The 229,093-nt window shown below is 59.8% G+C and carries 211 protein-coding genes, 7 tRNA genes, 3 rRNA genes and 4 pseudogenes (2 of these 225 only partly in view); 138 read left to right on the plus strand and 87 right to left on the minus strand.

Going from position 1 to position 229,093, the window contains the following annotated elements; all coding sequences use genetic code 11:
- The 5 genes from AB4O23_RS06510 to AB4O23_RS06530 all read right to left on the minus strand — a co-directional run.
- Positions 1–1,464 carry the 5' portion of a TonB-dependent siderophore receptor gene (locus tag AB4O23_RS06510; protein ID WP_135196583.1) on the minus strand. It extends 966 nt beyond the left edge of the window, so 1,464 of the gene's 2,430 nt are visible here — the first part of the coding sequence; its start codon is at positions 1,462–1,464; the stop codon falls past the left edge of the window.
- Between the two features lie 188 nt (positions 1,465–1,652).
- Positions 1,653–2,621 (minus strand): FecR family protein, encoded by a 969-nt coding sequence (locus tag AB4O23_RS06515; RefSeq protein WP_065879364.1) that lies wholly within the window; start codon positions 2,619–2,621, stop codon positions 1,653–1,655.
- A complete protein-coding gene (locus AB4O23_RS06520; protein WP_017530762.1) occupies positions 2,618–3,136 on the minus strand; it encodes an RNA polymerase sigma factor in 519 nt (172 codons plus the stop codon). Before AB4O23_RS06520 ends, AB4O23_RS06515 begins: the two co-directional genes overlap by 4 nt.
- Positions 3,137–3,236: 100 nt before the next feature.
- The gene (locus AB4O23_RS06525; protein ID WP_116078222.1) at positions 3,237–3,944 is read right to left on the minus strand and encodes a 3'-5' exonuclease; all 708 of its coding nucleotides are present in this window, start codon (positions 3,942–3,944) and stop codon (positions 3,237–3,239) included.
- Positions 3,941–5,863, minus strand: a complete 1,923-nt coding sequence (locus AB4O23_RS06530) for a putative nucleotidyltransferase substrate binding domain-containing protein (protein ID WP_460105785.1) — start codon at positions 5,861–5,863, stop codon at positions 3,941–3,943. The genes AB4O23_RS06525 and AB4O23_RS06530 overlap by 4 nt, the downstream gene beginning before the upstream one ends.
- Before the next feature lie 246 nt (positions 5,864–6,109).
- On the opposite strand from AB4O23_RS06530, the gene AB4O23_RS06535 reads away from it, so the two are divergent.
- Complete coding sequence (locus AB4O23_RS06535) at positions 6,110–6,556, plus strand: response regulator (RefSeq protein WP_017530765.1); 447 nt, start codon at positions 6,110–6,112, stop codon at positions 6,554–6,556.
- Between the two features lie 111 nt (positions 6,557–6,667).
- Here the strand turns inward: AB4O23_RS06535 and AB4O23_RS06540 are convergent, their stop codons facing one another.
- Positions 6,668–8,845 (minus strand): malate synthase G, encoded by a 2,178-nt coding sequence (locus tag AB4O23_RS06540; RefSeq protein ID WP_017530766.1) that lies wholly within the window; start codon positions 8,843–8,845, stop codon positions 6,668–6,670.
- Positions 8,846–9,112: 267 nt separating this feature from the next.
- On the opposite strand from AB4O23_RS06540, the gene AB4O23_RS06545 reads away from it, so the two are divergent.
- A complete protein-coding gene (locus tag AB4O23_RS06545) occupies positions 9,113–9,625 on the plus strand; it encodes a glycine cleavage system transcriptional repressor (protein WP_068935657.1) in 513 nt (170 codons plus the stop codon).
- 111 nt (positions 9,626–9,736) lie between these two features.
- Here AB4O23_RS06545 and rarD read toward each other — a convergent pair whose 3' ends face one another.
- The 5 genes from rarD to AB4O23_RS06570 form a co-directional block, all read right to left on the minus strand.
- On the minus strand, positions 9,737–10,621 hold the full coding sequence (rarD, locus tag AB4O23_RS06550) for an EamA family transporter RarD (RefSeq protein WP_017530768.1): 885 nt from the start codon (positions 10,619–10,621) through the stop codon (positions 9,737–9,739).
- Positions 10,622–10,738: 117 nt separating this feature from the next.
- A complete protein-coding gene (locus AB4O23_RS06555) occupies positions 10,739–11,713 on the minus strand; it encodes a serine/threonine protein kinase (RefSeq protein WP_017530769.1) in 975 nt (324 codons plus the stop codon).
- A 169-nt stretch (positions 11,714–11,882) separates the two neighbouring features.
- Positions 11,883–13,781 carry a PhoX family protein gene (locus tag AB4O23_RS06560; RefSeq protein WP_065879366.1) on the minus strand — a complete coding sequence of 633 codons (1,899 nt, stop codon included), beginning with the start codon at positions 13,779–13,781 and terminating at the stop codon, positions 11,883–11,885.
- Positions 13,782–13,863: 82 nt separating this feature from the next.
- The gene (locus AB4O23_RS06565; protein ID WP_065879367.1) at positions 13,864–14,628 is read right to left on the minus strand and encodes a TOBE domain-containing protein; all 765 of its coding nucleotides are present in this window, start codon (positions 14,626–14,628) and stop codon (positions 13,864–13,866) included.
- 52 nt (positions 14,629–14,680) lie between these two features.
- Positions 14,681–15,418, minus strand: a complete 738-nt coding sequence (locus tag AB4O23_RS06570) for a double zinc ribbon domain-containing protein (RefSeq protein WP_460150420.1) — start codon at positions 15,416–15,418, stop codon at positions 14,681–14,683.
- A gap of 92 nt (positions 15,419–15,510) precedes the next feature.
- On the opposite strand from AB4O23_RS06570, the gene bioB reads away from it, so the two are divergent.
- The 10 genes from bioB (at position 15,511) to AB4O23_RS06620 (ending at position 29,560) form a co-directional block, all read left to right on the plus strand.
- Entirely contained in the window at positions 15,511–16,566 is a 1,056-nt protein-coding gene (gene bioB / locus AB4O23_RS06575) for a biotin synthase BioB (RefSeq protein WP_065879369.1), read from the plus strand.
- A gap of 82 nt (positions 16,567–16,648) precedes the next feature.
- Entirely contained in the window at positions 16,649–17,818 is a 1,170-nt protein-coding gene (bioF, locus tag AB4O23_RS06580; protein WP_017530774.1) for an 8-amino-7-oxononanoate synthase, read from the plus strand.
- Positions 17,811–18,542 carry an alpha/beta fold hydrolase gene (locus AB4O23_RS06585; RefSeq protein ID WP_460062658.1) on the plus strand — a complete coding sequence of 244 codons (732 nt, stop codon included), beginning with the start codon at positions 17,811–17,813 and terminating at the stop codon, positions 18,540–18,542. Before bioF ends, AB4O23_RS06585 begins: the two co-directional genes overlap by 8 nt.
- Complete coding sequence (bioC, locus tag AB4O23_RS06590; protein ID WP_460062660.1) at positions 18,535–19,347, plus strand: malonyl-ACP O-methyltransferase BioC; 813 nt, start codon at positions 18,535–18,537, stop codon at positions 19,345–19,347. The genes AB4O23_RS06585 and bioC overlap by 8 nt, the downstream gene beginning before the upstream one ends.
- Entirely contained in the window at positions 19,344–20,024 is a 681-nt protein-coding gene (gene bioD, locus AB4O23_RS06595) for a dethiobiotin synthase (protein ID WP_460062662.1), read from the plus strand. Before bioC ends, bioD begins: the two co-directional genes overlap by 4 nt.
- Positions 20,025–20,129: 105 nt before the next feature.
- On the plus strand, positions 20,130–20,411 hold the full coding sequence (locus AB4O23_RS06600) for a hypothetical protein (protein ID WP_017530778.1): 282 nt from the start codon (positions 20,130–20,132) through the stop codon (positions 20,409–20,411).
- Positions 20,412–20,738: 327 nt separating this feature from the next.
- Positions 20,739–22,544, plus strand: coding sequence for a phenylacyl-CoA dehydrogenase (locus tag AB4O23_RS06605; protein ID WP_017530780.1), 1,806 nt, complete (start codon positions 20,739–20,741; stop codon positions 22,542–22,544).
- Between the two features lie 1,965 nt (positions 22,545–24,509).
- Positions 24,510–25,799: a GGDEF domain-containing protein gene (locus AB4O23_RS06610; protein WP_017530782.1), complete on the plus strand. Its 1,290-nt coding sequence runs from the start codon at positions 24,510–24,512 to the stop codon at positions 25,797–25,799.
- Between the two features lie 90 nt (positions 25,800–25,889).
- Positions 25,890–27,662, plus strand: coding sequence for an acyl-CoA dehydrogenase C-terminal domain-containing protein (locus AB4O23_RS06615; protein ID WP_065879372.1), 1,773 nt, complete (start codon positions 25,890–25,892; stop codon positions 27,660–27,662).
- 119 nt (positions 27,663–27,781) lie between these two features.
- Entirely contained in the window at positions 27,782–29,560 is a 1,779-nt protein-coding gene (locus AB4O23_RS06620) for an acyl-CoA dehydrogenase C-terminal domain-containing protein (protein WP_068935649.1), read from the plus strand.
- Positions 29,561–29,786: 226 nt separating this feature from the next.
- On the opposite strand, the gene AB4O23_RS06625 is transcribed toward AB4O23_RS06620, so the two are convergent.
- Complete coding sequence (locus AB4O23_RS06625) at positions 29,787–30,686, minus strand: LysR family transcriptional regulator (protein ID WP_017530785.1); 900 nt, start codon at positions 30,684–30,686, stop codon at positions 29,787–29,789.
- A gap of 197 nt (positions 30,687–30,883) precedes the next feature.
- Between AB4O23_RS06625 and AB4O23_RS06630 the strand changes: the two genes are divergently transcribed.
- Both AB4O23_RS06630 and AB4O23_RS06635 read left to right on the plus strand, forming a co-directional pair.
- Positions 30,884–32,146 carry an aspartate aminotransferase family protein gene (locus AB4O23_RS06630; RefSeq protein WP_065879374.1) on the plus strand — a complete coding sequence of 421 codons (1,263 nt, stop codon included), beginning with the start codon at positions 30,884–30,886 and terminating at the stop codon, positions 32,144–32,146.
- A gap of 180 nt (positions 32,147–32,326) precedes the next feature.
- The gene (locus AB4O23_RS06635) at positions 32,327–32,485 is read left to right on the plus strand and encodes a YqaE/Pmp3 family membrane protein (protein WP_003176503.1); all 159 of its coding nucleotides are present in this window, start codon (positions 32,327–32,329) and stop codon (positions 32,483–32,485) included.
- 5 nt (positions 32,486–32,490) lie between these two features.
- Here AB4O23_RS06635 and pqqE read toward each other — a convergent pair whose 3' ends face one another.
- The 14 genes from pqqE to rpsU form a co-directional block, all read right to left on the minus strand.
- Positions 32,491–33,621, minus strand: coding sequence for a pyrroloquinoline quinone biosynthesis protein PqqE (gene pqqE, locus AB4O23_RS06640; protein WP_065879375.1), 1,131 nt, complete (start codon positions 33,619–33,621; stop codon positions 32,491–32,493).
- Entirely contained in the window at positions 33,614–33,889 is a 276-nt protein-coding gene (gene pqqD, locus AB4O23_RS06645; RefSeq protein ID WP_017530788.1) for a pyrroloquinoline quinone biosynthesis peptide chaperone PqqD, read from the minus strand. The genes pqqE and pqqD overlap by 8 nt, the downstream gene beginning before the upstream one ends.
- The gene (gene pqqC, locus AB4O23_RS06650) at positions 33,886–34,638 is read right to left on the minus strand and encodes a pyrroloquinoline-quinone synthase PqqC (RefSeq protein ID WP_017530789.1); all 753 of its coding nucleotides are present in this window, start codon (positions 34,636–34,638) and stop codon (positions 33,886–33,888) included. Before pqqC ends, pqqD begins: the two co-directional genes overlap by 4 nt.
- A gap of 11 nt (positions 34,639–34,649) precedes the next feature.
- The gene (gene pqqB, locus AB4O23_RS06655; protein ID WP_068935645.1) at positions 34,650–35,561 is read right to left on the minus strand and encodes a pyrroloquinoline quinone biosynthesis protein PqqB; all 912 of its coding nucleotides are present in this window, start codon (positions 35,559–35,561) and stop codon (positions 34,650–34,652) included.
- Positions 35,562–35,632: 71 nt separating this feature from the next.
- Positions 35,633–35,707: a pyrroloquinoline quinone precursor peptide PqqA gene (gene pqqA / locus AB4O23_RS06660; RefSeq protein WP_003194766.1), complete on the minus strand. Its 75-nt coding sequence runs from the start codon at positions 35,705–35,707 to the stop codon at positions 35,633–35,635.
- A 159-nt stretch (positions 35,708–35,866) separates the two neighbouring features.
- The gene (pqqF, locus tag AB4O23_RS06665; protein ID WP_460062672.1) at positions 35,867–38,233 is read right to left on the minus strand and encodes a pyrroloquinoline quinone biosynthesis protein PqqF; all 2,367 of its coding nucleotides are present in this window, start codon (positions 38,231–38,233) and stop codon (positions 35,867–35,869) included.
- Between the two features lie 59 nt (positions 38,234–38,292).
- Positions 38,293–39,087, minus strand: coding sequence for a carbon-nitrogen hydrolase family protein (locus AB4O23_RS06670; RefSeq protein WP_017530792.1), 795 nt, complete (start codon positions 39,085–39,087; stop codon positions 38,293–38,295).
- A gap of 11 nt (positions 39,088–39,098) precedes the next feature.
- A complete protein-coding gene (locus AB4O23_RS06675) occupies positions 39,099–40,802 on the minus strand; it encodes a flavin monoamine oxidase family protein (RefSeq protein WP_017530793.1) in 1,704 nt (567 codons plus the stop codon).
- A 146-nt stretch (positions 40,803–40,948) separates the two neighbouring features.
- Positions 40,949–41,395, minus strand: coding sequence for an Lrp/AsnC family transcriptional regulator (locus tag AB4O23_RS06680; protein ID WP_017530794.1), 447 nt, complete (start codon positions 41,393–41,395; stop codon positions 40,949–40,951).
- Positions 41,396–41,646: 251 nt separating this feature from the next.
- Positions 41,647–41,723: transfer RNA gene (locus AB4O23_RS06685), tRNA-Ile, on the minus strand.
- A 15-nt stretch (positions 41,724–41,738) separates the two neighbouring features.
- A complete protein-coding gene (locus tag AB4O23_RS06690; RefSeq protein WP_460062675.1) occupies positions 41,739–45,482 on the minus strand; it encodes an EAL domain-containing protein in 3,744 nt (1,247 codons plus the stop codon).
- Between the two features lie 137 nt (positions 45,483–45,619).
- A complete protein-coding gene (rpoD, locus tag AB4O23_RS06695; protein ID WP_017530796.1) occupies positions 45,620–47,470 on the minus strand; it encodes an RNA polymerase sigma factor RpoD in 1,851 nt (616 codons plus the stop codon).
- A 67-nt stretch (positions 47,471–47,537) separates the two neighbouring features.
- Positions 47,538–49,505 (minus strand): DNA primase, encoded by a 1,968-nt coding sequence (gene dnaG, locus AB4O23_RS06700; protein ID WP_460085120.1) that lies wholly within the window; start codon positions 49,503–49,505, stop codon positions 47,538–47,540.
- 444 nt (positions 49,506–49,949) lie between these two features.
- Entirely contained in the window at positions 49,950–50,165 is a 216-nt protein-coding gene (gene rpsU / locus AB4O23_RS06705) for a 30S ribosomal protein S21 (protein WP_002551877.1), read from the minus strand.
- A 202-nt stretch (positions 50,166–50,367) separates the two neighbouring features.
- On the opposite strand from rpsU, the gene tsaD reads away from it, so the two are divergent.
- Positions 50,368–51,393, plus strand: coding sequence for a tRNA (adenosine(37)-N6)-threonylcarbamoyltransferase complex transferase subunit TsaD (gene tsaD / locus AB4O23_RS06710; protein ID WP_017530798.1), 1,026 nt, complete (start codon positions 50,368–50,370; stop codon positions 51,391–51,393).
- A gap of 31 nt (positions 51,394–51,424) precedes the next feature.
- On the opposite strand, the gene plsY is transcribed toward tsaD, so the two are convergent.
- A complete protein-coding gene (gene plsY, locus AB4O23_RS06715; RefSeq protein ID WP_017530799.1) occupies positions 51,425–51,994 on the minus strand; it encodes a glycerol-3-phosphate 1-O-acyltransferase PlsY in 570 nt (189 codons plus the stop codon).
- Positions 51,995–52,066: 72 nt separating this feature from the next.
- On the opposite strand from plsY, the gene folB reads away from it, so the two are divergent.
- Together folB and folK are read left to right on the plus strand one after the other, a co-directional pair.
- Complete coding sequence (gene folB / locus AB4O23_RS06720; protein WP_017530800.1) at positions 52,067–52,420, plus strand: dihydroneopterin aldolase; 354 nt, start codon at positions 52,067–52,069, stop codon at positions 52,418–52,420.
- A complete protein-coding gene (gene folK / locus AB4O23_RS06725; protein WP_017530801.1) occupies positions 52,411–52,929 on the plus strand; it encodes a 2-amino-4-hydroxy-6-hydroxymethyldihydropteridine diphosphokinase in 519 nt (172 codons plus the stop codon). The genes folB and folK overlap by 10 nt, the downstream gene beginning before the upstream one ends.
- 6 nt (positions 52,930–52,935) lie before the next feature.
- On the opposite strand, the gene AB4O23_RS06730 is transcribed toward folK, so the two are convergent.
- From AB4O23_RS06730 to AB4O23_RS06780, 11 genes are all read right to left on the minus strand, one after another.
- A complete protein-coding gene (locus tag AB4O23_RS06730) occupies positions 52,936–54,162 on the minus strand; it encodes a multifunctional CCA addition/repair protein (RefSeq protein ID WP_017530802.1) in 1,227 nt (408 codons plus the stop codon).
- Positions 54,163–54,225: 63 nt separating this feature from the next.
- On the minus strand, positions 54,226–55,791 hold the full coding sequence (locus AB4O23_RS06735) for a SpoVR family protein (protein ID WP_065879381.1): 1,566 nt from the start codon (positions 55,789–55,791) through the stop codon (positions 54,226–54,228).
- Complete coding sequence (locus AB4O23_RS06740) at positions 55,788–57,059, minus strand: YeaH/YhbH family protein (RefSeq protein ID WP_003194735.1); 1,272 nt, start codon at positions 57,057–57,059, stop codon at positions 55,788–55,790. Before AB4O23_RS06740 ends, AB4O23_RS06735 begins: the two co-directional genes overlap by 4 nt.
- Before the next feature lie 113 nt (positions 57,060–57,172).
- Entirely contained in the window at positions 57,173–59,095 is a 1,923-nt protein-coding gene (locus tag AB4O23_RS06745) for a PrkA family serine protein kinase (protein WP_003176479.1), read from the minus strand.
- Positions 59,096–59,379: 284 nt separating this feature from the next.
- The gene (gene glpE / locus AB4O23_RS06750; protein WP_017530804.1) at positions 59,380–59,709 is read right to left on the minus strand and encodes a thiosulfate sulfurtransferase GlpE; all 330 of its coding nucleotides are present in this window, start codon (positions 59,707–59,709) and stop codon (positions 59,380–59,382) included.
- Between the two features lie 9 nt (positions 59,710–59,718).
- Positions 59,719–60,567, minus strand: a complete 849-nt coding sequence (locus AB4O23_RS06755) for a symmetrical bis(5'-nucleosyl)-tetraphosphatase (RefSeq protein ID WP_017530805.1) — start codon at positions 60,565–60,567, stop codon at positions 59,719–59,721.
- On the minus strand, positions 60,567–60,947 hold the full coding sequence (gene apaG, locus AB4O23_RS06760) for a Co2+/Mg2+ efflux protein ApaG (RefSeq protein ID WP_017530806.1): 381 nt from the start codon (positions 60,945–60,947) through the stop codon (positions 60,567–60,569). Before apaG ends, AB4O23_RS06755 begins: the two co-directional genes overlap by 1 nt.
- A 158-nt stretch (positions 60,948–61,105) precedes the next feature.
- Complete coding sequence (gene rsmA / locus AB4O23_RS06765; RefSeq protein ID WP_017530807.1) at positions 61,106–61,918, minus strand: 16S rRNA (adenine(1518)-N(6)/adenine(1519)-N(6))-dimethyltransferase RsmA; 813 nt, start codon at positions 61,916–61,918, stop codon at positions 61,106–61,108.
- Positions 61,915–62,904, minus strand: a complete 990-nt coding sequence (gene pdxA, locus AB4O23_RS06770; RefSeq protein ID WP_065879382.1) for a 4-hydroxythreonine-4-phosphate dehydrogenase PdxA — start codon at positions 62,902–62,904, stop codon at positions 61,915–61,917. Before pdxA ends, rsmA begins: the two co-directional genes overlap by 4 nt.
- On the minus strand, positions 62,901–64,241 hold the full coding sequence (locus AB4O23_RS06775; protein ID WP_017530809.1) for a peptidylprolyl isomerase: 1,341 nt from the start codon (positions 64,239–64,241) through the stop codon (positions 62,901–62,903). The genes pdxA and AB4O23_RS06775 overlap by 4 nt, the downstream gene beginning before the upstream one ends.
- On the minus strand, positions 64,216–67,026 hold the full coding sequence (locus AB4O23_RS06780; protein WP_065879383.1) for an LPS-assembly protein LptD: 2,811 nt from the start codon (positions 67,024–67,026) through the stop codon (positions 64,216–64,218). The genes AB4O23_RS06775 and AB4O23_RS06780 overlap by 26 nt, the downstream gene beginning before the upstream one ends.
- Before the next feature lie 130 nt (positions 67,027–67,156).
- Here AB4O23_RS06780 and AB4O23_RS06785 point away from each other — a divergent pair, with 130 nt between their 5' ends.
- From AB4O23_RS06785 to AB4O23_RS06795, 3 genes are read left to right on the plus strand one after another with little or no spacing between them, the layout of a single operon-like run.
- The gene (locus AB4O23_RS06785; protein WP_068936427.1) at positions 67,157–68,182 is read left to right on the plus strand and encodes an aminoglycoside phosphotransferase family protein; all 1,026 of its coding nucleotides are present in this window, start codon (positions 67,157–67,159) and stop codon (positions 68,180–68,182) included.
- A complete protein-coding gene (gene murU, locus AB4O23_RS06790; RefSeq protein ID WP_017530812.1) occupies positions 68,179–68,853 on the plus strand; it encodes an N-acetylmuramate alpha-1-phosphate uridylyltransferase MurU in 675 nt (224 codons plus the stop codon). Before AB4O23_RS06785 ends, murU begins: the two co-directional genes overlap by 4 nt.
- Before the next feature lies 1 nt (position 68,854).
- Positions 68,855–69,622, plus strand: coding sequence for a TerB family tellurite resistance protein (locus AB4O23_RS06795; protein ID WP_017530813.1), 768 nt, complete (start codon positions 68,855–68,857; stop codon positions 69,620–69,622).
- A 63-nt stretch (positions 69,623–69,685) separates the two neighbouring features.
- On the opposite strand, the gene AB4O23_RS06800 is transcribed toward AB4O23_RS06795, so the two are convergent.
- Complete coding sequence (locus tag AB4O23_RS06800; protein ID WP_116078247.1) at positions 69,686–70,657, minus strand: alpha/beta hydrolase family protein; 972 nt, start codon at positions 70,655–70,657, stop codon at positions 69,686–69,688.
- A 77-nt stretch (positions 70,658–70,734) separates the two neighbouring features.
- Between AB4O23_RS06800 and AB4O23_RS06805 the strand changes: the two genes are divergently transcribed.
- The 14 genes from AB4O23_RS06805 (at position 70,735) to AB4O23_RS06870 (ending at position 85,755) form a co-directional block, all read left to right on the plus strand.
- Positions 70,735–72,735 carry a PAS domain-containing sensor histidine kinase gene (locus AB4O23_RS06805; protein WP_017530815.1) on the plus strand — a complete coding sequence of 667 codons (2,001 nt, stop codon included), beginning with the start codon at positions 70,735–70,737 and terminating at the stop codon, positions 72,733–72,735.
- Positions 72,736–72,747: 12 nt separating this feature from the next.
- A complete protein-coding gene (locus AB4O23_RS06810; RefSeq protein WP_017530816.1) occupies positions 72,748–73,377 on the plus strand; it encodes a response regulator in 630 nt (209 codons plus the stop codon).
- A gap of 214 nt (positions 73,378–73,591) precedes the next feature.
- The gene (locus AB4O23_RS06815; RefSeq protein WP_068936423.1) at positions 73,592–74,704 is read left to right on the plus strand and encodes an ABC transporter ATP-binding protein; all 1,113 of its coding nucleotides are present in this window, start codon (positions 73,592–73,594) and stop codon (positions 74,702–74,704) included.
- A 44-nt stretch (positions 74,705–74,748) separates the two neighbouring features.
- Positions 74,749–75,792 carry an ABC transporter substrate-binding protein gene (locus tag AB4O23_RS06820; protein WP_017530818.1) on the plus strand — a complete coding sequence of 348 codons (1,044 nt, stop codon included), beginning with the start codon at positions 74,749–74,751 and terminating at the stop codon, positions 75,790–75,792.
- Positions 75,793–75,953: 161 nt separating this feature from the next.
- Positions 75,954–77,201 carry an ABC transporter permease gene (locus AB4O23_RS06825; RefSeq protein ID WP_017530819.1) on the plus strand — a complete coding sequence of 416 codons (1,248 nt, stop codon included), beginning with the start codon at positions 75,954–75,956 and terminating at the stop codon, positions 77,199–77,201.
- Between the two features lie 12 nt (positions 77,202–77,213).
- Positions 77,214–78,038: an ABC transporter permease gene (locus AB4O23_RS06830; RefSeq protein ID WP_003176462.1), complete on the plus strand. Its 825-nt coding sequence runs from the start codon at positions 77,214–77,216 to the stop codon at positions 78,036–78,038.
- A 169-nt stretch (positions 78,039–78,207) separates the two neighbouring features.
- The gene (locus AB4O23_RS06835) at positions 78,208–79,356 is read left to right on the plus strand and encodes an iron-containing alcohol dehydrogenase (protein ID WP_460150422.1); all 1,149 of its coding nucleotides are present in this window, start codon (positions 78,208–78,210) and stop codon (positions 79,354–79,356) included.
- Between the two features lie 85 nt (positions 79,357–79,441).
- Positions 79,442–80,116, plus strand: a complete 675-nt coding sequence (gene rpe, locus AB4O23_RS06840; protein ID WP_017530821.1) for a ribulose-phosphate 3-epimerase — start codon at positions 79,442–79,444, stop codon at positions 80,114–80,116.
- The gene (locus AB4O23_RS06845) at positions 80,113–80,931 is read left to right on the plus strand and encodes a phosphoglycolate phosphatase (protein WP_017530822.1); all 819 of its coding nucleotides are present in this window, start codon (positions 80,113–80,115) and stop codon (positions 80,929–80,931) included. Before rpe ends, AB4O23_RS06845 begins: the two co-directional genes overlap by 4 nt.
- A gap of 70 nt (positions 80,932–81,001) precedes the next feature.
- The gene (trpE, locus tag AB4O23_RS06850; protein WP_017530823.1) at positions 81,002–82,483 is read left to right on the plus strand and encodes an anthranilate synthase component I; all 1,482 of its coding nucleotides are present in this window, start codon (positions 81,002–81,004) and stop codon (positions 82,481–82,483) included.
- 10 nt (positions 82,484–82,493) lie between these two features.
- The gene (locus tag AB4O23_RS06855; RefSeq protein ID WP_065879387.1) at positions 82,494–83,087 is read left to right on the plus strand and encodes an aminodeoxychorismate/anthranilate synthase component II; all 594 of its coding nucleotides are present in this window, start codon (positions 82,494–82,496) and stop codon (positions 83,085–83,087) included.
- 9 nt (positions 83,088–83,096) lie between these two features.
- Complete coding sequence (trpD, locus tag AB4O23_RS06860) at positions 83,097–84,146, plus strand: anthranilate phosphoribosyltransferase (protein WP_015886156.1); 1,050 nt, start codon at positions 83,097–83,099, stop codon at positions 84,144–84,146.
- Entirely contained in the window at positions 84,143–84,979 is an 837-nt protein-coding gene (trpC, locus tag AB4O23_RS06865) for an indole-3-glycerol phosphate synthase TrpC (protein ID WP_017530825.1), read from the plus strand. Before trpD ends, trpC begins: the two co-directional genes overlap by 4 nt.
- An 80-nt stretch (positions 84,980–85,059) precedes the next feature.
- Positions 85,060–85,755, plus strand: coding sequence for a lipoate--protein ligase family protein (locus tag AB4O23_RS06870; protein ID WP_460062694.1), 696 nt, complete (start codon positions 85,060–85,062; stop codon positions 85,753–85,755).
- On the opposite strand, the gene crp is transcribed toward AB4O23_RS06870, so the two are convergent.
- The gene (gene crp / locus AB4O23_RS06875) at positions 85,752–86,396 is read right to left on the minus strand and encodes a cAMP-activated global transcriptional regulator CRP (RefSeq protein WP_017530827.1); all 645 of its coding nucleotides are present in this window, start codon (positions 86,394–86,396) and stop codon (positions 85,752–85,754) included. The two genes, AB4O23_RS06870 and crp, sit on opposite strands and share 4 nt — an antisense overlap.
- Before the next feature lie 246 nt (positions 86,397–86,642).
- Between crp and AB4O23_RS06880 the strand changes: the two genes are divergently transcribed.
- Entirely contained in the window at positions 86,643–87,065 is a 423-nt protein-coding gene (locus AB4O23_RS06880) for an OsmC family protein (RefSeq protein ID WP_003176451.1), read from the plus strand.
- Between the two features lie 61 nt (positions 87,066–87,126).
- Here AB4O23_RS06880 and coq7 read toward each other — a convergent pair whose 3' ends face one another.
- The 6 genes from coq7 to hemJ all read right to left on the minus strand — a co-directional run bounded on the left by coq7 (position 87,127) and on the right by hemJ (position 91,579).
- Positions 87,127–87,774, minus strand: a complete 648-nt coding sequence (gene coq7 / locus AB4O23_RS06885) for a 2-polyprenyl-3-methyl-6-methoxy-1,4-benzoquinone monooxygenase (protein WP_017530828.1) — start codon at positions 87,772–87,774, stop codon at positions 87,127–87,129.
- Positions 87,775–87,890: 116 nt separating this feature from the next.
- Positions 87,891–88,229: a histidine triad nucleotide-binding protein gene (locus AB4O23_RS06890; RefSeq protein ID WP_005792015.1), complete on the minus strand. Its 339-nt coding sequence runs from the start codon at positions 88,227–88,229 to the stop codon at positions 87,891–87,893.
- Positions 88,230–88,275: 46 nt separating this feature from the next.
- Complete coding sequence (locus AB4O23_RS06895; protein WP_017530829.1) at positions 88,276–89,064, minus strand: SDR family NAD(P)-dependent oxidoreductase; 789 nt, start codon at positions 89,062–89,064, stop codon at positions 88,276–88,278.
- Positions 89,065–89,126: 62 nt separating this feature from the next.
- Positions 89,127–90,092 (minus strand): DUF805 domain-containing protein, encoded by a 966-nt coding sequence (locus AB4O23_RS06900; protein ID WP_017530830.1) that lies wholly within the window; start codon positions 90,090–90,092, stop codon positions 89,127–89,129.
- 70 nt (positions 90,093–90,162) lie between these two features.
- Positions 90,163–91,125 (minus strand): NAD(P)H-dependent flavin oxidoreductase, encoded by a 963-nt coding sequence (locus AB4O23_RS06905; protein WP_017530831.1) that lies wholly within the window; start codon positions 91,123–91,125, stop codon positions 90,163–90,165.
- Between the two features lie 25 nt (positions 91,126–91,150).
- Positions 91,151–91,579, minus strand: coding sequence for a protoporphyrinogen oxidase HemJ (gene hemJ, locus AB4O23_RS06910; RefSeq protein ID WP_017530832.1), 429 nt, complete (start codon positions 91,577–91,579; stop codon positions 91,151–91,153).
- Positions 91,580–91,714: 135 nt separating this feature from the next.
- Here hemJ and argC point away from each other — a divergent pair, with 135 nt between their 5' ends.
- Positions 91,715–92,749, plus strand: coding sequence for an N-acetyl-gamma-glutamyl-phosphate reductase (gene argC, locus AB4O23_RS06915; protein WP_065879389.1), 1,035 nt, complete (start codon positions 91,715–91,717; stop codon positions 92,747–92,749).
- A 165-nt stretch (positions 92,750–92,914) separates the two neighbouring features.
- Positions 92,915–93,265, plus strand: a complete 351-nt coding sequence (gene erpA / locus AB4O23_RS06920; RefSeq protein WP_003176443.1) for an iron-sulfur cluster insertion protein ErpA — start codon at positions 92,915–92,917, stop codon at positions 93,263–93,265.
- A gap of 65 nt (positions 93,266–93,330) precedes the next feature.
- Here erpA and AB4O23_RS06925 read toward each other — a convergent pair whose 3' ends face one another.
- Complete coding sequence (locus AB4O23_RS06925) at positions 93,331–94,422, minus strand: anhydro-N-acetylmuramic acid kinase (RefSeq protein WP_017530834.1); 1,092 nt, start codon at positions 94,420–94,422, stop codon at positions 93,331–93,333.
- A gap of 3 nt (positions 94,423–94,425) precedes the next feature.
- The gene (locus AB4O23_RS06930; protein ID WP_065879390.1) at positions 94,426–95,844 is read right to left on the minus strand and encodes a peptidoglycan DD-metalloendopeptidase family protein; all 1,419 of its coding nucleotides are present in this window, start codon (positions 95,842–95,844) and stop codon (positions 94,426–94,428) included.
- Positions 95,845–96,052: 208 nt separating this feature from the next.
- Here AB4O23_RS06930 and tyrS point away from each other — a divergent pair, with 208 nt between their 5' ends.
- The 55 genes and pseudogenes from tyrS (at position 96,053) to bfr (ending at position 138,521) form a co-directional block, all read left to right on the plus strand.
- Positions 96,053–97,252 carry a tyrosine--tRNA ligase gene (gene tyrS, locus AB4O23_RS06935; protein WP_065879391.1) on the plus strand — a complete coding sequence of 400 codons (1,200 nt, stop codon included), beginning with the start codon at positions 96,053–96,055 and terminating at the stop codon, positions 97,250–97,252.
- Between the two features lie 496 nt (positions 97,253–97,748).
- Positions 97,749–99,285 (plus strand): 16S ribosomal RNA (locus AB4O23_RS06940).
- A gap of 82 nt (positions 99,286–99,367) precedes the next feature.
- A tRNA-Ile gene (locus AB4O23_RS06945) sits at positions 99,368–99,444 on the plus strand.
- A 30-nt stretch (positions 99,445–99,474) separates the two neighbouring features.
- Positions 99,475–99,550: transfer RNA gene (locus AB4O23_RS06950), tRNA-Ala, on the plus strand.
- Positions 99,551–99,784: 234 nt separating this feature from the next.
- Positions 99,785–102,676, plus strand: a 23S ribosomal RNA gene (locus AB4O23_RS06955).
- A gap of 157 nt (positions 102,677–102,833) precedes the next feature.
- Positions 102,834–102,949: ribosomal RNA gene (gene rrf, locus AB4O23_RS06960) — 5S ribosomal RNA — on the plus strand.
- Together the 16S, 23S and 5S rRNA genes with 2 tRNA genes alongside form the textbook arrangement of a ribosomal RNA operon.
- Before the next feature lie 158 nt (positions 102,950–103,107).
- Positions 103,108–104,068, plus strand: a pseudogene (gene birA / locus AB4O23_RS06965) (bifunctional biotin--[acetyl-CoA-carboxylase] ligase/biotin operon repressor BirA).
- Complete coding sequence (locus AB4O23_RS06970; RefSeq protein ID WP_017525953.1) at positions 104,058–104,807, plus strand: pantothenate kinase; 750 nt, start codon at positions 104,058–104,060, stop codon at positions 104,805–104,807. The pseudogene birA and the gene AB4O23_RS06970 overlap by 11 nt, the downstream one beginning before the upstream one ends.
- Positions 104,808–104,814: 7 nt before the next feature.
- The gene (locus AB4O23_RS06975) at positions 104,815–105,252 is read left to right on the plus strand and encodes a hypothetical protein (RefSeq protein ID WP_017525954.1); all 438 of its coding nucleotides are present in this window, start codon (positions 104,815–104,817) and stop codon (positions 105,250–105,252) included.
- A gap of 142 nt (positions 105,253–105,394) precedes the next feature.
- Positions 105,395–105,479 (plus strand) — tRNA-Tyr (locus AB4O23_RS06980).
- A 23-nt stretch (positions 105,480–105,502) separates the two neighbouring features.
- Positions 105,503–105,576, plus strand: a tRNA-Gly gene (locus AB4O23_RS06985).
- 25 nt (positions 105,577–105,601) lie between these two features.
- Positions 105,602–105,677: transfer RNA gene (locus AB4O23_RS06990), tRNA-Thr, on the plus strand.
- Positions 105,678–105,835: 158 nt separating this feature from the next.
- Positions 105,836–105,911: transfer RNA gene (locus AB4O23_RS06995), tRNA-Trp, on the plus strand.
- A gap of 45 nt (positions 105,912–105,956) precedes the next feature.
- On the plus strand, positions 105,957–106,325 hold the full coding sequence (gene secE, locus AB4O23_RS07000; RefSeq protein ID WP_016969478.1) for a preprotein translocase subunit SecE: 369 nt from the start codon (positions 105,957–105,959) through the stop codon (positions 106,323–106,325).
- A 9-nt stretch (positions 106,326–106,334) separates the two neighbouring features.
- On the plus strand, positions 106,335–106,868 hold the full coding sequence (nusG, locus tag AB4O23_RS07005) for a transcription termination/antitermination protein NusG (RefSeq protein ID WP_003176436.1): 534 nt from the start codon (positions 106,335–106,337) through the stop codon (positions 106,866–106,868).
- Positions 106,869–106,984: 116 nt separating this feature from the next.
- Positions 106,985–107,416: a 50S ribosomal protein L11 gene (gene rplK, locus AB4O23_RS07010; protein ID WP_003176435.1), complete on the plus strand. Its 432-nt coding sequence runs from the start codon at positions 106,985–106,987 to the stop codon at positions 107,414–107,416.
- The gene (gene rplA / locus AB4O23_RS07015) at positions 107,416–108,111 is read left to right on the plus strand and encodes a 50S ribosomal protein L1 (protein WP_003176434.1); all 696 of its coding nucleotides are present in this window, start codon (positions 107,416–107,418) and stop codon (positions 108,109–108,111) included. The genes rplK and rplA overlap by 1 nt, the downstream gene beginning before the upstream one ends.
- Positions 108,112–108,310: 199 nt before the next feature.
- Positions 108,311–108,811, plus strand: a complete 501-nt coding sequence (rplJ, locus tag AB4O23_RS07020) for a 50S ribosomal protein L10 (protein ID WP_010174464.1) — start codon at positions 108,311–108,313, stop codon at positions 108,809–108,811.
- Positions 108,812–108,889: 78 nt separating this feature from the next.
- The gene (rplL, locus tag AB4O23_RS07025; RefSeq protein WP_003176432.1) at positions 108,890–109,255 is read left to right on the plus strand and encodes a 50S ribosomal protein L7/L12; all 366 of its coding nucleotides are present in this window, start codon (positions 108,890–108,892) and stop codon (positions 109,253–109,255) included.
- A 219-nt stretch (positions 109,256–109,474) separates the two neighbouring features.
- A complete protein-coding gene (rpoB, locus tag AB4O23_RS07030) occupies positions 109,475–113,548 on the plus strand; it encodes a DNA-directed RNA polymerase subunit beta (protein ID WP_460062706.1) in 4,074 nt (1,357 codons plus the stop codon).
- A gap of 64 nt (positions 113,549–113,612) precedes the next feature.
- A complete protein-coding gene (rpoC, locus tag AB4O23_RS07035) occupies positions 113,613–117,812 on the plus strand; it encodes a DNA-directed RNA polymerase subunit beta' (RefSeq protein WP_460105797.1) in 4,200 nt (1,399 codons plus the stop codon).
- A 216-nt stretch (positions 117,813–118,028) separates the two neighbouring features.
- Entirely contained in the window at positions 118,029–118,400 is a 372-nt protein-coding gene (rpsL, locus tag AB4O23_RS07040) for a 30S ribosomal protein S12 (protein WP_002555494.1), read from the plus strand.
- A gap of 118 nt (positions 118,401–118,518) precedes the next feature.
- Positions 118,519–118,989, plus strand: coding sequence for a 30S ribosomal protein S7 (gene rpsG, locus AB4O23_RS07045; RefSeq protein WP_002555493.1), 471 nt, complete (start codon positions 118,519–118,521; stop codon positions 118,987–118,989).
- A 30-nt stretch (positions 118,990–119,019) separates the two neighbouring features.
- Positions 119,020–121,125, plus strand: coding sequence for an elongation factor G (gene fusA / locus AB4O23_RS07050; protein ID WP_017525957.1), 2,106 nt, complete (start codon positions 119,020–119,022; stop codon positions 121,123–121,125).
- Between the two features lie 30 nt (positions 121,126–121,155).
- Positions 121,156–122,349 (plus strand): elongation factor Tu, encoded by a 1,194-nt coding sequence (gene tuf / locus AB4O23_RS07055; protein WP_003176426.1) that lies wholly within the window; start codon positions 121,156–121,158, stop codon positions 122,347–122,349.
- 158 nt (positions 122,350–122,507) lie between these two features.
- Entirely contained in the window at positions 122,508–122,819 is a 312-nt protein-coding gene (gene rpsJ, locus AB4O23_RS07060; protein WP_003186070.1) for a 30S ribosomal protein S10, read from the plus strand.
- Positions 122,820–122,900: 81 nt separating this feature from the next.
- Positions 122,901–123,536 carry a 50S ribosomal protein L3 gene (rplC, locus tag AB4O23_RS07065; RefSeq protein ID WP_003194649.1) on the plus strand — a complete coding sequence of 212 codons (636 nt, stop codon included), beginning with the start codon at positions 122,901–122,903 and terminating at the stop codon, positions 123,534–123,536.
- A gap of 12 nt (positions 123,537–123,548) precedes the next feature.
- On the plus strand, positions 123,549–124,151 hold the full coding sequence (gene rplD, locus AB4O23_RS07070) for a 50S ribosomal protein L4 (RefSeq protein ID WP_003176424.1): 603 nt from the start codon (positions 123,549–123,551) through the stop codon (positions 124,149–124,151).
- Positions 124,148–124,447 (plus strand): 50S ribosomal protein L23, encoded by a 300-nt coding sequence (rplW, locus tag AB4O23_RS07075; RefSeq protein WP_002555488.1) that lies wholly within the window; start codon positions 124,148–124,150, stop codon positions 124,445–124,447. The genes rplD and rplW overlap by 4 nt, the downstream gene beginning before the upstream one ends.
- A gap of 14 nt (positions 124,448–124,461) precedes the next feature.
- Complete coding sequence (gene rplB / locus AB4O23_RS07080) at positions 124,462–125,286, plus strand: 50S ribosomal protein L2 (RefSeq protein WP_003176423.1); 825 nt, start codon at positions 124,462–124,464, stop codon at positions 125,284–125,286.
- A 16-nt stretch (positions 125,287–125,302) separates the two neighbouring features.
- Positions 125,303–125,578, plus strand: coding sequence for a 30S ribosomal protein S19 (gene rpsS / locus AB4O23_RS07085; protein WP_003232420.1), 276 nt, complete (start codon positions 125,303–125,305; stop codon positions 125,576–125,578).
- A gap of 11 nt (positions 125,579–125,589) precedes the next feature.
- Positions 125,590–125,922, plus strand: coding sequence for a 50S ribosomal protein L22 (rplV, locus tag AB4O23_RS07090; RefSeq protein WP_003103908.1), 333 nt, complete (start codon positions 125,590–125,592; stop codon positions 125,920–125,922).
- A 13-nt stretch (positions 125,923–125,935) separates the two neighbouring features.
- Positions 125,936–126,622 (plus strand): 30S ribosomal protein S3, encoded by a 687-nt coding sequence (gene rpsC, locus AB4O23_RS07095; protein ID WP_003176422.1) that lies wholly within the window; start codon positions 125,936–125,938, stop codon positions 126,620–126,622.
- Between the two features lie 12 nt (positions 126,623–126,634).
- Complete coding sequence (rplP, locus tag AB4O23_RS07100; RefSeq protein WP_003232424.1) at positions 126,635–127,048, plus strand: 50S ribosomal protein L16; 414 nt, start codon at positions 126,635–126,637, stop codon at positions 127,046–127,048.
- Positions 127,048–127,239: a 50S ribosomal protein L29 gene (rpmC, locus tag AB4O23_RS07105; RefSeq protein WP_002555481.1), complete on the plus strand. Its 192-nt coding sequence runs from the start codon at positions 127,048–127,050 to the stop codon at positions 127,237–127,239. The genes rplP and rpmC overlap by 1 nt, the downstream gene beginning before the upstream one ends.
- 2 nt (positions 127,240–127,241) lie before the next feature.
- Positions 127,242–127,508: a 30S ribosomal protein S17 gene (gene rpsQ / locus AB4O23_RS07110; protein ID WP_003194644.1), complete on the plus strand. Its 267-nt coding sequence runs from the start codon at positions 127,242–127,244 to the stop codon at positions 127,506–127,508.
- Between the two features lie 23 nt (positions 127,509–127,531).
- The gene (gene rplN / locus AB4O23_RS07115; RefSeq protein ID WP_002555479.1) at positions 127,532–127,900 is read left to right on the plus strand and encodes a 50S ribosomal protein L14; all 369 of its coding nucleotides are present in this window, start codon (positions 127,532–127,534) and stop codon (positions 127,898–127,900) included.
- An 11-nt stretch (positions 127,901–127,911) separates the two neighbouring features.
- Entirely contained in the window at positions 127,912–128,226 is a 315-nt protein-coding gene (gene rplX / locus AB4O23_RS07120) for a 50S ribosomal protein L24 (protein WP_007896770.1), read from the plus strand.
- A 22-nt stretch (positions 128,227–128,248) separates the two neighbouring features.
- On the plus strand, positions 128,249–128,788 hold the full coding sequence (gene rplE, locus AB4O23_RS07125; RefSeq protein WP_003194642.1) for a 50S ribosomal protein L5: 540 nt from the start codon (positions 128,249–128,251) through the stop codon (positions 128,786–128,788).
- A gap of 13 nt (positions 128,789–128,801) precedes the next feature.
- The gene (gene rpsN / locus AB4O23_RS07130; RefSeq protein ID WP_003176414.1) at positions 128,802–129,107 is read left to right on the plus strand and encodes a 30S ribosomal protein S14; all 306 of its coding nucleotides are present in this window, start codon (positions 128,802–128,804) and stop codon (positions 129,105–129,107) included.
- Positions 129,108–129,315: 208 nt separating this feature from the next.
- Positions 129,316–129,709, plus strand: a pseudogene (rpsH, locus tag AB4O23_RS07135) (30S ribosomal protein S8).
- A 12-nt stretch (positions 129,710–129,721) separates the two neighbouring features.
- Positions 129,722–130,255: a 50S ribosomal protein L6 gene (rplF, locus tag AB4O23_RS07140; RefSeq protein WP_003176412.1), complete on the plus strand. Its 534-nt coding sequence runs from the start codon at positions 129,722–129,724 to the stop codon at positions 130,253–130,255.
- Positions 130,256–130,265: 10 nt separating this feature from the next.
- A complete protein-coding gene (gene rplR / locus AB4O23_RS07145; protein ID WP_003186037.1) occupies positions 130,266–130,616 on the plus strand; it encodes a 50S ribosomal protein L18 in 351 nt (116 codons plus the stop codon).
- Between the two features lie 3 nt (positions 130,617–130,619).
- Positions 130,620–131,120 carry a 30S ribosomal protein S5 gene (gene rpsE / locus AB4O23_RS07150; protein WP_003186035.1) on the plus strand — a complete coding sequence of 167 codons (501 nt, stop codon included), beginning with the start codon at positions 130,620–130,622 and terminating at the stop codon, positions 131,118–131,120.
- Positions 131,121–131,122: 2 nt separating this feature from the next.
- Positions 131,123–131,299 carry a 50S ribosomal protein L30 gene (gene rpmD / locus AB4O23_RS07155; protein WP_003176408.1) on the plus strand — a complete coding sequence of 59 codons (177 nt, stop codon included), beginning with the start codon at positions 131,123–131,125 and terminating at the stop codon, positions 131,297–131,299.
- Positions 131,300–131,302: 3 nt separating this feature from the next.
- Complete coding sequence (gene rplO / locus AB4O23_RS07160) at positions 131,303–131,740, plus strand: 50S ribosomal protein L15 (protein WP_003176407.1); 438 nt, start codon at positions 131,303–131,305, stop codon at positions 131,738–131,740.
- Positions 131,741–133,069 (plus strand): preprotein translocase subunit SecY, encoded by a 1,329-nt coding sequence (gene secY / locus AB4O23_RS07165; protein ID WP_003194637.1) that lies wholly within the window; start codon positions 131,741–131,743, stop codon positions 133,067–133,069.
- A gap of 28 nt (positions 133,070–133,097) precedes the next feature.
- Positions 133,098–133,214: a 50S ribosomal protein L36 gene (gene rpmJ / locus AB4O23_RS07170; protein ID WP_002555468.1), complete on the plus strand. Its 117-nt coding sequence runs from the start codon at positions 133,098–133,100 to the stop codon at positions 133,212–133,214.
- A 129-nt stretch (positions 133,215–133,343) separates the two neighbouring features.
- Complete coding sequence (gene rpsM / locus AB4O23_RS07175; RefSeq protein WP_003194635.1) at positions 133,344–133,700, plus strand: 30S ribosomal protein S13; 357 nt, start codon at positions 133,344–133,346, stop codon at positions 133,698–133,700.
- A gap of 30 nt (positions 133,701–133,730) precedes the next feature.
- Positions 133,731–134,120 carry a 30S ribosomal protein S11 gene (gene rpsK, locus AB4O23_RS07180; RefSeq protein ID WP_002555466.1) on the plus strand — a complete coding sequence of 130 codons (390 nt, stop codon included), beginning with the start codon at positions 133,731–133,733 and terminating at the stop codon, positions 134,118–134,120.
- An 18-nt stretch (positions 134,121–134,138) separates the two neighbouring features.
- Positions 134,139–134,759: a 30S ribosomal protein S4 gene (gene rpsD, locus AB4O23_RS07185; RefSeq protein ID WP_003176404.1), complete on the plus strand. Its 621-nt coding sequence runs from the start codon at positions 134,139–134,141 to the stop codon at positions 134,757–134,759.
- 22 nt (positions 134,760–134,781) lie between these two features.
- A complete protein-coding gene (locus AB4O23_RS07190; protein WP_003176403.1) occupies positions 134,782–135,783 on the plus strand; it encodes a DNA-directed RNA polymerase subunit alpha in 1,002 nt (333 codons plus the stop codon).
- Between the two features lie 41 nt (positions 135,784–135,824).
- A complete protein-coding gene (gene rplQ / locus AB4O23_RS07195; RefSeq protein WP_003176402.1) occupies positions 135,825–136,211 on the plus strand; it encodes a 50S ribosomal protein L17 in 387 nt (128 codons plus the stop codon).
- 244 nt (positions 136,212–136,455) lie between these two features.
- On the plus strand, positions 136,456–137,901 hold the full coding sequence (locus AB4O23_RS07200; protein ID WP_068931681.1) for a catalase: 1,446 nt from the start codon (positions 136,456–136,458) through the stop codon (positions 137,899–137,901).
- 155 nt (positions 137,902–138,056) lie between these two features.
- Entirely contained in the window at positions 138,057–138,521 is a 465-nt protein-coding gene (gene bfr, locus AB4O23_RS07205; protein ID WP_017525959.1) for a bacterioferritin, read from the plus strand.
- Positions 138,522–138,586: 65 nt separating this feature from the next.
- Here the strand turns inward: bfr and uvrA are convergent, their stop codons facing one another.
- Positions 138,587–141,421: an excinuclease ABC subunit UvrA gene (gene uvrA, locus AB4O23_RS07210; RefSeq protein WP_065879151.1), complete on the minus strand. Its 2,835-nt coding sequence runs from the start codon at positions 141,419–141,421 to the stop codon at positions 138,587–138,589.
- Positions 141,422–141,599: 178 nt separating this feature from the next.
- On the opposite strand from uvrA, the gene AB4O23_RS07215 reads away from it, so the two are divergent.
- From AB4O23_RS07215 to tam, 4 genes are all read left to right on the plus strand, one after another.
- Positions 141,600–142,994 carry an MFS transporter gene (locus tag AB4O23_RS07215; RefSeq protein WP_017525961.1) on the plus strand — a complete coding sequence of 465 codons (1,395 nt, stop codon included), beginning with the start codon at positions 141,600–141,602 and terminating at the stop codon, positions 142,992–142,994.
- Positions 142,995–143,003: 9 nt separating this feature from the next.
- On the plus strand, positions 143,004–143,519 hold the full coding sequence (locus AB4O23_RS07220) for a single-stranded DNA-binding protein (protein ID WP_003176397.1): 516 nt from the start codon (positions 143,004–143,006) through the stop codon (positions 143,517–143,519).
- A gap of 148 nt (positions 143,520–143,667) precedes the next feature.
- A complete protein-coding gene (locus AB4O23_RS07225) occupies positions 143,668–145,239 on the plus strand; it encodes a hypothetical protein (RefSeq protein ID WP_116079176.1) in 1,572 nt (523 codons plus the stop codon).
- Positions 145,240–145,296: 57 nt separating this feature from the next.
- Entirely contained in the window at positions 145,297–146,058 is a 762-nt protein-coding gene (tam, locus tag AB4O23_RS07230; RefSeq protein ID WP_460138487.1) for a trans-aconitate 2-methyltransferase, read from the plus strand.
- 12 nt (positions 146,059–146,070) lie between these two features.
- On the opposite strand, the gene AB4O23_RS07235 is transcribed toward tam, so the two are convergent.
- Positions 146,071–146,631 (minus strand): cysteine hydrolase family protein, encoded by a 561-nt coding sequence (locus tag AB4O23_RS07235; RefSeq protein ID WP_217855465.1) that lies wholly within the window; start codon positions 146,629–146,631, stop codon positions 146,071–146,073.
- 97 nt (positions 146,632–146,728) lie between these two features.
- On the opposite strand from AB4O23_RS07235, the gene AB4O23_RS07240 reads away from it, so the two are divergent.
- The 3 genes from AB4O23_RS07240 to AB4O23_RS07250 all read left to right on the plus strand — a co-directional run bounded on the left by AB4O23_RS07240 (position 146,729) and on the right by AB4O23_RS07250 (position 149,713).
- Positions 146,729–147,688, plus strand: coding sequence for a GlxA family transcriptional regulator (locus AB4O23_RS07240; protein WP_026067109.1), 960 nt, complete (start codon positions 146,729–146,731; stop codon positions 147,686–147,688).
- Between the two features lie 170 nt (positions 147,689–147,858).
- A complete protein-coding gene (locus AB4O23_RS07245; RefSeq protein WP_217855463.1) occupies positions 147,859–148,968 on the plus strand; it encodes a DUF3182 family protein in 1,110 nt (369 codons plus the stop codon).
- Positions 148,958–149,713 (plus strand): alpha/beta hydrolase family protein, encoded by a 756-nt coding sequence (locus AB4O23_RS07250; protein ID WP_460089373.1) that lies wholly within the window; start codon positions 148,958–148,960, stop codon positions 149,711–149,713. Before AB4O23_RS07245 ends, AB4O23_RS07250 begins: the two co-directional genes overlap by 11 nt.
- Before the next feature lie 51 nt (positions 149,714–149,764).
- Here the strand turns inward: AB4O23_RS07250 and AB4O23_RS07255 are convergent, their stop codons facing one another.
- Genes AB4O23_RS07255 through AB4O23_RS07270 form a run of 4 tightly spaced genes read right to left on the minus strand, consistent with a single transcriptional unit; the run spans position 149,765 to position 153,663 of the window.
- The gene (locus tag AB4O23_RS07255; RefSeq protein WP_068934167.1) at positions 149,765–150,709 is read right to left on the minus strand and encodes a lysylphosphatidylglycerol synthase domain-containing protein; all 945 of its coding nucleotides are present in this window, start codon (positions 150,707–150,709) and stop codon (positions 149,765–149,767) included.
- Positions 150,699–151,967, minus strand: coding sequence for a cardiolipin synthase ClsB (clsB, locus tag AB4O23_RS07260; protein WP_135196959.1), 1,269 nt, complete (start codon positions 151,965–151,967; stop codon positions 150,699–150,701). Before clsB ends, AB4O23_RS07255 begins: the two co-directional genes overlap by 11 nt.
- Positions 151,964–152,740, minus strand: coding sequence for an endonuclease/exonuclease/phosphatase family protein (locus AB4O23_RS07265; RefSeq protein WP_017525971.1), 777 nt, complete (start codon positions 152,738–152,740; stop codon positions 151,964–151,966). Before AB4O23_RS07265 ends, clsB begins: the two co-directional genes overlap by 4 nt.
- On the minus strand, positions 152,737–153,663 hold the full coding sequence (locus AB4O23_RS07270) for a DUF72 domain-containing protein (RefSeq protein ID WP_017525972.1): 927 nt from the start codon (positions 153,661–153,663) through the stop codon (positions 152,737–152,739). Before AB4O23_RS07270 ends, AB4O23_RS07265 begins: the two co-directional genes overlap by 4 nt.
- A gap of 148 nt (positions 153,664–153,811) precedes the next feature.
- Between AB4O23_RS07270 and AB4O23_RS07275 the strand changes: the two genes are divergently transcribed.
- Together AB4O23_RS07275 and AB4O23_RS07280 are read left to right on the plus strand one after the other, a co-directional pair.
- Entirely contained in the window at positions 153,812–155,911 is a 2,100-nt protein-coding gene (locus AB4O23_RS07275) for a mechanosensitive ion channel family protein (protein WP_065879160.1), read from the plus strand.
- Positions 155,912–156,088: 177 nt separating this feature from the next.
- Entirely contained in the window at positions 156,089–156,973 is an 885-nt protein-coding gene (locus AB4O23_RS07280; protein WP_017525974.1) for a sugar nucleotide-binding protein, read from the plus strand.
- Between the two features lie 63 nt (positions 156,974–157,036).
- On the opposite strand, the gene AB4O23_RS07285 is transcribed toward AB4O23_RS07280, so the two are convergent.
- From AB4O23_RS07285 to AB4O23_RS07305, 5 genes are all read right to left on the minus strand, one after another.
- Positions 157,037–157,735 (minus strand): OmpW/AlkL family protein, encoded by a 699-nt coding sequence (locus AB4O23_RS07285; RefSeq protein WP_017525975.1) that lies wholly within the window; start codon positions 157,733–157,735, stop codon positions 157,037–157,039.
- A gap of 94 nt (positions 157,736–157,829) precedes the next feature.
- On the minus strand, positions 157,830–158,351 hold the full coding sequence (locus tag AB4O23_RS07290; RefSeq protein WP_065879161.1) for a DUF3299 domain-containing protein: 522 nt from the start codon (positions 158,349–158,351) through the stop codon (positions 157,830–157,832).
- An 11-nt stretch (positions 158,352–158,362) separates the two neighbouring features.
- Positions 158,363–159,628, minus strand: coding sequence for an ABC transporter permease (locus tag AB4O23_RS07295; RefSeq protein WP_068934171.1), 1,266 nt, complete (start codon positions 159,626–159,628; stop codon positions 158,363–158,365).
- Position 159,629: 1 nt separating this feature from the next.
- Positions 159,630–160,340, minus strand: coding sequence for an ABC transporter ATP-binding protein (locus AB4O23_RS07300; RefSeq protein WP_068934173.1), 711 nt, complete (start codon positions 160,338–160,340; stop codon positions 159,630–159,632).
- A gap of 8 nt (positions 160,341–160,348) precedes the next feature.
- Positions 160,349–160,951, minus strand: coding sequence for a DUF2796 domain-containing protein (locus tag AB4O23_RS07305; RefSeq protein WP_137220455.1), 603 nt, complete (start codon positions 160,949–160,951; stop codon positions 160,349–160,351).
- 131 nt (positions 160,952–161,082) lie between these two features.
- Between AB4O23_RS07305 and AB4O23_RS07310 the strand changes: the two genes are divergently transcribed.
- Positions 161,083–161,430: a hypothetical protein gene (locus AB4O23_RS07310; protein ID WP_137220456.1), complete on the plus strand. Its 348-nt coding sequence runs from the start codon at positions 161,083–161,085 to the stop codon at positions 161,428–161,430.
- Here AB4O23_RS07310 and trxA read toward each other — a convergent pair.
- The 3 genes from trxA to AB4O23_RS07325 are packed head-to-tail and all read right to left on the minus strand — an operon-like array spanning position 161,427 to position 163,446.
- Positions 161,427–162,299: a thioredoxin gene (gene trxA / locus AB4O23_RS07315; protein WP_017525981.1), complete on the minus strand. Its 873-nt coding sequence runs from the start codon at positions 162,297–162,299 to the stop codon at positions 161,427–161,429. The two genes, AB4O23_RS07310 and trxA, sit on opposite strands and share 4 nt — an antisense overlap.
- A gap of 32 nt (positions 162,300–162,331) precedes the next feature.
- Positions 162,332–162,994 carry a class I SAM-dependent methyltransferase gene (locus tag AB4O23_RS07320; RefSeq protein WP_065879165.1) on the minus strand — a complete coding sequence of 221 codons (663 nt, stop codon included), beginning with the start codon at positions 162,992–162,994 and terminating at the stop codon, positions 162,332–162,334.
- A complete protein-coding gene (locus AB4O23_RS07325) occupies positions 162,991–163,446 on the minus strand; it encodes a YbaY family lipoprotein (RefSeq protein WP_460062738.1) in 456 nt (151 codons plus the stop codon). Before AB4O23_RS07325 ends, AB4O23_RS07320 begins: the two co-directional genes overlap by 4 nt.
- Positions 163,447–163,585: 139 nt before the next feature.
- Here AB4O23_RS07325 and nrdR point away from each other — a divergent pair, with 139 nt between their 5' ends.
- The 11 genes from nrdR to AB4O23_RS07380 all read left to right on the plus strand — a co-directional run bounded on the left by nrdR (position 163,586) and on the right by AB4O23_RS07380 (position 171,787).
- Positions 163,586–164,056: a transcriptional regulator NrdR gene (gene nrdR, locus AB4O23_RS07330; protein WP_026067112.1), complete on the plus strand. Its 471-nt coding sequence runs from the start codon at positions 163,586–163,588 to the stop codon at positions 164,054–164,056.
- Positions 164,053–165,180 carry a bifunctional diaminohydroxyphosphoribosylaminopyrimidine deaminase/5-amino-6-(5-phosphoribosylamino)uracil reductase RibD gene (gene ribD / locus AB4O23_RS07335; RefSeq protein WP_065879166.1) on the plus strand — a complete coding sequence of 376 codons (1,128 nt, stop codon included), beginning with the start codon at positions 164,053–164,055 and terminating at the stop codon, positions 165,178–165,180. The genes nrdR and ribD overlap by 4 nt, the downstream gene beginning before the upstream one ends.
- 48 nt (positions 165,181–165,228) lie before the next feature.
- The gene (locus tag AB4O23_RS07340) at positions 165,229–165,891 is read left to right on the plus strand and encodes a riboflavin synthase (protein ID WP_017525986.1); all 663 of its coding nucleotides are present in this window, start codon (positions 165,229–165,231) and stop codon (positions 165,889–165,891) included.
- A gap of 15 nt (positions 165,892–165,906) precedes the next feature.
- Positions 165,907–166,998 carry a bifunctional 3,4-dihydroxy-2-butanone-4-phosphate synthase/GTP cyclohydrolase II gene (gene ribBA, locus AB4O23_RS07345; RefSeq protein WP_017525987.1) on the plus strand — a complete coding sequence of 364 codons (1,092 nt, stop codon included), beginning with the start codon at positions 165,907–165,909 and terminating at the stop codon, positions 166,996–166,998.
- Between the two features lie 88 nt (positions 166,999–167,086).
- Positions 167,087–167,563 carry a 6,7-dimethyl-8-ribityllumazine synthase gene (ribH, locus tag AB4O23_RS07350; protein WP_003194576.1) on the plus strand — a complete coding sequence of 159 codons (477 nt, stop codon included), beginning with the start codon at positions 167,087–167,089 and terminating at the stop codon, positions 167,561–167,563.
- Positions 167,560–168,060, plus strand: a complete 501-nt coding sequence (gene nusB / locus AB4O23_RS07355) for a transcription antitermination factor NusB (RefSeq protein WP_017525988.1) — start codon at positions 167,560–167,562, stop codon at positions 168,058–168,060. Before ribH ends, nusB begins: the two co-directional genes overlap by 4 nt.
- A gap of 18 nt (positions 168,061–168,078) precedes the next feature.
- Positions 168,079–169,044, plus strand: coding sequence for a thiamine-phosphate kinase (gene thiL / locus AB4O23_RS07360; protein ID WP_065879167.1), 966 nt, complete (start codon positions 168,079–168,081; stop codon positions 169,042–169,044).
- Positions 169,045–169,110: 66 nt separating this feature from the next.
- Positions 169,111–169,839, plus strand: coding sequence for a substrate-binding periplasmic protein (locus AB4O23_RS07365; protein WP_065879168.1), 729 nt, complete (start codon positions 169,111–169,113; stop codon positions 169,837–169,839).
- A gap of 129 nt (positions 169,840–169,968) precedes the next feature.
- Entirely contained in the window at positions 169,969–170,586 is a 618-nt protein-coding gene (gene ribA, locus AB4O23_RS07370) for a GTP cyclohydrolase II (protein WP_017525991.1), read from the plus strand.
- Positions 170,583–171,002 carry a nuclear FMR1 interacting 1 family protein gene (locus AB4O23_RS07375; protein ID WP_065879169.1) on the plus strand — a complete coding sequence of 140 codons (420 nt, stop codon included), beginning with the start codon at positions 170,583–170,585 and terminating at the stop codon, positions 171,000–171,002. Before ribA ends, AB4O23_RS07375 begins: the two co-directional genes overlap by 4 nt.
- Complete coding sequence (locus tag AB4O23_RS07380; protein WP_068936641.1) at positions 170,999–171,787, plus strand: cobalamin-binding protein; 789 nt, start codon at positions 170,999–171,001, stop codon at positions 171,785–171,787. Before AB4O23_RS07375 ends, AB4O23_RS07380 begins: the two co-directional genes overlap by 4 nt.
- Positions 171,788–171,940: 153 nt before the next feature.
- Here the strand turns inward: AB4O23_RS07380 and AB4O23_RS07385 are convergent, their stop codons facing one another.
- The 7 genes and pseudogenes from AB4O23_RS07385 to ycaC all read right to left on the minus strand — a co-directional run bounded on the left by AB4O23_RS07385 (position 171,941) and on the right by ycaC (position 183,264).
- Complete coding sequence (locus AB4O23_RS07385) at positions 171,941–173,836, minus strand: TonB-dependent receptor domain-containing protein (protein ID WP_460062744.1); 1,896 nt, start codon at positions 173,834–173,836, stop codon at positions 171,941–171,943.
- Between the two features lie 97 nt (positions 173,837–173,933).
- Positions 173,934–175,814, minus strand: a pseudogene (gene dxs / locus AB4O23_RS07390) (1-deoxy-D-xylulose-5-phosphate synthase); the annotation flags it as partial.
- A 99-nt stretch (positions 175,815–175,913) separates the two neighbouring features.
- Positions 175,914–176,801 (minus strand): (2E,6E)-farnesyl diphosphate synthase, encoded by an 888-nt coding sequence (ispA, locus tag AB4O23_RS07395; RefSeq protein ID WP_017525996.1) that lies wholly within the window; start codon positions 176,799–176,801, stop codon positions 175,914–175,916.
- On the minus strand, positions 176,798–177,040 hold the full coding sequence (locus AB4O23_RS07400; RefSeq protein ID WP_003176346.1) for an exodeoxyribonuclease VII small subunit: 243 nt from the start codon (positions 177,038–177,040) through the stop codon (positions 176,798–176,800). Before AB4O23_RS07400 ends, ispA begins: the two co-directional genes overlap by 4 nt.
- Positions 177,041–177,362: 322 nt before the next feature.
- Complete coding sequence (locus AB4O23_RS07405; RefSeq protein WP_065879173.1) at positions 177,363–177,785, minus strand: HAD family hydrolase; 423 nt, start codon at positions 177,783–177,785, stop codon at positions 177,363–177,365.
- Positions 177,782–182,347, minus strand: a complete 4,566-nt coding sequence (locus AB4O23_RS07410) for an RHS repeat-associated core domain-containing protein (RefSeq protein ID WP_460062747.1) — start codon at positions 182,345–182,347, stop codon at positions 177,782–177,784. Before AB4O23_RS07410 ends, AB4O23_RS07405 begins: the two co-directional genes overlap by 4 nt.
- 284 nt (positions 182,348–182,631) lie before the next feature.
- Positions 182,632–183,264, minus strand: coding sequence for an isochorismate family cysteine hydrolase YcaC (ycaC, locus tag AB4O23_RS07415; RefSeq protein WP_017528971.1), 633 nt, complete (start codon positions 183,262–183,264; stop codon positions 182,632–182,634).
- A gap of 345 nt (positions 183,265–183,609) precedes the next feature.
- Between ycaC and AB4O23_RS07420 the strand changes: the two genes are divergently transcribed.
- The 3 genes from AB4O23_RS07420 to AB4O23_RS07430 all read left to right on the plus strand — a co-directional run bounded on the left by AB4O23_RS07420 (position 183,610) and on the right by AB4O23_RS07430 (position 187,469).
- The gene (locus tag AB4O23_RS07420; RefSeq protein ID WP_241665023.1) at positions 183,610–184,074 is read left to right on the plus strand and encodes a sigma factor-like helix-turn-helix DNA-binding protein; all 465 of its coding nucleotides are present in this window, start codon (positions 183,610–183,612) and stop codon (positions 184,072–184,074) included.
- Positions 184,071–185,012: a FecR domain-containing protein gene (locus tag AB4O23_RS07425; protein WP_223496187.1), complete on the plus strand. Its 942-nt coding sequence runs from the start codon at positions 184,071–184,073 to the stop codon at positions 185,010–185,012. Before AB4O23_RS07420 ends, AB4O23_RS07425 begins: the two co-directional genes overlap by 4 nt.
- 102 nt (positions 185,013–185,114) lie before the next feature.
- Complete coding sequence (locus tag AB4O23_RS07430) at positions 185,115–187,469, plus strand: TonB-dependent siderophore receptor (RefSeq protein WP_065876723.1); 2,355 nt, start codon at positions 185,115–185,117, stop codon at positions 187,467–187,469.
- Positions 187,470–187,780: 311 nt separating this feature from the next.
- Here AB4O23_RS07430 and AB4O23_RS07435 read toward each other — a convergent pair whose 3' ends face one another.
- From AB4O23_RS07435 to exaC, 9 genes are all read right to left on the minus strand, one after another.
- Positions 187,781–188,557: a LexA family transcriptional regulator gene (locus AB4O23_RS07435; RefSeq protein ID WP_065876724.1), complete on the minus strand. Its 777-nt coding sequence runs from the start codon at positions 188,555–188,557 to the stop codon at positions 187,781–187,783.
- A 212-nt stretch (positions 188,558–188,769) separates the two neighbouring features.
- The gene (gene ppa / locus AB4O23_RS07440; RefSeq protein WP_003176323.1) at positions 188,770–189,297 is read right to left on the minus strand and encodes an inorganic diphosphatase; all 528 of its coding nucleotides are present in this window, start codon (positions 189,295–189,297) and stop codon (positions 188,770–188,772) included.
- Positions 189,298–189,405: 108 nt separating this feature from the next.
- Entirely contained in the window at positions 189,406–190,221 is an 816-nt protein-coding gene (locus AB4O23_RS07445; RefSeq protein WP_065876725.1) for a M90 family metallopeptidase, read from the minus strand.
- A gap of 6 nt (positions 190,222–190,227) precedes the next feature.
- Positions 190,228–190,884: a DedA family protein gene (locus AB4O23_RS07450; RefSeq protein ID WP_017528965.1), complete on the minus strand. Its 657-nt coding sequence runs from the start codon at positions 190,882–190,884 to the stop codon at positions 190,228–190,230.
- Between the two features lie 308 nt (positions 190,885–191,192).
- On the minus strand, positions 191,193–191,651 hold the full coding sequence (locus tag AB4O23_RS07455) for a GNAT family N-acetyltransferase (protein WP_017528964.1): 459 nt from the start codon (positions 191,649–191,651) through the stop codon (positions 191,193–191,195).
- Positions 191,652–191,742: 91 nt separating this feature from the next.
- Positions 191,743–192,576 (minus strand): ethanolamine ammonia-lyase subunit EutC, encoded by an 834-nt coding sequence (gene eutC, locus AB4O23_RS07460; RefSeq protein ID WP_065876726.1) that lies wholly within the window; start codon positions 192,574–192,576, stop codon positions 191,743–191,745.
- Positions 192,573–193,967 (minus strand): ethanolamine ammonia-lyase subunit EutB, encoded by a 1,395-nt coding sequence (locus tag AB4O23_RS07465; RefSeq protein WP_017528962.1) that lies wholly within the window; start codon positions 193,965–193,967, stop codon positions 192,573–192,575. The genes eutC and AB4O23_RS07465 overlap by 4 nt, the downstream gene beginning before the upstream one ends.
- A gap of 53 nt (positions 193,968–194,020) precedes the next feature.
- Complete coding sequence (gene eat, locus AB4O23_RS07470) at positions 194,021–195,454, minus strand: ethanolamine permease (protein ID WP_017528961.1); 1,434 nt, start codon at positions 195,452–195,454, stop codon at positions 194,021–194,023.
- A 210-nt stretch (positions 195,455–195,664) separates the two neighbouring features.
- Positions 195,665–197,185: an acetaldehyde dehydrogenase ExaC gene (exaC, locus tag AB4O23_RS07475; protein ID WP_017528960.1), complete on the minus strand. Its 1,521-nt coding sequence runs from the start codon at positions 197,183–197,185 to the stop codon at positions 195,665–195,667.
- 271 nt (positions 197,186–197,456) lie between these two features.
- Between exaC and AB4O23_RS07480 the strand changes: the two are divergent.
- The 6 genes and pseudogenes from AB4O23_RS07480 to AB4O23_RS07505 all read left to right on the plus strand — a co-directional run bounded on the left by AB4O23_RS07480 (position 197,457) and on the right by AB4O23_RS07505 (position 206,358).
- Positions 197,457–199,364: pseudogene (locus AB4O23_RS07480) on the plus strand (sigma-54-dependent Fis family transcriptional regulator).
- 438 nt (positions 199,365–199,802) lie between these two features.
- Positions 199,803–202,688 (plus strand): hypothetical protein, encoded by a 2,886-nt coding sequence (locus AB4O23_RS07485; RefSeq protein WP_460105806.1) that lies wholly within the window; start codon positions 199,803–199,805, stop codon positions 202,686–202,688.
- A gap of 231 nt (positions 202,689–202,919) precedes the next feature.
- A complete protein-coding gene (locus AB4O23_RS07490; RefSeq protein WP_460062758.1) occupies positions 202,920–203,873 on the plus strand; it encodes a hypothetical protein in 954 nt (317 codons plus the stop codon).
- A gap of 232 nt (positions 203,874–204,105) precedes the next feature.
- On the plus strand, positions 204,106–205,455 hold the full coding sequence (gene mpl, locus AB4O23_RS07495) for a UDP-N-acetylmuramate:L-alanyl-gamma-D-glutamyl-meso-diaminopimelate ligase (protein WP_065876730.1): 1,350 nt from the start codon (positions 204,106–204,108) through the stop codon (positions 205,453–205,455).
- Positions 205,452–206,081: a flavin prenyltransferase UbiX gene (gene ubiX, locus AB4O23_RS07500; protein ID WP_017528953.1), complete on the plus strand. Its 630-nt coding sequence runs from the start codon at positions 205,452–205,454 to the stop codon at positions 206,079–206,081. Before mpl ends, ubiX begins: the two co-directional genes overlap by 4 nt.
- Entirely contained in the window at positions 206,074–206,358 is a 285-nt protein-coding gene (locus AB4O23_RS07505; protein WP_017528952.1) for a YceK/YidQ family lipoprotein, read from the plus strand. Before ubiX ends, AB4O23_RS07505 begins: the two co-directional genes overlap by 8 nt.
- Positions 206,359–206,440: 82 nt before the next feature.
- Here the strand turns inward: AB4O23_RS07505 and AB4O23_RS07510 are convergent, their stop codons facing one another.
- The 3 genes from AB4O23_RS07510 to AB4O23_RS07520 all read right to left on the minus strand — a co-directional run bounded on the left by AB4O23_RS07510 (position 206,441) and on the right by AB4O23_RS07520 (position 209,391).
- Positions 206,441–207,082 (minus strand): oxidoreductase, encoded by a 642-nt coding sequence (locus AB4O23_RS07510; RefSeq protein WP_065876731.1) that lies wholly within the window; start codon positions 207,080–207,082, stop codon positions 206,441–206,443.
- 29 nt (positions 207,083–207,111) lie between these two features.
- The gene (locus tag AB4O23_RS07515; RefSeq protein WP_017528950.1) at positions 207,112–208,830 is read right to left on the minus strand and encodes a C13 family peptidase; all 1,719 of its coding nucleotides are present in this window, start codon (positions 208,828–208,830) and stop codon (positions 207,112–207,114) included.
- Positions 208,831–208,935: 105 nt separating this feature from the next.
- Complete coding sequence (locus AB4O23_RS07520) at positions 208,936–209,391, minus strand: MaoC family dehydratase (protein WP_017528949.1); 456 nt, start codon at positions 209,389–209,391, stop codon at positions 208,936–208,938.
- 163 nt (positions 209,392–209,554) lie between these two features.
- Here AB4O23_RS07520 and AB4O23_RS07525 point away from each other — a divergent pair, with 163 nt between their 5' ends.
- The 3 genes from AB4O23_RS07525 to AB4O23_RS07535 are packed head-to-tail and all read left to right on the plus strand — an operon-like array spanning position 209,555 to position 211,233.
- Entirely contained in the window at positions 209,555–209,908 is a 354-nt protein-coding gene (locus AB4O23_RS07525) for a CidA/LrgA family protein (protein ID WP_017528948.1), read from the plus strand.
- Positions 209,905–210,621, plus strand: coding sequence for an LrgB family protein (locus AB4O23_RS07530; RefSeq protein ID WP_017528947.1), 717 nt, complete (start codon positions 209,905–209,907; stop codon positions 210,619–210,621). The genes AB4O23_RS07525 and AB4O23_RS07530 overlap by 4 nt, the downstream gene beginning before the upstream one ends.
- 21 nt (positions 210,622–210,642) lie before the next feature.
- Positions 210,643–211,233 carry an LON peptidase substrate-binding domain-containing protein gene (locus AB4O23_RS07535; RefSeq protein ID WP_068936650.1) on the plus strand — a complete coding sequence of 197 codons (591 nt, stop codon included), beginning with the start codon at positions 210,643–210,645 and terminating at the stop codon, positions 211,231–211,233.
- On the opposite strand, the gene AB4O23_RS07540 is transcribed toward AB4O23_RS07535, so the two are convergent.
- Together AB4O23_RS07540 and AB4O23_RS07545 are read right to left on the minus strand one after the other, a co-directional pair.
- The gene (locus AB4O23_RS07540; RefSeq protein ID WP_065876732.1) at positions 211,230–212,546 is read right to left on the minus strand and encodes a bifunctional DedA family/phosphatase PAP2 family protein; all 1,317 of its coding nucleotides are present in this window, start codon (positions 212,544–212,546) and stop codon (positions 211,230–211,232) included. The two genes, AB4O23_RS07535 and AB4O23_RS07540, sit on opposite strands and share 4 nt — an antisense overlap.
- 78 nt (positions 212,547–212,624) lie before the next feature.
- Positions 212,625–213,311 carry a DNA-3-methyladenine glycosylase gene (locus tag AB4O23_RS07545; RefSeq protein WP_065876802.1) on the minus strand — a complete coding sequence of 229 codons (687 nt, stop codon included), beginning with the start codon at positions 213,309–213,311 and terminating at the stop codon, positions 212,625–212,627.
- 174 nt (positions 213,312–213,485) lie between these two features.
- Here AB4O23_RS07545 and AB4O23_RS07550 point away from each other — a divergent pair, with 174 nt between their 5' ends.
- The 13 genes from AB4O23_RS07550 to AB4O23_RS07610 all read left to right on the plus strand — a co-directional run bounded on the left by AB4O23_RS07550 (position 213,486) and on the right by AB4O23_RS07610 (position 225,949).
- Positions 213,486–214,751 (plus strand): glutamate-5-semialdehyde dehydrogenase, encoded by a 1,266-nt coding sequence (locus tag AB4O23_RS07550; RefSeq protein ID WP_017528943.1) that lies wholly within the window; start codon positions 213,486–213,488, stop codon positions 214,749–214,751.
- Positions 214,751–215,395 (plus strand): nicotinate-nucleotide adenylyltransferase, encoded by a 645-nt coding sequence (gene nadD / locus AB4O23_RS07555; protein ID WP_017528942.1) that lies wholly within the window; start codon positions 214,751–214,753, stop codon positions 215,393–215,395. Before AB4O23_RS07550 ends, nadD begins: the two co-directional genes overlap by 1 nt.
- A 69-nt stretch (positions 215,396–215,464) precedes the next feature.
- A complete protein-coding gene (gene rsfS / locus AB4O23_RS07560; RefSeq protein ID WP_003176298.1) occupies positions 215,465–215,959 on the plus strand; it encodes a ribosome silencing factor in 495 nt (164 codons plus the stop codon).
- A gap of 9 nt (positions 215,960–215,968) precedes the next feature.
- A complete protein-coding gene (gene rlmH, locus AB4O23_RS07565) occupies positions 215,969–216,436 on the plus strand; it encodes a 23S rRNA (pseudouridine(1915)-N(3))-methyltransferase RlmH (RefSeq protein ID WP_003176297.1) in 468 nt (155 codons plus the stop codon).
- Positions 216,437–216,451: 15 nt separating this feature from the next.
- Positions 216,452–218,350: a penicillin-binding protein 2 gene (gene mrdA / locus AB4O23_RS07570; protein WP_017528941.1), complete on the plus strand. Its 1,899-nt coding sequence runs from the start codon at positions 216,452–216,454 to the stop codon at positions 218,348–218,350.
- A 31-nt stretch (positions 218,351–218,381) separates the two neighbouring features.
- Complete coding sequence (gene rodA, locus AB4O23_RS07575; RefSeq protein ID WP_050554003.1) at positions 218,382–219,485, plus strand: rod shape-determining protein RodA; 1,104 nt, start codon at positions 218,382–218,384, stop codon at positions 219,483–219,485.
- 17 nt (positions 219,486–219,502) lie between these two features.
- Positions 219,503–220,513 carry a lytic murein transglycosylase B gene (gene mltB, locus AB4O23_RS07580; protein ID WP_017528939.1) on the plus strand — a complete coding sequence of 337 codons (1,011 nt, stop codon included), beginning with the start codon at positions 219,503–219,505 and terminating at the stop codon, positions 220,511–220,513.
- Complete coding sequence (locus AB4O23_RS07585; RefSeq protein WP_017528938.1) at positions 220,513–221,511, plus strand: septal ring lytic transglycosylase RlpA family protein; 999 nt, start codon at positions 220,513–220,515, stop codon at positions 221,509–221,511. The genes mltB and AB4O23_RS07585 overlap by 1 nt, the downstream gene beginning before the upstream one ends.
- A 178-nt stretch (positions 221,512–221,689) precedes the next feature.
- Positions 221,690–222,847: a D-alanyl-D-alanine carboxypeptidase family protein gene (locus tag AB4O23_RS07590; protein ID WP_017528937.1), complete on the plus strand. Its 1,158-nt coding sequence runs from the start codon at positions 221,690–221,692 to the stop codon at positions 222,845–222,847.
- An 84-nt stretch (positions 222,848–222,931) separates the two neighbouring features.
- Entirely contained in the window at positions 222,932–223,207 is a 276-nt protein-coding gene (locus AB4O23_RS07595; protein WP_017528936.1) for a DUF493 domain-containing protein, read from the plus strand.
- The gene (gene lipB / locus AB4O23_RS07600) at positions 223,207–223,854 is read left to right on the plus strand and encodes a lipoyl(octanoyl) transferase LipB (RefSeq protein WP_017528935.1); all 648 of its coding nucleotides are present in this window, start codon (positions 223,207–223,209) and stop codon (positions 223,852–223,854) included. Before AB4O23_RS07595 ends, lipB begins: the two co-directional genes overlap by 1 nt.
- A gap of 26 nt (positions 223,855–223,880) precedes the next feature.
- Positions 223,881–224,882 carry a lipoyl synthase gene (gene lipA, locus AB4O23_RS07605; protein WP_161979900.1) on the plus strand — a complete coding sequence of 334 codons (1,002 nt, stop codon included), beginning with the start codon at positions 223,881–223,883 and terminating at the stop codon, positions 224,880–224,882.
- A 146-nt stretch (positions 224,883–225,028) separates the two neighbouring features.
- Positions 225,029–225,949 carry a S66 peptidase family protein gene (locus tag AB4O23_RS07610; protein ID WP_017528933.1) on the plus strand — a complete coding sequence of 307 codons (921 nt, stop codon included), beginning with the start codon at positions 225,029–225,031 and terminating at the stop codon, positions 225,947–225,949.
- Between the two features lie 123 nt (positions 225,950–226,072).
- Here the strand turns inward: AB4O23_RS07610 and AB4O23_RS07615 are convergent, their stop codons facing one another.
- The 4 genes from AB4O23_RS07615 to AB4O23_RS07630 all read right to left on the minus strand — a co-directional run.
- The gene (locus AB4O23_RS07615) at positions 226,073–227,398 is read right to left on the minus strand and encodes a lytic murein transglycosylase (protein WP_017528932.1); all 1,326 of its coding nucleotides are present in this window, start codon (positions 227,396–227,398) and stop codon (positions 226,073–226,075) included.
- A 61-nt stretch (positions 227,399–227,459) separates the two neighbouring features.
- A complete protein-coding gene (arfA, locus tag AB4O23_RS07620; protein WP_003176285.1) occupies positions 227,460–227,624 on the minus strand; it encodes an alternative ribosome rescue factor ArfA in 165 nt (54 codons plus the stop codon).
- Between the two features lie 118 nt (positions 227,625–227,742).
- Positions 227,743–228,780 carry a DNA polymerase III subunit delta gene (gene holA / locus AB4O23_RS07625; RefSeq protein WP_017528931.1) on the minus strand — a complete coding sequence of 346 codons (1,038 nt, stop codon included), beginning with the start codon at positions 228,778–228,780 and terminating at the stop codon, positions 227,743–227,745.
- Positions 228,781–228,819: 39 nt separating this feature from the next.
- Positions 228,820–229,093, minus strand: the final stretch of a protein-coding gene (locus AB4O23_RS07630) for an LPS-assembly lipoprotein LptE (RefSeq protein ID WP_017528930.1). The gene runs 332 nt beyond the window's last position; 274 of the gene's 606 nt are visible here — the last part of the coding sequence; its start codon lies off the right edge, out of view — the gene reads right to left on this strand; its stop codon occupies positions 228,820–228,822.

Raw genomic sequence — 229,093 nt, forward strand, 5'->3', positions numbered from 1 at the left:
CGCAGTGCCGAATATCGCCCGATAGGACGTGTCGGTGCGCTGGTGATCCAGGCCCAGCAGCAGGGTGTGCAGGATGTCACCGGTCGCGAAGTCAGCCTGGAAATGGTTGTCCACCGCGAACTGGCTGATGTCCTCGTCAACGTTGGTGGTGGAGCGGGTGATATTGCCCGCCGCGTCCGCCGGTGAGAACGCGTAGGAACCCACGGTCAACTGCTGGAACGACAGGTCCGATTTGGTGTAGCGCAGGTTCTGCTTGAACTGCCACGTATCGTTGAAGCGATGCTCAAAGGCATAGCCCAGCGCGTAGTAGGTGCGGTCGTAGTATTCGTAGTCCGGGTCGCCCAGGTTCTTGTGGTGTGACACCTCGCCCAGCGGCGACTTGATCTTGGTGCCCTGGATCGGCAGGAACTGGCTGGTGGTACCGGTATCGTCGCGCGTGAACTGCGACAGGAAAGTCAGCTGGGTATCCGGGTCGATATTCCAGGTCAGGCTCGGCGCAATGTTGTAGCGCTTGTTGTCGATGTGATCGACCTGGGTGCCCGCATCACGCACCACGCCGCTGAGGCCATAGAGAAACTGGCCTTCGTCATCGATCTTGCCGGTGCTGGCAAAGTTGATCTGGCGATAGTTGTCGCTGCCGTATTGCACCTGGATGGCACTGCTCTGCTCGGCGCTGGGACGGCGGCTGACCATGTCCAGCAGGCCTCCCGGCGGGGTCTGGCCGTACACCGATGACGCCGGGCCACGCAGCAGGGCGAGGCGGTCGAGGTTCCAGGTTTCGGCTTTCGGGTTGGCGTACACGCCACGAGGCAGTGGCAGGCCGTCGAGGAATTGGGTGGGTTCGAAGCCGCGTACGCGCATCCAGTCATAACGGGTATCGCTGCCGTAGCTGGCGGAGACGATGCCGGGCATGTACTTCACCGCGTCATCCAGGTTTTGCACGTTGCGGTCCTGCATTTGTTCGCGGGTGGCGATGGAGATCGAGCGGGGTGCTTCGACCAGCGCGGTGTCGGTCTTGGTGCCGGCGGCGGTGCGCTTGGCCAGGTAACCGTCGACCGGGCCCCAGGCGCTTTCATAGCTGTCCTGGCCAGTGATGCTGGTGGTGGGTAGCGCCAGCGCACCCTCCGGAACCGCCACCAGGCTGAACGTCCCGGCGCTGCTCTGCTCCAGTTGCAAGCCTGTGCCGTGCAGGGCCTCACGCAGCGCGCCCGGTGCATCAAACTGGCCCTGGACCGGTGCCGAGGTCTTGCCCGACGCCAGCGCCGGGTTGAGGGTCAGTGCCAGGCCGGCCTGGCTGGCGATCTGGTTCAGCGTGGTCGCCAGGGGCGCCGCCGGCAGGTTGTAGGCGCGCACGCTTGAGGCTTGTTCGGCGGCGAACAGCACGGTGCTGGCCAGCGGGGCGCTGAGGGCAATGGCCACGGCTAACAGGCTGGGGCGCAACAAGGTGTCTAGCGTGCGGGACATGGACGGCTCCTGAGTGAAAATATTTCTCAATTGCCTAGGTGCCGAACGAGAAGCGAAAAGTGATAGGGCAGGGTGAAATTTTTTTTGTGGTGTGTTTGAGGGGCTCATCGGGGGCAAGCCCCTCCCACACACATCAAAATGTGGGAGGGGGCTTGCCCCCGATAGCGATAGCCCAGGCGCCGGAAAACCTAAGGCTTACCTTTGACCACCACCCACCACGGTGTGTGTTGCTCGATGCGCACCGGCAGGGTGGGCAGCAGGGCGTTGAGCGCCAGGGTGGTGTCGTGCAGCGGGAAGCTGCCGGTGATGCGCAGGTCGGCCACGTTTTTATCCACAGCCAAATAACCGCTGCGGTAGCGGCTGAGCTCCTCGACCACATCCTCCAGACGGGCGTTGTCGACCACCAGCATGCCGCGGGTCCAGGCGTCTGTGGCGGGGGTGACGGCAAGCGCAGGGCCAAGGCCATCGCTGCGCATCAGCACTTGCTGGCCTTCCTTGAACACCTGTTCCTGGTGCAAGGCCTGTGGTTGCGCCGCCACCGCCGATTGCAGGACGCTCAAGCGCGTGGCGTCGTCTTCGCGCTTGACGATAAACCGTGTGCCCAGCGCCCGCAGGCTACCGTCGCGGGTCTGCACGTAGAACGGGCGCGCATCGTTGTGGCCGGTCTCGACGAAGATTTCGCCTTCCTGCAACACAATCAGCCGGCGTTGCTCATCAAAACGCACGTCGATGGCGCTATGGGTATTGAGGTTGATCCGGGTGCCATCGGCCAGTTTCAGCGTGCGCTGCTCGCCGGTGGCGGTGCGCTGGTCGGCCAGCCAATAGTGGATCGGTACGTAGCGTTCGCCGGCGAACAACGCCAAGCCGCACACCAGCGCGATACTGGCAAGGCCGGTGCCCAACTTGCGCACACGCTGGCGGATGCCCTCACGCGACTGCAACAACGCCGCCCGCGCCGGGCCCGAGGCCACGCGAAAGCGCTGGTCGAGCATGCCCAACTGGCGCCAGGCACGGGCGTGCTCTTCATTGCTGGCCAGCCATTTGCCGAACTCTTCGCGCTCCACGGCGCTGCCGTCGCCTGAATCCAGAGACAGCTGCCAGGCAATCGCCGCGTCCAGCACCCGGGCCGAGACCGGCTTGGAACCGCTGATGCTCACGACGGCTCGCCATACAGCGCGATGTAGCACTGGCGAATGCCCTGGGCCAGGTACTGGCGCACACGCGGCACCGATACCCCCAGGCGCTGGGCGATTTGCGCGTGGCCCAGGCCGTCGAGGCGGTTATAGAGGAAGGCGGCGCGGGCCTTGCTGGACAGTTTGCCGAGCAGGCGGTCGATGGCCTTGAGGTCTTCGAGGATCAGTTGTTGTTCTTCGGGCGAGGGGTGTTCGCTGGGCGGGATCAACATCAATTCGCTGAGGTAGGCCTGCTCCAGGGCTGCGCGACGGAAGTAGTCGAACAACAAGCCTTTGGCGATCGCCACCAGAAATGCGCGGGGCTCGCGCGGGGCGCGCAACTCGTCACGGCCGAGCAGGCGCATGAACGTGTCCTGGCTCAGGTCTTCGGCGCGGCTGGGGCAGGCCACATTGCGTCGCAGCCAGGCCAGCAGCCAGCCACGATGGTCGCGGTACAACGCGCCAACAAGCTCACTGTGTGGGTTCTGGACCGACGACAAGGCATCACCGAATAAACAAGAGGTTTAAACTAACGAGAATTATTCGCGATTGTGTCAGAGGCGTGGGAAGGGCGCAATTGGCGTCTGTCGGGAGATGAGATTAAAACGATGGCGCTTGTTTACGCCGTTTCCATTGGCTCAAACGCGTGTGCAGCGCGTGGGGGGTGTCGATGTGGTGCCGGCGCGCGCGACTGAACAGGATGAGCATCAGCTCGGCTGTGGCCAGGGCATCGGCGCTGGCGTGATGGCGTTCGCCCACCTGCAGGTTGAAATGCTTGATCCAGTCGTCCAACCCGGCTTCGCGGATGTGCGCCTCGGGGCACACCAGCGGGGCGATGTCGGCCACATCGAGGAACGGATGAGCCAGGCGATAACCCAGGCTGTCCTTGAGTGCGCGGCCGAGCATGTGCTGATCGAACGGCGCATGGAACGCCAGCAGCGGGCTGTCGCCGACAAATTCCATGAAGTCCAGCAAGGCTTCGACCGGATCGCTGCCGGCGGCGATGGCGCTGGGGCCCAGGCCGTGGATCAGCACACTGGGGCTGAGTTTGGTGTCGGTGCGCTGCAAGGTGCGTTCGAACAACTGGGAAAAATCCACCGCGCCGTCTTCGATCACCACCGCGCCGATGGACAGCACCTGGTCGCGGTTGAGGTTCAGGCCGCTGGTTTCCAGGTCCACCACCACCCAGCGTTGGGTGCGCAACGCACTGTCGCCCAAGGCGATGGGCTTGGGCAGTTGCTCCAGGCGCCGCTGTTGCGCCGCATCCAGCCTGGGTTTGGCCGTGCGCAACCAACTGAACAGGCTCACAGTTGGTACCGCAAGGTCAGGCTGCTTTGCAGGCGTTGGGCCTGGCGCAGGGATTCACGCAGGATGCGCCGGTCCAGATGGTTAAGGCTGTCGGGGTCGACGCGGTTGGAATACGGCTGGTTCTCGCGGGTTTGCAGTTGGTGCTGTTGCATGCGGGTTTGCTGGATAAAGTGGTACGCCTCTTCATAGGCGGCGCCGTCCAGCGGTTCGATGACTTCCTTGATCACCAACTGGCGCAGGCGCTCCAGGGTGTTGTTGGCACGGATGCCATTGGCCAGGGCCAGCAGGCGCGCGCCGTCGACAAACGGTGTGAGGCCTTGCACCTTGAGGTCCAGCGTGGCCTTTTCGCTGCCTTTGCGCGTCAGCACAAATTCACGGAAGCGGCCCACCGGCGGGCGCTGGCGCAAGGCGTTCTCGGCGAGCATGCGCTGGAACAGCCGGTTGTCCGCCACCTGGTCCAGGATGCCTTGGCGCAACTGCTCGCAGCCGTGTTCGTCGCCCCACACCACGCGCAGGTCGAAATAGATGCTTGAACCCAGCAGGTTCTCCGGCGTCGCTTCGCGAATAAACGCCGCAAAGCGTCGCGCCCATTCGGCCCGCGACAAGCACAACTCGGGGTTGCCGGCCATGATATTGCCCTTGCACAGGCTGAACCCGCACAGTGCCAGGCTCTGGTTGATCTGCTGCGCCAGGGGCAGCAGGCGCCCGCGGATCTCGGCGGCTTCCACCGCATCCTTGGCTTCGAACAGAATGCCGTTGTCCTGGTCGGTGTACAGCGTCTGCTCACGACGGCCTTCGCTGCCGAAACACAACCAACTGAACGGCACGCCAGGGTCGCCTTTTTCGGCAAGGCTCAGCTCGATCACCCGGCACACGGTGTGATCGTTGAGCAGCGTAATGATGTGGGTGATCTGGGTGGACGACGCGCCATGGGTCAGCATGCGTTCCACCAATTGGCCGATCTCGCCGCGCAGCGCCACCAGGTGCTCTACCCGTGGCGCATTGCGGATGGTGCGGGCCAGGTGCACCAGGTCGACGCGCTGCAGGGAAAACAGGTCGCGTTCGGACACCACGCCACACAAGCGCTGGTCCTTGACCAGACACACATGGGCGATATGCCGCTCGGTCATGGCGATGGCGGCGTCGAACGCGCTGTGATCCGGCGTCAGGAAGAACGGCGCCTGGGTCATGTGCGCGGCGATCGGCTGGCTGAAATCGCCGGTGCCATCGGCCACCACTTGGCGAAGGTCGCGCAAGGTGAAAATGCCCAGTGGCGCCTTGTGTTCGTCGACGATCACGATGCTGCCCACTTGCTGCTCGTGCATCAGCGTCACCGCTTCGCGCAGCGGTGTGTCCGGGTTGCACGTGACCGGGTGGCGCATGGCCAATTCGCCCAGGCGGGTGTTCAAGGAGTATTGCGTGCCGAGGGTTTCCACGGCCTTTTGCTGCACCTGCTGGTTGACCTGGTCCAGCAGGCTGCTGACGCCGCGCAGGGCAAAGTCGCGAAACGGGCTGGAGAGGGCAAACAGCTTGATAAAGGCCGGTTTGTTCAGTTGCAGGCAGAAGGTGTCTTCGGCGGCCTTGTGCTCGGTGCGCGTGGCGCGTTCACCCAGGAGCGCGGCGAGGGGGAAACATTCGCCGGTGGTGATTTCGAAGGTGGTGTGCTCCGAGTCCGGTCGCTCGCCCACCACACGACCTTGCTTGACGATATAAAAGTGCTCCACCGGTCCCCCGGACGGCTTGAGAATGCTCTCGCCGGGGCCGAAAAAGCGTAACTGGCACTGCTCGACCAGAAACGCCAGGTGCGCGTTTTCCATCTGGTTGAACGGGGGGAAGCGTTGCAGGAATTGCAGGGTGCCGTGGATGTTCTGCAACACGGCGGTTTTACCCGCCTGCGTGAAAGCATCAGCTTTACTCATAACAGTGACCGCAGTTTTTTTGTCGTTATCGTCCTGCATGGTCGACTCCTGCGCGGCGGGTGCCCATTGGACGTAAGTCTAGGTCGCTGCAAACGGCGTGAAGCTAGGGAAAAACCTTACATGAATATCGTCCAAACCCCGTGGAACACCTACTAGGCAAAGTTTCCGACGAAAGGCACATTGATCGTCCTTCAGCAGATGTCTGACGAGTGTGCTGTGAGAGTGATGAGAGCTGCTGAGAACCGTATGTCCGACCACGATATTTTGAGTGATGCCGAGCGCGAGGCGCTGAGCGCCGTGATGCTGGAGCCTGATTTGCCGCCACAACGTGTGCTGATCGTTGACGACGATAAAGACGCGCGCGAACTGCTGGCTGAAATCCTGGGCCTCGATGGCATTCGCTGCATGACCGCCGACAGTGGCGAGAGGGCGTGGGACTTGCTGAAGTCCAGCAGCTCGATCGGTTTGCTGATCACCGACCTGCGCATGGCGCCGAGCAATGGCCTGGAGTTGATTCGCCAGGTGCGCGAATCCACCCGCGCGGCGTTGCCGATCATCATCATATCGGGGGATGCGGAAGCGCCAGACGTGATTGATGCGATGCATTTGAGTGTGGTGGACTTTTTGCTCAAGCCGATTGATAGCGTGAAGTTGGCGAAGCTGGTCAAGCGGGAGTTGGGGATGGTGTCCTGATTCTGTGGTGACTGTAAGGGCCTCATCGGGGGCTTGCTCCCGATAGGGCCAGACCAGCCACCACAGCCCCCCAAAGAAAAAGCCCTGATCTCACGATCAGGGCTTTTTCATTTACAGGCCGTTTTTAGCCTTGAACTCCCGACGCCGGCGGTGCAATACCGGCTCGGTATAGCCATTGGGCTGTTTGGTCCCTTCAATCACCAACTCCACCGCTGCCTGGAACGCGATGTTGCTGTCGAAATCCGGCGCCAGTGGGCGGTACAACGCATCCCCGGCGTTTTGACGGTCTACCACCGGTGCCATGCGCTTGAGGCTTTCCATCACCTGGGCCTCGGTGACGATGCCGTGACGCAGCCAGTTGGCGATGTGCTGGCTGGAAATTCGCAGGGTGGCGCGGTCTTCCATCAGCCCTACGTCGTTGATGTCCGGCACTTTCGAGCAGCCGACGCCCTGGTCGATCCAGCGCACCACATAGCCGAGGATGCCCTGGGCGTTGTTGTCCAGCTCGTTGCGGATTTCTTCTTCGGACCAATCGGTGTTGCTGGCCAGGGGGATGGTCAGGATGTCATCCACCGAGGCGCGCTCGCGTTTGGCCAGCTCGGCCTGGCGCGCGAACACGTCGACCTTGTGATAGTGCAACGCATGCAGCGCGGCGGCCGTCGGAGACGGTACCCACGCCGTGTTGGCGCCGGCCAATGGGTGGGCGATTTTCTGTTCGAGCATCGCCGCCATCAGGTCGGGCATCGCCCACATGCCTTTACCGATCTGTGCGCGACCTTGCAGGCCGGTGCTCAAGCCGATATCGACGTTCCAGTTTTCGTAGGCGCCGATCCATTTTTCCGCCTTCATCGCGGCCTTGCGCACCATCGCGCCGGCTTCCATGGAGGTGTGGATTTCATCGCCGGTGCGGTCGAGGAAGCCGGTGTTGATAAACACCACGCGCTCACTGGCGGCCTTGATGCAGGCCTTGAGGTTGACCGTGGTGCGGCGTTCCTCGTCCATGATGCCGACTTTGAGCGTGTTACGCGGCAGGTTCAGCACCTCTTCGATGCGGCCGAACAGCTCGTTGGTGAACGCGGCTTCTTCGGGGCCGTGCATCTTCGGCTTGACGATGTACACCGACCCGGTGCGGCTGTTCTTGCGGCTGCTGTTGCCGTTGAGGCTGTGGATCGCCGCCAGGCTGGTGAGCAGGCCGTCGAGGATACCTTCGGGCACTTCGTGGCCGTCTTTGTCGAGGATCGCGTCGATGGTCATCAGGTGGCCCACGTTGCGCACGAACAACAGCGAGCGGCCGTGCAGGGTCACGTCCTGGCCGTCCACGCCGGTGTAGACGCGGTCGGGGTTCATGGTACGGGTGAACGTCTTGCCGCCCTTGGCCACCTCTTCAGCCAGGTCGCCTTTCATCAGGCCGAGCCAGTTGCGGTAGATCACCACTTTGTCGTCGGCGTCCACGGCGGCCACGGAATCTTCGCAGTCCATGATGGTGGTCAGCGCGGCTTCCATCAGCACGTCTTTGACGCCGGCGGCGTCGGTCTGGCCGACCGGGGTGCTGGCGTCGATCTGCAGTTCGAAGTGCAGGCCATTGTGTTTGAACAGGATCGCGATCGGCTCGGCCGCGGGGCCCTGGAAGCCGATCAACTGGGCGTCATCACGCAGGCCGCTGTTGCTGCCGCCCTTGAGGCTGACGATCAACTTGCCGTCGACGATCTTGTAGCCGGTGGAGTCGACGTGGCTGCCGGCGCTGAGCGGGGCGGCTTCGTCGAGGAAGGCGCGGGCGAAGGCGATGACTTTGTCGCCGCGCACTTTGTTATAGCCCTTGCCCTTCTCGGCGCCGTCGGCTTCGCTGATGGCGTCGGTGCCATACAGCGCGTCATACAGCGAGCCCCAACGCGCGTTGGAGGCGTTGAGGGCGAAGCGGGCATTCATCACCGGCACCACCAGTTGGGGGCCGGCCATGCGTGCGATTTCATCATCGACGTTTTGGGTCGAGGCGTGGAAATCCGCGGCTTCTGGCAGCAGGTATCCAATGTCTTGCAGGAAGGCTTTGTAGGCCACTGGGTCATGAGCCTGGCCGGCATGGGTCTGGTGCCAGGTATCGATCCGCGCCTGGAAATCGTCGCGTTTGGCGAGTAGGGCTTTGTTCTTCGGGGCCAGGTCGTGGATGACCTTGTCGGCACCGGCCCAGAACTGCTCGGCAGTGACGCCGGTACCGGGAATGGCTTCGTTGTTCACGAAGTCGAACAGGACTTTGGCGACCTGCAGGCCACCGACTTGAACGTGTTCAGTCATCTCTTGCCTCACTCTGCGGAGCTTATGCGCTGTTTCAGATTTTCATTATGTAGTGCTCGGTTGGGCATACTACATGATGACTTGCGGTTGTGAAAATTAGACTAAATACGTCGTTTAGCGACCCACTTTGGTCGTACGGTCACAGCGGAGAACCGGATGTTCTCAAAAAACTATTGGATTGTTCCAGATAAATATAAAAATGGTACACGATTTGTTTTCGAGGGCCGCCGGGTCCACCTTGTAGATTGAATTCCAGAGGGCTTCGCCATGGACCATCTTGTACTCACAATTATCGCCGCCGACAAACCCGGCCTGGTTGAACGCATCGCGCAGAACATCGCCGCCCACGGTGGCAATTGGCTGGAAAGCCGCATGGCCCATATGGCCGGGCAGTTTGCCGGGATCCTGCGGGTCAGCGTGCCTGCGCAGAACCGTCAGGCACTGGTGGGTGCGTTGGAAGACTTATCCACACACGGCATCCGTGTGCTGGTGGGTGAGGGCAGCACCGGGCAGGCCCTGGCGTCCAAACCGATTGTGATGACGCTGGTGGGCAATGACCGCGCGGGCATTGTGCGTGAGATCACCGCGCTATTGAGCAAGCAGGGCGTGAATCTGGAGCGCTTGAACACCGATGTGCGGCCGGCGCCGATGAGTGGTGACCCGCTGTTCAACGCCGAGGCGCTGCTGCAGGTGCCGTCGACGTTATCCCTGGATAAGTTGCAGGACTGCCTGGAAACCTTGGCCGATGACTTGATGGTAGAGCTGCGCAACGAGGAATAGTCCGCCCGCAAGGTTATGCATGGAAATCTTGCATGGGCCTGTGGATAACCTTGGGGTGGATGCCTGCAAGCCACGTTGGCTGTGGCTCGCAGAGGGTTGTGCATTATTTGATCAGCGCTTGCGTACCGTCAGCCAGGCATCCACGCTGTAGACCACCAGGCCGGCCCAGATAAAGGCAAAGGCGAGCAGCGTGCTTGGCGCCAGGTGCTCGCCGAACAGCAACACCGCTTCCAGCAACACCAGGGTGGGCGCCACGTACTGCAAAAAGCCCAGGGCCGTGTAGGGCAAATGCCGCGCGGCGGCGTTGAAGCACACCAGCGGGATCAGCGTCACGGGGCCGGCGGCCACCAGCCACCAGGCTTCGGAGGTGCTCCAAAATGCAAGCTGTGCGCTGTGGGCGCTTGGGTTGAACAGCAACCACGCAACGGCAATCGGCACCAGCATCCAGGTTTCCACGACCAGCCCCGGCAGCGCCTTGACCGGCGCCTGCTTGCGGATCAAACCGTAGAAACCAAAGGTCAGCGCCAATGCCAGCGACACCCACGGCAGGCTGCCGACCTGCCACACCTGTTGCGCCACGCCCACCGCGGCCAGCCCGACGGCTACCCATTGCAGGCGGCGCAGGCGTTCGCCGAGCAGCAACATGCCGAGCAGCACATTCACCAGCGGGTTGATGTAGTAACCCAGGCTCGCCTCCAGCATGCGCCCGGTATTGACCGACCACACATAGGTCAGCCAGTTGGCCGCAATCAGCGATCCGCTCAAGGCCAGGATTGCCAGGCGCCTGGGGTTGTCGCGCAGCTCGCGGAACCAGCCGGGGTGTTTCCATACCATCAGCAGCAAACCGCCGAACAACGCCGACCACAGCACGCGATGCACGATGATCTCGGCGGCGGGTACGCTGGCGATGGCTTTGAAGTAGAGCGGGAACAAGCCCCAGATAACGTAGGCGCTAAGGCCCAGGATGTAACCCTTGCGGGGGTTGGCGGCGTGCATTGCAGAGTCCTTGCTTAGGCAGCTAACAAGGCGCGATTGTAAGGATATTTGTCTATTGGTGGGATCTGCTTTGCTTTATGTGGGAGGGAGCAAGCCCCCTTCCACCTTAAAAAGCAGTCAGAAGAGCTTCAGCGGTTCTTCGTTAAGTGCCGAAAGCTGTTCGCGCAACGCCAGCACCTGATCCCCCCAATACCGCTCACTGCCGAACCACGGAAAGCTGTGCGGAAACGCCGGGTCGTCCCAACGCCGCGCCAGCCAGGCGCTGTAGTGCATCAGGCGCAACGCGCGCAGGGGTTCGATCAGCGCCAATTCACGCGGGTCGAAGTCATGGAATTCCTGGTAGCCGTCCATCAATTCCGACAACTGCCCCAGGCATTCCTGACGGTCGCCGGCGAGCATCATCCACAGGTCCTGGACCGCCGGGCCCATGCGGCAGTCATCCAGGTCGACGATATGGAACATCTCGTCACGGCACATCATGTTGCCGGGGTGGCAATCGCCGTGCATGCGGATGTTCTTGTGCGGCGTGGCCTTGTACACCTCTTCCACGCGCTTGAGCAGGTCACGGGCCACGGACTCGTAGGCTGGCAGCAGGCTTTTGGGAATGAAATTGCCTTCGAGCAGGGTGGTGAGGGAGTCGTGACCGAAGTTCTTCACCCCCAGCGCTTCGCGGTGTTCGAACGGGCGGGTGGAGCCCACGGCGTGCAGGCGACCGAGCAATTGCCCGAGGCGATACAACTGGTCGAGGTTGCCCGGTTCCGGCGCGCGGCCGCCACGGCGCGGGAACAGGGTAAAACGGAAACCCGCGTGTTCGAACAGGCTTGCGCCGTTGTGGATAAGGGGCGCCACCACCGGCACGTCGCATTCGGCCAGTTCAAAGGTAAAGCGGTGTTCTTCGAGGATCGCCTCGTTGGTCCAGCGCTGGGGGCGATAGAACTTGGCGATCAGCGGTTCTGAGCCTTCGATGCCCACCTGATACACGCGATTTTCGTAGCTATTAAGCGCCAGGATGCGGGCATCGCTGAGGAAACCGATGCTGTCGACAGCGTCGAGGACCAGGTCGGGAGTGAGTGTTTCAAACGGGTGGGCCATGCGAACTCCTGCGCGCAGCAGGGCGCCGCGTCCGGCCCGGTATGGTAACGCACCGGGCCAGAGATAGGTGGTGGCTGTGCGATTGCCATCGGGAGCAAGCCCCCTCCCACACTTTGATTTGTGAATACAGTTCAAATGTGGGAGGGGGCTTGCCCCCGATGAGGCCGTGTCAGGCGCCGACGACCCCGCCGTCATCCCGCCGAATCACCATCACCGACGAGCGCGGCTTGCCGTTCGGCAAATGTTCCGGCCAGGTCGAACCGCCGGTTTCACCGGGATGCTGGATCCCCACAAACAGGGTTTTCTGATCCGGCGAGAAGCTGATCCCCGTGACCTCACATGCCACCGGGCCCACCATGAAGCGGCGGATTTCGCCAGTGCCTGGGTCGGCGCAGAGCATCTGGTTATTGCCCATCCCCGCGAAGTCGCCGGCGTTGCTGTAGTCGCCATCGGTGAGGATCCACAAGCGCCCGGCCTTGTCGAAGCCCAGGCCATCGGGGCTGTTGAACATGTTTTGTGGGTTGATGTTGGACGAGCCGCCCTTGGGCTTGCCGGCATGTACCCCAGGGTTGCCAGCCACCACGAACAGGTCCCAACTGAAGTCAGCCGCGCCGTGGTCATCGGCATTGGCCTTCCAGCGCAGGATCTGGCCGTAGACGTTCTTTTCGCGTGGGTTGGGGCCGCCCACCGGCTGGCCGTCTTCGCCGCGCTTGGCGTTATTGGTCAGGGTGCAATAGACCTGGCCGTCGGTGGGGCTGACCACGATCCATTCCGGGCGGTCCATGCGCGTGGCTTTGACCACGCTGGCGGCCAGGCGCGCGTGGATCAACACTTCGGCCTGGCTGGCAAAGCCGCTGCTGGCGTCGATGCCGTTTTTGCCGTGGGTGAGTTCCACCCATTGGCCCTTGCCCTTGGGGTGGTCGACGTCGCCGTCGCCCGCGTCGAAGATCGCCACATACAAGGTGCCGTGGTCGAGCAGGTCCTTGTTGGCCTTGGGGTTCTTGTGGTTGATCTTGTCGCGGCTGACGAATTTGTAGATGAACTCACCGCGCTCATCGTCGCCCATGTACACCACGGCACGGCCGTCGCGGGTTTCGGCCAGCGCTGCGTTCTCATGTTTGAAGCGGCCCAGGGCGGTGCGTTTGGTCGGGGTGGATTGCGGGTCGAACGGGTCGATTTCCACCACCCAGCCGTGGCGGTTGAGTTCGTTGGGGTGCTTGGCCATGTCGAAGCGCGGGTCGTGCAGGTGCCAGTTGATCTCTTTGCTGGCGGCGACCACGCCGTAGCGTTTCTGCCCGGCATCGAATGCTTGCTGTGGGTTGCTGCTGCCGAAGCAGTCGGTGAAGTTCTCTTCACAGGTCAGGTACGTGCCCCATGGCGTTTTGCCGTTGGCGCAATTCTGGAAGGTGCCGAGGACTTTTTTGCCGGACTTGTCGGCGCTGGTTTTCAGCCATTCGTGGCCGGCGGCGGGACCGCTCAGGCGGATCGGCGAGTTGCCGTGGATGCGCCGGTTGTAGCGCGAGTCCTGGACGAACTGCCAGGTGTCGCCCTTGCGCCGTATTTCGATCACCGACACGCCTTCGCTGGCCTGGGCCTTGCGCACGTCTTCGGCCGACTGCGGCGCGCCACCGTGGGCATAGAGGTAGCGATAGTTGGTGTATTCGTTGTTGATCGCCATCAGCGCGCGGTTGTCGTCACCGGGGAAGGCGAACAGGCTCATGCCGTCGTTGTTGTCGCCGAACTGCTGTTCCTGGGCCTTGGCCGTGCCGTTGCCGGACGGGTCAAAGGCCGGGGCGCTCTTGTGCAGCGGCTGGCCCCAACTGATCAGCACCGAAGCGCTGTAGCCCGGCGGCAGGGTGATGGTGTCGCTGGTGGCGGCGGCGATGCTGGTGAAACCCAGCAGCGGGCTGGCGGAGGCCGCGTTTACGGCCAGGGCGCTGCGGCTGAGCAGGTTGCCGCCCAGGAACATCGCGGCACCGCAGAGTGCGCCGGCGCCGATAAAACGACGGCGGGTGAGGCCGACCATCTGTTCGAGGTCGGTGGCTTGGTTCTCTTCTAACAGGCTCATCACGGGCTCCTTGAGTGCTTTTTGCTAACACCTTAAGCAGCCGTCGTGACGAAATTGTTGCAATTTGAAGGCAGCGTGCAACTTACACGGGGGTGCCGAGCAAGACCTGGCTGGGGGCGAATTGCACCTGGACCGTCTGACCTTCGGTGGTGCCCAGTGCGTTCAGCGCGTCCGGCGGCGCCAGGGCGCATAAAACCAGGCCGTTGGGCAGGGTGATGCGCACTTCGCTGGGGCCGTCCTCGGCGGTGAGAATGGCGGCGACGATGCCGCTCATACAATTGTGTCCAAGTGTTGCGGCTGCCTGCGGTGCCAGCAGTTCCAGCCAACCGGCCTTGATCAAGGCGACGACTTCCACGCCCAACTCCAGCTCCAGCCGCTGCGTGCTGTCGTGGGTGATCTGCGCCTCGAGGGTCAGCCCGCCCGTCAGTTGCAGGCGCACCAAATCGTTGCGGCCTTGGCGTTGAATCGCAACGACCTGGCCATGCAGCTGGTTACGCGCGCTGGTGCGCAGCATCAGGCGGCCGAGCAGGTTGAAGTCACTGGCCGCTTCGTCCGAACCCAGCACTTGGGCCTGCACCGCTTGCAGGCGCTGATAGAGGCGCAGTACCCGTTCACCTTCGACCGTGAGCCTGGCGCCGCCGCCGCCCTTGCCGCCGACGCTGCGTTCGACCAGCGGTTTTTGCGCCAGGTTGTTCAACTCGTCGATGGCGTCCCAGGCGGCCTTGTAACTCAAGCCAGCGCTTTTGGCGGCGCGGGTAATGGAGCCCTGCTCGGCGATATGCGCAAGCAAGGCAATGCGCTGCGGGCGGCGGACGATATGTTGGCTGAGCAGGGTGGGTAGAGACATGGGCATACGCTGTGTGGGGATGAGCGGACGTTGCGGGCGCGGGGCGGCAGAGTCAAGTGTCTGGCTTTGGCGTGCGCGCCAGGCAGTACACGTCGACCTGTCGCGCGCCGGCATGGATCAACAACCGCGCCAGGCTGTGGGCAGTGGCGCCGGTGGTGAGTACGTCGTCCACCACGGCAAAATGGCGGCCTTGCACCTGGGCGCCGGCGGCCAGGGCAAAGGCGCCGAGCAGGTTGCGTTTGCGGGTCTTGGCGTCGAGGGCTTGTTGCGCGAGGGTTTCATGGGGGCGCAGCAGCAGGTGTTCATCGCAGGGGATATTCAGGTCGGCGCTGAGCCAGCGCGCCAACATCAGCGCCTGGTTATAGCCACGTTCGCGCAGGCGTTTGCGCGCCATGGGTACCGGCAGCAGGGCGTCCGGGCGTGTGAGGGCAGTGTTGTCGAAGCGGTGTTGCACGTGTTGCCCCAATAAACGGCCGAGCATATGCCCGAGCGGCCAGCGCGCCTGGTGTTTGAAGCGGCTTATCAGACGGTCGACGGGAAAGCTGTAGAGCCAGGGGGCGATCACCTGTTTAAACGCCGGCGGTTGCTGTTGGCACTGGCCGCAGACCAGGCCGTCCATCGATAAGGGCAGGGCGCAGACTTCGCAGTGTTCCATCAGCCAGGGCAGTTCGGTCTCGCAGGCGTTGCAGACCGAGTCGGCGGTTTCAGTGGGCTCATCGCAGATCAAACAGTTCTGTTTGTTTTTTGACCAGATGTAAACCTGGTATTTGCGCTTCAGTTGACAGTGCATGGATCTTCCTTAAATATGCCGAGCATCCGTGTCGCGCCTGTGGGTATTGCCCTTCCCGCAGCGCCTGTCAAAGCATAATCAAGGAATCGCCCATGAGCGCCAGCACCACTGCCACCCTGCGTCACGATTGGTCCCTGGCCGAAGTCAAAGCACTGTTTGTGCAACCGTTCAATGACCTGTTGTTCCAGGCGCAGACCGTGCACCGCGCGCATTTCGACGCCAACCGGGTGCAGGTGTCGACGCTGCTGTCGATCAAGACCGGCGCCTGCCCGGAAGATTGCAAATATTGTCCGCAGTCGGGCCACTACAACACCGGCCTGGAAAAAGAAAAACTGATGGAAGTGCAGAAGGTCCTCGAAGAGGCTGCCCGCGCCAAAGCCATCGGTTCTACGCGCTTCTGCATGGGCGCCGCCTGGAAGCACCCGTCGGCCAAAGACATGCCCTACGTGTTGCAGATGGTCAAAGGCGTGAAGGCCATGGGCCTGGAAACCTGCATGACCCTCGGCCGTCTCGACCAGGACCAGACCGAAGCCCTGGCCCAGGCCGGCCTCGACTACTACAACCACAACCTCGATACCTCGCCGGAATTTTACGGCAGCATCATCACCACCCGTACCTACAGCGAGCGCCTGCAAACCCTGGCCTATGTGCGTAATTCGGGGATGAAGATCTGCTCGGGCGGCATCCTCGGCATGGGCGAGTCCCTCGACGACCGCGCCAACCTGCTGATCCAGTTGGCCAATCTGCCGGAGCATCCGGAGTCGGTGCCGATCAACATGCTGGTGAAGGTGGCCGGTACGCCGTTGGAAAACGCCGAGGACATCGACCCGTTCGACTTTATCCGCATGCTGGCGGTGGCGCGCATCCTGATGCCGCAATCCCATGTGCGCCTGTCGGCCGGCCGTGAAGCGATGAATGAACAGATGCAGGCGCTGGCGTTTTTCGCCGGGGCGAACTCGATCTTCTATGGCGACAAACTGCTGACCACCGCCAACCCGCAAGCCGACAAAGACATGCAACTGTTCGCGCGCCTGGGCATCCTGCCGGAAGCCCGTGAAGAGCATGCCGACGAAGTGCACCAGGCGGCGATCGAACAGGCGTTGGTGGAGCACAAGAGCAGCGAGCAGTTTTACAACGCCGCTGTTTGACCCAAATGCAATTCAAATGTGGGAGGGAGCAAGCCCCCTCCCACATGTTCTACCGCGAACATCCTGCTGAATCGAGGCCTGCATGTCTTTCGATCTCGCCGCGCGCCTCGCTGCCCGCCGTGCCGAACATCTTTACCGTCAACGTCCTCTGCTCCAGAGCCCCCAAGGCCCGCAAGTGGTGGTAGACGGGCAGCCGCTGTTGGCGTTCTGCAACAACGACTACCTGGGGCTGGCCAATCACCCGCAAGTGATCGAAGCCTGGCGCGCCGGTGCATCTCGTTGGGGCGTGGGCGGTGGCGCTTCGCACCTGGTGGTCGGGCACGCCATGCCGCACCACGAACTCGAAGAAGCCCTGGCCGACCTGACCGGTCGCCCGCGTGCCTTGCTGTTTACCACCGGTTACATGGCCAACCTGGGCGCGGTCACCGCATTGGTGGGGCAGGGCGATACGGTACTCGAAGACCGCCTTAACCATGCCTCGCTGCTGGATGCCGGCTTGCTGTCGGGTGCGCGGTTCAATCGCTACCTGCATAACGACGCGGCCAGCCTGGCCAAGCGCCTGGAAAAAGCCACCGGCAATACCCTGGTGGTCACCGACGGTGTGTTCAGCATGGATGGCGACCTGGCCGACCTGCCCGCGCTGGCGCGCGAAACCAAGGCCAAGGGCGCCTGGTTGATGGTGGATGACGCCCATGGCTTCGGCCCGCTGGGGGCCAACGGTGGTGGGATCGTCGAGCACTTTGGCTTGAGCCAGGACGATGTACCGGTATTGGTCGGCACGCTTGGCAAGGCATTCGGCACCGCCGGTGCGTTTGTGGCGGGCAGTGAAGAGCTGATCGAAAGCCTGATCCAGTTCGCCCGGCCGTACATCTACACCACCAGCCAACCGCCGGCGCTGGCCTGCGCCACACTCAAAAGCCTGGAGCTGCTGCGCACCGAGCATTGGCGGCGTGAACACCTCAACGGCCTGATTCGCCAGTTCCGCCAAGGGGCCGAGCAGCTTGGCCTGAACTTGATGGACAGCTTCACCCCGATCCAACCGATCCTGGTCGGCGACAGCGCCAGAGCCGTGCGTTTATCGCAGAGGCTGCGCGAGCGCGGCCTGATGGTCACCGCGATCCGCCCACCCACCGTGCCCGCCGGCGGTGCGCGGTTGCGCGTGACGTTGACGGCGGCCCACAGTGAAGCGCAGGTGCAGCTATTGTTGAGCGCATTGCAAGCGTGTTTGCGCCTGGAGCCTGCCCATGCGTAATCGACTGGTATTGCTGCCCGGCTGGGGCCTTGGCGTATCGCCGCTGGAACCATTGGCCGCCGCCTTGCAGGGCCTGGATGAACACCTGCACGTGCAGATTGAGCCGTTGCCTGCGCTGGGCTCCTGCGACCTGGAAGAATGGCTCGATGAACTTGACGCGACCTTGCCGGACAACACCTGGCTGGGCGGCTGGTCCCTCGGCGGCATGCTGGCCGCCGAGTTGGCGGCACGGCGCGGCGAGCGTTGCTGTGGCCTGCTGACCCTGGCGAGCAACCCGTGTTTTGTTGCCCACGAGGGCTGGCCGGATGCGATGCCCGCCGAGACGTTCGATGCGTTCCTCAGCGGTTGCCACGCTGACTCGCAAGTCACTCTCAAACGCTTTGGACTGCTGTGTGCCAAAGGCGCCGCCGACCCTCGCGCGCTCTCGCGTTTGCTGGTCAGCGGCGCCCCGCATACGGCCCCCCATGTATTGATGCCGGGTTTAGAGTTACTCGCTCAATTGGACACGCGTGAGGCCTTGCTCGCCTATCGCGGCCCGCAGTTGCACCTGTTTGCCGCTATGGACGCGTTGGTGCCCGCGCAGGCGGCCAGTGCGCTCTTGGCATTGTTGCCCGATGTAGAAATCGGCCTGATTGAACAAGCCGGTCACGCTTTTCTTCTGGAGGACCCTCACGGTGTGGCGGAGGCCATCCAGGCTTTTTTGCATGAGTGTGTTGATGACTGATCTCTCCCAACCTTCACTGCCGGGCGCCTTGCCGGACAAGCTCCGGGTGGCGGCCTCGTTCTCCCGTGCGGCAGCCAGTTACGACAGCGTCGCTCAATTGCAGCGAGCGGTGGGGCACGGCCTGCTGTCGCGTTTGCCGTCGGCGGGGGCGCCACAACGTTGGCTGGATATGGGCTGCGGCACAGGTTACTTCAGCCGTGTGTTAGCTGAACGCATGCCCGCGAGCCAAGGCGTGGCGCTGGATATTGCCGAGGGCATGCTTGCTCATGCGCGGCCTTCAGGTGGCGCGCAGCACTTCATTGCCGGTGATGCGGAACGCTTGCCGCTGAAAGCTGACAGCTTCGGGCTGCTGTTCTCCAGCCTGGCGGTGCAATGGTGTGCGAACTTCGACGCAGTGCTGAGCGAGGCCTATCGGGTGCTGCAGCCGGGCGGCGTATTGGCGTTTGCCAGTTTATGCGTGGGCACGCTGGATGAACTGCGCGAAAGCTGGCGCGCCGCCGATGGCCTGGTGCACGTCAACCGTTTCCGTACCTTCGAGGCTTACCAGCAATTGTGCGCGGCCAGCGGTTTGCGCGTGGTCAGCCTGGAGCGCCAGCCCCATGTGCTGCATTACCCCGATGTGCGCAGCCTGACCCACGAATTGAAGGCCCTGGGCGCACACAATCTGAACCCAGGCCGCCCCGGTGGGTTGACGGGCCGCGCGCGAATTACCGCATTGGTTCAAGCGTATGAGCAGTTCCGCCAGGCCCAGGGCCTGCCGGCAACGTATCAAGTGGTGTATGCCGTACTGGAGAAACCTCTATGAGCCCCGCTTATTTCATCACCGGCACCGACACCGATGTGGGCAAGACCACCGTCGCCGCCGGCCTGTTGCACGCGGCGCGCCAAGCCGGCAGAAGCACGGCTGCGGGCAAACCGGTGGCGTCCGGCTGCGCGCTGACGCCCCACGGCCTGCGCAACGACGATGCCCTGGCGCTGCTGGCGCAGTGTTCATTGCCGCTCAGTTATGCCGAGGTCAACCCCGTGGCGTTCGAGCCTGCCATCGCACCGCATTTGGCGGCGCGCGAGGCAGGGGTTGCGCTGACGGTGCAGTCGTTGCTCAAACCCATGCAGCAGATTCTGGCGCGCCAGGCCGATTTCACCTTGATCGAAGGCGCCGGCGGCTGGCGCGTGCCGTTGGCTGATCAGGCCAACCTGTCAGACCTGGCCATGGTGCTCAAACTGCCGGTGATCCTGGTGGTGGGCGTGCGCCTGGGTTGTATCAGCCATGCCTTGCTCACCGCCGAGGCCATCGCGCGGGATGGTTTGCAGTTGGCGGGGTGGGTGGCCAATATCATTGATCCCAAGACCTCTCGTCTGGAAGAAAACCTCGCCACCCTGGCTGAGCGGTTGCCGGCGCCGTGCCTGGGGCGTGTGCCCAAGCTCAAGCACGCCGGGGCTGAAGCGGTGGCGCACCACCTGCACCTGGATCTGCTTGACTGATTTTGGCTATCGCTAAGGCACTGTGCCATTATTGTTTTTGACGGGCATTTGGCCACGATCTCTGCTTCAATCACCGCTCACGATTCTGTAAAGGCAGGCTTAGCCATGGAAATCTCTGGAAGCAGCGCGTTTTATTCGGGCCTGAATACCATTCAGTCCGGGCAGAACCGTGTGGACCAGGCCGCCGGCAAGATCGCCAGTGCCGCCACCAGTCAGCCTTCGGATGCCCAGAATGATCGCCTGCAGGCGGTCAATCGCGGCCAACCGACCAACTCCGCCAGCAATATGGTGGAACTGGCCGAAGGCAAGTTCCAGGTCGAGCTGGGCGTCAAGGTGGCCAAGGCTTCGGACGAAATGCTCGGTACATTGATCGACACTTACGCCTGATCTGCCGGCGTTTGAACCTGTGGGAGGGGGCTTGCTCCCGGTAGCGGTACATCAGTCAAAGAGATATCGACTGACACGACGCTATCGGGAGCAAGCCCCCTCCCACATTTGCCCTGTTTTATTCTGATCCCTTTCTATACATCTCTCTGATGTGGCATCCAGCCTCAGGCTTTGTTGCGCCTGGGTTGATGTGTGTCATGACAAACGGCATCTGAGCGACGCTTGACATCCCCAGGTCGTAAACGTATGTTTCAAACACCTGTTTGACCGCCACAATAAATTCCACGCGGTTGTTCATTCCAGCTACATCAGCAGAGGTTTATCGCTATGCCTGACTACAAGGCCCCCTTGCGTGATATTCGCTTCGTTCGTGACGAACTGCTCGGTTATGAAGCGCACTATCAGAGCCTGCCGGCTTGCCAGGACGCTACCCCGGACATGGTCGATGCCATCCTTGAGGAAGGCGCCAAGTTCTGTGAGCAAGTGCTGGCACCGTTGAACCGCGTGGGTGACATCGAAGGGTGCACCTGGAGTGAATCAGGCGTTAAGACCCCTACGGGCTTCAAAGAAGCCTACAAACAGTTCGTCGAAGGCGGCTGGCCGAGCCTGGCCCACGACGTGGAGCACGGTGGCCAAGGCCTGCCGGAATCCCTGGGCCTGGCCGTGAGCGAAATGGTCGGCGAAGCCAACTGGTCGTGGGGCATGTACCCAGGGCTGTCCCACGGTGCGATGAACACCATCTCCGAGCACGGCACTCCCGAGCAGCAAGAGGCTTACCTGACCAAACTGGTGTCGGGCGAATGGACCGGCACCATGTGCCTGACCGAGCCGCACTGCGGCACCGACCTGGGCATGTTGCGCACCAAGGCCGAACCTCAGGCCGATGGTTCCTACAAAGTCTCCGGTACCAAAATCTTCATTTCGGCCGGTGAACACGACATGGCCGACAACATCGTCCACATCGTACTGGCCCGCCTGCCGGATGCACCGGCCGGCACCAAAGGCATCTCGCTGTTTATCGTGCCCAAGTTCCTGCCTAACGCAGACGGTTCGATCGGCGCGCGTAACGCGGTGAGCTGCGGTTCCCTGGAGCACAAAATGGGGATCCACGGTAACGCCACCTGCGTGATGAACTTCGATGCGGCCACCGGTTACCTGATCGGCCCGGCGAACAAAGGCCTGAACTGCATGTTCACCTTTATGAACACCGCGCGCCTGGGCACTGCTTTGCAAGGCCTGGCTCACGCCGAGATCGGCTTCCAGGGCGGCCTGAAGTACGCTCGCGACCGCCTGCAAATGCGCTCCCTCACCGGCCCGAAAGCGCCGGAAAAAGCCGCTGACCCGATCATCGTTCACCCAGACGTGCGCCGCATGCTGCTGACCATGAAAGCCTTCGCCGAAGGCAACCGTGCGATGGTGTACTTCACCGCCAAGCAAGTGGACATCGTCAAGTACGGCACCGACGACGAAGCCAAGAAACAGGCCGATGGCTTGCTGGCATTCATGACCCCGATCGCCAAGGCGTTCATGACCGAAGTCGGTTTTGAATCGGCCAACCACGGCGTGCAGATCTACGGCGGCCACGGCTTTATCGCCGAGTGGGGCATGGAGCAGAACGTTCGCGACAGCCGCATCTCGATGCTGTACGAAGGCACCACCGGTATCCAGGCGCTGGACCTGCTCGGCCGTAAAGTGCTGATGACCCAGGGCGAAGCGCTCAAGGGCTTCACCAAAATCGTGCACAAGTTCTGCCAGGCCAACGAAGGCAACGAGGCTGTCAAAGAGTTCGTCGCACCGCTGGCGGCACTGAACAAAGAGTGGGGCGAGTTGACCATGAAGGTCGGCATGGCCGCGATGAAGGACCGTGAAGAAGTCGGTGCCGCTTCGGTGGATTACCTGATGTATTCCGGTTATGCCTGCCTGGCGTACTTCTGGGCCGACATGGCACGCCTGGCGGCCGAAAAACTGGCCGCCGGTACCAGCGAAGAGGCGTTCTACACCGCCAAGCTGCAGACCGCGCGGTTCTACTTCCAGCGTATCCTGCCGCGTACCCGTACCCACGTGGCCACCATGTTGTCGGGCGCCAACAACCTGATGGACATGAAAGAAGAAGACTTCGGCCTGGCTTACTAAGCGTCGGCAGGGTTTCTTCCACAGCGTAAAAGCCGCCGCTCTTTCGGGAGCGGCGGCTTTTTTATGGGCGTGCGCCCAACCCTCAAGGCGTCGGAATGAAAGGCGTCCCGTCGCAATAGACGTTTCCGGGTAAAACCCCCTGACTCGAACGGGCACCGGCGTAGATCGAATCTGTTGATTGGCGCTATTTAGCGTTGAGTAGCTGACATACATCACACCTCTGCCGATTACCCCCATAGTCGTCGAGTAGGGCACGTCGACGATAAGGCCTCGTGTGGGCGCATCGGCGGAAAGCACCACAGAAACTGTGACTGCTGGAACGATGACGTTTGAACCATCATCCTGCCGGCTCAGCGCGCAGGTCACGGTCAACGATCTGCCGGCAATCAAGAGTGTCGAAGCGGGGATAGACACCTGAATGAAACGATTCGAATAGGTTGCGCCCAAGGGCAGCGCTGAGTTGCAGTTGAGGTTGCCGTCAGCGTTCAGGTTTTGCACCACCGGCGGCGCCAACGTCATCAGGGCTGACAGGTTGAAGGTCAGGGTTCGGACGGGGCCGTTGAAGGCAACCCCGCGGCTGGTAACTCGAAACCCAACCTGAGCCGAGGTATCCGTGTTGGCGGCGCCCGGCAGCGTGGCCAGTATTTGCCCCGTCGAGACAGTGAACGGTAGCGGCAAGGGTTGCCCTGCGTAAGTCAAGGACGCGGTTACGACGGTGCCCGCCAGGGTCACGGCCACCGTGTCGCCGATTTGCAGGCTGGCGTTGTCCAGCCATACGTCCACCCCTGGCTGGCCACTTTGGTTGATGTCCCATTGGGTCACGGTGTTGTCCGGCGCAATCGCCAGAGGTATCCGTGGCATGGCGATGTTGGAAGGCGTCACGCGTATGGCAACTGTTACCTCGAGACTCAGCGAGTCCCGGGCGCGGTTGCCGCCCTGGTCAATGAGGCGGTAGGTCAGTTGTTGTGTGCCGTTGCCTCGGGCACGAATGATCGCCGCCGGCACCGGGATCATCCGCTCAGCCGGCACGTCAGACAGGGTGACGGGTGGGGTGTAAGGCACCGCCAGATGGATGTTGGTGTTGCCGTAGTAGAACACTGCACGCACATTTTTCTTATCGTTGATCTGTTCATGCTCGGGAATCCGAAACCAGACCGGGTCATTGTTGGCCAGGTACTCATCGGTAATCAGTGGCGTCGCCAGGTTCGCCGGCAACAGTGGGCGCGGTGGTGTGATGGAGAGATAACCAAAAGGTGGCGTTTTATGGACCCGCAAGAGCGTGCTGGTGGTGGCACGCAACACATTGTCACCGTCGTCCACGGTATAGGTGAGCCAATACTCGCCCTCGTTGCCTACAAAACGACGTGGCACGACGACCTCAATATCCCCGACGGGATAGGCCGGCAATACCGTGTACGAGAACACCTGGTATTCCCCCGGTGGCGGTAACTGCGCGTACACCCTGATGCTGATTGGACGAGACACGGGAGGGCCGGGTTGCGGCAGCGCCGGAATGCGAATTCGCAAGTCTTTTGCGGCCACCGACAGGGGGACCAGGCCGTCGGCATTGGCAATTGCATCCACCACGATCAGCGGTGGCAGCCTGGAAATGGCGTGACGAATCAAGAACGCTGAGCTTGTGCGCACAAAATCGGCAATGGCGGTTTCCATGGGAACGCTCCCTTGATGTTTGAAGGACACTCCCTTGTCCCGACTGCTCGATGGGCGCTTAGTGGGTGTAGCCAGTAAACACTGCAAACCCCTCGGCGGATACTGTCAGAACTAACAGGGCGGATGGTCCGCTTATTGCCTATTTGGCGCGTGATAAAAAACCATAGCGTTGCGCTCAGGGATTGGGCAAACCGGCCGTTAAAGTAGTGGCAATTTGATACAGGGCAGACAGCTTGTGCTTAACTGTCGGCGTAACGGCATAGTGCCACTATTTTGTAGGTCGGAGTTTTACCCTTGTCACGCGTGTCGGCTGTGCGGTTCAGTCATTTTCTTCCCTCGTTGCTGCTCTTGCTGGCGGGGCTTTCGGCTGCATACGTCAAGGATCTCAACGTCTTCTTCACCTCGCTGTTCAACGTGTTGCCGACCCTGGTGTTGCTGCTCGGCGGTTCGTACTGCGCGGTATACCGGCGCCAGCGTGAGCTGTTCTTGATGATTACCGTGTACGTGGCCTACTTCCTGCTCGATACCCAGACCGATTTCTACCGTGACAACGGCCGCGTGCGCGAAGATGCGGCGGTGGTGTTTCACCTGTGTTGCCTGTTGTTGCCACTGCTGTTCAGCATTTATGCGTTGTGGCAGGAAAAAACCCACCTGTTCCGCGACTTCGTAGCGCGCGGCGCGGTGTTGCTGGCAATAGGCAGCGTAGCGTTGGCCCTTGAGCAAAGTTATCCCCAGGCGCTGTTGAACTGGCTGGCGCAGATCCGCTGGCCGGCGTTGCATGGCAACTGGATGAGCTTGATCCAGCTGTCGTACCCCATGTTCCTGATCGGCTTCCTGACGCTCGCGGCGCAATACTGGTACCAGCCGCGCCCGCTGCATGCGGCGCAATTGGTGGGGGTGCTGGGGCTGTTCTGGATGTTGCCCCAGACGTTCATCCTGCCGTTTACCCTCAATATCATGTGCAGCCAGGTGATGTTGATGATCGCTGCCGGCGTGGCCCATGAGGCCTATCAAATGGCGTTTCGCGATGAGCTGACCGGTTTGCCGGGGCGTCGTGCGCTCAACGAGCGCATGCAACGGCTGGGGCGTAACTATGTGCTGGCGATGACCGACGTCGACCACTTCAAGCGCTTCAACGACACCCATGGCCACGATGTCGGCGACCAAGTGCTGCGCCTGGTGGCGAGCAAATTGTCCCGGGTCAGCGGTGGCGGGCGTGCGTACCGCTATGGCGGTGAAGAGTTTGCCGTGGTGTTTGCCGGCAAGAGCCTGGATGAGTGCATGCCGCACTTGGAGGAAATTCGCGAGATCGTCGCCAATTACGACATCAAGCTGCGCAACTCGGATCGCCCTCAGGATGATAGCCAGGGCCGGCAACGCCGCGCGGGCAGCGGCGCGTCGAGCGTGTCGGTGACGGTCAGCATCGGCGTGGCCGAGCGCCAAGCCGAACAGCGCACCCCTGAAGAAGTGCTCAAGTCCGCCGACCAGGCGCTGTATGCCGCCAAAGGCGCGGGGCGCAACTGTGTGATCGCCGCCGGGCAAACACGGCGTGGCGCGGTGCGCATGGAGAGCGCTGCCGGTTGACTGATGGCGACGTATTCAGCGGTTCTACAGTGATTGTTCGGGGCGCTGGCCGGCAGTAGGTTGATGGCATCTGCTGCCGGAGACATGACCATGCCTGAGTACAAAGCTCCCCTGCGCGACATGCGCTTTTTGATCGACAACGTGTTTGATTTCCACGGCCACTACGCCGCGTTGGGCGCAACCGACGCCAGCCCGGACATGGTCAACGCGATTCTCGAAGAAGGCGCCAAATTTTGCGAGAACGTGCTCTCGCCGCTCAACCGCAGCGGCGATGAAGAAGGCTGCCATTTCGACAATGGCGTGGTCACTACGCCCAGGGGTTTCAAGGAAGCCTTCGCCCAGTATGTCGAGGGCGGCTGGCATGGCGTAGCGGCAGACCCGGCCTACGGCGGCCAGGGTTTGCCGCAGTCGCTGGGCCTGGTGCTCAGTGAGATGATCGGCTCCAGCAACACCTCCTGGGGCATGTACCCGGGGCTGACTCATGGCGCCATGTCGGCGATCCATGCCCACGGCACTGCCGAGCAGAAAGACATCTTCCTGGGCAAGCTCACCGCCGGCGAATGGACCGGCACCATGTGCCTGACCGAAGCCCATTGCGGCACCGACCTGGGCCTGATCAAGACCCGCGCCGTGCCCCAGGCCGATGGCAGCTATGCCGTTACCGGCAGCAAAATCTTCATCTCGGCCGGCGAGCACGACATGAGCGCCAATATCATCCATTTGGTGCTGGCCAAGCTGCCGGATGCGCCGGCCGGCACCAAGGGCATTTCGCTGTTTATCGTGCCCAAGTTCCACGCCGACTCCGGCGAGCGCAACGCGGTGAACTGTGGCGCCATCGAGCACAAGATGGGCATCAAGGCCTCAGCCACTTGCGTGCTGAACTTCGACGGGGCCAAGGGCTTTTTGATTGGCGAGGCCAACAAAGGCCTCAACTGCATGTTCACCATGATGAACCACGCGCGCCTGGGCACCGGCATGCAAGGCCTGTGCAATGGCGAAGCGAGCTTCCAGGGCGCGATAAAATACGCCAATGATCGCCTGCAAATGCGCTCGCTGACCGGCGCCAAGGCCCCGGACAAGGCTGCCGATCCGATCATCGTGCACCCCGACGTGCGACGCATGCTGCTGACCATGAAGGCCTTCAACGAGGGCAACCGCGCACTCACCTATTTCACCGCGCAGCTGCTTGATACCGCGCACCTGAGCAGCGACGCCGGCCAGCGCCAGGAAGCCGAAGACCTGTTGGCGTTCCTCACGCCGATCTGCAAAGCCTTTATGACCGACACCGGGCTGGAAGTGACCAACCATGGCATGCAGGTATTCGGCGGCCACGGCTACATCCGCGAGTGGGGCATGGAGCAACTGGCGCGCGATGCGCGTATCGCGCCGATTTATGAAGGTACCAATGGCATCCAGGCCCTCGACCTGCTGGGGCGCAAGGTGCTGGGCAGCCAGGGCAAGTTGCTGCGCGGGTTTACCAAAATCGTGCATAAGTTTTGCGCCGCGAATGCCGAGCATGCGCAGCTCAAGTCCTATGTGGCGCAGCTTAACCAACTGAACCAGCAATGGGGCGAGTTGACCAGCCAGGTCGGTATGGCCGCGATGAAGAATCCGGATGAAGTAGGCGCCGCCGCGGTGGATTACTTGATGTACAGCGGTTACATCATCCTCGCCTACCTGTGGCTGCGCATGGCGATTGCGGCGCAGGGCCACGGCGATGCCGAGTTCGCCAAGGCCAAGCTGGCCACCTGTGAGTTTTACTTCAAGCGCCTGTTGCCGCGTACCGCGACCCATCGCGCCGCGGTGGAAGCGGGCAGTGAATGCCTGATGAGTCTGTCTGCGGCGGCGTTTATGCTGGAGTGACTTAAAAATACCAGCTAGTCACAAGTGGACCCTATGTGTCTGAAAAGTTGTTCGGGTACACTCGGAGCCTGTAAAACAGATCCTATCGAATCACTTTTCACGTTCTCACGAGGTTTGCCATGGCTGATTACAAAGCGCCGCTGCGTGATATGCGCTTCGTCCTCAACGAAGTGTTTGAGGTTGCCGCTACCTGGGCCCAATTGCCGGCGTTGGCAGACACCGTTGACGCCGATACTGTCGAGGCGATTCTCGAAGAGGCCGGCAAAGTGACCGCCAAATCCATCGCGCCGCTCAGCCGCGGTGGCGATGAGCAGGGTTGCCGTTGGGACAACACCGCCGTGTTTACCCCGGACGGTTTCCCACAGGCCTACAAAACCTACGCCGAAGGCGGCTGGGTGGGCGTAGGCGGTGATCCTTCGTTTGGCGGCATGGGCATGCCCAAGGCGGTGTCGGCGCAAGTTGAAGAGATGATCAACTCGTCGAGCCTGGCGTTCGGGCTTTACCCGATGCTGACCTCCGGCGCCTGTGTGTCGATCGCTACCCACGCCAGCGAGGAACTCAAGGCGGCCTACCTGCCGAAGATGTATTCCGGCGAGTGGGCCGGCTCCATGTGCCTGACCGAGGCCCATGCCGGTACCGACCTGGGGATGATCCGCACAAAAGCCGAACCTCAGGCGGACGGTTCCTACACCGTCAGCGGGACCAAGATTTTTATCACCGGCGGCGAACACGATCTCACCGACAACATCATCCACCTGGTGCTGGCCAAGTTGCCGGACGCGCCGGCAGGTCCAAAGGGTATCTCGTTGTTCCTGGTACCGAAGTTCATGGTCAATGCCGACGGCAGCCTGGGCGCACGTAACCCGGTGAGCTGTGGCTCCATCGAGCACAAGATGGGTATCCAGGCCTCTGCGACCTGCGTGATGAACTTCGACGCAGCCGTGGGTTACCTGGTGGGCGAGCCGAACCGTGGGTTGGCGGCGATGTTCACCATGATGAACTACGAGCGTCTGGGTGTGGGTATCCAGGGCCTGGCTTCCGGCGAACGCTCTTACCAGAACGCCATTGACTATGCGCGTGACCGTCTGCAGAGCCGCTCCCCGCTGGGGGCTCAGGCGAAAGACAAAGCGGCCGACCCGATCATCGTGCACCCCGACGTGCGGCGCATGTTGCTGACCATGAAAGCTTCGAACGAAGGGGGCCGGGCGTTCTCCACCTACGTGGCGACGCAGTTGGACATCGCCAAGTTCAGCGACGACGCCGCTGCCCGCGAACGTGCGGATAACCTGGTGGCGTTGCTGACGCCGGTGGCCAAGGCGTTCCTGACCGACCTGGGCCTGGAAACCACTGTGCTCGGCCAACAAGTGTTCGGCGGTCACGGCTACATCCGTGAGTGGGGCCAGGAGCAATTGGTGCGTGATGTGCGCATCACCCAAATCTACGAAGGCACCAACGGCATCCAGGCCCTGGACTTGATGGGGCGCAAGATCGTCGGCAGCGGCGGCGCGTTCTACCGCGTGTTCGCCGATGAGATCCGTCAGTTCATCGCAGGCGCGGGCGCCGAATTGGCCGAGTTCACCCAGCCGCTGAGCGCGGCGGTCGACAACCTGGACGAACTGACGGCCTGGGTGCTGGATCGCGCCAAGGCCAATCCGAACGAAATCGGCGCGGCTTCGGTGGAGTATTTGCATGCGTTTGGCTACGTGGCATACGCCTACATGTGGGCGCGCATGGCCAAGGCTGCCGTGGGCAAAGAAGAGGAAGATGACTTCTACGCCAGCAAGCTGGGCACGGCACGGTTCTACTTTGCCCGCCTGTTGCCACGTATTCACTCGCTGATCGCGTCGGTAAAAGCCGGTAGTGAATCGCTGTTTTTGCTGGATGAAGCCCTGTTTTAAGGGCTCGGAGGGCGTGTAAGCATTCTCTTACATGACGTGCTGCTAATCGTCCTCTATCGCCACATTGGATCCACGGATAATCTACTTCACATGGACGTCGCGCAGGAAGCGCAAAGCAACAACACGGACACGTAGGATTCTGCCAGGAAGGCGGAGTGAAATGGATGTCAGGGAAACAGTCTGCAAAGCCCCGCTTCGGCGGGGTTTTCTTTTGCCCGCGAAAAAGTCAGGCGGGTGCCTGCGGCGCGTTCATCACGTCTTCCAGCAAGGTGCGCAGCAATGCCAGCGTCGCCTGTTGACGCTGCACATCGCGGCATACCAGGCCGACTTTCAACGGCACCCTCGGCTCACTCAACGGTTTCCACAGCAGCGACTGGCTGTTGTGTTCATCCTGTGAGCGCCCCGGCAGCACCGTGGCCAATCGGGTGTTGGGCAGGCTGTCGAGAATACCCACCATGGTATTGAGTTCTGCCTGCACCTGCGGCCGCCGCCCCAGGTTGGCGAGTTGCCCCTGCCAGATCTGCCTGATCTGAAACTCTTCCCCCAGCAGCAACATCGGCAACTCGGCGGCTTGTTTCAGCGAGACTTTCTTGAATTCGCGCAGGGGATGGTCGTCGGGGATGACCACCTTCAGCTCGTCTTCGTACAGCAGCACGCCGTGTAACCCCGGTTGACGTGGCGGCAGATAGCTGATGCCGATGTCCAGTGAACCGTTGAGCAACCGCCGCTCAATCTCAATACCGGTCAATTCGTAGATCTGCACCACCAGGTGCGGCTGGGCCTTGCGCACACGCTCAAGCATTTGCGGCACCAGGCTGGTGTGCACGGTTTGCAGCACGCCGATGGCCAAGGTGCGCAACGCCTGGCCCTTGAAGTTGCGCAACGCCTCGACGGCCTGCTGCATGCCGTCAATCAACGGCAACGCGTGGTTGTACAAGGTGTGGGCCGCAAGTGTCGGCAATAGCCGCTTGCTGCTGCGTTCGAACAGGCTCACATCCAGGTTCTGCTCCAACTGGCGGATCTGTTGCGACAAGGCCGGTTGGGAGATCGACAGACGTTCCGCGGCACGGCCCACATGGCCTTCTTCGTACACCGCGACGAAATAACGCAGTTGCTTGAAATCCATAAGTCTTTCTTATCGAAAAAGCAGGAAAATCGAAATGGCCGATGGCCCCCGAGATGGCTAGTCTAGCGCCTATTCGCAGGGCTTACAGGGCCGGATCGGGCAATGAACAGTGTTTGTGTTGATAGCGTTTACATAGGCAAGACAGAAAACCCGCAGCGGGTGTTCGTACCAGGCTCGATTGCTATCGGGGTGGATCTGTGAATCTGTTCACTAGGCGTCGCCCCACGCCCAGCCTGGATGACTTGGTTATGGACGCAGCGGGTGACGTGACCAGTGAATCCTTGATGCCTACCGTGGCACGGCCGCCACACGTGTTTTTGCGTGGCCAGGGTTCCTGGTTGTGGGACAGCGACGACCGCGCTTACCTGGACTTCAGCCAGGGCAATGGCGCGAACAGCCTCGGCCATAGCCCGCAGGTATTGATCCGCGCCCTCGGTGAACAGACCCAAGCACTGATCAACCCCGGCATGGGCCTGCATAACCGCACCCAGCTCAATCTCGTCGAGCGTTTGTGCCACCGCACCGGCAGCGACCAGGCCTACCTGCTCAACAGCGGCGCCGAAGCCTGTGAAGCGGCGATCAAGTTGGCGCGCAAATGGGGCCAACTGCATCGCGGCGGCGCATACCGCATTATCAGCGCCAGCAACGGTTGCCATGGCCGCAGCTTCGCGACGCTGGCGGCCTCGGCGGGCGCCTTGGAAAACCGCTTCGAACCCCAATTACCCGGCTTTACCCACGTGCCATTCAACGATCTGCCGGCGCTGCATGCCGCCGTCGATGCGCAAACCGTGGCGATCATGCTTGAGCCGCTCCAGGGCGTCGGCGTCATTCCCGCCACCGAGCATTACTTGAAGGGCGTCGAGCGGCTGTGCCGTGAACTGGGGATCCTGCTGATTCTTGACGAAGTGCAAACCGGCCTTGGCCGTTGCGGGACGTTACTTGCCGAGCAGCAGTACGGCGTGCGCGCCGACATCATCACCCTCGGTAAAGGCCTGGGCGGCGGCGTGCCCTTGGCGGCACTGTTGGCACGCGGCAAGGCGTGCTGCTTTGAAGTGGGTGAGTTGGACGGCACCCATCATGGCAACGCGCTGATGGCATCGGCCGGCGCGGCGGTGCTCGACACGGTGCTGGAGCACGGCTTTCTCGAGCATGTGCGCGAGTCCGGCGTTTATCTGGGCGAAGGGCTGGCGCGCCTGGCTTACCGCTACGATCACGGCCAACTGCGCGGCCAAGGCCTGATATGGGGCTTGACGTTGTCGGAGGATTCAGCACATGCCGTGGTAAAAGCCGCGCTGCACGAAGGCCTGATCCTCACCGCGCCGCAACCCGACTGCCTGCGCTTGACCCCCGCGCTGACGGTGAGCAAAAGCAACATCGACGAAATGCTCCTGCGCCTGGCCCGCGCCTTCTCCCGCGTACGCACCGCGCAGCTGCAATGCCGCAAGGGCATCGCCGTTTAACCTGTTATTCCTGAACCGTCTCGCGGTATACGCGGCGCCTCCAGCCTGACTCTTTTGGCTGGGGGCGTTTTTTTATGCTTATTGCGGGATGGCGCAATGCCAGAACTCACTGAACCCTCACGAGCCCCCAAGGTCGATTAGCTACACGGCTCACACGAGCCGATTTTATGGAGCTGACCCATGGATTTCATTCGTATCATCATCGCTATTCTGCTGCCGCCACTGGGTGTGTTCCTGCAAGTAGGCTTCGGCGGCGCGTTCTGGCTGAATATTCTGCTGACCTTGTGCGGTTACTTCCCTGGCATCATCCATGCGGTGTACATCATCGCCAAGCGCTGAGGCCCTTAGCCTTTTGCGATGAGCCGTGAGTTGCGCTCATTGCGAAAGGCCAGTTGCTCGATGCTCAGGCTGGCGTGCTCGGCGTCTTCCCGCGCTTGCAGGATGATGCCGTGGTGTTCGGACTTGCTGCACACGGGGTCGGCATTGCTGGCGTCGCCCGTGAGCATGAAGGCCTGGCAACGGCAGCCGCCGAAGTCCTTTTCCTTTTCGTCGCATGAACGGCATGGCTCGGGCATCCAGTCGTAGCCGCGAAAGCGATTGAAGCCAAAGGAGTCGTACCAGATGTGCTGCATGCTGTGGTCGCGCACATTGGGAAACTGCACCGGCATTTGTCGGGCTCCGTGGCAGGGCAGGGCGGTGCCGTCCGGTGTGACCGTCAGAAAAATACTGCCCCAGCCGTTCATGCAGGCTTTGGGGCGCTCCTCGTAGTAATCCGGGGTCACAAAGATCAGTTTGCACGGGTGGCCTTGCGCTTCGAGCTTTGCGCGGTATTCGTTGGTGATGCGTTCGGCACGCACCAACTGTTCTTTGGTGGGCAATAAACCCACGCGATTGAGCTGCGCCCAGCCGTAGAACTGGCAGGTGGCAAGCTCGACGAAGTCCGCTTCCAGCGCGATGCACAGCTCGATGATGCGGTCGATCTTGTCGATATTGTGCCGATGGGTGACGAAGTTCAGCACCATCGGGTAGCCGTGGGCTTTCACCGCCCGGGCCATTTCCAGCTTTTGCGCGAAGGCTTTTTTCGAGCCGGCCAGCAGGTTGTTCACCTGCTCGTCGCTGGCCTGGAAGCTGATCTGGATATGGTCCAGGCCGGCCTTCTTGAAGTCGCTGATTTTCTGCTCGGTCAGGCCGATGCCGGAGGTGATCAGGTTGGTGTAGAAGCCCAGCTTGCGCGCCTCGGCGATCAACTCCGCGAGGTCCTGGCGCACCAGCGGTTCACCGCCGGAAAAACCCAACTGCGCGGCGCCCATTTCGCGGGCTTCACGAAACACCTTGATCCACTGCTCGGTGCTCAGCTCTTTGCCCTGCTCGGCGAAATCCAGCGGGTTGGAGCAGTAAGGGCACTGCAACGGGCAGCGGTAGGTCAGCTCGGCCAACAGCCACAAGGGCAGGCCGATGGCTGGCTTTTCAGGCAAGGGTAATCCAGTGCTCAGCACGGGCGACCTCCATGAATTGCTCGATGTCGTCACCGAGCTCAGGCACACCAGGAAATTGTTGGTCCAGTTTGGCGATGATCGCCGCTACGTCGCGCTCGCCATCGATCAAGCCGCCGATCAACGCGGCACTGTCGTTGAGCTTGATCATGCCTTCGGGGTAGAGCAATACATGGCCTTTTTGCGCCGGCTCGTACTGGTAACGATAGCCCTGGCGCCAGGTCGGTATTTTGCTGCGATCAAAGCTCATAGGGCGATCCCTTTATGCCAGACCCGCTGCTCGGTCACGCTGTGATAGGGCGGGCGTTTGAGTTCATAGGCCATGCTCATGGCGTCGAGCATGCTCCACAGGATGTCCAGTTTGAACTGGAGAATTTCCAGCATGCGGTCCTGGCCTTCACGGGTGGTGTAGTGCTGCAGGGTGATCGCCAAGCCGTGTTCAACATCGCGACGGGCCTGGCCCAGGCGGGTGCGAAAGTACTCGTAGCCGGTCGGGTCGATCCACGGGTAATGCTGTGGCCAGCTGTCGAGGCGCGATTGGTGGATCTGCGGCGCGAACAGCTCGGTCAGCGAACTGCTGGCAGCTTCCTGCCAACTGGCGCGACGGGCAAAGTTGACGTAGGCATCCACCGCAAAACGCACGCCGGGCAGCACCAGTTCCTGGGAGCGCAGTTGGTCCGGGTCGAGACCGACGGCCTGGCCCAGGCGCAACCAGGCTTCGATGCCGCCGTCTTCTCCGGGCGCGCCGTCATGGTCGAGCAGGCGCTGGATCCATTCGCGACGGATCTCGCGGTCCGGGCAGTTGGCCAGGATCGCGGCGTCTTTCAGGGGAATGTTTACCTGATAGTAGAAGCGGTTGGCGACCCAGCCCTGGATCTGTTCGCGGCTGGCGCGGCCTTCATACATCGCCACGTGGTACGGGTGGTGAATATGGTAGAAGGCGCCCTTGGCCCGCAAGGCCGCTTCGAACTCGGCGGGCGTCAGCGGTGTGTCAGTCATTTGCGTTGCTCCTACAGTTCAATGCTCATGCCGTCGTAAGCCACTTCGACATTGCGCCGCGCCAGCTCTGCCCGCTCGGGGGAGTCTTCATCGAGGATCGGGTTGGTGTTGTTGATGTGGATAAGCACCTTGCGTTGCGCCGGTAGCTGCTCAAGCACTTCGAGCATGCCGCCGGGGCCGTTCTGCGCCAGGTGGCCCATCTCGCGCCCGGTGCGGGTGCCGACGCCCCGGCGCTGCATTTCATCGTCGTCCCACATCGTGCCGTCCACCAGCAGGCAGTCGCTGCCGGCCATGATCTTCAGCAATGGCGCGTCGACCTTGCCCAGCCCCGGGGCATAGAACAGTTTGCCGCCGGTGCGCAGGTCTTCGACGATCAGGCCGATATTGTCGCCCGGGTGCGGGTCGAAGCGGTGCGGCGAGTAGGGCGGTGCGGCGCTGCGCAGCGGTAGCGGGGTGAAACGCAGGTTCGGGCAGGCGGGGATGCTGAAGCTGGCGTCCAGCTCGATGCGGTTCCAGGCCAGGCCGCCGTTCCAGTGAGTGAGCATGGTGAACAGCGGGAAACCGGTGCTCAGGTCTTCATGGACCATGTCGGTGCACCACACCTGGTGCGGGCAGCCTTCGCGCAGGCTCAACAGGCCGGTGGTGTGGTCGATCTGGCTGTCCATCAGGATGATCGCGCCGATGCCGGTATCGCGCAGCGCACGGCCGGGTTGCATCGGCGCAAACGCTTGCAGTTGCGCGCGAATATCCGGGGAGGCGTTGCACAGCACCCAATTCACGCCGTCGTCGGAGATCGCGATGGACGACTGGGTACGCGCCTGCGCCCGCAGGCTGCCGTCACGAAAACCTGCGCAGTTCACGCAGTTGCAATTCCACTGTGGGAAACCACCGCCGGCGGCAGAACCTAGAATCTGGACAAACATGATTGCTCCATCACGCAAAGCTCAAAACAAAAACGCCCCGGGCGAACCGAGGCGTTGTATTACCCAGCGGATTAACGGCTGGCGAAGTACATGGTGACTTCGAAGCCGATGCGCAGATCAGTGTAAGCAGGTTTGGACCAAGTCATATTCTTACTCCTACGAAGGGATGGGACGTTTACTACCAAGTAATACATATAGTCCACCTCCAGCTGGAGATGTTCAGATGTTCGCCCGGGAATGTTACGCAATTCTAATCAAGTTAGCGCTGTCTTGGTGGAAAAAGCCTATTGCAGCGTAGGCAATGATCAGCCCGCTGGTTTCCACCCGTCGCCGGTGTGCGAACCGTTGGCCACACAGCGCCAGCCGCCTTGGGCATCGTTCAGTTGCTGGGCGGCGAGTAAAAGCTCATCAACGCCGCAGCTTTGGATCAACGCCTGAAGGCGCGCCAGATAATCCGACGGGTGGCCCGCCAGATGCGCGTGCCATAGCCATTCAGCGGCTTGGGTCATCGACAGCGCCTGAGGCGAGAACTGCTGCGCCAGTGCCAGGTTGCCCGCGTCTTCGCGGCTGCGGATCAGCGCCGGCAATTGCGTCAGAAATGTCTGAAGGTGCGCAACGATCCCCTCAAGGGGCACGCTCGGGGATTGCACGCCAAACAGCAGGCCGGTTTGCCCGTTGATCTGTCGGATACCGCTGAATACGGCGTAGCCCACTTGCAGTTCGACCCGCAGGCGTTGGTAGAACGGCCCCTGGAGAATATGACCGAGCAGGCGCCACGCGGCTTCGTCCGCCAGGGCTTGGCTGGGTGTTGGGCAAAACAGCAGTAAGGCGGCTTCGGTGGAGTCGGTTTTTACCTCATGCCACACGCGTTGGCCGATGAGGTCTTGGCGTGTGTGCTCCAGGCTGCTGGGTTGGCCCGGCAGGCGAGCGGCGGCGGACTTGAGCGCCGCTTCGCACGCGGCGGGAAAACCCAGGCCGAGGCCATGCCAGCGGGCGGTGCTCCATGCGGCGGGCTGTTCGCGGGGGGCGAAATGGCTTGCGGCGCAGCACGCCGGTAACGCCTTGAGCAGTTCGCGAATGGCCATCATGGGCGTCGGAACGAGAGGCGCCTCCTGGGGCTGATTCAGGCGCTGGGCCAAGGCTTCGAGGATGGCCGGCATCGGCTCGTGCAGCCCGATCATTTTCAGCAGCCATTCATTGCCGGCGGTTTCGAAAGACAGCTCGACGCCTGCTTGGTGAGCGCTCTCCCGCACGGCTTGCATAGTGCTTTCTAGTGCGGGCGCCGCGCATTCGAACTGCCAGCGCAGGTACAGCGCACCTTCACCGCTGCTATCCGCCAGGGCCTGGCTGAACGTCAGCGCCGCTACCTCTCGACGCCCTCGGGAACGATCCTGGGCAAAAGTACGTAAGCCTCGATGCGCGCTGGTTTGGCCGCGAATCAGGCCCGCGCGTTCTTCCTTGATCGGCGGCCGTAGGAACGGGTTGTTCGGGGGGAGTTGCCAAGGGTGCCTGGAGGGCGGCAGGTGCAGCGAATCGAGCATGGCCTTGAGCGCTGCGGCGCCCTGCTCCGAAAGCTCTTCGCTGTCGTTTCGGGCCAATGCCAGGGCGTCCTGGACCTGTTGTTGGCGAGCATTCAGCAGGGCGAACTCTTCGCGCAGTGGCGTCCAGTCGCTGTGTGCGAAAAAGCTCAGCCAATCATGTAGCAGCGCCTGAATCTGTGTCGCCGGTTCGCCTTGAGTGCTGCGCGTGATAACGATATCCAGCAGCGCTTGCCCGGCGAAGTGGTACGGCGCCGACGCCTGCACTGCGGTGGCCAGCCCGCGTGTTTTCAGCTCGGCGAGCAGGCCGCCGGGCGCCGGGGCATTGAGCCAGGTACACAAAAAATCCAGTGCTTCACGCGATGCCTCGCAGGCGATGACGTGGTGCCAATGCGGGCTGGCGCCAGGTTGGCAGCTATATGCCTGGCCCTGCATCAAGGCAGGCGGAACGGCTTGGGGATGCCAAGGCCCTGACGTCAGTTGCTCGCTGAACCGCTGTGCCAAGGCTTCGAGCTCTACCAGTGACTGCGGGCCGGCAAGGCTCAAGGTCATCTGCCCGCTCTGATAGAAATGTGCATGGAATTCGCGCAGCGCTTGCTGAAAGGTCTCCCGCTCCACCGGTAGCGTGTCGCGGTTGCCCGCGTGAAAGCCACGCAGCGGATGGTCCGCCGCCAAACCTTCAAACGCCGCCACCTGCTGTTGAGCCTTGGCATCCTGGGACCAGGCCACGAATTCCGCGTGCAGCACTTCGCGCTCGCGCAGTTGATCGTCCAACGCCAGGCGCGGATGAGTCAGCATGTCTGCCAACCGATCCAGCCCATCGGCGAAGGTCGGCACAGGCAGTTCGAAGAAAAAGTCCGTGGTGCGTTCGCGGGTGCTGGCGTTCACTTGCCCACCGTGACGTTGCACGAAGGCCATCAACCCTTCGCCCGTGGGAAAGCGCTGAGTACCGAGAAACAACAAGTGCTCAAGAAAATGCGCCAGGCCCGGCCAGGCTAACGGCACGTCATGGCTGCCGGCAGCGACCTTTAACGCTGCGGCGCAACGCTTCAAGCGCGGCGCATGTCGCAGGGAAACCCGCAGGCCATTGGCCAGGGTCAGGTGCTGGGGGTGAGGGTGGGCCGGCGCAGACATGGGCACTTCCGAAACGTAGGAGGTGGCTATGCTAACAAACCGTCGGCAAACCCGCAGGCTCAGGGCTTGGTCAGCGCGCCGTACAGGTCGGGGCGACGGTCTTGCAGGTAGTCGTTGGCGGCGCGGGCGTCGAGGATCGCTTGGTGCTCCAGCGTGCCGACAATCAAGGCTTCATCCAGGCTGGCCAGGGCGATTTGCTGGCCATTCGGCGCGGCAATGCTGCTTTGCCCGCAGTAGTGAATCTCATCTTCGTGCCCGCAATAATTGGCGTAGGCCACGTAGCATTGGTTTTCAAAGGCCCGCGCCCTCACGGTGACGTCAGCGACAAAGTCGAACGGCACCATGTTGGCGGTAGGCACCAGGATCAGCTCGGCTCCGGCCAGTGCCAGGCGCCGGGTGTTTTCCGGGAACTCCAGGTCATAGCAGATCAGCAATCCCAAGGTCCATCCGTTGAAGTTAACCAGTGGGAAGTCACCGTCGCCGGCGCTGAACATCGAGTGATCCAGGTCGCCAAACAGGTGGGTCTTGCGGTAGTTACACAGGCGCTGCCCGTGGGTGTCGATCAACTGCGCGGCGTTGTAGATCTGCCCATCCTCAGCCCGCTCCGGGTAGCCGTACAGAATGGCCAGCCCGGCGCTTTGCGCGATCTCGGCAATGGTTTGCGCAGCGTTCCCATCCTGCGCCTCGGCCAAGGCGCCGACTGCTTCAGCGCCGATGTTGTAACCGGTTAGAAACATCTCCGGCAGCACCAGCACATCGGCGCCGGTGGCCTCATGCGCCACCTTGTGCAGGCGCTCGAGGTTAGCGGCCACGTCCAGCGGTAGCGGCGGGCATTGGTACAGGGCGACACGCATGGCGTAACTCCTTAATCGGCCAGGGCGATCGGCCCGATCTCATCAAACACGTCGCCAGGCCCTGGGTTCTCGGCGTGGGTGCTGCCGCCGAAGTGAGTCATGATGCCCCACACGGCGTTCAGTGAGGTTTGTACGGCGCCCTCGACCCAGGCGGGTGTCCATGAGACGTCGTCACCGGCGATAAAAATCCCACGTTGTTCGGCGGGCATGTCTTTTTGCATAAAGTGCGCGTACATCCGCTGGTTGTAGCGATAGTGGCCGGGCAACGCGCCCTTGAAGGCCCCGAGGAAATGGGGGTCGGCCTCCCAGGATACGGTGATCGGGTCGCCGATGATGCGCGCCTTGATATCGACTTTCGGGTAGATCTTCTTCAATGCATCGAGGGCCAGCTTCACCCGTTTATCGATAGGTTGCGGCAGCATTTTCAGCGCGTCGCTCATCCACGAGTACGACAGGCAGATCACGCCCGGCTTGTCGTCCCCGTTGTCGAACAAATACGTGCCGCGGGTCAGGCGGTCGGTGAGCGTCATGCTCATCAGGTCGCGGCCGGTTTGCGGGTCTTTGTCTTTCCAGAACGGGCGATCGACCATCACGAAGGTTTTCGACGATTGCATGTAGCGCGTGCGGTCCAGGGCCATCCACATCTTTTGCGAAAACAGGGTTTCGTCGCACTCGATCTGGGTGGTCAGCAGCCAGCTCTGGCAGGTGGTGAGCACGGCGGCGTATTCGCGGGTGTCGCCATAGTTATCGGTCACCGCGAAGCGGCCACCCTCAGCGTGGGCAATCCGCTTGACCCCCGCGCGAGGCGCGCCGCTGTGCAGCGAACTGAGGCTGGTGCCGGCCGGCCAATGGGCGCAGCGCTCCGGCACATGACGCCAGATGCCCATGGGCACTTGCGCCACGCCGCCGACCACCAGGTGCTGGTGGTCGTCGCAGTTGGTCATCACTACGCGAAAGATTTCCAGCATTGAGTTGGGGAAGTCCGAGTCCCAGCCGCCGGTGCCGAAACCCACCTGGCCGAACACTTCACGGTGATGGAACGACAGCTTGGCGAAGGCCTTGGAGGTGGCGACGAAATCATAGAAAGTGCGGTCGTCCCACAGCGGCACCAGTTTATTCCACAGTGCTTTGAGACGCGGTACGTCACGGTCGCGGATGGCTTGCTGGATATCGCCGAACTGCGAGCCGGCTTCCAGGGCATCGGCCCAGGCGTCGGCTACTTCCTGGAATAAGGTAGGCAAGTCGGCCAGTTTTTGTGCGTAGTGGGTCTGGCCTTCGAGGTCGATCACCGTGCTGCCGGAGGCCGGGGTCAACGGGTTGGGAAACGGTTTGGTGTGAAGGCCGAGCTTGTCGACATAGTGATAAAACGCTGTGGACGACACCGGGAACCGCATGCCGCCGAGCTCTGCGATGATGCCTTCGGCGCCTTCGAAGGCCTGGGAGCGCAGGCGGCCGCCCATTTTCGAGGCTTCGTATACCACGGGCTTGAGCCCCAGCTTCATCAGCTCATAGGCCGCCACCAGCCCGGCAATACCGGCGCCGACAATCGCCACCTCGGCACCATGGTGTTCGGTGGGAATGCTGCCCAGGCCGGCGGGGTGCTCGATCCAGTCATCGAACGCAAACGGGAAGTCCGGGCCGAAGATGGTGATGGGTTTTTTACCGTCTGCTGGGTGACGATTGGTCTTGCTGAGGGTACTGGACGGAATGCTCATGGCTGACCTTACTGACGACTCGGCGGGATTTGGCCCGTTGAGTATAGGAAAAGATGGCAGCCAGTTTAGGGAGCATAGCGCTCGTTAATAAGACGCAAAGTGTCGTCGGAATGGATTGTTTTCAGTCGTAGTGACGAATGAGTTGGTCAGAGTGGTTGGCCGCGATCCAATTTGTTACTGAGGATGATCGAGGTAGTGGTTTTCTCCACGCCATCGACGCCGCCGATCTGGTCGAGCAGTTGGTCCAGCTGGCCCGGCGAGTCGGTGCGCAGCCAGGCCACGTAATCAAACTCGCCGCTCACCGCGCATAACTGCTGCACCTGAGCCATGGCGCTCAGCCTGCGCAGCACTTCCTTGCCCGAACGCGGCTGCACGGTGATGCCCACATAGGCCTGCAAACCGCCGTCCACCACACGTTGGCCAAGACGGACGCCGTAACCGGTGATCACCTGGGTTTTCTCCAGCCGCGCCAAGCGCGACGTCACCGTAGTGCGCGCGATGCCTAACTGCCGGGCAAGCATGGCCACGCTTTCGCGGGCGTTGATCTGCAAGGCGGCGATCAACTGGCGATCGATTTCATCCAAGACAGGCAAGGGAGGCTCCGTAACGGGGGGCAATGGGCATGCATGTTACAGGCTTGCATCGGACTTGAGGCGGGCGTTCCCGCCGCAAAGCTACGCGCATGGAGGTTTGACCTGATGGACCTCGCACCTTTGCACCTGGCCATTGCGCCACTTTTACGCTGATGTCTTCGGCATTGCGTGGTGCAAGGGCGCTCCAGTAGCGCCAGGTCGTTGCCAGCCACCCAGACACACAAAAGCCGCGCAATGCGCGGCTTTGGAGTTGGTGGGCCCACACGGACTTGAACCGTGGACCAAAGGATTATGAGTCCTCTGCTCTGACCAACTGAGCTATAGGCCCTTAACAGGTCGCGGATTATAACGATGGTTTCTCCAGTGTGCTATCCGAAAAATCCTCAAGGCTTATACGAAGGAAGGAAGCGGCGAAAAGCTCCGGTGGCAGGGGCAGGCTGACGATGTAGCCTTGCATCTGCTCACAGCCTTCGGCGGCCAGGAAGGCTTGTTGCGCGCAGTTCTCCACACCTTCGGCGATGATGGTGAATTGCATGCTGTGGCCCAGGGCGATGATGGCGCGCACGATGGCGGCGTCGTGGGGGTCGTCGGGCAGGCCGCGGACGAAGGACTGGTCGATTTTCAGGAAGTCCAGAGGCAGGCGCTTGAGGTAGCTGAGGGACGAGTAGCCGGTGCCGAAGTCATCGATCGCCAGTTGCACGCCCAGGTGTTTGAGTTGATGCAGGACCTCCAGCGCCTCCTCGGCCTGGCTCATGATGAAGTTTTCGGTGATTTCCAGTTGCAGGCAGCCGGGTTCCAGGTGGTAGTCGCGCAGTAGCTGTTCGATGCGGCCCAGCAGGTCGGGGTGGCGCAGTTGCGCGCCGGCGAGGTTGACCGACAGCGGGCCGAAATCATCGAAGCGGCCCTGCCAGGCGTGCAGTTGTCGGCAGGCATGTTCGAGTACCCAATCGCCAATTTGCAGGATCATGCCGTTCTCTTCGGCCAGGGCGATGAAGTGTTCGGGAGGAACCTCGCCAAAGGTCGGGTGATGCCAGCGGATCAAGGCTTCGGCGCCGATCAGTTCGTGGGTTTTCAGGCTCAGTTTTGGTTGGTAGTAGAGGCTCAGTTCCTCGCGCTCTATGGCTCGACGCAGTTCGTGCTCGAGTGCCACGCGCTCTTTTGCCTGGGCCGTGAGGTCGCGGGTATAGCATTCAACGCGGTTACGGCCCTTGGCCTTGGAGCGATACATGGCGGCGTCGGCGTTTTTGACCAGGGTGGCGACGTCGGTGCCGTCCTGTGGATACAGGCTGGTGCCGATGCTGGCACTGATGAAGAACTCGTGCTCGCCGGCCTGGAACGGTGGGATAAAACAGGCCAGCAGTTTATTCGCCAATTGCTCGGCATCGCTGGGGTGTTGCAGGCCGGGCAGCAGAATGATGAATTCATCGCCGCCCAGGCGAGCGACGGTGTCGATGTCGCGCAGTTGCTCCTTGAGGCGTACGGCGATGTCTTTGAGCAGCAAGTCGCCGATCGGATGGCCGAGGCTGTCGTTGATGTGTTTGAAGCGATCCAGGTCGAGAAACAGCACCGCGCCCTGTTTGCCGGTTTCTTGATGGCCGTTGAGGGCGGCCTGCAAGCGGCTTTCAAACAGTGTGCGGTTCGGCAGGCCGGTCAGCGGATCGTGATGTGCCTGGTAGTCCAGGCGCGCCTGAGCCAGCTTGAGGCTGGAGATATCGGCAAACACCGCAACGAAGTGGGTGGTCGATTGATCGTGGTTGCGCACGGCGCTGATGGTCAGCCAACTGGGGTATAGCTCGCCGTTCTTGCGACGGTTGGAAATTTCCCCCTGCCAATGGCCCTGGGCCGTCAATTGGTGCCACATCGCCGCGTAGAACGCGCTGTCATGCAGGCCCGAGGCAAGCAGCCGCGGCGTTTGGCCGAGGGCTTCGGCTTCGCTGTAACCGGTGATCTCGCTGAAGGCGCGGTTGACGGCGCTGATGTTCTGCTCGGTGTCGGTGATCAACACGCCCTCGGCGGTGCTTTCGAAAACGGTGGCGGCCTGCTGCAGTTTCTCCTGCATCAGTTGGCGTTCGGTGATGTCGCGGGCAATGGTCAGCATGCAGTCGTCATCGCCGATGGGCAGCGGCCGGCTGGACACTTCACACAGGCGGATCTGCCCATCGGCGCGACGGATATGACAGATGAAGTCGCGCACAAAACCGTCGCGATGCATCAGCTCCAGCATGTGTTTGCGCTCGTTGAGATCGACCCAGATACCCAGTTCCAAAGTGGACTGGTCCAGAGAGTTGGCTGCGGTGAAGCCGGTAATGCGGCTGAAGCCCTCGTTGACCTCGATCAGCAGCCCGTCGTGCTGGCGGCTCAGCAGCAGGCCATCGGGCGAGGCGTGGAAGGCTTTGGCAAACTTCTCTTCGGAGGTTTGCAACTGTTGCTGGGTTTCCTTGAGTTGGGTGATATCGCGAACCACTACCACGATGGCTTCGACCGTATCGAGTTGGAACGGCTCTGCGGAGATCAGCCCGGTAAAGGCCTGACCGTTGCTGCGCAGGAAAGGCATTTCCAGGTTGCGAATACTGACGGTCTGGACCCGCTTCAGCAATTCAGGGCCGATGCCCGGAATGCCCCATATTTCCAGTTCCGTGCCGTTGCGACCGATTACCTGCGCTGCGCTGAGGCCAATTTGGTCTTCGAAGGCTTTATTGACCTCCAGCAAGCAGCCATCGGACAGCCGGGCAATGACCAGGATATCCGGGCATTGCTGGAATACTGAGGCGAACTTCTGTTCAGAAAGCCGCAGCGCTTCCTCGGTGCGCTTGGCCTCGCTGATATCGATCATCAGACCGCGCAGTACAGGTTCATGGCCGTGTTCGATCAGGCTGACGATGTCGCGCACCCACAAGCAGCGGCCATCGGCGGTGATTACCCGGTAATCGATGCTGTGGTCACGGTTGGCGCGGGTTTCACGGTAGCAATAGGCTTCGGCGCGGGTCAGGTCGGCGGGGTGAATGATGTTGCGCCAGAAGCCTGGAATCAGCCAATGGGCGCGTGGGTAGCCGAGCAGGTCCTCGGCATGGGGCGACACATAGCTGTAGGTGAAATCGGTGATGCTGGCTTCCCAGGCAATGGCCGACAAGCTCTCTACCAGGCCGCGATAGTGGTACTCGCTGCTGCGCAATTCCTGCTCGAGGGCGACGCGCCGGGAAATTTCCGAGCTGAGCCGGCGATTGATCCGAATCACGATGGCCAATACGGTGCTCAACAGCAGCACGGCGGGCAAGCCGTACATGAGCAAGTCGTTCCAGAAGGTGCGGTTATCGGTGACGCTGCCTACCCAGTGTTGCTGGATAGCGTCGGTTTCGGTCGGGCTGAGGTCGGCCAGGACTTTGTCCAGAATGCCCACCAGCATTTTGTCGTCCCTTGGCACGCCCATCGCCAATTGGTAGCGGTAGGGCGTTTCGCCACTGACGTACAAGCCGTCAAGCTTGAGTTCTCGCAGGCTCCAGACACTGGACGCCAGGTCGCTGACCACCGCGTCCACTTCGCCGGTCGCCAGGGCCTGCAGTGTGGAGCTGACATTCGGCAGCGCCACCAGGTTGAGGTCGGGGTGATGGGTGCGCAGCAACTCGTGGGGGGCGTAGTTTTCCACCACGGCAATTTTCAGCCCATACAGGTCCTTGAGATTGCGCGGCCGTGCGCCGCCTTCATGGGCAAGAATCACCATCGGGAAGTCGATATAAGGGCGAGTGAAGGCCAGGTAGTTCTGGCGTTCCGGCGTCGACATGATGCTGGGGATAAGGTAGAGACGATTGCTTCGAGCCATTTCCAGGACCGCCCCCCAATTTGGCGGCTCGACCAGCTTGATGCGCACGCCCAGGCGGTCCTGGATCAGGCGTACATAGTCCGCCGATAAGCCGTGGTAGCGGCCATCTTCATCGCGGTATTCGAACGGTGGCCATGAGGCATCTACCCCAAGGCTCAACTCCTGATGGTCCGCCAGCCAGCTACGCTCATCATCGGTAAGCGTCAACGCGCCAGCCGTTGCGGTCCAGGTCAGCAGCGACAGCAGTATCACGGTCGGCAATCTGGGCATAACGGTCTCGTTATGGCACGGGGGAATGTCACGAGTGTAGACGGGCATTTCAGGGGAGGGGTGTTGCGAGGGCGGTTAATCTATAGAAAGCAATTTATACATAGCAAAACCCCCGGCCTCGGGCCGGGGGTCTGGGGTCACTCGTCGAGGAAGGAGCGCAGATGCTCGCTTCGCGTCGGGTGGCGCAACTTGCGCAACGCCTTGGCTTCGATCTGACGGATCCGCTCACGGGTCACGTCAAACTGCTTACCGACTTCCTCAAGGGTGTGGTCGGTATTCATGTCGATGCCGAAACGCATGCGCAGTACCTTGGCTTCACGGGCAGTGAGGCCGGACAGTACGTCGCGAGTCGCTTCCTTAAGGCTCTCAACAGTGGCGACATCGATTGGCGACTGCATCGTCGAGTCTTCGATGAAGTCACCCAGATGGGAGTCTTCGTCATCACCGATCGGGGTTTCCATGGAGATCGGCTCTTTAGCGATCTTCAATACCTTGCGGATTTTATCCTCAGGCATTTCCATGCGTTCGCCCAACTCTTCCGGGGTCGGTTCGCGACCCATTTCCTGCAACATCTGCCGGGAAATACGGTTGAGCTTGTTGATGGTCTCGATCATGTGCACCGGAATACGGATGGTGCGGGCCTGGTCGGCGATCGAGCGAGTGATCGCCTGACGGATCCACCAGGTGGCATAAGTCGAGAACTTGTAGCCGCGACGGTATTCGAATTTATCCACAGCCTTCATCAAGCCGATATTGCCTTCCTGGATCAGATCGAGGAATTGCAGGCCACGGTTGGTGTACTTCTTGGCAATGGAGATCACCAGACGCAAGTTCGCTTCAACCATCTCTTTCTTCGCGCGGCGGGCCTTGGCCTCACCGATCGACATGCGACGGTTGATGTCCTTGATCTCGGCAATCGTCAGACCGGTCTCGGTCTCAAGTGCAGTCAGCTTCTGCTGGCAACGGATGATGTCCGGCTGCAGGCGACCAATGGCTTCGGCGTACTTCGCCTTGCCTTTGGCCAGCGCGTCGCTCCAGCTTTCGTCAACTTCGTTGCCCGGGAACTGGCGCAGGAAGTCGGTACGCGGCATGCGCGCATCACGAACACAGAGCTGCATGATCGCGCGCTCTTGTGCACGCAGACGCTCAAGGGCGCTACGAACACGTTCAACCAGGCCTTCGAATTGCTTCGGTACCAGCTTGATCGGCATGAACAGCTCAGCCAGGGCCAACAGTTCGGCGATTGCCTGCTTGTTGGAGCGGCCGTGCTTTTTCAGCGCCTTGCGGGTGATTTCCATTTGGTCGGAAACCGCACCGAAACGCTGGGCAGCGACGATCGGGTCTGGACCGCTTTCGACTTCTTCTTCGTCGTCGCTGCTGGCTTCAGCATCGTCGTCATCGGAATCGTCGTCGGCTTTCGCGGCTTTCGCATCGACAGGCGGCGGCACTTCGGCAGCCGGTGGCGCAATGCCGTCGTCCGGGTCGATATAACCGCTCAGGACGTCGGACAGGCGGCCACCTTCGGTGGTGACGCGAGTGTACTCGGAGAGAATGTGGTCAACCGTGCCAGGGAAGTGCGCGATTGCGCCCATCACTTCACGGATGCCCTCTTCGATACGCTTGGCGATTTCGATCTCGCCTTCGCGTGTCAGCAACTCGACGGTACCCATTTCACGCATATACATGCGCACAGGGTCAGTCGTGCGACCGATGTCGGTCTCCACCGCGGCCAACGCGGCAGCGGCTTCTTCAGCGGCTGCCTCGTCGGTATCGGCGTCGGCCAACATAAGGGCGTCCGCATCCGGAGCACTCTCGTGTACGGGGATCCCCATGTCATTAATCATGCGGATGATGTCTTCCACCTGCTCAGGATCTGAAATATCCTCAGGCAGGTGATCGTTGACCTCTGCGTAAGTCAGATACTTCTGCTCACGACCAAGGGTGATCAACTCTTTGATACGAGACTGCTGTTGCGCTTTTCCGGACATAACACCCTATCCACTGAAGGTCTTGGCGGGCAAAAAACAAGCCGAGGATTATACCCGAGCTATGACCTCACACGCCAGCTGAGGTCGGGTTTGATGCGGAAACATTCTGTTTTAAGAGGTCGCGCATCTGTTTTGCTATCTGAATTTGCTCTTCAGCCGATAATCCCGGCTGCCTTGCTCTCTTGATGAGGTCGTCGAGGGTCTGCGTGTGCTGACCCGCGGATAACCTAGTAATGGTGTCTAAAAACTGTTGTTCAAGGTTGTCGCCGTCAATTAGCCACTCCTTTTCCGCGAGCGCTTTCAACAAGCGGCCTTGCTCCGTGCCGTGCCAGCGAGCCATCAGCTGAATAGAGTTTAGCTTAGGATTTTTCTGCACGGCTTCGATCAGTGCGATCAGCACCTGCGCGTAGGTATTGCTCTCGTTGGCAAAATGCTCGGCACTTTCGACCTTTTCCGCCAATTGCGGGTGGTGAATGAGTGTGCGCAGGGCGATCAGCGTGGGGGCCTCTACGGCAACCGGCGTGCGCGGGGCGTAGGCCTCGTCGCGATCACCGCGCTTGCCGTTCTTGCTCCAGGGTTTCTTGTCCCATTTCTTGCCGCCGGCACCTGGCTTTTTTGGCGTCCATTCCTGCTGGGGTGCGTAGGCATCCTGCGGCTGGAAATCGGAATAGTCCGGCATGGCGTCGTAATCCATGCCTGGATCGTAGGCCGGTGGAGCATCCTGCGGCGCGCTGTGCACCAGCTGGCTGACGGCTTCGCCACTCAGGCCAGTGATTTCCAGCAAGCGCTGGCGCATCAGGGTGCGCAGGTTCGCGCCGGGCACCTTGTCGATCAGCGGCGCGGCGAGGGTGGCCATGTGTGCCTTGCCCTCGAGGGAGCGCGGGTCGGCTTCTTCGGTTAGTTGCTGGAAGAAGTAATCCGCCAGCGGCTGTGCATGTTGATTGATGCGCGCGCGGAATGCATCGGTGCCTTCGGAGCGCACCAGGGTGTCCGGGTCTTCGCCTTCGGGCAGGAACAGAAAGCGTGCGCGGCGCCCATCCTGCAGGCTCGTCAGCGTAGCTTCGAGGGCGCGCCAGGCAGCGTTGCGGCCGGCCTGGTCGCCGTCGAAACAGAACAAAACGCTCGGCACCACGCGGAACAGGCGCTTCATGTGTTCTTCGCTGGTGGCGGTGCCGAGGGTGGCTACCGCGTTGCGCAAGCCCTGTTGGGCGAGGGCGATCACATCCATATAGCCCTCAACCACAATGATTTCATCGAGGTTGCGGTTGTTCTTGCGCGCTTCGAACAGGCCGTAGAGTTCCTGGCCCTTGTGGAACACTGGGGTTTCCGGAGAGTTGAGGTACTTGGGCTTGTCGTCACCCAGCACTCGGCCACCGAACGCGATGATGCGGCCGCGGCTGTCGCGGATCGGGAACATCACACGGTCGCGGAAGCGGTCGTAGCGCTTGCCGGTCTCGGCGTTCTCCACCAGGAGGTCGGCGTCGATCATGGCTTTTTGCTGAAGCGTGTCGCTGCTCAGGTGTTTGTACAGGTTGTCCCAGCCGGGCGGGGCGAAACCGAGGCCGAAGTCGCGGGCGATTTCACCGGTAAGGCCGCGGCCCTTGAGGTAGTCGACGGCCGCCTTGCGCTGCGGATGGCTTTTGAGTGCCTGGCGATAAAAATCAGCCGCGGCGGTCAGCAGCGGGTACAACGGCGAGTCTGTGGGTTGCCGGGGTTTGTGCGGGCGTCCACTTTCTTCGCGGGGGATTTCCATGCCTGCGGCTTTTGCCAGTTCCTCGACGGCCTGGGGGAAGTCCAGGTTGTCGTGGTCCATGATGAAGCCGAGGGCATTGCCGCCCGCTCCGCAGCCGAAGCAGTAATAGAACTGCTTGTCGGGGCTTACGCTGAATGACGGGGTTTTTTCTTTATGAAACGGGCAGCAGGCGGTGTAGTTCTTGCCGGCTTTTTTCATTTGCAGGCGCGAGCTGACAACATCGACGATGTCGGTGCGGTTCAGAAGGTCGTCAATAAAGCTCTGGGGAATTAGCCCGGCCATGGCGTTCTCGTCATCACTGCGTGTAAATGAGGGCCCGTAAAAAGCTCAAGCGCACCTATCGAATGGCTCGACCATCAATCATCTGCTTGGGCTGTCTGGAAGTGTATCTGCCGAACATTTGCTGACGTTAGTTTCTATCAGTGTCCGGCGAAGAAAAGTTGCCCTGGAGTCCGGTCTCGGCCTATGGGCGGCCTCGGAAGCTCATCAATGGGCACAGCCGACACAGTTGATCGTCTGCTTGAAGAATAGGTGTGCTCGTCAGTAGCCTTGTTAGGCTCGTCAGAAGAGACGTGCACCGCTGGCAGAAAGCCAGTCCTGACGTGTGAAGCAGTTGTCTCGGTCGCGTGTGCGGCGTCGACGATGAAGCATCAAGCGATATCCGCAAATGCCAACAGCCCGGCTGAGGGCCGGGCTTGGCAGAAGCTTGCTACGAGCGTCTGTGTATTAGTACAGACGAACGGCGCGGCGCTGTTCGCGCTGAACTTTCTTAGCGTGACGCTTAACAGCGGCTGCTGCTTTACGCTTACGCTCAGAAGTTGGCTTCTCATAAAATTCGCGGCTACGAACTTCAGCCAGAACACCGGCTTTTTCGCAGGAGCGCTTGAAACGACGCAGAGCTACGTCGAAGGGTTCGTTCTCTTTTACTTTGACGGCTGGCATCCAGAGCTACCTTCTTTCATTACCGGGATCAACGTTCTCGTCGCAAAAAATTCGCGGCTGAGGTCGTCGGTTTTTAAGGGTTGCGGATGTTAACCCCTCATTGGCAGGAATGCAAAGCCTCTGATCGAAAACCGCTAGTCGGGAGGGGGAGTGGCGACTATTATGCGCGCCTTCGAATTTAGCCTCTACAAGGCGCAAACCCATGCTAGTACTGGGACTTGAAACCTCCTGCGACGAAACCGGTGTCGCACTTTACGACAGTGAACGCGGGCTTTTGGCCGATGCACTGTTCAGTCAGATCGACTTGCATCGCGCCTATGGTGGCGTGGTGCCGGAGCTGGCCAGTCGTGATCACGTCAAGCGCATGCTGCCGTTGATCCGCCAGGTGCTGGACGAGGCCGGTTGCGTGCCGACCGAGATCGATGCCATCGCCTACACCGCCGGCCCTGGATTGGTCGGAGCCCTGTTGGTTGGGGCTTCTTGCGCCCAGGCGCTGGCGTTTGCCTGGGGCATTCCAGCCTTGGGAGTACACCACATGGAGGGCCATTTACTGGCGCCCATGCTGGAAAAAACACCGCCGCAGTTCCCGTTCGTCGCTTTGTTGGTTTCGGGCGGCCATACGCAGTTGGTTCAGGTCGACGGGATCGGTCAATACACGTTGTTGGGCGAGTCTCTGGACGACGCTGCCGGCGAAGCCTTCGACAAAACCGCGAAGATGATGGGCCTCAATTATCCCGGTGGCCCGGAAATCGCGCGCCTCGCCGAAAAAGGCGTTGCCGGCCGCTTCACCTTCCCGCGCCCGATGTGCGATCGCCCTGGCCTGATGTTCAGCTTCAGCGGCCTGAAAACCTCCGCACTCAATACCTGGCAGCACAGCGTCAGCGCCGGGGACGACAGTGAGCAAGCCCGTTGCGACATCGCGCTGGCGTTCCAGCAGGCCGTGGTGGAGACTTTGACCATCAAGTGCAAGCGTGCCCTGAAACAAGCGGGTATGAAGCGCCTGGTGATCGCCGGCGGCGTCAGCGCCAATAAGGCCTTGCGTGCCTCGCTGGAAAAAATGCTCGGTGATATGAAGGGCGATGTGTTTTACGCGCGCCCGGAGTTCTGCACCGACAATGGCGCGATGATCGCCTATGCCGGATGCCAGCGCCTGCAGGCCGGGCAGCACGAAAGCCTGGCGATCAGCGTGCAGGCACGCTGGCCGATGGAGCAGTTGTCACCGTTATAGGTTCAACCTGAGCCGGGCTCATCAGGAGTATTTAAAAATGCCGTTCGCGCCCGGCAAACAGGTCGCGTAGATTGCCGCGGTGGCGCCAGACGATCAGCAGTGTCAGCACGCTCATCGGCAGCAGCGCCGCCGGTTCTTGCCAGGCCAGCAATGGCAGGGTGAGCGGTGTGGCGATCAGCGCCGCCAACGAGCTGGTGCGGGTCAGGTAGAACGTCAGCAGCCATGCGACAACGGCCAGTAACGCTGCCGGTGGGTAGATTCCCAGCAGCATGCCGGCTGCCGTGGCGACGCCTTTGCCACCGCGAAAGCGGAAGTACAGTGGAAACAGATGGCCCAGGACGGCGCACACGCCTACCCAGGCCTGCTGTTGCAGGGTAAGGCCGGCGAGGCTTGCGATCAGCACGGGCAAAAGGCCCTTGCACACGTCGCCCAGCAGCGTCAGCACAGCGAGTTTCTTGCCGGCCAGGCGCAACATGTTGGTGGCGCCGGCATTGCCGGAGCCACCCATTCGCGGGTCGGGGTTTCCCGTCAAGCGGCTGAGCACAATGGCGAAGGACAGCGAGCCGAGCAGGTAGGCGAGAATCGCCAGTGACCAAAACATGCTAACTATTCCGGGCGAGGACGCCCTGATTCTAACGGGGCATTGCGCCCTTGTCGTGCTGCGGAGAAGAGCGTGGACAGAGTGTTTATCGAAGGCCTGGAAGTCGACACCGTGATCGGGGCCTACGACTGGGAGCGTGGGATCCGTCAATGCCTGCGCCTGGACCTGAGCTTCGCCTGGGACAATCGCCCGGCCGCCGCCGGTGACGACCTGACCCTGGCGCTGGATTACGCCAGCGTATCCGCACGTATCCAGGCCTTTGCCGAGCAAACCCAATACCAATTGGTGGAAACTTTTGCCGAGCGCCTGGCCGAAGTGCTCATGAGTGAGTTCCAGATTCCCTGGCTGCACCTCAAACTGACCAAGCCCGGCGCCGTACCGGCTGCCAAGGGCGTGGGCGTGGAGATCGAGCGCGGATGTCGCTGACTCAGGTTTACCTTGGCCTCGGTAGCAATATCGAGCGCGAGGCCCATTTGTGCGCCGGCCTTGATGCGCTGGCGAACGTGCTGACCGATATGCGCTGCTCCGCGGTGTTCGAAAGCCAGCCGGTGGGCATCAAAAGTGGGCCGTTCTTCAATTTGGTGGTGTCGGCGTATACCGACCTGCCGTTGATGGAGTTGGACCGTCGTCTCAAGCTCATCGAAGCCGACAATGGTCGCTATGCGCCGGATCGCAAGGGTTTGCCGTTGGATATCGACGTGCTGCTGTACGGCGAAATGGTGGGCGATTTCGACGGTTTGGTCCTGCCCCGCGCAGAGATCCTGAAAAACGCCTTTGTGTTGTGGCCGCTGTCGATGATGGCGCCGGACCGTGTGCATCCTGGGGCAGGCAAGACCATGGCCGAGCTGTGGCGCGACGCGGACATCGACCAAGTGCTGGCGCCTGTCGCGTTTGAGTGGCAGGGCCGGCAACTGACGCCGAGTGAGTTTGTGTAGGTCTTTCTAGGAAGCAAGTTCCTTATAGGTCTGCAATGCCTTGAGCCGCTCGCGCTTCAGGGCTTCTCCGAGCGCCGGGCCTTTGAAACCTTTCTCCAGCAACGGCGCCACCGCCACCTCCCGCGCTGCCTGCGCCGCGGCGCGCAAGTAGCCCGCCTGTGGATAACTGCGCTGTTCAAAGCCCTTGCGCCCGCGGGCGTCCATTTCACAGGCCACCACAAACTCTTCAAAGCGCTGCGGCCTTCGGTACACGTCAAAACTCTGCAGCAAATCCAGCAATGTCGAGGCTTTGAGTTCCAGGGCGCGGTGGCAGTGGGTGTGATATTGGCCCACCAGCAAGGCCAGTTCCTGACAATCCTTGGGTACCTTGAAGCGTTCGTTGACCGCCTTGATCAGCTTCAGCCCGCGATGCTCATGAGCAATGTGCTGCGGCAACTTATCCACAGGCGTCAGGCCCTTGCCCAAATCGTGCAGCAGGCAGGCCCAGCGTACGGTCAGCGGTTGTTTATGAAGGGCTGCCTGTTCGAGCACGCTCAAGGTGTGTATGCCGGTGTCGATCTCCGGGTGATGTGCCTCGGGTTGCGGTACGCCGAACAGCGCATCCACTTCCGGCATCAAGGTTTTCAGGGCGTTGCAGTCGCGCAGGACCTGGATAAACACCTGGGGTTGATCTTCCATCAATGCCCGGGAAATTTCCTTCCAGCTGCGCTCTGGCGTCAGTGCCTCCAGTTCCCCGGATTCGCTGAGCTGGCGCATCAGTTCGAGGGTTTCGGGGGCCACCGTAAAGCCCAAATGTGCATAGCGCGCAGCAAAGCGCGCAACGCGCAGCACTCGCAGGGGATCTTCGGCGAACGCGGGGGAAACGTGGCGCAGAATACGTGCTTGCAGGTCGCGTTGGCCGTGATAAGGGTCGGTCAGGTTGCCCTCATCGTCTTCGGCCATCGCGTTGATGGTCAGGTCGCGACGAATCAGGTCGTCTTCGAGTGTGACATCGGGGCTGGCGTGAAACACAAAGCCGCCGTAGCCCCGACCACTTTTGCGTTCGGTGCGGGCCAGGGCGTACTCGTCGCCGTTTTTCGGGTCCAGGAACACCGGGAAATCCGCGCCTACCGGCTTGAAGCCTTTGGCAAGCATCGCTTCAGCGGTCGCGCCAACGACCACGCGGTCGACATCGGTAACCGTGATGCCCAGCAAGCGATCACGCACGGCGCCGCCGACTTTGTAGATTTTCATGAAAAAGCCTCCATTAGCGGCACAGGATAACGCCTGTGCCTGACCAATGGAGGCTTTGCTGTTTCAGAGGTGAACGACGGCCAGGTCCAGGCGGCCATAGTCGTTGTCGTTATGATCGCTGCGCGGTGGGACATGGTGGGTCTTCATGACTTGGTCGCCCTGCAGGGTTTCCAGGTGGATATCAAAGCCCCACAGGCGGTGCAGGTGCTTGAGCACCTCTTCGGTGGATTCGCCCAAGGGTTTGCGGTCGTGCTGCTGATGACGCAGGGTCAGCGAGCGGTCGCCGCGCACATCAATGCTGTAGATCTGCACGTTGGGCTCACGGTTACCCAGGTTGTACTGCGCCGCCAGGGTTTCGCGAATGGTGCGGTAGCCGGGCTCATCGTGGATGGCCGGTACCATCAGGTCGTCCTTGAGGTCGTCGTCCAGGATGCTGAACAGCTTGAGATCGCGGATCACCTGGGGTGACAGGTATTGCAGGATAAAACTCTCGTCCTTGAAGCTGCTCATGGCAAATTTGAGGGTGGACAGCCAGTCGCTGCCGGCGATTTCCGGGAACCAGCGGCGGTCCTCTTCAGTGGGGTGTTCGCACATGCGCCGTATGTCGCGGTACATCGCAAAGCCCAGGGCGTAAGGGTTGATGCCGCTGTAGTACGGGCTGTCGAAGCCCGGCTGGTACACCACGCTGGTATGGGACGTGAGGAACTCCATCATGAAGCCGTCGGTGACCAGGCCCTCGTCATACAAGTCATTCATCAAGGTGTAATGCCAGAACGTTGCCCAGCCTTCGTTCATCACCTGGGTCTGGCGCTGTGGATAAAAATACTGGGCGATTTTGCGCACGATGCGCACGATCTCCCGTTGCCACGGTTCGAGCAGCGGTGCGTGTTTTTCCAGAAAATACAGGATGTTTTCCTGTGGTTCGGCGGGGAAGCGCGCATTGTCCTTATCGCTGTTCTTGCCGGCGCGCTTGGGAATGGTGCGCCAGAGATCATTGATCTGCTTTTGCAGATGCTCTTCGCGCTCCTTCTGACGCAGGCGTTCTTCCTCGGCCGAAATCGGGTATGGGCGCTTGTAGCGGTCAACGCCGTAGTTCATCAAGGCATGGCAGGAGTCGAGCAGGTCTTCCACCGCGTCGATGCCGTGGCGCTCCTCGCACTGCATGATGTACTGCTTGGCAAATACCAGGTAATCGATGATCGAACTGGCATCTGTCCACGTGCGGAACAGGTAGTTGCCCTTGAAAAAACTGTTATGCCCATAGCAGGCGTGGGCCACTACCAGTGCCTGCATGCAGATGGTGTTTTCTTCCATCAGGTAGGCGATGCACGGGTCGGAGTTGATCACGATCTCGTACGCCAGGCCCATCTGGCCGCGACTGTAGGACTTTTCGGTGCTGAGGAAGTGTTTGCCGTAGGACCAATGGTGATAGCCCAGCGGCATGCCCACCGAGGCGTATGCGTCCATCATCTGCTCGGCAGTGATCACTTCGATCTGGTTGGGGTAAGTATCCAGGGCGTAACCCGCCGCAATGCGGCTGATTTCCCGGTCATAGGCCTGGATCAGCTCAAAGGTCCATTCGGACCCGGTGGAAATGGGTTGGCGCTTAGTCTCTTTTTTGGCGGTCATGTCACTAACCTGCGCTGGAAGAGTTCACGGAAGACCGGGTAGATATCGCCGGCCGAGACCAGTTGCTGTTGGGCAAACGTATCGGCAAAAGCTTCGCCGATGCGCTCGTATTCGAACCACAGGGCTTGGTGCTCACGGGGGGTAATTTCAACGTAGGTGTAATACTGCACGAACGGCATGATCTGGTTGATCAGGATGTCGCGGCAGATCGGTGAGTCGTCATTCCAGTTGTCGCCGTCGGAGGCTTGGGCGGCGTAGATGTTCCACTCGTTGGCGGGGTAGCGTTCGGCCATGATCTCCTGCATCAGCTTCAATGCGCTGGACACAATGGTGCCGCCGGTTTCCCGCGAGTAAAAAAACTCCTCTTCGTCCACTTCCCGGGCGCTGGTGTGATGTCGGATGAACACCACGTCGATCTTGTCGTAGTTCCGCTTGAGGAACAGGTACAGCAGGATGAAAAAGCGCTTGGCGATGTCCTTGGTGGCCTGGGTCATGGAGCCGGACACGTCCATCAGACAGAACATCACCGCCTTGGAGCTGGGGTTGGGCTGTTTGACCAGCAGGTTGTATTTAAGGTCAAAGGTGTCGAGGAACGGCACACGATGAATGCGTGCGCTGAGTTTCTCTATTTCCGCTTCTATTTCCTGGATATCGCCGAAGTTGTCCGGCTCTTCACGCTTGAGGCGCGCCAGCTCTTCCTTGGCTTGCTTCAATTTGGCGCGGCTGCTGCCCGACAGGGCGATACGCCGCGCATGGGCCGAGCGCAGGGTGCGGATGATGTTGATGCGCGAGGGGTTGCCCTCGTTGCTGATGCCGGCGCGCACGGTCTTGAAGGTGTCGGTGCCGGTCAGGTTGCGTTTGACCAGGTTGGGTAATTCCAGGTCTTCGAACATGAATTCGAGGAATTCTTCTTGGGTGATCTGGAATACAAACTCATCCATGCCTTCGCCAGAGTTACCGGCCTTGCCCGGGCCTTTGCCGCCACCACCACCCTGGGGGCGCTGGATATGTTCGCCGGTAGTGAACTCCTTGTTGCCTGGGTGTACGACGGTCTGTTTTCCGCCCCGGCCATGGTGCAGCACCGGTTCGTCGATATCGCGACCGGGAATGCTGATCTGTTCGCCATGTTCCATGTCGGTGATGGAACGGCGGCTGACGGCTTCTTCAACCGCCTTTTTGATGTGGTCACGGTAACGCCGCAGGAAACGCTGACGGTTTACCGTGCTCTTGTTCTTGCCATTGAGGCGTCGGTCGATCACATAGCTCATGCGGAGCCCTCCGGGCAGCTTCACGTTACAAGCTTCCAGCCGCGAGCTGGAAGCTTAAGGACAAGCGGTCAGCTGCCAGGCCATAGGCCTGGCATTGCGCGCTTGCCGCTGCCTTATTGCGATTTGCGCACCCGCAGGTACCACTCGGAGAGCAGTCGTACCTGTTTGTCGGTGTAGCCGCGTTCGACCATTCGTGTGACGAAGTCGTTGTGTTTTTGCTGATCCTCCTTGCTGGCCTTGGCATTGAAGCTGATGACTGGCAGCAGGTCTTCGGTGTTGGAGAACATTTTCTTCTCGATGACCACCCGCAGTTTTTCGTAGCTGAGCCAGGTCGGGTTCTTACCGTTGTTATTGGCCCGGGCGCGCAGCACGAAGTTGACGATTTCGTTGCGGAAATCCTTCGGATTGCTGATACCGGCCGGTTTCTCGATTTTTTCCAGCTCTTCGTTGAGGGCTACGCGATTGAGGATCTCGCCGGTTTCCGGGTCGCGGTATTCCTGGTCCTGGATCCAGAAGTCGGCGTACAGCACGTAGCGGTCGAAGATGTTCTGGCCATACTCGCTGTAGGACTCCAGGTAGGCGGTCTGGATTTCCTTGCCGATGAACTCGATGTAGCGCGGCGCCAGGTATTCCTTGAGGAAGCGCAGATAGCGCTCGCGGGTCTCGGCCTGGAATTGCTCCTGTTCGATCTGTTGTTCCAGCACGTAGAGCAGGTGCACCGGGTTGGCGGCAATTTCATGCGGGTCGAAGTTGAAGACCTTGGACAGGATCTTGAACGCAAAGCGCGTCGACAGCCCGTTCATGCCCTCGTCCACGCCCGCGGTGTCGCGGTATTCCTGGATCGACTTGGCCTTGGGGTCGGTGTCCTTGAGGTTTTCGCCGTCATACACGCGCATCTTGGAGTAGATGTTCGAGTTTTCGGGCTCCTTGAGGCGCGACAGCACCGTGAACTGGGCGAGCATCTTCAGGGTGTCGGGCGCGCAATGGGCCTTGGCCAGGGAGCTGTTGAACAGCAGCTTGTCGTAGATCTTGATCTCGTCGCTCACTCGCAGGCAGTACGGCACCTTGACGATGTAGATCCGGTCGATGAACGCTTCGTTGTTCTTGTTATTGCGGAAGGTGTGCCATTCCGATTCGTTGGAGTGGGCCAGCAGGATCCCGGTGAATGGAATCGCGCCCAGGCCTTCGGTGCTGTTGTAGTTGCCTTCCTGTGTCGCTGTGAGCAGTGGGTGCAGCACCTTGATCGGCGCCTTGAACATTTCCACGAACTCCATCAGGCCCTGGTTGGCCCGGCACAGCGCGCCCGAGTAGCTATAAGCGTCGGCGTCGTTCTGTGGGAATTCTTCGAGTTTGCGGATATCGACCTTACCTACCAGCGCCGAAATATCCTGGTTGTTCTCATCCCCCGGCTCGGTCTTGGCCACGCCGATCTGGTTAAGGATCGACGGGTAGAGTTTCACCACGCGGAATTGGCTGATATCACCGCCGAACTCGGCCAGGCGCTTGGTGGCCCAAGGCGACATGATGGTGTTGAGATAGCGCCGTGGGATGCCGAAGTCTTCTTCGAGGATCGCGCCATCTTCCGTGGCGTTGAACAGGCCCAGGGGCGACTCGAACACCGGCGAGCCCTTGATGGCATAGAAGGGCACTTTCTCGATCAATTGCTTGAGCTTTTCGGCCAGGGACGACTTACCGCCGCCGACGGGGCCGAGCAGGTAGAGGATTTGCTTCTTCTCTTCCAGGCCTTGGGCGGCGTGGCGGAAGTAGGAGACGATCTGGTCGATGCATTCTTCCATTCCGTGGAAGTCTTCAAAGGCCGGGTAGCGGCGGATCACCTTGTTGGAAAAGATTCGCGACAGGCGCGAATTGTTCGAGGTGTCTATCAGTTGCGGTTCGCCAATCGCCAGCAACAGGCGTTCGGCGGCGGATGCGTACGTGCTGCGGTCCTGTTTGCACAGTTCGAGATACTCTTGAAGCGTGAGTTCCTCCTGCTGTGTGGACGCGAAGCGTTGTTGGAAGTGGCTAAAGATACTCATGACGTCGTCACCTCGCTCGATACGTGGAGCCGACGCCGGATCAATCAGTCGATGCTGGCAGTCATTGACCTACGCCAATGACTGTTTTCCCCCCAGAACACCCTAAACGCTACCGATGACCCGCACGCCGGTGTACCGGCTCTCCCCTGATTCGGATGGCCTGCGCTTAAGGATAGTTCGGAATCGGGGAGGTCAAGGCGCGATACGCAATTAGTTTGGCTGCGCCGTTCGTCAGAAACGGCGCTAGCCCAAGCGTCACGCGGGGTAGCGGGGTGTGAAAAAAATTATTGCGAATCGCCGGAGGAAATTTCCGCAGGATAGGTCGCACGCCACAACTCAAAACCGCCGTCCAGGCTGTAGACGTCGGAGAAGCCCTGGCTGACGAGGTAAGCGGCTGCGCTTTGGCTGGAATTACCGTGGTAACAGGCCACGATCAGCGGTGCATCGAGGTCGGCGGCGCGGATGAAATCGGCGATGTTGATGTTGTCCAGATGGTGGGCGCCGGTGATGTGAGCGGCCGCATAGGTCGGCTGGTCACGGATGTCGACGACCACTGCGCCTTGCTCGCGCAGGGCCTGGGCGTGTTCTGGGGGGATACGTTTGAATTCGCTCATGGCGGGCTCCTAAGGCTTGGCTGCGGCCAGCTGTGTGGAAAGGCGGGGTTCGCACCGGCAGGTGTGAAACTCGCCGGTATCGATGTTCATCAGGGTCATGGCGCCGCCCCATACGCAGCCGGTGTCCAGGGCGAACACGCCGGGCTCGTCGCACTTACCTTCCAGCGCCGCCCAGTGGCCGAAGATGATCTTCGTGTCACGGGTCTTGCGCTCCTTGTGGGCGAACCATGGCTTGTAGCCGGGCAGGGCGGTGTCGGCACCTTCTTTGCTCTTGAGGTCCAGCTTGCCGTCGGCGGTGCAGAAACGCATGCGCGTGAAGTAATTGGTGATCACCCGCAGGCGAGCCACGCCGGTGAGGTCGTTGTCCCATTTCACCGGCTCGTTGCCATACATGCCGTCGAGGAAGGCGGTATACAGGCTGTCATCGGCCAAGGCATGTTCGACTTCGGCGGCGCACTTGAGGGCTTTCTTCAGCGTCCACTGTGGCGGGATGCCGGCATGGACCAAGGCCATATTGCGGCCGTCGTCGTAGTGCATGATTTTTTGCCGGCGCAGCCAGTCGAGCAGCTCGGCACGATCAGGTGCTTCAAGGATTTCGCGCAGGGTATCGCCTTTTTTCAGGCGTTCGATGTTATTGCCGGCCGCCAGCAGGTGCAGGTCGTGGTTGCCGAGTACGCACACCAGTGCATCGCGCAGGCTATATAAGTAGCGCAGGGTTGCCAGGGACTCGGGGCCACGATTGACCAGGTCGCCCACCAACCACAGCCGATCATTCGCCGGGTCGAAGGCCACGCGCTCAAGCAGGCACTTGAGCGGCTCCAGGCAGCCTTGCAGATCGCCGACCGCGTACGTCGCCATCAGTGCAGGGCTCCCGGCACGGCAAGGCGAAAAGGCTTGATGATGGCATCGAACAGCTTTCCATCGGTGGCTTTCATTTGATACGAACCCTGCATGGTGCCGACCTTGGAGGTCATGACCGTGCCGCTGCTGTAGGTGTGGCTGGCCCCGGCGTCGATCAACGGTTGCTGGCCGACAACGCCCGCGCCGCGCACTTCCTCGACCTGGCCATCACCGTCGGTGATCACCCAGTGGCGCGACAGCAGCTTGGCCGGCACCAGCCCGTTGTTCTTCACCGTGATGGTGTAGGCAAAGGCGAAACGGTTGTGTTCAGGTTGCGATTGGTCCGCCAGGAAGCGGGTGACGACGCTGACGTCGATCTGGTAGCGAGGATCGGACATGCAAGAGGCCTTAAAAGCAAAAGCGGAGGACAGCAGATGCGGATCAGTCTAGGCCAAGAGGCGGGCACTAGGCCAGACATGCTGTCTGGTATGACGCAGTTCAAATGTGGGAGGGGCGCACCGCCCCTCCCACATCTATATCGCGTAGCCCTTACGCCTTATTCCGCGGTTGGAGCAGGCTGGATGGCGAGCTGGTCGGCCAGGCGCACGAAGGCGGCCAGGTCCAGTTGCTCGGGACGCAGGCTGCCGTCCACGCCGGCGGCTTCGATTTCAGCGTTGCTCAGCAAGGCCTTGAGCGTATTGCGCAAGGTTTTGCGGCGCTGGTTGAACGCCTCGCGCACCACGCGCTCCAGCAATTTGTGATCCTTGGCCGGGTGCGGCAGCACGGCGTGCGGCACCAGGCGTACGATGGCCGAGTCGACCTTCGGCGGCGGGTTGAACGCGCCAGGGCCTACGTTGAACAGGTGTTCGACGCGGCAGTGGTACTGAACCATGATCGACAAGCGGCCCCAATCACCACCGCCCGGGCCGGCGGCCATGCGCTCCACCACTTCCTTTTGCAACATGAAGTGCATGTCGCGGATGATCCCGGCGTTGTTCAGCAGGTGAAAAATCAGCGGCGTGGAGATGTTGTACGGCAGGTTGCCCACCACGCGCAGGCTGTTGGGCGCGGCGTTGAGGGTGTTGAAGTCGAACTTCAGCGCATCGCCCTGATGCAGATTGAAGTTGGATTTGCCGGCGAACTGCTGGTTGAGGATCGGGATCAGGTCCTTGTCCAGTTCAACCACGTCCAACTGGCCACCGCTGGCGAGCAGACCTTGGGTCAGTGCGCCCTGGCCCGGGCCGATTTCCAGCAGACGGTCTTCTGGCTTGGCATGGATTGAGCGCAGGATGCGGTCGATCACGCCGGCGTCGTGCAGGAAGTTTTGCCCGAAGCGCTTGCGCGCCCGGTGTTGGTAATGCTCGGTCATATACGGGTCTCGGCCATCTGATAGGCGGTTTCCAGGGCCACGTGCAGGCTGCCGGTATCGATCTTGCCGCTGCCCGCCAGGTCCAGGGCAGTGCCATGGTCGACGGAGGTACGGATGATCGGCAGGCCCAGTGTCACGTTGACGGCGGCGCCGAAGCCTTTGTATTTCAGCACCGGCAGCCCCTGGTCATGGTACATCGCCAGCACTGCGTCGCAGTGCTCCAGATATTTGGGGGTAAACAGAGTGTCCGCCGGCAGTGGGCCGCGCAGGTCCATGCCTTCTTGGCGCAGACGCTCCAGGGTTGGTTCAATGATGTCGATTTCTTCATGGCCCAAATGGCCGCCTTCACCGGCATGCGGGTTGAGCCCGCAGACCAGGATGCGCGGTTGGGCGATGCCGAATTTGTGTTGCAGGTCGGCATGCAGGATGCGCGTGACACGCTCCAGGCGCTCGACGGTAATGGCATCCGCAATTTCGCGCAGTGGCAAATGCGTGGTCACCAGGGCGACTCGCAGGCCACGCGTGGCGAGCATCATGACGACTTGAGCGGTGTGGGTCAGTTCGGCAAGGAATTCGGTGTGGCCGGAAAAGGCGATACCGGATTCGTTGATCACGCCCTTGTGGACGGGTGCGGTGATCATGCCGGCGAAGTCGCCGTCGAGGCAGCCTTGCCCCGCGCGAGTCAGGGTTTGCAGTACAAACGCTGCGTTGGCCTTGTCCAGTTGCCCGGCAACTACCTTGGCTTGCAGTGGGGTGTCCCACACATACAGGCTGCCGGCTGGGGCAGGCACGTCGGGCCAGTTGCCTGGCGCTGCATCCAGCAGAGTGATAGCCACACCCAGTTGCGCGGCCCGCTCAAGGAGCAGGTCGCGGCTGGTAATGGCGATCAGGGGATGTGGCTGGGCTTGCGAGGCGAGCAGCAGGCACAGGTCTGGACCTATGCCGGCCGGCTCGCCGGGTGTTACCGCGAAACGCTGTGGTTTCACGGAGTTGCCTGGCTGGCGCCTGTTTGCTCGGCGCCTGGCAGCTTGTTCTCTACGTAGGCTTCGTCACGGATCTGACGCAACCAGGTCTGCAGCTCTTCATCATATTTGCGGTTGCGCAGTACGTTCAGTGCCTGTTGCTCGCGGGCCTGGCTGGTGTTGTCGGTGGCGCGACGGCCAAGGACTTCCAGGACATGCCAACCGTATTGAGTCTTGAACGGCTTGGACAGTACGCCTTGCGGGGTATCGGCCATCACCTGCTGGAATTCCGGCACCAGCGCTTTCGGGTCGATCCAGTTCAGGTCGCCGCCGTTGAGGGCCGAACCCGGGTCTTCCGAGAAGCTCTTGGCCAGAGTGGCGAAGTCTTCACCGCTTTGGATGCGGTCATAGATCTTCTGAGCCAGTTCCTTGGTTTGCGCTTCGGTGCGGATTTCGCTTGGTTTGACCAGGATATGACGCACATGCACTTCGTCTTTCAACGAGGTCTCGCCACCGCGACGTTCCAGCAGCTTCAGGATGATGAAACCACCAGGGGTGCGGGCCGGCTGGGTGATGCCGCCGACTTCCATGGCGCTCAGCTCGCGGTCGAACGGAGGGGGCAGTTGAGCGGCTTTACGCCAGCCCATGTCACCGCCTTCAAGGGCGTTGTCGCTGCCGGACTGGGCGATTGCCATCTGGGCGAAATCAGCACCGGCCTTCAGGCGTTCATAGATAGCCTGGGTCTTGGCGGCGGCGGCATTGAGCTGCTCGGAGTTCGCACTGTCCGGGGTCGGAATCAGGATATTGGCCAGGTGCAGTTCTTCGGAAAGCTGCATCTTGCCCAGGTCCGATGCCAGGAAATTCTTGACCTCCTGCTCGGACACCTGAACCCGCTCGGCCACACGGCGTTGGCGCACACGGCTGATGATCATCTCGCGGCGGATCTGGTCACGGGCGTCTTCATACGAAAGACCGTCGTGGGCCAGGGCCGCGCGGAACTGATCGATGCTCATGTTGTTGCGCTGGGCAATGGTGCCGACTGCCTGGTTCAGCTCTTCGTCCGAAATACGGATGCCGGAACGATCACCGATCTGCAGTTGCAGGTTTTCGACGATCAGGCGTTCCAGCACCTGTTGGTCCAGGACGCTGGTAGGCGGCACGCCACCGCCACGCTTGGCGATGGTTTGCTGAACTTCCTTGACGCGTTGGTCCAGTTGGCTCTGCATGATCACGTCGTTATCGACGATGGCCACCACTTTATCCAGCTGTTGAACCGCAGCGTGTGCCGATGCGGCCCCCAGGAACAGCGCGCCCAGTACGAGCGGGCGCAGACAATCAGAAAGCTTGGTCTTCACGTTCACGATAACCTTCAATGCCTTTGTCGAGGAAGCTCTCTACCTTGGCGCCGGTCAGGCCGCCGAGTCCTTTGAGGACGATTTGCAGGAAGAGCCCGTGGTCACCCTTTTCGTTGAGCGGGGCGATCTGGCTGTATTCGTCGTTGGAAACCCAGTAACGGTTGATGACGCGCAGTTTCCAACAGCAGTTGTCGTACTCGAAACCACCGAAGGCTTCCAGCGTACGGTTGCGAGCGTAGTCATACTGCCAGCGGGTGATCAGGTTCCACTGCGGAATGATCGGCCACATCATCGAGAAGTCGTGTTGTTGGATTTTGTAGTAATCCTTCACGTAGTTCGCGTCGCCTGGCTGGCCGTAGTCGCCACCGAACTGCCATTTGCCGGTCAGCTGGTTGTAGACGACCTGGTCGTTACGATAGCGATAACCAACGTTGATGATCTTGTTCGGGTTGTCTTCCGGCTGGTAGTGAAGCATTGCGCTGCCGGAGCGAGGGCTGTGCTCCTCGGTGTCCCAGTTGTAGTCGGCAGTGGCGCGCCAGTCGCGGTTGAAGCGGAACTCGTAGTCCAGTGCAACCGGCGATACGTCTGACTGTGCGTCGTCACGGTCGGCAGCCAGGATGCCCGGCAGTTGGACTTCACGATCCTTGAAGTACACCGCCTGGCCTACGGATACGCGTTGACGCTCGAAGCCGTTGTCTTCGATCCAGCGACTGGTCACGCCCAGGGACAGCTTGTTCTCGTCGCCGATACGGTCGGAACCGCTGAAGCGGTTGTCACGGAACAGCGATGCGTAGCTGAACGAGTACTCGCTGGTGTCGAAGACGGGAATATCCGCCTGGTCCTTGTTCGGTACGTACAGGTAGAACGCACGCGGCTCAAGGGTCTGGCGATAGTCTTTGCCGAACCAGTTGGTATTGCGATCGAAGTACAGGCCGCTGTCGACACTGGCCACCGGAACCGCGCGGTCCTGGGAGCTTTTGAAGGTGCCACCCGCGTACGGATTGGCCGGGGTTGCTGCAGCTTGTTCAGCAAGGATCTGGTTCTTGCCGATGCTGTCCAGGTCCAGGTCGTACTTGGTGTAGACGTACTTGAGCTTCGGGGTGACGAAACCGTAGGTCCAGTTCATCGGGTATTCGACGGCCGGGGCTACGTTCAGGCGTGTGCCGTTGGCGCGGGTCAGGCCGCGTACAAAGGTATCCAGGCGAGGGCTTATCAAGCCATCCTGGTCTCTGAAGGTGCCGTTCTCCAGGTCGCGTTCGAAGCGGACCGCTTCGGTCTCGTAGCTGAAGTTCAAACCGCCCGGATGGTACGGCAGGGTCCCGTTGAAGGTGATCTGCGGCAGGCGGTTATACGGGGTAACCTGGGAAATCGTCGCCAACTGGTAGGCCTGAAGGTTCAGGCGTGCCTGGAAGGTGTCACCGCGATAAGCCACGGAGCCCTGCTGGTTGACGTAGTCGCGGCTCACAACGCCTTCCTGGTTGGACTTCAGGTCCTGGAAGAAGTAAGGGTCGCTGATCTGGGTGTAGTCAACCTGGGTCAGTACGCGCGAATCCAGCCCGCCCTTGTGCTGCCAATTGAGCATGTAGCGGGTTTTTTCGTAGTCGGTCTGCAGCTTGCGCTCGTCGTTGTCGTCGTTCAGGTACGCGCCGCCGAACTGGCCTTCGCTGGACTTGGTGAGGTAGCGGAACTCGCCTTCCATCATCATGCCGCGCTTGGTCATGTATTGCGGGTACAACGTGGCGTCGTAGTTCGGCGCCAGGTTGAAGTAGTACGGCGTAAGCAGGGTGAAGCCGGTTTCGCCACCGGTGCTGAAGCTCGGCGGCAGGAAGCCGGATTGACGACGATCGTCGATCGGGAAATAGATGTAAGGGGTGTACAGGATCGGGATGTTCTTGATCCGCAACGTCGCGTTGGTGGCCGTACCGAAACCGGTGGCGGGGTTCAACGTGATGTTGTTGCCGCGCAGTTGCCAGGCATTGCTGTCTGGTTCGCACGTGGTGTACGTACCGTCCTTGAGACGGATGATCGCGTTTTCGGCGCGCTTGGCGTACAGCGCGTTACCGCGGATGCGCGACTTGTGCAGCACGTATTCGGCGTTGTCGATCTGAGCGGCACCGGTGTCCAGCTGAACCTCGGCGTGGTCGCCGACGATCAAGGCACCCTTGTCGCGCAAACGCACGTTGCCGTTCAGTTCGCCGCGGCTTTCCGCCTGGTACAGGCTGGCCTCTTCAGATTCCAGCTGCATGCTGCCCTGGCGCATGACGACGTCACCGGCCAGGGTTGCGACTTGCTGTTCCTGCTCGTAACGAGAGGCCTTGGCACCGATGAAGGTGGGCGCATCGCTCTTGTCCGTCTTGTCGTTCATGCCAGGACGAGTCGGCTCGATGTACGCACCGCCGCAATAAGGACCGGTTTCGGCCAGTTGGGCCGCGGTCAACTTTTCGCGAGGCACCCAGTCCAAGTGGCTGTAGTCGGCGCTGCGCGAACGCAGGCCGCGGCCCTTGGATTCGGTGACCAGTGCGGTCTTGGGCTCGGCCGCGGCACTGCCACCAGCCTCGGCCTGCGCCGTGCTGTTGGCCGAGCTGACGGCTGCGCCGTCATGCACCGGGCGCGGTGGCAACGGGCTGGCGGCGGTTTTCGGCGCGCAATCCCAGGCACCCGAAGCAGAGACTGAGCAGTCATACTGTTCCGCGGCGACCACGAATGAGGTGGCGAAGGGTTGCAAGGCCAGCAGACTGCCGGTTACCAGCAACGGAAATTTTCTACGAAACGCGGGGGATTTCAATGCCATCTTATTAGTCCGGGCTTCCTGCGTGCCATCTGCCCGCGGTTTGGGCCGCACGCCTCTCGATGGTCTGAAAAAGATGCGTGATAATAAAGCATGCCCCGCTTGACGGCTAGCGCCGTCGGAGACCCTTGTAATGCCCGAGCAAGATCTACGTTTACAACAGCTGGAAGTCTGGCTGGATGAGCAGTTGCCGATCCTTTTCAACGCTCAGGACTGGGGCCCCGTACCCCCGGCCACATTGACCGCGGCCAGCAGCGACGCGAGTTTCAGGCGTTACTTTCGCTGGGAGGGGGGAGGCCGGACGCTGGTGGTGATGGACGCGCCGCCCCCCCAGGAAAACTGCAAACCTTTCGTCGATATCGCGTATTTACTGGCGACATCGGGCATAAATGTTCCAAAAATTTATGCGGAAGATTTGCCGCGCGGCTTTCTTTTGCTCAATGACCTGGGCACAAAAACCTATCTGGACGTGATCGACGAGCAAAACGCCGACGCATTATTCGCCGACGCCATCGACGCGCTGCTGGCGTTCCAGCGCTTGCCGATGGAGGCGCCGCTGCCCAGTTATGACGTTGCCTTGCTGCGCCGTGAACTGGAGCTCTTCCCGGAGTGGTACGTACGCCGCCATCTGGGTATCGAGTTGGATACACAACAGCAGGCTCTGTGGCAACGCGCCAGCGACCACCTGATCGAGAGCGCCCTGGCGCAGCCCAAGGTGCTGGTGCACCGCGACTACATGCCGCGCAACCTGATGATCAGCGAGCCTAACCCGGGCGTGCTGGACTTCCAGGACGCGGTCTACGGCCCGGTCACCTACGACATCACCTGCCTGTTCAAGGACGCCTTCCTCAGTTGGCCCAAGGCGCGCGTGCGTGAATGGCAGTGCGGTTATTGGGAGCGTGCGGCGGAACTGGGGATCCCGGTGCAGCCGGATTTCGAGGACTTCCTGCGTGCCAGCGACCTGATGGGTGTGCAGCGCCACCTCAAGGTCATCGGTATCTTCGCGCGCATTTGCCATCGCGACGGCAAGCCGCGCTACCTGGCTGACGTACCGCGCTTCTTTGCTTATATAGAAGCGGTGCTCGCCGATCGCCCGGAACTGAGCGAATTGGCCGAGCTGTTGACCAGCCTGCGTCAACCCGCAAAGGCCGTTGTATGAAGGCCATGATCCTGGCCGCCGGCAAAGGCGAGCGGATGCGTCCGCTCACGTTGCACACGCCCAAGCCGTTGGTGCAGGCCGGTGGCAAGCGCTTGATCGAATATCACCTGGAGGCGCTAACCAAGGCCGGTTTCACCGATATCGTGATCAACCACGCCTGGCTCGGCCAACAGATCGAAAGTTATTTGGGGGATGGCGCGCAGTTTGGCCTGCGCATCCGTTATTCCCCGGAGGGCGAGCCGCTGGAAACCGGCGGTGGGATTTTCCGGGCCTTGCCACTGCTGGGAGACGCGCCGTTCCTGGTGGTCAATGGCGATATCTGGACTGATTACGACTTTACCCGGCTCAGGCAACCGCTCCAGGGCCTGGCGCACCTGGTGATGGTCGACAACCCGGCGCATCACCCCTCAGGCGGGGATTTCTATCTCGATCAGGGTTTGCTTCATGATGCCGCGCCCGGTGCCGATAACCTGACCTTCAGTGGCATTTCAGTGCTTGACCCCAAGTTGTTCGAGGGTTGCAGCGCGGGTGCCTTCAAGCTGGCACCGCTGCTGCGGGCGGCGATGGCCAAGGGTCTGGTAACGGGGGAACACATGGCGGGACGCTGGATTGATGTCGGCACGCTGGAGCGCCTGGCGCAAGTCGAAACCCTGCTGACAGCGGGGCAGTAGCATGTTGTGGCCAGGGACGCTGATCGGCGCCGGGGCTGGCTTTGCCATTGCCAGTATTCCGGGGGCTTTGTTGGGTGCGTTGCTAGGGCAGGCGCTGGATCGCCGCCTGCAACTGCACAGTTGGGCACAGCTGCGCGAGCGCCTGGGCGGGCGTCCCGCGTTGCGTAACGACGAATTGCTGTTTGTGTTGCTGGGGCGCCTGGCCAAAAGCAACGGGCGCGTGGTGGATGGGCATATTCAGCAGGCGCGCCAGGAAATGCGCTCGCTGGACATGACCGACTCGGCCCAGCGCCGTGCAATCGCAGCCTTCAACCGTGGCAAATCCGGCTCCGACCGGGTGCGCCGCTATCTGCGCGTGCTTAAGGCCCAGCCCCACGCGGCCGAAGGCGTGCTGCGTGCGTGCTGGCGGATGGTCTGGGCGGACGGCAGGGCGGATGACGCTGAACGCGACCTGATCGACCAATGGGGTAAATGGTTGGGCTGGACACCGCAACAACTCCAGGCCCTGGCGGCGGACTACACGCCTGAACGCAAGCCGCTGGTCAATCGCAACGGCACGTATCAGGAGGCGTTGCGCTTGCTTGGCGTAACCGCCACCGCTGAACCGTCGGTAATCAAGCGCGCCTATCGCCGCCTGCTCAGTCGTCACCACCCGGACAAGGTTGCCGGCAGTGGCGCCACCCCTGCGCAAGTGCGTGAGGCCACCGAGCGCACCCGCGACCTGCACAATGCCTATGCGTTGATTCGCGAGCGGCGGGATTTTCGCTAGCCCCAGGGATAACCACAATCCCATGTGGGAGGGAGCAAGCCCACATGGATTTTGCGTTGTTCTTCAGTCCGCATCGGCCTGTGGGCTCAACCACCCACGTACTCGCCGGTACAACTGTTCTTGCTCGGCAGCGCTGTTGCCGGGCAGGGTCTTCAAGGTCACTTGCTTATAGCCATCATTCTTCAAGCGTTTGGCGGCCTGGGCCCGCGCCAGTGCGTTTTTGCGGGATTGAGCGGTGTCTTGGTAGAACACGTCAGCGGTCGGCAACTTCAGGCCGGGGGCCAGTTGTTGCACGTCCGGATGGCGGCCATTGGGCGTTTGCGCCGCGACCATCACGAACCTCTGCACCTGGGACGGTTGTTTCTCGCTCAGGTAACGCGCGGCCCACCAGGCGCCCGTGCCATGGCCGAGCAGCACCACGCTACGTGCGCTTTGGGTTTGGGCGAAGGCCACGGCGGCGTCGATGCGGTCGAAGATACGCGACGCGTCGGTCTTGTCCTGCTCATCGGCGCCCGCCACCACCGCCGGGTCGGTGCCTTCGGCCTCGGCGCTGGCGGCTTGTTCGATCGGTTTGTCGGCGGTGCTGGCTTCCTTGCTGCTGGTGTCGACCGTGGCGTTGGGCGCTTCCACGGCGCGTGGCGGCAGGGTGTCGACGCTTACGTCCGGCAGCGACAAGCTGAGGCTGCCCCAATTGGCGTCCGGCAATTTGCGCCGCAATGGGCCGATTGCTTGAGGCCAATCAGCATTTTCACCGCGCCCCGGTACGATAATCACCACGCCTTCGGGTTCGGAGCTGTTGGCGGGTTTCCACAGGGCGAGGAAGGAGTCGCTGCCGGCCTGCAACTGCTGTTGTTCCTGTTGCGGCAGGGTGCGCTCCAGCGAACTGGCCTCTTGCTGGCTGCGCTCGGGCAAGGGTTGGCGCTCGACGGGTTTTTCGGCGGGCGGCGGTGTGTCGGCGGCGTGTACAGAAAAGGCGCTGGTAAATAGCAGCGACAGGCACAATGCTGGCAGTGCCGAACGGTGGAGAAAGAGCATCGTTAATTCCCGGCCAGAAGAGATTCCAGCAGCCTAATGGGTTGGTCAGTATTTGTCAGTGATGTGAGACGTGGATCATGGGTTTTCGCTGTCTGCTGGTTATCGGCTGTTTGTGCATTGCCTTTATGGCCAACGCCGCCCCCACGCCTGCCGTCCCGCAGGCACAGCTCAACGCGCAGCAGCGCGAATGGCTGGCCGCGCACCCGGAGCTGCGGGTAGGTGTGGTGCTGCAGGCGCCTTACGCGCAATACGACCGGCGGCTGCAACGCTTGTCCGGCGCCAATGTGGAACTGATGCAATGGCTGGCCAAGGCGCTGAACATTGACCTGGTGTGGCGCAACTTTCCCAGTCAGGAGCAGTTGGAAGCCGCCGTGCGCGACGATGAAGTCGACATCGCCCCAGGCCTGCAACAGACCCCGGCCGGGTTGCGCCTGTGGTTGTTCACCGACCCCTATATGCGTGTGCCCCAACACATCGTCGGCATCCGGGAGGGCGGTGGCGCCGTTGAACTGGAAAAACTCGATGGGCAGTCTCGCGTCGCCGTGCGCATGCCCAGCGCCGTGGCCGATTATCTGCGCGGTACTTACCCAGGCCTTAACCTGCAAGGTGTGCCCATGGAGCGCCAGGCCCTGCAATTGCTGGTCAGCGAGCAGGCGCGCTACGCCATCGTCGATGAAGCGCAACTGAGTCGCTTGTCCGGCGAAGCGGAGTTCGCCGGGTTGGCGGTGGTAGGGGATATCGGCTTGCCGCAGTTGCTGCGCGTGGCCACTCGACGCGACTGGCCGCAGTTGGCCGGCATTATGGAAAGCGCGCTGCGCGCCATCCCTGCCCGAGACCTGGACCAGTTGCACAATCGTTGGCTGCAGCCCAAATACCCGCGTTTATCCGAATCCAAAGGCTTTTGGCAAAACCTCTGCCTGTTGCTGGGGCTGTTGTTGCTCGCCAGCCTGGCGGTGGTGTTCTGGCAACGCCGCCAGCAACGCGCGCTGGAACACGACCTATTGGCCGCGCGCGAAGAAAGCGCCGCGCGCGCCGCCGGTGCGCAAGCGTTGCGCCTGACGCAATTTTCTATCGACCAAAGCACCGTCGGCATCCTGTGGGTCAACTGGGACAGCCATGTGCGCTACGCCAACCGCGCCGCCGAAAGCATGCTCGGCTACGACCCCGGCGCGCTGATCGAGCGGCCGCTGGTCGATCTCGACCCCACGCTGGACATGGACCGCTGGCTCAACCTATGGAAGCGCGCGCGCGCCAGCGAAGAGGGGCCGCAGAATTTTGCCACCGATTGCCTGCGCGCCGACGGCAGCATCCTGCCGGCCAACGTGTCCTTGAGCTTCTTGCGGTTTGCCGAGGCCGAGTACCTTGTGGTTTACCTCAACGACGTCACCGAACTGCGCCGTACCCTGGCCGCGTTGCTGCAAAGCGAAGCGCAACTGCGCGAATTGTCCGCGCACCTGGAAACCGTGCGCGAAGAAGAGAAGGCGCGCATTGCCCGCGAAGTGCACGACGAACTCGGGCAGATGCTCACGGTGCTCAAGCTGGAAACGTCCATGTGCGAGCTGGCCTATGCGCAACTGGACCCCGGCCTGCACGAGCGCTTGAACAGCATGAAACGCCTGATCGCTCAGTTGTTCCAGCTAGTGCGGGACGTAGCCACCGCCCTGCGCCCGCCGATTCTCGATGCCGGGATTGCGTCTGCCATCGAGTGGCAAGCCCGCCGCTTTGAAGCGCGTACGCACATTCCCTGCCTGGTGCAGGTGCCGGATAACCTGCCGGCCCTGAGCGACGCCAAGGCCATAGGCCTGTTTCGTATCCTGCAGGAGGCGCTGACCAATGTGATGCGCCATGCCCAGGCGCATACTGTGGAGCTGACGTTGGCGATGGACGGCAGCGATTTGCGCTTGACCATCAGCGACGACGGCGTTGGCTTCGTCCAGCCTGAAGGCCGCGCGGTCTCGTTTGGCCTGGTCGGCATGCGCGAGCGGGTGCTGATCATGGGTGGGCAATTGAGCCTGCACAGTGAGTTGGGGGAGGGCACCACCCTGAGCGTGATGGTGCCGCTGGATGCCAAACAATAAGAGGAAACCCCTGTGATCCGCGTACTGGTAGCCGAAGACCACACCATTGTTCGTGAAGGCATCAAGCAACTGATCGGCCTGGCCAAAGACCTGCTGGTGGTAGGCGAGGCGAGCAATGGCGAACAGTTGCTGGAGACCTTGCGCCACGTGTCCTGCGAGGTGGTCCTGCTGGACATTTCGATGCCTGGCGTCAATGGCCTGGAGGCGATTGCGCGGATTCGCGCGTTGAGCAACCCGCCGGCGATCCTGGTGCTGTCGATGCACGACGAAGCGCAGATGGCAGCCCGCGCCTTGAAGGTGGGCGCCGCCGGCTATGCAACCAAGGACAGTGACCCGGCGTTGCTGCTCACCGCTATTCGCAAGGTGGCCGCCGGCGGGCGCTATATCGACCCGGACCTGGCCGACCGCATGGTCTTTGAAGTCGGCCTCACCGACGCCAGGCCGCTGCATGCGTTGCTGTCGGAGCGCGAGTTCTCGGTGTTCGAGCGCCTGGCCCAAGGCGCCAACGTTAACGATATCGCCCAGCAACTGGCGCTGAGCAGCAAAACCATCAGTACCCACAAAGCGCGCTTGATGCAAAAGCTCAACATCACCTCCCTGGCTGAACTGGTGAAGTACGCCATGGAACACAAACTTCTGTGACGACATGCCTGTTTGCGACGCCCCTTAAACCGTACTGAAGCCATTCCCGGCGCGTGCGGCCGTGACACTGTTCCATCCCCGCCATTGATGTAGGGCGATCCCTACCCCCAGCCTTCCATCCGGCTGATGCAAATCTCTCCTGGCCCCCGATTTCCGGGGGCTCTGGCGTGGACTACGCTTGTGCCACAGCAGTCCAAAACACAAAGGTGCGGGTATGAGCGAGGTGGATTCAAATGATGTACTGGTCAGCTTTCGTGGCGTGCAGAAAAGCTACGACGGCGAGAACCTGATCGTCAAAGACCTCAACCTGGAGATTCGCAAGGGCGAGTTCCTCACCTTGCTCGGGCCATCTGGTTCGGGCAAGACCACCAGCCTGATGATGCTCGCCGGCTTTGAAACCCCCACCGCCGGCGAAATCCAGCTGGCGGGGCGCGCCATCAACAACGTGCCGCCGCACAAGCGCGACATCGGCATGGTGTTCCAGAACTACGCGTTGTTCCCGCACATGACCGTCGCCGAGAACCTGGCGTTCCCGCTCTCGGTGCGCGGGTTGAGCAAGACCGATATCAGCGAGCGGGTCAAACGCGTGCTGAGCATGGTCCAGCTTGACGCTTTCGCCCAGCGCTACCCGGCGCAATTGTCCGGCGGCCAGCAACAGCGTGTGGCCTTGGCCCGCGCGCTGGTGTTCGAGCCACAGTTGGTGCTGATGGACGAACCCCTCGGCGCCCTCGACAAGCAACTGCGTGAACACATGCAGATGGAGATCAAGCACCTGCACCAGCGCCTCGGCGTGACGGTGGTGTATGTGACCCACGACCAGGGTGAAGCCCTGACCATGTCCGACCGCGTGGCGGTGTTTCATCAGGGCGAGATCCAACAGATCGCCTCGCCACGCACCTTGTACGAAGAGCCCAGAAACACCTTCGTGGCCAACTTCATCGGCGAGAACAATCGCCTCAACGGGCGCTTGCACAGCCACACCGGCGACCGCTGCGTGGTCGAGCTGGCGCGGGGCGAGAAGGTCGAGGCCCTGGCGATCAACGTCGGCCAGCTCGGCGGCCCGGTGACGCTGTCGGTACGCCCGGAACGCGTCAGCCTCAACGGTTCCAGCGAAAGCTGCAGCAACCGTTTTTCGGGGCGAGTGGCGGAATTCATCTACCTGGGCGACCACGTGCGCGTACGCCTGGAAGTCTGCGGCAAGGCCGATTTTTTTGTGAAACAACCGATTGCCGAGCTGGACCCGGCCCTGGCGGTCGGCGACGTGGTACCGATTGGCTGGCAAGTCGAGCACGTTCGCGCACTCGACCCACTTTTAGAGGCGAATTGATCGCCCCCATGGCTTCACCAACCCTGCACGTGGAGAGAACAACAATGTTGAAATCCCTTAAGTATTCAGCGCTCGCCCTCGGTTTGATGGGCGCGACACAGGCCATGGCCGCCGGCCCGGACCTGACGGTTGTGTCCTTTGGTGGCGCGAACAAGGCGGCCCAGGTCAAGGCCTTCTATGCACCGTGGGAAAGCGCGGGCAACGGCAAGATCGTTGCCGGCGAGTACAACGGTGAGATGGCCAAGGTCAAAGCCATGGTCGACACCAAGAGCGTTTCCTGGGACCTGGTGGAAGTGGAATCGCCGGAATTGTCCCGCGGTTGCGACGAAGACATGTTCGAACCGCTCGACCCGAAACTGTTCGGCAAAGCCGAAGACTACGTAAAAGGCGCGATCCAGCCGTGCGGTGTGGGCTTCTTCGTGTGGTCGACCGTGCTGGCGTACAACGCCGACAAATTGGCCTCCGCGCCCACCAGTTGGGCGGATTTCTGGGACACCAAGAAATTCCCGGGCAAGCGCGGCCTGCGTAAAGGCGCCAAGTACACCCTGGAATTTGCGTTGATGGCCGACGGCGTAGCGCCCAAAGACGTCTACAAAGTACTGGCCGGCAAAGACGGCCAGGACCGTGCGTTCAAGAAGCTCGACGAACTCAAGCCGTCGATCCAATGGTGGGAAGCCGGCGCACAACCGCCACAGTACCTCGCCTCGGGTGACGTAGTGATGAGCTCGGCCTACAACGGCCGCATCGCTGCCGTGCAAAAAGAAAGCAACCTGAAAGTGGTGTGGAACGGCGGCATCTACGACTTCGACGCCTGGGCCATTCCTAAAGGCCTGGCCAAAGACCGCGCGGAAGCGGCGAAGAAATTCATCGCCTTCTCGGTGGCGCCGCAGCAGCAGAAGACCTATTCGGAAAACATCGCCTACGGCCCGGCCAATACCCAAGCCGTACCGTTGCTGGCCAAGGACATTCTCAAGGACATGCCGACGACGCCAGAGAACATCGCCAACCAGGTGCAGATCGATGTGAGCTTCTGGGCCGATAACGGCGAGCAGCTTGAGCAGCGCTTCAATTCCTGGGCTGCAAAGTAACCAGCAGCACCGCTGAACCCCTGTGGGAGGGGACTTGCTCCCGATGGCAGACTGTCAGGCAATACACAGGCTGACTGATCCACCGCTATCGGGAGCAAGTCGAATCGTCGCACCGCCCCTCCCACAGGGTGTGCATTCATCTTTAAGATCCGGAGTCAGCCATGGCCATCGCCGTTCCCTCGAACGAGGTCAACAGCCCCACCCTCAAGCAGCGCCTGGCGCGTGCCGAGCGGCTTAACCGCTGGAAGGCCCAGGCCTTGATTGCGCCGCTGGTGCTGTTTTTGCTGCTGGTCTTCCTGGTGCCGATCGTTGCGCTGTTGTTTAAAAGTGTCGGTAACCCGGAAGTGGTGGGCGGCTTGCCGCGTACCGTGATGGCGGTGACAGCTTGGGACGGTCGTGGCCTGCCGGGCGAGCCGGTATACCGGGCGCTGAGTGAAGACCTGGGTGAAGCGCGCAAAAACCAGACCTTGGGCGACCTGTCCAAGCGCTTGAACATGGAACTGGCCGGCTACCGCAGCCTGCTGACCAAAACCGCACGGGCGCTGCCGTTTACCGAAGCGCCGGCCTCTTATAAAGAAGCGCTGGAAACCCTCGACGAACGTTGGGGCGACCCGGCGTACTGGCAGGCGATCCGGCGCAATACCAGCAGCCTGACGCCGTATTACTTGCTGGCGGCGGTCGATCACCGTATCGACGACCTAGGCGAAATCGCCCCGGCCACGCCCGACCAGGCGATCTACCTGGACATTTTCGCCCGCACCTTCTGGATGGGCCTGGTCATCACGGTCATCTGCCTGCTGCTGGCCTACCCCCTGGCCTACCTGTTGGCCAACCTGCCGGCGCGTAAAAGCAACCTGCTGATGATCCTGGTGTTGCTGCCGTTCTGGACCTCGATCCTGGTGCGGGTCGCCGCATGGATCGTGCTGCTGCAATCCGGTGGCCTGATCAACAGCGCGCTGATGGGCATGGGCCTCATCGATAAACCCTTGGAGCTGGTGTTCAACCGCACCGGGGTCTACATCTCGATGGTGCACATCCTGCTGCCGTTCATGATTTTGCCGATCTACAGCGTGATGAAGGGCATTTCACCCACCTACATGCGTGCGGCCATTTCCCTGGGCTGCCACCCGTTCGCCAGTTTCTGGCGCGTGTACTTCCCACAGACCTACGCCGGTGTGGGCGCCGGTTGCCTGTTGGTGTTCATTCTGGCGATTGGTTACTACATCACTCCGGCGTTGCTGGGCAGCCCGAACGACCAGATGGTCAGCTACTTCGTGGCGTTCTACACCAACACCAGCATCAACTGGGGCATGGCGACGGCGTTGGGCGGCCTGCTGCTGCTGGCGACCGTGGTGCTGTACTTGATCTACAACCGGCTGGTCGGCGCCAGCCGCCTGCGCCTGAGCTAAGGAGACCTTGCGATGCTGAGCCCTTATATGTCCCCCGTGGAGCGGGTGTGGTTCTACAGCTTGCGGATTCTCTGCGGCTTGATCCTGCTGTTCCTGATATTGCCCGTGCTGGTGATCATCCCGCTGTCGTTCAACAGCGGCAGTTTCCTGGTGTACCCGCTGCAAGGCTTTTCGCTGCAGTGGTACCACGACTTCTTTGCCTCGGCCGAATGGATGCGTGCGCTGAAAAACAGCATCATCGTCGCCCCGGCGGCCACGGTGCTGGCGATGGTGTTCGGCACCCTGGCGGCGATTGGCCTGACCCGTGGGAATTTCCCCGGCAAGGCGTTGGTGATGGCCCTGGTGATATCGCCGATGGTGGTGCCGGTGGTGATCATCGGCGTGGCCAGTTACCTGTTCTTTGCGCCGTTGGGCCTGGGTAACAGCTTTTTCTCGTTGATCGTGGTGCATGCGGTGCTGGGTGTGCCGTTTGTGATCATCACCGTGTCGGCGACCTTGCAGGGTTTCAACCATAACCTGGTGCGGGCAGCGGCCAGCCTGGGGGCTTCGCCCTTGACCGCGTTTCGTCGGGTAACCCTGCCGCTGATTGCGCCGGGGGTGATCTCCGGCGCGTTGTTTGCCTTTGCCACCTCGTTCGATGAGGTGGTGGTGACGCTGTTCCTTGCCGGCCCCGAGCAAGCAACCCTGCCACGCCAGATGTTCAGCGGTATCCGCGAAAACCTCAGCCCGACGATTGCGGCGGCGGCGACCTTGCTGATTGCGTTCTCGGTGTTGCTGTTGCTGACCTTGGAGTGGTTGCGTGGCCGTAGCGAGAAGCTGCGGACAGCACAGGTCTAGAGCCCAGCACAGATCAAAATGTGGGAGGGGCGGTGCGACGATTCGACTTGCCCCCTCCCACAGGGGTTTTGTGTTGAGCCTCCAAGACCATTCAGCCGCTGAATGGCAGACAACCCCTATGCATCAGCTACTCTTGTGCCAGCCCCATCATTGATAAGAGGCCGCGCACATGAGTACTTCCTCATTCAAGATCGCCCACAAATTGCTGACAGGCGCAGGCGCCATCGGGCAGCTGGCCGCCGAGCTTACCCGTCTGGATGTGGACAACCCGCTGATTGTCACCGATGCGGTGCTGGTCAAATCCGGCACCGTAGCCTTGGCCCTCGAACACCTGGGCGAGCGCAGCTACGAAATCTTCGACCGCGTGCTGCCCGACCCGGAAATAGCCATTGTCGAAGACTGCATGCAGGCCTACCGCGACGGCGGGCACGACGGCCTGATTGGCCTGGGGGGCGGTAGCGCCATCGACATTGCCAAAAGCGTGGCGGCCTATGCCGGTTACCACGGCGCGCTGGCGGATTTGTTCGGTATCGATCAGGTACCGCGTAAAGGCCCGCCATTGATCGCGATCCCGACCACGGTCGGCACCGGCTCGGAAGTCACCAATGTGGCGATCCTCTCCGACAAAGTCGCGCAGTTGAAAAAAGGTATCGTCAGCGATTACCTGTTGCCGGACGTGGCGCTGATCAGCCCGCAAATGACCCTGACCTGCCCGCGCAGCGTTACCGCCGCCAGCGGCGTGGATGCGCTGGTGCATGCCATTGAGTCGTACCTGTCGCTGAACGCCTCGCCGATCACCGATGCCTTGGCCATCGGTGCGATCAAGCTGATCGCCAAGGCGCTGCCCAAGGCCTACGCCAACCCGGCCCATTTGCAGGCCCGGGACGATATGGCCACCGCCAGCTTGATGGCCGGCATGGCTTTCGGTAACGCCGGGGTGGGGGCGGTGCATGCGTTGGCCTACCCGCTGGGCGGGCGTTTCAATATTGCCCACGGCGTGAGCAATGCGCTGTTGCTGCCCTACGTGATGCACTGGAACAAGCTGGCCTGTGTCGAGCGCATGCAGGACATTGCCCAGGCCATGGGCGTCAATACCAGCGGGCTGAGTGTCAATGAGGCTGCCGACCAGGCGGTGGAGGCCATGACGCGACTCTGCGCCGCCGTGGAGATCCCGGCAGGCCTGCGCAGTTTCGCAATCCCCGAGAACGCGATCCCGGCCATGGCCACTGAAGCTGCGGGGATCGAACGGTTGATGCGCAACAACCCGCGCAAGCTCAGCGTGGCGGATATCGAGAAAATCTACCGGGCCGCTTACTAGCCCGTTGAGCCAGGTCACGGTGCGCGCAGCAAAGCATGAGGTATACAATGCGCGCCATCGTGATTTAGCTCAGAAAAGGTGCGTCATGCAGCCCTTCGTTATTGCCCCATCGATTCTCTCCGCCGACTTCGCCCGCCTGGGTGAGGAAGTGGACAACGTGTTGGCCGCCGGTGCCGACTTCGTGCACTTCGATGTCATGGACAACCACTACGTGCCCAACCTGACCATCGGCCCGATGGTCTGCGCGGCGCTGCGCAAATACGGCATCACCGCGCCGATCGACGCGCACTTGATGGTCAGCCCGGTGGACCGCATCATCGGCGACTTCATCGAAGCCGGCGCCACCTACATCACCTTCCACCCGGAAGCTTCGCTGCACGTCGACCGTACCCTGCAACTGATCCGCGAAGGCGGTTGCAAGGCGGGCCTGGTGTTCAACCCGGCTACCCCGCTGGACGTGCTCAAGTACGTGATGGACAAGGTCGACATGGTGCTGCTGATGAGCGTCAACCCAGGTTTCGGTGGGCAGAAGTTCATCCCCGGCACTCTTGACAAGCTGCGTGAAGCCCGCGCGCTGATCGATGCCTCGGGCCGTGATATCCGCCTGGAAATCGACGGTGGGGTCAACGTCAACAACATCCGCGAAATCGCTGCCGCCGGTGCCGACACCTTCGTCGCCGGTTCGGCGATCTTCAATGCCCCGGACTATCAGGAAGTGATCGCCAAAATGCGCGCCGAACTGGCGCTGGCGCGTCCATGAGCGGCTTTGAGCAGCTGTTCCCCGGCAAACTGCCACGGCTGGTGATGTTCGATCTGGACGGTACCTTGATCGACTCGGTGCCGGACCTGGCGGCGGCGGTGGACCAGATGCTGCTCAAACTGGGGCGCCCGCCGGCGGGGCTGGAGTCGGTACGCGAATGGGTCGGCAACGGCGCGCCGATGCTGGTGCGCCGGGCCCTGGCCAACCACATCGAGGCCGACGGTGTCGACGAGGTGGAAGCCGAACACGCCTTGGAATTGTTCAACACGGCCTATGAAGGCGACCATGAACTGACCGTGGTTTACCCCGGCGTACGTGACACCCTCAAGTGGCTGAGCAAGCAGGGCGTGGAAATGGCCCTGATCACCAACAAGCCGGAGCGATTCGTTGCGCCGCTGTTGGACCAGATGAAGATCGGCCGTTATTTCCGCTGGATCATCGGCGGCGATACGTTGCCGCAGAAAAAGCCTGACCCGGCGGCGCTGTTTTTTGTGATGAAAATGGCCAATATCCCGGCCTCGCAGTCATTGTTTGTCGGCGATTCGCGCAGCGACGTGCAGGCGGCAAAAGCGGCGGGTGTGCAGTGCGTAGCCTTGAGCTACGGCTATAACCATGGCCGGCCGATTGCCGAGGAATCTCCGGCGTTGGTCATTGATGACCTGCGACTGCTAATCCCCGGTTGCTTGGGAGCGGGCGCTGAGATAACGTTGCCCGATACCGATCCGTCCCCTTCTGGAAATTCCATCGTGGTGGTCACTCGCAAACTCTGGATGAAAGTCATCAAGGCCCTGGCCCGCTGGCGTTGGCGCGCCTGACTGATCCTGGCCGCGCTCTGCGGCACGTTTGCCTACCTGACTGTTAGACCCTCACACCACGAGGCACCTCATGACCCGCGAAGAATTCCTGCGTTTGGCCGCTGCCGGCTATAACCGTATTCCCCTGGCCTGCGAAACCCTGGCCGACTTCGACACACCGCTGTCGATCTACCTGAAACTGGCCGACGAGCCCAATTCCTATCTGTTGGAATCGGTGCAGGGCGGCGAGAAGTGGGGGCGTTATTCGATCATCGGCCTGCCATGCCGTACGGTGATGCGGGTACACGACCATCATGTGAGCATCACTCATGACGGCGTCGAGATCGAAAGCCACGACGTGGAAGACCCACTGGCCTTCGTCGAAACCTTCAAGGCGCGTTACAACGTGCCGACCATCCCCGGCCTGCCGCGTTTCAACGGTGGCCTGGTGGGGTATTTCGGCTACGACTGCGTGCGTTATGTGGAAAAACGCCTGGGCAAATGCCCGAATCCAGACCCATTGGGCGTGCCGGATATTCTGCTGATGGTGTCCGATGCGGTGGTGGTGTTCGACAACCTCGCCGGCAAAATGCATGCGATCGTGTTGGCCGATCCGGCCCAGGCGGATGCCTTCGAACAAGGCCAGGCCAGCCTCGAAGCCCTGCTGGACAAACTGCGCCAGCCGATCACCCCGCGTCGCGGCCTGGACCTCAGCCGTCCACCAGCAGCCGACCCGGTGTTCCGTTCCAGCTTTACCCAGGATGACTACGAGCGCGCCGTCGACACGATCAAGGAATACATCCTCGCCGGCGACTGCATGCAGGTAGTGCCGTCGCAACGTATGTCCATCGACTTCAAGGCGGCGCCCATCGACCTGTACCGGGCGCTGCGCTGCTTCAACCCGACGCCGTACATGTACTTCTTCAACTTTGGCGACTTCCACGTGGTGGGCAGTTCGCCGGAAGTGTTGGTGCGCGTCGAAGACAACCTGATCACCGTGCGCCCGATTGCCGGCACTCGCCCGCGCGGTGCGACCGAAGAAGCGGACGTGGCGCTGGAAGAAGACCTGCTGAGCGACGACAAGGAAATCGCCGAGCACCTGATGCTGATCGACCTGGGCCGCAACGACACCGGGCGCGTCTCGGAAATCGGCTCGGTGAAATTGACCGAGAAGATGGTCATCGAGCGCTATTCCAACGTGATGCACATCGTGTCCAACGTCACTGGCGAGCTGAAAGCCGGCCTGACCGCGATGGACGCATTGCGCGCGATTCTGCCGGCCGGCACGTTGTCGGGCGCGCCGAAGATCCGTGCGATGGAAATCATCGACGAACTGGAGCCGGTCAAACGCGGCGTCTACGGCGGCGCGGTGGGGTATTTCGCCTGGAACGGCAACATGGACACGGCCATTGCGATCCGCACGGCAGTGATCAAGGACGGGGAACTGCATGTACAGGCCGGTGGCGGGATCGTCGCCGACTCGGTGCCGGCCCTCGAATGGGAAGAAACCCTGAACAAGCGCCGCGCAATGTTCCGCGCTGTTGCGCTGGCTGAACAGACCCCCAATTCCTGAGGTTTCCCCCATGTTGCTGATGATTGATAACTACGATTCCTTTACCTACAACGTTGTGCAGTACCTGGGCGAGCTGGGTGCCGAGGTCAAGGTGGTGCGCAACGATGAACTCACCGTGGCGCAAATCGCTGCGCTGAACCCCGAGCGCGTCGTGGTTTCGCCTGGCCCGTGCACCCCGACCGAGGCGGGTGTCTCCCTCGAAGCCATCCGGTATTTCGCCGGCAAACTGCCGATCCTGGGTGTATGCCTGGGTCACCAGTCCATCGGCCAGGCGTTTGGCGGTGATGTGGTGCGTGCGCGCCAGGTGATGCACGGCAAGACCAGCCCGGTGTTCCACAAGAGCACGGGCGTGTTTGAAGGCCTTAACCTGCCGGTCACGGTCACTCGCTACCATTCGCTGGTAGTCAAGCGTGAAACCCTGCCTGAATGCCTGGAACTGACGGCCTGGACCCAACTGGAAGACGGCTCCGTCGACGAGATCATGGGCCTGCGCCACAAGACATTGAACATCGAAGGGGTGCAGTTTCACCCCGAGTCGATCCTGACCGAGCAGGGCTACGAGCTGTTCGCCAACTTTCTCAAGCAGAGCGGCGGCACGCGCTAAGGACTTTCCATGGATATCAAGACTGCCCTGAGCCGTATCGTCGGCCATCTGGACCTGAGCACCGCTGAAATGAGCGATGTGATGCGCGAGATCATGACCGGCCAATGCACCGACGCGCAGATCGGCGCGTTTATGATGGCCATGCGCATGAAGAGCGAAAGCATCGACGAAATCGTCGGCGCCGTCTCGGTGATGCGCGAGTTGGCGGACAAGGTTGAGCTCAAGACCCTCGACGGTGTGGTCGACGTGGTCGGCACCGGCGGTGACGGTGCGAATATTTTCAACGTGTCGACGGCTTCGTCTTTTGTAGTGGCGGCGGCTGGTTGCACCGTGGCCAAGCATGGTAACCGTGCGGTGTCCGGCAAGAGCGGCAGTGCCGACCTGCTGGAGGCGGCCGGTATTTACCTGAACCTGACGCCCGTGCAAGTGGCGCGCTGTATCGACAATGTGGGCATCGGCTTCATGTTTGCCCAGTCTCATCACGGAGCGATGAAGCACGCCGCCGGCCCGCGCAAGGACCTCGGCCTGCGTACCTTGTTCAACATGCTCGGCCCGCTTACGAATCCGGCCGGTGTGAAGCACCAGGTGGTGGGCGTCTTCAGCCAGGCGCTGTGCCGGCCATTGGCCGAAGTGCTGCAACGCATGGGCAGCAAGCACGTGTTGGTGGTGCATTCCAAAGACGGCCTGGACGAATTCAGCCTGGCTGCACCGACCTTCGTGGCAGAGCTGAAGAATGACCAAATCACTGAATATTGGGTCGAGCCTGAAGACCTGGGCATGAAGAGCCAGAGCCTGCACGGTTTGGCGGTAGAAAGCCCGGCGGCATCGCTGGAATTGATTCGCGATGCATTGGGGCGGCGCAAGACCGAGAACGGCCAAAAAGCTGCGGAAATGATCGTTCTGAATGCTGGCGCGGCACTTTACGCGGCCGACCATGCCTATAGTCTTAAAGAAGGTGTCGCATTGGCCCACGATGCGCTGCATACCGGTCTGGCTCGCGAAAAACTCGAAGAGCTGGGTGCATTCACCGCTGTATTCAAGATGGAGAATGAAGGATGAGTGTGCCGACCGTTCTGGAAAAAATCCTCGCCCGAAAAGCCGAAGAAGTCGCCGAGCGCCGCGCCCGCGTAAGCCTGGCCGAGCTGGAAGGTTTGGCCAAAAATGCGGATGCACCGCGTGGTTTTGCCAATGCCTTGATCGCCCAGGCGAAAAAGAAGCAGCCGGCGGTGATCGCCGAGATCAAGAAGGCCTCGCCGAGCAAAGGCGTGATCCGCGAGCACTTTGTACCTGCAGAAATCGCGGTCAGCTATGAAAAGGGCGGCGCTACGTGCCTGTCCGTGCTGACCGATATCGATTACTTCCAGGGTTCTGATCTGTTCCTGCAACAGGCCCGCGCGGCGTGCAAGCTGCCGGTGATCCGCAAGGATTTCATGGTCGACCCGTACCAGATCGTCGAAGCGCGTGCCTTGGGCGCCGACTGCGTACTGCTGATCGTCTCCGCCCTGGATGACGTGAAGCTGGCCGAGCTGGCGGCCGTGGCCAAAAGTGTTGGCTTGGACGTGCTGGTGGAAGTGCACGATGGCGATGAGCTGGAACGTGCGCTGAAAACCCTCGACACGCCGTTGGTGGGGGTGAATAACCGCAACCTGCACACCTTTGAAGTCAGCCTGGAAAACACCCTCGACTTGCTGCCACGTATCCCGCGCGACCGTTTGGTGATCACCGAGAGTGGCATCGTCAACCGCGCCGACGTGGAACTGATGGAAATCAGCGAGGTGTATTCGTTCCTGGTGGGCGAGACGTTCATGCGCGCCGAGAACCCAGGGGCAGAGCTGCAACGCTTGTTTTTCCCGGAGCGGGGCGTGGCGGTCAGCGGTTCGACTCTGGATTGATGAAATGCGCTCAAAATGTGGGAGGGAGCAAGCCCCCTCCCACATTGGGTTTTGTGTTTATTCAGCGAGGTGGGTGTTCGATGATCCAGCCAGTGTCGATGACTGTCGAAGCAGGGCTTGCCGCTGAGCAAGCGCTACTGGCTGCCGTGTGTGCAGGCGAACAGGAATTCGGCCTGCTGTTCTGGCAACCCAGCGACCGAGCCTTGGTGATGCCGCGCCGGTTGAGCCGGCTGCCGGCGTTTGAAGCTGCCAGCCGGGTCTCGGCCGACGCCGGTTGGCCCGTGCTGCTGCGCGAAACCGGTGGCGAGCCGGTGCCACAGTCGGCTGCCACGGTGAATATCGCCTTGGTCTACGCGCCACCGCGCAGCGAAGGCGATCAGGGCCGTATCGAAACCGGTTACCAGCGCTTATGCCAGCCGATCTGCGATTTGTTGATCGAATTGGGCGGCGATGCCTCGGTGGGTGAAATCGACGGCGCCTTCTGCGACGGTCGCTATAACGTCAATCTCAACGGCCGCAAAATGGTCGGCACGGCCCAGCGCTGGCGCCAAAGCGGTGGTCGACCGGTGGGGTTGGTGCATGGCGCCTTGCTGCTGGATAACGATCGAGAGGCATTGATCGCAGCGGTCAATCGTTTCAACGAGGCTTGTGGCCTTGAGCAGCGTGTTCGCGCCGACAGCCATATCGCCCTGCACGAAGCGTTCCCCGCGCCGGATGCGATCAGTCGGCTGGACACCTTGTACCGTCAGATGCTGGCCAGCTTCCTGCCGGTTTAACGGGTGCCGAACACCACCATTGTCTTGCCTTTGACGTGCACCAGGTTGCGTTCCTCCAAGTCCTTGAGCACGCGGCCGACCATCTCCCGTGAACAGCCGACAATGCGCCCGATTTCCTGGCGCGTGACTTTGATCTGCATGCCATCGGGGTGGGTCATGGCGTCGGGTTGCTTGCACAGTTCCAGCAGGCAGCGGGCCACCCGGCCAGTGACGTCAAAGAACGCCAGGTCGCCGACCTTGCGCGTGGTATCTCGCAGGCGCTGGGCGATCTGGCCGCTGAGGGCGTAGAGGATGTCGGGGTCCTGCTGGGCCAGCTCGCGAAATTTGCTGTAGCTGATCTCGGCCACTTCGCACTCGACCTTGGCCCGCACCCAGGCGCTGCGTTCCTGCTCCTTGCCCGCTTGTTCAAACAACCCCAGTTCGCCGAAAAAATCTCCGGTGTTGAGGTAGGCGATGATCATCTCGCGGCCGTCTTCGTCCTCGATCAGGATGGTGACCGAGCCCTTGATAATGAAGAACAGTGTTTCGGAGCGTTCGCCGGCGCAGATGATGTTGTGCTTGGCCGGGTGACGTCGGCGCTGGCAGTGCGTCAACAGCTTGTCGAGATTCTTGATCTTGGGTATGGGAGTAAGAGCAACCATGGTTGTATCCCGAAAAGGCAGCGCGAGGTGGTTTGAGTTGTTATCTGCAGCGCTATCGGCATTGATAGGCGCTGTATAAAGGGTGGCAATACGCCATCGATTTGGCGCCAGCTTAACAGACACATTCTGTCTCGATTAGCCAATTTTCCCAGGAAGCCCTGCAATTGATCGCTTTTGTGGGAAACGCTGACGCCGGCGGGCCCTGTGCTAAGCTGGCGACCCTTTTTTAGCAGTGGAGTCTGGGCGATGAAGGCACGCATCCAATGGGCGGGCGAAGCCATGTTCCTCGGTGAATCGGGCAGCGGTCACGTAGTGGTCATGGATGGCCCGCCGGAAGCCGGTGGCCGTAACCTGGGCGTACGCCCGATGGAAATGCTCCTGCTCGGCGTAGGCGGTTGCAGCAATTTCGACGTGGTCAGCATCCTGAAGAAATCCCGTCAGGCCGTGGAAAGCTGCGAAGCTTTCCTGGAAGCCGAGCGCGCCACGGAGGATCCCAAGGTGTTCACCAAGATCCACATGCATTTCGTGGTGAAGGGCCGGGGGCTGAAAGAGGCGCAGGTCAAGCGTGCGATTGAACTGTCGGCGGAGAAGTACTGCTCGGCGTCGATCATGCTTGGCGCGGCCGGAGTGGCCATCACCCATGACTACGAGATTATCGAGCTGGGCTGATGACGCATTGGCAAAAAGAAGGGCGCTTTGATAGCGCCCTTTTTTTCAGCTGCGGTTTGGGTCAGATGCGGTAGGTGCTTTTGGTCATGACCTTGGCCAGCAGGCTCATGCCGAACCGCACGGGCGCCGGGAAGCGAAAGCCGCCGGCATCCAGCGCGCTTTCGGCGTGATGTTCTTCATCGATGCGCATCTGTTCGAGAATTGCGCGGGACTTTTCGTCTTCCGCCGGCAATTGCTCCAGGTGTTCATCCAGGTGCTTGCATACCTGATGTTCGGTCGCGGCGACAAAGCCGAGGCTGACCTTGTCGCTGATCAAGCCGGCTGCCGCGCCGATGCCGAATGACAAACCGTAAAACAGCGGGTTGAGCACGCTGGGATGGCTGCCCAGTTGGCGAATGCGTTGTTCGCACCAGGCCAGGTGATCGATTTCTTCCTCGGCTGCGTGCTCCATGGCCGCGCGCACTTGAGGCAGTTTGGCGGTCAGGGCCTGGCCCTGGTACAACGCCTGGGCACACACTTCGCCGGTATGGTTGATGCGCATCAGGCCGGCGACATGTCGGGTCTCGGTCTGGCTCATCTGCGCGTCGGGCTGCACGATGGCCGGCGACGGACGGTAGGGCTGGCCGCTGAAGGGCAGCAATGTACGCATGGCCGTGTCGGCTTGCAGCAATAGACGATCAATCGGCGAGTAGTGACGTTGGGTAGTCATGCTGACCTCCGGGAGGAATCTCGGCGGCCAGTTTACCGCAAGAGAGGGGCGCGCGTTTGCGCTGAGTCAAGGGCATGGGGTCGCAGCACGGCGCTGCGATCCGTTTGGGAGGCCTGTCAGCCCGGCGGCCAGTTCATCTGACGCTGCCCCAGCACATGCATATGAATGTGATAGACGGTCTGCCCGCCATCTTCATTGCAATTCATCACCACGCGAAAGCCTTTCTCGCAACCTTGTTCCACGGCCAGGCGTTGGGCGGTGAACAGGATGTGCCCGGCCAGTGCCTTGTCTTCTTCCGTGAGGTCATTGAGCGTGCGGATCGGCTTCTTCGGAATCACCAGAAAATGCACGGGCGCCTGAGGGGCAATATCGTGGAAGGCCAGGACTTGGTCATCCTCGTAGATGATCTTCGCAGGTATTTCTCTGTTGATGATCTTGGTGAACAGAGTATCCACAGCTGTTTCTCCATTATGAATGTGCAGGGTGAGTGTACTCAGGCGATCAGCGTGGGCAATAGGCCTTGTTGATCGCGCCGGCAATCTTGCGGGTAAGCCAGCGTGGGCTCAAGCGCGGGCTGAAGGCCAACCAGCGGTTGCGGCGACCGGGAATGATGATGGCTTTGTTTTTGTCCAATGCACGCACGGTGTACAGCGCGACTTCTTCGGGGCTCATCAACTGTTCGCTGCGGTCGAGCTTGGCGGTGTCCATTTGCGCGGTGTCGAAGAACGCGGTGCGCGTAGGGCCAGGGCAAAGGACCGAAACCTGGATGCCGCAGCTCTTCAGTTCTTCGCGCAGGCCTTCGGAGAAGTGCAGCACATAGGCCTTGCTGGCGTAGTAGCTGCTCATCCACGGGCCGGGCTGGAAGGCGGCAACCGAAGCGACATTGAGGATTTGCCCGCCGCCGTGCAGCGCCATGGTATTGCCCAGGGCGTGGCACATGCGGGTCAGGGCGAGGATGTTGACTTCGATGAGGTCTTGTTCGGTCATCCAGTCCTGGGCCAGGAACGGCCCACTGGTGCCGATACCGGCGCAATTGACCAGCAAGTCGATCTGCCGCTCGCCTTCCTCAAGCTCCAGCAGGAACCCGGACAAGCGCAGCGGCTCGCCCAGGTCGCAGGCACGAATCAGCACCTCGACGCCGAAGCGTTGAGTCAGTTCCAGTGCAATGCTTTCCAACTGATCACGCTGGCGGGCCACCAGAATCAAGCTACGGCCGCGGCGGGCCAACGCTTCGGCCAGTGCCAGGCCGATGCCGCTGGAGGCACCGGTGATCAGAGCGTAACGGGTCATGCCTTTCTCCATCGCAACGCCCCCATCGATGATGGAGGCATCACGGATGGGGGGCGTTTTCTTTACTGTTCTTCGGGGGAGTCTACAGGTTCGGCTGCTTCGTCAGCACTTTGCGCGTCTTCTTCCTCGACGATCACGCTTTGGTCGGCGTCTTCGTCGGAGGTGATGGAGCTGCTTTCGTAGCTGCTGTCCACGTTGGATTCGAGTTGGTCCAGGTAGCCGTTCATGCCCAGCGAGACCACGATGATGAGCATCAACGGAATGAACGCCAGCCACAACGAGGCAAGTACCTTCACCGCGGTGGAGTTGCGCGGAGGCGGTGCGCCGTACTGGTTGGCGCCCGCGTTACCTGGCAGCACCAGCAGCAGTAGCGGGAAAATGCTGTTTACCAGCGGCACCAGGTTGAGCAGGTATAGCCAGCCTGACCAGCCCAAGTCATGCAGGCGTTGCACACCGATCTGCACGCTCACCACAACCAGCGCAACGAACAGCGCGAAACCCAGCAGCGAGCCGAGAATGATGGCTATGGTCGGCGACGCAGTTGCGATGGCGAAGCCCACGGTGCTGATGATGCCGGCGGCCACGAGCATTGCGACGGTCAGCACCAGCGTCCATGCCAGGTACCGCAGGCGACCGATACGCCCGTTGATGGTGAAGACTTTGAGTTCGGCGTATTCCGGCAGGTTCTCACCCACGGTTGCACGCGGCGGCGCGTAGGGTGAGGCGGCGGGGCGCGAGAAATCAGCGGCGCCGGAGTCCGTCTCGTGGGTTTCGGCCAGGCTGAATGCCACGGGTTGTTCGGCTTCGATACGCGCATCGATCCCGGCGTTTTTCAACGCGGTGAGGTAGGTTTCGGCATCGGGGCGGGACAGGTCGCGTTTCAATGCAACCGGGCGGCCGGTGAAGAGTTTCTCGATATCCTCGACACTGCTTTTGAACAGTTCGGCCAGGTTCAGCTTGGCCGTGGTGCTTTCGACACCCGGGAGCAAGGCTCCATCAAACACAATCTTGAAACGGTTGTCGCTCATACGGGCATCCTTGTCATTCAATCAATGGGGGGAATGCAGGTCTGTTCAATAGACAGACCATGCGATGGGTTCAGCGTGGCCAGCGCAACTGTACCGCCTGCTCGCGTGCCTTGCGGTATTCGGCATCCAGGCGGGCGACGAGTTCATCGACGCTGGGCAAATCATTAATCTCACCGACGCCCTGGCCGGCCGACCATACGGTCTTCCAGGCCTTGGCTTCGTCGCTCAGCGGCTTGAGCTTGGAGCCGAAGTTGACTTCGCCTTTGCCTTGCAGAGAGGCGAGATCAAAACCGGCATTTTCCAGGCTCTGGCGCATAAAGCTTGCGGGCACGCCGGAGACTGCGGGAGTGTGCACGATGTCGGCGGCGCGCGCTGTGAGCAGCATCTCTTTATACGCATCTGGGGCGTGGCTTTCAGTCGTGCCGATAAAGCGTGTGCCGAAATATGCCAGGTCCGCCCCCAACAACTGCGCGGCGAGGATCTCATGGCCATGGTTGAGGCAGCCAGCCAGCAGCAGGGTTTTATCGAAGAACTGGCGAATCTCGGCAATCAGTGAGAATGGACTCCAGGTACCCGCATGCCCACCGGCGCCCGCCGCGACAGCGATCAGGCCATCGACACCCGCTTCAGCGGCCTTTTCGGCGTGGCGCCGCGTGGTGACATCGTGAAATACCAGGCCGCCATAGCTGTGCACCGCATCCACCAGTTCTTTTACTGCGCCCAGGCTGGTGATGATGATCGGCACTTTATGCTCGACGCAGATCGCCAGGTCCGCCTCCAGCCGTGGGTTGCTGTTGTGCACGATCAGGTTCACGGCGTAAGGCGCGGGGTTGTCCAACTGCGCCAGGCCCGCTTCGATTTCTTCCAGCCAGGCCTTGAAACCACTGCTTTCGCGTTGGTTGAGGGCCGGGAAACTTCCGACCACACCATTGCGGCAGCAGGCCAGGACCAGTTGTGGGTTGGAAATCAGGAACATCGGCGCGGCCACTACCGGCAGGCGCAGTCGTTGTTCAAGCAGAGCGGGCAGCGACATATGGAGGTACCCCAGGTAATTGAAATTAGAACGGTTTGACCACGACCAAAATTACGATAGCCAGCAATATCAGAACCGGCACTTCATTGAACCAGCGATAAAAGACATGGCTGCGGGTGTTTTCGCCACGGGCGAAGCGTTTTACCTGTGCGCCGCACATATGGTGATAACCGATCAGCAGCACTACCAGGGTCAGCTTGGCGTGAATCCAGCCGCCCATGCTGAAGATGCCCGGGTTGAGGGCGATCAGCCAAATGCCGAACACCAGGCTGGCAAGCATCGCCGGGCCCATGATGCCGCGGTACAACTTGCGCTCCATGACACTGAAGCGCTCCTTGCTGACGGTGTCTTCGCTTTGGGCGTGGTAGACGAACAGGCGTGGCAGGTAGAACAGCCCGGCAAACCAGCAGACGATGCTGACGATATGGAAGGCTTTGACCCATAGATAGAGCATGTTTAGTTATTCCCAGGTTCACGGTAACTGAAGATAGTAGTGGCTCATGCATCCGTACGTCACGTTGGCGGTTGTCGCAAAACGATGTGGCCCCTATTATCGACGGCTTTCCAGTGGTTCGTTGAGGGCAGGTTTATGGTCAAGGTCGGTATCGTCGGCGGCACGGGTTATACCGGTGTCGAATTGCTGCGTCTGTTGGCTCAGCATCCGCAAGCTGAGGTGGTGGTTATTACCTCCCGATCCGAGGCCGGCCTGGCAGTGGCCGATATGTACCCGAACCTGCGAGGTCACTACGATGGCCTGGCGTTCAGCGTGCCGGACATCAAGACGCTTGGCGCCTGTGACGTGGTGTTCTTTGCCACGCCCCACGGCGTTGCCCATGCGCTGGCCGGTGAGTTGCTGGCTGCCGGCACCAAGGTGATCGACCTGTCGGCGGACTTCCGTCTGCAGGACGCCGATGAATGGGCCAAGTGGTACAACCAGCCGCACGGTGCGCCGCAGCTGTTGGAAGAGGCCGTGTACGGCTTGCCGGAAGTCAATCGTGAGCAGATCAAGCAGGCACGCCTGATCGCGGTGCCGGGTTGCTATCCGACGGCGACACAATTGGGTTTCCTGCCATTGCTCGAAGCGGGGCTGGCGGATACTTCGCGGCTGATCGCAGACTGCAAGTCGGGTGTCAGCGGTGCAGGCCGGGGCGCGGCGGTGGGGTCGCTGTATTCCGAGACGTCAGAAAGCATGAAGGCCTATGCGGTAAAGGGGCATCGCCATCTGCCGGAGATTCGCCAGGGCCTGCGCCGTGCTGCGGGCAAGGAGGTGGGGCTGACCTTTGTGCCGCACCTGACACCGATGATTCGTGGCATTCATTCCACGTTGTACGCGACGGTCACCGATCGCTCGGTCGACTTGCAGGCGCTGTTTGAAAAGCGTTATGCCGACGAGCCGTTCGTCGACGTCATGCCGGCCGGCAGCCACCCGGAGACCCGCAGCGTGCGTGGCGCCAATGTATGTCGGATTGCCGTGCATCGCCCGCAGGACGGTGACCTGGTGGTGGTGCTGTCGGTGATCGATAACCTGGTCAAGGGCGCGTCGGGCCAGGCAGTGCAGAACATGAACATCCTGTTCGGCCTGGATGAAAAGCTTGGGTTGTCCCACGCTGGCATGTTGCCTTAAGTCGCTTGGCGGATGGTGCAAAAGGCCCGTTAATCGGGCCTTTTGTGTTTTTAATAGCGGCGAAGCGGATTGATATACCGTAACAATAGTTGACCGCTTTTCTAGGAGAAGCGGATAATGCCCGCCATTACGCATATGGCGGCGCTACGCCGGGAGATTATCAGCATGAGCGTTGAATCCTTCACCCCCACGGCTTTGCAATTCACCCACGGTGCTGCGCACAAGGTGAAGAGCCTGGTCGATGAAGAGGGTAATGATCGCTTGAAGCTGCGCGTATTCGTTACGGGCGGCGGTTGTTCAGGGTTTCAGTACGGTTTTACCTTCGATGAAGATGTGGCCGATGACGACACTATCGTTGAACGCGAGGGCGTGAGCCTGGTTGTAGACCCGATGAGCTTCCAGTACCTGGCGGGTGCCGAGGTGGATTATCAGGAAGGTCTGGAAGGTTCGCGTTTTGTGATCAAGAACCCTAACGCCACCACCACCTGTGGTTGCGGGTCTTCGTTCTCGATCTGATCGATGCTGCAAACAAAAACGCCGCTTGGCTTTTAAAGGCCAAGCGGCGTTTTGCTGTCTGTAGCTCAGGCTGGGTAAATTGCGCCCAGTACTCGTAACCCGCGCGCGCCGGTGACGCTGGGGCGATTGGCGGCTATGCCTTCCAGGCAGCAATGAGCCAGCCAGGCGAAGGCCATGGCTTCGACCCAGTCCGGGTCTACACCGTAGGCGGCAGTGCTGCTCACCTGGGTAGAGGGCAGCAGGGCCGCCAGGCGGTTCATCAAGGTCGTGTTATGGGCGCCGCCGCCACAGACCAGCAGGGTTTGGGTCTCGGATTGCGCCGTTTTCAGGGACTCGACGATGGTCTGGGCGGTGAGCTCCAGCAGCGTCGCCTGGACGTTCTCGGGTTGAAACGCCGGCAACTGGCCAAGGTGCTGTTGCAGCCAATGTAGGTTGAACACTTCACGACCGGTGCTTTTCGGGCCTTTGGTCAGGAAGAATGGATCGCTGAGCAGCGTGCTGAGCAACTGGGGTTCGACCTTGCCGCTGCCTGCCCATTGACCGTCGCGGTCGAAGTGCTCGCCACGTTGGCGATGTATCCAGGCATCGAGCAGGACATTGCCTGGGCCGCAGTCGAAGCCCGCTACGGGTGTATCGGTCTCGATCAGGCTGAGGTTGCTGAAACCGCCGACATTCAATACCGCCCGGTTGCCGGTGCTCTCGCCAAACAGTGCTTCATGAAACGCAGGCACCAGCGGTGCGCCCTGGCCGCCGGCGGCCACATCGCGGCTGCGGAAATCGCTGACCACGGTGATACCCGTCAGCTCGGTGAGCAACGCCGGGTTGCCGATCTGTACGGTAAAGCCCCGAGCTGGCTCGTGGCGGATGGTCTGGCCATGGCTGCCGATTGCGCGAATGGCCTGGGGCTTGAGTTTTTGCTGAATGAGCAGCGCGTTGATGCCATCGGCGGCGAGACGTACCCATCGTTGCTGGGCAATCGCCGAGCGGGCGATCTCATCCGGGCCGCTGGCGCACAAGCTCAGCAGCTCGGCGCGCAGGGTATCGGGCATTGGCGTGTAGTGAGTGGCGATCAGCTTGATCGCCGAGTCTTGTTCGATCAGGGCGATATCCAGGCCATCGAGGCTGGTCCCGGACATCACACCTATATAGAGCGGCATGGCTTAGCGCTTCGCCGAGGCCAACAGGGTGGAGCGCTCCTGGTCCATGCGCGCCATCAGTGGCTGGCTCTGTTGCATGAAGCGCGCACGCTCGGCCTTGGCGATCGGGTCGGCCATCGGCAGCTTCTGGCCCAGCGGGTCGACGTGCACGCCATTGACCTGGAACTCATAGTGCAAGTGCGGGCCAGTGGACAGGCCGGTGGTGCCGATATAGCCAATCACTTGGCCCTGTTTCACGTTGCCACCGGTCTTCACGCCTTTGGCGAAGCCTTGCATATGGCCATACAGCGTACGGTAGGTGTTGCCATGTTGGATGATTACGGTATTGCCGTAACCGCCACGACGCCCGGCCAGTAGCACCTTGCCGTCACCGGCAGCCTTGATAGGCGTGCCGCGCGGGGCGGCATAGTCGACGCCTTTGTGGGCGCGGATTTTGTTCAGAATTGGATGCTTGCGACCCATGGAGAAACGCGAGCTGATACGAGCGAAATCCACCGGGGTACGGATGAAGGCCTTGCGCATGCTATTGCCATCAGCCGTGTAATAGCTGCTGTTGCCTTGCTTGTTGGTGTAGCGCACGGCTGTGTAGGTCTTGCCGCGGTTGGTGAAGCGTGCGGAAAGAATGTTGCCGGTGCCGACGACTTTTCCGTTGGCGACTTTCTGCTCGTAGATTACGTCGAATTCATCACCCTGGCGGATGTCCTGGGCGAAGTCGATGTCGTAGCCAAACACGCTGGCCATGTCCATGGTCATGCTATGGGACAAGCCTGCGCGCGCGGCGGATTGCGACAGCGAACTATTGATTACGCCATGGACGTACGCAGAGCGCATGACGGGTTTAGTGGTGATGCGGTTGAAGGCAAAACCTTTGGCGCCCTTGGTCAGGGAGATGCTTTCGAGGTCGTTGACACTGCTGTGCAGGTTGGTCAGCTGGCCGTCCGGCGTCAGTTCGAACTCAAGTTTCTGGCCGCGTTTGAGCTGGCTGAACTGCTTGGCTTGCTTGTCGCTGGCCAGCACTTCACTAACGGTGGCAGAGGGGAGGCCTACCTTCTCGAACAGGGTAGAAAGCGTATCGCCTTTCGCCACGATCACTTCGCGGTGTTGGGCGTTTTTGGCGGCATCTGCTGCGGGCTTTGGTTGATCCTGCACGGCTTGCTGCGTGTCTTCAGGCGTGCTTTCTATCTGGGCGAACGGCGATTCGGCTGGGGTATTTGTGGCTTGTTGTGCGTCGGAGGCGTCTTGATCTTGTGTCAGTTGTTCAACTGGACTCTCCAAGTCAAGGCTCAGGGATGTTCGTTTGGCTTCTACGTCACTGGAAGGGAATACCAGGAGTGCCAGGCTGAGAAGGGCGGCGATACCACTTGCGGCGAGCAGGTGGGTCTTCGGGTAAAGCGGCGGCGCTTTAGACGGTTCAGTGGTCATAGGTAATTTGACTTTGAAGATGAAATGGAAAAGATGAATGACATGATGAAGATGAAATAACTGTATAAAATATAACCAAATCATCTGTGGCGCAAGCTCGCGAACGCTGGGCTTGCTGAACGGTGTCCGTACGCAGGGCAAAACTTGTAATTAGTCCCTGATCTTGTATGGTTGGTTCCCTTTTGAATCTGAGCCTTGCGGGTCTGTTATGAAGTCGGTTGAAGAGCAGCTAGCGCTGATAAAACGTGGTGCGGAAGAACTGTTGGTCGAGGCCGAGCTGATTGAAAAGCTCAAGCGTGGCCAGCCCCTGCGTATCAAGGCTGGCTTTGATCCGACGGCGCCGGATCTGCACCTGGGCCATACCGTGCTTATTAATAAGCTGCGTCAGTTCCAGGAACTGGGGCATCAAGTCATCTTTCTGATTGGTGACTTCACGGGAATGATCGGAGATCCGAGTGGCAAGAGTGCCACGCGTCCGCCGCTGACCCGTGAGCAGGTGCTCGATAATGCCGAGACCTACAAGACTCAGGTGTTCAAAATTCTCGATCCGGCCAGGACCGAAGTTGCGTTCAACTCCACTTGGATGGATCAAATGGGGCCGGCGGACTTCATTCGCCTGACCTCTCTGTACACTGTTGCGCGGATGCTGGAGCGTGACGACTTCGACAAGCGCTACTCCACCAATCAGCCAATCGCGATTCACGAGTTCCTCTACCCGCTGGTTCAAGGGTATGACTCTGTGGCGTTGTGTGCCGACGTAGAGCTTGGCGGTACCGATCAGAAGTTCAACCTGCTGATGGGGCGAGAATTGCAGCGTGCATATGGTCAGGAAGCTCAGTGCATCCTGACCATGCCGTTACTGGAAGGGTTGGATGGCGTCAAGAAGATGTCCAAGTCTTTGGGTAACTATGTGGGGATTCAGGAGGCGCCGGGTGTGATGTACGGCAAGCTGGTCTCCATTCCCGACGCGCTGATGTGGCGTTACTTCGAGTTGCTTAGCTTCCGTTCGATGGAAGAGATCAACGCGCTGCGTGCTGATGTTGAGGCTGGCGCCAATCCGCGTGATGTGAAAATCAAGCTGGCCGAAGAGATTGTTGCGCGCTTCCACGGTGAAGAGGCTGCAGCCAATGCTCATCGCGCGGCGGGCAATCGCATGAAGGATGGGGAGTTGCCGGATGATCTGCCAGAGATTGAGCTGTCGGCTGTCGAGGCAATGCCGATTGCTGCTGTCCTTAATAAGGCAGGTTTGGTGAAGAACTCTGCCGTGGCGCGTGATCTGTTGGGTTCCGGTGGTGTACGTATAGATGGCGAGGTGGTCGATCGCACCTTTATATACGAGCTTGGCGCCACCCACGTTTGCCAGGCTGGGAAGAAGGCATTTGCGCGTATTACGCTCAAATCCGAATAAGTCCTGAATTAGAGGTTGACGGCGAATTATATCTGTCTATAATTCGCCCCACTTCCGGCGCAGTCGAAACGGAAAACTCCTTGGTAAACAATGAGTTACGCAGTTTTCGGCAGCAAGTTGCTTCAGTTCATCGAAGCCAAAAGGAAGTTGAAAAAGAGGTGTTGACAGCAGCGTGTAACGCTGTAGAATTCGCCTCCCGCTGACGAGAGATCGGAAGCGCAAGTGGTTGAAGTTGTTGAGGAAATCTTCGAAAGCTTCTGAAAATAACCGCTTGACAGCAAATGAGGCTGCTGTAGAATGCGCGCCTCGGTTGAGACGAAAGCTCTTAACCAACCGCTCTTTAACAACTGAATCAAGCAATTCGTGTGGGTGCTTGTGGAGTCAGACTGATAGTCAACAAGATTATCAGCATCACAAGTTACTCCGCGAGAAATCAAAGATGTAACCAACGATTGCTGAGCCAAGTTTAGGGTTTCTTAAAAACCCAAAGATGTTTGAACTGAAGAGTTTGATCATGGCTCAGATTGAACGCTGGCGGCAGGCCTAACACATGCAAGTCGAGCGGTAGAGAGAAGCTTGCTTCTCTTGAGAGCGGCGGACGGGTGAGTAATGCCTAGGAATCTGCCTGGTAGTGGGGGATAACGTTCGGAAACGGACGCTAATACCGCATACGTCCTACGGGAGAAAGCAGGGGACCTTCGGGCCTTGCGCTATCAGATGAGCCTAGGTCGGATTAGCTAGTTGGTGAGGTAATGGCTCACCAAGGCGACGATCCGTAACTGGTCTGAGAGGATGATCAGTCACACTGGAACTGAGACACGGTCCAGACTCCTACGGGAGGCAGCAGTGGGGAATATTGGACAATGGGCGAAAGCCTGATCCAGCCATGCCGCGTGTGTGAAGAAGGTCTTCGGATTGTAAAGCACTTTAAGTTGGGAGGAAGGGCAGTTACCTAATACGTGATTGTTTTGACGTTACCGACAGAATAAGCACCGGCTAACTCTGTGCCAGCAGCCGCGGTAATACAGAGGGTGCAAGCGTTAATCGGAATTACTGGGCGTAAAGCGCGCGTAGGTGGTTTGTTAAGTTGGATGTGAAATCCCCGGGCTCAACCTGGGAACTGCATTCAAAACTGACTGACTAGAGTATGGTAGAGGGTGGTGGAATTTCCTGTGTAGCGGTGAAATGCGTAGATATAGGAAGGAACACCAGTGGCGAAGGCGACCACCTGGACTGATACTGACACTGAGGTGCGAAAGCGTGGGGAGCAAACAGGATTAGATACCCTGGTAGTCCACGCCGTAAACGATGTCAACTAGCCGTTGGGAGCCTTGAGCTCTTAGTGGCGCAGCTAACGCATTAAGTTGACCGCCTGGGGAGTACGGCCGCAAGGTTAAAACTCAAATGAATTGACGGGGGCCCGCACAAGCGGTGGAGCATGTGGTTTAATTCGAAGCAACGCGAAGAACCTTACCAGGCCTTGACATCCAATGAACTTTCTAGAGATAGATTGGTGCCTTCGGGAACATTGAGACAGGTGCTGCATGGCTGTCGTCAGCTCGTGTCGTGAGATGTTGGGTTAAGTCCCGTAACGAGCGCAACCCTTGTCCTTAGTTACCAGCACGTCATGGTGGGCACTCTAAGGAGACTGCCGGTGACAAACCGGAGGAAGGTGGGGATGACGTCAAGTCATCATGGCCCTTACGGCCTGGGCTACACACGTGCTACAATGGTCGGTACAGAGGGTTGCCAAGCCGCGAGGTGGAGCTAATCCCATAAAACCGATCGTAGTCCGGATCGCAGTCTGCAACTCGACTGCGTGAAGTCGGAATCGCTAGTAATCGCGAATCAGAATGTCGCGGTGAATACGTTCCCGGGCCTTGTACACACCGCCCGTCACACCATGGGAGTGGGTTGCACCAGAAGTAGCTAGTCTAACCTTCGGGAGGACGGTTACCACGGTGTGATTCATGACTGGGGTGAAGTCGTAACAAGGTAGCCGTAGGGGAACCTGCGGCTGGATCACCTCCTTAATCGACGACATCAGCTGCTCCATAAGTTCCCACACGAATTGCTTGATTCATTGAAGAAGACGATAAGAAGCAGCCCGAAATTGGGTCTGTAGCTCAGTTGGTTAGAGCGCACCCCTGATAAGGGTGAGGTCGGCAGTTCGAATCTGCCCAGACCCACCAATTTTGTGTGGGAAACGCCTGTAGAAATATGGGGCCATAGCTCAGCTGGGAGAGCGCCTGCCTTGCACGCAGGAGGTCAACGGTTCGATCCCGTTTGGCTCCACCACTACTGCTTCTGACGTATGAAAGCTTAGAAATGAGCATTCCATCCTAGCGATGGTGAATGTTGATTTCTAGTCTTTGATTAGATCGTTCTTTAAAAATTTGGGTATGTGATAGAAAGATAGACTGAACGTTACTTTCACTGGTAACGGATCAGGCTAAGGTAAAATTTGTGAGTGATTACAGATTTTCGGCGAATGTCGTCTTCACAGTATAACCAGATTGCTTGGGGTTATATGGTCAAGTGAAGAAGCGCATACGGTGGATGCCTTGGCAGTCAGAGGCGATGAAAGACGTGGTAGCCTGCGAAAAGCTTCGGGGAGTCGGCAAACAGACTTTGATCCGGAGATGTCTGAATGGGGGAACCCAGCCATCATAAGATGGTTATCTTGTACTGAATACATAGGTGCAAGAGGCGAACCAGGGGAACTGAAACATCTAAGTACCCTGAGGAAAAGAAATCAACCGAGATTCCCTTAGTAGTGGCGAGCGAACGGGGACTAGCCCTTAAGTGGCTTTGAGATTAGCGGAACGCTCTGGAAAGTGCGGCCATAGTGGGTGATAGCCCTGTACGCGAAAATCTCTTAGTCATGAAATCGAGTAGGACGGAGCACGAGAAACTTTGTCTGAATATGGGGGGACCATCCTCCAAGGCTAAATACTACTGACTGACCGATAGTGAACTAGTACCGTGAGGGAAAGGCGAAAAGAACCCCGGAGAGGGGAGTGAAATAGATCCTGAAACCGTATGCGTACAAGCAGTGGGAGCCCACTTTGTTGGGTGACTGCGTACCTTTTGTATAATGGGTCAGCGACTTATTTTCAGTGGCGAGCTTAACCGAATAGGGGAGGCGTAGCGAAAGCGAGTCTTAATAGGGCGTCTAGTCGCTGGGAATAGACCCGAAACCGGGCGATCTATCCATGGGCAGGTTGAAGGTTGGGTAACACTAACTGGAGGACCGAACCGACTACCGTTGAAAAGTTAGCGGATGACCTGTGGATCGGAGTGAAAGGCTAATCAAGCTCGGAGATAGCTGGTTCTCCTCGAAAGCTATTTAGGTAGCGCCTCATGTATCACTGTAGGGGGTAGAGCACTGTTTCGGCTAGGGGGTCATCCCGACTTACCAAACCGATGCAAACTCCGAATACCTACAAGTGCCGAGCATGGGAGACACACGGCGGGTGCTAACGTCCGTCGTGAAAAGGGAAACAACCCAGACCGTCAGCTAAGGTCCCAAAGTTATGGTTAAGTGGGAAACGATGTGGGAAGGCTTAGACAGCTAGGAGGTTGGCTTAGAAGCAGCCACCCTTTAAAGAAAGCGTAATAGCTCACTAGTCGAGTCGGCCTGCGCGGAAGATGTAACGGGGCTCAAACCATACACCGAAGCTACGGGTATCACGTAAGTGATGCGGTAGAGGAGCGTTCTGTAAGCCTGTGAAGGTGAGTTGAGAAGCTTGCTGGAGGTATCAGAAGTGCGAATGCTGACATGAGTAACGACAATGGGTGTGAAAAACACCCACGCCGAAAGACCAAGGTTTCCTGCGCAACGTTAATCGACGCAGGGTTAGTCGGTCCCTAAGGCGAGGCTGAAAAGCGTAGTCGATGGAAAACAGGTTAATATTCCTGTACTTCTGGTTATTGCGATGGAGGGACGGAGAAGGCTAGGCCAGCTTGGCGTTGGTTGTCCAAGTTTAAGGTGGTAGGCTGGAATCTTAGGTAAATCCGGGATTCTAAGGCCGAGAGCTGATGACGAGCTAACTTTTAGTTAGCGAAGTGGTTGATGCCATGCTTCCAAGAAAAGCTTCTAAGCTTCAGGTAACCAGGAACCGTACCCCAAACCGACACAGGTGGTTGGGTAGAGAATACCAAGGCGCTTGAGAGAACTCGGGTGAAGGAACTAGGCAAAATGGCACCGTAACTTCGGGAGAAGGTGCGCCGGTGAGGGTGAAGGACTTGCTCCGTAAGCCCATGCCGGTCGAAGATACCAGGCCGCTGCGACTGTTTATTAAAAACACAGCACTCTGCAAACACGAAAGTGGACGTATAGGGTGTGACGCCTGCCCGGTGCCGGAAGGTTAATTGATGGGGTTAGCTAACGCGAAGCTCTTGATCGAAGCCCCGGTAAACGGCGGCCGTAACTATAACGGTCCTAAGGTAGCGAAATTCCTTGTCGGGTAAGTTCCGACCTGCACGAATGGCGTAACGATGGCGGCGCTGTCTCCACCCGAGACTCAGTGAAATTGAAATCGCTGTGAAGATGCAGTGTATCCGCGGCTAGACGGAAAGACCCCGTGAACCTTTACTATAGCTTTGCACTGGACTTTGAATTTGCTTGTGTAGGATAGGTGGGAGGCTTTGAAGCGTGGACGCCAGTCTGCGTGGAGCCAACCTTGAAATACCACCCTGGCAACTTTGAGGTTCTAACTCAGGTCCGTTATCCGGATCGAGGACAGTGTATGGTGGGTAGTTTGACTGGGGCGGTCTCCTCCTAAAGAGTAACGGAGGAGTACGAAGGTGCGCTCAGACCGGTCGGAAATCGGTCGTAGAGTATAAAGGCAAAAGCGCGCTTGACTGCGAGACAGACACGTCGAGCAGGTACGAAAGTAGGTCTTAGTGATCCGGTGGTTCTGTATGGAAGGGCCATCGCTCAACGGATAAAAGGTACTCCGGGGATAACAGGCTGATACCGCCCAAGAGTTCATATCGACGGCGGTGTTTGGCACCTCGATGTCGGCTCATCACATCCTGGGGCTGAAGCCGGTCCCAAGGGTATGGCTGTTCGCCATTTAAAGTGGTACGCGAGCTGGGTTTAGAACGTCGTGAGACAGTTCGGTCCCTATCTGCCGTGGACGTTTGAGATTTGAGAGGGGCTGCTCCTAGTACGAGAGGACCGGAGTGGACGAACCTCTGGTGTTCCGGTTGTCACGCCAGTGGCATTGCCGGGTAGCTATGTTCGGAATAGATAACCGCTGAAAGCATCTAAGCGGGAAACTAGCCTCAAGATGAGATCTCACTGGAACCTTGAGTTCCCTGAAGGGCCGTCGAAGACTACGACGTTGATAGGTTGGGTGTGTAAGCGCTGTGAGGCGTTGAGCTAACCAATACTAATTGCCCGTGAGGCTTGACCATATAACACCCAAGCAATTTGACTACTCGAAAGAGCATCAGATTGCGGTGTGTGAAGACGAAACGAACCGAAAGTTTGTAACTCACAAAACACCGACTGCTGTCACATACCCAATTTGCTGAAGCGAGGCCATCTGGTCACGAGTCAGTACCCGAATTTCTTGACGACCATAGAGCATTGGAACCACCTGATCCCATCCCGAACTCAGCAGTGAAACGATGCATCGCCGATGGTAGTGTGGGGTTTCCCCATGTGAGAGTAGGTCATCGTCAAGATTAAATTCCAAAACCCCATTTGCGAAAGCAGATGGGGTTTTGTTTTGGGCGCTCGAAAAGTGCGAAGAGGCTCATCGCGGCTTGGCGATGTGCGGCCTTTCTATGCAATGCCTGCTCGCATGGCTATCATGCGTGCCTCATTGTGAGGCGATACTTGCATGCTTACGCTGTTAGAACTTCTGAAAGATGGCCGATTCCACTCCGGTGAGGCGCTGGGTGCGGCCTTGGGCGTTAGCCGCAGTGCTGTGTGGAAGCAGCTCCAGCTTCTTGAGGTCGAATTGAATCTACCTATTCATAAGGTGCGTGGTAAGGGGTATCAGTTGGCATCGCCGCTGGTATTTCTGAGTGCGCAAGAAATAGCGCTAAGTGCCCCGTCGTTAGCTTGGCCTATTCATATTTACGATTCCATTGATTCCACTAATGCAGAGGCGTTGCGCCTAGTAAGCACCTCGCACGCAACACCCTTCTTGGTGCTAGCCGAGCAGCAAATGGCCGGGAGGGGGAGGCGCGGCAGAAAATGGATCAGTCCATTCGCCCAAAATATCTATTACAGCCTTGCACTGCGCATTGAGGATGGCCTTCGCCAATTGGAGGGGCTAAGTCTTGTTGTAGGTTTGGCGGTGATTCAAGCCCTGCGTGAGTCGGGCGTGCAGGGGGCGGTTCTGAAATGGCCGAACGACGTGTTGGTAGGGCAGAAGAAAATTGCCGGGATATTGCTGGAGTTGGTGGGGGATCCTGCTGACATCTGCCACGTTGTCCTCGGTATCGGAATTAATGTGAATATGCAAAAGGCTGATGAGGTTGATCAGCAATGGACTTCTGTGCGGCTTGAAACGGGTTCTGCTGCCAATCGTAACTCTCTGGTAGGGCGGGTCGGCTCTGCAGCTCCAGAGCTATCTTGATCGACACAAGGCAGCTGGTTTTTCCGCCCTCCAGGAGGAGTGGGAGCAAAATCATGGCTGGCAGGGCCGGTCGGTGTCGCTCATAGCAGGTGTTAACCGTGTGGATGGCGTGGTGCTCGGTGTTGATCATCAAGGTGCGTTGCGCCTAAGTGTTAATGGCGTTGAGAAAACGTACAGCGGTGGGGAGTTAAGCCTGAGGTTGCGTGATGATTCTTGAGCTCGACTGTGGGAATAGCTTTATCAAGTGGCGTGTACTGGAGGCGGGCAGTGTAAGTGTCGTCGCTGAAGGTGTTGTCGGTTCGAATATCGCTTTGATCGAGAGTCTTCTGGCCGCCCCGGCCTTATTACTGACGCGGTGCCGGTTGGTGAGCGTTCGTGCTCTGGAAGAGACCAACAAGCTGATCGAGGCTTTGGTCGAGGCTTTTGATGTCACCGTTTGCTGCGCAACGTCTGCAGTTGAAATGGCGGGCGTGCGAAATGGTTATGAGGATTTCGAGCGGCTTGGTCTTGATCGCTGGTTGGCGATCCTTGGCGGGTACAAATTGGCATCAGGTGCTTGTCTGGTGCTGGATTTCGGTACTGCGGCGACCGCGGATTTCGTTACTGCGGACGGCGAGCATTTGGGGGGCTTTATTTGCCCTGGTATGCCTCTTATGCGCAACCAGTTGCGAACGCATACCCGCAAGATACGCTACGACGACGCTGCGGCTGGGCGGGCTCTTGAGCGAGTGTTGCCGGGGCGCACAACTGCCGAGGCGGTTGAGCGAGGCTGTATGCTAATGCTGAGAGGGTTTGTGCTAACCCAAGTCGAGCTTGCCAGGAGTTACTGGGGGGATGACTTCATGGTGTTTCTGACCGGTGGAGACGCTGACCTGGTCTCCGATGCCGTTCCGCAGGCGCGGCTCGTTCCTGATCTGGTATTTGTTGGTCTGGCAATGGCGTGTCCTTTGTCTTGAGGTGTTTATGCGTTGGCTGTTCTTGCTTCTACTGATTCTCAACGTTTTCTACTACATATGGCATCAGCAGGAGGCGCCATTGCGCGCCAAGGACGTAACCCCCCTGAGCCTTTATCGAGGTTCCCAGCAGGATATTCGCCTGCTAAGTGAGTCTTCTGAGGCGATGACTCGGCGGGATCGGGCGAAAGCGTCCGATACGTGCCTGTACATTGGTGGATTCGCCGATCAGCGTCAGGCGCAAACTGTCGAACAGCGTCTCACTAGCCTGGATATAAAGGTCAAGGTCCAGTTCTTGAGTGCGCCTGACGTTTCTGGGTACTGGCTTCGAGTGGCTCCTGAAAGCAGGCGCTTGGCCGACGATCTGTCCTTTGAAAACCTTGCCAAGGAATTCAATGAGTTAAAACATAAAATAATGCTGTGCGAAGGCATTGCAACTGCCGATTAGTTTGCATAGAATGGCGCCCGCTTCGCAGTGAAGACCTTTAAGGTCTGCATGGTGAGGCGAGTGTCAATGCAGCTAACCTCATAATTTAAATGAGAAAATGCTTGACAGAAGGTCGGCGTGATGTAAAATGCCGGCTCGCTTAGGAGGGGTTCCCGAGCGGCCAAAGGGATCAGACTGTAAATCTGACGTCTACGACTTCGAAGGTTCGAATCCTTCCCCCTCCACCATTTTAGCGTGAGCTGCAAGCTCCGCGGGTATAGTTTAGTGGTAGAACCTCAGCCTTCCAAGCTGATGATGCGGGTTCGATTCCCGCTACCCGCTCCAAGTTTGCAGGTTGTGCAAGTGTTTTGCTCTTGTAGCTCAGTTGGTAGAGCACACCCTTGGTAAGGGTGAGGTCAGCGGTTCAAATCCGCTCAAGAGCTCCATATGACAAGGCAGATATGAAAATATCTGCCTTTGTTTTAACAGCTGTACCGGCTTGATGGTGTCGCACCCAGTGTTCTTGGGTGATTTCAAGTGTGTTGGTGGCGGTTGTTGTAAAGTCTTTTTCAGGTCTGCATAATGGTCGGCCTGATTTTGTTTTAGGTCAGTAGCTCAATTGGCAGAGCGACGGTCTCCAAAACCGTAGGTTGGGGGTTCGATTCCCTCCTGACCTGCCAGATTCACGTGGTGTGTCTGGCTTTCTTTTCACAGGATCTTCATAGATGACTCCTAAGGCTGAAGCTCAAAGCTCTCGTTTCGATCTGGTCAAGTGGCTCGCTGTAGTTGTCTTGGTGGTCGTAGGCGTTGTTGGCAATCAGTACTATTCTGCTTCGCCGATCCTGTACCGTGTGCTCGCTTTGCTTGCTCTTGCTGCTGTGGCTGCCTTTGTGGGCCTGCAGACTGCTAAGGGGAAGTCTTTCGCGGTCCTGGTGAAGGAAGCTCGCACCGAGATCCGTAAAGTCGTTTGGCCGACTCGCCAAGAAACCACGCAGACCACGTTGATCGTTGTGGCTGTTGTTCTGGTTATGGCGTTGCTGTTGTGGGGGCTTGATTCCCTGCTCGGCTGGCTTGTTTCCTTGATTGTTGGCTAAGGGTGTCCCGTGGCTAAGCGTTGGTACGTTGTGCATGCTTACTCGGGTTACGAGAAGCATGTCATGCGCTCGTTGCTAGAGCGCGTAAAGCTGGCAGGCATGGAAGATGGCTTCGGCGAAATTCTGGTTCCCACTGAAGAAGTGGTTGAAATGCGGAATGGCCAGAAGCGCAAGAGTGAGCGCAAGTTCTTCCCTGGCTATGTGTTGGTACAGATGGACATGAACGAAGGTACTTGGCACTTGGTCAAGGATACCCCTCGTGTCATGGGCTTCATCGGTGGTACTGCCGATAAGCCTGCTCCTATCACCGACAAAGAGGCGGAAGCAATTCTGCGTCGTGTTGCTGATGGTAGCGACAAGCCTAAGCCGAAGACGCTTTTCGAGCCGGGTGAGGTTGTTCGTGTCACAGATGGTCCGTTCGCAGATTTCAACGGTACTGTCGAAGAAGTTAACTACGAGAAGAGCCGGATCCAAGTGGCAGTGCTCATTTTCGGTCGCTCTACTCCGGTAGAGTTGGAGTTCAGTCAGGTCGAAAAGGTCTAGCTGAGCAAGCATCCCAACCCCGCAGCTTAGGCTGTGGGGTTTTGTCGTCACTGGGATAAACGCGCAAGTAACCGGGGAGCCTTTCGAGGCGCTTGAACCCGTAATTGGAGTGCCTCATGGCCAAGAAAATTACCGCTTACATCAAGCTGCAAGTGAAGGCCGCTCAGGCCAACCCTAGCCCACCCGTCGGTCCAGCTCTGGGTCAGCACGGCGTGAACATCATGGAATTCTGCAAGGCCTTCAACGCCCGTACTCAGGGGCTTGAGCCAGGTCTGCCGACTCCAGTGATCATCACTGTATACAGCGACCGTAGCTTCACTTTCGAAACCAAGTCGACCCCGGCTTCGGTTCTGTTGAAGAAAGCTGCTGGTCTGACTAGCGGCTCCGCTCGTCCTAACACCGTTAAGGTTGGCACCGTGACTCGTGCTCAGCTGGAAGAAATCGCGAAAACCAAAAACGCGGATCTGACTGCAGCTGATATGGATGCAGCCGTGCGTACCATCGCCGGTTCTGCTCGTAGCATGGGCCTTAACGTGGAGGGTGTGTAATGGCTAAGCTGACCAAGCGCCAAAAGGCTATCGCCGGCAAAATCGAAGCGGGCAAGTCCTACAACTTTGTAGACGCTGCTGCTCTGCTGACCGAGCTGTCGACTGTCAAGTTCAGCGAGTCTGTTGACGTTGCTGTGAACCTGGGTGTTGACCCACGTAAATCCGACCAGGTCGTTCGTAGCGCTACTGTGCTGCCACACGGTACTGGTAAGACTGTACGTGTTGCTGTCTTCACCCAAGGCCCTGCAGCTGAAGCTGCTCTGGCTGCCGGCGCTGATCGCGTGGGTATGGACGACCTGGCTGCCGAAATGAAAGGCGGCGACCTGAACTATGACGTCGTTATTGCTTCCCCGGATGCAATGCGTGTTGTAGGTCAGTTGGGTCAGATCCTGGGTCCACGTGGCCTGATGCCTAACCCTAAAGTCGGCACTGTAACGCCAGACGTAGCTACCGCGGTTAAAAACGCCAAGGCTGGTCAGGTTCGTTATCGCACCGACAAAAACGGCATCATTCACACTTCCGTTGGCAAAGTCGGCTTCGATGCCGTCAAGCTGAAGGAAAACGTTGAAGCCCTGATCGCTGATCTGAAGCGTATCAAGCCTGCTTCCTCGAAAGGTATCTACGTCAAGCGCGTTACCCTGAGCACCACTATGGGCCCAGGTCTGGTCATCGACCAAGGCTCGCTGGACGTATAAGACACAAATTGGCGCAAGCGATTGCGCCGATTGGAAAAATTGGGGTCCCTGCCTGGCGGGGGCTATCCAAGACCGTAGGCGACGAAAGTCTTAAACCACAAGCCTACGCAGATGGTGCTCCCGGTTCCTTACCGAATCAGACACCAAAACGACATCCGGCTTCGGCCAGATGAAACGGTAACAAGCAGGAGTTAAACCCGTGGCAATTAATCTCGAAGACAAGAAGGCCATCGTCGCTGAAGTCAACGAGGCTGCCAAAGCTGCTCTGTCCGCTGTCGTGGCTGATGCCCGTGGTGTGACAGTAGGCGCTATGACCGGACTCCGTAAAGAGGCTCGTGAAGCTGGCGTATACGTACGTGTTGTACGTAACACCCTGCTCAAGCGCGCTGTTGCTGACACTGAATACAGTGTCCTCAACGACGTGTTCACTGGCCCGACTCTGATCGCGTTTTCCAAGGAACATCCAGGTGCTGCTGCCCGTTTGTTCAAGGAATTTGCCAAGAGTCAGGATAAGTTCGAGATCAAGGCAGCTGCGTTCGAGGGCAAGTTCCTCGCAGCTAACCAAATCGACGTACTGGCAACACTGCCGACCCGTAACGAAGCTATTTCTCAGCTGATGAGCGTGATTCAAGGCGCTACCAGCAAGTTGGCTCGTACTCTGGCCGCAGTTCGCGAGCAAAAAGAAGCTGCCGCAGCCTAAGGCTGAGCGACTTCTCTCGCGTATTTTTGTTTATTTCGATGGCCGCGTAGGCCGTCCCCCAATTCAGGAAATACAGCAATGTCTATCTCCCAAGACGATATCCTCAACGCCGTAGCTGAAATGTCGGTTCTGCAGGTTGTTGAGCTGATCAAAGCTTTCGAAGAAAAATTCGGCGTTTCCGCTGCCGCTGCTTCCGCTGGTCCAGCTGTTGCTGCTGTCGCTGCTGAAGAGCAAACCGAATTCAACGTCATGCTGCTGGAAGCTGGCGAGAAGAAAGTAAACGTGATCAAGGCAGTACGTGAGCTGACCGGTCTGGGCCTGAAAGAAGCCAAGGCTGTAGTTGACGGCGCTCCTGCCCAGGTTCTGGAAGCAGTGTCGAAAGACGCCGCTGACAAAGCCAAAGCTACTCTGGAAGAAGCAGGCGCTAAAGTCGAGCTGAAGTAAGCATCGACCTTGCGTCTCCAGCCCACGCGTTAAGCTGAAGGCTGATGGCTGGTGGCACTTGCCACCGGCCTTTTTCCGTTCTTGGTTGTCGACTCGGTCGCTACCATTAACGCGCTGTAGCCACCCGATGCGGTGGTGCAAACCATGGGGTTTGCGAGATTTTCTGGCTGCTCCCGTCGGAGGGGCCAAACAAGCAGGTGACCAAGCTGGGGAACGCTGATGGCTTACTCATATACTGAGAAAAAACGTATCCGCAAGGACTTTAGCAAGTTGCCGGACGTCATGGATGTCCCGTACCTTCTGGCTATCCAGCTGGATTCGTATCGTGAATTCTTGCAGGCGGGAGCGACCAAAGATCAGTTCCGCGACGTGGGCCTGCATGCGGCCTTCAAATCCGTTTTCCCGATCATCAGCTACTCCGGCAATGCTGCGCTGGAGTACGTCGGTTATCGCCTGGGCGAACCGGCATTTGATGTCAAAGAATGCGTATTGCGCGGTGTTACGTACGCCGTACCTTTGCGGGTAAAAGTCCGTTTGATCATTTTCGACAAAGAATCGTCGAACAAAGCGATCAAGGACATCAAAGAGCAAGAAGTCTACATGGGCGAAATCCCATTGATGACTGAGAACGGTACCTTCGTTATCAATGGTACCGAACGTGTGATCGTTTCCCAGCTGCACCGTTCGCCGGGCGTGTTCTTCGACCACGACCGCGGCAAGACGCACAGCTCCGGTAAGCTCCTGTACTCCGCGCGGATCATTCCGTACCGCGGTTCGTGGTTGGACTTCGAGTTCGATCCGAAAGACTGCGTGTTCGTGCGTATCGACCGTCGTCGCAAGCTGCCGACCTCGGTACTGCTGCGCGCGCTCGGCTATACCACTGAGCAAGTGCTGGATGCTTTCTACACCACCAACGTATTCAGCCTGAAGGATGAAACCCTCAGCCTGGAACTGATTGCATCGCGTCTGCGTGGTGAAATTGCCGTTCTGGACATCCAGGATGAAAAAGGCAAGGTCATTGTTGAGGCGGGCCGCCGTATTACTGCGCGCCACATCAACCAGATCGAAAAAGCCGGTATCAAGTCGCTGGACGTGCCTCTGGACTACGTCCTGGGTCGCACGACCGCCAAGGTCATCGTTCATCCGGCTACAGGCGAAATCCTGGCTGAGTGCAACACCGAGCTGAACACCGAGATCCTGGCGAAGATCGCCAAGGCCCAGGTTGTTCGCATCGAGACCCTGTACACCAACGATATCGACTGCGGTCCGTTCATCTCCGACACACTGAAGATCGACTCCACCAGCAACCAATTGGAAGCGCTGGTCGAGATCTATCGCATGATGCGTCCTGGTGAGCCGCCAACCAAAGACGCTGCCGAGACCCTGTTCAACAACCTGTTCTTCAGCCCTGAGCGCTACGACCTGTCTGCGGTCGGCCGGATGAAGTTCAACCGTCGTATCGGTCGCACCGAGATCGAAGGTTCGGGCGTGTTGTGCAAGGAAGACATCGTTGCGGTCCTGAAGACCCTGGTCGACATCCGTAACGGTAAAGGCATCGTCGATGACATCGACCACTTGGGTAACCGTCGTGTTCGCTGCGTAGGCGAGATGGCTGAAAACCAGTTCCGCGTTGGCCTGGTACGTGTTGAGCGTGCGGTCAAAGAGCGTCTGTCGATGGCTGAAAGCGAAGGCCTGATGCCGCAAGACCTAATCAACGCCAAGCCAGTGGCTGCGGCGGTGAAAGAGTTCTTCGGTTCCAGCCAGCTTTCCCAGTTCATGGACCAGAACAACCCGCTCTCCGAGATCACCCACAAGCGCCGTGTATCCGCACTGGGCCCGGGCGGTCTGACGCGTGAGCGTGCAGGCTTTGAAGTTCGTGACGTACACCCGACGCACTACGGTCGTGTTTGCCCGATCGAAACGCCGGAAGGTCCGAACATTGGTCTGATCAACTCCTTGGCCGCTTATGCGCGCACCAACCAGTACGGCTTCCTTGAGAGCCCGTACCGCGTGGTGAAAGACGCTCTGGTCACCGACGAGATCGTTTTCCTGTCCGCCATCGAAGAAGCTGATCACGTGATCGCTCAGGCTTCGGCCACGATGAACGACAAGAAAGTCCTGATCGACGAGCTGGTAGCTGTTCGTCACTTGAACGAGTTCACCGTCAAGGCGCCGGAAGACGTCACCTTGATGGACGTATCGCCCAAGCAGGTAGTTTCCGTTGCGGCGTCGCTGATCCCGTTCCTGGAGCACGATGACGCCAACCGTGCGTTGATGGGTTCCAACATGCAGCGTCAAGCTGTACCGACCCTGCGCGCTGACAAGCCGCTGGTAGGTACCGGCATGGAGCGTAACGTAGCCCGTGACTCCGGCGTTTGCGTCGTGGCTCGTCGTGGCGGCGTGATCGACTCCGTTGATGCAAGCCGTATCGTGGTTCGTGTTGCGGATGATGAAGTTGAAACTGGCGAAGCCGGTGTCGACATCTACAACCTCACCAAATACACCCGCTCGAACCAGAACACCTGCATCAACCAGCGTCCGCTGGTGAGCAAGGGTGATCGCGTCCAGCGTAGCGACATCATGGCCGACGGCCCGTCCACCGATATGGGTGAGCTGGCACTGGGTCAGAACATGCGCATCGCGTTCATGGCATGGAACGGCTTCAACTTCGAAGACTCCATCTGCCTGTCCGAGCGTGTCGTTCAAGAAGACCGCTTCACCACGATCCACATTCAGGAACTGACCTGTGTGGCACGTGACACCAAGCTTGGGCCTGAGGAAATCACTGCAGACATCCCGAACGTGGGTGAAGCTGCACTGAACAAGCTGGATGAAGCCGGTATCGTTTATGTAGGTGCTGAAGTTGGCGCTGGCGACATCCTGGTCGGTAAGGTCACTCCGAAAGGCGAGACCCAACTGACTCCGGAAGAGAAGCTGCTGCGTGCCATCTTCGGTGAAAAAGCCAGCGACGTTAAAGACACTTCCCTGCGTGTACCTACCGGTACCAAGGGTACTGTCATCGACGTACAGGTCTTCACTCGTGACGGCGTTGAGCGTGATGCTCGCGCACTGTCCATCGAGAAGACTCAGCTCGACGAGATCCGTAAGGACCTGAACGAAGAGTTCCGTATCGTTGAAGGCGCGACCTTCGAACGTCTGCGCTCCGCTCTGGTAGGCCACAAGGCCGAAGGCGGCGCAGGTCTGAAGAAAGGTCAAGACATCACCGACGAAATCCTCGACGGTCTTGAACACGGCCAGTGGTTCAAACTGCGCATGGCTGAAGATGCTCTTAACGAGCAGCTCGAGAAGGCTCAGGCTTACATCGTTGATCGTCGCCGTCTGCTGGACGACAAGTTCGAAGACAAGAAGCGCAAACTGCAGCAGGGCGATGACCTGGCTCCAGGCGTGCTGAAAATCGTCAAGGTTTACCTGGCAATCCGTCGCCGCATTCAGCCGGGCGACAAGATGGCCGGTCGTCACGGTAACAAAGGTGTGGTCTCCGTGATCATGCCGGTTGAAGACATGCCGCACGATGCCAATGGCACCCCGGTCGATGTGGTCCTCAACCCGTTGGGCGTACCTTCGCGTATGAACGTTGGTCAGATCCTTGAAACCCACCTGGGCCTCGCGGCCAAAGGTCTGGGCGAAAAGATCAACCGCATGATCGAAGAGCAGCGCAAGGTCGCAGACCTGCGCAAGTTCCTGCACGAGATCTACAACGAGATCGGCGGTCGCAACGAAGAGCTGGACACCTTCTCCGATCAGGAAATCCTGGATCTGGCGAAGAACCTGCGCGGCGGCGTTCCAATGGCTACCCCGGTATTCGACGGTGCCAAGGAAAGCGAAATCAAGGCCATGCTGAAGCTGGCAGACCTGCCGGAAAGCGGCCAGATGCAGCTGTTCGACGGCCGCACCGGCAACAAGTTCGAGCGCCCGGTTACTGTTGGCTACATGTACATGCTGAAGCTGAACCACTTGGTAGACGACAAGATGCACGCTCGTTCTACCGGTTCGTACAGCCTGGTTACCCAGCAGCCGCTGGGTGGTAAGGCTCAGTTCGGTGGTCAGCGTTTCGGGGAGATGGAGGTCTGGGCACTGGAAGCATACGGTGCTGCATACACTCTGCAAGAAATGCTCACAGTGAAGTCGGACGATGTGAACGGTCGTACCAAGATGTACAAAAACATCGTGGACGGCGATCACCGTATGGAGCCGGGCATGCCCGAGTCCTTCAACGTGTTGATCAAAGAAATTCGTTCCCTCGGCATCGATATCGATCTGGAAACCGAATAACACGTGACGCGAATCGAGAGCGAGGCAGTGATGCCCGCTCTCTGCTCCGCCAGGAGGAAAGGCCTTGAAAGACCTACTGAATTTGCTGAAAAACCAGGGTCAAGTCGAAGAGTTCGACGCCATCCGTATTGGGTTGGCATCGCCTGAGATGATCCGTTCGTGGTCGTTCGGTGAAGTTAAAAAGCCGGAAACGATCAACTACCGTACGTTCAAACCTGAACGTGACGGCCTGTTCTGCGCCAAGATCTTTGGCCCGGTAAAGGATTACGAGTGCCTGTGCGGTAAGTACAAGCGCTTGAAGCACCGTGGTGTGATCTGCGAGAAGTGCGGCGTTGAAGTCGCCTTGGCCAAGGTTCGTCGTGAGCGCATGGCGCACATCGAACTGGCTTCGCCAGTTGCCCACATCTGGTTCCTGAAATCGCTGCCGTCCCGTATCGGCCTGCTGATGGACATGACCCTGCGTGATATCGAGCGCGTTCTCTACTTCGAGAGCTACGTCGTTATCGATCCAGGCATGACCACCCTTGAAAAAGGTCAGCTGCTGAACGACGAGCAGTATTTTGAGGCGCTGGAAGAGTTCGGTGACGATTTCGATGCCCGCATGGGTGCCGAAGCTGTCCGTGAACTGCTGCACGCTATCGACCTGGAGCACGAGATTGGCCGTCTGCGCGAAGAAATTCCGCAAACCAACTCCGAAACCAAGATCAAGAAACTGTCCAAGCGTCTGAAGTTGATGGAAGCCTTCCAGGGTTCCGGCAACCTGCCAGAGTGGATGGTGCTGACCGTTCTGCCGGTTCTGCCGCCAGACCTGCGTCCGCTGGTGCCGTTGGACGGTGGTCGTTTTGCGACGTCCGACCTCAACGACCTGTACCGCCGCGTGATCAACCGTAACAACCGCTTGAAGCGCCTGCTCGATCTGTCCGCTCCGGACATCATCGTGCGCAACGAAAAGCGTATGTTGCAAGAAGCGGTCGACGCCCTGCTCGACAACGGTCGTCGTGGCCGCGCTATCACCGGTTCCAACAAGCGTCCTCTGAAATCCCTGGCTGACATGATCAAGGGTAAGCAAGGTCGTTTCCGTCAGAACCTGCTCGGTAAGCGTGTTGACTACTCCGGTCGTTCGGTAATTACCGTAGGCCCGACCCTGCGTCTGCACCAGTGCGGTCTGCCTAAGAAGATGGCACTCGAGCTGTTCAAGCCGTTCATCTTCGGCAAGCTGGAAATGCGCGGTCTCGCGACCACTATCAAAGCGGCCAAGAAAATGGTCGAGCGCGAACTGCCAGAGGTTTGGGACGTTCTCGCTGAAGTAATCCGCGAACACCCGGTCCTCCTCAACCGTGCACCGACCCTTCACCGTCTGGGTATCCAGGCGTTTGAACCGGTTCTGATCGAAGGTAAGGCTATCCAGCTGCACCCTCTGGTCTGCGCCGCGTACAACGCCGACTTCGACGGCGACCAAATGGCCGTGCACGTACCGCTGACACTGGAAGCCCAGTTGGAAGCGCGTGCGTTGATGATGTCGACCAACAACATTCTGTCGCCAGCCAACGGTGAGCCAATCATCGTTCCGTCGCAGGACGTTGTATTGGGTCTGTACTACATGACCCGCGAAGCGATCAACGCCAAAGGCGAAGGTCGAGTATTCGCTGACCTGCAGGAAGTTGACCGTGTGTTCCGTGCCGGCGAAGCCGCACTGCACGCCAAGGTCAAAGTTCGGATCAACGAAACCGTCAACGACCGTGACGGCGGCAGCGTGAGCAACACCCGTATCGTCGACACTACTGTCGGCCGTGCGCTGTTGTACCAAGTTGTGCCAAAAGGTCTGTCGTACGACGTCGTCAACTTGCCGATGAAGAAAAAGGCGATCTCCAAGCTGATCAACCAGTGCTACCGCGTGGTTGGTTTGAAAGAGACCGTGATCTTCGCTGACCAGTTGATGTACACCGGTTTTGCTTACTCGACTATTTCCGGCGTTTCCATCGGCGTTAACGACTTCGTTATCCCGGATGAAAAAGCTCGCATCATCGCGGCTGCTACCGATGAAGTGAAAGAGATCGAAAGCCAGTACGCCTCGGGCCTGGTAACACAGGGCGAGAAGTACAACAAAGTGATCGACCTTTGGTCCAAGGCCAACGACGAAGTCTCCAAGGCGATGATGGCCAACCTCTCGAAAGAGAAGGTTATCGACCGTCACGGCGACGAAGTTGACCAGGAATCCTTCAACTCGATGTACATGATGGCCGACTCGGGCGCACGGGGTTCTGCTGCGCAGATCCGTCAGCTCGCCGGTATGCGTGGCCTGATGGCCAAGCCGGACGGTTCCATCATCGAGACGCCGATTACCGCGAACTTCCGTGAAGGTTTGAGCGTACTCCAATACTTCATCTCGACTCACGGTGCTCGTAAAGGTCTGGCGGATACCGCGTTGAAAACCGCTAACTCCGGTTACCTGACTCGTCGTCTGGTAGACGTTGCACAAGACTTGGTAGTAACCGAGATCGATTGTGGTACCGAGCACGGCCTGCTGATGACTCCGCACATTGAAGGCGGTGACGTTGTAGAGCCGCTGGGTGAGCGCGTATTGGGTCGTGTTATTGCCCGTGACGTATTCAAGCCAGGTACCGAGGAAGTTATCGTTCCTGCCGGCACTCTGGTCGACGAGAAGTGGGTCGAGTTCATCGAGCTCAACAGCATCGACGAAGTGATCGTTCGCTCGCCGATCAGCTGTGAAACCCGCTACGGCATCTGCGCCAAGTGCTACGGCCGTGATTTGGCTCGTGGTCACCAGGTGAACATCGGTGAAGCGGTCGGCGTTATTGCCGCACAGTCCATCGGTGAGCCGGGTACCCAGCTGACCATGCGTACGTTCCACATCGGTGGTGCGGCCAGCCGGACCTCCGCAGCCGACAGCGTTCAGGTGAAGAATGGCGGTACCGTCCGTCTGCACAACCTGAAGCACGTTGAGCGAGTGGATGGCCACTTGGTTGCTGTTTCCCGTTCGGGTGAGCTGGCCATCGCTGATGACTACGGTCGTGAGCGTGAGCGCTACAAGCTGCCGTACGGTGCTGTGATTTCGGTTAAAGAAGGTGACAAGGTCGACGCTGGCGCAATCGTGGCCAAGTGGGATCCGCACACTCACCCAATCGTTACCGAAATGAAAGGTACCGTGACCTACGTGGGCATGGAAGAAGGCATCACGATCAAGCGTCAGACTGACGAATTGACCGGTATGACCAACATTGAAGTACTCGACGCCAAAGATCGTCCAGCTGCCGGTAAAGACATTCGTCCTGCCGTGAAGATGGTCGATGACAACGGCAAGGATCTGTTGCTGCCAGGCACTGACGTAATCGCTCAGTACTTCCTGCCAGCCAACGCCCTGGTCGGTGTAGCGGACGGTGCGAAGATCGCGATCGGTGACGTTATCGCGCGTATCCCGCAAGAAACTTCGAAGACCCGTGACATCACCGGTGGTCTGCCGCGTGTTGCCGACTTGTTCGAAGCTCGTCGTCCGAAAGAAGCGTCGATTCTGGCTGAAGTCAGCGGCACCATCGCGTTTGGTAAAGAGACTAAAGGCAAGCGCCGTCTGGTCATTACCCCGAACGACGGTAGCGATCCGTATGAAGAGCTGATTCCGAAGTGGCGTCACCTGAACGTGTTCGAAGGCGAACAGGTAAACCGCGGCGAAGTTATCTCCGACGGCCCAAGCGATCCACACGACATTCTGCGTCTGCTGGGTGTGAGTGCGCTGGCCAAGTACATCGTTAACGAGATCCAGGACGTTTACCGTCTGCAAGGCGTGAAGATCAACGACAAGCACATCGAGACCATTCTGCGTCAGATGCTGCGTAAAGTTGAAATCGCTGAATCCGGCGATTCCAGTTTCATCAAGGGCGACCAGATGGAACTGACTCACGTACTGGTAGAAAACGAGCGCCTGGCGAACGAAGAGAAATTTGTCTCCAAGTTCACTCGCGTGCTGCTGGGTATCACCAAGGCGTCGTTGTCCACTGAGTCGTTCATCTCGGCGACCTCCTTCCAGGAGACCACTCGCGTACTGACCGAAGCAGCGGTAACCGGCAAGCGCGATTACCTGCGCGGCCTGAAAGAAAACGTGGTTGTGGGTCGTCTGATCCCAGCCGGTACCGGTTTGGCTTACCACAGCGAGCGTAAGCGCCGCCGTGATGCGGACAAGCCGCTGCGCGTGAGCGCCAGTGAAGTGGAAGCTGCACTGACCGAAGCGCTGAACTCAAGCGGTAACTGAGTTCTGCGATAGATGAGTCTGGGCCCTGGCAGCCCCATTCGTCGGATCGAGGCATTTTTGCCCCGATTCGACGAGAGGGGAGGTCGGGGCCTTGCCTTGACTGGGGGCAAGATCCTCTTTAGACTCTTGTACCCCTAAATTTGGCGGGAATTCGTTCCTGCCATTTTGCTTTTCTTGCAAGACAATAGCGTCGCAAGACAACAGTGGAGCTAGTAGATGGCAACTATCAACCAGCTGGTACGTCAGCCGCGTAAGCGTATCGTCGAGAAATCCGACGTGCCTGCGCTGCAGAACTGCCCGCAACGTCGTGGCGTATGCACTCGTGTGTATACCACCACGCCGAAAAAACCTAACTCGGCACTGCGTAAAGTATGCCGTGTGCGCCTGACCAACGGTTTCGAGGTTTCCTCGTACATCGGTGGTGAAGGTCACAACCTGCAAGAGCACAGCGTGGTACTGATCCGCGGCGGTCGTGTAAAAGACTTGCCAGGTGTTCGTTACCACACCGTACGCGGTTCCTTGGATACTTCCGGCGTTAAAGGTCGTAACCAGGGTCGTTCGAAGTACGGTACCAAGAAGCCTAAGTAGTAGCGGCTTTTTGTAAAACTGAATCATCTTATTTTCTGAGTCGATAAGAGTAAGGTCGGAGGCGTCCCGCAAGGGCACCGATTCCGAACGAACCTGAAGACCGTTTGAGGGCTTATCCATGCCAAGAAGACGCGTAGCAGCCAAGCGCGAAGTGCTTGACGATCCAAAATACGGAAGCCAAATCCTGGCCAAGTTCATGAACCACGTGATGGAAAGCGGCAAGAAAGCCGTTGCCGAGCGTATCGTTTATGGCGCGCTGGAAAAGGTTAAAGAACGCAAGAACAGCGACCCCCTGGAAATCTTCGAGAAAGCTCTCGACGCCATCGCTCCGCTGGTCGAAGTGAAGTCGCGCCGTGTAGGCGGTGCTACTTACCAGGTTCCGGTTGAAGTTCGTCCGTCCCGTCGTAACGCTCTGGCAATGCGCTGGTTGGTAGACTTCGCCCGTAAGCGCGGCGAGAAGTCTATGGCTCTGCGTTTGGCTGGCGAACTGTTGGACGCTGCTGAAGGTAAAGGTGCTGCTGTTAAGAAGCGTGAAGACGTGCACCGTATGGCTGAAGCTAACAAAGCTTTCTCGCACTACCGCTTCTAATCTTAGCTTCACTAATTTTGCGAGGGCTTTATGGCTCGTACTACTCCGATTAGCCGCTACCGTAACATCGGTATCGTTGCTCACGTGGATGCTGGTAAAACCACCACCACTGAGCGCGTACTGTTTTACACCGGCAAAAGTCACAAAATGGGCGAGGTGCATGACGGCGCCGCGACCACAGACTGGATGGTTCAGGAGCAGGAGCGTGGTATTACCATTACTTCTGCTGCTATTACCGCCTTCTGGAAAGGTTCCGAGAAGCAGTACAAAGACGAGCATCGCTTCAACGTAATCGATACCCCGGGCCACGTAGACTTCACCATTGAAGTTGAGCGTTCTCTGCGCGTACTCGACGGCGCTGTCGTTGTGTTCTGCGGTACCTCGGGTGTTGAGCCTCAGTCGGAAACCGTATGGCGTCAAGCCAACAAATACGGCGTTCCACGTCTTGTTTACGTAAACAAGATGGACCGTGCTGGTGCCAACTTCCTGCGCGTGATCGGTCAGATCAAGCAGCGTCTGGGTCACACTCCGGTGCCAATCCAATTGGCGATCGGTTCCGAAGACAACTTCCAGGGTCAGATCGATCTGATCAACATGGAAGCTGTTTACTGGAACGACTCCGACAAAGGTATGGTTCCTGTTCGTAAGCCTATCCCTGCAGAGTTGCAGGAGCTGGCTGACGAGTGGCGTAACAACATGGTTGAGGCTGCTGCCGAAGCCAGCGAAGAGCTGATGAACAAGTACCTCGAAGGTGAAGAACTCACCAACGTGGAAATCAAGGCCGCTCTGCGTCAGCGTACTATTGCTGGCGAAATCGTCTTGGCTGTTTGCGGTTCTTCCTTCAAGAACAAGGGCGTTCCCCTGGTTCTTGACGCCGTTATCGACTACTTGCCTGCTCCAACCGACATTCCTGCTATCAAGGGTTCCAACCCTGATAACGAGGAAGAAGAGATGGAGCGTCACGCCGATGATAGCGAGCCGTTCTCGGCTCTGGCGTTCAAGATCGCTACCGACCCATTCGTGGGTACTTTGACCTTCGTCCGCGTTTACTCGGGCGTGTTGGCCTCCGGCGACGGCGTGATCAACTCGGTTAAAGGCAAGAAAGAGCGTGTGGGTCGTATGGTGCAAATGCACGCAAACGCCCGCGAGGAGATCAAGGAAGTACGCGCTGGTGACATCGCGGCCCTGATCGGCATGAAGGACGTCACCACTGGTGAGACTTTGTGCGACGCTGCCAAGCCAATCATCCTGGTTCGCATGGACTTCCCGGAGCCGGTTATTTCGGTTGCCGTAGAGCCTAAGACCAAGGATGACCAGGAAAAAATGGGTATCGCTCTGGGCAAGCTTGCTCAGGAAGATCCATCTTTCCGTGTCAAGACTGATGAAGAGACTGGTCAAACGATCATCTCCGGCATGGGCGAGCTGCACCTGGACATCCTGGTTGACCGGATGCGCCGTGAGTTCAACGTCGAAGCCAACATCGGTAAGCCTCAGGTTTCCTATCGTGAGCGCATCACGAAGAACTGTGAAATCGAAGGCAAGTTCGTTCGTCAGTCCGGCGGTCGTGGTCAGTTCGGTCACTGCTGGATCCGTTTTGCTCCTGCTGACGAAGGTCAGGAAGGTCTGCAATTCGTGAACGAAGTAGTGGGTGGTGTTGTTCCTAAGGAATACATCCCTGCTATCCAGAAGGGTATCGAAGAGCAGATGAAGAACGGTGTTGTTGCCGGCTATCCGCTGATCGGCCTGAAAGCAACCGTTTTTGACGGTTCTTACCACGACGTCGACTCCAACGAGATGGCGTTCAAGGTGGCTGCTTCCATGGCAACCAAGCAACTGGCCCAGAAGGGCGGTGGTGAGTTGCTTGAGCCAATCATGGCGGTAGAAGTTGTTACACCTGAAGACTATATGGGTGATGTCATGGGCGACCTTAACCGTCGTCGCGGCATGATCTTGGGTATGGAAGACACGGTTTCCGGCAAAGTGATTCGCGCCGAGGTTCCGTTGGGTGAGATGTTCGGTTATGCGACCGACGTTCGCTCCATGTCCCAGGGGCGCGCAAGCTACTCTATGGAATTCAAAAAATACAACACAGCTCCGGCGCACATCGCTGAAACTGTATCCAAAAAACAAGGCTGATTCAGTCCTTTAGGCAAGGAGTTAATTGTCGTGGCTAAAGAAAAATTTGATCGTTCCCTACCGCACGTCAACGTTGGCACCATCGGTCACGTTGACCACGGTAAAACCACTCTGACTGCTGCTCTGACTCGCGTTTGCTCCGAAGTATTCGGTTCTGCAATCGTTGATTTCGATAAAATCGACAGCGCACCAGAAGAAAAAGCTCGTGGTATCACCATCAACACCGCGCACGTTGAATACAACTCGCTGATCCGTCACTACGCTCACGTTGACTGCCCAGGTCACGCTGACTATGTGAAGAACATGATCACCGGTGCTGCCCAGATGGACGGCGCGATCCTGGTTTGCTCGGCCGCTGATGGTCCGATGCCACAAACCCGTGAGCACATCCTGCTGTCCCGTCAGGTAGGTGTTCCGTACATCGTGGTTTACCTGAACAAGGCTGACCTGGTAGACGACGCTGAGCTGCTGGAACTGGTTGAGATGGAAGTGCGCGATCTGCTGAGCACTTACGACTTCCCAGGCGACGACACTCCGATCATCATCGGTTCTGCTCGTATGGCTCTGGAAGGCAAAGATGACAACGAAATGGGCACCACGTCCGTTCGTAAACTGGTTGAAACTCTGGACAGCTACATCCCAGACCCAGTTCGTGTTATCGACAAGCCGTTCCTGATGCCAATCGAAGACGTATTCTCGATCTCTGGTCGCGGTACTGTTGTGACTGGTCGTATCGAGCGCGGTATCGTTAAGGTTCAAGATCCACTGGAAATCGTTGGTCTGCGTGACACTACCGTCACCACCTGCACCGGTGTTGAAATGTTCCGTAAGCTGCTCGACGAAGGTCGTGCTGGCGAGAACTGCGGCGTTCTGCTGCGTGGTACCAAGCGTGACGACGTTGAGCGTGGCCAGGTTCTGGTTAAGCCAGGTTCGGTTAAGCCGCACACCAAGTTCGAAGCTGAAGTGTACGTGCTGAGCAAAGAAGAAGGCGGTCGTCACACTCCGTTCTTCAAAGGCTACCGTCCACAGTTCTACTTCCGTACTACTGACGTGACTGGCAACTGCGAACTGCCGGAAGGCGTTGAGATGGTAATGCCGGGCGACAACATCAAAATGGTTGTTACCTTGATCAAAACCATCGCAATGGAAGACGGTCTGCGTTTCGCTATTCGCGAAGGCGGCCGTACCGTTGGTGCTGGCGTTGTAGCTAAAATCATCGAGTAATTATCTCTTTCGAGATAGCTCTTGGTTTTGAGAAGGCCCCCGCTTAGCGGGGGCCTTTTTTATTGGGTTGACACCTATCTGGGGCGTCTATAGAATTGCGCCTCCTTTTAACGGGCGTATTGCGCTCGCTGGGAATAGCAGCCGGAGTCTGAAATCCAATGCAAAATCAGCAAATCCGTATCAGGTTGAAGGCTTTTGACCATCGCCTGATCGACCAATCCACCCAGGAAATCGTGGAAACCGCGAAACGTACTGGTGCACAAGTGCGTGGTCCAATTCCACTGCCTACCCGTAAAGAGCGGTTCACCGTTCTGGTCTCCCCGCACGTCAACAAAGACGCGCGTGACCAGTACGAGATCCGTACTCATAAGCGCGTACTGGACATCGTCCAGCCAACGGATAAAACCGTTGATGCACTTATGAAGCTCGATCTGGCGGCCGGTGTGGAAGTACAGATCAGCCTCGGCTAAGACTTGGGTCTTAGTCGTGTAACGCTCTGAAATGGGCGGCCATAGCGGGTGAAAGCCCCGTACACTCATGAGGTTTACAACATGACTATTGGTGTAGTCGGTCGTAAATGCGGTATGACCCGTATTTTCACCGAAGAAGGTGTCTCCATTCCGGTCACGGTCATTGAGATCGAGCCGAATCGCGTCACCCAGTTCAAAACTGAAGAAACCGATGGCTATCGTGCAGTGCAAGTCACTGTAGGCGAGCGTCGTGCTTCGCGTGTGACTGCTGCTCAAGCGGGTCACTTCGCTAAAGCAAACGTTGCAGCTGGTCGCACTGTTATGGAGTTCCGTCTTGAAGACGGCGACTACCAGGCTGGCGATCTGATCAACGCTGAAATCTTCGCCGCTGGTCAACTGGTTGATGTAACCGGTCAGTCCAAGGGTAAAGGCTTCCAGGGTACGATCAAGCGTTGGAATTTCCGTGGCCAAGACAACACTCACGGTAACTCCGTCTCCCACCGCGTCCCGGGCTCTATTGGCCAGTGCCAGACTCCTGGTCGTGTATTCAAGGGCAAAAAAATGTCCGGTCATATGGGCGCTGAGCGCGTGACCGTGCAGTCCCTCGAAGTAGTGCGCGTCGACGCTGAACGCAATCTGTTGTTGGTCAAGGGTGCTGTTCCTGGCGCTACTGGCGGCAACCTGGTTGTACGTCCAGCGGCCAAGGCTCGCGGTTAAGGGGAAGCTGACATGCAATTAAATGTAAATGACGCTCAAGCGATCGAAGTTTCCGAACTGACATTTGGCGGCGAATTCAACGAGACGCTGGTTCACCAAGCAGTCGTGGCCTACATGGCCGGCGGCCGTCAAGGTAGCAAGCAGCAAAAGACCCGTTCCGACGTTCGTGGTGGCGGTAAGCGCCCTTGGCGTCAGAAAGGCACTGGCCGTGCTCGTGCCGGTACTATCCGTAGCCCAATCTGGCGTGGCGGCGGTACCACTTTCGCAGCTCGTCCACAGGATCACTCTCAGAAGCTCAACAAGAAGATGTACCGCGCAGCTCTGCGCTCCATCCTTGCTGAACTCGTGCGTACTGATCGTCTGGTCGTGGTTCAGGACTTCGCTGTTGAAAGTCCAAAAACCAAAGATCTGCTGGGCAAACTGAACAACATGAGCCTGACCGACGTTTTGATCGTGTCTGAAGCTGTTGATCAGAACCTGTACCTGGCTGCTCGCAACCTGCCACACGTTGATGTACGTGACGTGCAAGGTTCCGATCCAGTTAGTCTGATCGCATACGACAAGGTGTTGATCACCGTGTCGGCCGTGAAGAAATTCGAGGAGCTGCTGGGATGAACCAGGAACGCGTATTTAAAGTTCTGCTTGGCCCGCACGTTTCCGAAAAGGCTACGGTTCTGGCTGACAAGAAAGGCCAGTTCGTTTTCAAGGTTGCAACTGACGCAACCAAGCTGGAAATCAAGAAGGCCGTCGAAAGCCTGTTCAGCGTGAAAGTAGAGCGTGTTACTACCCTGAACGTTCTGGGTAAGAGCAAGCGCACTGCTCGCGGTCTGGGCAAGCGTAATGACTGGAAGAAGGCAGTTATCTCCCTTCAGCCAGGCCAAGATCTCGATTTCAGCAGCAGTGCTGAGTAAGGAAGGGGTGCATCATGGCAATCGTTAAATGCAAACCGACTTCCCCTGGCCGCCGTTTTGTGGTCAAGGTGGTCAACCAGGAGCTGCATAAAGGCGCTCCTCACGCACCGCTGCTCGAGAAAAAATCGAAGACTGGTGGTCGTAACAACAATGGTCGTATTACCACTCGTCACATCGGTGGTGGCCATAAGCAGCATTATCGTCTGGTCGACTTCCGTCGCAACGACAAAGATGGCATCTCTGCCACTGTCGAGCGTATTGAATACGATCCAAACCGTACTGCTCACATCGCTCTGCTGCTGTACGCAGATGGCGAGCGTCGCTACATCATCGCCCCTAAAGGCGTGAGCGCTGGCGACCAGCTGATCGCAGGTGCCCTGGCGCCGATCAAGCCGGGCAACGCTCTGCAACTGCGTAACATTCCAGTTGGTAGCACCGTACACGGCATCGAATTGAAGCCAGGTAAAGGCGCGCAAATCGCTCGTTCCGCTGGTGCTTCGGCTCAGCTGATCGCTCGTGAGGGTGTCTACGTGACCCTGCGTCTGCGTTCTGGTGAGATGCGTAAAGTGCTGGCTGAATGCCGCGCGACCCTGGGTGAAGTCTCGAACTCCGAGCACAGCCTGCGTTCGCTGGGTAAAGCTGGTGCCAAACGCTGGCGTGGCGTTCGCCCAACCGTTCGTGGTGTTGCCATGAACCCGGTTGACCACCCACACGGTGGTGGTGAAGGTCGTACCTCTGGTGGTCGTCATCCGGTATCGCCATGGGGCTTCCCGACTAAGGGCGCGAAGACTCGTGGTAATAAGCGTACCGACAAAATGATCGTCCGTCGTCGCAAGTAAATAGAGGGATACGACAGTGCCACGTTCTCTGAAAAAAGGTCCTTTTATTGATCTTCACCTACTGAAGAAGATCGAAGTGGCGGCGGAAAAGAACGATCGCAAACCGGTGAAAACCTGGTCGCGCCGTTCGATGATCCTGCCACAAATGGTCGGTCTGACCATCGCTGTACACAACGGTCGTCTGCACGTCCCAGTTCTCGTGAACGAAGACATGGTTGGCCACAAACTGGGCGAGTTCGCCGGTACCCGCACTTATCGTGGGCACGTGGCTGACAAGAAAGCCAAGCGTTAAGGGGTTAGGAAATGGAAGTAGCCGCTAAGTTGTCGGGCGCTCGAATCTCCGCCCAGAAAGCCCGCTTGGTCGCCGACCAGATCCGCGGGAAGAAGGTGGGCGAAGCGCTCAACCTGTTGGCTTTCAGCAGTAAGAAAGCCGCCGAGATCATGAAGAAAGTGCTGGAGTCGGCCGTAGCCAACGCCGAGCATAACGAAGGCGCAGACGTTGATGACCTGAAGGTCAGCACCGTTTTCGTCAACGAAGGGCGTTCGCTGAAGCGCATCATGCCACGTGCCAAAGGCCGTGCTGATCGCATCGTCAAGCGGTCTTGCCATATCACTGTCAAGGTTGCTGACAAGTAACGGAGTCGAAGAGATGGGTCAGAAAGTACATCCCATTGGCATTCGCCTGGGAATCGTCAAGGAGCACACCTCCGTCTGGTACGCAGACGGTCGGACTTATGCGGACTACTTGTTCGCTGATCTGAAGGTGCGTGAGTATCTCCAAGACAAACTAAAAAGCGCGTCCGTAAGCCGTATCGATATCCATCGTCCGGCCCAAACTGCACGTATCACCATCCACACCGCTCGTCCAGGTATCGTTATCGGGAAGAAAGGTGAAGATGTTGAGAAACTGCGTCAGGACCTGACCAAGCAAATGGGTGTGCCTGTGCACATCAATATCGAAGAGATCCGTAAGCCGGAACTCGACGGTATGCTGGTTGCGCAGAGCGTAGCTCAGCAGCTGGAGCGTCGCGTAATGTTCCGTCGCGCTATGAAGCGCGCTGTACAGAACGCCATGCGCATTGGTGCCAAAGGCATCAAAATCCAAGTGAGCGGTCGTCTCGGCGGTGCTGAAATCGCACGTACTGAATGGTATCGCGAAGGTCGTGTGCCACTGCACACCCTGCGTGCCGACATCGACTATGCCAACTACGAAGCTCACACCACTTATGGTGTGATCGGTGTAAAGGTTTGGATCTTCAAAGGCGAAGTAATTGGTGGTCGCCAAGAAGAACTGAAACCACAAGCACCAGCGCCTCGTAAAAAAGCTGCTAAGTAAGGGGTACGCCAAATGTTGCAACCAAAGCGTACGAAGTTCCGCAAGCAGATGACAGGTCACAACCGTGGTCTGGCTCAGCGCGGTAGCAAAGTCAGCTTCGGCGAGTTCGCGCTGAAGTCTGTAGCTCGTGGTCGTCTCACCGCTCGTCAGATCGAGTCAGCGCGTCGTGCACTGACCCGTCACGTTAAACGTGGCGGCAAGATCTGGATCCGTGTATTCCCGGACAAGCCGATCTCCAAAAAACCTCTCGAGGTTCGGATGGGTAAAGGTAAGGGTAACGTGGAATACTGGGTAGCCCAGATTCAGCCAGGCAAAGTCCTGTATGAAATCGAGGGTGTAACTGAAGAGCTGGCGCGTGAGGCTTTTGCCCTGGCTGCTGCAAAGCTGCCGCTCGCCACCGCCTTTGTTAAACGGACGGTGATGTGATGAAAGCGAATGAACTTCGTGAAAAATCCGCACAGCAGCTGAACGAGCAACTGCTCGGCCTGCTGCGCGACCAGTTCAATCTGCGTATGCAGAAAGCAACTGGCCAGTTGGGGCAGTCTCATCTGCTCTCGCAAGTTAAGCGTGACATTGCTCGCGTGAAGACTGTGCTCAACCAGCAGGCAGGTAAGTGATCATGGCTGAAGCCGAAAAGACTGTCCGTACGCTGACTGGCCGTGTTGTCAGCGACAAGATGGACAAAACCATCACCGTTCTGATCGAGCGTCGCGTTAAGCACCCGATCTACGGTAAATATGTTAAGCGTTCGACTAAGCTGCACGCGCACGACGAAACCAATCAGTGCCACATCGGCGACAAAGTCACTATTCGTGAAACTCGTCCGATGGCCAAGACCAAGTCTTGGGCGCTGGTTGATGTTCTCGAACGCGCTGTGGAAGTCTAAGGACTAGGGGTCGGAGAAATTATATGATTCAGACTCAATCCATGCTCGATGTGGCCGATAACAGCGGCGCTCGCCGTGTTATGTGCATCAAGGTGCTGGGTGGCTCCCATCGTCGTTACGCTGGTATCGGTGACATCATCAAAGTTACCGTCAAGGAAGCAATTCCTCGCGGTAAAGTGAAAAAAGGCCAAGTGATGACTGCTGTTGTAGTCCGCACTCGTCACGGCGTACGCCGTGCAGATGGCTCCATTATCCGCTTTGACGGCAACGCTGCTGTTCTTCTGAACAACAAGCAAGAGCCGATCGGCACCCGTATCTTTGGGCCAGTGACCCGTGAACTTCGTACTGAGAAGTTCATGAAGATCGTCTCGCTCGCCCCAGAAGTGCTGTAAGGAGATCCGACATGCAAAAGATTCGTCGTGACGACGAGATCATCGTGATCGCCGGCAAAGACAAAGGTAAGCGCGGTAAGGTGCTGAAGGTTCTCGCTGATGACCGTCTGGTCGTTGGTGGTTTGAACCTGGTCAAGCGTCATACCAAGCCTAACCCGATGTCGGGCGTACAGGGCGGTATCGTCGAAAAAGAAGCGCCACTGCACGCTTCTAACGTCGCCATTTTCAACGGCGAAACCAACAAGGCTGATCGTGTTGGTTTCAAAGTAGAAGACGGTAAGAAAATTCGTGTCTTCAAGTCGACCCAAAAAGCGGTTGATGCTTGAACACTGCTAGGTAGATAAGACCATGGCACGACTACAAGAGATTTACCGGAAGGAAATCGCCCCCAAGCTTAAGGAAGAACTTAAGCTCGGGAACGTGATGGAAGTTCCGCGCGTTACCAAAATCACCCTGAACATGGGTCTGGGCGAAGCGATCGGCGACAAAAAAGTCATCGAGCACGCTGTTGCTGACCTGGAAAAGATCACCGGTCAGAAAGTCGTTGTGACCTACGCTCGGAAATCCATCGCTGGCTTTAAAGTCCGTGAAGGTTGGCCGATCGGCGTCAAAGTGACCCTGCGCCGTGAGCGTATGTACGAATTCCTGGATCGTCTGCTGTCGATCTCCCTGCCTCGGGTTCGCGACTTCCGCGGCCTGAATGCCAAGTCCTTCGATGGTCGTGGTAACTACAGCATGGGCGTGAAAGAGCAGATCATCTTCCCGGAAATCGACTACGACAAGATCGATGCTCTCCGCGGTCTGGACATCACCCTGACCACCACTGCCAAGAACGATGATGAAGGTCGCGCCCTGTTGCGTGCTTTCAAATTCCCGTTCCGCAACTGATTGGAGTAGGACCATGGCCAAGATGAGCATGAAAAATCGCGAGCTGAAGCGTCAGCTCACGGTTGCCAAGTACGCCAAAAAGCGTGCAGCACTGAAAGCAATCATCGTTGATCTGAACGCAAGTCCAGAAGCGCGTTGGGAAGCTACAGTTGCCCTGCAGAAGCAGCCACGTGACGCAAGCGCCTCGCGCATGCGTAACCGCTGCCGCCTGACTGGTCGTCCGCACGGCGTTTACCGCAAGTTCGGCCTCGGCCGTAACAAGCTGCGTGAAGCCGCAATGCGTGGTGACGTACCAGGTCTGGTTAAAGCCAGCTGGTAAGTACTTTCAACGTCCAGGTGGTCTGAATCGAAAGATACTGACCACCGGTGACCTTGAATCTGGAACAAGCCCCTTTTGGGGCTTGTTTCATTTCCGGAGTGTGTCTAGAATACCCGGCTCGCCTGAGCCCGTGTTTTCTATGCTCGGAGATTCTCGGCGACATATGTAGCCGTAAGGCTAATTTTTTTGTATTAGGAGCGTCTAGCCCATGAGTATGCAGGACCCGTTAGCGGACATGCTAACTCGTATCCGTAATGCCCAGATGGCTGAAAAGTCCGTCGTAAGCATGCCATCTTCCAAGTTGAAGGTAGCTGTTGCCAAAGTCCTGAAAGACGAAGGCTACATTGCGGGTTATCAGATCAGCAGCGAAATCAAACCACTGCTGTCCATCGAGCTGAAGTACTTCGAAGGCCGTTCGGTCATCGAGGAAGTGAAGCGCGTTAGCCGTCCAGGTCCTGCGTCAGTACAAGTCCGCTGAAGATCTGCCGAAAGTTCGTGGCGGTCTGGGCGTGTCTATCGTCTCCACCAACAAAGGTGTGATGACGGATCGTGCTGCGCGCGCTGCCGGTGTCGGCGGCGAAGTTCTTTGCACTGTGTTCTAAGGGGGGATAAGCATGTCTCGCGTCGCTAAGAACCCCGTTAAGCTGCCAGCCGGTGTCGAAGTCAAATTCGCAGGCCAACAGCTTTCGGTGAAGGGTGCCAAGGGCACTCTTGAACTGAACATCCATTCGTCCGTTGAGATCGTTGAAGAAGCTGGTGAGCTGCGTTTCGCTGCTCGCAATGGCGATCAACAAACTCGCGCAATGGCCGGTACCACGCGTGCGTTGGTAAACAACATGGTCCAAGGCGTAAGCCAAGGCTTCGAGCGTAAGCTCCAGCTGGTCGGTGTTGGTTACAAAGCGCAAGCAAAAGGCACGGTTTTGAACCTGGCCCTTGGCTTCTCGCACCCAGTGGATTACGAACTGCCGGAAGGCATCACCGCTGAGACCCCTAGCCAAACCGATATCCTGATCAAGGGTATTGATAAGCAGCTGGTAGGTCAGGTGGCCGCTGAGATCCGCGACTTCCGTCCACCAGAGCCGTACAAAGGCAAAGGTGTGCGCTACGCGGACGAAGTCGTCCGTCGTAAAGAAGCCAAGAAGAAGTAGGGCATAGCAAATGACCGACAAAAAAGTTACTCGACTGCGTCGCGCTCGCAAAGCACGCCTGAAAATGCACGAACTCGAAGTCGTGCGTCTCTGCGTGTTCCGCTCGTCGCAGCACATCTACGCCCAGGTCATCTCGGCCGACGGCAACAAAGTTCTGGCAAGTGCCTCGACTTTGGATAAAGAACTGCGTGATGGTGCCACTGGCAACATCGACGCGGCCACAAAGGTTGGCCAGCTGGTCGCTACGCGTGCTAAGGCCGCTGGCGTCTCGCAAGTGGCTTTCGACCGCTCTGGCTTCAAGTACCATGGCCGCGTTAAAGCGCTGGCTGATGCTGCTCGTGAAGCTGGGCTGGAGTTCTAAGTTATGTCAAATAACGACCAAAAGCGCGACGAAGGCTACATTGAGAAGCTGGTTCAAGTTAACCGCGTAGCCAAAACCGTTAAAGGCGGCCGTATCTTCACTTTCACCGCGTTGACCGTGGTGGGTGATGGTAAAGGGCGTGTTGGCTTCGGCCGTGGCAAGTCGCGTGAAGTGCCTGCTGCGATCCAGAAGGCAATGGAAGCTGCTCGTCGCAACATGATCCAAGTTGATCTGAACGGCACCACTCTGCAGTACGCAATGAAATCCGCCCATGGCGCTTCGAAGGTGTACATGCAGCCTGCTTCTGAAGGTACCGGTATCATCGCTGGCGGCGCTATGCGTGCTGTTCTCGAAGTTGCTGGCGTTCAGAACGTTCTGGCCAAGTGCTACGGCTCGACTAACCCAGTAAACGTGGTTCACGCCACTTTCAAGGGTTTGAAAGCTATGCAATCTCCTGAATCCATTGCCGCCAAGCGTGGCAAAAGCGTCAAGGAGATCTTCTGATCATGGCTACCGTTAAAGTAACGCTGATCAAAAGCATGACCGGTCGCATCCCTAACCACAAATTGTGCGTTAAGGGTTTGGGTCTGCGTCGCATCGGTCACACTGTAGAAGTCCAGGATACTCCCGAGAATCGCGGGATGATCAACAAGGCTTACTACATGCTGCGTGTCGAGGGTTAATCGATGAAACTCAATGATCTGAGTCCAGCGCCGGGTTCCCGTCGTGAAAAGCATCGTCCGGGCCGTGGTATCGGTAGCGGTTTGGGTAAGACTGGTGGCCGTGGCCACAAAGGTCAAACCTCCCGCTCCGGTGGCACCATTGCTCCAGGCTTTGAAGGCGGTCAACAGCCGCTGCATCGTCGCCTGCCTAAGTTCGGTTTCGTATCCCTGAAAGCCATGGACCGCGCAGAAGTGCGTCTGTCCGAGCTGGCTAAAGTGGAAGGCGACATCGTTACTGTGCAGACCCTGAAAGATGCCAACGTGATCAACGTCAACGTACAACGTGTGAAAATCATGTTGTCCGGTGAAGTGACTCGCGCTGTCACTATCGGCAAGGGAATCGGCGCCACCAAAGGTGCGCGTTCGGCTATCGAAGCAGCTGGCGGCAAGTTCGAGGAATAAATGGCTAAGCAAGGTGCTCTCTCAGCGCTCGGCAAAGGCGGTATGTCTGAACTTTGGGCTCGTCTGCGTTTTCTGTTCCTGGCGATTATCGTCTACCGAATAGGCGCACACATCCCGGTTCCAGGTATCAACCCGGACCGACTCGCAGACCTGTTTCGACAGAATGAGGGGACCATTCTTAGCTTGTTCAACATGTTTTCCGGTGGCGCGCTGGAACGGATGAGCATCTTTGCGTTGGGGATCATGCCGTACATCTCGGCATCGATCATCATGCAGTTGATGACCGCCGTCAGTCCGCAACTGGAGCAGTTGAAGAAGGAAGGTGAAGCTGGTCGTCGCAAGATTAGCCAGTACACCCGCTACGGCACTGTCGTCCTCGCCCTGGTCCAAGCTATCGGCATGTCCGTTGGCTTGGCCGGGCAGGGCGTTGCGTTCACTGGTGACTTTGGCTTCCATTTCGTCGCGGTATCCACGTTTGTGGCTGGTGCGATGTTCATGATGTGGCTGGGTGAGCAGATTACTGAGCGTGGTGTTGGCAACGGTATCTCGATGTTGATTTTCGCAGGTATCGTCGCCGGTCTTCCGAGAGCGATAGGGCAGTCTTTCGAGTCTGCGCGTCAGGGTGATATCAACATTTTCGCCTTGGTTGCCATCGGTTTGCTGGCAGTAGCGATTATCGGTTTTGTGGTGTTCATTGAGCGTGGTCAGCGTCGTATTGCTGTTCACTACGCCAAGCGTCAGCAGGGCCGTAAGGTTTTTGCCGCGCAGACCAGCCACTTGCCGCTGAAAGTGAATATGGCCGGTGTTATTCCGGCAATTTTCGCGAGCAGCATTTTGCTGTTTCCGGCTTCGTTGGGTACCTGGTTTGGTCAGTCTGAAAATATGGGCTGGCTGCAGGACCTCTCTCAGTCGATCGCTCCTGGTCAGCCGTTGAATATTCTGCTGTTTAGTGCAGGGATTATTTTCTTCTGCTTCTTCTATACGGCGTTGATGTTCAATCCGAAAGACGTAGCGGAAAACCTGAAGAAGTCCGGTGCCTTTATTCCGGGCATTCGTCCAGGTGAGCAGTCTGCACGCTACATTGATGGCGTTCTGACCCGTTTAACCCTGTTCGGTGCTCTATATATGACGGCCGTGTGCTTGTTGCCCCAGTTCCTGGTGGTTGCAGCAAACGTTCCGTTCTACCTTGGCGGGACCTCGTTGCTGATCGTCGTCGTGGTTGTGATGGACTTCATGTCCCAAGTACAATCGCACCTCGTTTCGCACCAGTACGAATCCCTGATGAAGAAAGCCAACCTGAAGGGCTACGGCAGCGGCATGTTGCGCTGAGTACCCCATAAGGTTCGAGGAGTTGGTGATGAAAGTTCGTGCATCGGTGAAAAAGCTGTGCCGTAACTGCAAGATTATTCGCCGCGAAGGTGTTGTTCGAGTAATTTGCAGCGCGGAACCGCGTCACAAACAGCGCCAAGGCTGAGTGTGATCCGCTTGAAGCCCGGCAGCTAGTGCGCTGCCGGGTTGATTATTTGTTATTACAGCGATATTATCTCGCGCCCTATTTCTTGGCTTCCGGGGCGTAGGTAGCTGTCAATTGGAGTCCCACTGAATGGCCCGTATTGCAGGCGTTAACATTCCAGATAACAAGCACACTGTTATCTCGCTGACCTACATCTATGGTGTTGGTCGCACTACTGCGCAGAAAATTTGCGCAGTTGCTGGGGTAAACCCAGCCGCTAAGATCAAGGATCTGAGCGACGAGCAGATTGAACAGCTGCGTGGCGAAGTGGCGAAGTTCACCACTGAAGGTGACCTGCGTCGCGAAATCAACATGAAAATCAAGCGTTTGATGGACCTCGGTTGCTATCGCGGTCTGCGTCATCGTCGTGGTCTTCCAGTACGCGGTCAGCGTACCAAGACTAACGCGCGTACCCGTAAAGGTCCGCGTAAGCCGATCCGCAAGTAATCGCCCCAGCGAATCGACAGGAAAATTATCATGGCAAAACCTGCTGCTCGTCCTCGTAAAAAAGTTAAAAAGACAGTGGTTGATGGCATCGCCCACATCCATGCATCTTTTAACAACACCATCGTGACCATCACCGACCGTCAAGGTAACGCGCTTTCTTGGGCTACCTCCGGTGGTTCGGGTTTCCGCGGTTCCCGCAAGTCCACCCCGTTTGCTGCTCAAGTAGCTGCTGAACGTGCTGGTCAAGCTGCGCTGGAATACGGCCTGAAAAACCTCGACGTTAACGTCAAAGGTCCAGGTCCAGGTCGTGAGTCTGCTGTCCGTGCTTTGAACGGCTGTGGCTATAAGATCGCCAGCATCACCGACGTGACGCCAATCCCGCACAACGGGTGCCGTCCGCCGAAGAAGCGCCGCGTGTAATCCAGGAGATTGTAAAGAATGGCTCGTTACATTGGTCCAAAATGCAAACTCGCTCGTCGCGAAGGCACCGATCTCTTCCTGAAGAGCGGCGTGCGCGCGATCGAATCGAAGTGCAACATTGAAGCAGCACCTGGTATCCACGGCCAACGCCGCGGTCGCCAGTCCGATTACGGCACCCAACTGCGTGAAAAGCAGAAGGTCCGTCGTATCTACGGCGTTCTCGAGCGTCAGTTCAGCGGCTACTACAAAGAAGCTGCTGGCAAGAAAGGTGCAACCGGTGAAAACCTGCTGCAACTGCTCGAATGCCGTCTGGACAACGTTGTATACCGTATGGGCTTTGGTTCTACTCGTGCCGAATCCCGTCAGCTGGTATCGCACAAGTCGATCAGCGTTAACGGTCAGACCGTAAACGTTCCGTCCTACCAGGTTCGTGCTGGTGACGTGGTCGCAGTTCGCGAGAAAGCTAAAAACCAACTTCGCATTGTCCAAGCTCTCGATCTGTGTGCCCAACGTGGCCGCGTAGAATGGGTAGAAGTAGACACTGAGAAGAAGTCGGGCGTTTTCAAGAACGTTCCAGCTCGCAGTGATCTGTCCGCCGACATCAACGAAAGCCTGATTGTCGAGCTCTACTCCAAGTAAGGGCTAGAAAATAGGTGCATCCATGCAGATTTCGGTAAATGAGTTCCTGACACCCCGCCACATTGATGTGCAGGTTGTCAGTCCAACCCGCGCCAAGATCACTCTCGAGCCTCTCGAGCGTGGTTTTGGCCACACCCTGGGCAACGCGCTGCGCCGCATCCTGTTGTCCTCAATGCCCGGCTGTGCAGTAGTCGAGGCCGAGATTGACGGTGTGCTCCACGAGTACAGCGCCATCGAAGGTGTACAGGAAGACGTAATTGAAATCCTGTTGAACCTTAAAGGTCTGGCTATCAAGCTGCACGGCCGTGACGAAGTTACGCTGACCTTGTCGAAGAAGGGTTCGGGGGTGGTTACCGCTGCCGATATTCAGCTGGATCATGATGTCGAGATCGTTAACCCCGATCACGTAATCGCTAACCTGGCGTCTAACGGCGCCCTGAACATGAAGCTCACTGTAGCTCGTGGTCGTGGTTATGAACCGGCCGACTCGCGTCAGAGCGATGAAGACGAAAGCCGCAGCATTGGTCGCTTGCAGCTTGACTCTTCGTTCAGCCCGGTTCGCCGTATCGCATACGTGGTGGAAAACGCCCGTGTCGAACAGCGTACTAACCTGGACAAGCTGGTTATTGATCTGGAAACCAACGGTACTCTGGATCCTGAAGAGGCTATTCGCCGCGCTGCAACCATTCTGCAACAGCAGTTGGCTGCGTTCGTCGACCTCAAAGGTGACAGCGAACCAGTGGTAATCGAGCAGGAAGACGAGATCGATCCGATCCTGCTTCGCCCGGTTGACGATCTGGAACTGACTGTACGTTCGGCTAACTGCCTTAAGGCGGAAAACATTTACTACATCGGTGACCTGATTCAGCGTACCGAAGTAGAACTGTTGAAGACTCCGAACCTGGGCAAGAAATCCTTGACTGAAATCAAGGACGTTCTGGCCTCCCGCGGTCTGTCCCTCGGCATGCGCCTCGACAACTGGCCGCCTGCAAGTCTTAAGAAGGACGACAAGGCGACTGCCTGATCGTCGTAATCACCGAACGTGAGTTTGGTAAGGAATGAACCATGCGTCATCGTAAAAGTGGTCGTCACCTGAGCCGTACCAGCTCGCACCGCAAGGCCATGTTTCAAAACATGGCGGTGTCGCTGTTCGAGCACGAGCTGATCAAAACTACACTGCCGAAAGCTAAAGAACTGCGTCGCGTTGCTGAGCCGCTGATCACTTTGGCCAAGACAGACAGCCTGGCTAACCGCCGTCTGGCTTTCGACCGTACTCGTTCGAAAGCTATCGTTGGTAAGCTCTTCAACGACCTGGGCAAGCGTTACGCTACCCGTGAGGGTGGCTACCTGCGCATCCTCAAGTGCGGTTTCCGCGCTGGTGACAACGCGCCTATGGCGTACGTTGAGTTGGTTGATCGTGCTACTGCCGGCGAAGCTGTAAGCGCCGAGTAAGACGACAAGCTGTAACGAAGAACCGGGCCTTAGTGCCCGGTTTTTTGTGGGCGATAGAAAAGCCATCTATATTATTCGGGTCGCTACCGGTTCTCTTTTAAGCAGACGCTATTCGCCCTGACGGGTAATTAGTTATTTTCTATCAAAGCCCATAATTTAATGCATTTGATGGTGTCATCTTGATGGTCAATACTCCCTCCAAGCCGATAGCCGGCAGTTAAGCCTGACCTGAGGAAGATTGAGCATGAGCCTGAAAACGCTTACGACCGCCAGTGGCGCTCCCGTTGCTGACAACCAGAACTCCCGCACTGCTGGCCCGCGCGGCCCGTTGCTGCTTGATGACTTTCATCTGATTGAAAAGCTTGCGCACTTCAACCGCGAAAACATTCCTGAGCGTCGTGTGCACGCCAAGGGTTCAGGTGCCTACGGAACGTTCACCGTTACACGCGACATCACTCAATACACACGTGCCAAGTTGTTCGAGACCGTTGGTAAACAAACGCCAACGTTCCTGCGCTTCTCTACCGTGGGTGGTGAGCGTGGTTCGGCAGACACTGCGCGTGACCCGCGGGGCTTCGCTTTGAAGTTCTATACCGAAGAAGGTAACTGGGACATCGTTGGCAATAACACCCCGGTATTCTTCATCCGCGATCCGCTCAAATTTCCCGATTTCATCCACACCCAGAAGCGACTGCCGCAGAGCAACCTTGGCAGTAACCAAGCCAAATGGGACTTCTGGTCACACTCGCCCGAGGCGCTGCATCAGATCACCATTCTGTTTTCGGACCGCGGTATCCCCGACGGCTACCGTCATATGCACGGCTTTGGTAGCCACACCTACAGCCTGATCAACGCTAAGGGTGAGCGTCATTGGGTGAAGTGGCACTACAAAACCAAACAAGGCATCAAGAACCTGGCGCCAGATGTGGCTGCGCGCTTGGCCGGTACCGATCCTGATTACGCTCAACGCGACCTGTTTGCTGCGATTGAGCGCGGCGACTTTCCGAAATGGAGTGTCAATATCCAAATCATGACCGAGGCTCAGGCTGCCGCTCACTATGAGAACCCCTTCGATGTGACCAAGACCTGGTCGCAGCAGGAGTTCCCACTGATCGAAGTCGGCGAGTTGGAGCTGAATCGCAATCCCTTGAATTATTTTGCCGAGGTCGAGCAGGCTACATTTGGCCCAAGCAACATGGTGCCTGGTGTTGGGTTGTCGCCGGATCGCATGCTGCAAGGTCGCGTGTTTGCCTATGCTGATGCACACCGTTATCGCGTAGGGACCAATCACCAGCAACTGCCGGTGAACGCCCCGCGAAGCCCGGTGAACAGCTATCAGCGTGACGGCTCCATGGCATTTGGTAGCAATGGCGCAGCTGCACCAAATTATGAGCCTAACAGTTACGCTGATGCTCCAAAGCAGGCACCCCAGTATGCAGAGCCGCCCCTGCCGTTGAACGGTGCAGCAGACCGGTATGATCAACGTGAAGACACCGATTACTACAGCCATGCAGGTGCGCTGTACCGGTTGATGGATGATGCCCAGAAAGCTCTGCTGGTCAGCAACATCGCCGGTGCGATGGAAGGCGTCACTAGCGCAGTGGTACAGGTCCAACTGCAACACTTCTACAAGGCCGACCCGGCTTATGGAGAAGCAATCGCAAAGGCGCTGGGTGTAACGCTTAGCTGACTCTAAACGAGAAGCAGAACCGCCCTCATTTGGGCGGTTTTTGCGTTATTTCAGCTACTTTTCTCCGGAAATCTGCACTTTTATGCCGTTGATCCCGTGACCTCCGAGTCATGATGGTTCAAACTACAGGCTTTCAAGCAGGGAGATGTAGGGCGATGCAAGGTCACCCCGACGTAATCGATTACCTCAACACGTTGCTGACGGGCGAACTGGCAGCTCGTGACCAATATTTCATCCACTCGCGTATGTACGAAGACTGGGGTTTTACCGAACTCTACGAGCGTATTAACCATGAAATGGAAGAAGAGGCACAGCACGCCGATGCATTGATGCGCCGGATTCTAATGCTCGAAGGCACGCCGCGTATGCGTCCCGACGATCTGGATGTGGGCACCAGCGTACCTGACATGCTTGCAGCTGATCTTCGTCTTGAATACAAGGTGCGTGCCGCACTCTGCAAGGGCATCGAGCTCTGCGAGCAGCACAGCGACTTCGTCACGCGGGAGATTCTGCGGGTGCAGTTGAACGACACCGAAGAAGATCACACCTATTGGCTGGAAAAGCAGTTGGGCCTGATCAAACTGATTGGCCTGGAAAACTACCTGCAATCGCAATTCTGATTTCCGCTTACAAAAAGTCCCTGTCACCGCAACGTGACAGGGGCTTTTTCTTGGGCCTGAATCACTCAGGCCCGATCGCGTTCCAACAACGGTTTCAAGTAGTAACCGGTGTGGGACTGCGCCATCTCGCTGACCTGCTCCGGCGTACCTACCGCAATGATCTGGCCACCCTTGGAACCGCCTTCCGGCCCCAGATCCACCAGCCAATCCGCGGTCTTGATCACATCAAGGTTGTGCTCGATCACTACCACCGTATTGCCGTGGTCGCGCAACCGGTGCAACACGTCCAACAGTTGCTGGATATCCGCAAAATGCAGCCCCGTGGTCGGTTCGTCGAGGATATACAGAGTCTTGCCGGTATCGCGTTTGGACAGCTCGCGAGACAGCTTGACCCGTTGCGCCTCGCCACCAGACAGCGTGGTCGCCGATTGCCCCAGCTTGATATACGACAGGCCCACATCCATCAACGTTTGCAGCTTGCGCGCCAACGCTGGGACCGCGTCGAAAAACATACGAGCTTCCTCGATAGTCATCTCCAGGGTTTCGTGGATGCTCTTGCCTTTGTATTTGATCTCCAGGGTTTCACGGTTATAGCGTTTGCTCTTGCACACATCGCACGGCACGTAGATGTCCGGCAAAAAGTGCATCTCTACCTTGATCAAGCCATCGCCCTGGCATGCTTCGCATCGCCCGCCCTTGACGTTGAACGAGAACCGACCAGGCCCGTAACCGCGCGAGCGGGACTCCGGTACTCCGGCAAACAGCTCGCGAATCGGCGTAAACAGCCCGGTATAGGTTGCCGGGTTGGAGCGCGGTGTACGGCCGATCGGGCTCTGGTCGATGTCGACCACCTTGTCCAGGTGCTCCAGGCCCTTGATGCTGTCATGCGCAGCGGCTTCCAGGGTAGTCGCGCCGTTCAGGGCAGTGGCGCTCAAAGGGAACAGCGTGTTATTGATCAGCGTCGATTTGCCTGAGCCGGAAACACCGGTCACGCATGTCAGCAGGCCCAACGGAATCTCCAGGTCGACATTGCGCAGGTTGTTACCGCGCGCGCCCTTGAGGTGCAACGCCATCTTTTTGTTACGCGGTGTACGTTTGGCCGGTACTTCGATCTTGACGCGGCCGGACAGGTACTTGCCGGTCAACGAGTCGGGATGCGCCATCACTTCGGCCGGGGTGCCCTCGGCAACGATATGCCCACCATGCACACCGGCGCCCGGGCCGATATCGACTACATAGTCCGCCAGGCGGATCGCGTCTTCATCGTGCTCGACCACGATCACGGTGTTGCCAATATCGCGCAGGTGTTTCAGCGTACCCAGCAGGCGATCATTATCCCGTTGGTGCAAGCCAATCGACGGCTCATCGAGGATATACAACACACCCACCAGGCCGGCACCGATCTGGCTGGCCAGACGAATGCGCTGCGCCTCACCGCCGGACAACGTGTCGGCGCTACGATCCAGCGACAGGTAGTCGAGGCCCACGTTAACCAGGAACTGTAACCGCTCGCGGATTTCCTTGAGGATCTTGTCGGCAATTTCCCCGCGGCGTCCGGTCAGCTTGAGTACGCCAAAGTACTCGCAGGCATCGCCGATGGGCAGGTTGGTCACCGCTGGCAGCGTTTTCTCGCCTACCCACACATGCCGCGCCTCACGACGCAGGCGAGTGCCTCGGCAATCCGGGCAGGGTTGGGTGCTGAGGAATTTTGCCAGCTCTTCGCGCACGCTGGCCGATTCGGTCTCGCGGTAGCGCCGTTCCAGGTTCGGCACGATGCCTTCAAACGGATGCGAGCGCTTAACAATGTCGCCGCGGTCGTTCAAATATTTGAAATCGACATTCTGCGAGCCACTGCCGTGGAGGATGACTTTCTGCTGGTCCGCCGGCAGTTGATTGAAGGGCATTTCCAGGCTGAACTTATAGTGCGACGCCAGCGACCCCAGCATCTGGAAGTAATAGACGTTGCGCCTGTCCCATCCGCGTATCGCACCCTCCGCCAAGGTGAGTTCACCGTTAACCAGGCGCTTGATGTCAAAGAACTGCTTCACACCCAGGCCATCACACGTCGGGCAGGCGCCGGCCGGGTTGTTGAAGGAAAACAGCTTGGGTTCCAGTTCGCTGATGGCATGGCCACAGATCGGGCAGGCGAAGCGCGCGGAGAAGATGATCTCTTCGCCCGGCTCGTCATCCATCGGTGCTACCAGGGCGATGCCGTCCGCCAGCTTCAGCGCTGTCTCGAACGACTCCGCCAGGCGCTGCTGCAGGTCGGCACGTACTTTGAAACGGTCGACCACCACATCAATGGAATGCTTCTTCTGCTTGTCGAGCTTGGGCGCTTCGTCCAGTTCATAGAGCTTGCCGTTGATGCGCGCGCGCACAAAACCCTGGGCGCGCAGCTCTTCGAAGACGGAAAGGTGTTCGCCCTTGCGCTCGCGAATCACCGGGGCCAGCAGCATCAGCTTGGCGCCTTCCGGCTGGGCCAGCACCAGGTCGACCATCTGGCTGACGGTCTGGGCTTCCAGGGGAATGTCGTGGTCCGGGCAGCGCGGAATACCGACTCGCGCATAGAGCAGGCGCAAGTAGTCGTAGATTTCGGTGATGGTGCCCACGGTGGAGCGCGGGTTATGGGAGGTCGACTTCTGTTCGATGGAAATCGCCGGCGACAGGCCCTCGATGGTGTCGACGTCGGGTTTTTCCATCATCGACAGGAACTGGCGGGCATAGGCCGACAGTGACTCCACATAGCGACGCTGGCCTTCGGCATACAGCGTATCGAACGCCAGGGACGATTTGCCGGAGCCGGACAGGCCGGTGATGACGATCAGTTTGTCCCGGGGCAGGGTCAGGTCGATGTTCTTCAGGTTGTGGGTTCTAGCCCCACGAATCAGGATCTTGTCCAAGATGGCCTCGCACGGCGGGCGTAAATAATGCGGGAGTATACGACGGAAGACTGGATGAATATACACTGTCAAAGTGCCGGGTGCAGCCTTACATGAAAGCTGCGCGGCAAAGCGCCGCATATACCCTCTCAATCGATGGGACTGGTAGAATCGCCGCCGGTTCACACGAGGTTTTTCCATGCACGATCCCCACAGCGAACGCATGAGTAGCGGCGAGACCCGAGCAGCAAGCGGTCTGGCCCTGGTGTTCGCCTTCCGTATGCTGGGCATGTTTATGGTGTTGCCGGTACTGGCGACCTATGGCATGGACCTCGCCGGTGCGACCCCGGCACTGATCGGCCTGGCCATTGGCGCCTATGGCCTGACCCAGGCGATTTTTCAGATTCCGTTCGGGATCATCTCCGACCGCATTGGCCGCCGCCCGGTGATTTACCTGGGGCTGATCGTCTTCGCCCTCGGCAGTGTGCTGGCGGCCCAGGCCGATTCGATCTGGGGCGTGATCGCCGGACGTATCCTGCAAGGCGCCGGCGCGATTTCCGCTGCGGTGATGGCACTGCTGTCGGACCTGACCCGCGAACAGCACCGTACCAAGGCCATGGCCATGATCGGCATGACCATAGGCCTGTCGTTTGCCGTGGCCATGGTGGTTGGCCCGTTGCTGACGCGTGCGTTCGGCTTGCACGGTTTGTTTCTCGCTACCGGCGGCATGGCGCTGATCGGTATCCTCATCGTGGCCTTCATGGTGCCGCGCTCCACCGGCACGTTGCAGCACCGCGAGTCCGGGGTTGCGCGCAAGGCGTTGTTACCGACGCTCAAGCACCCGGACCTGCTGCGCCTGGATTTAGGTATCTTCGTATTGCACGCCATGCTGATGTGCAGCTTCGTCGCCTTGCCCCTGGCACTGGTGCAAAAAGCCGGCCTGCCCAAGGAGCAGCACTGGTGGGTCTACCTCACCGCGCTGTTGATTTCGTTCTTCGCCATGATCCCGTTCATCATCTATGGCGAGAAAAAACGCAAAATGAAACGAGTTTTGCTGGGCGCCGTCGCGACATTGATGCTCACTGAACTATTCTTCTGGCAGTTCGGCGACAGCCTGCGGGCGCTGGTGATCGGCACGGTGGTGTTCTTCACCGCGTTCAACCTCCTGGAGGCTTCGCTGCCTTCGCTGATCAGTAAAGTTTCACCGGCCGGCGGCAAGGGCACGGCGATGGGGGTGTATTCCACCAGCCAGTTCCTGGGCTCCGCGCTCGGCGGCATTATGGGCGGCTGGATGTTCCAGCATGGCGGTTTGTCGGTTGTGTTCCTGGGATGCGCAGGTCTGGCTGCCCTCTGGTTGGCCTTTGCTGTTACCATGCGCGAACCTCCGTATGTGACGAGCCTACGCCTGCCGTTATCGCCTGAAGCGATTCGCGAAGCTGGCTTGGCCGAGCGCCTGAAGGCCGTCGTTGGAGTAACGGACGCAGTAGTGGTCGCAGAAGAAGCTGCGATCTACATCAAATTGGACACCGAATTATTGGACCGCGCGACGCTCGAGCAACTGGTCAACCCAGTGCCGACAGCGCGCCCAGCCTAGGAGAACGTTATGGCCCGTGGGGTTAACAAAGTCATATTGGTAGGTACGTGCGGCCAGGATCCCGAAGTTCGCTACTTGCCTAACGGTAACGCCGTGACCAACCTGAGTCTGGCGACCAGTGAACAGTGGACCGACAAGCAGACCGGTCAGAAGGTCGAAAAGACCGAATGGCACCGTGTGTCGATGTTCGGCAAGGTCGCGGAAATCGCCGGCGAATACCTGCGCAAAGGTTCGCAGGTCTACATCGAAGGCAAACTGCAAACCCGCGAGTGGGAAAAGGACGGCATCAAGCGTTACACCACCGAAATCGTGGTCGACATGCAAGGCACCATGCAACTGTTGGGCGGTCGTCCACAGGGCGACCAACAGGGCCAGGGTGGCATGTCCAACTCGGCTCCGCGCCCACAGCAGTCGCGTCCACAGCCAAGCCAGCAGCCGCAGCGTGAGTCGCGTCCAGCGCCACAGCAGGCCGCTGCGCAACCGGCTCCTGACTTTGACAGCTTTGATGACGATATCCCCTTCTAAAACGGATAGTCGCAACGGTTGTCAATAACAAATAAAGCCCCTGTGTATTCACCAGGGGCTTTATTTTTGCCCGCGGAATACTGCGCAGGTCTGCACCCCTGCGCGGTCAGGCACGTCAGGGATAGCAGAATGGAACAGGAGTTGAAACGTGAGTACTGATACGTCCGCATCGGATGCGTTGGCCCAGGCCCTCAAAGCCTGCCGAGAGCAAACTCAGGATGCCGAGCAGCGCATCCAGGAAGCCCTCGAGAGGGTTCGCCAGTTGGAAGCGAACCAGGCGGCTCAAATAAGCCATCTGAAGTACGAACTGAGCAAAGAGATTCTAGAGCAGGCCAATGCGCCCATTACCCGGGCGACCCAGGCGCTGACCTTCATCATCTCGGTGGTTGTGGTCGGCGGGTCTGCGCTGACCTATTTCATCAGCAGCAATTTGCAGACGACATTTGAATCCCAGATGAAGCAGCGTGTGGAGTCGTGGCTTTCACTTGAGAACGAATCCTCAGTCGCCAGCAAGACGCTGGATACCTACCGCACCCGAGCATTGCTTGACTCCTACATGATCCAGTTGGCTCGCCGCAAGGCGCGCGGGGAGTCCATGGTTAACCTGGATTTCAGAAAGGGCGACGAAAACCGCCTGCTGTCGATTATCGAGTCGAAAGACTCGGACAGCTCGGATTTTCTCGATGCGCTCAAACTGCTCTCGGTGGCCCGTGGCGGCTGGGCCTTCGGCGCGCGTAACGACTCAATCAGCGTGCGGTTGAGAGCGCTCTTCCAGGATGTTGATTTCGACAACAACCGCAAGCTCTACATCCTCGAAATCATGGACCGCGATGAGGGATTGATGCCCGTGGCGGTCAGTATTCTCAAGCGTGCCGACTCCCCGAAGCCGTTTCGCTTCCAGGCCTTCAAGATGTTGCAGAACGAGCGTCTTGATTCCGAGGGCGGCGCGTTGGCGCACCAATACGCCCTTGAGCGGTTGGACGCCACTCAGGATCCCGACAGCACCGTTGAAGTTGCGCAATATCTGGCAAAGATCGATCCCTTCAACCCCGCACTCACCACGTTTGTGCAGCAGTTGCAAAAGCAGCCCCGAGCAACGCGGATTATCTTGCACACCTCGCTTGCCGCCGGATGGATCAGCTTGCTGCCACACCCGTCGTTTCAGTCAGTGGCTGACCTTGACCCAGCGAATCCTCCGGCGGATCGAGCGAAGCTACGACGGATGATTGCCGAGAGTCTCTCTCTGGCCATGGCCGATGGGCTGGGCTTGGGCGTGATTGACAATATTGCCGGGAAACCGGGGCTATCGATGCAGTTCACTCACACCTCCGGCACCATTAATCACGTTGATTTCCCCCTTGATCGGCTGTTCGAAGATTCGCAGCTGCTAAGCGCGTTGTTCGCGCTTGAACAACCGAAAAACCTGGTCGCATTCGCGCGGTTTTTCAATACGGTTCATCAGGATGAGGTGGTTACCAGCCTGCGCTTGGAGGTACCTGCCGAGGCATTTGAGCCGGCGCAGCGACAACACCTGGGCGAGCAGGTCGAGGCCCAACTGAAAGTGTCGCCGCAGGGCTCCGCCTATTACCGGTGGACGGACAAGAACGGCGACGTTCATCAGGAACCACTGCTCCGCTTCTTCCACCCCAACGGCATCAAGGTTATGTTTGAGCGCGACTACCTGATCTTCAAGGCGCCTTACGATACGTGGATGTTTTAGCGCTATGCGCGGCTCCAGTACGGTCCACTACCACCACGGGTTAGAAGGAAAGCGGCAATGACCTGGTCTGCCAAGCAATACACGCTGTTTGAACAACAGCGCACCCGCCCCGTCCGGGATTTGGTTGCCGCCATTCCTGATACCAATGTGCGCACCGCTGTCGACCTGGGCTGCGGGCCCGGCAACTCCACCGAAGTCTTGGCCGAGCGTTTCCCTCAAGCGCGCGTCACCGGCCTGGACAGTTCCGATGACATGCTGGCCGACGCGCGCAAAAGGCTGCCCGCGCTGACTTTCGAACTGGCGGACATTGGTGCGTGGAGCCCCGCGCAACCATTCGACGTGATCCTGGCCAATGCCTCCCTGCAATGGCTGCCGGATCACGCCAAGCTGTACCCGCACCTGGTCAGGCAACTGAACCCCGGCGGCACGCTGGCGGTGCAAACCCCGGACAACCTCGACGAGCCGGCGCACCGCCTGGCTCGGCAAGTCGCGGCGGATGGCCCGTGGGCTGCCAAGGTTGGCACGATCAAACACAACGAGCGACACACCGCGAGCTACTACTACGAACTGCTGAGCCGGCATTGCAGCACTGTCGATGTATGGTGCACCACCTACCAGCATCCCCTGGCCGATCATGCCGCTGTGGTGGAGTGGTTCAAGGGCTCGGCGTTGCGCCCCTATCTCGCACCGCTCACGCAGAGCGAAAAAGTCGCGTTCCTGCAGGATTATCAAGCGCGGATTACCCAGGCTTATCCCGCCCTGACCGATGGCACGGTATTGCTGCCATTCCCGCGCCTGTTCGTCATCGCCACCTGCTAAAACCAGTGGTGGTCATGCCGTTGCGCGGGCCTGCACATACTCGTCCGCCGACACCACATTCGCATACCCAAACGCCAGCGCCGCCATATACGCGGCATGCACCTGCGCCGCCGGAATCACCTGCCCGTTGAACTCCAGGTCCAGGGTGGCGCAGGCGTCGTGGATCACCGTGACGGTGTAACCCAGGTCGGCCGCTGCCCGCACCACGGCATCGACGCACATATGGCTCATGCTGCCCACCACCACCAGTTCGGTGATGCTGCGTTTTTCCAGCAGGGTGCGCAGGTTGGTTTCGCGAAATGCATTCACGAAATGTTTAAGCACCACCGGCTCGTTGCCTTCGTTCAGCACTTTTGGATGCAGGTGCGCACCCTTGGACTCGGGTGTGAAGAACGGCGCGTCCTCGGAGGTGAACTCATGACGCACATGAATCACCGCATCCCCGGCCTCGCGGAAAGCCTGCAGCACCTGGGCGGCCTTGTCCGCAGCCGTTTCCACGCCGTCAAGCGGCCACTTGCCTTGGGGGAAGTAGTCGTTCTGGATATCGATTAGGATGAGCGCTTGCTTGGCCATGGGTAATTGCCTCTTGATGGGTTGATGGGCTCAGTATCTTAGCTGGCGCCGGCGCCGGGCATTGGCTGCACCGACAATAACAGGGGGAAAACTGACAATGGCTGTTGTTGAGTTGGGTGTGTTGATTTACCAAGGTGCGCAGTTGGCCGCCGTGCATGGCTTGACCGACCTGTTTGGGGTGGCCAACCGGATTGGCGCCGAGCACCAGTCGGCGCAATTGCCGCTGCTACGCGTCAGCCATTGGCAAGTGCAGGCCGATGGCCTACCGGCAAAAGTATTCGACACTCACCCAGGCCCCGAGCAGCCGCTGATGGCCGTGCTGGTACCGCCTTCGATCGGCGAGTTCACCGAGGCACAGGCGCCGGCGGCGCTGCTGGCATGGATCCGCCAACAACATGCGGCCGGCACCGTCCTTGGCGGCGTGTGCATCGGCTCAATCATGCTGGCGCGCAGCGGTTTATTGGATGGGCGCAGCGCCACCACTCATTGGTCATCCGCCGAATCCTTCGCCGCACGTTACCCCGCAGTGCGCCTGGAAGCGGACAAACCCATCGTCGATGACGGCGACTTGATCACCACGGCCGGGTTGATGGCCTGGTCCGAGCTGGGCTTGCGCCTGGTCGATCGGCTGATGGGGCCAAGCATCGCCGCCGACACGGCGCGCTTTCTGGTGATCGAACACAGCGACAGCGCCAGCCAGTGCGGCAGTAATTTTGCGCCGATCCTCGGCCATGGCGACGCGGCCATTCTCAAGGTTCAGCACTGGTTGCAGGCCAGCGGCGCGGTGGATGTGTCTGTCGCGGCCATGGCGCAGGAAGCGGGCCTGGAAGAACGTACCTTCCTGCGGCGTTTTCGCGGCGCCACCGGTCTGAAGCCCACCGAATACTGCCAGCACCTGCGTGTGGGCAAGGCGCGTCAGATGCTGGAGTTCACCAACGGCACCATCGACCATATCGCCTGGACCGTGGGCTACCAGGACCCCAGCGCCTTCCGCGCCACATTCAAAAAAATCACCGGCCTGGCGCCCAGTGATTACCGCAGCCGCTTTGGCGTGTAAGTCGTGCAGAACGCCGCGCCCTCGCATCGCCGTCGTGCAGAATAAAACAGGCCATCTGCCATCTTTTTTCCACAACGGATGAAATTCCGGACCCTACGCGTCAATCAGCCTTGGCCTGATCCCTGCAACCCCTTGTTGTACACACACGGTGGGATAGCCAAGGGGGAAGCATGACCCCAAATCAACGTAAAAAACTGGTGGTTGCTCACTCCTCGCGAGCGGGCGCGCCACAGCATGAAGTCGACACCAACCGCGCCTTGGCCCGTTGGCTGGCGCAGGTCCTGGGGCTTGAATTCGGTGGTAGCTACGACCGGCAAAAACACGCAGGCCGCGAACTTTACCTGCTGCCCACCCAAACGTTGGTGGGGCCGGAGCAGGCGCTCGCCCTGAATATCAGAGGCCCGCAAGACTTGTGGGGCGGGTATGTCGAGCACGATTTCATCTGCACCAAAGCCATCAGCCATGGCCTGTTAGGTCCCGAAGCCAAGGCGCCCGAAGGCTGGTCGGCGTTGTTCTGTGAGCGTGTACGCGATGTGGTGCTCGACGGCCTCAGCGTATTTGCCCTGGACGATGCACGGCCCGCCGCCACGCGCTTGCTCTACAGCGGGCCCATTCGGCTGAAACCGGTGCATGCGTGTGCTGGGCGCGGTCAGGAAGTTATCCACAGCCTCGACGAATTCGATGCGCTGCTGGCGCGGCCCGATGCGGCGCAACTGTTCAACCAAGGCGTGGTGCTGGAACAAGACCTGCACGATGTGGTCACCCATAGTGTGGGCCACAGTTGTATCGGCGAGCGTGTGTTCAGCTATTGCGGGGAGCAATACCTCACCGAGGACGGGCAGGGCGAGAAGGTCTATGGCGGCTCCAACCTGCTGGTGGTGCCGGGTGATTACGCGGATTTGCTGAAGCTCGACCTGCCCGACGATGTGCGCCTGGCTATCGAGCAAGCCCAGGTCTTCGATGCCGCCGCGGATGAAGCCTACCCCGGCTTCTACGCCTCGCGGCGCAACTACGACATCGCCCAGGGCCTGGACAGTGATGGCCAGCGCCGCAGTGGCGTGCTTGAACAATCCTGGCGCATGGGCGGGGCCAGCAGCGCGGAAGTCGCGGCGCTGCAGAGCTTTGTCAATCAACCAGGTCTCAAGGCCATTCGTGTGTCCTCGGTAGAGACCTACGTGGAGCAGGCGCTGCCGGCGGACGCCATCGAGGTGTACCGCGGCCCGGCGCAAAACAGCGACTTTCTCCTTAAGTACGTAACGGTTAACTCTTATGACGGCTAGAAGCGAAAGCATTGCGATCGATATCGACGACGAACAGATGAGCGGGACGTTCCTGAGCCCCAAATCCAAAGTGCCGGGCGTGTTGTTCGTACACGGTTGGGGCGGTAGCCAGGAGCGCGACCTTGAGCGCGCCAAAGGCATCGCCGACCTCGGCTGTGTGTGCCTCACCTTCGACCTGCGCGGCCATGCCGGCACCGGTATTCCGCTATCGCGCGTCACCCGCGAAGACAACCTGCGCGACCTGTTGGCCGCCTACGACCGGCTGCTCTCGCACCCGGCCATCGACACGTCGGCGGTGGCCGTGGTGGGCACCAGTTATGGCGGTTACCTGGCCGCGATCCTGACATCGTTGCGCCCGGTACGCTGGTTGGCGCTGCGGGTGCCGGCGCTGTATCGCGACCAGGAATGGACCAAGCCCAAGCGTGACCTGGACAAGATGGACTTGATGGATTACCGCAGTACGCTGGTGCATGCGCAAACCAATCGCGCCTTGCAGGCGTGCTCGGCATTTACCGGGGATGTGCTGATCGTCGAATCGCAAACCGACGACCATGTGCCCCACGCCACCATCATGAGCTACCGCGCGGCGTGCCAGCAGACCCATTCCCTGACGCACCGCATCATCGACGGTGCCGACCATGCCTTGAGTGATCCGGTGTCGCAACAGGCTTACACGTCGATTCTGGTGGACTGGATCACCGAGATGGTAGTGGGGGAGCGCTTGAGCATCATCCAGTCCAGGTAATTCGTGTAGGTGGGCGTACCCGCGAAGGCGGTACGCCCGGCAACTCTTCCCTCACGTGGCGGTTTTCTTAACCCGCAACGCCTTCGCCTTGGCCTCCACCGCCAGGTACATCACCAGCGCAATCAGCAGCGGGCAAATAAAGTAGATCGCCCGATAAGCAATCAAGCCGGCCAACAAACTGCCCCGTGATGCTTCATGCTGCAACAAGCCGATGAACACCGCTTCCAGCACGCCGAGCCCGGCCGGGATATGCGTCAACACCCCGGCAATCGCGCTGATCAGCAACACGCCGAGTACCAGTGGATAGTCCAGCTTGGCGGGCAGCAGGGTAAAAATCACCGCGGCCATCAGCGACCAATTCAGCGCACCCAGGGCCAACTGCAAGCAGGCCATGCGCAGCGAGGGCAGATTGATCTCGATGCCGCGAATCGACCAGGCGCGTTTTTTTGCAAACCGGCACGCCGCCAGGTAACCCAGACTGGCCAGCACCAACAGCACGCCCACCCCCTGCAAGGCGCCGCTGCTCAGCTTCCAACCCGGCGGCATCGTCACCAGCCCGCTGCTGAACACCGCGCCGGCCAATGCCATGTAGCCAAACCAATTGGTGGCCAGGCTCAAGCCGAGGATCTTGGCGATATTGCCGGTGCTCACCCCCAGGCGCGAGTACAGCCGGTAGCGCATGGCGATGCCGCCGACCCACGCGCTCAGGTTGAGGTTGAACGCGTAGCTGATGATCCCCACCGGCAGGATCTGCTTCCAGCGCAAGGGCTGGCGGATGTAGGTGCGGCCGATCAGGTCGAAGCAGGCGTAGACGATAAAGCTGCATAAGGTCAGCGCGCTGGCGACCAACAACGTGCGCAGTTTGAAATCGCCCAAGGTCTGGACCACTTCGCTCCAGTCGATCCTGCGAGCGAGCAGGGTGAACAGCGCGATCAGCAGCAGGAAGAATGCGACGGTCAGGGGTTTCTTCCAGCGTTTGAAGCGTTCAGACGTCATGGGCCTGGCCCTCGTGTACAAAAGGTTTCAAGCGCGGTTTGTGCGCCGGCAGCCAGCCGGTCAGCGCCGGGAAGTGGCGCATCACATGGAACACCAGGAAACCCACGGTCAATCGCCACAGCCATAGGCGCGGCTTGCGCTTTTGCGGGATGGTCCGGCAGTGATTTTTCGCAAGGGCTTGCAGGCGTTCATACAACTGCTGGTTGAACGCACGGTCGCCAATCAACACGTTGGCTTCCAGGTTCAGCGCCAGGCTCAACGGGTCCAGGTTGCTGGAGCCCACGGTGCTCCAGGCGTCGTCCACCAGCGCCACTTTGCCGTGCAGCGGGCGCTGGCAGTATTCGTGGATCACCACGCCATCCTTGAGCAGGTAGTCGTAGAGCATGCGCGCCGCCAGCTTGGCCAGCAGCACGTCGGGCTGGCCCTGCATGATCAGTTGCACCTGCACGCCACGGCGTGCGGCATTACGGATCTCGCGCAGCAGGCGGTAGCCGGGAAAGAAATACGCATTGGCGATCACCGCCCGTGTTTGGGCTTTGCTCAGTGCCTGGATATAGGCCTCTTCGATATCGTCGCGGTGTTGCAGGTTGTCGCGGTAAATCAAACGTACCCAGCCATCGCCCTGCTCGGTCGACCAAGGCGCAGGCCGTTGCTGGCGGCGCCGCCAACCGCGTCGCGTGCGCACTTGGCGGCCGCTTTGCGCCAGGGCGAAGTGATGCAGGTCGGCCACTGCCGGGCCAACCACTTGCACGGCGTAATCCTGTTTGGCTTCGGCGCCGAAATCGGCCAGGTGATCGGCCGAAAAATTGATCCCGCCGATAAACCCCACGCTGGCATCCACCACCACGATCTTGCGATGCAGGCGGCGAAACCAGTTGGTGCGGATGCCGAGGGTTTTGGCGGCGGGATCAAACATTTGCACCATCACCCCGGCGTCGGCCAATTCGCTCAGGAACGCCGGGCTCAGTTCGCCACAGCCAAAACCGTCAAGGCTCACCACCACCTTCACGCCACGCTGCGCCGCCGCGATCAGGATGCGTTGCAGCGCGTACCCAACCTTGTCTTCGAAGAGGATGAACGTCTCCAGCAGGATCTCGCGCTGGGCTTGGCGCATGGCCTCGAACACCCGTGGAAAGTAGGCCTCGCCGTTCTCCAGCAACTGGATCTGGTTGCCGCTTTGCCAGCCGTAGTCCAGGTCGCGGGCCTTGGTTTCATCCGGCGGTTGGTCGGTGGGAATGTGCTCTACCGCGACGTTCATAGTTCGACCTCCACCGAGAGCGGCACATGGTCCGACAGATGGGACCAGGGCCGTGTGTTCAGCACTTTCGGGTGATGGGCCTTTAAGTTGCGCACGTAAATGCGGTCCAGCGCGAGCAACGGCAGGCGCGCGGGAAAGGTGCGCGCCGGCTTGCCCAAGGCTTCGACGAACACTTCCTTGAGGCCGCTCTGGCTCAGGTCGGCGCGCTGGCGCCAATCGTTGAAATCCCCGGCCACCACCAACGGCGCATCGGCGGGAATCTCACTGATACGCTGCTCCAGCAGGCGCAGTTGCTGCTGGCGATGGACCTCGCGCAAGCCCAGGTGCATACAGATCGCGTGGACTTCTTGCCCGGTACCCGGCAGGCGCAGCACGCAATGCAGCAGGCCACGGTTTTCGTGCCCGCTTTGGGATATGTCCAGGTTGTCGTGGCGCACGATCTGGAATTTCGACAGCAGTGCATTGCCATGATCGCCATGGGGGTAAACCGCGTTGCGCCCGTAGGCAAACTGCGGCCAGATGCTGTCGGCGAGGAACTCATATTGCGGCATGCTCGGCCAGTCGCTGTAGCGCTGTGGATGGCGTTCGTGAGTGCCGTGGATCTCCTGCAAAAACACCATGTCGGCGCCTACGCTGCGCACCGCCTCGCGCAACTCGGGCAGGATGAAACGCCGGTTCAGGGCGGTGAAGCCCTTGTGAATATTCACCGTCAGCACCGTAAAACGTCGGATGGCGGCGGAGGGCGGGGTGGGGATCAGTTCCGGGTGGGTCATGGCAATACCCCCGGTTGCGGCAGTTGGCCGGGCTCGGTGGCGAGGTGTTTATCCAACCCGAAACGGTGGAGCAATTGGCGCGCGTCGAAGGGCGCCCGCACCTTGATGTCATTGTCGAAAAAACAGAACACATCACGCTGCTTACGCGCATGGGGCGTGTGATGCGGGTCGATCAGGTGAGCGTCCGGCGGTTGTTTGCCGTGGCGCCAGCACTCGATGCGGTCACCCCAGCGCTTGAGCGCCTCGCTCGTATAACCGCTGGCGTACAACTGCTTATCGCCGTGCAGGCGCAGGTACACGAAATCGGCGGTGACGTCTTCCAGATACGGCCACTTGCCGGCGGTGTCCGCCACCACCAAGGCTACGCCGTGCTGCTCAAGCAATTGCACAAAGGCCGGTTCGGCAAAACTTTTATGCCGTATCTCCACCGCATGGCGCAGCACGCGTTTGCCGTGGGCTTGCAGGCTCGCCTTGCCGTTCAGGCGCGGCTCATGCTGGCGGGCGAGGGCGGCGGCCTGTTGGGTGTCGGTGGGTAATTGCTTTAAAAAGCCTTCGAACAACGCGGGATCAAATTTGAAACTGGGCGGGAATTGCCAAAGGATGGCGCCCAGCTTTTCTTTGAGTTCAAGCACGCCGGAGGCAAAGAAATTGGCCATGGCCGCGTGTGCGTCCTTCAAGCGCAGGGTGTGCGTGATGTAGCGCGGCGCCTTGACGCTGAACATGAACGCTTCAGGCGTGTCGGCATACCACTCGGCGTAACGCTGGGGTGTTTGCAAGGCATAGAAGGAGCCGTTGATTTCGATACTGTTGACGGCACGCGAGGCAAACTGCAATTCGCGTTTCTGAGTCAGCCCCTGGGGGTAGAAGCCCCCGCGCCAGGGCGTGTAGCGCCAGCCGGAAATGCCGATATGAATCGCCGCCATGGTTGCTCCCGTAGAGATAGGGTCGTTGTGGGATGACTGCGCTATTTGGCTGAAAGTTTCGCTGTTCCTACAGACGGCACATTCCCGGGAACGATCAGAGCGCAAATCCGTCAGTTCCTTACGGACCCGTCTGAAGGAGCTCGGAGTTTTGCTGAACTTAAAAACTGCCTTACTGCTCGGCGTGCTGCTGTGTTGCGGCAACGGCGCGTTGCACGCCGCGGCGACCGCGCCGGAACCGGAGGCGCCGGCCAAGCCGGAGTTGCTGGTGGAGGGCGGGCTGCTTGGCGCCATCAGTTCCAGCATTGATGACGTACAGCAGAAGCTGGATCTCAATCAGAACGTCATTGACGAATGGCGCCTGCGTGCCGACCGGGCCGCGAACGAAGTCGGGCGCCTGGTCGACCAGACGGCTGCGCGTTCGCCGTGGAGCGTGGCCGGCGATTTCCTCTTGTTGTCGGGTGTGTGGCTGGGCGCCTTTGCGCTGCTGACGCTGCTGGGGCGACTGCTCGTGCGGCGCCTGAGCCAGCGCGCATTCGTCGAACGGCGCGGGCGCCTGCTGGGCGTGCTTGGCTATGTGCTGCCCTATACGATCCCGGCCCTGATTTGCCTGCCGCTGACCCTGTATGTCAGTCATTTTTTAGCCACTTCGGTCGGCCGCGCACTGGCGCTGTGTTTTGCCTATGCGACCAGCAGCGGCATCTTTACCACCTCGATGCTGCTGTGCGTGATCGTGATGTTCACTGTCGGCCATAAGCGCCGGGCGGTGCGGATTATTCGCGGCTACTGCCCCAAACCGCTGTTCCTGATCGGCTTTCTCGCCGCCCTCAGTGACGCGCTGACCAGCCCGCAAATCGCCCGCCAACTTGGCGGCAATATCACCAGCAGCGTCGCGGTATTTACCGCGCTGTTCGCGACGCTGATTTTCGGCGTGCTGGTGGTGCGCCTGCGCAGGCCTGTCGCGCATTTGATCCGCAACCGGCCACTGGCCCAGCGCCTCAAACACCCGGCCTTGCAGCAATCGCTGCGGATCTTCTCCGGGCTGTGGTACTGGCCGATTTTATTGATGGTGCTGGTCTCGGCGATCAACCTGATCGGCGCCGGTGACGATAATCAAAAGGTCCTGCGCTGCGCACTGTTCACCACCATCCTGCTGATCGGCACGGTATTTCTCAGCACGGTGTTGCAGCACCTGTTCAAATCCCGCAGCCAGGTGGCGATCCAGCGCAGCAGTGCCTACAAAGAGCGCTTCCTCAGCTTGTTGCACGCGGTCTTGCGCATTGTCATGGCCGTGGCTTTTATCGAAATCCTCGGGCGCATCTGGGGCGTGTCATTGTTTGAGTTTGCCGAGCGCAACTCCATAGGTCGCGCCATCAGCAACTCCTTGAGCAGCATCGGGCTGATCCTGCTGGTGACCTGGCTGTTCTGGGTGGTGCTCGACACGGCCATCCAGGAAGCGCTGAAACCACCGGTGAATAAACGCGCCAGCCGCCAACCGAGCACACGGGTCAAAACCATCCTGCCGCTGCTGCGCAATGCGGTGAAGATCATCCTGGTGGTGATCTGCGCGATCACCACCATGGCCAATCTGGGCATCAACGTCGCGCCGCTGCTGGCGGGCGCCGGCGTGGTCGGGCTGGCCATTGGTTTTGGCTCCCAGCAACTGGTGCAGGATGTGATCACCGGGCTGTTCATCATCATCGAAGACACGTTGTCCATCGGCGATTGGGTGGTGCTCGACTCCGGCCACGCCGGCACGGTCGAAGGCCTGACCATCCGCACCCTGCGCCTGCGCGACGGCAAGGGCTTTGTCCACTCGGTTCCGTTTGGGCAGATCAAGGCGGTCACCAACCAGTCGCGGCAATTTGCTTATGCGTTCTTCTCGGTGCAGTTCACCTACGACACCGATGTGGACAAAGCCGTGGAGCTGATTCGCGAGGCCGGGCAGTCGATCCGCGACGATGTGTTCCTCAAGTACAACCTGCAAGGCCCGCTGGAAGTGTTTGGCGTCGACAGGATGGACCTCAACGGCGTCGTGCTCACGGCGCAGTTTCGTACCGTCTCGGGCGGGCAATATGCGGTGAGCCGGGCGTTTAACCAGCGCTTGAAAAAGCTTGTGGATAACTGCGCCGAGGTGCACTTCGCACAAACTTATCCACAGCAGGTTTTGTTGCCCCGGCGGATGGCGCAGGTGGATGAGGATAGGCCCGCCTCGGCGGCGCTGACCGAGCAGCCCGGGCAACAAGAATGAGGTTGGCTGCTCTGGCTTGCTCGCAATGACGGCCAACACGTTGCCAGTGCGTACTTTATCCGTGACGGTTGCGCTACAAACCCGCAAAATGCAACGATTCTGGCAAATGCCAACGGCAAGGCTCACGGGCCTGCCGACCATAACCATCGTTCCCAACAGACCGGGCCTGCTCAATCTATGCGAATGCGCCTTATGTTACTGGGCGGCGGGAATGCCCTCGGGCAGGCGCTGATTCGCCTCGGTGCGGAGGAAGACATCGGTTTCCTCGCCCCTAAACCGCCCCAAGACGGCTGGGATGCCGCGAGCCTCACCCAATTGCTCGACGACACCCGTCCCGATGCCTTGATCAACCTCGCCTACTATTTCGACTGGTTCCAGGCCGAAGCGGTCAGCGAAACCCGTTTGGCCGCCCAGGAGTTCGCCATCGAACGCCTGGCCGAACTCTGTCAGCACCACACCATCACCTTGGTGCAACCGTCCAGTTACCGCGTGTTCGATGGCTCCCGCGCCACCGCCTACAGCGAGAAGGACGAGCCGGTGCCCCTGGGCCTGCGCGGCCAGGCGTTGTGGCGTATCGAACAGAGCGTGCGTGCCACGTGCCCGCAGCATGTGCTGCTGCGCTTTGGCTGGTTGCTGGACGACAGTGTCGACGGCACCTTGGGTCGCTTTCTGGCCCAGGCCGAACAACCGGATCAATTGCTGATGGCGGACGACCGTCGCGGCAACCCGACACCGGTGGACGATGCGGCGCGGGTGATCATCTCGGTGCTCAAGCAACTCGATTGCGCGGCGCCGCTATGGGGCACGTACCACTACGCCGGGCATGAGGCGACCACGCCGCTGGCGCTGGGCCAGGCGATACTCACCGAAGCGCGCAGCTACCACGCGCTGGCCATCGAAGCGCCTACCGCCCAGGCCCACGCGGCCCGGCCGGACGCGGCGGACGAACCGCAGCACGCGGTGCTGGCCTGCAAGAAAATCCTGCATACCTTTGGCATCAAGCCACGGGCATGGCGGGCGGGGCTGCCGGCGTTGCTGGACAGGTTCTACCGCCACAGCTGAGCCACCGCAAAGCAAAATGTGGGAGGGAGCAAGCCCCCTCCCACATGGGTTATGCGGTGCCGATTAGAACTTGTAGCCAATACCCACCATGTAAACCATCGGGTCTACGTCCACATTTACCTTGGCGCGAGTGCCCGGCGCGACCGCGTTGTTTTCCACGGTGGCCTTGGTGCTGATGTCGATGTAACGCGCCTGGGCGTTGATCATCCACTTGTCGTTGATCATGTAGTCAGCACCGATCTGCGCGGCCCAACCCCAAGAGTTTTCGGCTTTGAAATTGCTGAAGCCGGCTTCGGAGGCGCGGCTGCCGACGTGTTCGTCGTAGATCCAGGTGTAGTTGATACCGGCGCCGACGTAGGGTTGGAAGGCGGACTTGTTGTCCAGCGGGTAGTACACGACGCTCAGGGTTGGCGGCAGGTGCTTCAGGGTGCCGAGCTTGCCGTTGGCGGCGCCGAGGGCGGTGCCTTTGATCTTCACGTCATGCTCGAAGGGCGTGGCCGCCAGCAGTTCGATACCCACGTGGTTGGTCAGCATATAGGCGAAGTTCAAGCCCAGTTGCGTGTCGCTGCTCATGGTCGCCTTACCGCCCAGGTTGGCGCCGGCCAGTGGGCCCTGGTCAACTTTGACAGTGCTGCTGTCGGCCTTCGGGTTCACGGTGATTGCACCGGCGCGAATCAGAATGTCACCCGCTTCGTGAGCGTGGGCAACGGGGGCGACGAGGGCGAGCGCGAAGAGGGACGCGCCGAGCAGAGACTTGTTCATGGGAGCTCCAAAGGACGTTTAAAAGTTGTACGTCCAATGGTAAAGATCGTTCCGTTCTGTCCGTTGACTCAGCTCAATGAAAGGGCGATCAGCGTTATTCCGGCAGTTCGTACATGTAAATTTTCTCGGCATCCATCTGGTAGCCGGCGTCGGCCAGTTCGCTGGTGGACGGTTTGACCTGCATCGCGCCTTCAATCCAATACGGCTGGTACAGCTCGTCGAGCTTCACGCCGACTTCGCTTTTTACATGCACGATCTGGTTCGAAGGCGGCGGCGGCACGTGGATGCACGCGCCGAAATACGGCACCAGCAAGAACTCGGTGGTGCGGCCTTCTTCGCTGACTTCCAGCGGCACGATATAGCCCGGCAAGCGAATATGCTGACCATTGAGGCTTTGCACCACCGGCGCGTTGGGCAAATCCTGCTTGGCGGCCGGCGCGGCTTCCACCGACAAGGCATCGGCCATGTTCGACAGGTTGTGCAGCGGTTTCATATTGGGCACTTCCGGCGGGGCGTCCGGCGGGATCATCTCCTGCCAGGACAAATCCTTGGGCTGGTCCTGCGCCCACGCGGGCACGGCCACCAGCAACAACAGCGCAAACAGGGCACGACGCATCGAAACCTTCCTCATAAACGGATGGACAGGCCATCGGCCAAAGACTGGCGGTAGGCGCGCCACGCGGGCACGCTGCCCATCAACAGCGCAGCGCCCAGGATACCGGCGAGCAAGGTCCATTCATATTCGCTCGGCCACGCCATCGGCAGGTCCAGGCCATAGTTGGCCTGCAAATACCCGCGCGAGGCGGCGATGCATACATACAGCAGACCGCCGCCTGCGATCACGCCGGACAAGGCCAGGGCGAATGCTTCGAAGATCAGCAACGTAGCGATGTGCCAAGGCCGCGCGCCCACCGAACGCAAAATCGCCATTTCGCGGCGACGTTCGTTGAGGCTGGTGAGGATCGCCGTGAGCATGCCGATCAAACCGGTCAGCACCACGAACAGCGAGATCACGAACAGGGCTTTTTCGGCGGTGCCCATCATGCTCCACAGCTCTTGCAGCGCCACGCCCGGCAGGATCGCCAGCATCGGTTCACCGCGAAATTCGTTGATCTCCCGTTGCAGGGCGAAGGTGGAAATCTTGTTGTTCAGGCCGAGCATGAAGGCGGTGATGGCCTGCGGGGTCAGGTCCATGTTGCGCGCCTGGTCGGCGCTGATGCGGCCTTTGCCCTGGGCCGGCACGCCGTTGTGCCAGTCGATGTGGATGGCTTCCATGCCACCCAGGCTGATGTGCAACGTGCGGTCCACCGGCGTGCCGGTGCGCTTGAGAATGCCGACCACGGTGAACGGTTTGTCATCGTGCTTGACCAGGCTGACCACCGCCACACCGTGGGCCAGTACCAGTTTGTCGCCGAGTTTGTAGTGCAACGCGTCGGCGACTTCGGCGCCGAGTACCACCTCGAACGGGTCGGTGGCGAAGGCGCGGCCGCTGGCCAGTTCGAGGTGTTGTTTGCGCCCGTACTGGTAGTGCGCAAAGTAGGAATCGTTGGTGCCCATCACCCGGTAGCCGCGGTGAGAGTCGCCGAGGGAAATCGGGATCGCCCATTTCACCTGGGGGTTGGCGGCAAAATGCTCGAAGCTGTCCCAGCGGATATTGTTGGTGGCGTTGCCGATGCGAAACACCGAGTAAAGCAGCAGGTTCACCGAACCGGAACGCGCGCCGACGATCAGGTCGGTGCCGCTGATGGTGCTGGCGAAACTGTTGCGCGCCTCAACGCGTACGCGCTCCACCGCCAGTAACAGGCACACCGACAGGGCGATGGCGAAAGCGGTGAGGATCGCGGTAAAGCGGCGGTTAGCCAGGCTGGCCATGGCTAGACGAAACAAATACATCTCAAACCTCTGCGGGCGTGGCGGCGCGATTGAGTTCGGCCAGCGACAGGTTGCGGTCGAACAACGGCGCCAGGCTCTGGTCATGGCTGACAAACAACAGGCTCGCGCCGGCTTCGCGGCATTCGGCAAATAACAGTTGCAGGAAGGCTTCGCGGGCGTCGTAGTCCAGGGCCGAGGTGGGCTCGTCGGCAATCACCAGTTCCGGTTGGCCGATCAGCGCGCGGGCGGCGGCCACCCGTTGCTGCTGGCCGATGGACAGCGAGTCGGCGCGACGCTCCAGCAGCTCGTTGTCTTTCAACCCCAGGTGCGCAAGCAGGGCGGCGGCGGCCTGGGCCACGCTGCCGTGGCGCTGCCTGGCGCGTTGCGCGCGCAGCTTGGAAAAGTGACAAGGCAACTCGACGTTCTCGCGCACCGACAGAAACGGCAGCAGGTTGAACTGCTGGAAGATATAGCCGGTGTGGTCAACCCGGAAACGGTCGCGGGCGCCGGCCGACAGTGCGGTCAACTCCTGGTCGAGCAGGCGAATGCTGCCCCGGCTGGGTTTTTGCACCCCGCCGAGCAAACCCAGCAAGGTGGTCTTGCCACTCCCGCTGGGGCCTTTGAGAAATAGCGTTTCCCCGCGTTCCAGACGGAACGTGGGGATGTCCAGCAACTGTGGGTGACCGGGCCAGTTGAAGCCCAGGTCAGACAGTTCGATTAAGGCTTGAGTCATTGGGTATCTCAGAACTTCAGGGTGGCTGCCTGGGCCGTCGCATCAACACCCTGCTGGCCGCTTGGGCCGATCAGTTGTACCTGAATTTTCTGGGTGGCGGGGAAGGTCTTGAAGACCTGGCTCAGGTCCAGGTTGCTCAGCGCGGTCGGCGTGGCGCAGGTGAACTGGTAGTGGGCGTGGATTTCGCTGTGGTCGTGGTGATGCTCATGGGCGCCGTCCTTGGCGTCATGGTCATCATCATCGTCGTCGTGGTCGGCCTCGGGTTTGTCGCCGAACAGGGGGCTGTTCAGTTCCTGGCTGCTGACCACGCAACCGGCGGCCTCTGGCAGGTTGAACAGGGCCAGTGGGTTTTCAAGTTGTTTGCGCACGGCGGCGACCTTGGCTTTGTCCGCCGCGCTAGTGGCGAGGTGTTCGAAGCCCACCAGGTTCATTGCCGGGCTGTCCAGCTCCAGCTCCAGGGCCTGGCCGTCGAGTGCCGCGTTGAGGCGGCCCACGCCATGTTCGTGGGCACCGAGGCTGCCGTGCTCATGGTCGTGATCATGTTCGTCTGCGGCATGGGCAATGGCCAGTGGCAGCAGGGCAAACGGCAAAGCGAGCAACAGACGGCGCATGAGTACACTCCAGAAGATGAAAGTTTTGTTATGTGATCTTATAACAATATGCCCGAGAGTTTGACCGCCTGCTTGGCGTTGCGCAAGCCGCATGGGAGCATGCCCGTCAGAAAAATGCAGGAGTGAGGACGATGTTGCGAATTCGTGGAACCGTCGGCAACCTGCCGGTGGACTTGACCCTGGAGCTGGACGACGGCGATTGGGCACGGCTGGGCGCGCAGTTGCAGACGGCGCCCGCGGCCAACACGGCCACCGCGCCGGCGGCACCGGCTAAACACAACGATGAATTGTGGCAGAGCGCCCAAGACCTGTTGCGCAACGCCGGGCAGCTCAGCGGCCTGGAACTGCTCGACCGGCTCGAAGGCCTGGCCGGCGACGCCTCGGCGGGTAAGCGCCTGCTCGTGCGCCTGCGCCACAGTGCCAAGGTCAAAGTCGCCAGCGGCGGGGATACGCCGCTGTACAGCTGGGTCGGCGATTAGTACAGCGCAGCGAATAATTTGCGGCGGTATGCAGTGACCAGCGGGTGATCGTTGCCCAGCAACTCGAACACCTGCAGCAAGGTCTTGTGCGGCAGGCCTTCACTGTAGCTGCGGTTGCGGATAAACAATTTGAGCAGTCCTTCCAGCGCCGCGTCGTATTGCTGGCGGGCCAGTTGCTGGATGCTCAGTTGATAGGCGGCTTCATCGTCCTGCGGGTTTTGCGCCAGGCGGCTTTTCAGGTCGGCGGCGTCCGGCAGGTCGGCAGCCTGGCGCAGGAAGGTGATTTGCGCCTTGGCGCCGGCGAGGGCGGCTTTATGGTCATCGCTTTTCACCGCGTCGAGCACGGTCTGGGCTTCACCCAGCTCACCGCGTTCGGCCAGGCAGCGGGCGTACAGAATCAGCGCGGCGGCGTTGCTGTTGTCCTCGCCCAGCAGCGCGACCAGCACGGCTTCGGCATCGCTGATGCGGCCTTCGGCGAACAATGCCTGGGCCTGTTCCAACGGATCTGCCGCCGCGGGCGGTGGCATCTGCACATGCGGCGCGAGCAGCGCGCGCACCGCTGATTCGGGCTGCGCCCCGGCAAAACCGTCGACCGGCTGGCCATCCTTGAACAGCACCACGGTCGGCAGGCTTTGGATGCCAAACCGCGCGACGATATCCTGCTCGGCTTCGCAATCGACCTTGGCCAATAGCAACTCACCCTGATAACTCTCGGCAATCTGCGCCAGCATCGGCATCAACGCCTTGCACGGCGCGCACCACTCGGCCCAGAAATCCACCAATACGGGTTTTTCGAAAGAGTTCTGAATCACGGCCTGGTCGAAGTTGGCGCTGGTGACGTCGAAGATGTACGGCGTGGGCTCACTCATGGGGCGTCTCGAATAAAGCGGGAATGGGGCAACTATAAGGGCTGGCGCCGCGAATGGTACAGGCTCACCTTGCGAAACTCCCAAGGCTCGGCCAGGTCGGGCAGGGTCAGGGCATCCAGGATTTCCAGGCGCTGATAGCTCGGATGCTGGAAGTCTCGCACTCGCGAATCCGCCACCAGCGCTTCGCGGCCACGGGTGAGGAACTGGTCCAGCAGCGGCAGGTTGGCGCGGTCATAGAGCACATCGGCCACCAGGATCAGGTCGAAGCGGTCAGCCTCGGCGAAAAAGTCCGCCGAATAGGTCAATGCCACGTTATTGAGCGCGGCATTTGCGCGGCAAGCGGCTAACGCCAGCGGGTCCAGGTCGCAGGCCACCACTTCCAATGCGCCTGCCTTGACGGCCGCAATCGCAGCCACGCCGGAGCCTGCTCCGAAATCCAGCACGCGTTTGCCGGCGACCCACTCGGGGTTGGCCGCCAGGTAGCGCGCCAATGCCAGGCCGCTCGCCCAGCAAAAGCTCCAGTAGGGCGGTTCGTGCAGGATGCGTCGGGTTTCTTCGGGGCTGAAGGCGCGGTCCATATTGTCGGCATCCAGCAGCCACAACGACAGCTGCGTGCCCGGCAGCGGGCAGGGCACCAAGTGGGCGTCGCCGATCAGCTCGCTCAGCGCGCGCTGCAAGTCCAACGGTGGCGTCATGGTGCCTTGACGAGTTCCAGTGGGCCGGTGGTCTGGGTGATCGCCTGGGTAATGCGCACGGCGGGCAGGTGCAGGATCAACTGGCCAGACTGGCTGGCGCGGCCGCGCAGTTCGACCCGCGCACCGGCCGGGAAGGCCTCGGGGTTGAAGCGCAGGCGGAACGCCAGGGGCTTGCCGTTGCCGGTGAGCACGCTGCTGGCGAGCAATTGTTGTGGGCGTGAACGGTCGTCGATCACCAGCAGGGCCATCTCGACTTCCGCGCCGGCAGGCACGTTGGTCAGGCTGCCATTGATTTCACGCTGGTACGCCGGCAACGGGCCGAGGTCTTCGATCCCTGGGACTTTTTTCTCTTGCGCGGGCACGGGTTGAGGCGTGGACGGTTTGGGGGCTTCGCTGCTGCAGGCGACCAGAACACTGAACAAAGCGAGCAAAACACAGGGTCGTAACTGCATGTACGGCTCCAAAAAGGACAAAATCCGTGACGTGAAAGGTAACAAACATAATAGCCCGCCTGTATACCGGAAAGGCTATGGCTTGTCTTGCCACGGGGATGCGCTACCATGGCCCTCCCTTTTTTTGTTGCCTGCCACCATGCACTGTCCCTTCTGCGGTGCCAACGACACCAAGGTCATTGACTCGCGTCTGGTCGCCGAGGGCGATCAAGTGCGTCGCCGGCGCGAATGCCTGGCCTCTGGCTGCGGTGAACGTTTCACCACCTTCGAAACCGCCGAACTGGTATTGCCGCGTCTGATCAAGTCCGACGGCAGCCGCCAGCCCTTCGACGAAGAAAAACTGCGCGCCGGTATGCAGCGCGCCCTGGAAAAACGCCCGGTGAGTGTCGAGCGCCTGGAAGCGGCGCTGGCGCATATCAAGCACAAGCTGCGGGCGACCGGCGAGCGCGAGGTCAAGAGCCTGGTGGTAGGAGAGCTGGTGATGAGCGAGCTGCAAAAGCTCGACGAAGTCGCCTATATCCGTTTCGCTTCGGTGTATCGACGCTTCCAGGACCTCAATGAGTTCCGCGAAGAGATCGACCGCCTGGCCCGTGAGCCTGCCAAACAATGACCTCTGAACAGGCAGTGCTCGACGCCCACTACATGGCCCGCGCCCTAGAATTGGCGCGCAACGGCCTGTACACCACTCACCCCAACCCGCGAGTGGGCTGCGTGATCGTGCGCGATGGGCAGGTGGTCGGTGAAGGTTGGCACGAACGCACCGGCGAACCGCATGCCGAACCCAACGCCCTGCGCGCCGCCGGTGACAAGGCCCGTGGCGCCACGGTGTACGTGACGCTCGAACCGTGCAGCCACCACGGCCACACGCCGCCCTGCGCCGATGCGCTGGTGAGTGCCGGCGTCGCGCGCGTGGTGGCCGGCATGCAGGACCCGAACCCGGAAGTGGCGGGGCGCGGCATGCAGCGTCTGGCCCAGGCCGGGATCGAGGTTCGCAGCGGCGTGCTGGAAGCTCAGGCGCGGGCGTTGAACCCGGGGTTTCTCAAACGTATGGAACATGGCCTGCCGTTTGTGCGGGTCAAGCTGGCGATGAGCCTGGACGGGCGCACCGCCATGGCCAGCGGCGAAAGCCAATGGATCACCGGCCCCGCTGCCCGCGCGGCGGTGCAGCGCCTGCGTGCCGAGGCCAGCGTGGTACTGACCGGCGCCGACACGGTGTTGGCGGACGGCGCCCGCCTGACCGTGCGCGCCGCCGAGCTGGGCCTGGATGCCGCCACCACGGCCCTGGCCATGTCGCGCCCGCCGCTGCGCGTATTGATCGACGGCCGCCTGCGCGTGCCGCTCAATGCGCCATTCTTCAAGGCCGGCCCGGCACTGGTCATTACGTGCGTCACCCCGGAAAACCAGTTTCCCCGTGGCCCCGAGTGCCTGGTGGTGCCCGGCGTGGACGGCCAGGTCGACCTGCGCTCGGCCCTGGTCGCCCTCGCTGCGCGTGGCGTCAACGAGGTGCTGGTGGAAGCCGGCCCAAGCCTGGCAGGCGCCTTTGCCCAACAAGGCCTGGTGGACGAATACGTGATTTTCATCGCCGGCAAGTTCCTCGGCTCCGCTGCGCGGCCGTTGCTCGACTGGCCGCTTGAGAAACTGGCCGATGCCCCCCAACTCAAGATCACTGAAATGCGCGCTGTAGGCGATGACTGGCGAGTCACTGCCATCCCTGTGCCAGCAGCGAGCGTATAATTCCCGGCCTGCGCTTGAGCGTCAGCCCCCCGTTTTCAGGAGAACGAAATGTTCACCGGCATTATCGAATCCATCGGCAGCATCCGTGCAATGACCCCCAAAGGCGGCGACGTGCGCCTGCTGGTTGAAACCGGCAAACTCGACCTCGGCGACGTGAAGCTGGGCGACAGCATCGCCGTCAGCGGTGTGTGCCTGACCGTCGTCGAGCTGCCTGGCAACGGCTTTGCCGCCGACGTCAGCCGGGAAACCCTGGACTGCACCGCGATGAACGACCTCAAGGCCGGCAGCCCGGTCAACCTGGAAAAAGCCCTGACCCCCACCACGCGCCTGGGCGGCCACCTGGTCAGCGGCCATGTCGACGGTGTCGGTGAAGTGGTTGCGCGCAGCGAAAACGCGCGCGCCGTGGAATTTCGCATCCGCGCGCCCAAAGAGCTGGCCAAGTACATCGCCCACAAAGGCTCGATCACCGTCGACGGCACCAGCCTGACCGTGAACGCCGTGAATGGCGCCGAATTCGAACTGACCATCATTCCCCACACCCTGAGCGAAACCATCATGGCGTCGTACCAGCCGGGTCGCCGGGTGAACCTGGAAGTCGACTTGCTTGCCCGTTACCTGGAACGCCTGCTGATGGGCGACAAGGCCGCAGAGCCTGCGTCCGGGAACATCACTGAAAGTTTTCTGGCCGCTAACGGCTACCTGAAATCCTGACCAAGGGGGTGCCACGTGGCGCTCAATAGCATCGAAGAACTGGTTGAAGACATCCGCCAAGGCAAGATGGTCATCCTGATGGATGACGAAGACCGCGAGAACGAAGGCGACATCATCATGGCCGCCGAGGCCTGCAAGCCCGAGCACATCAACTTCATGGCCAAGCACGCCCGTGGGCTGATCTGCATGCCCATGAGCCGCGAACGCTGCGAGCTGCTCAAGCTGCCGCTGATGGCGCCGCGCAATGGCTCTGGTTTTGGCACCAAGTTCACCGTATCGATCGAAGCGACCACCGGCGTCACCACCGGTATTTCCGCCGCCGACCGCGCCCGCACCGTGCAAGCCGCGGCCGCGAAGGACGCCAAGGCCGAAGACATCGTCAGCCCCGGCCATATCTTCCCGCTGATGGCCCAGCCGGGCGGCACCCTGGCCCGTGCCGGCCACACCGAAGCCGCCTGTGATTTGGCGCGCATGGCCGGTTTCGAGCCGAGCGGCGTGATCTGCGAAGTGATGAACGACGACGGCACCATGGCCCGTCGCGCCGAACTCGAAGCCTTTGCCGCCGAACATGGCATCAAGATCGGCACCATCGCCGACCTGATTCACTACCGGATGATCCACGAACGTACCGTTCAGCGGATTGCCGAGCAGCCGCTGGACAGCGAACTGGGCCAATTCAACCTGGTGACCTACCGTGATTCGGTGGAAGGCGATGTGCACATGGCACTGACCCTGGGCGCCATCAGCGGTGAAGAACCGACCCTGGTGCGCGTACACAACATGGACCCGCTACGCGACCTGTTGATGGTCAAGCAACCCGGCCGTTGGAGCCTGCGCGCCGCCATGGCTGCGGTGTCCGAGGCCGGCAGCGGCGTGGTGCTGCTGCTGGGCAACCCGGTGGATGGCGACGTGTTGCTGGCGCATATTCGCGAAACTGCCGAGCAGACCCAGGTGAAAACACCGACCACCTACAGCATCGTCGGTGCCGGTTCGCAGATCCTGCGCGACCTCGGGGTGCGCAAAATGCGCCTGATGAGCGCACCGATGAAATTTAATGCGATATCCGGATTCGATCTGGAAGTTGTAGAATACGTGCCCTCCGAATAAAGGCCGGCTATTTTTGCCCCTTGTTCGCGGTTAAATCATCACTGAGGGGCGCACTTTTCGCGTCCCGGCTCTTTAAGAGATTTGTCGAATGACCCTGAAGACCATCGAAGGTACCTTCATCGCCCCCAAAGGCCGCTATGCCCTGGTGGTTGGCCGCTTCAACAGCTTCGTGGTTGAAAGCCTGGTAAGCGGTGCCGTGGATGCCCTGGTTCGCCACGGTGTGAGCGAAAGCGACATCACCCTCATCCGCGCCCCTGGCGCCTTCGAAATTCCACTGGTTGCGCAAAAAGTTGCCCAACAGGGCGAATACGCGGCGATCATCGCCCTGGGCGCGGTCATTCGTGGCGGTACTCCGCACTTCGAATACGTGGCCGGTGAATGCACCAAGGGCCTGGCCCAGGTGTCCATGGAGTTCGGCGTGCCGGTCGCGTTCGGCGTACTGACCGTTGATTCCATCGAGCAAGCCATCGAGCGTTCCGGCACCAAGGCCGGTAACAAAGGCGCTGAAGCTGCCCTGTCCGCCCTGGAAATGGTCAGCCTGCTGTCGCAGTTGGAGGCCAAGTGATTTCCGACGAGAGCGATCAGTTCAACCCTCAGGACCCGCGCCCTGCGGATGCCGGCAAGCCATCCAAGAGCGAAAAGCGTCGTAAAGCGCGTCAGCTCGCGACCCAGGCGCTGTACCAGCGTCACCTGGCAGGCGCTTCGCTGAACGAAATCGAGGCGCAGTTTCGCGTCGATAACGACTTCACCTTCGCCGACCAGAGCTATTTCCACGACATCCTGCACGGTGTGCATGCCAACCTGACCGAGATCGATACAGCCCTGGCGCCCTGCCTGGACCTGACCCTCGAAGAACTCGACCCGGTTGAGCTGTGCGTACTGCGCCTGTCCACCTGGGAGTTGCTCAAGCGCGTCGACGTGCCGTACCGCGTGGTGATCAACGAAGGCATCGAACTGGCGAAAGTCTACGGTTCGACCGACGGCCACAAGTTCGTGAACGGCGTGCTCGACAAGCTGGCCCCGCGCCTGCGTGAAGCCGAAGTGAAGGAACACAAGCGCTAAGTTGCGCTTGAGTCCCGAATGGGTGAGTTTGAGCTGATCCGCACCTACTTCGCCGCCGCGCCCTGTGCGCAGGGTGGCGAAGGCATTGCCCTGGGGATCGGCGACGACTGCGCCTTGCTGGCACTCCCGCCTGGGGAGCAACTGGCAATTTCCACCGATACCCTGGTGGCCGGCGTGCATTTTGCCGACCCTTGCGATCCGTTCCTGCTCGGCCAGCGCTCGCTGGCCGTGGCGGTCAGCGACTTGGCTGCCATGGGCGCCAACCCCCTCGCATTCACCCTTGCCCTGACCACGCCGACGGTCGAAGCCGACTGGCTGCAACGCTATGCCCAAGGGTTGAACGCCATGGCGCAACGCTGCGGTGTGGGCCTGGTGGGCGGCGATACCACGCGCGGGCCGCTCAGCCTGACCCTGACGGTGTTCGGCCGTGTGCCGGCCGGGCAAGCGTTGACGCGGCGCGGTGCGCAACCGGGCGACCTGATGTGTGTCGGCGGCGCCTTGGGCAACGCCGCAGGTGCCTTGCCGCTGGTACTGGGCCAACGCAATGCCGATGCGAGCATTGCCGACCCGCTGCTGGCGCATTACTGGTCGCCGCAACCGCAATTGGCGCTGGGCCTGGCGCTGCGGGGCAGGGCGACAGCCGCCATGGATATTTCGGACGGTTTGTTGGCCGATTGCGGGCATATCGCCAAGGCGTCGGGCGTAAGCCTGTTGATCGAGCGTCAGCGCTTGCCGTTGTCCGAGGCCTTGCTCGCGTTTTTGGGGGATGAGCAGGCCAGGGTGGCCGCGTTAAGCGGCGGCGACGACTATGTGCTGGCGTTCACCCTGCCGCCCGTCGAGTTGGCGCCGTTACTGGCCGCCGGCTGGCCGGTGCATGTTATCGGCCGCGTCGAGGCCGGGCAGGGCGTAACGCTGCTTGATGCCGGCGGGCAAGACATCACTCCCGCTCTGCGTGGTTATCAACATTTTGGCCAGACGCCCTGAATCGGTGTGCTGGGCTACCCTCTATAACGTCATTACCGATGCAAGGCTTTGCAGGAGGTCGTACCGATGCACGTGCGCCGCTGGCTGCTGATACTGCTGTGTGTCGTTTCGACCTGTGGGCGGGCAGAGGATAGCGCGGTGCCTCCCGGCAACGTCATGTTGGCCAGTGAGGCCTGGGACGACTACACCAATGCCGACGGCAGCGGCCTGGCCTGGGACGTATTGCGACGGGTATTCGAACCGGCCGGGATCACCTTGCACACCCGCATCGAGCCCTACACCCGCTCCGTGGGCCTGGCCCAGTGCGGTGAAGTGGACGGCTGGGTCGGTTCTTACCGCGATGAGGTCAAGGGCGTGCTGTACCCGCGCTGGAACTTCGACTCCGACCGGATCTATGCCCTCGGGTTGGCCTCCTCACCGACGCCGAGCGCGGCAACGCTGGGCGACTACCGCCTGGCCTGGATGCGCGGTTACAAGTACGAAGGGTATTTGCCTAACATGCGGCGCTTTAAACAGATCGAGCGGCGCGAGGGCATTTTGCCGATGCTCCAGCATGGCCGTGCCGACTTCTACATCGATGCCCTCGCCGAAGCCAACGAGGTTCTCAGCCAGGCGCAAGACCCCGCCACATTCCGGCTTACTCACATCATCGACTTGCCGCTCTACGTAGGTTTTGCCGATACCGAACGCGGGCGGGCATTGCGCACGGTGTTCGACCAGCGCATGGCCGTCCTGGTAAAAAGTGGCGAGCTCAAGCCGATCTTCCAGCGCTGGAAACTGCCGTATCCGTTCTAACCTGCATAGAACCGGGACGAAGGCCAATCAAACCGATTGATCTTTATCAGCGATCATTCAGCTTAAGCGTCTGTAGGAACCTGCTGTTACAATGCCCGCCTCTGTGAAATCTGAAATCAGGAGCACACGGTGCCCGTCGTTTTCGTCGCTGCTTCCAAGCTGCCTACCCCTTTTGCCACGTTCACCATGAATGGCTTTCTCGAAGAAGCCACTGGCCGCGAGCACGTTGTGCTCAGCCTGGGCGATATCGCCGATGGCGCGCCGGTGCTGGGGCGAGTGCACTCCGAGTGCCTGACCGGCGATGCGTTGTTCAGCCAGCGCTGTGACTGCGGCTCGCAACTGGAAGCCGCCATGCGCGCCATCGCCCATGAAGGCCGTGGCGTGCTGCTGTATTTGCGTCAGGAAGGTCGTGGCATTGGCCTGTTGAACAAGATTCGCGCCTACGAACTGCAAGACGGCGGCGCCGATACCGTTGAGGCCAACGAGCGCCTGGGCTTCGCCGCCGACCAGCGTGACTACGCGATCTGCCTGCCGATGCTGGAACATCTGGGCGTGAAATCCCTGCGCCTGATGACCAACAACCCGCGCAAGGTCAAAGCCTTGACCGAAATGGGCATCACCGTGGCCGAGCGCGTGCCGCTGCACACCGGGCACAACCCGCACAACAAGCTCTACCTGGCCACTAAAGCCAGCAAGCTCGACCACATGATGGGCAATGAGCACCAAGGCGAGGTCGATCGCGCGTGACCCGTGGCCAGGTAAAGCGACGACTGTCCTTCAACTGGTGGCAATACCTGGCCCTCGCGCTGCTGCCATTGTTCGTGATCAACCTGGTGTTCGGCCGCGCCGAAGCCCTGCTGCCGGTGCTGGCCATGCCGTTCTTTATCGCCGGCATGGCTTCGATGTTTCTCAGCCTGCGCTTCTTTAACGGCTATAAACACGCGTTGATCGCGACCTCCAAAGCCCTCGATACCCCTGAAGAACCGGCGGCCTGGATCACCTTGGCGGCGCGTCGTCGCATGGCGTTGCTGGTGGCGGCGCTCCCGGCCTGGGTCGGCGCGTTGGCGGTGTTTGTCGGCCTGGAGGCGGTACCGCTGTTTTTGCTGGCGCTGTCGACGCTGGTGCTGTTTTACCTCTATCGCATTCCGCGTCAGTTGGGATGATGCGCCACTGGCTGGCGGTTCTGCTGCTGGCAACGAGTGCCCAGGCCTCGGCCGCGGAGCGGGTGGTGAGCTTGGCGCCGTCGCTGTCGGAAATTGTGCTTGAACTGGGGGCCGCCGACCTGCTGGTGGGCGTGCTCGATGGCGGTGAGCGGCCGGCCGCGTTGACGCAGGTGCCGTCGGTGGGCCGATACGGCCAGTTGAACATCGAGCGCCTGCTCAGCCTCAAGCCCGACTTGATCCTGCTGTGGCCCGGCAGCCTCGGCCCGGCCCAGCGTGAGCAGTTGCAACGCCTGAATATCCCCGTCTACGTGGCCGAACCCCATAGCCTTGAACAACTGACCACCCAGGTCGAAGCGATTGCCCGGCAACTGGGCCGTGCCGATGCCGGCCGCCAATTGGCCGCTCAACTGCGCCAGCGTCTGGCCGAGCTGCGCCAGCGTTATCAGCGGGCCGAGCCGGTGCGGGTGTTTTACCAAGTCTGGAACCAGCCGCTCTATACCGTGGGCGGCGGGCAGATCATCAGCGATGCCTTGACGGTATGCGGTGCGCGCAATGTGTTTGATGACCTGAAGCTGCCTGCGCCGCAGGTGAGCATTGAGTCGGTGTTGCAGCGCGATCCCGAGGTGATTCTGGTCGGTGACCAGGCTCAGGCGGATGCCTGGAAGGTCTGGCCGGCGATGGCGGGGCGGGTGCGGCTTGTGACGGACAAAGGCCTGGAGCGGCCCAGTGCGCAGATGGTCGACGCAGTGGCGAAGCTGTGCCAATTGATTGCGCCACAGCGCTAGCCTGAGCCTGGGCATTTTCCGACGGGTTATTAAGACCTGAACGTCGGCTTCACCGACAGGCGCGCCTAAGGCTTCATCACCTGTGCCGAGGCAATCAAAGCGGGTTACCTGAGCGACAACGAACCTATGCGCCAGGTCTATTGAGTCGAGTCGCTACAGGTGGGGCGTCCACGTGAGCCCCAACAGCCAGGTGCGGCCCTCTTCGCGGTAGTCGTGGTTGTTGGAAAAGTCCGCTGCGTCATAGCTGTAGCGGGCCCGCGCATAGCGGCGGTCCAGCAGGTTGTCGACTTTCAACGACACACTGACATCATGATTGATCGCCCAACTGCTGCGCAGACCGAGCAGCGCATAGCCGCCCAGACGGTTGCGGTTGTCTTCGTCGTCATAGCTGCGGCTGATCGCCTGCCAGTTGGCGCCCACCCCGAATCTGTCGAATTGCCGGTCCAGGTCCAGGCTCAACGTGCGCCGTGCGCGGCGGGCCAGGGTATGGCCGCTGTCGCGGTCACGCGGGTCGATGATCGAAAGCCCGAGGTTGCCCTGCCAGCCGAATAACGTCTGCTTGAGCGCCGCTTCAAAGCCATTGATGCGCGCCGACGCCACGTTCTGCGGCTTGCCGGAGCTGTCGAGGATAATCGCATCGCTCAAATCGGTGCGGTACAGCGAGGCTTCCAGCTGCGTGCTATCCGTCAGTTGACTGCGCCATTGCAGCTCGTAGCTTTTTGAGGTTTCGGGCAGCAGGTTGGGGTTGCTGTACTTCGTGTCTGGGTAATACAGGTCGTTGAAGGTCGGCGCGCGAAAGCCTTCGCTGTAGGTCAGCAGCAGGTCATTGTCGGGGTTGACCGGCACGGTCAGGGTGCCGCTCCAGCTGTTCTGGCCACCGAACTGTTGGTTCTGGTCGCGGCGCAGGCCCAGTTCGGTGGAGAACCACTCGCTGCGGAAGCGGTGCTGCACAAATGCGGCGCGGTTCCAGCGGCTGTTTTCGCTGAAGGTGGTAGAGCCGTGGAAGCGGTCTTCGTACCAGTCGCCTCCAAGGATCAGGCGGTTTTGCTCGTCCAGCGTCACATCGTTTTGCCAGTTGACCGAGTCGCGGTAGGTGTTGAATACGCTGAATTCATCACTGAGCGTATCGCGCTTGGTGTCGCGGTTTTCGCTGTGGCCCAGTTCCAGGCGCGACTGCCAGCGCTCACTGAGCGTGGCGTCCAGATAGCCGCTGGCGCTGCTCACGGCGTAATCGGTGTAGGGCTTTTGCCCCAACGTCTGCCCGCTGGCGGCGTCATAGCGACCGAAGCTGTTGTCATACTCCGACTTGCCACGGTTATCCAGCAGGTTGAATCCCGCCTCCAATTCATCGCTGAACGAATGACTGAGGTTCAGGCTGATCGACTGGTTGCGATAGGCATCATGGTCGCCGTCGCTGGGGAAGGATCGGTGGGTTGAGTTGATACCGGCGGTGTCATCCAGGCTCGCCCCGAGGTTGAACCGCGTGCGTGCGTCGCCGCCCGACAGCCCCAGGCTGCGCTCCCAGGTCTGGCGGCTGCCAACACCCAGTTTCAGGCGCGGTTGCAGACCTTGTTCGGCGTTGCGCCGGGTGAACAGCTGGATCACCCCGCCGATTGCATCGCTGCCGTAGATCACCGAACGTGAGCCGCGCAGCACTTCCACACGCTCAATTTGGTCGACATTCAGGTATTGCAGGCCGCTGTCGCCGGACGTGGCGTTGGCGATGCGTTGGCCGTCCACCAGCACCAGGCTTTGGGCGGATTTGGTGCCGCGCAGGTAAATCCCCGGCAGGCTGCCGCGCCCGCCGGTGGGTGCCACTTGTACGCCGGGAACGCGGCTGAGCAGGTCGGCGAGGCTGGTGGGTTGCAGGCGGTCGATGTCGTCGCGGGTGAAGACGGTGTTGGCCGCACTGCTGTCATTGCGCGCCTGGACCTGGCGGTTGGCGCTGATGACCACATCGGGGAGTTTGAGGGCGGCGTCGCGGGTGTCGGCGAGCAGGTCGGGTGCGGGGAGAAGCAGCAGGGGCAGGGCGAGGCGCAGGCGGTTCATGGGTTGTACGTGGCTTTTAAAATTGACACAAAACCAAGGGTGGGAGGGGCAAGCCCCTCCCACCTTTCAGGTCCCGGTTTCTACAGGCCAGCATCGCCATGCGCTCGCGCACCGAAGCCTCGATCCCTGCTTCATCCAGCCCACATTCCGCCAGCATCTGCGCCGGTTTGGCATGTTCGACATACACATCCGGCAAGCCCAGGTGCAGCACCGACTTGAGGATGTTTTCCCGCGCCAAAAACTCACTGACCGCCGCACCGGCACCGCCCATGATGGCGTTTTCTTCGACGGTCACCAGCAATTCATGGCTGCCGGCAATCTCACGAACCAGGGCTTCATCCAGCGGTTTGACGAAGCGCATGTCGACCACGGTTGCGTCGATCTTCTCGGCGACTTTCAGCGCTTCGGCCAATTGCACGCCGAACACCAGGAACGCGACCTTGCTGCCTTGGCGCCGCACGATGCCTTTGCCGATCTCGATTGGCTCCAGGTCTTTTTCGATTACGGCATTCGGGCCGTTGCCGCGCGGGTAGCGCACGGCGGCCGGGCCGTTGTACAGGTGACCGGTGCTGAGCATCTTGCGCAGTTCGTTTTCGTCGCTCGGCGTCATCACCAGCATGCCGGGGATGCAGCGCAGATAAGACAAATCGAAGCTGCCGGCGTGGGTCGGGCCGTCTTCGCCGACTAAACCGGCGCGGTCGATGGCGAACAGCACATCGAGGTTCTGCACCGCGACGTCATGTACCAACTGGTCATAGCCGCGCTGCAAGAACGTGGAGTAGATCGCCACCACCGGCTTGGCGCCCTCACAGGCCATGCCGGCGGCGAAGGTGACCGCGTGCTGCTCGGCAATGGCCACGTCGAAGTAGCGCAGCGGGAAACGCTCGCTGAACGCCACCAGGTCGGAGCCTTCCTTCATCGCCGGGGTGATGCCTACCAGGCGCGGGTCGGCGGCGGCCATGTCACACAGCCATTCGCCGAACACACCGGAATACTTTGGCCCGCTGGGCTTTTTCGGCGCGGCGGCGGGGGCGTCCAGTGGTTCGAGCTTGGTGATGGCGTGGTAACCAATTGGGTCGACTTCCGCCGGGGCGAAGCCTTTGCCCTTCTTGGTAACGATGTGCAGGAACTGTGGGCCCTTGAGGTCGCGCATATTGCGCAGCGTGGCGATCAGGGTGGGCAGGTCATGACCGTCGATCGGGCCGATGTAGTTCCAGCCCAGCTCCTCGAACAGCGTGCCGGGTACCAGCATGCCCTTGGCATATTCTTCGGTGCGCCGGGCAATTTCCCACGCACCGGGCAGGCGCGACAGCACTTTCTTGCTGCCTTCGCGCATGCTGGCGTAGGTACGGCTGGAGAGAATTTTTGCCAGGTAATTGGACAAGCCACCGACGTTGCGCGAAATCGACATGTCGTTGTCGTTGAGGATCACCAACATGTTGGCGTCCACTTCCGGCGCATGGTTCAGCGCTTCAAACGCCATGCCGGCGGTCAGCGCGCCATCACCGATCACTGCAATCGCCTTGCGATCGCTGTTTTGCAGACGGGCGGCAATCGCCATGCCCAGTGCTGCGCTGATCGAGGTGCTGGAGTGGCCGACGCCGAAGGTGTCGTATTCGCTCTCGGAGCGACGTGGGAAGGCGGCGACGCCGTCCTTCTGGCGCAGAGTGCCCATGCGCTCGCGGCGGCCGGTGAGGATTTTATGCGGATACGCCTGGTGGCCCACGTCCCACACCAGCCGGTCGTCCGGGGTGTCGAACACGTAATGCAAGGCGATCGTCAGCTCGATGACGCCCAGGCCCGCGCCGAAATGCCCACCGGTCTGGCCGACCGTGTAGAGCAATTCCAGGCGCAGTTCATCGGCCAGGGTTTCCAGCTCGGCTTCACCCAGTCGACGCAGGCCGTCCGGCATGGCAGCACGGTCGAGCAGGGGCGTGGACGGGCGCTTGCGGGGAATCTCTTGAAACGTCGTGGGCATCAGGCGAATCGTTATAGGTATAAGAAGAGGCGGCAGTTTACCTCAAGCATCGCAAACTGCCCACGCAGAGCACCGAAGTTGGCCGATATGCGGCCTTTATCAGTGGCGGCGTTCGACGATATACCGCGCCAGGTCACGCAATGGCTCGGCTGCCGCGTCGAATGGTCGCAGGGCGTCCAGGGCCTGATCGCGCAGTTCCAGGGCATAGGCCTTGGCGGCTTGCAGGCCGAGCAGTGCCGGATACGTCGGTTTATCCCGTGCGATATCGGCACCCTGGCGTTTGCCCAGGGTTGCGGTGTCACTTTCTACGTCGAGAATGTCGTCCTGCACCTGGAACGCCAGGCCGATGGCTCGGGAATAGGTCTGCAACGCCGCCAATTGGGCCGCGTCGGCACGACCACTGGCCAGGGCGCCCAACTGCACGGCGGCCTCGATCAGCGCGCCGGTCTTGTGGCGGTGCATGTGTTCGAGGGCGGTTTGATCCAACTTGAGGCTGACCGAGCCCATGTCGATCGCCTGCCCCCCGACCATGCCGGCCGGACCGGCGGCCAGGGCCAGGTCGGTGACCATGCGCAGACGGATCTCGGCGTTGACACTGCTCAGGCGCGGGTCCAGCAAGGCACTGAACGCCAGGCTTTGCAGGCCATCGCCGGCCAGAATCGCATAGGCTTCGTCAAAGGCTTTGTGGGTGGTCGGCTGGCCGCGACGCAGATCGTCATCGTCCATCGCCGGCAGATCGTCGTGCACCAGGGAATAGGCGTGGATCAACTCCACCGCACACGCCGCACCATTGGCCTGCTCGGCGGGCGCGCCCAGTGCTTCGCAGGCCGCATACGCCAGCAACGGGCGTACACGCTTGCCGCCATTCATCACGCTGTAGCGCATGGCCTCGTATAAACGCTTCATTTCCGGGCTTGGCGCAACAAACAAGGGCTCCAGCGCCGCATTCACCCGGGCTTGGCTACTGGCCTGGTACGCGTCGATCATTCCGGCTGTTCCGCATCGAAAGGTTCCTCGGCCAACTCGCCGTCACGCTCGAGCAACACCTGCACCTTTTGCTCGGCCTGCGCCAACGCGCTCTGGCAGTCACGGGTCAGGCCGATGCCTTGCTCAAACGCTGTCAGCGAGTCCTCCAGCGACAACTCGCCGTTCTCCAGACGCTCGACCAGGGTTTGCAGATCGGCGAGGGATTGTTCGAAATCGAGTGCAACTTTTTTGCGGGCCATGGCGGCTATTCCGGTAGACGGTAAACCGGCGCGACACTAGCAGACATGGGGGATGGGGGCAAATGAGTGGGGTGTCAGCGGTCCGCTGTATCGACCTGATAACGCGTGCTGCGGCGGTCTCTCAGGAAGCGGATGGGTTTGCTGGCAGGAATTGTCATGCTCATGGCGTGCCTTGACACGAGCTTTGGAAAGCGTCTAGCTATTGTTTTTTTTGTTTTGGTGTGCTGCAGTATTCTAACTTTTTCATGTTTCATGGTTGTTCAGATCTGCGACCATCTTTGTGGCTCAAGCCATGGGAGTGATTTAACAAGGGCCCGAATTTTTATTCTGAGACAAGATTAGCGAAGTTCAATTGTCCTTCGAATGAGATGCATGCAATCCATTCCAATGACTTAGATGTTATATAGGTGTGCTGTGGTATTTCTGAAAAAAATCTGAGTGCTTCTTCTAAGTCTTCGGAATGTATGATGTAAGCCTCATCACAAACCGAATCGCCTAAAATAACTATTTCGTCGGTTGCTACATTTTTTATTTCCTTGGCGAGTTGCGAATTCGCTGCGTGCGGAAGTTCATCCTCAAAGCTAATGCTCTTTTTTAATTTGCTCCAAGCGATTTTGCTTCCTGAGAAAGGTATGCGCTCATTGATTTCTCTAACGATAGAATTGTGGTTATTCACAGATAGAATATTAAAGGGGATGTTGTGGGCCTTAAGCTCTTTAATTAGCTCGTCATCAAAGTAACTCATTTTTTCGCGAACCTTTTAGTCAATTTGAATACGGTTTTTGGGCTGGCGTCAAAAAGGTAGTGTGGTCCTTTTTTCTTCGCAGACCAAACATTTATATGGGCGCCATTCTTATTGTCATGCTCAACCCGGTAACCAGTCTTACCGTCGGCTGTCTGCATTCCCACTGGCTCCCCTTTGCGTGGACCGAATCTTCCTGGAGTTGGCTTTTCTGCGCGGAAGTTATTTTCAAGCAGCCAATCTAGTGCTTTATTTGCGGCCTGTTCATATGTTGATGAGCGGATAGCGCCACTAGTCTCCGGGGAGGTGGGGCCATGTTTTTTCGCTAACGCTTCGTCTCTTTGTCCAGGGCACCTCCCGGAGACGCAAGTTAATCCCAACGGATCCACCCACCCCGTAGGATTGGGCGCGTACTGGTAGGCGTTGATCCCACCCGCCAGCTTCACCGGGTCTGGCGTCAGGTAACGACCAATATCCGGATTGTAGTAGCGATGGCGGTTGTAGTGCAGTCCGCTTTCCGGATCGAAGTATTGGCCTTGGAAACGCAGCGGGTTGTCGATTTTTCCTATGTCGAGGCGGCTGATTTGGCCGTAGGCGCGGTAGTGGGCGGACCAGACAATTTCGCCATCAGGAGCTGTGAGTTCCTGCGGCGTGCCGAGGTGGTCGAGTTGGTAGTGGTAGGGCTTGGTGTCTTGTGGGCCGAAGCCTTCCAGCAGCGCCAGCGGCCGAAAGCTGTCCGGTTCATAGATAAAACTGCGATGGCGATCCGCATGGTGTTCGGCGATGAGTTTGTCGCCTTGCCAGAAAAACTCGGTCGTTATGCCATCGACGGTTTTGCTGATGCGTCGCCCAAACGGGTCGTAGCGGTAACTCGCGGTTTGGCCGTTGGGCTGGGTGAGGCCGATCAAGCGATGCTGGCAGTCGTAGCGGTACTCGGTAACGAGTTGATGGCCCTTGCCGCGCCGTTCACGGATCAGGTTGCCGAAGGCGTCATAGTCGTAATGCCGGTCGCCCTGAATCATCAACCGATTGCCCGCCACAATGTCCGGGCCGGGGCGGTCGTGCATCAGTAGATTGCCGGCAGGGGTGTGGCCGAAGCGTTCTTGCAGGTCTTGCGAATGGTCGGCGCGGGTGAGGCGGGCTAGTGGGTCGTAGCGGTAGCGGTGTTCGCCCTTGCGGGTGTCGTTCAGGCGGGTGAGGTTGCCGGATTTGTCGTAATCGTAGTGGCGTTGGTAGAGGTGGTTTTCCTGTTGGGTGACGGTGTGGGCGTGCAGGCGGTGTTGGTCGTCGTAGTGGTAGTGGCTGAGGAGTTGGCCTTGTTGGCGTTGGTGCTCCTGGCCGGATTTGAAGAGGTGCGAGGTCAGCGTTTCGCCATTCAACTCAACTGTCGCCAAATGACCACCTTTGGCGTGGTTGAACACCAGTCGGTTGTTGTCTGGCAGGCGCAGGTGTTGCAGCTGGCCGCACGCGTCATAGCCATAGCGCAAGGTGCCCCAACCCTGATGCTCACCGGTGAGGCGATTTTGGGCGTCGTACTCGTACGCCAGCGCCCAGTGGCCGTCGTCGACGCTGAGGAGGTTGCCTTGGCGGTCGTAGGCGTAATCGACCGTGCTGCCGTCGGGTAAGGTTTTTCGTACGAGTCGGCCGGCGTGGTCGCGCTCGTAAACGGTAACTAGCTGACGGCCGTCGTCGCCGTGTTCGGTTTTTTCCTGAAGGTTGCCGTTAAGGTCGTAGACGTAGGCGGTGCGCTGGCCGTCAAAGCCGATTTCCTGCTGGATCAGGCCGTTGGGGTGGTAGTTGAGCCGGTAGGTTTCGCCGACTTCGTTTTCGATTTCGGTGAGCAACAGCCGAGCGTTGTCGTAGCGGTAGTTGACCTGGCTGCCATCGGCGTTGAGGCGGCGGCTGATCAGGTGTAGGCCGTCGGCGTATTCGTAGCGGGTGACGTGGCCGAGTTCGTCGCGTTCGGCGGTGATTTTTCCGTAGGGGTTGTAGCTGTATTCTCGCGTGGCACCGCCTGGCAACACGATGCGAATCAATCGGCCGACGCTGTCCCATTGGTATTGGGTCAGCGCGCCTTGTTCATCCTCGCGGGCAATCTGGCGGCCCAGATCATCGTAGCGATAGCGCTTGGCGCCGCCATTGGGCCGTTGTTCTTCAATGAGCTGACCGCGTTCATTCCACACCAGGCGGTGACAACTGTGGTCGGGATACCAAACCCCCGTCAGTTGCCCATATTTGTTGTAGCTGTAGTCCGTCACCTCACCATCGGGATCGGTCCTACGCGTTACGTCGCCCTGATCGTTACGCTCGTACTTCCAAACCGCCTCACCACGCCGCACCACCCGTACGAAGCCGTTGTCATGCTCGTAGGACGTCGGCGCGTCATCCCCCGGAAACACCGCCACCAAGCGTCCGGCATCGTCGTACTGATACGCCGTCACCGCCCCGAGCGGATCCTGCTCGACCGTCAGTCGACCCTTGTCATCGTAGGATTTGAAGTGCTGAGCGCCGTCCGGATCAATGCGCTGCACCAGCCGTGCGCGGTCATCGTGGACGTACACTTCCTGACTGCCATCGGCGTTCTGCACGACCACGCGGCCGTCCTCACCCCAGGCATACCGCGTGTCCATCTGCGAAAAACTGGCCCAGTGCCGGACACAGCGTGCCGCCTTGCCGGAGCGTTCCCACTCCCAAAAGAAGCTCGCCCCACCGGCCAGTCCACGCTCCAGAATGACGTGCTGCTCGTCGTACCGATAAACCTCGCTTTCGCCGACGGCGTTGGTCGCCGAAACCAGTCGTCCGGCGTCGTCATAGGCGTAGGAAACAACGCTCTGTTCCGTGATCCATTCGTAAGGCTCGTACCCCTTGGCCCGCTGAACCTGGTAATCCACCGCCACCATGCGGCCCAGTTCATAGCGCAAACACAACGAGCGCCCGACGCCGTTATCCAGCCGTGCAATACGCCCCACCACATCCCGCGAAATCCGCAGGCGGTTGTCATACGCATCGCTGATCGAGACCAGCACCCCGTCACGAAAGTGATAAAACCGCGAGGCCTGGGCCAGCACTAACTCATCCGGCGAAGATCCCAAATAAATCGCCGCTTCAGCCAGGCTGTTGGTGATCGCCGGTCGCGCAACAGTCGGCAGTGGAAACGAAACAGTGCGGTTTTCATGGTCGGTCCACACCACCGAATCGCCCGAAACAGAAAGCCGCTGCGCCAGCGAATGACTCCAGCCAAACCCCAGCCCAACATCCACTTCCACCGCGCTGGTGCGGTACAAACGGGTCCACTCAAACGGCAATATCCCGTCTAAAACACCATCGGTGAGGGTGAGCAATTCCTCCCCAGTGACCATCGACACCGGGCAGCCATTGGTGACGGTCTTGTCCGCCGAAGCCGCCGCATCTCCGTTCGGGGTTTTCCCCGAAACAGGCGCATCGTCGACATGCTCTTTTTGCTTCAGCACCGCGTTCTGCCGCGCCCGCCAGCGCATCTGCAGCGTGCCTTGCTTCACCCCACCGACGACCCCGCGCACCGCCACCGCTTTGTAGCGACCCACCGCTTGCATGAACTTCGCAAGAATCGCCAGCACGCTCTGAACAAAACCAACGGCCTCCTTCACAATCTGCGCGCCGTACCTGGCCAGCCGCAGGCTCAGATACGCCACAGCCGCCGCTGGCAATGCGATGGTCAGCACCGCGCCAATCACAAGGTCAATCAGCAGCGACACCACAAACCCAGCGGCCACTTGCGCAATCTCACTGGGCGGCAATGCGTCCAACCAGATCATCGCCGTGCGCACCAGCAGAAACAGCGCCGCCTCGTCACTGGCGAGCAACATCGCCTGTTCCATGACCTTGGGCGCGTCGGTGGCGATTTGCGCCAATTTGGCGGCCTGATCACCGAGCTCTTCGACGTATTTAAGCGGGTCTTCAAGAACCGCCTGCACCCGCTTGACGCTGTCCCACACGTCCATGATCGCGGCCCAACTGCCCGCCAGCACGCCGCTGCCAATCGCACTCGCGGTGGACTGTTCCCAATAGGGCTTGAAGGTTCGCCACTGCTCGCGAAGCCACTGCTCCAGGTCCGCTGTCAGCCCGGCATAGGAGGCAAACAGTGCATCGACCTGTTCTGCCGACACGCCGCCCTGCACCCGCACTTGATAGCGCCCGCCGGCAGCGCAGTGGTGAGAGCCCTTGCCGTGCTCATCCAGCATGACTGGCGTGGAGCTGCCGTCATCCAGCCCGACCACCTCGACCGCAATCCCGCCAATCGGCACGTCATACAGCGACTCGAATTTGCTCTCGATCTTCAGCTCGCCGCCCGCACGGCAGCGGGCCACGGTGGAAAAATCCGCATCGGAAATACTTACCGAACGCTGCGAGTCCCCGACCCGCACCACCCGATCCATCCCCAACAAGGACGGTATATCTGCCGCGTGGCTCACCGAATCCAGCGCCCGCGAATACCAGGCGCCCATCTGCTGGCGATAAATCATCAGGCTCTGATGAAAGCCATCCAGCTCATGTTCGATAGAGGCAATGTGGGAGGCGTGTGTCATCCGTGACGTCTCGGCAGAGGGCAAGGCGTCGGAGTCTGCCGCAGCAAAAAGCGGCTGGATGAACGGTTGGAAAAGTCAGAATAGGCTGACGAGCAGGATGTAAAAGTCGGCGTCAACTGGTGGGCAAGGGCTACTTAAAATAGCGACATTGCACATAGGAAACAGGGCTTTCCAAGGTGGGAGGGGGGAGCGTTGTTCGGTCTGCGTTCAGATCTATGCAAGCCCTTGCATAGATGCGCAAAAGCCTGCTTTTCAGGGCAGGCTTATCGCGGATCTCGGCTGACTTACTTCTGATGAGCTGTCAGCGCCGCATACCCATTCATCAAGTTGCGATAGTTGGGAATGCGCTGGGACAACAGGTTGCCCAAGCCTTCGATATCGTTGCGCCAGTCGCGATGCAGCTCACACGCCACCGAGAACCAGTTCATCAACTGCGCACCGGCTTGCGTCATGCGGCTCCACGCGGCTTGCTGCACGGTGGTGTTGAACGTGCCGGAAGCATCCGTCACCACAAACACCTCAAACCCTTCCGCCAGCGCCGACAAGGTCGGGAACGCTACACACACATCGGTAACCACGCCGGCAATGATGATCTGTTTGCGGCCGGTGGCTTTGATCGCCTTGACGAAGTCTTCGTTGTCCCACGCGTTGATCTGGCCAGGGCGAGCGATGTAGGGCGCGTCCGGGAACATCTCTTTCAGCTCTGGTACCAGCGGGCCATTGGGGCCTTGTTCGAAGCTGGTGGTGAGGATCGTCGGCAGGTTGAAAAACTTGGCCAGGTCGGCCAGGGCCAGCACGTTGTTCTTGAACTCGTTGGGCGAGAAGTCCTGCACCAGGGAGATCAGGCCGGTCTGGTGGTCGACCAACAGAACTACGGCGTCGTCTTTGTTCAAGCGGTTATAGGTTGGAGCGCTCATGGTTGAATCCTTTTTTGTTTAGGTTGGTTGGGCGTTGCGTTCAACATGGGCATAGATTAATGGGTGAGCGAGGGGGGATAAATCGGCTGGTAGGTGTCTTACTGTCAACTTAAAAGCGACAATGTGCGTAAGCTGATGGTGTTGGCGTGGGCGAGGTGAATGAGCTGTTGTACAGGCATTGGCATCGATGACCAGTCGCTCCTGCACCGCCAAGCCCGGCCCACTCTTGCAATCAGGCTCCAATCACGCCACTATTGAGAATAGTTTTCATTAGCACGGACGCCTCCCGCTGTGTTTCCTACTCGCTCGGCAAACCAAGATCCCCGCCAGCAGGCGCTCCACCGCTTGTTCGGCGAGCACCACAGCTGGCTGCTCGAACGTCTGCGCCTGCGCCTGCACTGTCGTGAAGATGCTGCCGATATGGCCGCCGAAACCTTTGCCCAGGTTGTGGCGCTGCCGGATCCCCATGCCATTCGCGAGCCTCGGGCGTTGTTGAGCCTCATTGGCAAGCGGCTGATGTTCGCTCGCTGGCGACGCAATGATATCGAACGAGCCTATCTCGACGCCCTTACCTCTTTGCCCGAGCCGACCGTGCCTTCGCCCGAGGAACACTGGGTGGTGATGGAGGCGTTGATGGCGGTCGATCAGTTGCTCGATGGCTTGTCGTCCAAGGCCCGCGCGGCGTTTCTATATAGCCAGATTGATGGCCTGACTTACGCGCGCATCGCCGATGAGCTGGGAGTGTCGGTGACGCGGGTGCATCAGTACGTGGTGCAGGGACTGACTGCATGTTATCGAGCCGTTCCGTGACGACAGTGTCCGCAGCGGCGGCACAGGCGATCGAGTGGTATGCACGGCGTGCTTCGGGCGTGTTCACTGAGCAGGAGCAACAGCAATTGATGCTGTGGCTCGAAGCCGACCCTGGTCATCTGCATGCCTGGCAGACCTTGCAGCGGCAGTTGAGCCGTACGGTGGCACCGTTGGTGCAGCAGCAGGCCGCCGTCCATGCGCTGTGCGATGCCGGGCACAGTCGTCGACGTTTGCTGCGTGGCGCCCTCGGTCTGGGCGCGATGGCTGTCGGTGGGCAGTTGTTGACCATGCCGGGTGGGCCGTTACACGCACGTTTTCGCGCCGACCTGCGCACGTCAACGGCCCAACGCCGTAGTTTCACCCTCGAAGACGGTTCGACCTTGCAACTCAACGCCCAGAGTTCCGTCGACCTGAATTTCAACCCTCTGCAGCGTCACGTCCAGCTGTTACGCGGCGCGGCCCAGGCCCAGGTGCGAAGTGATCCGGCGCGGCCGTTTGTGCTGGCGTGCCCGTGGGGCGAGGTCTGGCTCGACAGTGGGCAGTGCCTGCTGGCGATGCAGGCCGGCCAGCCACAAGTGTGGGCACTGGAAGGTTCCTTGCAGTTGCGCACGCCCCATGACAGCCAACACCTCGCCGCCGGCGAGGGCCTGGCGTTCGATGGCCACCGCTGGCGGGACCTCCCGTCGCGTTATGTTGACGAGCGCAGTTGGACCAGAGGGATGCTCGAAGTGCATGACCAGTCTCTGGGCCAGGTGGTTGAGCACCTGGCGCCTTACCACCAAGGGCTGCTGCATGTTTCGCCAGCGGCGGCGGTGTTGCGGATTTCCGGGGTGTTCGCCCTGGATGACACGCGTGGCGCGCTGGCCGCGCTTAGGGATGTGCTGCCGTTGCGCATCGATAACTGGCTGGGCGTATGGACGCGAATCGAGCGTGTTTGAGTTTTTTTTCCCACACCCCTGAAAATATCCCGGGCTTGCGTCACATACCTGTTAGACGCGCGTATTCCGCGCACTCGTTTCCGTACTTCTGCGAGCCCGCTCATGCATCCCAACCTCCTTTTGCCGGTGTTTGCCGGCTGCCTGGCCAGCTTTACCCTGCAAGCGGCCGAAACCGTCTATGACTTCAACCTGCCCGCCGGCGCCGTGGGCGCGACTCTGATAGGGATTGGCCAGGTGAGTGGCCAGCAGGTGCTGTTTATTCCGGCTGATGTGGCAGGTCGTCAGGCGCCTGGGGTGCGCGGCCTCCTGAGCGCGCGTGAAGCGGTACGCCAGAGCCTGGTGGGCACCGACCTGAGTGTGCTGGTCACCGCAAGCGGTGCCTTGAGCGTGCAACGAACTGGTGACGGCCTGACCCTGGATGCCACCACCATTAATGCAATCCGTCAGAGCGGGGAAACCGCTGACGCCGGCTATGTGGCTCAACGTTCCTCGGTCGGCACAAAAACCCGCACGGAACTGGTAAAAGTCCCACAATCCGTGTCGGTAGTGACTCGCGAAGAGCTCAACACGCGCAAAAGCGACAACCTCTCCGACGCGCTCAAGTACACCCCCGGGTTCAGCAGCCAGCCCGCCAGTTTCAGCCGCACCGCCGACGACTACACCCTACGCGGCTTCAACGTCGGCGCCGGTACCGGGGGTATCCTGCGCGATGGTATGAAACTGCAATCGAACCCTTACGATGGCAGCGTCGAAGCCTATGGTCTGGAGCGCGTCGAGGTACTTAAGGGCGCCTCGTCCGTGTTGTACGGCCAGCTCTCGCCGGGCGGCATGATCAATACCGTGAGCAAGCGTCCTACCGATACGCCGCTGCACGAAATCGGCCTGGAACTAGGCAATTACGACCGCCGCCAGTACACCATCGACCTCGGCGGCCCGCTGGATGACCAGGGTGAGTTCAGTTACCGCCTGACCGGCCTTTGGCGCGACAGCGGTACCCAGGTTGACCACGTCGATGATGACCGTCGTTACATTGCCCCGGCCGTGACCTGGAAACCCGACGACGATACCTCACTGACCGTCCTCGCCAGCCACCAGGACACCTATACCGGTTTCTCGCCGCCGATGAGCTATGCACTCAGCAGTTACAGCAACACCGCCGGCTATAAGATCGGCCGCAACCAGTTCGTGGGTGAACCCGGCTACGACCACTTCACCAACCGTATGGACACACTCGGCTACCTCTTCGAGCACCGCTTCAACGACAACCTCGCCGTCAACCACAGTCTTCGTTACTTCCAGGCCAATACCAATTGGGACTACCTGATTCCTGTGTCGGTCAGTGGCAGCCGACTGCTGCGCCGCTACAGCGCCCGCGAAGAGCGTTCCACTGGCTGGACCAGCGACAATAACCTCAACTTCACGTTCGACAGCGGGCGCTGGCAGCACGACCTGGTGCTGGGCGTCGACTACTACCACAAGACTTACGATTCGCACCGTTTTATCAGCTCGACCGTGGCCCAACTGGCACCGCCGCTGAACCTGGCCAACCCGCAATACACCGGTGTCGGTGCCAACACCGCCGCCGATACCGGCAGTGACCTGCACAGCAGCCAGGCCGGCATCTACCTGCAAGACCAGATCACCTTTGACGACAAATGGGTACTGCTGCTCGGCGGCCGCCAGGACTGGGCTGAGAGCGTCACCACTACCTTCGCCACTGAGGCTCGCGCCACCCGCAACGACAAAAAAGCCACCGGCCGTGTAGGCCTGGTCTACCTCGCGGACAACGGCCTGGCGCCCTATATCAGCTACAGCCAATCATTCCAGCCGGCCAGCGTCAGCAACCCGGCCTTCGGCAACGCGTTTGCCCCGCTGGAAGGCGAACAATACGAAATCGGTCTGCGCTACCAGCCTCCCGGCACCGATACCCTGCTCAGCGCCGCCGTCTACCAGCTCGACCAGGACAACTCACTGAGCCTCGACAGCCTCACCAACACCTACGTGCAATATGGCAAGACCCGCTCTAAAGGCCTGGAGCTCGAAGCCAAGGGCAACCTCACCGAGAACCTTCAACTCAGTGCCGGCTACGCCTACACCGATACCCACGTACTGGAAGACAAGACCGCGAGTAACGTAGGTAAGCGCATCGAGGGCGTGCCCTACAACACCGCGAGCCTGTGGGCCAGCTACCGCTTGGCGAGCCTTGGTCTTGAGCGCTTGCGCGTGGGTGCTGGCGCCCGCTACATAGGAACTACGCGGACGACACCGAGTGTTTATGACGGGAAAATTCCGGCTTACACGCTGGTAGATGCGCTGGTTAGTTATGATCTGGACAGCCATTGGCAGCTGCAGGCTAAAGCGCAGAACCTGTTTGATAGGAAGTATCTGTATTGCAATACCACGTGCCGGTATGGCGATGAGCGTAGCTTGATTGGTTCGGTTACGTATAAGTGGTGATAGCCCGCAGAGTGGGCATCTGTTGGCGGGTGAACACGCATTCGCAAATTGCGATATTCCTGACTGGGCAGGTAAGGGGAGTACGAGAGTGGCTTTCAAAAAGACATTAAAAAGCCGGCTTGTGGCCGGCTTCTCGGGGACTGCCTCAGCTTGTTTTTGACAAGCCTCACCAGCCTTCAAATCGCTCAGCCCACGTTGCGTCGGGCTGAATAGTAGGGGCATCCGCGGGAACTCCTCCGCTTCGCCGAGCAGGGTGGATAAGCGTTTGCCACCCCCTGCCAAATGTGCGGCGCATGATACCCACATTCATTTCAAATGCCCACCTCCGGATCCGACTTAGAGCCTTCCCAGCCCAAAAGATGCTCATCCAGCGGCACGGGTGGACGGCGGTTGTTGAGGGTGGACCACCAGAATACCCAGCCGACGATAGTGAAGTTCTGTTCGAAGCGTTCCTCGTAGGTGAGGTATTCGTCCGGGTGTTCGCCGGCGTTGTGGCTACGCATGCGAAGGCCACCTCCCGGCCGGTTGTAGAGGTATTTGATGCGCAGCATGCCGTCGTGTTCGACGGCGTAGATTTCACCGTCGATGATTTGGGTGCGGCCTTTGTCGATGGCGAGGGTGGCGCCTTGTTGGATGATGTCGATCATGCTGTTGTCGACCATGTAGGCGCCTAGCGCGCGGTCGGGGTTTACGTTGAGCGCGTCGAGGGTGTGCAGGGCGACGCGGATGCGTTCGGTTGAGGTGAAGGTTTGGTGGAGGGGGATCTCCACGTCGAGTTTTTCTGGAGGGCAGGCAGGGCCTGTGAGGTACTTTCCGCTTCCTTCGCGGGTGGTGGGCAGTCCTTTACGTGTTTCCGGGCCTTCCAGGAGGAAGTTGGCCGGTGGGTGTTTGGGGCCTTCGCCGGTGCGCAGCCAACGGCTGGAGACGCAGAGCAGTTCTGCGAACTCGTTGAGTCGGCCCATGGGCACGCCGCGTTTGAACCAGTTGTTCACGTGTTGAGGCGTGACGCCGCGGTTCTTGGCGAAGTCGGAGGCGGAAAGATGCACTTCCCGTAACAGCGCTTTTAATCGATCACCTGATGTATTCATAAACGCAGAGTTTACTGGCCGAAAAAACCATTCAAATAAACCATGCGTTGAATTGCGCGTGTAGGTTTTTACTTAGTTGTGGCTTGATCTTTCAGTTGTGCAACTTAGGTCAACGTTATGTGTTACGCGTTTAACTGGGAGTTTAATTTTTTTCATAAAAAAGCCCCGAGCAGTCGGGGCTTTTTAACTTGCCTGGGCAAGAGGAGCAGGTATCAGCCTTTATAGGCAGCGACCGACTTCATGATCTCGGCGCGGGCGGCGTCTGCGTTGCCCCAACCGTCGATCTTCACCCATTTGCCTTTTTCGAGGTCTTTGTAGTTTTCAAAGAAGTGCTTGATCTGTTCCAGCAGCAATGGCGGCAGATCGGTGTATTCCTTCACGTCCACGTACAGCTGGGAGAGCTTGTCGTGCGGGACTGCGATCACTTTGGCATCGCCGCCGCCGTCGTCGGTCATGTTCAGGATGCCGACTGGGCGTGCGCGGATAACCGAGCCTGGGGTAACCGGGTAAGGGGTCACCACGAGCACGTCGAGGGGGTCACCGTCGTCAGCCAGGGTGTTAGGGATGAAACCGTAGTTGGCCGGATAGAACATCGGGGTGGCCATGAAACGGTCAACGAACAGGCAGTCGCTGTCTTTGTCGATTTCGTATTTGATCGGCGCGTGGTTGGCCGGAATCTCGATGGCGACGTAGATGTCGTTCGGCAGGTCTTTGCCAGCCGGAATCTTGCTGTAGCTCATTGGGCGTTGCCCCCGTAGTTGGCCATATGACATGGCCGGATTGGCCTAAAAGTGGCGGCGATTATAGGCATATTCTGACGCCGATGCCATGCGCCAGACGTCGTACGGTCATTCGTCTTGTGGCTGATAACGTGGGTCGTGCGCCTGCAAATGGTTCAGGCGGGCCAGGGGATCCTGGCGATAAAAGCGGCTGAGCTGGGCGTACACCTGTGGATAACGGTTGACCAGTAAATCCGGGGCACTGAAAAAATATTCACTGGTCACGGCAAAGAACTCCGCCGGGTCTTGCGCCGCATACGGGTCTATGTCGGTTTCGGCATCCGGGTCGGCGTCCAACTGGCGATTGAGATCATCAAACGCGCTTTGCATCACGCTGGCCCACTCCTGCACGCGCATGTCGCTGTGCAGCGGCGGCAAGCCATTGGCGTCGCCGTTGAGCATGTCGAGCTTGTGCGCCAGTTCGTGAATCACCAGGTTGTAGCCTTCCCACTGGCCGCTGGCGAGCACGCCGGGCCAGGCGAGGATCACCGGGCCTTGTTGCCAGGCTTCGCCGCTGTGTTCGCCGTCCCACTCGTGTTCCACGCCGCTGGCATCGCGATGGCGCTGGGGGCTCAGGAAGTCGTCGGGGTACAGCACGATTTCGTGGAAGCCCTGGTACCAATCGAGATCGCCAAGGTGCATCAGCGGCAGTTGCGCCTGGGCGGCGAGCAGCAGGCGTTGCTCCTGGTGCAGCTTGACGCCGAGCAGTGCGGTGAGGTGTTTTTCGGCGAGAAATACTACGCAGGCTTCGCGCAGCCACTGGTCCTGCTCGGCGCTGATGCCGTCGAGGAAGGTCAGGTGGTGGCGCACCCGTTGCCAGGTGTCATCGGCAATCGGGTTCTTGGCCAGCAGTCGCCGGCGACGCCAAGCGCTGAAGGACCACATGGCCGGTTACTGCTGCTTGGCTTCGGAGGAGGTACGGCCAAAGCGGCTGCGCAATACGCTGATGATCATCGGCACCAGCGACAGCAGGATGATGAACACCACCAGCAGCGACAGGTTTTTCTTGATAAACGGCACGTTGCCGAAGAAGTAGCCCAGGGTCACCAGGCCGCCGACCCAGAGGATGGTGCCCAGCACGCTGAAACCGAAGAACCGCGGGTAGGGCATCTTCGCAATGCCGGCAACGAATGGCGCAAAGGTGCGCAGGATCGGCAGGAAACGCGCCAGGGTCACGGTTTTACCGCCGTGCTTGTCGTAGAAGTCGTGGGTTTTTTGCAGGTAGTCGCGGCGGAAGATTTTCGAATTCGGGTTGTTGAACAGGCGCTCGCCGATGGTTCGCCCGATCACGTAGTTGGTGCTGTCACCGAGGATCGCCGCCAACATCAACAGACCGGCCAGCAACACCGGGTCCATGCCACCACCTGCAGCGACGGCGCCGGCGATAAACAGCAAGGAATCACCCGGCAGGAAGGGCATGACCACCAGGCCGGTTTCGCAAAAGATGACCAGAAACAGGATGGCGTAGATCCACGGACCGTAATTGGTTACCAGCAGGTCGAGGTAAACGTCGAGATGCAGGATAAGGTCGAGCGGGTTGAAATCCATGGATGACACCTGTGTGAACGGCCCGGCTCTGCAGGCCTGTGCGGAAGCTCGGGTAATAAGGCTACACCGGTATGCCGTATTTTCTTACAACCCTGAAAGGTCCGCATTATACGGATTGAACTGTGAAAAGCGTGTGGGTTTTGTAGCGAAGAGTGTCGTGGTGCACGGCGTGGGAACCGCTGGAGACTCAACTGTGGGAGGGGCTTGCTCCCGATTACGGTGGGTCAGTTATAAATAGTCTGACTGGCCCAGCGCAATTGGGAGCAAGCCCTCTCCCACGGGGATATGCGGTGTTTGGTCTGTCGAACTTAATCCTCGCTGATCGGCAGGGTGTAGTTCTTGAACTCCGTGTCTTCGCGAAAACCGATCGACTCATAGGTCTTCTGCGCCACTTCATTGTCACTGCTGGTAGACACCCGCAGCCGCACCGCGTGGGTCTCCTTGGCCATTTTTTTCGCTGTGCGCATCAGGTTGTCCGCCACCAGTTGCCGGCGTGCGTCCTCGGCTACATAGATATCGTTGAGGATCCACACCCGCTTGAGCGACAGCGACGAAAAGCTTGGGTACAGCTGGCAAAAGCCCAGCAGTTTTTTGTCGTCATCATCGGCCAGGGCCAGGTAAATCACCGACTCCTTGCGGCGCAGGCGCTTTTCCAGAAAGGCCCGCGACGAGTCCGGGAAGGGCAAGGCCCCGTAAAATTCACGGTATTTGACGAACAGGGGGGTCAGCAGGTCCAGGTGTTCCAGGGTCGCTTGAGTAATCCGCATGCCAGGCCTCGACTTCCAAAGGGGTATGACCACGCGCGCGGCCGTGACTCGATGCTGCCTAAAGACGCCAAAAAGCGCAATCGTGCCGGGATCAGTCTGCGGGTGGGCTGAGCAGGAAATTACCCTTCATCAGGTCCGGATCGTCGGACTCGATCGTTTGCACCTGCGCCTCGTCCTTGAGATTGACCCCTGATAACTGTCGGCGACATGCCTCGCGCATCAAGTACAGCAAACGATGGGCCGCCATGCCGTAACTCAAGCCTTCCAGGCGTACGTTGGAGATGCAATTGCGGTAGGCATCGGTGAGGCCGACCTTGGGGTTGTAGGTGAAATACAGTCCCAGGCTGTCCGGCGAACTGAGCCCTGGCCGCTCGCCGATCAGGATCACCACCATCTTTGCGCCGAGCAAGTGCCCGATCTCATCGGCCACGGCCACGCGGCCTTGTTCCACCAGTATGACGGGTGATAAGGACCAGCCTTCGGCGTGGGTCTGTTCCTCCATGCGTGTCAGAAACGGCAACGTGTGTTTATGCACCGCCAGCGCAGACAAGCCATCGGCCACCACCACCGCCAAGTCCACGCCGCCAGGGTTGGCCGCCGCATGGTCACGCAGGGTTTGCGCCGATTCATCGCTCAAGCGCCGGCCCAAATCTGGGCGTTGCAGGTAGCTGTGCCGGTCGGCGGCGGCGCTGTGCAGCAACAGGCTGTCGCGGCCGCGCTCGGCCAACTGGCTGCTCAGGCCTGCAGGGTCGAAGGGCAAATGCACGGCATCGCGCGCCTGGGCGTGGGCGAACTGGAAGTCCAACTGGGCGCTGGTTGGGATGCTGGTACCGGTACGGCCCAGGGCGATACGCGCCGGGGTCAGGCGGCGCAGTTCCAACCACGGGTTGTCAGGCAATTCTGGGTGCACGGTCGGCTCCTTCATCCCAATTGCGCCAAGGCGTGGCGAAACGCCGGTGGCAGGCTGTTGCCGAAGCGTACTTTACCGTCGGCTTGCGTGAAGATGCCCATTTTCGCCAGCCACTGTTCGAACTCCGGCGCCGGTTTTAAACCCAGGGTTTGGCGGGCGTATAAGGCGTCGTGGAACGACGTGGTCTGGTAGTTGAGCATGATGTCGTCGGAGCCGGGGATGCCCATGATGAAGTTGATGCCGGCCACGCCGAGCAGGGTCAGCAGGGTGTCCATGTCGTCCTGGTCGGCTTCGGCATGGTTGGTGTAGCAGATGTCGCAGCCCATCGGCACGCCGAGCAACTTGCCGCAGAAGTGGTCTTCGAGGCCGGCGCGGATGATCTGTTTGCCGTTGTACAGGTATTCGGGGCCGATAAACCCGACCACGGTATTGACCAAAAACGGCTTGAAGTGTCGGGCCACCGCATAGGCGCGGGTTTCGCAGGTTTGCTGGTCGACGCCAAAGTGCGCGTTGGCCGACAGGGCACTGCCCTGGCCGGTTTCGAAGTACATCAGGTTCTGGCCCAGGGTGCCGCGGTTCAGGCTCAAGCCCGCATCGTAGCCTTCCTGCAGCACGCTCAGGCTGATGCCGAAACTGGCGTTGGCCGCCTCGGTGCCGGCAATCGACTGGAACACCAGGTCCAGCGGCACGCCACGGTTGATCGCCTCGATGGAGGTGGTGACGTGGGTCAGCACGCAGGCCTGGGTGGGGATTTCGTAGCGCTGGATGATCGCGTCAAGCATCTCGAGCATGGCGCAGATCGAGGCGATGCTGTCGGTGGCCGGGTTGATGCCGATCATGGCGTCGCCGTTGCCATACAGCAGGCCGTCGAGAATGCTCGCGGCGATGCCGGCCGGTTCGTCCGTCGGGTGGTTGGGCTGCAGGCGGGTCGATAGGCGCCCGCGCAAACCCATGGTGCCGCGAAACTGGGTGACCACGCGGATCTTCTGCGCGACCAGCACCAGGTCCTGCACGCGCATGATCTTGGAGACGGCGGCGGCCATTTCCGGCGTCAGGCCGGGCGCCAAGGCGCGCAGGGATTGCTCATCGGCCGCGTCGCTCAGCAGCCAGTCGCGCAACCCGCCGACGGTGAGGTGGCTGACCGGGGTAAACGCCTGTTTATCGTGGGTGTCGATGATCAGCCGAGTGACTTCATCGCTTTCATAGGGGATCAGCGCTTCCTGCAGGAAGTGCTTGAGCGGGATATTCGCCAGCGCCATTTGCGCCGCCACCCGTTCACCGTCGTTTTGCGCGGCCACGCCGGCCAAAAAATCCCCGGAGCGCGCGGGGCTGGCCTTGGCCATCACGTCCTTGAGGCTGTCGAAGCGGTAGGTTTGTGTACCCACCGCGTGGGAAAAGCTTGCCATACAGTGTCTCCTTGGCGACGCGGGCAAGGCGCCCGCGCCGAGGTTTACGGCAGTTAGTGCAAGGCGGCCTCCGCGGCCTGGATCGCCGCGAATTCCTCTTCGGGCGTGCCTGCTACCAAGTGATGCCGGCTGTAGAAAGCAAAGTAAGCAATTAATACTCCATAGATGATCGCGGCGCCAATCACCACCCGTGGGTCCACCAGAAAGCCCGCCACCACGGCCACGCAGGCCAGTACCAGCGCTACGCCGGAAGTAAAGATGCCGCCCGGCGTACGGTAAGGACGTTCCATTTTGGGGCGGCGGATGCGCAGGGTGATGTGTGCGGCCATCATCAGCACGTAGGAAATGGTCGCGCCAAACACCGCCACCAGGATCAGCAAATCACCTTGGCCGGTCAGCGACAGGCCGAAACCGATGATGCCGGGGATCACCAGCGCCAGCACCGGGGCCTTGCTTTTATTGGTCTGCGACAACTTGCGTGGGAGGTAACCGGCGCGCGACAAGGCAAAGATCTGCCGCGAATAGGCATAGATAATCGAGAAAAAGCTCGCAATCAGCCCGGCCAGGCCCACCAGGTTGACGAAGCTGCCCATCCAGGTCGAGCCGCCGTAGGACAACGCCAGCGCTTCTACCAGCGGGTTACCGGATTTGATCAGCGCATAAGTCCCCGCGCCGCCGGGTGCGATCACTAGGATCAACAGAGCAAAACTGGTCAGCACCACAATGGCGCCGATCAAGCCACGCGGCAGGTCGCGCTTGGGGTTCTTGGTTTCTTCGGCGGCCAGTGGCACCCCTTCTACCGCGAGGAAAAACCAGATGGCATAGGGGATCGCCGCCCACACGCCAACGTAGCCGAAGGGCAGGAAGGTGCTGGCGCCCTTGGCTTCGGTCACCGGGATGTCCAGCAGGTTGGCGACGTTGAAGTGCGGCACCATCGCCACCAGGAAGACGCCCAAGGCAATCGCGGCGACGGCGGTGATCACAAACATCAGCTTCAAGGCTTCACCGACGCCGAAGATATGGATGCCGATAAAGATGATGTAGAACGCCAGGTAGATCATCCAGCCGCCAATGCCGAACAGCGATTCGCAGTACGCGCCGATAAACACCGCGATGGCGGCCGGGGCGATGGCGTATTCGATCAAAATCGCGGTGCCGGTGAGGAACCCGCCCCAGGGGCCGAAGGCGCTGCGGGCAAAACCGTAGCCGCCGCCGGCGGTGGGGATCATGGAAGACAGTTCGGCCAGGGAAAAACACATGCACAGGTACATGGTGGCCATCAGCAAGGTTGCGAGGAACATCCCGCCCCAGCCACCTTGGGCCAGGCCGAAGTTCCAGCCGGCGTAGTCGCCCGAGATCACATAGGCGACGCCGAGGCCGACCAGCAGCACCCAGCCGGCGGCGCCTTTTTTAAGTTCGCGTTGTTGGAAGTAGTCGGTGCCGACTTTTTCAAAGTCGACGGAAGAGCCAGTGGGTTCGCTAGGCATGGGAAAGTACCTTTCATTGTTATTGTTTTTAACTCGGCATCTTTGTGCCGGATGCACATCGCAAGTACTTATGAATATCCAAACCTGGGGGAGGGGGCTTGCTCCCGATGGCGGTGGGCCAGTGATATAAACATTGGCTGACACAATGCAATCGGGAGCAAGCCCCGTCCCACAGGTTTAACCGCATTTCAAAGTGGGTGGGGTGATGGGTTAGAAGAAGCCCAACGGATTAATGTCGTAACTCACCAGCAAGTTTTTAGTCTGCTGGTAATGGTCCAACATCATCTTGTGCGTTTCACGGCCCACGCCGGACTTCTTGTAACCACCGAACGCAGCATGCGCCGGGTACAGGTGATAGCAGTTGGTCCACACGCGCCCGGCCTTGATCGCCCGGCCCATGCGGTAGGCGCGGTTGATGTCGCGGGTCCACACGCCGGCGCCCAGGCCGAACTCGGTGTCGTTGGCAATCGCCAGGGCTTCGGCTTCGTCCTTGAAGGTGGTGATACTCACCACCGGGCCGAAGATTTCTTCCTGGAATACGCGCATGTCGTTGGTGCCCTTGAGCAGGGTCGGCTGGATGTAATAACCGCCGGCCATGTCGCCGGTGAGTTTTTCCACTTTGCCACCGGTGAGCAGTTGCGCGCCTTCACCCTTGGCGATTTCCAGGTAGGACAGGATCTTGTCGAACTGCTGCTCGGATGCCTGGGCGCCGACCATGGTGTCGGTGTCCAGCGGGTCGCCGCGCTTGATCTGTTCGATTTTCTTCATCACCACTTTCATGAAGTCGTCGTAGATCGACTCTTCCACCAGCGCGCGGGATGGGCAGGTGCACACTTCGCCCTGGTTGAAGAACGCCAGCACCAGGCCTTCAGCGGCTTTTTCGATAAACGACGGCTCGGCTTTCATGATGTCGGCGAAGAAGATGTTCGGCGACTTGCCGCCCAGCTCGACGGTCGACGGAATAATGTTCTCGGCCGCCGCATGCATGATGTGCGAGCCCACCGGGGTGGAGCCGGTGAAGGCGATCTTGGCGATGCGTTTGCTGGTGGCCAGGGCTTCGCCGGCTTCTTTGCCGAAGCCGTGCACGACGTTCAGCACGCCCGGTGGCAGCAAGTCGCCGATCACTTCCATCAGCACGTTGATGCCCAGCGGGGTCTGCTCGGCCGGCTTGAGAACCACGCAGTTACCGGCGGCGAGGGCCGGGGCGAGTTTCCAGGCGGCCATCAGCAGCGGGAAGTTCCACGGGATGATCTGGCCGACCACGCCGAGGGGTTCGTGGAAGTGATAGGACGCGGTGTGCTCGTTGATCTCGGCGCTGGTGCCTTCCTGGGCGCGCAGGCAGCCGGCGAAGTAGCGGAAGTGGTCGGCGGCCAGTGGGATGTCGGCGTTGAGGGTTTCACGCACGGCCTTGCCGTTGTCCCAGGTTTCGGTGATGGCCAGCAGTTCGAGGTTTTGTTCGATGCGGTCGGCGATTTTCAGCAGCACCAGCGAGCGGTCCTGCGCCGAGGTCTTGCCCCAGGCGTCAGCGGCGGCGTGGGCGGCGTCTAGCGCCTTGTCGATGTCTTTGGCAGTGGAGCGCGGGAATTCGGCGATAGGCTTGCCGTTGACCGGCGAGGTGTTGGTGAAGTAATTGCCGTCGACCGGCGCAACGAACTCGCCACCAATGAAGTTGCCGTACTTGGCTTTGAACGAAACGATCGCGCCTTCAGTACCGGGGTGTGCGTAACGCATGGTGGGTATCTCCTGGCTTTTATGTTTATTGGAGTGCAGCGCTCAAGCGCTTGATAAAGCGTAGAGCAAAGGTTGGGCCAGTGCTCTGCGGGTCAGTTAAATCAAGGGCTTGGGGTTTGTTGCAAGGCGTTGCTGTCACGCAGGCGGTACAGCCGCGTGACAGTTTGTGCCATAAACGGTACAGGCTGTGACCGGTGGGTCGGCGCGGGATTGCATCTGCCGCAGGGCTGGGGGATGCTGGGCGCTCTCACGCCGGGAGAATAATAAGAACATGCACAACGATCATTTCAGTCGCCATGCCCAGCAAGTCTTGACCGTTACCCGTGGGCAAGACCTTACCCAGGGCCCCGGCAGCGACCCGTCCATCGCCCGCTCCTGGTTGCGTTGCCTTCAGGACTACCACCTCGACCCTGCGCTGACCATCGCTCCCACCGTGCTTGAACACGCGCGTCTGCTGGAAAGCCGCGAGCGTCTGCAGCACGTGCTGCACATCGCCGGCAGCGAAATGAACAGCCTGCACCAACAACTCTCCGGCGCCGGCCACGCGGTGCTGCTGACCGATGCGCGCGGGGTGATCCTCAACTGTGTCACCGCGCCGTCCGAGCGCAAGATTTTCGAGCGCGCCGGGCTGTGGCTCGGTGCCGATTGGAGTGAAGCCTGCGAAGGTACCAATGGCATCGGCACCTGCCTGGTGGAGCGCCAGTCCCTGACCATCCACCGCGATGAACACTTTCGCGGCCGGCATACCGGGCTGACCTGTTCGGCCAGCCCGGTGTTCGACCCTCACGGTGAGCTGCTGGCGGTGCTGGATGTGTCGTCGGCGCGGGAGGCGGTGTCGCGCCAGAGCCAGTTTCACACCATGGCATTGGTCAATCTCTCCGCGAAGATGATCGAGAGCTGTTACTTCCTGCGTCATTTTGAGAACCACTGGCTGCTGCGGTTCCATTTGCAGGCCGAGTCCGTGGGGTTGTTCAGTGAAGGGCTGTTGGCGTTCGATGGCGAAGGTCGGGTGTGCGCGGTCAACCAAAGTGCGTTGAACCTGCTCGGGCAGGTACGTGGTGGTTTGCTGGGCCAGCCGGTGGAAGCGTTTTTCGAGTGCTCCCTGGACCAATTGCTCGCTCGCTCCAGCGCCAATGCGACCGCCAGTTGGCCTCTGCGCACCCGTGATGGCCGGCATTTATTTGCGGCGTTGCGGGGGCAGGCACGCAATGTGCCGGTCGCCACCGCCAAGCCCGTGGCGCCGCGCCTTGCAGATATCTGCCTGGGCGACCCGGCCCTGCAAAATGATTTTCGTAAAGCACTGCGCGTATTTGAGCGCGACGTGCCGTTATTGATCAACGGCGAAACCGGCTGCGGTAAAGAAGCTTTTGCCAAGGCCGTGCATCAGGCCAGCTCGCGTGCCGACAAGCCCTTCGTGGCCCTCAACTGCGCCGCCATCCCCGAAAACCTGATTGAAAGTGAGTTGTTCGGTTATCGCGGTGGCAGTTTTACCGGTGCGCTCAAAGAAGGGATGCGCGGCAAGCTGCAACAGGCCGATGGTGGCACGTTGTTTCTCGATGAGATCGGTGACATGCCGTTCGCGTTGCAAACCCGTCTGCTGCGGGTGTTGGAAGATCGAGTGGTGGTGCCCATCGGCGGCGCGCCGCAGGCGGTGGATGTCAGAGTTATCAGCGCCACCCATCGTAACCTGTCAGCACGTGTTGCCAATGGCAGTTTCCGCGAAGATCTTTACTATCGTCTCAACGGCCTTGAAATTGCGGTGCCCCCCTTACGCGAGCGTAGCGACAAAGCACAATTGCTGGCGTTTTTGCTTGCAAATGAAGCTGCAGGACAGGTTGTGTCGCTTGATGAGACGGCGCACCACGCTCTGCTCGAATACGCTTGACCTGGCAACGTTCGGCAATTGCGCAACGTACTTCGCACGTTGGCAGCGCTGTGCGAGAACGGGCAAATCGGTTTTGAAGACCTGCCGCCAATCATCCGCCAGGCGCGAGCGATGACGGTTGTCGAGTCTGGCCAAGAGCGCGCACTGGACGATGCAGAGCGGGTGGCGTTGCTCAACGCATTGAAGCAGCAACATTGGCACATGTCCCATACGGCAAAGAGCTTAGGGGTAAGCCGGAATACGCTTTACAGGAAGCTGCGCAAACACGGAATCGAACGTTGTTCACAAGTATGATCGCCACCTTGTCGCCACAAAATTTACGAAGCCTGAGGGAGGGGGTAGGGCCGAAATAATTGGATAAGAGTTTTCGAATTTTTTTTGAATTACTTGTATGAAATCACACCACTCAGGGTACGAACAGTTACTGAATTTAATCGTACCCGAGTGTGGAAAGATGACGAATTTTGAAGGTGTAAAAGCAACACCGTCCTTTTCGAATAACATGGCGCGCGAATTACCATTGGTTGCCGCCAGGGCGACTAACGATAATGCATTCGTTACCAACCCCCCTCCGCGAAAATACCGGACACCCCCGAAGCGCGAGCTACTGCTGACGCTCAATTGGCCAAGCCCTACGCGATCGCATTGGCGACGCGCTCTTACCACACCTCAATTTCCCCTCCCGATGTTCCAGTTGCTCCCGAGTCGACGCTTGGGCGCTGGCGTACCCAATTGGACAGTGCTTTCAAGAGCCCCGGATTTATATCGTGGGCAAAAGAGCAGGGGCTTGATACCAAAAAACTCAAACTGGATCCGTTCCTCGGGGAGTTGACTGCAATTGTAAATGGCCAGTTGCAAACGTTCTCCCTGACCGACGATTCGGGTTGGTCAGATATTTCTCGAGTGCTGTTATCCATTGCAAAGGCGATCGCCCCAATGTCCGGGCAGGCGTTCGATTATCCCTGGCCCGAAGGGAAGATGCCGTTGTACACGGTGGGGAGGTTTTATGGCGAACCTGTCGACCTCTCGCCTTCACAAGCCGCCTCACACATTAAGCAATTGAAAGAAGGGCGCGCGTTTGAGTTTGCGCCTGTAAAGCAGGCACTGCAGCGATCTGTAGAGGCGCTGGCGGGGCACGAGGAGGCGCTGGGGAATGAAGCAAATCGTCATGCGCTTCTTGCTGCGCTGAGGTCACAGGTAGACGACGCCGAAGGGAAGATCGACCTGAGTAACGTCAGGGTTGCGATTGACCCACGTTCGAGTTTGTTCCTTCGCGAACAGCGCCGGGAAATAAGTGTTGCGCAACTGCTCGAAGAGCAAGGGCAGAAACCACCTGCGAGCAGCGAACTGGCGCATGACTTGGCCAACGCTATGTCCTTTGACCTTGCCCACCGGGTGCCTGGTGCCGATGCTGGGGGGGTAAGGCATATTGTTGGGCTGCTGAACAAAACCTCATTGCGCAAGATGAAAGCGGTGGTGGATCAGTGGAAGTTGGCGCATGCAAGTCAAGCTGCTGAACCGCAAGTGGGGGCAGGGGCAGGTAGCTTGTTACGTAGCCTGATTAGCACGCTTTCAGCATCTGAGAAGAAGGCAATTGCCGACAATCCTTCATGGGGAGTGGACCAGCTCATTCGGTCGCCCGATGCTCAGGCATTGGGCAGCGCTATACAAACGCGTATCAAACTAGCAGCATCGCCGACCGGTGCGCTTGAGGCCTTGACTGCGGCGCTCTTGCAAGAGCTCGATCCTAACCCAGAGCGGTCACGTTTCAACGTGGCGGGCTATAACCTTTATAAAAGCGAAAATGTGGGTGCCTGCGCTGCTGAAATCGTCAAACGCTTTACTGCTCACCTTGAAAGTAAAGTGGGAGTTGAAGCCGCCCCGCTTGCTGCGCAACTATTGCTATCAGCCGTCGCTCCTGAACTGCTGGTGAAGAACACGCCTGCGAACCTTGTGTATGGATCTCATACGTGGGCGGAGTTCTCTATAGCGGTTGCATTGGTAGAGCATGAGGCACCCGGTGCGTCGGGGAACATGACGTTCAGTCAAGTCATGAGCTATGCGGATGCGCAACTTCGTATTCTTGAAGGGAGGGAGGCGTTAGCCGCAGCGTCAACCGATCCGCTTATTGCGTGGGGCCTCGCTAATCAGGTGATTAAATGCAATCCAAAAGGGCAGTACACGTCCGAAGAGATTGAACAATCATTAAAGGTATTAAAAAAACAGAAAAAGGAATTGGAGTGGGCGCGCGTCGAGCTAATGAAACCAACGCCTACTCGGCAGGAAGCGGCGTTGGCCGAGTTCAAACGGGTGTTCCCTGAGGTTGATCCGACGAAGGCGACGTTACGGAGTGTTCATGAAGCCGGGTATGTCGTATCGCCCCTGGATGTCTATATGACGAAGCCTCAGCATTTGGATTGGTGGAAGTCGCGAAATGAAAAGGAATTTTCGTGGGAACAGGTGAAAGCTCGCTTTTCTGAGCTTGATGACAATATCGATAAAAAGTTCTCTGATGAGTTTGAAGTGTATACGAAGACTCAAGCAGCTGCCTGGGCTATTCAGTTCAAGTATCAAGTGTCTTTGCTACCATGGGTGGAACAGGAGCGTATAAAAAACTCTGAGGTAACGTTCGTCGGTGTGTCTCGCCCGTTTTTGGGAACGAAGCTAAATAGTCGCGGCGGCCTGTTCCCTGAGCGCATACCACGAACGCCGACCCCGCATGAACTCAAAGAACTAGACGGGGTGTGCGGTTTACTTATGAAAGTGAAGGCAGCGGATGGCAAGGTGGAGTACTACAGTTATTTTCCAGGCCTAGGGAAAATAGTTAAGGAACAGGGCGTGCCGGAAGAACAGTCTAACTTTGACGATAGCAAGTATTTTCCCTCGGACTCAACGCCGCGTGTGCCGGGTACTAATAATGTGTTTACGATATTTGATGCTGTTGATCCGAACCCAGCCTCGCCTGACGTAGCGGGTGAAGAAAGCGCACCTTATTTTTCTCGACGGACGGGTAGGCTGGCGACCGTCGTGGGTAAATTCTTCACCAAAGATTATGGCGACTTAAAGGCACGGGCTGCCGGTGAAACAATTATTGAAAAGAATAATAGAAAAATTAAGGCGATCAATGATTTTATTCTTTCGCTTGTCCCTTTTTATGACGGCATCAAAGATGCGATCAAGGGTAATGTTGCGGGCTCGGTTTTTAATCTCGGGTTTGACCTCTTAGGGTTCTTTCTTCCTGGGGCGCGCGCCGCGAGCAGAGCGGCGAAACTTGGAAAATCAACCGGAAAAATACTCAAAAGCTCTTTCTTTGCTGGCCTTGGCGCTTCTACGGGTGTCACCGATACTATTGAGCTTCCGAAAAACCTCAAGCGGGGGGCAGTAGCATTGGGTCAGGATGCAAGATCGCTGCAAAAACATGCAGATGAGGTGCTCCCTCGATTAAAAGGGAATTATGGATCTTATGAAGTGACTAGGACTTATAAAGAAGGTGATATTGTCAAGGGGTTCTATCAAATAGAATCTGACGGCGTGTATAAGCCCATCGTCGCGATACTTAAAAAGGGGGGTGGTATGCGTACAGTAGTGTCACCAATACCCCGTTTGGCCCTCAGTTAGTGCAATTTGGTACGTTGAGCGCACTGCAGTCCTCGAATAAACCGAAATGATTTGCGGGTGGCCAATTAACTGCTCCTCACACGCTCCAGTGTCAGTGGTCAATGTTGGCGCGTTATGTGTTAGTGATGAATTTTTAATTTTAATTTGGAACCGTTAAAGCTCTTTTAGTTACACAGTGGGTGAAAGAAACGGATGGCTTTCTAATGTAAATCAATCATTAGGTAGGGCATTATGATATTTTCAAATTCAGTGACACGGCGGGTAGCTTTCTCAAAAGTTGGGGATATTTTTAGTGGGGGGTGGACCAGGACCCCCACCCCACCCCCTATCAAGGGGTTTGAACTTACAAAGATAGAAGTCCAGGCCGGGCCCAAGTCTGCAGGCAGCAGCAAGCACGATTTCGATCAGGACTTCGTCGATAAAAAAGTGAGTGGCTTTGAAGGGCCGGGGCACGTCAGTGGCAAGCGCCAGCCAGGGGATACCCCCGATGCAGATACTCCTGATTCTCCAGAAATCACTCAATACAGAGAGGCGAACAGGAAGAAGTGGCAGGCTGAACAAGATGCTAAAGCCCGGGATAAGTTGTTTGATCAGCCGACCCCAGGTCGAGTAGACGGAAGGGAGGCTGAGCCTTTTTCGCAGAGTGGCCTTGAAGACAACGCCGAGGTGGTAGTAAAGGCTAAAACTGCGAAAGCGAATCGGGCGCTTCCGCTTGAGGCGCGAAATATAGCCAAGACCGCCGCGATTACGACGGCGATCACAGCACCCATAACGGCGACCGCGACACTTGCCGCGAACGTCGTTCTGGAACGTCTCAAACCCAAAATCAATCCAGCGCGGACGCCAGCTACAGAGCAGCATGTGATGGAGTCGCGGCTGGTTGATAATGCTCAACGGAACGTATTTCTGTTAGCAAATACGCTGGGTAGTCTTCGTTCGGAAGAGGGCGTCAAACCCAGTGTGGAGTGGTTGGCAAAAACAAATGATGAACGCATGGATTACTTGGATGAGATGCTGGACTACCTTGAAAAGGAGTTTGCTGTAGAAGCGAACTCGCGGGGTATTCAAACTCAGCCTCCGTCAATCGGCGCGCAAGAAGAGGATATCAAGAGCCGGGCCACTGGCATGGAGTCCAGAATGGCATACATCAACGGTCTGTTGAGCGCCATAAAACCCAAGGTGTAGTTAATTCGCGCCTCATACACGGTGTAATGGGCGGTTCCGACTGAACCGCTCATAAGCAGTTGCTCACTTAACAGGGGGGCAACTGCTTATCGTGTTGTTCATGCCATAAAGTCACGCTGCGGTTATCGGTGCATGCGTTAACGTTGGCGCATTTTACCAGGCGGCTGACCGTATAAAAGGTGCGATTTGCCCCTCCCTGCGCTAACCTGCCTCGATGTTTAAGAGGTCAACCATGCACATTCATATTCTCGGTATCTGCGGCACATTCATGGGCTCGATGGCCGTTCTGGCCAAGGAACTCGGCCATCACGTGACCGGCTCCGATGCCAATGTTTACCCACCCATGAGCACGCAACTGGAGGCCCAGGGGATTGAGTTGACCCAGGGTTACGACCCGGCGCAATTCGACCCGGTCCCTGACCTGGTGGTCATCGGCAATGCCATGTCCCGTGGTAACCCTGCTGTTGAATACGTGCTTAACAAAGGTTTGCCTTATGTGTCCGGCCCGCAATGGCTGGCCGATCATGTGCTGCAAGGCCGCTGGGTGCTGGCTGTGGCCGGCACGCATGGCAAGACCACCACCAGCAGCATGCTGGCCTGGGTGCTGGAGCACGCGGGCATGAGCCCGGGTTTCCTGATCGGCGGCGTACCGCAGAATTTCTCGGTGTCGGCGCGCCTGGGCGATACGCCGTTCTTCGTGATTGAGGCGGATGAATATGACAGCGCCTTCTTCGACAAGCGTTCCAAATTCGTTCATTACCGTCCGCGCACCGCGATCCTCAATAACCTGGAGTTCGATCACGCCGACATTTTCCCCGATCTACCGGCCATCGAGCGGCAGTTTCACCATTTGGTGCGCACCATTCCCAGCGAAGGCCTGGTGATTCACCCCACGACCGAGCCGGCCTTGCAGCGTGTCATTGACATGGGCTGCTGGACCCCGGTGCAAACCACCGGCGTCGGCGGGCAGTGGCAGGTCAAGTTGCTCAGCGACGACGGCTCGCGCTTTGAAGTGCTGTTCGAAGGCCAGGCCCAGGGCGTCGTCGAGTGGGACATGACCGGTCAGCACAACGTTGCCAATGCCTTGGTCACCTTGGCTGCCGCGCGCCATGTGGGTGTGCTGCCGTCCATGGGCATCGCGGCCTTGAGCTCGTTCAAAAGCGTGAAGCGGCGCATGGAAAAAGTCGCCGATGTGAACGGGATTACCCTCTACGACGACTTTGCCCACCACCCCACGGCGATCGCCACCACCCTTGATGGCCTGCGCAAGCGCGTCGGGGATGCCCAAGTGATCGCGATTGTCGAGCCGCGCTCCAACTCCATGAAGCTCGGCGCGCACCGCGATGGGTTGCCGCAAAGCGTCAATGACGCCGATCGGGTGGTGTGGTACGCCCCGGCCAACCTCGGCTGGGACCTGCCGGCCATTGCCGCGCTGTGCACCGTGCCATCGAAGGTGTGTGATTCCCTCGACGCCATCATCGAAGACGTCAAGCACCACGCCAAGCCCGGCACCCAGGTGGTGATCATGAGCAACGGCGGCTTCGGCGGCCTGCACGGCAAGCTGGCCGAGGCGCTCAAGTGAGCGGGCCGGAACGCGTTACCCTGGCGATGACCGGCGCCTCGGGCGCGCCTTACGGTCTGCGCCTGCTCGATTGTTTGGTGCGTGAAGACCGTGAGGTGCATTTCCTGATCTCCAAAGCGGCGCAATTGGTGCTGGCTACCGAGACGGAGGTGCAGCTGCCGCCCAAGGTGCAGATGATGCAAGCCTTCCTCACCGAATACACCGGTGCGGCGGCGGGGCAGATCAAGGTGTATGGCAAAGAGGACTGGATGTCGCCGGTGGCTTCGGGCTCCGGTGCGCCGGCCGCGATGGTGGTGGTGCCGTGCTCTACCGGCACCTTGTCGGCGATTGCCACGGGGGCCTGCAATAATTTGATCGAGCGCGCGGCGGACGTGACGTTGAAGGAGCGTCGCCAGTTGATCCTGGTACCGCGCGAGGCGCCATATTCGAGTATTCATCTGGAGCACATGCTCAAGCTGTCGAATATGGGCGTGACCATCTTGCCGGCATCGCCAGGCTTTTATCACCAGCCGCAAACCATCGATGACCTGGTGGATTTTGTGGTGGCTCGCATTCTCAACCTGCTGAGCATCCCCCAGGACATGCTGCCGCGTTGGGGCGAGCACCATCTGAGCAGCGATGAATAAGGCGCTGCTGCTGGTGTTGGCGCTGCACCTGAGCGGCTGCGCCACCGCGCGCACGCTGGACGCGGCGCAACCGGGCGCGCCGGTGGTATATGCCGGCACGCGGCTGGACGTGTATGCGATAAATGGTGGCTGCTGCGCCAAGGACCGGTTTGGCGCCGAGGCGCCGAGCTACCCCGGCGTCGACCTGCCGGCCAGTGCGTTGCTCGATACGCTGCTGTTGCCGTTGTCGGTGTTGACGGTGCTGGGAGTTGGATTCAACGCAACCGGCGGACTCTAGCCTGGGTTTTAAAGGCACCACATCACTCATGTGGGAGGGGGCTTGCTCCCACAGTTGGATAGGTGCAGGTTTTTAGATCGCATTACTTACCGAGTTTGCGCAGCTCATCCGACTCGACGATCCGCACCCCATCCTGCTCTTCCAGTGCCAGGCGCCACATGGCGCGGGCCAGTTCGCACACTTCGATGCCGTGGTACTTGCCCGGAATCAAGCGCGACAACGGGCCGGCCAGTTGCTCGGCCAGGCGGGGTTCCAGCCGTTCCCCCAGTAATAGAGACGGGCGCACGATGGTCAGTTGCGGCCAATCCTGCGCCTTCAGCGCCTGCTCCATTTCGCCTTTGACCCGGTTGTAGAACACCGAGGATTGCGGATCGGCGCCAATCGCACTGATCACGATCAGATGCCGCGCGCCCATTTCCCGTGCGCGCTTGGCGAAGGTCACGACCATGTCCAGGTCGACAGCCCGGAACGCCGCCTCGGAACCGGCCTTCTTGATGGTGGTGCCCAGGCAGCAGAAAGCGATATCCACGCGACCGCTCAGTTGCGCCAGCAATGCCGCCGGGTCACCCACCGGGTTTTCCAGATGTGGGTGTTCGGCCAGGGGCTTGCGGCTGGGCGCGAGTACGCGGGTGACGGTGGGTTCGTTGAGCAGGCGATCGAGCAGGTGTTCGCCGGTAAGGCCAGAGGCGCCAGCGAGCAAAATATGCTGAGGTGTCAGGTACATAGTGTTTCCCCCTTGTTACACGTTACAGCTTAGTTGCCTTTGGCTTCCTTGCTATTCATTGAGACGCTTTCGAGCGCCTTTCGTGCCTGCTGCTTGCGTAATAGTTGCCAGTGAGCGATCACCCCTTTAGGCGCCCACATCTGCGGTTCGGAGGGCTCGAAGTTGTCTGCCTGTTCGCGCTCGGTCACGTGCAGTTGCGCCAGCTTGAAGGCTTGCTGCAGGTCGTCGGTCTGGTTGAAGGCTTGGGCGAAGAGGGCGTCGCCGAAGTAGGTGAAGTCAGCCTCTTCGGAGCAGCCGAAGGACACGCGGTCGGCTCGCGAGGCGGTCATGATCAGCGTGCGATCGTCTTTGAGCGCGGGGATAAACCCTCCGGAGTAGCAGGCGGAAATTACCACGATTTTGTCGCGGTTCTTCAGCGGGGCGAGTACGGCCGCCAGCTCGTCGGCGGGCAGGTCGGCGAGTTCCATGCGCGGTTGGTCCAGGACCAGTTCGTGTTCGTGGGTGCCGTGGCTGGTCAGGTAAATAAACACCAGGTCTTCCGGCCCGGTGCGTTCGGCCAGGGTTTGCACGGCACGGCGCAGGCTTTCACGGGTGGCCAGCGGGCGATCGGCGATATGGTCGCGGTGGTTGACCAGGCGGATCTGCCCGCGCGCGCCGAAGCGTGAGGCGAGCATGTTGCTGACGTAGTCGGCTTCGCGCAGGAACACGCTTTGCTTGCCATCGCCGGCCAGCGCCAGGGTATACAGCTCGACGGCCGGCGTGGAGGTGGGCACGGCGGCGAGTGCCGCATCGAGCAGGCGACCCTGGGCCAATACGCCGATTTCCAGAGGGTCGGGCAGCAGCTTGCCGTCGGCGTCACGCACGCGCATGCCGTTGACCCATGTGCCGGCCTGTACGGTGCCGTCGGTGAGTACCAGGGTGCCCCGGCCTTGATAGTTGTCGCTGTCGAAGCCACCGATGTAGAAGCTGCCGTCCGTGAGGTTCAGGCGGCCTTCGCCGGTGAAGCGCCAGTCGCTGAACTGGCCGACGTAGTGGCTGCCATCCACCCCGATCAACTCGCCCTTGCCGCTGAGCGCGCCCTCCTTGAACTGGCCGATCCACACGTCGCCGTCGGCGTTTTCATAACGGCCCTTGCCGTTGAGTTGGTTCTGTTTGAACTGGCCGACATAGATGTCGCCGTCAGCGCTGTTGAAGGTGCCGTTGCCCTCCAACTGGCCATCGACGAAATGGCCGCTGAACTGGTTGCCGCTGTCGTCGTTGCGCTGGCCTTCGCCGTTCGGCTTGCCGTGGGCGAACTGGCCCTGGTATTGGCTGCCGTCGGCCAGCTCCAGGCGGCCGAGGCCGGAATACTGGTCGTCCTTGAATTCGCCGCGATAGGTCATCTGCCCCTCTTTGAGGGTGCCTTCGCCGTTGCGCCGGCCGTTGCTGAAACCGCCGACATAGTGGCTGCCCGCCGTGGTCAGGCTGCCCTGGCCGTCGAACAGGCCCTGCTTGAACTGGCCTTTATAGACTTCGCCGTTGCTGCCATGCCATTCGCCCTGGCCGTGCCACTGGCCCTTATCGAACTCACCGGCGTACCAACTGCCATTGGGGTAGTCGACGCGGCCCTGGCCTTGCAGCAAACCATTGACCACATCGCCCCGGTAACGGCCGCCATCGGGCAGGCGCGCATCGGGCGGCAACAGCGATTCGCCGTCTCCGCAAGCGGTGAGCAACAGGGCAAGGGCGAGGGGGGCGAGTGGGCGCATAGCGGGATCCGGATAATTGAGCGCCGAGTATGCCGCAGCTGCAGGTTTCATACATAAATTTACATACCCTGTGGTGAGTTTCAGTGCCTCACCACAGGGAAAACCTTATACGAAGCAGAGTGACAGCGACTCGGCGATGTAAGCCGGTTTTTCCTGGCCCTCGATCTCAAGGGTGGCGGTGGCCTTGAACAGCCACTGGCCAGGTTTTTTCTCGGTGACGCTTGTCAGGGTCACGTTAAGGCGCACCTTGGAGTCGACCTTCACCGGCTGGATAAAGCGCACGCTGTCCAGGCCGTAGTTGATCGCCATCTTCAGGCCTTCGGGCATGATCAGAATGTCTTCCATCAACATGGGCATCAGCGACAGCGACAGGAAACCGTGGGCGATGGTGCTGCCGAACGGGGTTTGCGCGGCCTTGACCGGGTCGACGTGGATGAACTGATGATCGCCGGTGGCCTCTGCGAACAGGTTGATACGGGCCTGGTCGATGGTGAGCCATTCGGAACGTCCCAGTTCCTTGCCGACATAATCGTTGAGCTGCGCTACGGGTACATAGGGCATTGCGTCTCTCCTTGGTCCATCGATGCTGTTTTTAGGGGTTACAGAGAACCAATGTAGATCATCATGGGCACCCGGCCCGGTCAACCCACCATGCTTTTGGCGAATGCCGATGCATAGCGCGGGCGTGCTTATAATGCGGGCGGGTCTTGAGGGGAGAGAGCGGATGCTGTTACGCGGGCTGACATGGCTGGTGTTGTTTCAATTGATCGGCACGGCCATCAATCATTTATTGCTGCCGGTGCTGCCGGGGCCGATCATCGGCCTGCTGCTGATGCTGGGTTATCTGGTGTGGCGTGGCGAAGTCGGCGAGCCCCTGAGCCTGGCGGCCAGCAGCCTGCTGCGTTACCTACCGTTGCTGCTGGTGCCGCCGGCGGTGGGGGTGATGGTGTACGCCAAGGATATCGCCGCCGACTTCTGGGCCATCGTCGGCGCGTTGGTGTTGTCGCTGGTGGTGGCCATGGCCTTTGTCGGTGTGCTGATGCAGCAGATGGTCAAGCGCAAGGAGAAGGACCAATGATGTTCGACTGGCACGGCGCGTGGACGGCGGTGATCCATCACCCGCTGTTCGGCATCGGCATCACCCTCGGCGCCTATCAGCTGGTGCTGGCGGGCTTTGAGAAAACCCGCTGGATCTTCCTGCAACCGGTGCTGGTCTCTATGCTTTTGGTGATCGGGGTGTTGCTCACTTGCGGCTTGAGTTACGCCGAGTACCGCAAGAGCACCGAGATCCTGGGGGTTCTGCTCGGCCCTGCGACAGTGGCCCTGGCCGTGCCGCTTTATCTGAACCTGCGACGGATTCGCCAATTGTTCTGGCCGATTTTTACTACGCTGGTAATAGGCGGGGTGCTGGCCACCGGCCTGTGTGTGCTGCTCGGCTGGTGGTTTGGCGCCGAACACATGATGTTGATGACCATGGCGCCCAAGTCGGTGACCTCGCCGATTGCCATGTTGGTGGCCGAGCAGATTGGCGGCGTGGCGGCCCTGGCGGCCGTGTTCGTACTGATAACCGGTGTGGTGGGCGCGATGGTCGGCCCGGCGCTGCTGACGCTTCTGCGCGTACACGGCCCCGAGGCGCGTGGCATGGCCCTGGGCATGACCGCCCACGCGGTCGGCACCTCGGTGGCCCTGCAGGAAAGCGAAGAGTGCGGTGCCTTTGCGGCGCTGGCCATGAGTCTGATGGGCGTGGCTACGGCGGTCTTCCTACCGCTGGCCGTGTCGGTAATTGTTTAAACCAGGTTTAAGGAAGCCTTTATGAGTCTGGCGCTGTTCCCGCTCAATACCGTGTTGTTCCCCGGTTGCACCCTCGACCTGCAAATATTTGAGGCGCGCTATCTGGATATGATCAGCCGCTGCATGAAAAAGGGCGAAAGCTTCGGCGTGGTCTGCATCCTTGGCGGCAAGGAGGTCGGCATGGCGGCGGATGGCTATGCATTGATTGGCTGCGAAGCGCTGATTCGCGACTTCAAGCAGCAGGACAACGGCCTGCTCGGCATTCGCGTCGAAGGCGGCCGCCGTTTCCGCGTGCGGGAGGCCGGGGTGCAGAAGGACCAACTGCTGGTGGCTGACGTGCAATGGCTTAAAGAGTTGCCGGACCAGCCACTGCACGAAGAAGATGCTGATTTGCTGGCCTTGCTTGAAGCACTGGCGGAGCACCCGATGGTCGCATCGTTGGACATGGACGCCAGTGCCGAAGGCCAGCAAGCCTTGGGCAATCAGTTGGCTTACCTCTTGCCCTTCACCGAAGCCGACAAGATCGACCTGTTGCAACTCGATGACCCGCAGCAGCGCCTGGACGCGATCCAGATGCTGCTCGACGAGTTGCAGGGTGAACTCTTCACTTAGTAGGCATAACGCAACAGTGCGTGGGAAGTGCCGGTGAGTGCGATAAAACTGAACACCGCCACAATCGCCGGCAACAGCAGCCACCAGGTTTTCTTGCGCATTGCCGGCAACGGGCTGCGGTACTGGATAGCGGTCAGGCTGAGCGCACACACGGTCATCGCCAGCAACGTGCCGGCGAGGATGTCGCTGGGCCAGTGCACGCCCAGGTACACGCGGGACAAGGCGATAAACGCGGCGGGAATGCAGCCCAGCAGTATCCAGGTCAGGCGCAGCCGTATCGGTTGGCCGCGACCCGCCAACACCGCCAGCGCCAGGAAAAACGCGAAGGCGCCGGATGCATGGCCGCTTGGCATGCTGAAACTGGTCAGTGGGTCGGTCAGGATTTCGGGGCGGCCACGCGCGAAAAACAGCTTGGTGCCGGTGTTGATGACCGCCGTACCCGCCAATGCTGCGCCGACAAAGATCGCGTGACGCCACTGCCGAGCCAGCAACAGCAGGCCGGTGAACACGGCGCTGGCGATAAACATCTTCTTGAACTCGCCCAGCTGCGTCACCCTCACCATGGTTTCATCCAGCCACGGGCTGCGATGTTCTTGCACCAGCGCACTCAGGCCCTGGTCGAAGTCGTTCAGGTGCGGGTAGCCGATAAACAGCGCAATCAACAGAACCAGGCTGGCGCAACCGACCCATAAGGTAGCGCGTCGATGTTCGCGCAGGCTGCTGTTGAGGCTCAGGCCCAGCAGCAATGCCAGACACGCCGTGACCACGCCCGCTTCAGGCCAGAAACCTTCAGGCAGCGGCAAGCGGAACGCGGCGCCGGTGGCCCAGCCGGGCAGCAGATACGCCACCGTCCAACCGGCTGCGGCGAGCATGCTGACCAGGGCAAAGCGCGGGAATGGCATATCGCACATACCCGCTACCATCGGCAGCATGGGGCGCAATGGGCCAATGAAACGTCCGACCAGCAGGCTGGCAATGCCGTACTTGTGGAAGTAGGTTTCGGCGCCGTTCATCCATTCCGGATGGTGGCGCAGGCCGGGCAGGCGGCGGATGTTCTGATGGAAATGGCGCCCTAAAAAGTAGGAAGCCCCGTCGCCCAATAAGCCTCCCAGAAAGCCCATCAGCAAGGTTTCACTCAACGACAGCGCACCGCTGCCGGCCAGCGCGGCGATAGCGAACAACAACACCGTGCCGGGCACGATCAAGCCGGCAATGGCCAGGCACTCCACGCACGCGACGACAAACACCGCCATGGCCAGCCATTGGGGGTTCAGGGTCAGCCAGCCGGTAATGCTATCGAGCCATTGGCTCATACGATCCACTCCATCAATGCGATACAGGCTCTTCAGCGCTGCGGGTATCCATGTGCAGCACGAACAGCTGTGTTCAATTCATCCAATCAAAAAATAGTCGCGGCCTTCGACCTGGCCCCGACGCAGCGGGTTCCGTGTGCAGTAAGGCGCATAGCCAGCATCGACGAAGCGGTACATCAAATGCGCGTCACGCCCGCTGGGAATACCCAGCCGCGTGGTCTGGATAATCTGCGTGGGCACCTGGCCCACATCTTCTACATACAGCAGCTCCTGGTCGAACCGCTTGGCATCCCACATGGGCACTTTCAGCCCCAATGCCTTGCATAGCAGCGTCTGCCCCGCGCATAGCTTTTGCGAGGTGCGCGGGCTGCCGTCGGCGTTTGGGTTGTTCAGCAGCATCTGCGCGAGGCTGGCGGGGCCGGAGACATTATCGACCCACGGGTAGGCCGATTTGATCAGCACCGCATTGCCCGGGCCATGGGCACTGAAGTTCAGGGAGTCGCCGCCACGGGCGTAGTACATGTAGATATGGCCACCATCCAGAAACAAAGCCTTACGCTTTTCTGTGTAGCCGAGTGAGGCGTGGCTGCCTTTTTCGGCCAGGTAATAGGCTTCGGTTTCAATAATTCGCGCCGAAAGCCAGATTTCGCCGACGCGATGGCGTATGACTTTTCCGAGCAATTGGCACGCGAGTATCTGCGCGTCACGGTCGAAGAAGCTGTCGGGCAGGGCGCTGGCGGGGCGTTTGGGCAATGGGCTGGGCATGGTGGTCAGGAGAAATACGGCTAAATGTGACGGAATCATAACAACTCCCACCTTAATTACCGCTGAACCCCAAGTTTTTACAGTTCATTTCGACCATCCGCCCCTCACCGCTGTCAGTCGAGCGGCGTCACGGCTATAATCTGCCGCTTTCCTCTTTGCCAAGACTCCCTGACCATGACTGAGTCCGTTCTTGACTACATGACCCGCCTGGGTCGCGCTGCCCGGCAGGCCTCGCGGTTGATCGCCCGTGCGAGCACGGCGCAGAAGAACCGCGCCTTGCTGGCGGCCGCCGATGCTCTGGATGCTTCGCGCTCCGAGCTCGCCGCCGCCAACGAGCTGGACCTGGCCAACGGCCGCGCCAATGGCTTGGAGCCGGCCCTGCTGGACCGCCTGGCACTGACGCCGGCACGTATCGACGACATGATCGAAGGCCTGCGTCAGGTGGCCAAGCTGCCTGACCCCATCGGTGAAATCCGCGATATGCGCTACCTGCCGTCCGGCATCCAGGTCGGCAAGATGCGCGTGCCCCTGGGCGTGATCGGTATCATCTATGAGTCGCGTCCGAACGTGACCATCGACGCCGCGAGCCTGTGCCTCAAGTCCGGCAACGCCACCATCCTGCGTGGCGGCTCCGAGGCGATCAATTCCAACCGTGCCATTGCCGCCTGCATCCAGCAGGGCCTGGCCGTGGCCGAGTTGCCGGCCGAAGTGGTGCAAGTGGTCGAGACCACCGACCGCGCCGCCGTGGGGGCGCTGATCACCATGCCGGAGTACGTCGATGTGATCGTGCCGCGCGGTGGCAAGAGCCTGATCGAGCGTGTCAGCCGTGATGCCAAGGTGCCTGTCATCAAGCACCTGGACGGTGTATGCCACGTGTTCATCGACATCGCCGCCGACCTCGACAAGGCGATCCGTATCGCCGACAACGCCAAGACCCATCGCTACGCGCCGTGCAACACCATGGAAACCCTGCTGGTGCATGCCGGCATTGCCGAGCGCGTGCTGCCGCCGCTGGCTGCCATCTACCGCGATAAGGGTGTCGAGCTGCGAGGCTGCGAGCGCACCCGTGCGCTGTTGGGCGCGGACGTGATCGAGGCGACCGAGCAGGACTGGTACACCGAATACACGGCGCCGATCCTGTCGATCCGCATCGTTGACGACCTGGACCAAGCCATCGAACACATCAATAAGTACGGTTCCAAGCACACCGACGCCATTGTTTCCGAGCATTTCAGCGATGCGCGACGTTTCCTCAACGAAGTGGATTCCGCTTCGGTGATGGTCAACGCCTCGACGCGTTTTGCCGATGGCTTCGAGTATGGCCTGGGGGCGGAGATCGGTATTTCCACCGACAAGCTCCACGCCCGTGGCCCGGTTGGCCTCGAAGGCCTGACCAGCGAGAAGTACGTGGTGTTTGGCGACGGTCATGTGCGCACTTGATGGCTAAACGCATCGGGCTGCTCGGCGGTACTTTCGACCCCGTGCACATCGGCCATTTGCGCAGTGCCCTGGAAGTCGCGGATGCCCTGGCGCTGGATGAGCTGCGCCTGACCCCCAATTTCCGGCCGCCGCATCGCGACACGCCGCAAGTGTCACCGCAACAACGTTTGCAAATGGTACGCCTGGCCGTAGAGGGCATACCGCCGCTGGTGGTGGACGATCGTGAACTCAAGCGCGATAAACCGTCCTACACTGTCGACACCCTGGAACTGATGCGCGCCGAGTTGGCCGCGGATGACCAGCTGTTTCTGCTTTTGGGCTGGGACGCATTTTGCGGCCTGCCCTCTTGGCATCGCTGGGAGGAACTCCTCCAGCATTGCCACATCCTGGTGCTGCAACGCCCGGATGCCGACAGCGAACCGCCGGATGCCTTGCGCAACCTGCTGGCCGCGCGGTCGGTAAGTGACCCCTTGGCCCTGACCGGGCCGAACGGGAATATTGCATTCGTCTGGCAAACCCCGCTTGCGGTGTCTGCCACCCAGATCCGTCAACTGCTGGCCAGCGGGAAGTCGGTACGTTTCCTGGTGCCTGACGCGGTCCTGGCCTACATCGATGCGCACGGGCTTTACCGTGCGTCGAACTGAAAAGGCGCGCTTGAACGCACGAACAGTCGTGCAGCGAGCGCCCGAACATACGAGCAAAACGAGTTTTATATGACGAACAAAGACGTAAGCAAAGTTAAGCGCAAAGGCACCTTCAAAAGCGCCCCGCTGCCGGTCGAAGCCCATGTTGGCCCGGAACTGGCTGGCGAAGAGCTGGTGAAAGTCGCCGTTGCCGCCCTGGAAGACGTGAAGGCCCAGGACATCCAGGTCCTGGACGTACGCGACAAGCAGAGCATCACCGATTTCATGATCATCGCCACCGGTACCTCCAACCGCCAGATCGGCGCGATGCTGGACAAGGTGCGTGAAGCCGTCAAAGCCCAGGGCGTCAAGCCACTGGGTGAAGAAGGCAAGGGCGACAGCGACTGGGTGTTGCTGGACATGGACGACGTGATCGTTCACATGATGACCTCCAACGCCCGCCAGTTCTACGACCTGGAGCGTCTGTGGAAAGGCGCCGAGCAGAGCCGTGCCGCCGATGGCAAGCACCACAGCCCGGAAGTGGGCCACGCACACTTCGACAAGCTCAACAAAGACCAGGAATAAGGAACGGCTGTGCGCCTGCGTCTGATCGCTGTCGGTTCACGCATGCCCAAGTGGGTGGAAGAAGGCTGGCACGAGTATGCCAAGCGTCTGCCCGCCGAGCTGTCGCTTGAGCTGGTGGAAATACCGCTCAATACCCGGGGCAAGAATGCCGACGTGGCGCGTTTTATCCGCCAGGAAGGCGAAGCCATGCTGGCCAAGGTCGGCCCCAACGAGCGCATCGTCACCCTCGAAGTGCACGGCAAGCCCTGGAGCACCGAGCAACTGGCGGTGGAACTGGATCGCTGGCGCCTGGATTCGCGCACGGTCAACTTCATGGTCGGTGGCCCCGAGGGGCTGGCGCCGGAAGTGTGCGCGCGGGCGGATCAGCGCTGGTCGCTCTCGGCGCTGACGCTGCCGCACCCGTTGGTAAGGATTCTGATCGGTGAACAGCTGTATCGCGCCTGGACAGTTCTGTCCGGGCACCCTTACCACAAATAATCTGCGCCCCTCCCGATGACCCAGCCGATCCGCATCAAGGACCATGAGAAAGACGCACGTCTTGTACGTGCGCGCGTGGTGTTTGGCGCGATCATGGTGGTGGCGTTGATTGGGGTGCTGATCGCCCGCCTGTATTTCCTGCAAGTGGTCCAGTACGACTATCACTCCACGCTGTCGGAAAACAATCGGGTGCATGTGCAACCGATTCCACCGACCCGTGGGTTGATCTTCGACCGCAACGGCGTGGTGGTCGCGGATAACCGGCCCAGTTTCAGCCTGAGCATGACCCGCGAACGCTCCGGCGATTGGCAGCAGGTACTCGATGTGATTGTCGAGGTGCTGCAGTTGACCCCGGAAGATCGAGTGGTCTTCGAAAAACGCATGAAGCAGGGGCGGCGGCCATTCGAGCCGGTGCCGATCCTGTTCGAGCTGACCGAAGAGCAGATCGCACGTATCGCGGTCAACCAGTTCCGCCTGCCGGGTGTGGAAGTGGTGGCGCAGTTGGTGCGCCACTACCCGCAAGGGCCGCATTTTGCCCACTCGGTCGGCTATATGGGGCGCATCAACGAAAAAGAGCTCAAAAGCCTCGACCCCGTCAATTACAGCGGCACCCATCATATCGGCAAGACCGGCATCGAGCGTTTCTACGAGCCCGAGCTGCACGGCCAGGTGGGTTACGAAGAAGTCGAGACCAACGCCCGCGGCCGCGTATTGCGCGTGCTCAAGCGCACCGATCCGGTGCCCGGCAAAGACATTGTGCTGAGCCTGGACATCAAGTTGCAGGAAGCGGCCGAGATGGCTCTGGGCGGTCGGCGCGGCGCCGTGGTGGCGCTGGACCCGAAGACGGGTGAAGTGCTGGCCATGGTCAGCCAGCCGAGTTTCGACCCCAACCTGTTTGTCACCGGGATCAGCTTCAAGGCGTACGCCGAGTTGCGCGATTCCATCGACCGGCCATTGTTCAACCGCGTGCTGCGCGGCCTCTACCCGCCCGGCTCGACCATCAAGCCGGCCGTGGCGATTGCCGGCCTGGATGCCGGTGTGGTGACCGCATCGAGCCGGGTCTATGACCCCGGCTATTACATGCTGCCCAACTATGATCACAAATACCGTAACTGGAACCGCACCGGTGACGGCTATGTCGATTTGGATACGGCAATCATGCGGTCCAACGACACCTATTTCTACGACCTGGCCCACAAGCTGGGGATCGATCGTCTGTCTGCCTACATGGGCAAGTTCGGCCTTGGTCAGAAAGTTTCCCTGGATATGTTCGAAGAGTCCCCCGGACTGATGCCATCGCGGGAATGGAAGCGTGCCACCCGACGTCAGGCGTGGTTCCCCGGTGAAACGCTGATCCTCGGGATTGGCCAGGGCTATATGCAGGCAACGCCATTGCAACTGGCCCAGGCGACCGCGCTGGTGGCCAACAAAGGCATCTGGAATCGACCGCACCTGGCCAAGACCATCGAAGGCGAAAAGCCGGTGGATGACAATCCGATTCCGGACATCGTGCTGCGTGACCCGTCCGACTGGACCAAGGTCAACCATGGCATGCAGCAAGTGATGCACGGTGCCCGTGGTACCGCGCGCAAAGCGGCGATCGGCGCGCAATACCGCATTGCCGGCAAGAGTGGTACGGCCCAGGTGGTTGCGATCAAGCAGGGCGAGAAATACGACCGCTCCAAGGTCCAGGAACGCCACCGCGACCACGCGTTGTTTGTCGGCTTTGCCCCGGCGGACGACCCTAAAATCGTCGTGGCGGTGATGGTGGAAAACGGCGAGTCCGGCTCCGGCGTCGCCGCGCCCGTGGTGCGCCAGGTGATGGACGCCTGGCTGCTGGGCCCCGACGGCAGGCTCAAGCCCGAATATGGCGGCCCCCCTTCAACCCCCGAGGTTACGGCCAGTGAAGAGTAATTTTGACCGCATCCTCTCCAGCGAAGACGTGATGCGTCGCCGCGCGACGTTGCTGCAGCGCATGCACATTGATGGCCCGTTGTTGATCCTGCTGCTGACCCTGGCCGCCGGCAGCCTGTTCGTGCTGTATTCGGCCAGTGGTAAAAACTGGGACCTGCTGATCAAGCAAGCGTCCTCGTTTGGCCTTGGCCTGTTGTCGATGGTGGTCATCGCCCAGTTGGAGCCGCGCTTTATGGCGCGTTGGGTGCCGCTGGGGTATGTCGCCGGCGTGTTGCTGCTGGTGGTGGTGGATGTCATGGGCCACAACGCGATGGGGGCGACCCGCTGGATCAACATTCCAGGGGTGATTCGCTTCCAGCCGTCGGAATTCATGAAGATCCTGATGCCGGCCACTATTGCCTGGTATTTGTCCAAGCGCACACTACCGCCGCAGCTCAAGCACGTGGGTATCAGCCTGATCCTGATCGGCGTTCCCTTTGTGCTGATTGTGCGTCAGCCGGACCTCGGCACCTCGCTGCTGATCCTGGCCGGTGGTGCGTTCGTACTGTTTATGGGCGGGCTGCGCTGGCGCTGGATCCTCAGCGTGCTGGCCGCCGCGGTACCTGTGGCGGTGGCCATGTGGTTCTTTTTCATGCACGACTACCAGAAGCAGCGGATCCTCACCTTCCTCGACCCGGAAAGCGACCCGCTGGGTACCGGCTGGAACATTATCCAATCCAAGGCCGCCATTGGTTCTGGCGGAGTATTTGGTAAGGGCTGGTTACTGGGCACCCAATCCCATTTGGACTTTTTGCCCGAAAGCCACACCGACTTCATTATTGCGGTGCTGGGCGAAGAGTTCGGCCTGGTGGGCATTTGCGCGTTGTTGCTGATCTATTTGCTGCTGATCGGGCGGGGCCTGGTCATTACCGCCCAGGCGCAGACGCTGTTCGGAAAATTGCTCGCCGGCAGCCTGACCATGACTTTTTTTGTTTACGTTTTCGTCAACATCGGTATGGTCAGTGGCCTGTTGCCGGTGGTTGGGGTGCCGTTGCCGTTCATTAGCTACGGCGGAACTTCGCTGGTGACATTGCTGTCAGCGTTTGGGGTTTTGATGTCGATTCACACGCATCGCAAGTGGATCGCGCAGGTTTGAATAAGGTGAAGATGTCAATGCAAGTAATGCGCGGCTGGGCGACTCGGCATGCGTCCTGGATGAGCCTGATTGGGCTGCTGGGCGCAACGCAAGAGGCGCTGGCCGGTGACTACGATGGTTCACCCCAGGTCGCCGAATTTGTCGGTGAAATGACCCGCGACTACGGTTTCGCCGGTGAACAACTGATGGGCGTGTTCCGCGAAGCCCAGAAAAAGCAGGCGATCCTGGATGCCATTTCCCGTCCCGCCGAGCGCGTGAAGCAGTGGAAAGAATATCGCCCGATGTTCCTCACCGACGCCCGTGTGGCCCGGGGTGTGGACTTCTGGCGCCAGCATGAGGCCGTGCTGGCCCGCGCCGAGCAGGAATATGGCGTGCCAGCCCAGGTGATTGTCGCGATCATCGGCATCGAAACCTTTTACGGGCGCAATACCGGCAGTTACCGGGTGATCGACGCCTTGTCGACCCTGGGCTTCGACTACCCGCCGCGCGCCGACTTCTTTCGCAAGGAACTGCGCGAGTTCCTGCTGTTGGCCCGCGAAGAGCAACTCGACCCACTGACCCTCAAGGGTTCCTACGCCGGTGCGATGGGCTTGCCGCAGTTCATGCCGAGCAGCTTTCGCGCCTATGCGGTGGATTTTGACGGCGACGGCCATATCAATATCTGGAGCAACCCTGACGACGCCATCGGCAGCGTGGCCAGCTACTTCAAGCGCCACGGTTGGGTCGCCGGCGAGCCGGTCGTGATCCGCGCCGAGGTGACCGGGGACCGCGCCGATGAAGGGCTGACCCAGGGTATCGAACCGGCCAAGACGGTCGGGGAGTTGCGGGCGCTGGGCTGGTCGAGTCAGAATGCGCCACGCGATGACATGCCGGTCACGGCGTTCCGCCTGGAAGGCGAAAATGGCCCTGAATACTGGATGGGCCTGAAGAATTTTTACGCAATCACGCGTTATAACCGCAGTGTGATGTACGCCATGGCGGTGCATCAGCTGTCAGACATGCTTATCCAAGCACGGGGCAACAAGTAATGCGGGCATCGCTGTTCAATCAACCGCTCAAGCTGGTGGCGTTCGCCGCGTTGTCCCTGCTGGTCGTCAGTTGCTCCACCAGCCGGGCGCCGACGCAGAAGTCCGGCGGCACGGCAGTGCGTTCACAGCCGGGCCTGGACATCAACCGCGCGCACAAAGACGGCGCGCCGTGGTGGGATGTCGACGTGTCGAAAATCCCGGATGCCACCCCGACCCTGCACACCGGCCCCTATAAGGCCAACCCTTATACGGTGTTGGGCAAGTCCTATTTCCCGTTGCAGGATTCCAAGACCTACGTGCAATCGGGCACGGCGTCCTGGTATGGCACCAAGTTCCATGGCCAGAACACCGCCAACGGTGAAGTGTATGACCTGTATGGCATGAGCGCGGCGCATAAGACGCTGCCGCTGCCCAGCTATGTACGGGTGACCAACCTGGACAACAACCGCACGGTGATCCTGCGGGTCAACGACCGCGGGCCGTTCTATTCGGACCGCATCATCGACTTGTCCTACGCTGCCGCGAAGAAACTCGGCTATGCCGAAACCGGTACCGCGCGGGTCAAGGTCGAAGGTATCGACCCGGCGCAGTATTGGGCCCAGCGTGGCAAGCCGGCACCGTTGATGCTCAACGAACCGCAGACCCCGCAGCCGCAGGTGACCGCGTCGACCGGCAAGATCGAGCAGTGGACGCCGCCACCGCAGCAGCACGCGCCGGACACGGTGGTTGTGCCCCATGCGGCACCGGGTGCCTCGGCAGCGGGTGGGCAGTACTTGCAGGTCGGCGCTTTCGCCAACCCGGATGCGGCAGAGCTGTTAAGGTCCAAGCTCAGCGGCATGGTCAATGCCCCGGTGTTCATCAGCTCTATCGTGCGTAACCAGCAGACCCTGCACCGCGTGCGCATGGGGCCGATCGGCTCGCCGAGCGAAGTCGCCCAGGTACAGAACAGTGTGCGCCTGGCCAACCTGGGGCAACCCAGTGTAGTGACCGCCGAATAAAAAGATTGATGGTGCGGGCGCGTGCGCGTGCCCGAACCCTGGTTGTTGGCTCTTTGAACAATAAAAACCCGAAGGCAAGGGGAGAGCGGGCAACCGAACACGTGACAGTCTGGTAGCGGGCTGTCTGAATAAGTTTTGCCCGCGAGGGCAAGTTTCCATAAGCAATTTCGAGAGACGGATGAACATCACCACCTTAGCCAAACGCACGTGCCTGCTTCTTTCGCTGATCATCACCCCCGCCGCCTGGGCGGTTGAAATGGTGCCGGCTTCACCGCAACTGGCCGCCAAGGCCTGGGTGCTCATGGATGCCGCCAGCGGCAACGTGTTGGTCGAGAGCAACGGTGACCAGCGTCTGCCACCGGCCAGCCTGACCAAGCTGATGACCGCCTACATCGCCACCCTGGAAATCCGTCGCGGCCAGATCGGTGAAAACGACCCGGTGACCGTCAGCGAAAACGCCTGGCGTACCGGCGGTTCGCGGATGTTCATCAAGGTGGGTTCGCAAGTCACCGTGAGTGACCTGCTGCACGGCATCATCATCCAGTCGGGTAACGATGCCAGCGTCGCCCTGGCCGAGCACATCGCCGGCAGCGAAGACGCGTTCGCCGACATGATGAACAAAACCGTGGCCGACCTGGGCATGACCAACAGCCACTTCATGAACCCGACCGGCCTGCCGAACCCTGAGCATTATTCGTCGGCTCACGACATGGCGATCCTGGCCCGCGCGATCATTCGTGTCGACCCGGTGCATTACGCGATCTACTCCCAGAAAGAGTTCTTCTGGAACAACATCAAACAGCCTAACCGCAACCTGCTGCTGTGGCGCGACAAGACCGTCGATGGTCTGAAAACCGGCCACACCGACGAAGCCGGCTACTGCATGGTGTCGTCCGCCGTGCGTGATGGCCAACGCCTGATCGCCGTAGTCTTCGGCACCAACAGCGAGCAGGCCCGTGCGGCCGAGACGCAAAAACTGCTGACCTACGGTTTCCGCTTCTTCGAAACCCAGACCTTCTACCAGAAGGGTGCAGAGCTTGCGACCGCGCCGGTGTGGAAAGGCGCCACCTCGCAAGTCAAGGCCGGCCTGGCCGAAGACCTGACCCTGACCATGCCTAAAGGCCAGCTGAAAAAGCTCGCTGCCAGCATGACCATGAACCCGCAATTGGTTGCGCCAATCGCCAAGGGCGACGTGATCGGTAAAGTCGAAGTCAAGCTGGACGACAAGGTTGTGCACAGCGCCGACCTGATCGCGCTGGACGCCGTCGACGAAGGTGGTATCTTCCGCCGCGTGTGGGATAGCATCCGTCTATTCTTCTACGGCTTGTTCAACTGATAGTGTGCAACTGCAGAGCCCCGTGTTGATCCGACACGGGGCTTTGCCCGTCGCCACGGCTTACGCTTACGAGGCCGTTACGCCATGACCGATAAAGAAGTAAAGGCGCCAAAGATCGAATTCCCGGTAACCGATTACCCTATCAAGGTGATCAGCGACACCGGTGTGGGCCGCAAAGACCAGATTCTCGACATCGTGCGTAAACACGCCACGATCAACGATAACCGTGTGGATGAGCGATCCAGCTCGACCGGTAAATACACCACGATCCAGTTGCACATCGTTGCGACCGGTCAAGACCAGCTCTACGACATCAACAGCGAACTGCGGGCCACCGGCTTCGTGCACATGGTGCTTTGATGTCACAGGTCCTGGGCTTTCGCGAGCTCGGCCAGATGGCTTACGAGCCGGTCTGGCACGCCATGCAGCGCTTCACCAATGAACGCGGCACGTCGGCCCCCGATGAAATCTGGTTGGTGGAGCACCCTGCGGTGTTCACCCAGGGGCAGGCCGGCAAGGCCGAGCATCTGCTGCTTCCGGGCGATATTCCGGTGGTGCAGGTCGACCGAGGTGGCCAAGTGACTTACCATGGCCCCGGTCAGCTTGTCGCTTATCTGTTGCTGGATGTGCGCAAACTGGGCTTTGGTGTGCGTGAACTGGTGAGCCGCATGGAGGCTTGCCTGATTGAACTGCTGGCCAGTTACGGCGTGACCGCCATGGCCAAGCCGGATGCACCGGGTGTGTACGTCGACGGCGCGAAAATCGCCTCCCTGGGGCTGCGCATTCGTCACGGTTGTTCCTTTCACGGCCTGGCCCTGAATGTGGACATGGACCTGGCGCCGTTCCGGCGGATCAACCCGTGTGGCTATGCCGGGTTGGCGATGACACAGTTGAGCGACCACGCGACACCGATTAAATTTGCCGAGGTAAGTGCCCGGCTGCGCGCGCAGCTCGTCAAACACCTCGACTATGCTGAGCAGACGACCCTTACGGGCGGAATCGACTGACTATGACTACTGATGCAGTGCAAACCATGATCCCGACGCTGGACGTCACCGAGCGTCCGGCTGCGGCCCCGCGTGCCAAGGTGGAAGCCGGCGTCAAGCTGCGCGGCGCCGAGAAGGTTGCACGCATCCCGGTGAAGATCATTCCGACCACCGAACTGCCGAAGAAACCCGACTGGATCCGCGTGCGCATCCCGGTTTCGCCGGAAGTCGACCGTATCAAGGCGCTGCTGCGCAAACACAAGCTGCACAGCGTGTGCGAAGAGGCGTCCTGCCCGAACCTCGGCGAGTGCTTCTCCGGCGGCACCGCGACCTTCATGATCATGGGTGATATCTGCACGCGTCGTTGCCCGTTCTGTGATGTCGGCCACGGCCGGCCGAAGCCACTGGACGTCAACGAGCCAGAAAGCCTGGCCATCGCCATCGCCGACCTCAAACTCAAATACGTGGTGATCACCTCGGTAGACCGCGATGACTTGCGCGACGGCGGTGCCCAGCACTTTGCCGACTGCATCCGCGAAATCCGCAAACTGTCGCCGAACGTGATGCTCGAAACCCTGGTCCCGGACTACCGTGGCCGTATGGACGTGGCGCTGGAAATCACCGCCGCCGAGCCACCGGACGTGTTCAACCACAACCTGGAAACCGTGCCGCGCCTGTACAAGGCCGCGCGTCCGGGTTCGGACTACCAGTGGTCGCTGACCCTGCTGCAGAAATTCAAGCAGATGATGCCGCACATCCCAACCAAGTCCGGGCTGATGCTGGGCCTGGGCGAAACCGACGAAGAAGTCATCGAAGTCATGAAGCGCATGCGCGAGCACGACATCGATATGCTGACCCTGGGCCAGTACCTGCAACCGTCGCGCAGCCACTTGCCGGTGCAGCGTTTCGTGCACCCGGACACCTTCGCCTGGTTCGCCGAGGAAGGCTACAAGATGGGCTTCAAGAACGTCGCTTCTGGCCCGCTGGTGCGTTCTTCGTACCACGCCGACGAACAGGCCAAGCTGGTCAAGGCGAGCCTGGTTTCGTAAAAAATCTGTGCCACACCGCAGATCCAATGTGGGAGGGGCTTGCCCCCGATAGCAGGGTGTCAGGCACTTATCTGTCACTGATACACCGCTATCGGGAACAAGCCCCCTCCCACATTTCGTTGCGCGTTAATTAGGGAGAGTTGTGTATGACCGCCGCCGTTCCAGCCCTTCGTGCTGAAGGCACCATCGCACTGATCGCGCCCGCCGGCCCCGCCGCGCTGGACGTTGAAAAGGCCGGGCAATGGATGCGCGCCCGCGGCTACGACCTGCATATCTTTCCTGGCGTCTACGAGCGCGACGGGTATCTTGCCGGCAGCGATGCAGTGCGCCTGCGCGACCTGCATGCCGCTTTCGCCAATCCCGATATCGATGCGATCTTCTGCCTGCGTGGTGGCTACGGCACGCCACGGCTGCTCGACGCGTTGGATTTCGACCTGCTGCGCGCCAACCCCAAACCATTGGTGGGCTACAGCGACATCACCGCCTTGCACCTGGCGATCAACCGCTACGCCGGGTTCGTGACCTTTCACGGCCCGATGCTTAATGCCGATCTGCTGGGCAACAAACAGCCCCCCACCGAGTCATCCCTGTTCAGCCTGCTACGCGGTGACCTTGGCGCCGGTAGTGTGCTCGCGCACCCGGTTGCCTACCCGTTGACCACCCTTGAGCCGGGCATCGCCTGTGGGCGCTTGCTGGGTGGCAACTTGTCGATGATTGCGGCCGTCATGGGCACGCCTTACGAAATCGACGCTGAAGGCATCATTCTGTTTATCGAAGACGTTAACGAGCCGATCTACCGCATCGACCGCTTGCTGACGCATCTGCGCCTGTCGGGCAAGTTCGCTCAGATCGCCGGTGTGCTGGTGGGCGATGTTGCCGGTGTGGATAACGCCGCGTTGCAGCGGCTGCTGAAACAGACCTTCGCGCCGCTGCGCATTCCGGTGTTGTCCGGCTGGCGCAGCGGGCATTGTGATCCGAACCTGACGTTGCCGCTGGGCGCGCAGGTGCGGTTGGATGCGGGGGAGCAGCGGGTGGTGTTGGAGCAGGACGTGGTCGTGAGGTCCTGAATCGGTTGCTGACTGCTGAACCGCATCGGGGGCAAGCCCCCTGCCACATGGACGCGCGCACTGTGGATGCGGTCAATGTGGGAGGGGGCTTGCTCCCGATAGCAGTAGGCGTCATAAGCCAATCTATCGGCCCTGCAACGACTCCAGCAATTTCACCGTTGGATACCCGTCCGCCGGCCAGCCCAGTGCCTGCTGCGCCGCACGAATCGCCTTACGCGTATTGGCGCCGATAATCCCGTCCGGGTTACCCGCGTCGTAGCCGTTGGCGCTGAGCGCCGTTTGCAAATCGATACGCTGGGAGCGGCTCAGCGGCAGCTCATCCTTGGGCCAATCGCCGCGAATCACACCACCGCCACCAAACCGCTCCGACAGCAGGCCAACGGCCAGCGCGTAGGACGACGAGTTGTTGTACTTGAGGATTGCCCGGAAGTTATCCAATACCAGGAAGGCCGGGCCACGGTAGCCCGCAGGCAGCAGCAGGGCGGCCGACAGTTGGTCGACGTTGGGCGGCAGGCTGGCCCCGGCTGGCAACTGGATGCCCAGTTTCAGCCATTCGGCTACGCTTTTGCGCACGCCACCGTCGGCCAGTGCGTAATCGAAGTTCGCTGGCAGTTGTTGCACCTCGAAGCCCCACGGCTGGCCTTTCTGCCAGCCGGAGCTTTGCAGGTAGTGCGCGGTAGACGCGAGGGCGTCGGCTGGGCTGTTCCAGATGTCGCGGCGGCCGTCGCCGTCGAAATCCACGGCGTGGGTGTTGTAAGTGGTCGGGATAAATTGCGTCTGGCCCATCGCACCGGCCCAGGAGCCTTTCATCTGGTCGGCCTGGATGTCGCCGTGCTGGATGATCTGCAGCGCCGCCAGCAGTTGCGCCTGGGCAAATGCCGGGCGACGGCCTTCATAGGCCAGGGTCGCCAGTGATCGGATCACTGAGTTATTGCCCTGGAACTGACCGAAGTTGCTCTCCATGCCCCATACCGACACCAGCGCCTGGCGGTCCACGCCATAACGTTGCTCGATGCTTTGCAGGATGTCGGCGTACTTGATCAGCAGTGCCTGGCCGTTACGCACACGCACTGGTGACAGGGCGCCGTCGAGGTATTGCCACACAGGGCGGGAAAATTCCGGTTGGCTGCGGTCGGCACGAATCACCGCCATGTCCGGGGTGACGTTGGCGAAGGCGTTATCGAAGACGGCTGGGGTAATCCCGGCTTTCAGCGCATCCACGCGAAAGCCTGCCTGCCATTCGGCGAAAGTCTGGGTCGGTTGGATATCGAGATTGTCCACGGCCAGCGGGGCTACGACAGCGGGTGCTACCACCGGGGCGGCCTGGAGCTTGGGGAGTGGTTGGGCGTCGGCGGCGGTGGGTTTTTCGGCGCAGGCGACAAGCAGAATGAGGCTGGAGGCAGCGATCAGTTGGCGAAGGTGCCAACGACGAGAAAGACTAGAGGGCATGCACAGGTCCAGGGATTACAAATCAGGTACAGACCTTATCATGCCAGAGGGGCGCTTGCCTTCAGGCAGCCAGAAAGTAAGAAGCCTCCCAGCTATTAGACTGGAAGGCTTCGCGGCGGTAGCTGCCTTTGCCCTTGCCGGCGCGTTCCTGACGGCTGCGGAACAGTGGCTGGGCGATGATGGATTTGGCCTTGTTGGGGCCATGCTTGGATGGCTTTTTGCTCATGCTGATTACTCTCATGGGGTGGTTTGAACGGCGCAAATAATCTGCCTAAGTCAGGTCGCTGTAAAGCCCATGAATGGTAAACACAATCAAAAATGTAGAAGGGGCAGTTGTCTTGAGGTTACTCGGCAGGCAGTGCCAGGCGCTGACCGGCCATCAGCAGCGACAAACGGCTGAGGCTCATCCATGGCGAACCGGCCGCCTGGCCCTTGATCTGCGCATCAATGCGCTGAGCCTCCAGCAAGAGCTGCGCCCAGCGTTGCGCCGAGTGCCGTTGCAGGGCTTTGCTCATCAAGGGTTTGCGCTTGTCCCATACCGGCGGCCTGGCCTGGCTGAAGCACTTGTCGAGCGGCGTTCCCTGGCTGTATTGCAGGGAAATATTGGCCAGCACCCGTAACTCGCGCGCCAAGGCCCAGAGAATCACCGGTGGCTCCACGCCTTCGCCGCGCAGGCCTTCGAGCATGCGCAGGGCATGCGCGGGTTCGCCGTTAAGGATCGCATCCACCAACCCGAACACGTCAAAACGCGCACTGTCTGCCACGGCGCCCTGGACGGTTTCGACAGTAATCTGCCCATCTTCGGCCATCAGCTTGAGCTTTTCGATTTCCTGGGCGGCGGCAAGCAGGTTGCCTTCGACCCGGGCCGCGATCAGCTCGACCGCGTCTTGAGTCGCGGACAGCCCCGATTGCGACAGGCGCTGGCGAATCCATTGCGGTAACTGATTGCTGTCCACCGGCCAGATCTGGATGAACTGGGTCTGTGTCCCTTCCACCAGGGCCTTGCCCCACTTGGTTTTCTGCGCGCTGCCGTCGAGCTTGGGCAGGCTGATCAGCAGCACTGTGTCGTCCGCGGGGCGTGCGCAGTATTCCATCAAGGCCGCCGCGCCTTTGTCACCGGGCTTGCCCGAAGGCAGGCGCAGTTCCAGCAGGCGCTTTTCGGCAAACAGCGACATGCTCGCGCCGGCTTGCAGCAGCGTGCCCCAGTCGAAACTGGCGTCGGCGCTGAACACCTGGCGTTCATCAAAGCCTTGTTGGCGGGTGGCAAGGCGGATGGCGTCCGCGGCTTCCTGGCACAGCAGCGGGTCATCTCCGCTGACAATGTAGACGGGCGCAAGGCCACCTTGCAGGTGTTTGGCGAGTTGGGCGGGTGCGAGTTTCATAGGCAGGGCGAACGGGGCGCCTGTGGCGCCCCGTCTGGCTTACTCGACAGGGACTTCAACAGGCGATTGTTTCGGCGTGTTGTCTTCGTACTCTTTGGCGGCCTTCAACGCGTCGGCATCAGCCTTGGCCTTGTTGTCAGCCGCTTGCTGCAAGGTTTCGAGTTGTTCCGGGGTCAGCATCGACAGGCGCAGGACCAGGCGTTGCACCAGCTCGCGACGCATTTCCTTGCGAACCTGGGTGACTTCGGAATCCGAACCCACCAGGTTGTTACCGTCGTGGCTGACGATTTTTTGTATCTGGATCTTGTCACCC

The sequence above is a fragment of the Pseudomonas sp. H2_A10 genome (genome assembly GCF_054680085.1).

Bases quoted from the DNA above. Each gene is read 5' to 3' on its own strand.
- argC (WP_065879389.1), top strand. From the start codon at position 91,715: ATGGTCAAGGTCGGTATCGTCGGCGGCACGGGTTATACCGGTGTCGAA.
- bioC (WP_460062660.1), top strand. From the start codon at position 18,535: ATGACTGATCTCTCCCAACCTTCACTGCCGGGCGCCTTGCCGGACAAG.
- AB4O23_RS06625 (WP_017530785.1), bottom strand. From the start codon at position 30,686: ATGGATTTCAAGCAACTGCGTTATTTCGTCGCGGTGTACGAAGAAGGC.
- rplN (WP_002555479.1), top strand. From the start codon at position 127,532: ATGATTCAGACTCAATCCATGCTCGATGTGGCCGATAACAGCGGCGCT.
- AB4O23_RS06800 (WP_116078247.1), bottom strand. From the start codon at position 70,657: ATGCTCTTTCTCCACCGTTCGGCACTGCCAGCATTGTGCCTGTCGCTG.
- tyrS (WP_065879391.1), top strand. From the start codon at position 96,053: ATGAAGTCGGTTGAAGAGCAGCTAGCGCTGATAAAACGTGGTGCGGAA.
- eutC (WP_065876726.1), bottom strand. From the start codon at position 192,576: ATGAAGGAGCCGACCGTGCACCCAGAATTGCCTGACAACCCGTGGTTG.
- AB4O23_RS07265 (WP_017525971.1), bottom strand. From the start codon at position 152,740: ATGACCCACCCGGAACTGATCCCCACCCCGCCCTCCGCCGCCATCCGA.
- AB4O23_RS06895 (WP_017530829.1), bottom strand. From the start codon at position 89,064: ATGACCCGTTACGCTCTGATCACCGGTGCCTCCAGCGGCATCGGCCTG.
- AB4O23_RS07510 (WP_065876731.1), bottom strand. From the start codon at position 207,082: ATGTACCTGACACCTCAGCATATTTTGCTCGCTGGCGCCTCTGGCCTT.
- mpl (WP_065876730.1), top strand. From the start codon at position 204,106: ATGCACATTCATATTCTCGGTATCTGCGGCACATTCATGGGCTCGATG.
- bioF (WP_017530774.1), top strand. From the start codon at position 16,649: ATGTCTTTCGATCTCGCCGCGCGCCTCGCTGCCCGCCGTGCCGAACAT.
- ycaC (WP_017528971.1), bottom strand. From the start codon at position 183,264: ATGAGCGCTCCAACCTATAACCGCTTGAACAAAGACGACGCCGTAGTT.
- AB4O23_RS07250 (WP_460089373.1), top strand. From the start codon at position 148,958: ATGACGGCTAGAAGCGAAAGCATTGCGATCGATATCGACGACGAACAG.
- AB4O23_RS07465 (WP_017528962.1), bottom strand. From the start codon at position 193,967: ATGGCAAGCTTTTCCCACGCGGTGGGTACACAAACCTACCGCTTCGAC.
- AB4O23_RS06780 (WP_065879383.1), bottom strand. From the start codon at position 67,026: ATGGCATTGAAATCCCCCGCGTTTCGTAGAAAATTTCCGTTGCTGGTA.
- rsfS (WP_003176298.1), top strand. From the start codon at position 215,465: ATGACGAACAAAGACGTAAGCAAAGTTAAGCGCAAAGGCACCTTCAAA.
- crp (WP_017530827.1), bottom strand. From the start codon at position 86,396: ATGGTTGCTCTTACTCCCATACCCAAGATCAAGAATCTCGACAAGCTG.
- AB4O23_RS06930 (WP_065879390.1), bottom strand. From the start codon at position 95,844: ATGACCACTGAACCGTCTAAAGCGCCGCCGCTTTACCCGAAGACCCAC.
- secE (WP_016969478.1), top strand. From the start codon at position 105,957: ATGACTCCTAAGGCTGAAGCTCAAAGCTCTCGTTTCGATCTGGTCAAG.
- thiL (WP_065879167.1), top strand. From the start codon at position 168,079: ATGGGTGAGTTTGAGCTGATCCGCACCTACTTCGCCGCCGCGCCCTGT.
- AB4O23_RS07325 (WP_460062738.1), bottom strand. From the start codon at position 163,446: ATGCAGTTACGACCCTGTGTTTTGCTCGCTTTGTTCAGTGTTCTGGTC.
- bioD (WP_460062662.1), top strand. From the start codon at position 19,344: ATGAGCCCCGCTTATTTCATCACCGGCACCGACACCGATGTGGGCAAG.
- tsaD (WP_017530798.1), top strand. From the start codon at position 50,368: ATGCTAGTACTGGGACTTGAAACCTCCTGCGACGAAACCGGTGTCGCA.
- rpsQ (WP_003194644.1), top strand. From the start codon at position 127,242: ATGGCTGAAGCCGAAAAGACTGTCCGTACGCTGACTGGCCGTGTTGTC.
- AB4O23_RS06600 (WP_017530778.1), top strand. From the start codon at position 20,130: ATGGAAATCTCTGGAAGCAGCGCGTTTTATTCGGGCCTGAATACCATT.
- ppa (WP_003176323.1), bottom strand. From the start codon at position 189,297: ATGAGCTACAGCAAGATTCCGGCTGGCAAAGACCTGCCGAACGACATC.
- AB4O23_RS07520 (WP_017528949.1), bottom strand. From the start codon at position 209,391: ATGCCCTATGTACCCGTAGCGCAGCTCAACGATTATGTCGGCAAGGAA.
- AB4O23_RS07610 (WP_017528933.1), top strand. From the start codon at position 225,029: ATGACCGCCGCCGTTCCAGCCCTTCGTGCTGAAGGCACCATCGCACTG.
- rpsJ (WP_003186070.1), top strand. From the start codon at position 122,508: ATGCAAAATCAGCAAATCCGTATCAGGTTGAAGGCTTTTGACCATCGC.
- coq7 (WP_017530828.1), bottom strand. From the start codon at position 87,774: ATGACTACCCAACGTCACTACTCGCCGATTGATCGTCTATTGCTGCAA.
- rplK (WP_003176435.1), top strand. From the start codon at position 106,985: ATGGCCAAGAAAATTACCGCTTACATCAAGCTGCAAGTGAAGGCCGCT.
- AB4O23_RS07445 (WP_065876725.1), bottom strand. From the start codon at position 190,221: ATGTGGTCCTTCAGCGCTTGGCGTCGCCGGCGACTGCTGGCCAAGAAC.
- AB4O23_RS07490 (WP_460062758.1), top strand. From the start codon at position 202,920: ATGATATTTTCAAATTCAGTGACACGGCGGGTAGCTTTCTCAAAAGTT.
- AB4O23_RS06880 (WP_003176451.1), top strand. From the start codon at position 86,643: ATGAAGGCACGCATCCAATGGGCGGGCGAAGCCATGTTCCTCGGTGAA.
- rplA (WP_003176434.1), top strand. From the start codon at position 107,416: ATGGCTAAGCTGACCAAGCGCCAAAAGGCTATCGCCGGCAAAATCGAA.
- AB4O23_RS07540 (WP_065876732.1), bottom strand. From the start codon at position 212,546: ATGAGCCAATGGCTCGATAGCATTACCGGCTGGCTGACCCTGAACCCC.
- AB4O23_RS07305 (WP_137220455.1), bottom strand. From the start codon at position 160,951: ATGCGCCGTCTGTTGCTCGCTTTGCCGTTTGCCCTGCTGCCACTGGCC.
- tam (WP_460138487.1), top strand. From the start codon at position 145,297: ATGACCTGGTCTGCCAAGCAATACACGCTGTTTGAACAACAGCGCACC.
- glpE (WP_017530804.1), bottom strand. From the start codon at position 59,709: ATGAGCGAATTCAAACGTATCCCCCCAGAACACGCCCAGGCCCTGCGC.
- AB4O23_RS06540 (WP_017530766.1), bottom strand. From the start codon at position 8,845: ATGACTGAACACGTTCAAGTCGGTGGCCTGCAGGTCGCCAAAGTCCTG.
- AB4O23_RS07455 (WP_017528964.1), bottom strand. From the start codon at position 191,651: ATGCGGATTACTCAAGCGACCCTGGAACACCTGGACCTGCTGACCCCC.
- AB4O23_RS07410 (WP_460062747.1), bottom strand. From the start codon at position 182,347: ATGACACACGCCTCCCACATTGCCTCTATCGAACATGAGCTGGATGGC.
- exaC (WP_017528960.1), bottom strand. From the start codon at position 197,185: ATGCGTTACGCACACCCCGGTACTGAAGGCGCGATCGTTTCGTTCAAA.
- AB4O23_RS06585 (WP_460062658.1), top strand. From the start codon at position 17,811: ATGCGTAATCGACTGGTATTGCTGCCCGGCTGGGGCCTTGGCGTATCG.
- clsB (WP_135196959.1), bottom strand. From the start codon at position 151,967: ATGAACGTCGCGGTAGAGCACATTCCCACCGACCAACCGCCGGATGAA.
- AB4O23_RS06805 (WP_017530815.1), top strand. From the start codon at position 70,735: ATGGGTTTTCGCTGTCTGCTGGTTATCGGCTGTTTGTGCATTGCCTTT.
- AB4O23_RS06635 (WP_003176503.1), top strand. From the start codon at position 32,327: ATGGATTTCATTCGTATCATCATCGCTATTCTGCTGCCGCCACTGGGT.
- rpsU (WP_002551877.1), bottom strand. From the start codon at position 50,165: ATGCCAGCCGTCAAAGTAAAAGAGAACGAACCCTTCGACGTAGCTCTG.
- AB4O23_RS07215 (WP_017525961.1), top strand. From the start codon at position 141,600: ATGCACGATCCCCACAGCGAACGCATGAGTAGCGGCGAGACCCGAGCA.
- AB4O23_RS07300 (WP_068934173.1), bottom strand. From the start codon at position 160,340: ATGACTCAAGCCTTAATCGAACTGTCTGACCTGGGCTTCAACTGGCCC.
- AB4O23_RS07235 (WP_217855465.1), bottom strand. From the start codon at position 146,631: ATGGCCAAGCAAGCGCTCATCCTAATCGATATCCAGAACGACTACTTC.
- AB4O23_RS07590 (WP_017528937.1), top strand. From the start codon at position 221,690: ATGAACATCACCACCTTAGCCAAACGCACGTGCCTGCTTCTTTCGCTG.
- AB4O23_RS07255 (WP_068934167.1), bottom strand. From the start codon at position 150,709: ATGACGTCTGAACGCTTCAAACGCTGGAAGAAACCCCTGACCGTCGCA.
- rplF (WP_003176412.1), top strand. From the start codon at position 129,722: ATGTCTCGCGTCGCTAAGAACCCCGTTAAGCTGCCAGCCGGTGTCGAA.
- nrdR (WP_026067112.1), top strand. From the start codon at position 163,586: ATGCACTGTCCCTTCTGCGGTGCCAACGACACCAAGGTCATTGACTCG.
- rplQ (WP_003176402.1), top strand. From the start codon at position 135,825: ATGCGTCATCGTAAAAGTGGTCGTCACCTGAGCCGTACCAGCTCGCAC.
- secY (WP_003194637.1), top strand. From the start codon at position 131,741: ATGGCTAAGCAAGGTGCTCTCTCAGCGCTCGGCAAAGGCGGTATGTCT.
- AB4O23_RS07340 (WP_017525986.1), top strand. From the start codon at position 165,229: ATGTTCACCGGCATTATCGAATCCATCGGCAGCATCCGTGCAATGACC.
- AB4O23_RS07310 (WP_137220456.1), top strand. From the start codon at position 161,083: ATGTTGCGAATTCGTGGAACCGTCGGCAACCTGCCGGTGGACTTGACC.
- trpD (WP_015886156.1), top strand. From the start codon at position 83,097: ATGGATATCAAGACTGCCCTGAGCCGTATCGTCGGCCATCTGGACCTG.
- lipB (WP_017528935.1), top strand. From the start codon at position 223,207: ATGTCACAGGTCCTGGGCTTTCGCGAGCTCGGCCAGATGGCTTACGAG.
- AB4O23_RS07385 (WP_460062744.1), bottom strand. From the start codon at position 173,836: ATGAACCGCCTGCGCCTCGCCCTGCCCCTGCTGCTTCTCCCCGCACCC.
- AB4O23_RS07245 (WP_217855463.1), top strand. From the start codon at position 147,859: ATGACCCCAAATCAACGTAAAAAACTGGTGGTTGCTCACTCCTCGCGA.
- AB4O23_RS06530 (WP_460105785.1), bottom strand. From the start codon at position 5,863: ATGAGTAAAGCTGATGCTTTCACGCAGGCGGGTAAAACCGCCGTGTTG.
- AB4O23_RS06820 (WP_017530818.1), top strand. From the start codon at position 74,749: ATGTTGAAATCCCTTAAGTATTCAGCGCTCGCCCTCGGTTTGATGGGC.
- AB4O23_RS06845 (WP_017530822.1), top strand. From the start codon at position 80,113: ATGAGCGGCTTTGAGCAGCTGTTCCCCGGCAAACTGCCACGGCTGGTG.
- AB4O23_RS06815 (WP_068936423.1), top strand. From the start codon at position 73,592: ATGAGCGAGGTGGATTCAAATGATGTACTGGTCAGCTTTCGTGGCGTG.
- AB4O23_RS06730 (WP_017530802.1), bottom strand. From the start codon at position 54,162: ATGAAAATCTACAAAGTCGGCGGCGCCGTGCGTGATCGCTTGCTGGGC.
- AB4O23_RS06785 (WP_068936427.1), top strand. From the start codon at position 67,157: ATGCCCGAGCAAGATCTACGTTTACAACAGCTGGAAGTCTGGCTGGAT.
- rpsM (WP_003194635.1), top strand. From the start codon at position 133,344: ATGGCCCGTATTGCAGGCGTTAACATTCCAGATAACAAGCACACTGTT.
- AB4O23_RS06755 (WP_017530805.1), bottom strand. From the start codon at position 60,567: ATGGCGACGTACGCGGTCGGCGATCTGCAAGGCTGCCTGGAGCCGCTC.
- rpmC (WP_002555481.1), top strand. From the start codon at position 127,048: ATGAAAGCGAATGAACTTCGTGAAAAATCCGCACAGCAGCTGAACGAG.
- rpsN (WP_003176414.1), top strand. From the start codon at position 128,802: ATGGCCAAGATGAGCATGAAAAATCGCGAGCTGAAGCGTCAGCTCACG.
- AB4O23_RS07505 (WP_017528952.1), top strand. From the start codon at position 206,074: ATGAATAAGGCGCTGCTGCTGGTGTTGGCGCTGCACCTGAGCGGCTGC.
- AB4O23_RS07450 (WP_017528965.1), bottom strand. From the start codon at position 190,884: ATGGATTTCAACCCGCTCGACCTTATCCTGCATCTCGACGTTTACCTC.
- AB4O23_RS06870 (WP_460062694.1), top strand. From the start codon at position 85,060: ATGATCCAGCCAGTGTCGATGACTGTCGAAGCAGGGCTTGCCGCTGAG.
- rpsG (WP_002555493.1), top strand. From the start codon at position 118,519: ATGCCAAGAAGACGCGTAGCAGCCAAGCGCGAAGTGCTTGACGATCCA.
- AB4O23_RS06855 (WP_065879387.1), top strand. From the start codon at position 82,494: ATGTTGCTGATGATTGATAACTACGATTCCTTTACCTACAACGTTGTG.
- pqqC (WP_017530789.1), bottom strand. From the start codon at position 34,638: ATGACTGACACACCGCTGACGCCCGCCGAGTTCGAAGCGGCCTTGCGG.
- AB4O23_RS07320 (WP_065879165.1), bottom strand. From the start codon at position 162,994: ATGACGCCACCGTTGGACTTGCAGCGCGCGCTGAGCGAGCTGATCGGC.
- dnaG (WP_460085120.1), bottom strand. From the start codon at position 49,505: ATGGCCGGGCTAATTCCCCAGAGCTTTATTGACGACCTTCTGAACCGC.
- AB4O23_RS07435 (WP_065876724.1), bottom strand. From the start codon at position 188,557: ATGAATACATCAGGTGATCGATTAAAAGCGCTGTTACGGGAAGTGCAT.
- AB4O23_RS07270 (WP_017525972.1), bottom strand. From the start codon at position 153,663: ATGGCGGCGATTCATATCGGCATTTCCGGCTGGCGCTACACGCCCTGG.
- AB4O23_RS07365 (WP_065879168.1), top strand. From the start codon at position 169,111: ATGCACGTGCGCCGCTGGCTGCTGATACTGCTGTGTGTCGTTTCGACC.
- AB4O23_RS06735 (WP_065879381.1), bottom strand. From the start codon at position 55,791: ATGACCGCCAAAAAAGAGACTAAGCGCCAACCCATTTCCACCGGGTCC.
- AB4O23_RS06565 (WP_065879367.1), bottom strand. From the start codon at position 14,628: ATGTCTCTACCCACCCTGCTCAGCCAACATATCGTCCGCCGCCCGCAG.
- murU (WP_017530812.1), top strand. From the start codon at position 68,179: ATGAAGGCCATGATCCTGGCCGCCGGCAAAGGCGAGCGGATGCGTCCG.
- rplL (WP_003176432.1), top strand. From the start codon at position 108,890: ATGTCTATCTCCCAAGACGATATCCTCAACGCCGTAGCTGAAATGTCG.
- rplP (WP_003232424.1), top strand. From the start codon at position 126,635: ATGTTGCAACCAAAGCGTACGAAGTTCCGCAAGCAGATGACAGGTCAC.
- AB4O23_RS06835 (WP_460150422.1), top strand. From the start codon at position 78,208: ATGAGTACTTCCTCATTCAAGATCGCCCACAAATTGCTGACAGGCGCA.
- AB4O23_RS06615 (WP_065879372.1), top strand. From the start codon at position 25,890: ATGCCTGAGTACAAAGCTCCCCTGCGCGACATGCGCTTTTTGATCGAC.
- holA (WP_017528931.1), bottom strand. From the start codon at position 228,780: ATGAAACTCGCACCCGCCCAACTCGCCAAACACCTGCAAGGTGGCCTT.
- AB4O23_RS06905 (WP_017530831.1), bottom strand. From the start codon at position 91,125: ATGTCGCTGCCCGCTCTGCTTGAACAACGACTGCGCCTGCCGGTAGTG.
- AB4O23_RS07290 (WP_065879161.1), bottom strand. From the start codon at position 158,351: ATGCGTCGTGCCCTGTTTGCGCTGTTGTTGCTGGTGGCCGTGCCCGCG.
- rplX (WP_007896770.1), top strand. From the start codon at position 127,912: ATGCAAAAGATTCGTCGTGACGACGAGATCATCGTGATCGCCGGCAAA.
- apaG (WP_017530806.1), bottom strand. From the start codon at position 60,947: ATGTCCGATCCTCGCTACCAGATCGACGTCAGCGTCGTCACCCGCTTC.
- AB4O23_RS07430 (WP_065876723.1), top strand. From the start codon at position 185,115: ATGCATCCCAACCTCCTTTTGCCGGTGTTTGCCGGCTGCCTGGCCAGC.
- AB4O23_RS07530 (WP_017528947.1), top strand. From the start codon at position 209,905: ATGATGTTCGACTGGCACGGCGCGTGGACGGCGGTGATCCATCACCCG.
- erpA (WP_003176443.1), top strand. From the start codon at position 92,915: ATGAGCGTTGAATCCTTCACCCCCACGGCTTTGCAATTCACCCACGGT.
- rpsK (WP_002555466.1), top strand. From the start codon at position 133,731: ATGGCAAAACCTGCTGCTCGTCCTCGTAAAAAAGTTAAAAAGACAGTG.
- AB4O23_RS06675 (WP_017530793.1), bottom strand. From the start codon at position 40,802: ATGAGCATTCCGTCCAGTACCCTCAGCAAGACCAATCGTCACCCAGCA.
- trxA (WP_017525981.1), bottom strand. From the start codon at position 162,299: ATGAGTGAGCCCACGCCGTACATCTTCGACGTCACCAGCGCCAACTTC.
- rodA (WP_050554003.1), top strand. From the start codon at position 218,382: ATGCGTCGCCGCGCGACGTTGCTGCAGCGCATGCACATTGATGGCCCG.
- rplO (WP_003176407.1), top strand. From the start codon at position 131,303: ATGAAACTCAATGATCTGAGTCCAGCGCCGGGTTCCCGTCGTGAAAAG.
- AB4O23_RS06670 (WP_017530792.1), bottom strand. From the start codon at position 39,087: ATGCGTGTCGCCCTGTACCAATGCCCGCCGCTACCGCTGGACGTGGCC.
- rpsD (WP_003176404.1), top strand. From the start codon at position 134,139: ATGGCTCGTTACATTGGTCCAAAATGCAAACTCGCTCGTCGCGAAGGC.
- AB4O23_RS06830 (WP_003176462.1), top strand. From the start codon at position 77,214: ATGCTGAGCCCTTATATGTCCCCCGTGGAGCGGGTGTGGTTCTACAGC.
- ribD (WP_065879166.1), top strand. From the start codon at position 164,053: ATGACCTCTGAACAGGCAGTGCTCGACGCCCACTACATGGCCCGCGCC.
- AB4O23_RS07285 (WP_017525975.1), bottom strand. From the start codon at position 157,735: ATGAACAAGTCTCTGCTCGGCGCGTCCCTCTTCGCGCTCGCCCTCGTC.
- rplV (WP_003103908.1), top strand. From the start codon at position 125,590: ATGGAAGTAGCCGCTAAGTTGTCGGGCGCTCGAATCTCCGCCCAGAAA.
- AB4O23_RS07295 (WP_068934171.1), bottom strand. From the start codon at position 159,628: ATGTATTTGTTTCGTCTAGCCATGGCCAGCCTGGCTAACCGCCGCTTT.
- AB4O23_RS07515 (WP_017528950.1), bottom strand. From the start codon at position 208,830: ATGCGCCCACTCGCCCCCCTCGCCCTTGCCCTGTTGCTCACCGCTTGC.
- AB4O23_RS07190 (WP_003176403.1), top strand. From the start codon at position 134,782: ATGCAGATTTCGGTAAATGAGTTCCTGACACCCCGCCACATTGATGTG.
- AB4O23_RS06560 (WP_065879366.1), bottom strand. From the start codon at position 13,781: ATGAGCCTGTTAGAAGAGAACCAAGCCACCGACCTCGAACAGATGGTC.
- arfA (WP_003176285.1), bottom strand. From the start codon at position 227,624: ATGAGCAAAAAGCCATCCAAGCATGGCCCCAACAAGGCCAAATCCATC.
- rpsE (WP_003186035.1), top strand. From the start codon at position 130,620: ATGTCAAATAACGACCAAAAGCGCGACGAAGGCTACATTGAGAAGCTG.
- rpsL (WP_002555494.1), top strand. From the start codon at position 118,029: ATGGCAACTATCAACCAGCTGGTACGTCAGCCGCGTAAGCGTATCGTC.
- rplD (WP_003176424.1), top strand. From the start codon at position 123,549: ATGCAATTAAATGTAAATGACGCTCAAGCGATCGAAGTTTCCGAACTG.
- AB4O23_RS06535 (WP_017530765.1), top strand. From the start codon at position 6,110: ATGTCCGACCACGATATTTTGAGTGATGCCGAGCGCGAGGCGCTGAGC.
- AB4O23_RS06975 (WP_017525954.1), top strand. From the start codon at position 104,815: ATGCGTTGGCTGTTCTTGCTTCTACTGATTCTCAACGTTTTCTACTAC.
- mrdA (WP_017528941.1), top strand. From the start codon at position 216,452: ATGACCCAGCCGATCCGCATCAAGGACCATGAGAAAGACGCACGTCTT.
- plsY (WP_017530799.1), bottom strand. From the start codon at position 51,994: ATGTTTTGGTCACTGGCGATTCTCGCCTACCTGCTCGGCTCGCTGTCC.
- pqqF (WP_460062672.1), bottom strand. From the start codon at position 38,233: ATGTCTGCGCCGGCCCACCCTCACCCCCAGCACCTGACCCTGGCCAAT.
- AB4O23_RS06690 (WP_460062675.1), bottom strand. From the start codon at position 45,482: ATGCCCAGATTGCCGACCGTGATACTGCTGTCGCTGCTGACCTGGACC.
- mltB (WP_017528939.1), top strand. From the start codon at position 219,503: ATGCAAGTAATGCGCGGCTGGGCGACTCGGCATGCGTCCTGGATGAGC.
- AB4O23_RS07200 (WP_068931681.1), top strand. From the start codon at position 136,456: ATGAGCCTGAAAACGCTTACGACCGCCAGTGGCGCTCCCGTTGCTGAC.
- pqqD (WP_017530788.1), bottom strand. From the start codon at position 33,889: ATGAGCTTTGATCGCAGCAAAATACCGACCTGGCGCCAGGGCTATCGT.
- AB4O23_RS07550 (WP_017528943.1), top strand. From the start codon at position 213,486: ATGACTGAGTCCGTTCTTGACTACATGACCCGCCTGGGTCGCGCTGCC.
- rplB (WP_003176423.1), top strand. From the start codon at position 124,462: ATGGCAATCGTTAAATGCAAACCGACTTCCCCTGGCCGCCGTTTTGTG.
- AB4O23_RS07405 (WP_065879173.1), bottom strand. From the start codon at position 177,785: ATGAGTTACTTTGATGACGAGCTAATTAAAGAGCTTAAGGCCCACAAC.
- rplE (WP_003194642.1), top strand. From the start codon at position 128,249: ATGGCACGACTACAAGAGATTTACCGGAAGGAAATCGCCCCCAAGCTT.
- AB4O23_RS06740 (WP_003194735.1), bottom strand. From the start codon at position 57,059: ATGAGCTATGTGATCGACCGACGCCTCAATGGCAAGAACAAGAGCACG.
- rplR (WP_003186037.1), top strand. From the start codon at position 130,266: ATGACCGACAAAAAAGTTACTCGACTGCGTCGCGCTCGCAAAGCACGC.
- rplC (WP_003194649.1), top strand. From the start codon at position 122,901: ATGACTATTGGTGTAGTCGGTCGTAAATGCGGTATGACCCGTATTTTC.
- AB4O23_RS06555 (WP_017530769.1), bottom strand. From the start codon at position 11,713: ATGGCCCACCCGTTTGAAACACTCACTCCCGACCTGGTCCTCGACGCT.
- folK (WP_017530801.1), top strand. From the start codon at position 52,411: ATGTCGCTGACTCAGGTTTACCTTGGCCTCGGTAGCAATATCGAGCGC.
- ribH (WP_003194576.1), top strand. From the start codon at position 167,087: ATGACCCTGAAGACCATCGAAGGTACCTTCATCGCCCCCAAAGGCCGC.
- AB4O23_RS06620 (WP_068935649.1), top strand. From the start codon at position 27,782: ATGGCTGATTACAAAGCGCCGCTGCGTGATATGCGCTTCGTCCTCAAC.
- rpmJ (WP_002555468.1), top strand. From the start codon at position 133,098: ATGAAAGTTCGTGCATCGGTGAAAAAGCTGTGCCGTAACTGCAAGATT.
- AB4O23_RS06545 (WP_068935657.1), top strand. From the start codon at position 9,113: ATGGACCATCTTGTACTCACAATTATCGCCGCCGACAAACCCGGCCTG.
- rarD (WP_017530768.1), bottom strand. From the start codon at position 10,621: ATGCACGCCGCCAACCCCCGCAAGGGTTACATCCTGGGCCTTAGCGCC.
- ispA (WP_017525996.1), bottom strand. From the start codon at position 176,801: ATGATCGACGCGTACCAGGCCAGTAGCCAAGCCCGGGTGAATGCGGCG.
- pqqB (WP_068935645.1), bottom strand. From the start codon at position 35,561: ATGTTTGTCCAGATTCTAGGTTCTGCCGCCGGCGGTGGTTTCCCACAG.
- AB4O23_RS06570 (WP_460150420.1), bottom strand. From the start codon at position 15,418: ATGCACTGTCAACTGAAGCGCAAATACCAGGTTTACATCTGGTCAAAA.
- AB4O23_RS07615 (WP_017528932.1), bottom strand. From the start codon at position 227,398: ATGCCCTCTAGTCTTTCTCGTCGTTGGCACCTTCGCCAACTGATCGCT.
- AB4O23_RS07220 (WP_003176397.1), top strand. From the start codon at position 143,004: ATGGCCCGTGGGGTTAACAAAGTCATATTGGTAGGTACGTGCGGCCAG.
- AB4O23_RS07525 (WP_017528948.1), top strand. From the start codon at position 209,555: ATGCTGTTACGCGGGCTGACATGGCTGGTGTTGTTTCAATTGATCGGC.
- hemJ (WP_017530832.1), bottom strand. From the start codon at position 91,579: ATGCTCTATCTATGGGTCAAAGCCTTCCATATCGTCAGCATCGTCTGC.
- AB4O23_RS06900 (WP_017530830.1), bottom strand. From the start codon at position 90,092: ATGAGCGACAACCGTTTCAAGATTGTGTTTGATGGAGCCTTGCTCCCG.
- AB4O23_RS07585 (WP_017528938.1), top strand. From the start codon at position 220,513: ATGCGGGCATCGCTGTTCAATCAACCGCTCAAGCTGGTGGCGTTCGCC.
- AB4O23_RS07535 (WP_068936650.1), top strand. From the start codon at position 210,643: ATGAGTCTGGCGCTGTTCCCGCTCAATACCGTGTTGTTCCCCGGTTGC.
- rplW (WP_002555488.1), top strand. From the start codon at position 124,148: ATGAACCAGGAACGCGTATTTAAAGTTCTGCTTGGCCCGCACGTTTCC.
- AB4O23_RS07595 (WP_017528936.1), top strand. From the start codon at position 222,932: ATGACCGATAAAGAAGTAAAGGCGCCAAAGATCGAATTCCCGGTAACC.
- nadD (WP_017528942.1), top strand. From the start codon at position 214,751: ATGGCTAAACGCATCGGGCTGCTCGGCGGTACTTTCGACCCCGTGCAC.
- bfr (WP_017525959.1), top strand. From the start codon at position 138,057: ATGCAAGGTCACCCCGACGTAATCGATTACCTCAACACGTTGCTGACG.
- rsmA (WP_017530807.1), bottom strand. From the start codon at position 61,918: ATGACCGAGCATTACCAACACCGGGCGCGCAAGCGCTTCGGGCAAAAC.
- trpC (WP_017530825.1), top strand. From the start codon at position 84,143: ATGAGTGTGCCGACCGTTCTGGAAAAAATCCTCGCCCGAAAAGCCGAA.
- rpmD (WP_003176408.1), top strand. From the start codon at position 131,123: ATGGCTACCGTTAAAGTAACGCTGATCAAAAGCATGACCGGTCGCATC.
- AB4O23_RS06825 (WP_017530819.1), top strand. From the start codon at position 75,954: ATGGCCATCGCCGTTCCCTCGAACGAGGTCAACAGCCCCACCCTCAAG.
- rpe (WP_017530821.1), top strand. From the start codon at position 79,442: ATGCAGCCCTTCGTTATTGCCCCATCGATTCTCTCCGCCGACTTCGCC.
- bioB (WP_065879369.1), top strand. From the start codon at position 15,511: ATGAGCGCCAGCACCACTGCCACCCTGCGTCACGATTGGTCCCTGGCC.
- rpoD (WP_017530796.1), bottom strand. From the start codon at position 47,470: ATGTCCGGAAAAGCGCAACAGCAGTCTCGTATCAAAGAGTTGATCACC.
- AB4O23_RS07380 (WP_068936641.1), top strand. From the start codon at position 170,999: ATGATGCGCCACTGGCTGGCGGTTCTGCTGCTGGCAACGAGTGCCCAG.
- rpoB (WP_460062706.1), top strand. From the start codon at position 109,475: ATGGCTTACTCATATACTGAGAAAAAACGTATCCGCAAGGACTTTAGC.
- AB4O23_RS07400 (WP_003176346.1), bottom strand. From the start codon at position 177,040: ATGGCCCGCAAAAAAGTTGCACTCGATTTCGAACAATCCCTCGCCGAT.
- AB4O23_RS06605 (WP_017530780.1), top strand. From the start codon at position 20,739: ATGCCTGACTACAAGGCCCCCTTGCGTGATATTCGCTTCGTTCGTGAC.
- AB4O23_RS06925 (WP_017530834.1), bottom strand. From the start codon at position 94,422: ATGCCGCTCTATATAGGTGTGATGTCCGGGACCAGCCTCGATGGCCTG.
- lipA (WP_161979900.1), top strand. From the start codon at position 223,881: ATGATCCCGACGCTGGACGTCACCGAGCGTCCGGCTGCGGCCCCGCGT.
- AB4O23_RS07240 (WP_026067109.1), top strand. From the start codon at position 146,729: ATGGCTGTTGTTGAGTTGGGTGTGTTGATTTACCAAGGTGCGCAGTTG.
- rpsC (WP_003176422.1), top strand. From the start codon at position 125,936: ATGGGTCAGAAAGTACATCCCATTGGCATTCGCCTGGGAATCGTCAAG.
- eat (WP_017528961.1), bottom strand. From the start codon at position 195,454: ATGCCTAGCGAACCCACTGGCTCTTCCGTCGACTTTGAAAAAGTCGGC.
- AB4O23_RS07545 (WP_065876802.1), bottom strand. From the start codon at position 213,311: ATGCCCAGCCCATTGCCCAAACGCCCCGCCAGCGCCCTGCCCGACAGC.
- fusA (WP_017525957.1), top strand. From the start codon at position 119,020: ATGGCTCGTACTACTCCGATTAGCCGCTACCGTAACATCGGTATCGTT.
- AB4O23_RS07280 (WP_017525974.1), top strand. From the start codon at position 156,089: ATGCGAATGCGCCTTATGTTACTGGGCGGCGGGAATGCCCTCGGGCAG.
- trpE (WP_017530823.1), top strand. From the start codon at position 81,002: ATGACCCGCGAAGAATTCCTGCGTTTGGCCGCTGCCGGCTATAACCGT.
- AB4O23_RS06745 (WP_003176479.1), bottom strand. From the start codon at position 59,095: ATGAGTATCTTTAGCCACTTCCAACAACGCTTCGCGTCCACACAGCAG.
- AB4O23_RS06795 (WP_017530813.1), top strand. From the start codon at position 68,855: ATGTTGTGGCCAGGGACGCTGATCGGCGCCGGGGCTGGCTTTGCCATT.
- AB4O23_RS06970 (WP_017525953.1), top strand. From the start codon at position 104,058: ATGATTCTTGAGCTCGACTGTGGGAATAGCTTTATCAAGTGGCGTGTA.